Source organism: Sphingomonas sp. (assembly GCF_035944535.1).
Lineage (GTDB): Bacteria > Pseudomonadota > Alphaproteobacteria > Sphingomonadales > Sphingomonadaceae > Sphingomonas_B.
Genome location: NZ_DASZBC010000014.1, coordinates 54,042 through 270,811 on the forward strand (window position 1 = coordinate 54,042; position 216,770 = coordinate 270,811).

243 protein-coding genes, 2 tRNA genes and 1 pseudogene (2 of these 246 cut by a window edge) are annotated in these 216,770 nt (G+C 65.4%); 93 read left to right on the top strand and 153 right to left on the bottom strand.

What is annotated here, in order from left to right; all coding sequences use genetic code 11:
* Nucleotides 1–248, top strand: the 3' portion of a protein-coding gene (obgE, locus tag VGT77_RS13185; protein WP_327463312.1) for a GTPase ObgE. Its footprint begins 802 nt before the window's first position; only the last 248 of its 1,050 coding nucleotides appear in the window; its start codon lies beyond the left edge, outside the window; the stop codon is at nt 246–248.
* A gap of 6 nt (nt 249–254) precedes the next feature.
* On the opposite strand, the gene VGT77_RS13190 is transcribed toward obgE, so the two are convergent.
* On the bottom strand, nt 255–773 hold the full coding sequence (locus VGT77_RS13190; protein WP_327463314.1) for a Pycsar system effector family protein: 519 nt from the start codon (nt 771–773) through the stop codon (nt 255–257).
* Between the two features lie 82 nt (nt 774–855).
* Here VGT77_RS13190 and VGT77_RS13195 point away from each other — a divergent pair, with 82 nt between their 5' ends.
* From VGT77_RS13195 to VGT77_RS13205, 3 genes are all read left to right on the top strand, one after another.
* A complete protein-coding gene (locus VGT77_RS13195) occupies nt 856–1,098 on the top strand; it encodes an acyl carrier protein (RefSeq protein ID WP_327463316.1) in 243 nt (80 codons plus the stop codon).
* A gap of 108 nt (nt 1,099–1,206) precedes the next feature.
* A complete protein-coding gene (gene spt, locus VGT77_RS13200) occupies nt 1,207–2,472 on the top strand; it encodes a serine palmitoyltransferase (protein WP_327463318.1) in 1,266 nt (421 codons plus the stop codon).
* Between the two features lie 40 nt (nt 2,473–2,512).
* Nucleotides 2,513–4,513, top strand: coding sequence for an ATP-binding protein (locus VGT77_RS13205; protein ID WP_327463320.1), 2,001 nt, complete (start codon nt 2,513–2,515; stop codon nt 4,511–4,513).
* Here the strand turns inward: VGT77_RS13205 and VGT77_RS13210 are convergent.
* The 3 genes from VGT77_RS13210 to VGT77_RS13220 form a co-directional block, all read right to left on the bottom strand.
* Complete coding sequence (locus tag VGT77_RS13210; RefSeq protein ID WP_327463322.1) at nt 4,470–5,315, bottom strand: hypothetical protein; 846 nt, start codon at nt 5,313–5,315, stop codon at nt 4,470–4,472. The genes VGT77_RS13205 and VGT77_RS13210 overlap by 44 nt on opposite strands.
* Nucleotides 5,316–5,409: 94 nt before the next feature.
* Entirely contained in the window at nt 5,410–6,369 is a 960-nt protein-coding gene (locus VGT77_RS13215) for an acylglycerol kinase family protein (RefSeq protein WP_327463324.1), read from the bottom strand.
* Nucleotides 6,369–6,863: a DUF2141 domain-containing protein gene (locus tag VGT77_RS13220; RefSeq protein WP_327463326.1), complete on the bottom strand. Its 495-nt coding sequence runs from the start codon at nt 6,861–6,863 to the stop codon at nt 6,369–6,371. The genes VGT77_RS13215 and VGT77_RS13220 overlap by 1 nt, the downstream gene beginning before the upstream one ends.
* 112 nt (nt 6,864–6,975) lie before the next feature.
* Between VGT77_RS13220 and lptF the strand changes: the two genes are divergently transcribed.
* Nucleotides 6,976–8,178: an LPS export ABC transporter permease LptF gene (gene lptF, locus VGT77_RS13225; protein WP_327463993.1), complete on the top strand. Its 1,203-nt coding sequence runs from the start codon at nt 6,976–6,978 to the stop codon at nt 8,176–8,178.
* Entirely contained in the window at nt 8,178–9,272 is a 1,095-nt protein-coding gene (gene lptG, locus VGT77_RS13230) for an LPS export ABC transporter permease LptG (RefSeq protein ID WP_327463328.1), read from the top strand. The genes lptF and lptG overlap by 1 nt, the downstream gene beginning before the upstream one ends.
* A gap of 1 nt (nt 9,273) precedes the next feature.
* Here lptG and VGT77_RS13235 read toward each other — a convergent pair whose 3' ends face one another.
* Nucleotides 9,274–10,377 carry a fatty acid desaturase gene (locus VGT77_RS13235; RefSeq protein WP_327463330.1) on the bottom strand — a complete coding sequence of 368 codons (1,104 nt, stop codon included), beginning with the start codon at nt 10,375–10,377 and terminating at the stop codon, nt 9,274–9,276.
* Nucleotides 10,378–10,449: 72 nt separating this feature from the next.
* On the opposite strand from VGT77_RS13235, the gene VGT77_RS13240 reads away from it, so the two are divergent.
* Nucleotides 10,450–11,601, top strand: coding sequence for an N-acetyltransferase (locus tag VGT77_RS13240; protein ID WP_327463332.1), 1,152 nt, complete (start codon nt 10,450–10,452; stop codon nt 11,599–11,601).
* A gap of 23 nt (nt 11,602–11,624) precedes the next feature.
* Here the strand turns inward: VGT77_RS13240 and VGT77_RS13245 are convergent, their stop codons facing one another.
* Nucleotides 11,625–11,789: a hypothetical protein gene (locus VGT77_RS13245; RefSeq protein WP_327463333.1), complete on the bottom strand. Its 165-nt coding sequence runs from the start codon at nt 11,787–11,789 to the stop codon at nt 11,625–11,627.
* A gap of 151 nt (nt 11,790–11,940) precedes the next feature.
* Here VGT77_RS13245 and VGT77_RS13250 point away from each other — a divergent pair, with 151 nt between their 5' ends.
* The 3 genes from VGT77_RS13250 (at nt 11,941) to VGT77_RS13260 (ending at nt 16,714) form a co-directional block, all read left to right on the top strand.
* Entirely contained in the window at nt 11,941–14,505 is a 2,565-nt protein-coding gene (locus VGT77_RS13250; protein ID WP_327463335.1) for a ribonuclease E/G, read from the top strand.
* Between the two features lie 146 nt (nt 14,506–14,651).
* Complete coding sequence (locus tag VGT77_RS13255) at nt 14,652–16,019, top strand: M48 family metalloprotease (protein WP_327463337.1); 1,368 nt, start codon at nt 14,652–14,654, stop codon at nt 16,017–16,019.
* Nucleotides 16,016–16,714, top strand: coding sequence for a DsbA family protein (locus VGT77_RS13260; RefSeq protein WP_327463339.1), 699 nt, complete (start codon nt 16,016–16,018; stop codon nt 16,712–16,714). Before VGT77_RS13255 ends, VGT77_RS13260 begins: the two co-directional genes overlap by 4 nt.
* Before the next feature lie 4 nt (nt 16,715–16,718).
* On the opposite strand, the gene VGT77_RS13265 is transcribed toward VGT77_RS13260, so the two are convergent.
* Both VGT77_RS13265 and VGT77_RS13270 read right to left on the bottom strand, forming a co-directional pair.
* Entirely contained in the window at nt 16,719–17,402 is a 684-nt protein-coding gene (locus VGT77_RS13265) for an RlmE family RNA methyltransferase (RefSeq protein WP_327463341.1), read from the bottom strand.
* Nucleotides 17,399–18,415: a Ppx/GppA phosphatase family protein gene (locus tag VGT77_RS13270; RefSeq protein ID WP_327463994.1), complete on the bottom strand. Its 1,017-nt coding sequence runs from the start codon at nt 18,413–18,415 to the stop codon at nt 17,399–17,401. Before VGT77_RS13270 ends, VGT77_RS13265 begins: the two co-directional genes overlap by 4 nt.
* Nucleotides 18,416–18,678: 263 nt before the next feature.
* On the opposite strand from VGT77_RS13270, the gene VGT77_RS13275 reads away from it, so the two are divergent.
* From VGT77_RS13275 to VGT77_RS13290, 4 genes are all read left to right on the top strand, one after another.
* A complete protein-coding gene (locus tag VGT77_RS13275; RefSeq protein ID WP_327463343.1) occupies nt 18,679–19,257 on the top strand; it encodes a porin family protein in 579 nt (192 codons plus the stop codon).
* A gap of 134 nt (nt 19,258–19,391) precedes the next feature.
* Nucleotides 19,392–20,504, top strand: coding sequence for a DNA polymerase III subunit beta (gene dnaN, locus VGT77_RS13280; protein ID WP_327463345.1), 1,113 nt, complete (start codon nt 19,392–19,394; stop codon nt 20,502–20,504).
* 20 nt (nt 20,505–20,524) lie between these two features.
* Nucleotides 20,525–20,908 (top strand): hypothetical protein, encoded by a 384-nt coding sequence (locus VGT77_RS13285; RefSeq protein ID WP_327463347.1) that lies wholly within the window; start codon nt 20,525–20,527, stop codon nt 20,906–20,908.
* Nucleotides 20,905–21,750, top strand: coding sequence for an alpha/beta fold hydrolase (locus VGT77_RS13290; RefSeq protein ID WP_327463350.1), 846 nt, complete (start codon nt 20,905–20,907; stop codon nt 21,748–21,750). Before VGT77_RS13285 ends, VGT77_RS13290 begins: the two co-directional genes overlap by 4 nt.
* Here the strand turns inward: VGT77_RS13290 and VGT77_RS13295 are convergent.
* From VGT77_RS13295 to VGT77_RS13320, 6 genes are all read right to left on the bottom strand, one after another.
* Nucleotides 21,747–21,923: a hypothetical protein gene (locus VGT77_RS13295; RefSeq protein WP_327463352.1), complete on the bottom strand. Its 177-nt coding sequence runs from the start codon at nt 21,921–21,923 to the stop codon at nt 21,747–21,749. The genes VGT77_RS13290 and VGT77_RS13295 overlap by 4 nt on opposite strands.
* A gap of 189 nt (nt 21,924–22,112) precedes the next feature.
* Nucleotides 22,113–23,525, bottom strand: a complete 1,413-nt coding sequence (gene glnA / locus VGT77_RS13300) for a type I glutamate--ammonia ligase (RefSeq protein ID WP_327463354.1) — start codon at nt 23,523–23,525, stop codon at nt 22,113–22,115.
* Between the two features lie 143 nt (nt 23,526–23,668).
* Nucleotides 23,669–24,007 (bottom strand): P-II family nitrogen regulator, encoded by a 339-nt coding sequence (locus tag VGT77_RS13305; protein WP_327463356.1) that lies wholly within the window; start codon nt 24,005–24,007, stop codon nt 23,669–23,671.
* Between the two features lie 100 nt (nt 24,008–24,107).
* Nucleotides 24,108–26,039, bottom strand: coding sequence for a DNA polymerase Y family protein (locus VGT77_RS13310; protein ID WP_327463358.1), 1,932 nt, complete (start codon nt 26,037–26,039; stop codon nt 24,108–24,110).
* Nucleotides 25,957–26,694, bottom strand: a complete 738-nt coding sequence (locus VGT77_RS13315) for a protein ImuA (RefSeq protein WP_327463360.1) — start codon at nt 26,692–26,694, stop codon at nt 25,957–25,959. Before VGT77_RS13315 ends, VGT77_RS13310 begins: the two co-directional genes overlap by 83 nt.
* 120 nt (nt 26,695–26,814) lie before the next feature.
* Complete coding sequence (locus VGT77_RS13320) at nt 26,815–28,557, bottom strand: class I poly(R)-hydroxyalkanoic acid synthase (RefSeq protein WP_327463362.1); 1,743 nt, start codon at nt 28,555–28,557, stop codon at nt 26,815–26,817.
* 153 nt (nt 28,558–28,710) lie between these two features.
* On the opposite strand from VGT77_RS13320, the gene VGT77_RS13325 reads away from it, so the two are divergent.
* Together VGT77_RS13325 and VGT77_RS13330 are read left to right on the top strand one after the other, a co-directional pair.
* Nucleotides 28,711–28,875: a DNA gyrase inhibitor YacG gene (locus VGT77_RS13325; protein ID WP_327463364.1), complete on the top strand. Its 165-nt coding sequence runs from the start codon at nt 28,711–28,713 to the stop codon at nt 28,873–28,875.
* Between the two features lie 40 nt (nt 28,876–28,915).
* Nucleotides 28,916–28,991: transfer RNA gene (locus VGT77_RS13330), tRNA-Phe, on the top strand.
* Between the two features lie 136 nt (nt 28,992–29,127).
* Here the strand turns inward: VGT77_RS13330 and VGT77_RS13335 are convergent.
* The 7 genes from VGT77_RS13335 to VGT77_RS13365 form a co-directional block, all read right to left on the bottom strand.
* Nucleotides 29,128–29,706 (bottom strand): hypothetical protein, encoded by a 579-nt coding sequence (locus VGT77_RS13335; RefSeq protein ID WP_327463366.1) that lies wholly within the window; start codon nt 29,704–29,706, stop codon nt 29,128–29,130.
* Between the two features lie 10 nt (nt 29,707–29,716).
* On the bottom strand, nt 29,717–30,853 hold the full coding sequence (locus VGT77_RS13340) for a zinc-dependent alcohol dehydrogenase (protein WP_327463995.1): 1,137 nt from the start codon (nt 30,851–30,853) through the stop codon (nt 29,717–29,719).
* A gap of 84 nt (nt 30,854–30,937) precedes the next feature.
* The gene (locus VGT77_RS13345) at nt 30,938–31,738 is read right to left on the bottom strand and encodes an SDR family NAD(P)-dependent oxidoreductase (RefSeq protein WP_327463368.1); all 801 of its coding nucleotides are present in this window, start codon (nt 31,736–31,738) and stop codon (nt 30,938–30,940) included.
* Nucleotides 31,725–32,117, bottom strand: coding sequence for an acyl-CoA thioesterase (locus VGT77_RS13350; RefSeq protein ID WP_327463370.1), 393 nt, complete (start codon nt 32,115–32,117; stop codon nt 31,725–31,727). The genes VGT77_RS13345 and VGT77_RS13350 overlap by 14 nt, the downstream gene beginning before the upstream one ends.
* A gap of 119 nt (nt 32,118–32,236) precedes the next feature.
* A complete protein-coding gene (locus VGT77_RS13355) occupies nt 32,237–33,358 on the bottom strand; it encodes an SLC13 family permease (protein ID WP_327463372.1) in 1,122 nt (373 codons plus the stop codon).
* Nucleotides 33,355–33,564, bottom strand: coding sequence for a hypothetical protein (locus VGT77_RS13360; protein WP_327463374.1), 210 nt, complete (start codon nt 33,562–33,564; stop codon nt 33,355–33,357). The genes VGT77_RS13355 and VGT77_RS13360 overlap by 4 nt, the downstream gene beginning before the upstream one ends.
* A gap of 315 nt (nt 33,565–33,879) precedes the next feature.
* Nucleotides 33,880–34,725 carry a dimethylarginine dimethylaminohydrolase family protein gene (locus VGT77_RS13365; protein WP_327463376.1) on the bottom strand — a complete coding sequence of 282 codons (846 nt, stop codon included), beginning with the start codon at nt 34,723–34,725 and terminating at the stop codon, nt 33,880–33,882.
* A 642-nt stretch (nt 34,726–35,367) separates the two neighbouring features.
* Here VGT77_RS13365 and VGT77_RS13370 point away from each other — a divergent pair.
* The 3 genes from VGT77_RS13370 (at nt 35,368) to VGT77_RS13380 (ending at nt 41,075) form a co-directional block, all read left to right on the top strand.
* Entirely contained in the window at nt 35,368–38,265 is a 2,898-nt protein-coding gene (locus VGT77_RS13370; RefSeq protein ID WP_327463378.1) for a helicase-related protein, read from the top strand.
* Nucleotides 38,266–38,558: 293 nt separating this feature from the next.
* Entirely contained in the window at nt 38,559–38,969 is a 411-nt protein-coding gene (locus VGT77_RS13375) for a PAS domain-containing protein (RefSeq protein WP_327463380.1), read from the top strand.
* Between the two features lie 3 nt (nt 38,970–38,972).
* Nucleotides 38,973–41,075, top strand: a complete 2,103-nt coding sequence (locus tag VGT77_RS13380) for an ATP-binding protein (RefSeq protein WP_327463382.1) — start codon at nt 38,973–38,975, stop codon at nt 41,073–41,075.
* A 296-nt stretch (nt 41,076–41,371) separates the two neighbouring features.
* Here the strand turns inward: VGT77_RS13380 and VGT77_RS13385 are convergent, their stop codons facing one another.
* From VGT77_RS13385 to VGT77_RS13430, 10 genes are all read right to left on the bottom strand, one after another.
* On the bottom strand, nt 41,372–41,728 hold the full coding sequence (locus VGT77_RS13385) for a hypothetical protein (protein WP_327463384.1): 357 nt from the start codon (nt 41,726–41,728) through the stop codon (nt 41,372–41,374).
* A gap of 114 nt (nt 41,729–41,842) precedes the next feature.
* Nucleotides 41,843–42,433 carry a hypothetical protein gene (locus VGT77_RS13390; RefSeq protein ID WP_327463386.1) on the bottom strand — a complete coding sequence of 197 codons (591 nt, stop codon included), beginning with the start codon at nt 42,431–42,433 and terminating at the stop codon, nt 41,843–41,845.
* A complete protein-coding gene (locus VGT77_RS13395; RefSeq protein ID WP_327463388.1) occupies nt 42,390–43,307 on the bottom strand; it encodes a hypothetical protein in 918 nt (305 codons plus the stop codon). The genes VGT77_RS13390 and VGT77_RS13395 overlap by 44 nt, the downstream gene beginning before the upstream one ends.
* A gap of 405 nt (nt 43,308–43,712) precedes the next feature.
* Nucleotides 43,713–44,096 (bottom strand): hypothetical protein, encoded by a 384-nt coding sequence (locus VGT77_RS13400; RefSeq protein ID WP_327463389.1) that lies wholly within the window; start codon nt 44,094–44,096, stop codon nt 43,713–43,715.
* 9 nt (nt 44,097–44,105) lie between these two features.
* Nucleotides 44,106–44,309 (bottom strand): DUF302 domain-containing protein, encoded by a 204-nt coding sequence (locus tag VGT77_RS13405; RefSeq protein ID WP_414713406.1) that lies wholly within the window; start codon nt 44,307–44,309, stop codon nt 44,106–44,108.
* Nucleotides 44,249–44,614, bottom strand: a complete 366-nt coding sequence (locus tag VGT77_RS13410) for a hypothetical protein (protein ID WP_327463393.1) — start codon at nt 44,612–44,614, stop codon at nt 44,249–44,251. Before VGT77_RS13410 ends, VGT77_RS13405 begins: the two co-directional genes overlap by 61 nt.
* Nucleotides 44,615–44,629: 15 nt before the next feature.
* Entirely contained in the window at nt 44,630–45,094 is a 465-nt protein-coding gene (locus VGT77_RS13415; RefSeq protein WP_327463395.1) for a DoxX family protein, read from the bottom strand.
* 13 nt (nt 45,095–45,107) lie between these two features.
* Nucleotides 45,108–45,836 (bottom strand): DNA-binding domain-containing protein, encoded by a 729-nt coding sequence (locus VGT77_RS13420; protein ID WP_327463397.1) that lies wholly within the window; start codon nt 45,834–45,836, stop codon nt 45,108–45,110.
* 72 nt (nt 45,837–45,908) lie between these two features.
* Entirely contained in the window at nt 45,909–46,637 is a 729-nt protein-coding gene (locus VGT77_RS13425; protein WP_327463399.1) for a DUF692 domain-containing protein, read from the bottom strand.
* A 4-nt stretch (nt 46,638–46,641) separates the two neighbouring features.
* Nucleotides 46,642–46,920, bottom strand: a complete 279-nt coding sequence (locus VGT77_RS13430) for a DUF2282 domain-containing protein (RefSeq protein ID WP_327463401.1) — start codon at nt 46,918–46,920, stop codon at nt 46,642–46,644.
* Between the two features lie 168 nt (nt 46,921–47,088).
* On the opposite strand from VGT77_RS13430, the gene VGT77_RS13435 reads away from it, so the two are divergent.
* On the top strand, nt 47,089–48,012 hold the full coding sequence (locus tag VGT77_RS13435) for a LysR family transcriptional regulator (protein ID WP_327463403.1): 924 nt from the start codon (nt 47,089–47,091) through the stop codon (nt 48,010–48,012).
* Here VGT77_RS13435 and VGT77_RS13440 read toward each other — a convergent pair.
* The 3 genes from VGT77_RS13440 to VGT77_RS13450 all read right to left on the bottom strand — a co-directional run bounded on the left by VGT77_RS13440 (nt 47,981) and on the right by VGT77_RS13450 (nt 50,085).
* Entirely contained in the window at nt 47,981–48,367 is a 387-nt protein-coding gene (locus VGT77_RS13440; protein ID WP_327463405.1) for a carboxymuconolactone decarboxylase family protein, read from the bottom strand. The genes VGT77_RS13435 and VGT77_RS13440 overlap by 32 nt on opposite strands.
* Nucleotides 48,364–49,536: an MFS transporter gene (locus VGT77_RS13445; RefSeq protein WP_327463407.1), complete on the bottom strand. Its 1,173-nt coding sequence runs from the start codon at nt 49,534–49,536 to the stop codon at nt 48,364–48,366. Before VGT77_RS13445 ends, VGT77_RS13440 begins: the two co-directional genes overlap by 4 nt.
* A 99-nt stretch (nt 49,537–49,635) precedes the next feature.
* Nucleotides 49,636–50,085: a cupin domain-containing protein gene (locus tag VGT77_RS13450; protein WP_327463411.1), complete on the bottom strand. Its 450-nt coding sequence runs from the start codon at nt 50,083–50,085 to the stop codon at nt 49,636–49,638.
* A gap of 161 nt (nt 50,086–50,246) precedes the next feature.
* Between VGT77_RS13450 and VGT77_RS13455 the strand changes: the two genes are divergently transcribed.
* The 6 genes and pseudogenes from VGT77_RS13455 to VGT77_RS13480 all read left to right on the top strand — a co-directional run bounded on the left by VGT77_RS13455 (nt 50,247) and on the right by VGT77_RS13480 (nt 55,116).
* Nucleotides 50,247–51,068: a 3-hydroxybutyrate dehydrogenase gene (locus VGT77_RS13455; protein ID WP_327463413.1), complete on the top strand. Its 822-nt coding sequence runs from the start codon at nt 50,247–50,249 to the stop codon at nt 51,066–51,068.
* Nucleotides 51,068–52,412 (top strand): annotated as a pseudogene (locus VGT77_RS13460) (NAD(P)/FAD-dependent oxidoreductase). The gene VGT77_RS13455 and the pseudogene VGT77_RS13460 overlap by 1 nt, the downstream one beginning before the upstream one ends.
* Nucleotides 52,409–53,548 (top strand): patatin-like phospholipase family protein, encoded by a 1,140-nt coding sequence (locus VGT77_RS13465; protein ID WP_327463427.1) that lies wholly within the window; start codon nt 52,409–52,411, stop codon nt 53,546–53,548. The pseudogene VGT77_RS13460 and the gene VGT77_RS13465 overlap by 4 nt, the downstream one beginning before the upstream one ends.
* On the top strand, nt 53,545–54,036 hold the full coding sequence (locus VGT77_RS13470) for a YybH family protein (protein WP_327463429.1): 492 nt from the start codon (nt 53,545–53,547) through the stop codon (nt 54,034–54,036). Before VGT77_RS13465 ends, VGT77_RS13470 begins: the two co-directional genes overlap by 4 nt.
* 298 nt (nt 54,037–54,334) lie before the next feature.
* Nucleotides 54,335–54,769: a DUF983 domain-containing protein gene (locus tag VGT77_RS13475; protein ID WP_327463431.1), complete on the top strand. Its 435-nt coding sequence runs from the start codon at nt 54,335–54,337 to the stop codon at nt 54,767–54,769.
* Between the two features lie 44 nt (nt 54,770–54,813).
* On the top strand, nt 54,814–55,116 hold the full coding sequence (locus tag VGT77_RS13480) for a hypothetical protein (RefSeq protein WP_327463433.1): 303 nt from the start codon (nt 54,814–54,816) through the stop codon (nt 55,114–55,116).
* On the opposite strand, the gene VGT77_RS13485 is transcribed toward VGT77_RS13480, so the two are convergent.
* The 8 genes from VGT77_RS13485 to VGT77_RS13520 all read right to left on the bottom strand — a co-directional run bounded on the left by VGT77_RS13485 (nt 55,113) and on the right by VGT77_RS13520 (nt 62,068).
* Nucleotides 55,113–56,456, bottom strand: coding sequence for a surface lipoprotein assembly modifier (locus VGT77_RS13485; protein ID WP_327463435.1), 1,344 nt, complete (start codon nt 56,454–56,456; stop codon nt 55,113–55,115). The two genes, VGT77_RS13480 and VGT77_RS13485, sit on opposite strands and share 4 nt — an antisense overlap.
* A 10-nt stretch (nt 56,457–56,466) precedes the next feature.
* Entirely contained in the window at nt 56,467–57,159 is a 693-nt protein-coding gene (locus tag VGT77_RS13490; protein WP_327463437.1) for a transferrin-binding protein-like solute binding protein, read from the bottom strand.
* Nucleotides 57,143–57,688 carry a hypothetical protein gene (locus VGT77_RS13495; protein ID WP_327463439.1) on the bottom strand — a complete coding sequence of 182 codons (546 nt, stop codon included), beginning with the start codon at nt 57,686–57,688 and terminating at the stop codon, nt 57,143–57,145. Before VGT77_RS13495 ends, VGT77_RS13490 begins: the two co-directional genes overlap by 17 nt.
* Before the next feature lie 93 nt (nt 57,689–57,781).
* A complete protein-coding gene (gene rpoN, locus VGT77_RS13500; RefSeq protein WP_327463441.1) occupies nt 57,782–59,290 on the bottom strand; it encodes an RNA polymerase factor sigma-54 in 1,509 nt (502 codons plus the stop codon).
* Between the two features lie 92 nt (nt 59,291–59,382).
* Nucleotides 59,383–60,159, bottom strand: a complete 777-nt coding sequence (gene lptB, locus VGT77_RS13505) for an LPS export ABC transporter ATP-binding protein (RefSeq protein ID WP_327463443.1) — start codon at nt 60,157–60,159, stop codon at nt 59,383–59,385.
* A gap of 112 nt (nt 60,160–60,271) precedes the next feature.
* The gene (locus VGT77_RS13510; RefSeq protein WP_414713407.1) at nt 60,272–60,823 is read right to left on the bottom strand and encodes an LptA/OstA family protein; all 552 of its coding nucleotides are present in this window, start codon (nt 60,821–60,823) and stop codon (nt 60,272–60,274) included.
* A complete protein-coding gene (locus VGT77_RS13515; RefSeq protein ID WP_327463446.1) occupies nt 60,820–61,458 on the bottom strand; it encodes an LPS export ABC transporter periplasmic protein LptC in 639 nt (212 codons plus the stop codon). The genes VGT77_RS13510 and VGT77_RS13515 overlap by 4 nt, the downstream gene beginning before the upstream one ends.
* Nucleotides 61,451–62,068, bottom strand: coding sequence for a ribonuclease D (locus tag VGT77_RS13520; protein ID WP_327463448.1), 618 nt, complete (start codon nt 62,066–62,068; stop codon nt 61,451–61,453). The genes VGT77_RS13515 and VGT77_RS13520 overlap by 8 nt, the downstream gene beginning before the upstream one ends.
* Nucleotides 62,069–62,293: 225 nt before the next feature.
* On the opposite strand from VGT77_RS13520, the gene VGT77_RS13525 reads away from it, so the two are divergent.
* Entirely contained in the window at nt 62,294–63,070 is a 777-nt protein-coding gene (locus VGT77_RS13525; protein WP_327463450.1) for a cold-shock protein, read from the top strand.
* Nucleotides 63,071–63,161: 91 nt separating this feature from the next.
* On the opposite strand, the gene VGT77_RS13530 is transcribed toward VGT77_RS13525, so the two are convergent.
* The 5 genes from VGT77_RS13530 to VGT77_RS13550 form a co-directional block, all read right to left on the bottom strand.
* Nucleotides 63,162–63,845 (bottom strand): DJ-1/PfpI family protein, encoded by a 684-nt coding sequence (locus VGT77_RS13530; protein WP_327463452.1) that lies wholly within the window; start codon nt 63,843–63,845, stop codon nt 63,162–63,164.
* Nucleotides 63,846–63,947: 102 nt separating this feature from the next.
* Nucleotides 63,948–67,325, bottom strand: coding sequence for a chromosome segregation SMC family protein (locus tag VGT77_RS13535; RefSeq protein ID WP_327463454.1), 3,378 nt, complete (start codon nt 67,323–67,325; stop codon nt 63,948–63,950).
* Between the two features lie 223 nt (nt 67,326–67,548).
* Complete coding sequence (locus VGT77_RS13540) at nt 67,549–68,289, bottom strand: thioredoxin domain-containing protein (protein ID WP_327463456.1); 741 nt, start codon at nt 68,287–68,289, stop codon at nt 67,549–67,551.
* A gap of 13 nt (nt 68,290–68,302) precedes the next feature.
* The gene (locus VGT77_RS13545) at nt 68,303–68,968 is read right to left on the bottom strand and encodes a thioredoxin domain-containing protein (RefSeq protein WP_327463458.1); all 666 of its coding nucleotides are present in this window, start codon (nt 68,966–68,968) and stop codon (nt 68,303–68,305) included.
* Nucleotides 68,965–69,486 (bottom strand): DUF721 domain-containing protein, encoded by a 522-nt coding sequence (locus tag VGT77_RS13550; protein ID WP_327463460.1) that lies wholly within the window; start codon nt 69,484–69,486, stop codon nt 68,965–68,967. Before VGT77_RS13550 ends, VGT77_RS13545 begins: the two co-directional genes overlap by 4 nt.
* 36 nt (nt 69,487–69,522) lie before the next feature.
* Between VGT77_RS13550 and mutY the strand changes: the two genes are divergently transcribed.
* Both mutY and nudC read left to right on the top strand, forming a co-directional pair.
* A complete protein-coding gene (gene mutY / locus VGT77_RS13555; protein ID WP_327463462.1) occupies nt 69,523–70,587 on the top strand; it encodes an A/G-specific adenine glycosylase in 1,065 nt (354 codons plus the stop codon).
* Entirely contained in the window at nt 70,581–71,462 is an 882-nt protein-coding gene (nudC, locus tag VGT77_RS13560; RefSeq protein ID WP_327463464.1) for an NAD(+) diphosphatase, read from the top strand. Before mutY ends, nudC begins: the two co-directional genes overlap by 7 nt.
* Here the strand turns inward: nudC and VGT77_RS13565 are convergent.
* Nucleotides 71,459–72,343, bottom strand: a complete 885-nt coding sequence (locus VGT77_RS13565; protein ID WP_327463466.1) for a prephenate dehydratase — start codon at nt 72,341–72,343, stop codon at nt 71,459–71,461. The two genes, nudC and VGT77_RS13565, sit on opposite strands and share 4 nt — an antisense overlap.
* Nucleotides 72,344–72,474: 131 nt before the next feature.
* Here VGT77_RS13565 and VGT77_RS13570 point away from each other — a divergent pair, with 131 nt between their 5' ends.
* On the top strand, nt 72,475–73,167 hold the full coding sequence (locus VGT77_RS13570; protein WP_327463468.1) for a cytochrome c family protein: 693 nt from the start codon (nt 72,475–72,477) through the stop codon (nt 73,165–73,167).
* Between the two features lie 253 nt (nt 73,168–73,420).
* Here the strand turns inward: VGT77_RS13570 and VGT77_RS13575 are convergent, their stop codons facing one another.
* From VGT77_RS13575 to VGT77_RS13585, 3 genes are all read right to left on the bottom strand, one after another.
* A complete protein-coding gene (locus tag VGT77_RS13575) occupies nt 73,421–74,710 on the bottom strand; it encodes an adenylosuccinate synthase (protein WP_327463470.1) in 1,290 nt (429 codons plus the stop codon).
* Between the two features lie 76 nt (nt 74,711–74,786).
* Nucleotides 74,787–74,897, bottom strand: a complete 111-nt coding sequence (locus VGT77_RS13580) for a PEPxxWA-CTERM sorting domain-containing protein (RefSeq protein WP_327463472.1) — start codon at nt 74,895–74,897, stop codon at nt 74,787–74,789.
* A gap of 70 nt (nt 74,898–74,967) precedes the next feature.
* The gene (locus tag VGT77_RS13585) at nt 74,968–75,486 is read right to left on the bottom strand and encodes a hypothetical protein (protein WP_327463473.1); all 519 of its coding nucleotides are present in this window, start codon (nt 75,484–75,486) and stop codon (nt 74,968–74,970) included.
* A 123-nt stretch (nt 75,487–75,609) separates the two neighbouring features.
* On the opposite strand from VGT77_RS13585, the gene VGT77_RS13590 reads away from it, so the two are divergent.
* On the top strand, nt 75,610–76,509 hold the full coding sequence (locus VGT77_RS13590; protein WP_327463475.1) for an alpha/beta hydrolase: 900 nt from the start codon (nt 75,610–75,612) through the stop codon (nt 76,507–76,509).
* Here VGT77_RS13590 and VGT77_RS13595 read toward each other — a convergent pair.
* The 3 genes from VGT77_RS13595 to VGT77_RS13605 all read right to left on the bottom strand — a co-directional run bounded on the left by VGT77_RS13595 (nt 76,502) and on the right by VGT77_RS13605 (nt 80,439).
* Nucleotides 76,502–77,599 carry an ATP phosphoribosyltransferase regulatory subunit gene (locus VGT77_RS13595; RefSeq protein WP_327463477.1) on the bottom strand — a complete coding sequence of 366 codons (1,098 nt, stop codon included), beginning with the start codon at nt 77,597–77,599 and terminating at the stop codon, nt 76,502–76,504. The two genes, VGT77_RS13590 and VGT77_RS13595, sit on opposite strands and share 8 nt — an antisense overlap.
* The gene (gene serA / locus VGT77_RS13600) at nt 77,596–79,176 is read right to left on the bottom strand and encodes a phosphoglycerate dehydrogenase (protein WP_327463479.1); all 1,581 of its coding nucleotides are present in this window, start codon (nt 79,174–79,176) and stop codon (nt 77,596–77,598) included. Before serA ends, VGT77_RS13595 begins: the two co-directional genes overlap by 4 nt.
* 78 nt (nt 79,177–79,254) lie before the next feature.
* Nucleotides 79,255–80,439: a phosphoserine transaminase gene (locus VGT77_RS13605; RefSeq protein WP_327463481.1), complete on the bottom strand. Its 1,185-nt coding sequence runs from the start codon at nt 80,437–80,439 to the stop codon at nt 79,255–79,257.
* Between the two features lie 236 nt (nt 80,440–80,675).
* Between VGT77_RS13605 and VGT77_RS13610 the strand changes: the two genes are divergently transcribed.
* A complete protein-coding gene (locus VGT77_RS13610) occupies nt 80,676–81,335 on the top strand; it encodes a PEPxxWA-CTERM sorting domain-containing protein (RefSeq protein WP_327463482.1) in 660 nt (219 codons plus the stop codon).
* 55 nt (nt 81,336–81,390) lie between these two features.
* Here the strand turns inward: VGT77_RS13610 and VGT77_RS13615 are convergent, their stop codons facing one another.
* From VGT77_RS13615 to VGT77_RS13635, 5 genes are all read right to left on the bottom strand, one after another.
* A complete protein-coding gene (locus VGT77_RS13615) occupies nt 81,391–81,714 on the bottom strand; it encodes a flagellar protein FlgN (RefSeq protein WP_327463484.1) in 324 nt (107 codons plus the stop codon).
* The gene (gene flgM / locus VGT77_RS13620) at nt 81,696–81,986 is read right to left on the bottom strand and encodes a flagellar biosynthesis anti-sigma factor FlgM (protein WP_327463486.1); all 291 of its coding nucleotides are present in this window, start codon (nt 81,984–81,986) and stop codon (nt 81,696–81,698) included. Before flgM ends, VGT77_RS13615 begins: the two co-directional genes overlap by 19 nt.
* A gap of 77 nt (nt 81,987–82,063) precedes the next feature.
* A complete protein-coding gene (locus VGT77_RS13625) occupies nt 82,064–82,540 on the bottom strand; it encodes a flagella basal body P-ring formation protein FlgA (RefSeq protein WP_327463488.1) in 477 nt (158 codons plus the stop codon).
* A 13-nt stretch (nt 82,541–82,553) separates the two neighbouring features.
* Nucleotides 82,554–83,045 carry a flagellar motor protein MotB gene (locus VGT77_RS13630; protein WP_327463490.1) on the bottom strand — a complete coding sequence of 164 codons (492 nt, stop codon included), beginning with the start codon at nt 83,043–83,045 and terminating at the stop codon, nt 82,554–82,556.
* Nucleotides 83,045–83,695, bottom strand: a complete 651-nt coding sequence (locus VGT77_RS13635; protein ID WP_327463492.1) for a motility protein A — start codon at nt 83,693–83,695, stop codon at nt 83,045–83,047. The genes VGT77_RS13630 and VGT77_RS13635 overlap by 1 nt, the downstream gene beginning before the upstream one ends.
* Before the next feature lie 188 nt (nt 83,696–83,883).
* Here VGT77_RS13635 and flgB point away from each other — a divergent pair, with 188 nt between their 5' ends.
* The 13 genes from flgB (at nt 83,884) to VGT77_RS13700 (ending at nt 94,891) form a co-directional block, all read left to right on the top strand.
* The gene (gene flgB / locus VGT77_RS13640) at nt 83,884–84,234 is read left to right on the top strand and encodes a flagellar basal body rod protein FlgB (protein WP_327463494.1); all 351 of its coding nucleotides are present in this window, start codon (nt 83,884–83,886) and stop codon (nt 84,232–84,234) included.
* Nucleotides 84,234–84,641 carry a flagellar basal body rod protein FlgC gene (gene flgC, locus VGT77_RS13645; protein WP_327463496.1) on the top strand — a complete coding sequence of 136 codons (408 nt, stop codon included), beginning with the start codon at nt 84,234–84,236 and terminating at the stop codon, nt 84,639–84,641. Before flgB ends, flgC begins: the two co-directional genes overlap by 1 nt.
* A complete protein-coding gene (locus VGT77_RS13650) occupies nt 84,638–85,336 on the top strand; it encodes a flagellar hook assembly protein FlgD (RefSeq protein WP_327463498.1) in 699 nt (232 codons plus the stop codon). The genes flgC and VGT77_RS13650 overlap by 4 nt, the downstream gene beginning before the upstream one ends.
* 20 nt (nt 85,337–85,356) lie before the next feature.
* The gene (locus tag VGT77_RS13655; RefSeq protein ID WP_327463500.1) at nt 85,357–86,664 is read left to right on the top strand and encodes a flagellar hook protein FlgE; all 1,308 of its coding nucleotides are present in this window, start codon (nt 85,357–85,359) and stop codon (nt 86,662–86,664) included.
* A 26-nt stretch (nt 86,665–86,690) separates the two neighbouring features.
* A complete protein-coding gene (locus VGT77_RS13660) occupies nt 86,691–87,431 on the top strand; it encodes a flagellar basal body rod protein FlgF (protein ID WP_327463502.1) in 741 nt (246 codons plus the stop codon).
* A gap of 13 nt (nt 87,432–87,444) precedes the next feature.
* Nucleotides 87,445–88,233, top strand: a complete 789-nt coding sequence (flgG, locus tag VGT77_RS13665; RefSeq protein WP_327463504.1) for a flagellar basal-body rod protein FlgG — start codon at nt 87,445–87,447, stop codon at nt 88,231–88,233.
* Between the two features lie 4 nt (nt 88,234–88,237).
* On the top strand, nt 88,238–88,942 hold the full coding sequence (locus VGT77_RS13670; RefSeq protein ID WP_327463506.1) for a flagellar basal body L-ring protein FlgH: 705 nt from the start codon (nt 88,238–88,240) through the stop codon (nt 88,940–88,942).
* Nucleotides 88,942–90,030, top strand: coding sequence for a flagellar basal body P-ring protein FlgI (locus VGT77_RS13675; protein WP_327463508.1), 1,089 nt, complete (start codon nt 88,942–88,944; stop codon nt 90,028–90,030). The genes VGT77_RS13670 and VGT77_RS13675 overlap by 1 nt, the downstream gene beginning before the upstream one ends.
* A complete protein-coding gene (locus tag VGT77_RS13680) occupies nt 90,027–90,353 on the top strand; it encodes a rod-binding protein (RefSeq protein WP_327463510.1) in 327 nt (108 codons plus the stop codon). Before VGT77_RS13675 ends, VGT77_RS13680 begins: the two co-directional genes overlap by 4 nt.
* A complete protein-coding gene (locus VGT77_RS13685) occupies nt 90,350–91,954 on the top strand; it encodes a flagellar hook-associated protein FlgK (RefSeq protein ID WP_327463512.1) in 1,605 nt (534 codons plus the stop codon). The genes VGT77_RS13680 and VGT77_RS13685 overlap by 4 nt, the downstream gene beginning before the upstream one ends.
* 3 nt (nt 91,955–91,957) lie before the next feature.
* Complete coding sequence (gene flgL / locus VGT77_RS13690; RefSeq protein ID WP_327463514.1) at nt 91,958–92,884, top strand: flagellar hook-associated protein FlgL; 927 nt, start codon at nt 91,958–91,960, stop codon at nt 92,882–92,884.
* Between the two features lie 263 nt (nt 92,885–93,147).
* A complete protein-coding gene (gene motA / locus VGT77_RS13695; RefSeq protein ID WP_327463516.1) occupies nt 93,148–94,011 on the top strand; it encodes a flagellar motor stator protein MotA in 864 nt (287 codons plus the stop codon).
* A gap of 1 nt (nt 94,012) precedes the next feature.
* The gene (locus VGT77_RS13700; protein WP_327463518.1) at nt 94,013–94,891 is read left to right on the top strand and encodes a flagellar motor protein MotB; all 879 of its coding nucleotides are present in this window, start codon (nt 94,013–94,015) and stop codon (nt 94,889–94,891) included.
* A 66-nt stretch (nt 94,892–94,957) separates the two neighbouring features.
* Here the strand turns inward: VGT77_RS13700 and VGT77_RS13705 are convergent, their stop codons facing one another.
* The 3 genes from VGT77_RS13705 to rpmB all read right to left on the bottom strand — a co-directional run bounded on the left by VGT77_RS13705 (nt 94,958) and on the right by rpmB (nt 96,260).
* On the bottom strand, nt 94,958–95,338 hold the full coding sequence (locus VGT77_RS13705) for a glycine zipper 2TM domain-containing protein (RefSeq protein WP_327463520.1): 381 nt from the start codon (nt 95,336–95,338) through the stop codon (nt 94,958–94,960).
* A 111-nt stretch (nt 95,339–95,449) separates the two neighbouring features.
* Nucleotides 95,450–95,821, bottom strand: coding sequence for a RidA family protein (locus VGT77_RS13710; protein ID WP_327463522.1), 372 nt, complete (start codon nt 95,819–95,821; stop codon nt 95,450–95,452).
* A gap of 151 nt (nt 95,822–95,972) precedes the next feature.
* Entirely contained in the window at nt 95,973–96,260 is a 288-nt protein-coding gene (rpmB, locus tag VGT77_RS13715; RefSeq protein ID WP_327463524.1) for a 50S ribosomal protein L28, read from the bottom strand.
* Between the two features lie 136 nt (nt 96,261–96,396).
* Between rpmB and VGT77_RS13720 the strand changes: the two genes are divergently transcribed.
* The 6 genes from VGT77_RS13720 to dinB all read left to right on the top strand — a co-directional run bounded on the left by VGT77_RS13720 (nt 96,397) and on the right by dinB (nt 100,882).
* Complete coding sequence (locus tag VGT77_RS13720) at nt 96,397–96,645, top strand: hypothetical protein (RefSeq protein ID WP_327463526.1); 249 nt, start codon at nt 96,397–96,399, stop codon at nt 96,643–96,645.
* Nucleotides 96,642–96,812 carry a YqaE/Pmp3 family membrane protein gene (locus VGT77_RS13725; RefSeq protein WP_327463528.1) on the top strand — a complete coding sequence of 57 codons (171 nt, stop codon included), beginning with the start codon at nt 96,642–96,644 and terminating at the stop codon, nt 96,810–96,812. Before VGT77_RS13720 ends, VGT77_RS13725 begins: the two co-directional genes overlap by 4 nt.
* A gap of 39 nt (nt 96,813–96,851) precedes the next feature.
* Entirely contained in the window at nt 96,852–97,280 is a 429-nt protein-coding gene (locus tag VGT77_RS13730) for a nucleoside deaminase (RefSeq protein ID WP_414713420.1), read from the top strand.
* A gap of 69 nt (nt 97,281–97,349) precedes the next feature.
* The gene (locus tag VGT77_RS13735) at nt 97,350–98,543 is read left to right on the top strand and encodes an acyl-CoA dehydrogenase (RefSeq protein WP_327463532.1); all 1,194 of its coding nucleotides are present in this window, start codon (nt 97,350–97,352) and stop codon (nt 98,541–98,543) included.
* Nucleotides 98,544–98,618: 75 nt separating this feature from the next.
* Entirely contained in the window at nt 98,619–99,773 is a 1,155-nt protein-coding gene (locus VGT77_RS13740) for a CaiB/BaiF CoA-transferase family protein (RefSeq protein ID WP_327463997.1), read from the top strand.
* A gap of 35 nt (nt 99,774–99,808) precedes the next feature.
* On the top strand, nt 99,809–100,882 hold the full coding sequence (gene dinB / locus VGT77_RS13745) for a DNA polymerase IV (protein ID WP_327463534.1): 1,074 nt from the start codon (nt 99,809–99,811) through the stop codon (nt 100,880–100,882).
* 109 nt (nt 100,883–100,991) lie between these two features.
* On the opposite strand, the gene VGT77_RS13750 is transcribed toward dinB, so the two are convergent.
* From VGT77_RS13750 to coxB, 14 genes are all read right to left on the bottom strand, one after another.
* Nucleotides 100,992–102,422, bottom strand: a complete 1,431-nt coding sequence (locus VGT77_RS13750; RefSeq protein ID WP_327463536.1) for a S41 family peptidase — start codon at nt 102,420–102,422, stop codon at nt 100,992–100,994.
* A 20-nt stretch (nt 102,423–102,442) separates the two neighbouring features.
* Nucleotides 102,443–103,327 (bottom strand): class I SAM-dependent methyltransferase, encoded by an 885-nt coding sequence (locus VGT77_RS13755; protein ID WP_327463538.1) that lies wholly within the window; start codon nt 103,325–103,327, stop codon nt 102,443–102,445.
* 83 nt (nt 103,328–103,410) lie between these two features.
* Nucleotides 103,411–104,808, bottom strand: a complete 1,398-nt coding sequence (gene thrC / locus VGT77_RS13760; RefSeq protein ID WP_327463540.1) for a threonine synthase — start codon at nt 104,806–104,808, stop codon at nt 103,411–103,413.
* Nucleotides 104,809–104,818: 10 nt separating this feature from the next.
* Complete coding sequence (locus VGT77_RS13765; RefSeq protein WP_327463542.1) at nt 104,819–105,385, bottom strand: SURF1 family cytochrome oxidase biogenesis protein; 567 nt, start codon at nt 105,383–105,385, stop codon at nt 104,819–104,821.
* A gap of 21 nt (nt 105,386–105,406) precedes the next feature.
* Nucleotides 105,407–105,913 (bottom strand): DUF3291 domain-containing protein, encoded by a 507-nt coding sequence (locus tag VGT77_RS13770; RefSeq protein ID WP_327463544.1) that lies wholly within the window; start codon nt 105,911–105,913, stop codon nt 105,407–105,409.
* 3 nt (nt 105,914–105,916) lie between these two features.
* Nucleotides 105,917–106,759: a cytochrome c oxidase subunit 3 gene (locus tag VGT77_RS13775; protein WP_327463546.1), complete on the bottom strand. Its 843-nt coding sequence runs from the start codon at nt 106,757–106,759 to the stop codon at nt 105,917–105,919.
* 33 nt (nt 106,760–106,792) lie between these two features.
* The gene (locus tag VGT77_RS13780) at nt 106,793–107,347 is read right to left on the bottom strand and encodes a cytochrome c oxidase assembly protein (RefSeq protein ID WP_327463548.1); all 555 of its coding nucleotides are present in this window, start codon (nt 107,345–107,347) and stop codon (nt 106,793–106,795) included.
* Entirely contained in the window at nt 107,344–107,478 is a 135-nt protein-coding gene (locus VGT77_RS13785) for a hypothetical protein (RefSeq protein WP_327463550.1), read from the bottom strand. The genes VGT77_RS13780 and VGT77_RS13785 overlap by 4 nt, the downstream gene beginning before the upstream one ends.
* The gene (locus tag VGT77_RS13790) at nt 107,475–108,380 is read right to left on the bottom strand and encodes a heme o synthase (RefSeq protein ID WP_327463552.1); all 906 of its coding nucleotides are present in this window, start codon (nt 108,378–108,380) and stop codon (nt 107,475–107,477) included. Before VGT77_RS13790 ends, VGT77_RS13785 begins: the two co-directional genes overlap by 4 nt.
* 57 nt (nt 108,381–108,437) lie before the next feature.
* Nucleotides 108,438–108,623 carry a hypothetical protein gene (locus tag VGT77_RS13795; protein WP_327463554.1) on the bottom strand — a complete coding sequence of 62 codons (186 nt, stop codon included), beginning with the start codon at nt 108,621–108,623 and terminating at the stop codon, nt 108,438–108,440.
* Between the two features lie 90 nt (nt 108,624–108,713).
* Complete coding sequence (locus VGT77_RS13800; protein WP_327463556.1) at nt 108,714–108,902, bottom strand: hypothetical protein; 189 nt, start codon at nt 108,900–108,902, stop codon at nt 108,714–108,716.
* A 60-nt stretch (nt 108,903–108,962) separates the two neighbouring features.
* Nucleotides 108,963–109,169, bottom strand: coding sequence for a cold-shock protein (locus VGT77_RS13805; protein ID WP_327463558.1), 207 nt, complete (start codon nt 109,167–109,169; stop codon nt 108,963–108,965).
* Between the two features lie 216 nt (nt 109,170–109,385).
* Nucleotides 109,386–111,080 carry a cytochrome c oxidase subunit I gene (ctaD, locus tag VGT77_RS13810; protein WP_327463560.1) on the bottom strand — a complete coding sequence of 565 codons (1,695 nt, stop codon included), beginning with the start codon at nt 111,078–111,080 and terminating at the stop codon, nt 109,386–109,388.
* A 2-nt stretch (nt 111,081–111,082) separates the two neighbouring features.
* A complete protein-coding gene (coxB, locus tag VGT77_RS13815) occupies nt 111,083–112,171 on the bottom strand; it encodes a cytochrome c oxidase subunit II (RefSeq protein WP_327463562.1) in 1,089 nt (362 codons plus the stop codon).
* A 166-nt stretch (nt 112,172–112,337) separates the two neighbouring features.
* Between coxB and pyrE the strand changes: the two genes are divergently transcribed.
* The 5 genes from pyrE to VGT77_RS13840 all read left to right on the top strand — a co-directional run bounded on the left by pyrE (nt 112,338) and on the right by VGT77_RS13840 (nt 116,163).
* Entirely contained in the window at nt 112,338–112,919 is a 582-nt protein-coding gene (gene pyrE, locus VGT77_RS13820) for an orotate phosphoribosyltransferase (protein WP_327463564.1), read from the top strand.
* Complete coding sequence (locus VGT77_RS13825) at nt 112,916–113,638, top strand: pyridoxine 5'-phosphate synthase (RefSeq protein WP_327463566.1); 723 nt, start codon at nt 112,916–112,918, stop codon at nt 113,636–113,638. The genes pyrE and VGT77_RS13825 overlap by 4 nt, the downstream gene beginning before the upstream one ends.
* A gap of 136 nt (nt 113,639–113,774) precedes the next feature.
* On the top strand, nt 113,775–114,176 hold the full coding sequence (acpS, locus tag VGT77_RS13830) for a holo-ACP synthase (protein WP_327463568.1): 402 nt from the start codon (nt 113,775–113,777) through the stop codon (nt 114,174–114,176).
* A 5-nt stretch (nt 114,177–114,181) separates the two neighbouring features.
* The gene (gene lepB / locus VGT77_RS13835) at nt 114,182–115,057 is read left to right on the top strand and encodes a signal peptidase I (protein ID WP_414713421.1); all 876 of its coding nucleotides are present in this window, start codon (nt 114,182–114,184) and stop codon (nt 115,055–115,057) included.
* A 41-nt stretch (nt 115,058–115,098) separates the two neighbouring features.
* Entirely contained in the window at nt 115,099–116,163 is a 1,065-nt protein-coding gene (locus VGT77_RS13840; RefSeq protein ID WP_414713422.1) for an AI-2E family transporter, read from the top strand.
* Between the two features lie 90 nt (nt 116,164–116,253).
* On the opposite strand, the gene VGT77_RS13845 is transcribed toward VGT77_RS13840, so the two are convergent.
* The 4 genes from VGT77_RS13845 to VGT77_RS13860 form a co-directional block, all read right to left on the bottom strand.
* Nucleotides 116,254–116,835 carry an FKBP-type peptidyl-prolyl cis-trans isomerase gene (locus VGT77_RS13845; protein ID WP_327463572.1) on the bottom strand — a complete coding sequence of 194 codons (582 nt, stop codon included), beginning with the start codon at nt 116,833–116,835 and terminating at the stop codon, nt 116,254–116,256.
* 153 nt (nt 116,836–116,988) lie between these two features.
* Nucleotides 116,989–117,195 (bottom strand): 30S ribosomal protein S21, encoded by a 207-nt coding sequence (rpsU, locus tag VGT77_RS13850; RefSeq protein ID WP_046348761.1) that lies wholly within the window; start codon nt 117,193–117,195, stop codon nt 116,989–116,991.
* A 277-nt stretch (nt 117,196–117,472) separates the two neighbouring features.
* Nucleotides 117,473–117,772, bottom strand: coding sequence for a DUF1153 domain-containing protein (locus VGT77_RS13855; protein WP_327463999.1), 300 nt, complete (start codon nt 117,770–117,772; stop codon nt 117,473–117,475).
* Between the two features lie 108 nt (nt 117,773–117,880).
* Entirely contained in the window at nt 117,881–118,141 is a 261-nt protein-coding gene (locus VGT77_RS13860; protein WP_327463579.1) for a hypothetical protein, read from the bottom strand.
* A 140-nt stretch (nt 118,142–118,281) separates the two neighbouring features.
* On the opposite strand from VGT77_RS13860, the gene mnmA reads away from it, so the two are divergent.
* Nucleotides 118,282–119,391, top strand: coding sequence for a tRNA 2-thiouridine(34) synthase MnmA (gene mnmA, locus VGT77_RS13865; RefSeq protein ID WP_327464000.1), 1,110 nt, complete (start codon nt 118,282–118,284; stop codon nt 119,389–119,391).
* 240 nt (nt 119,392–119,631) lie between these two features.
* Complete coding sequence (locus VGT77_RS13870; protein ID WP_327463581.1) at nt 119,632–120,072, top strand: hypothetical protein; 441 nt, start codon at nt 119,632–119,634, stop codon at nt 120,070–120,072.
* A gap of 43 nt (nt 120,073–120,115) precedes the next feature.
* Here VGT77_RS13870 and VGT77_RS13875 read toward each other — a convergent pair whose 3' ends face one another.
* Nucleotides 120,116–120,679: a DUF3617 domain-containing protein gene (locus VGT77_RS13875; protein ID WP_327463583.1), complete on the bottom strand. Its 564-nt coding sequence runs from the start codon at nt 120,677–120,679 to the stop codon at nt 120,116–120,118.
* 66 nt (nt 120,680–120,745) lie between these two features.
* Between VGT77_RS13875 and uvrB the strand changes: the two genes are divergently transcribed.
* Complete coding sequence (uvrB, locus tag VGT77_RS13880) at nt 120,746–122,941, top strand: excinuclease ABC subunit UvrB (protein ID WP_327463585.1); 2,196 nt, start codon at nt 120,746–120,748, stop codon at nt 122,939–122,941.
* 112 nt (nt 122,942–123,053) lie between these two features.
* On the opposite strand, the gene VGT77_RS13885 is transcribed toward uvrB, so the two are convergent.
* The 3 genes from VGT77_RS13885 to VGT77_RS13895 form a co-directional block, all read right to left on the bottom strand.
* On the bottom strand, nt 123,054–125,738 hold the full coding sequence (locus VGT77_RS13885; protein WP_327463587.1) for a TonB-dependent receptor: 2,685 nt from the start codon (nt 125,736–125,738) through the stop codon (nt 123,054–123,056).
* A gap of 155 nt (nt 125,739–125,893) precedes the next feature.
* A tRNA-Leu gene (locus VGT77_RS13890) sits at nt 125,894–125,980 on the bottom strand.
* Nucleotides 125,981–126,076: 96 nt separating this feature from the next.
* On the bottom strand, nt 126,077–126,772 hold the full coding sequence (locus VGT77_RS13895; protein ID WP_327463589.1) for a zinc-ribbon domain-containing protein: 696 nt from the start codon (nt 126,770–126,772) through the stop codon (nt 126,077–126,079).
* A 132-nt stretch (nt 126,773–126,904) separates the two neighbouring features.
* Here VGT77_RS13895 and ftsE point away from each other — a divergent pair, with 132 nt between their 5' ends.
* The 5 genes from ftsE to VGT77_RS13920 all read left to right on the top strand — a co-directional run bounded on the left by ftsE (nt 126,905) and on the right by VGT77_RS13920 (nt 130,835).
* The gene (gene ftsE / locus VGT77_RS13900; RefSeq protein ID WP_327463591.1) at nt 126,905–127,609 is read left to right on the top strand and encodes a cell division ATP-binding protein FtsE; all 705 of its coding nucleotides are present in this window, start codon (nt 126,905–126,907) and stop codon (nt 127,607–127,609) included.
* A gap of 65 nt (nt 127,610–127,674) precedes the next feature.
* Nucleotides 127,675–128,487 (top strand): cell division protein FtsX, encoded by an 813-nt coding sequence (locus VGT77_RS13905; RefSeq protein ID WP_327463593.1) that lies wholly within the window; start codon nt 127,675–127,677, stop codon nt 128,485–128,487.
* Entirely contained in the window at nt 128,484–129,014 is a 531-nt protein-coding gene (locus VGT77_RS13910) for a YdcF family protein (RefSeq protein ID WP_327463595.1), read from the top strand. The genes VGT77_RS13905 and VGT77_RS13910 overlap by 4 nt, the downstream gene beginning before the upstream one ends.
* On the top strand, nt 129,011–129,694 hold the full coding sequence (locus VGT77_RS13915; protein ID WP_327463597.1) for a lysophospholipid acyltransferase family protein: 684 nt from the start codon (nt 129,011–129,013) through the stop codon (nt 129,692–129,694). The genes VGT77_RS13910 and VGT77_RS13915 overlap by 4 nt, the downstream gene beginning before the upstream one ends.
* Nucleotides 129,695–129,761: 67 nt before the next feature.
* The gene (locus VGT77_RS13920) at nt 129,762–130,835 is read left to right on the top strand and encodes a retroviral-like aspartic protease family protein (RefSeq protein ID WP_327463599.1); all 1,074 of its coding nucleotides are present in this window, start codon (nt 129,762–129,764) and stop codon (nt 130,833–130,835) included.
* Between the two features lie 141 nt (nt 130,836–130,976).
* Here the strand turns inward: VGT77_RS13920 and VGT77_RS13925 are convergent, their stop codons facing one another.
* Together VGT77_RS13925 and hisC are read right to left on the bottom strand one after the other, a co-directional pair.
* Complete coding sequence (locus tag VGT77_RS13925) at nt 130,977–131,882, bottom strand: prephenate/arogenate dehydrogenase family protein (RefSeq protein WP_327464001.1); 906 nt, start codon at nt 131,880–131,882, stop codon at nt 130,977–130,979.
* A complete protein-coding gene (gene hisC / locus VGT77_RS13930; RefSeq protein ID WP_327463601.1) occupies nt 131,882–132,982 on the bottom strand; it encodes a histidinol-phosphate transaminase in 1,101 nt (366 codons plus the stop codon). Before hisC ends, VGT77_RS13925 begins: the two co-directional genes overlap by 1 nt.
* Nucleotides 132,983–133,039: 57 nt before the next feature.
* Here hisC and VGT77_RS13935 point away from each other — a divergent pair, with 57 nt between their 5' ends.
* The 4 genes from VGT77_RS13935 to metW all read left to right on the top strand — a co-directional run bounded on the left by VGT77_RS13935 (nt 133,040) and on the right by metW (nt 136,296).
* On the top strand, nt 133,040–134,128 hold the full coding sequence (locus VGT77_RS13935; RefSeq protein WP_327463603.1) for an alanine racemase: 1,089 nt from the start codon (nt 133,040–133,042) through the stop codon (nt 134,126–134,128).
* Nucleotides 134,128–134,505 (top strand): RidA family protein, encoded by a 378-nt coding sequence (locus VGT77_RS13940; RefSeq protein WP_327463605.1) that lies wholly within the window; start codon nt 134,128–134,130, stop codon nt 134,503–134,505. The genes VGT77_RS13935 and VGT77_RS13940 overlap by 1 nt, the downstream gene beginning before the upstream one ends.
* Nucleotides 134,502–135,605 (top strand): homoserine O-acetyltransferase MetX, encoded by a 1,104-nt coding sequence (metX, locus tag VGT77_RS13945; RefSeq protein ID WP_327463607.1) that lies wholly within the window; start codon nt 134,502–134,504, stop codon nt 135,603–135,605. Before VGT77_RS13940 ends, metX begins: the two co-directional genes overlap by 4 nt.
* 100 nt (nt 135,606–135,705) lie before the next feature.
* On the top strand, nt 135,706–136,296 hold the full coding sequence (metW, locus tag VGT77_RS13950; protein WP_327463609.1) for a methionine biosynthesis protein MetW: 591 nt from the start codon (nt 135,706–135,708) through the stop codon (nt 136,294–136,296).
* On the opposite strand, the gene VGT77_RS13955 is transcribed toward metW, so the two are convergent.
* On the bottom strand, nt 136,293–136,907 hold the full coding sequence (locus tag VGT77_RS13955; RefSeq protein WP_327463611.1) for a TetR/AcrR family transcriptional regulator: 615 nt from the start codon (nt 136,905–136,907) through the stop codon (nt 136,293–136,295). The genes metW and VGT77_RS13955 overlap by 4 nt on opposite strands.
* A 111-nt stretch (nt 136,908–137,018) precedes the next feature.
* On the opposite strand from VGT77_RS13955, the gene VGT77_RS13960 reads away from it, so the two are divergent.
* Complete coding sequence (locus tag VGT77_RS13960) at nt 137,019–139,496, top strand: TonB-dependent receptor (RefSeq protein WP_327463613.1); 2,478 nt, start codon at nt 137,019–137,021, stop codon at nt 139,494–139,496.
* Between the two features lie 96 nt (nt 139,497–139,592).
* On the opposite strand, the gene VGT77_RS13965 is transcribed toward VGT77_RS13960, so the two are convergent.
* Complete coding sequence (locus VGT77_RS13965; protein ID WP_327463615.1) at nt 139,593–141,083, bottom strand: S10 family peptidase; 1,491 nt, start codon at nt 141,081–141,083, stop codon at nt 139,593–139,595.
* Nucleotides 141,084–141,259: 176 nt separating this feature from the next.
* Between VGT77_RS13965 and queF the strand changes: the two genes are divergently transcribed.
* A complete protein-coding gene (queF, locus tag VGT77_RS13970; protein ID WP_327463617.1) occupies nt 141,260–141,706 on the top strand; it encodes a preQ(1) synthase in 447 nt (148 codons plus the stop codon).
* A complete protein-coding gene (locus VGT77_RS13975; protein WP_327463619.1) occupies nt 141,706–142,602 on the top strand; it encodes a pirin family protein in 897 nt (298 codons plus the stop codon). The genes queF and VGT77_RS13975 overlap by 1 nt, the downstream gene beginning before the upstream one ends.
* 117 nt (nt 142,603–142,719) lie before the next feature.
* On the opposite strand, the gene fliA is transcribed toward VGT77_RS13975, so the two are convergent.
* The 3 genes from fliA to VGT77_RS13990 are packed head-to-tail and all read right to left on the bottom strand — an operon-like array spanning nt 142,720 to nt 146,396.
* The gene (gene fliA / locus VGT77_RS13980) at nt 142,720–143,457 is read right to left on the bottom strand and encodes an RNA polymerase sigma factor FliA (RefSeq protein ID WP_414713408.1); all 738 of its coding nucleotides are present in this window, start codon (nt 143,455–143,457) and stop codon (nt 142,720–142,722) included.
* Between the two features lie 8 nt (nt 143,458–143,465).
* The gene (flhA, locus tag VGT77_RS13985; protein WP_327464003.1) at nt 143,466–145,523 is read right to left on the bottom strand and encodes a flagellar biosynthesis protein FlhA; all 2,058 of its coding nucleotides are present in this window, start codon (nt 145,521–145,523) and stop codon (nt 143,466–143,468) included.
* A gap of 36 nt (nt 145,524–145,559) precedes the next feature.
* Nucleotides 145,560–146,396 (bottom strand): lytic transglycosylase domain-containing protein, encoded by an 837-nt coding sequence (locus tag VGT77_RS13990; RefSeq protein WP_327463621.1) that lies wholly within the window; start codon nt 146,394–146,396, stop codon nt 145,560–145,562.
* Between the two features lie 211 nt (nt 146,397–146,607).
* Between VGT77_RS13990 and VGT77_RS13995 the strand changes: the two genes are divergently transcribed.
* From VGT77_RS13995 to VGT77_RS15660, 5 genes are all read left to right on the top strand, one after another.
* Nucleotides 146,608–147,213: a PEPxxWA-CTERM sorting domain-containing protein gene (locus VGT77_RS13995; RefSeq protein WP_327463623.1), complete on the top strand. Its 606-nt coding sequence runs from the start codon at nt 146,608–146,610 to the stop codon at nt 147,211–147,213.
* A gap of 132 nt (nt 147,214–147,345) precedes the next feature.
* Nucleotides 147,346–147,993, top strand: a complete 648-nt coding sequence (locus tag VGT77_RS14000) for an extensin family protein (RefSeq protein WP_327463625.1) — start codon at nt 147,346–147,348, stop codon at nt 147,991–147,993.
* A 38-nt stretch (nt 147,994–148,031) separates the two neighbouring features.
* Nucleotides 148,032–148,904, top strand: a complete 873-nt coding sequence (locus VGT77_RS14005; protein ID WP_327463627.1) for an LOG family protein — start codon at nt 148,032–148,034, stop codon at nt 148,902–148,904.
* A gap of 45 nt (nt 148,905–148,949) precedes the next feature.
* The gene (locus VGT77_RS14010) at nt 148,950–149,687 is read left to right on the top strand and encodes a class I SAM-dependent methyltransferase (RefSeq protein ID WP_327463629.1); all 738 of its coding nucleotides are present in this window, start codon (nt 148,950–148,952) and stop codon (nt 149,685–149,687) included.
* A 51-nt stretch (nt 149,688–149,738) separates the two neighbouring features.
* On the top strand, nt 149,739–149,978 hold the full coding sequence (locus tag VGT77_RS15660) for a DUF7662 domain-containing protein (RefSeq protein ID WP_422663725.1): 240 nt from the start codon (nt 149,739–149,741) through the stop codon (nt 149,976–149,978).
* Between the two features lies 1 nt (nt 149,979).
* On the opposite strand, the gene aroC is transcribed toward VGT77_RS15660, so the two are convergent.
* From aroC to VGT77_RS14050, 8 genes are all read right to left on the bottom strand, one after another.
* Nucleotides 149,980–151,041 carry a chorismate synthase gene (aroC, locus tag VGT77_RS14015; protein ID WP_327463631.1) on the bottom strand — a complete coding sequence of 354 codons (1,062 nt, stop codon included), beginning with the start codon at nt 151,039–151,041 and terminating at the stop codon, nt 149,980–149,982.
* Nucleotides 151,038–151,289, bottom strand: a complete 252-nt coding sequence (locus VGT77_RS14020) for a DUF2442 domain-containing protein (protein WP_327463633.1) — start codon at nt 151,287–151,289, stop codon at nt 151,038–151,040. The genes aroC and VGT77_RS14020 overlap by 4 nt, the downstream gene beginning before the upstream one ends.
* Complete coding sequence (locus tag VGT77_RS14025; RefSeq protein WP_327463635.1) at nt 151,273–151,515, bottom strand: DUF4160 domain-containing protein; 243 nt, start codon at nt 151,513–151,515, stop codon at nt 151,273–151,275. The genes VGT77_RS14020 and VGT77_RS14025 overlap by 17 nt, the downstream gene beginning before the upstream one ends.
* Entirely contained in the window at nt 151,515–152,318 is an 804-nt protein-coding gene (gene fabI / locus VGT77_RS14030; RefSeq protein WP_327463637.1) for an enoyl-ACP reductase FabI, read from the bottom strand. Before fabI ends, VGT77_RS14025 begins: the two co-directional genes overlap by 1 nt.
* Entirely contained in the window at nt 152,266–153,315 is a 1,050-nt protein-coding gene (locus tag VGT77_RS14035; protein ID WP_327463639.1) for a YihY/virulence factor BrkB family protein, read from the bottom strand. The genes fabI and VGT77_RS14035 overlap by 53 nt, the downstream gene beginning before the upstream one ends.
* Nucleotides 153,316–153,321: 6 nt before the next feature.
* Entirely contained in the window at nt 153,322–154,257 is a 936-nt protein-coding gene (locus VGT77_RS14040) for a DnaJ C-terminal domain-containing protein (RefSeq protein ID WP_327463641.1), read from the bottom strand.
* 159 nt (nt 154,258–154,416) lie between these two features.
* Nucleotides 154,417–155,697: an NF038122 family metalloprotease gene (locus tag VGT77_RS14045; RefSeq protein WP_327463643.1), complete on the bottom strand. Its 1,281-nt coding sequence runs from the start codon at nt 155,695–155,697 to the stop codon at nt 154,417–154,419.
* A gap of 126 nt (nt 155,698–155,823) precedes the next feature.
* A complete protein-coding gene (locus VGT77_RS14050) occupies nt 155,824–156,726 on the bottom strand; it encodes a LysR substrate-binding domain-containing protein (protein ID WP_327463645.1) in 903 nt (300 codons plus the stop codon).
* Nucleotides 156,727–157,010: 284 nt separating this feature from the next.
* Between VGT77_RS14050 and VGT77_RS14055 the strand changes: the two genes are divergently transcribed.
* On the top strand, nt 157,011–159,308 hold the full coding sequence (locus tag VGT77_RS14055; RefSeq protein ID WP_327463647.1) for a CDC48 family AAA ATPase: 2,298 nt from the start codon (nt 157,011–157,013) through the stop codon (nt 159,306–159,308).
* Between the two features lie 101 nt (nt 159,309–159,409).
* Here VGT77_RS14055 and VGT77_RS14060 read toward each other — a convergent pair whose 3' ends face one another.
* The 5 genes from VGT77_RS14060 to VGT77_RS14080 all read right to left on the bottom strand — a co-directional run bounded on the left by VGT77_RS14060 (nt 159,410) and on the right by VGT77_RS14080 (nt 163,453).
* Nucleotides 159,410–160,186 (bottom strand): enoyl-CoA hydratase, encoded by a 777-nt coding sequence (locus VGT77_RS14060; RefSeq protein ID WP_327463649.1) that lies wholly within the window; start codon nt 160,184–160,186, stop codon nt 159,410–159,412.
* Nucleotides 160,187–160,314: 128 nt separating this feature from the next.
* A complete protein-coding gene (locus VGT77_RS14065; RefSeq protein ID WP_327463651.1) occupies nt 160,315–161,361 on the bottom strand; it encodes an enoyl-CoA hydratase/isomerase family protein in 1,047 nt (348 codons plus the stop codon).
* The gene (locus VGT77_RS14070; protein WP_327463653.1) at nt 161,358–162,500 is read right to left on the bottom strand and encodes an acyl-CoA dehydrogenase family protein; all 1,143 of its coding nucleotides are present in this window, start codon (nt 162,498–162,500) and stop codon (nt 161,358–161,360) included. Before VGT77_RS14070 ends, VGT77_RS14065 begins: the two co-directional genes overlap by 4 nt.
* 81 nt (nt 162,501–162,581) lie before the next feature.
* A complete protein-coding gene (locus tag VGT77_RS14075) occupies nt 162,582–163,067 on the bottom strand; it encodes a hypothetical protein (RefSeq protein ID WP_327463655.1) in 486 nt (161 codons plus the stop codon).
* Nucleotides 163,064–163,453 carry a RidA family protein gene (locus VGT77_RS14080; protein ID WP_327463657.1) on the bottom strand — a complete coding sequence of 130 codons (390 nt, stop codon included), beginning with the start codon at nt 163,451–163,453 and terminating at the stop codon, nt 163,064–163,066. Before VGT77_RS14080 ends, VGT77_RS14075 begins: the two co-directional genes overlap by 4 nt.
* 150 nt (nt 163,454–163,603) lie before the next feature.
* Here VGT77_RS14080 and VGT77_RS14085 point away from each other — a divergent pair, with 150 nt between their 5' ends.
* Nucleotides 163,604–164,437, top strand: a complete 834-nt coding sequence (locus tag VGT77_RS14085) for a DMT family transporter (RefSeq protein ID WP_327464004.1) — start codon at nt 163,604–163,606, stop codon at nt 164,435–164,437.
* Between the two features lie 25 nt (nt 164,438–164,462).
* Here the strand turns inward: VGT77_RS14085 and VGT77_RS14090 are convergent, their stop codons facing one another.
* On the bottom strand, nt 164,463–165,695 hold the full coding sequence (locus VGT77_RS14090; protein ID WP_327463659.1) for a vanadium-dependent haloperoxidase: 1,233 nt from the start codon (nt 165,693–165,695) through the stop codon (nt 164,463–164,465).
* Between the two features lie 87 nt (nt 165,696–165,782).
* On the opposite strand from VGT77_RS14090, the gene VGT77_RS14095 reads away from it, so the two are divergent.
* Entirely contained in the window at nt 165,783–166,304 is a 522-nt protein-coding gene (locus VGT77_RS14095; protein WP_327463661.1) for an AraC family transcriptional regulator, read from the top strand.
* Here VGT77_RS14095 and VGT77_RS14100 read toward each other — a convergent pair whose 3' ends face one another.
* From VGT77_RS14100 to hflK, 5 genes are all read right to left on the bottom strand, one after another.
* Complete coding sequence (locus tag VGT77_RS14100) at nt 166,305–167,159, bottom strand: hypothetical protein (protein ID WP_327463663.1); 855 nt, start codon at nt 167,157–167,159, stop codon at nt 166,305–166,307.
* Between the two features lie 61 nt (nt 167,160–167,220).
* Nucleotides 167,221–167,682 carry an ABA4-like family protein gene (locus tag VGT77_RS14105; RefSeq protein WP_327463665.1) on the bottom strand — a complete coding sequence of 154 codons (462 nt, stop codon included), beginning with the start codon at nt 167,680–167,682 and terminating at the stop codon, nt 167,221–167,223.
* 37 nt (nt 167,683–167,719) lie between these two features.
* Nucleotides 167,720–169,255, bottom strand: coding sequence for a DegQ family serine endoprotease (locus VGT77_RS14110; RefSeq protein WP_327463667.1), 1,536 nt, complete (start codon nt 169,253–169,255; stop codon nt 167,720–167,722).
* Between the two features lie 99 nt (nt 169,256–169,354).
* Nucleotides 169,355–170,197 carry a protease modulator HflC gene (locus tag VGT77_RS14115; RefSeq protein WP_327463669.1) on the bottom strand — a complete coding sequence of 281 codons (843 nt, stop codon included), beginning with the start codon at nt 170,195–170,197 and terminating at the stop codon, nt 169,355–169,357.
* 5 nt (nt 170,198–170,202) lie between these two features.
* On the bottom strand, nt 170,203–171,300 hold the full coding sequence (gene hflK / locus VGT77_RS14120) for an FtsH protease activity modulator HflK (protein ID WP_327463671.1): 1,098 nt from the start codon (nt 171,298–171,300) through the stop codon (nt 170,203–170,205).
* A 73-nt stretch (nt 171,301–171,373) separates the two neighbouring features.
* Here hflK and VGT77_RS14125 point away from each other — a divergent pair, with 73 nt between their 5' ends.
* Nucleotides 171,374–172,342, top strand: a complete 969-nt coding sequence (locus VGT77_RS14125; RefSeq protein WP_327463673.1) for a P-loop NTPase — start codon at nt 171,374–171,376, stop codon at nt 172,340–172,342.
* Between the two features lie 4 nt (nt 172,343–172,346).
* Here the strand turns inward: VGT77_RS14125 and VGT77_RS14130 are convergent, their stop codons facing one another.
* Complete coding sequence (locus VGT77_RS14130) at nt 172,347–173,033, bottom strand: PEPxxWA-CTERM sorting domain-containing protein (protein WP_327463675.1); 687 nt, start codon at nt 173,031–173,033, stop codon at nt 172,347–172,349.
* A 115-nt stretch (nt 173,034–173,148) separates the two neighbouring features.
* Complete coding sequence (trmB, locus tag VGT77_RS14135; RefSeq protein ID WP_327463677.1) at nt 173,149–173,826, bottom strand: tRNA (guanosine(46)-N7)-methyltransferase TrmB; 678 nt, start codon at nt 173,824–173,826, stop codon at nt 173,149–173,151.
* Between the two features lie 24 nt (nt 173,827–173,850).
* On the opposite strand from trmB, the gene VGT77_RS14140 reads away from it, so the two are divergent.
* Nucleotides 173,851–174,426: a phosphatase PAP2 family protein gene (locus VGT77_RS14140; protein WP_327463679.1), complete on the top strand. Its 576-nt coding sequence runs from the start codon at nt 173,851–173,853 to the stop codon at nt 174,424–174,426.
* Here the strand turns inward: VGT77_RS14140 and metK are convergent.
* On the bottom strand, nt 174,407–175,612 hold the full coding sequence (gene metK, locus VGT77_RS14145) for a methionine adenosyltransferase (protein ID WP_327463681.1): 1,206 nt from the start codon (nt 175,610–175,612) through the stop codon (nt 174,407–174,409). The genes VGT77_RS14140 and metK overlap by 20 nt on opposite strands.
* A gap of 65 nt (nt 175,613–175,677) precedes the next feature.
* A complete protein-coding gene (gene lnt / locus VGT77_RS14150) occupies nt 175,678–177,237 on the bottom strand; it encodes an apolipoprotein N-acyltransferase (protein WP_327463683.1) in 1,560 nt (519 codons plus the stop codon).
* Nucleotides 177,238–177,348: 111 nt separating this feature from the next.
* Between lnt and VGT77_RS14155 the strand changes: the two genes are divergently transcribed.
* From VGT77_RS14155 to VGT77_RS14170, 4 genes are read left to right on the top strand one after another with little or no spacing between them, the layout of a single operon-like run.
* Nucleotides 177,349–177,957, top strand: coding sequence for a hypothetical protein (locus tag VGT77_RS14155; protein ID WP_327463685.1), 609 nt, complete (start codon nt 177,349–177,351; stop codon nt 177,955–177,957).
* Entirely contained in the window at nt 177,954–178,367 is a 414-nt protein-coding gene (locus tag VGT77_RS14160) for a VOC family protein (RefSeq protein WP_327463687.1), read from the top strand. Before VGT77_RS14155 ends, VGT77_RS14160 begins: the two co-directional genes overlap by 4 nt.
* Nucleotides 178,364–178,666 (top strand): polyhydroxyalkanoic acid system family protein, encoded by a 303-nt coding sequence (locus VGT77_RS14165; protein ID WP_327463689.1) that lies wholly within the window; start codon nt 178,364–178,366, stop codon nt 178,664–178,666. The genes VGT77_RS14160 and VGT77_RS14165 overlap by 4 nt, the downstream gene beginning before the upstream one ends.
* A gap of 47 nt (nt 178,667–178,713) precedes the next feature.
* Nucleotides 178,714–179,049, top strand: coding sequence for a hypothetical protein (locus tag VGT77_RS14170; RefSeq protein ID WP_327463691.1), 336 nt, complete (start codon nt 178,714–178,716; stop codon nt 179,047–179,049).
* Nucleotides 179,050–179,166: 117 nt separating this feature from the next.
* Here the strand turns inward: VGT77_RS14170 and VGT77_RS14175 are convergent, their stop codons facing one another.
* The 15 genes from VGT77_RS14175 to VGT77_RS14245 form a co-directional block, all read right to left on the bottom strand.
* Nucleotides 179,167–179,613, bottom strand: coding sequence for a carboxymuconolactone decarboxylase family protein (locus VGT77_RS14175; protein ID WP_327463693.1), 447 nt, complete (start codon nt 179,611–179,613; stop codon nt 179,167–179,169).
* Nucleotides 179,614–179,761: 148 nt separating this feature from the next.
* Entirely contained in the window at nt 179,762–181,063 is a 1,302-nt protein-coding gene (locus tag VGT77_RS14180) for a sorbosone dehydrogenase family protein (RefSeq protein ID WP_327463695.1), read from the bottom strand.
* 327 nt (nt 181,064–181,390) lie between these two features.
* Nucleotides 181,391–182,287, bottom strand: coding sequence for a hemolysin family protein (locus tag VGT77_RS14185; RefSeq protein WP_327463697.1), 897 nt, complete (start codon nt 182,285–182,287; stop codon nt 181,391–181,393).
* The gene (ybeY, locus tag VGT77_RS14190; protein ID WP_327463699.1) at nt 182,268–182,801 is read right to left on the bottom strand and encodes an rRNA maturation RNase YbeY; all 534 of its coding nucleotides are present in this window, start codon (nt 182,799–182,801) and stop codon (nt 182,268–182,270) included. The genes VGT77_RS14185 and ybeY overlap by 20 nt, the downstream gene beginning before the upstream one ends.
* The gene (locus VGT77_RS14195) at nt 182,798–183,790 is read right to left on the bottom strand and encodes a PhoH family protein (RefSeq protein ID WP_327463701.1); all 993 of its coding nucleotides are present in this window, start codon (nt 183,788–183,790) and stop codon (nt 182,798–182,800) included. Before VGT77_RS14195 ends, ybeY begins: the two co-directional genes overlap by 4 nt.
* Before the next feature lie 119 nt (nt 183,791–183,909).
* The gene (gene miaB, locus VGT77_RS14200) at nt 183,910–185,232 is read right to left on the bottom strand and encodes a tRNA (N6-isopentenyl adenosine(37)-C2)-methylthiotransferase MiaB (RefSeq protein ID WP_327464005.1); all 1,323 of its coding nucleotides are present in this window, start codon (nt 185,230–185,232) and stop codon (nt 183,910–183,912) included.
* Nucleotides 185,229–185,792, bottom strand: a complete 564-nt coding sequence (locus VGT77_RS14205) for a lysophospholipid acyltransferase family protein (RefSeq protein WP_327463703.1) — start codon at nt 185,790–185,792, stop codon at nt 185,229–185,231. The genes miaB and VGT77_RS14205 overlap by 4 nt, the downstream gene beginning before the upstream one ends.
* Before the next feature lie 163 nt (nt 185,793–185,955).
* Nucleotides 185,956–186,378 carry a Fur family transcriptional regulator gene (locus tag VGT77_RS14210; RefSeq protein ID WP_327463705.1) on the bottom strand — a complete coding sequence of 141 codons (423 nt, stop codon included), beginning with the start codon at nt 186,376–186,378 and terminating at the stop codon, nt 185,956–185,958.
* A gap of 63 nt (nt 186,379–186,441) precedes the next feature.
* Nucleotides 186,442–186,840: a MucR family transcriptional regulator gene (locus VGT77_RS14215; RefSeq protein ID WP_414713409.1), complete on the bottom strand. Its 399-nt coding sequence runs from the start codon at nt 186,838–186,840 to the stop codon at nt 186,442–186,444.
* A 122-nt stretch (nt 186,841–186,962) separates the two neighbouring features.
* The gene (locus tag VGT77_RS14220) at nt 186,963–187,442 is read right to left on the bottom strand and encodes a GNAT family N-acetyltransferase (protein ID WP_327463709.1); all 480 of its coding nucleotides are present in this window, start codon (nt 187,440–187,442) and stop codon (nt 186,963–186,965) included.
* 2 nt (nt 187,443–187,444) lie between these two features.
* Nucleotides 187,445–188,062: a tRNA (adenosine(37)-N6)-threonylcarbamoyltransferase complex dimerization subunit type 1 TsaB gene (gene tsaB / locus VGT77_RS14225; protein WP_327463711.1), complete on the bottom strand. Its 618-nt coding sequence runs from the start codon at nt 188,060–188,062 to the stop codon at nt 187,445–187,447.
* A complete protein-coding gene (locus VGT77_RS14230; RefSeq protein ID WP_327463713.1) occupies nt 188,059–188,649 on the bottom strand; it encodes a malonic semialdehyde reductase in 591 nt (196 codons plus the stop codon). The genes tsaB and VGT77_RS14230 overlap by 4 nt, the downstream gene beginning before the upstream one ends.
* A complete protein-coding gene (locus tag VGT77_RS14235) occupies nt 188,646–189,215 on the bottom strand; it encodes a NifU family protein (protein ID WP_327463715.1) in 570 nt (189 codons plus the stop codon). Before VGT77_RS14235 ends, VGT77_RS14230 begins: the two co-directional genes overlap by 4 nt.
* A 42-nt stretch (nt 189,216–189,257) precedes the next feature.
* On the bottom strand, nt 189,258–190,295 hold the full coding sequence (locus VGT77_RS14240; RefSeq protein ID WP_327463717.1) for a hypothetical protein: 1,038 nt from the start codon (nt 190,293–190,295) through the stop codon (nt 189,258–189,260).
* 162 nt (nt 190,296–190,457) lie between these two features.
* A complete protein-coding gene (locus VGT77_RS14245; protein ID WP_327463719.1) occupies nt 190,458–193,238 on the bottom strand; it encodes a TonB-dependent receptor in 2,781 nt (926 codons plus the stop codon).
* 229 nt (nt 193,239–193,467) lie between these two features.
* On the opposite strand from VGT77_RS14245, the gene VGT77_RS14250 reads away from it, so the two are divergent.
* From VGT77_RS14250 to VGT77_RS14260, 3 genes are read left to right on the top strand one after another with little or no spacing between them, the layout of a single operon-like run.
* Complete coding sequence (locus VGT77_RS14250) at nt 193,468–194,679, top strand: LL-diaminopimelate aminotransferase (RefSeq protein WP_327463721.1); 1,212 nt, start codon at nt 193,468–193,470, stop codon at nt 194,677–194,679.
* Nucleotides 194,676–195,095 carry a thioesterase family protein gene (locus VGT77_RS14255; protein ID WP_327463723.1) on the top strand — a complete coding sequence of 140 codons (420 nt, stop codon included), beginning with the start codon at nt 194,676–194,678 and terminating at the stop codon, nt 195,093–195,095. The genes VGT77_RS14250 and VGT77_RS14255 overlap by 4 nt, the downstream gene beginning before the upstream one ends.
* Nucleotides 195,095–195,577, top strand: coding sequence for a DUF2721 domain-containing protein (locus VGT77_RS14260; protein ID WP_327463725.1), 483 nt, complete (start codon nt 195,095–195,097; stop codon nt 195,575–195,577). Before VGT77_RS14255 ends, VGT77_RS14260 begins: the two co-directional genes overlap by 1 nt.
* Nucleotides 195,578–195,867: 290 nt before the next feature.
* Here VGT77_RS14260 and VGT77_RS14265 read toward each other — a convergent pair whose 3' ends face one another.
* The 16 genes from VGT77_RS14265 to VGT77_RS14340 form a co-directional block, all read right to left on the bottom strand.
* Nucleotides 195,868–196,344, bottom strand: a complete 477-nt coding sequence (locus VGT77_RS14265; RefSeq protein WP_327463726.1) for a hypothetical protein — start codon at nt 196,342–196,344, stop codon at nt 195,868–195,870.
* Nucleotides 196,345–196,857 (bottom strand): peptidoglycan-associated lipoprotein Pal, encoded by a 513-nt coding sequence (gene pal, locus VGT77_RS14270; RefSeq protein ID WP_327463727.1) that lies wholly within the window; start codon nt 196,855–196,857, stop codon nt 196,345–196,347.
* 20 nt (nt 196,858–196,877) lie between these two features.
* On the bottom strand, nt 196,878–198,209 hold the full coding sequence (gene tolB, locus VGT77_RS14275) for a Tol-Pal system beta propeller repeat protein TolB (RefSeq protein WP_327463728.1): 1,332 nt from the start codon (nt 198,207–198,209) through the stop codon (nt 196,878–196,880).
* A complete protein-coding gene (locus tag VGT77_RS14280; protein ID WP_327463729.1) occupies nt 198,206–199,006 on the bottom strand; it encodes a cell envelope biogenesis protein TolA in 801 nt (266 codons plus the stop codon). The genes tolB and VGT77_RS14280 overlap by 4 nt, the downstream gene beginning before the upstream one ends.
* A gap of 91 nt (nt 199,007–199,097) precedes the next feature.
* Complete coding sequence (tolR, locus tag VGT77_RS14285; protein WP_327463731.1) at nt 199,098–199,520, bottom strand: protein TolR; 423 nt, start codon at nt 199,518–199,520, stop codon at nt 199,098–199,100.
* Nucleotides 199,520–200,215, bottom strand: coding sequence for a protein TolQ (gene tolQ / locus VGT77_RS14290; RefSeq protein ID WP_327463733.1), 696 nt, complete (start codon nt 200,213–200,215; stop codon nt 199,520–199,522). Before tolQ ends, tolR begins: the two co-directional genes overlap by 1 nt.
* Nucleotides 200,215–200,664: a YbgC/FadM family acyl-CoA thioesterase gene (locus VGT77_RS14295; protein ID WP_327463735.1), complete on the bottom strand. Its 450-nt coding sequence runs from the start codon at nt 200,662–200,664 to the stop codon at nt 200,215–200,217. The genes tolQ and VGT77_RS14295 overlap by 1 nt, the downstream gene beginning before the upstream one ends.
* Before the next feature lie 50 nt (nt 200,665–200,714).
* A complete protein-coding gene (gene ruvB, locus VGT77_RS14300) occupies nt 200,715–201,734 on the bottom strand; it encodes a Holliday junction branch migration DNA helicase RuvB (RefSeq protein WP_327463737.1) in 1,020 nt (339 codons plus the stop codon).
* Nucleotides 201,731–201,949, bottom strand: coding sequence for a type II toxin-antitoxin system HicA family toxin (locus tag VGT77_RS14305; RefSeq protein WP_327463739.1), 219 nt, complete (start codon nt 201,947–201,949; stop codon nt 201,731–201,733). The genes ruvB and VGT77_RS14305 overlap by 4 nt, the downstream gene beginning before the upstream one ends.
* Complete coding sequence (locus VGT77_RS14310; protein WP_327463741.1) at nt 201,942–202,145, bottom strand: type II toxin-antitoxin system HicB family antitoxin; 204 nt, start codon at nt 202,143–202,145, stop codon at nt 201,942–201,944. Before VGT77_RS14310 ends, VGT77_RS14305 begins: the two co-directional genes overlap by 8 nt.
* A 24-nt stretch (nt 202,146–202,169) precedes the next feature.
* Nucleotides 202,170–202,766: a Holliday junction branch migration protein RuvA gene (ruvA, locus tag VGT77_RS14315; protein ID WP_327463743.1), complete on the bottom strand. Its 597-nt coding sequence runs from the start codon at nt 202,764–202,766 to the stop codon at nt 202,170–202,172.
* Between the two features lie 89 nt (nt 202,767–202,855).
* A complete protein-coding gene (ruvC, locus tag VGT77_RS14320; RefSeq protein WP_327464006.1) occupies nt 202,856–203,353 on the bottom strand; it encodes a crossover junction endodeoxyribonuclease RuvC in 498 nt (165 codons plus the stop codon).
* Nucleotides 203,350–204,084, bottom strand: a complete 735-nt coding sequence (locus tag VGT77_RS14325; protein ID WP_327463745.1) for a YebC/PmpR family DNA-binding transcriptional regulator — start codon at nt 204,082–204,084, stop codon at nt 203,350–203,352. Before VGT77_RS14325 ends, ruvC begins: the two co-directional genes overlap by 4 nt.
* Before the next feature lie 11 nt (nt 204,085–204,095).
* Nucleotides 204,096–204,335 (bottom strand): DUF2312 domain-containing protein, encoded by a 240-nt coding sequence (locus tag VGT77_RS14330; protein WP_171130053.1) that lies wholly within the window; start codon nt 204,333–204,335, stop codon nt 204,096–204,098.
* 64 nt (nt 204,336–204,399) lie between these two features.
* On the bottom strand, nt 204,400–205,734 hold the full coding sequence (locus tag VGT77_RS14335; protein ID WP_327463750.1) for an amidohydrolase family protein: 1,335 nt from the start codon (nt 205,732–205,734) through the stop codon (nt 204,400–204,402).
* A 143-nt stretch (nt 205,735–205,877) separates the two neighbouring features.
* Nucleotides 205,878–206,177 carry a DUF1244 domain-containing protein gene (locus VGT77_RS14340; RefSeq protein ID WP_327463752.1) on the bottom strand — a complete coding sequence of 100 codons (300 nt, stop codon included), beginning with the start codon at nt 206,175–206,177 and terminating at the stop codon, nt 205,878–205,880.
* 72 nt (nt 206,178–206,249) lie between these two features.
* Between VGT77_RS14340 and pyk the strand changes: the two genes are divergently transcribed.
* Nucleotides 206,250–207,710, top strand: coding sequence for a pyruvate kinase (pyk, locus tag VGT77_RS14345; protein ID WP_327463754.1), 1,461 nt, complete (start codon nt 206,250–206,252; stop codon nt 207,708–207,710).
* 33 nt (nt 207,711–207,743) lie between these two features.
* Here pyk and VGT77_RS14350 read toward each other — a convergent pair whose 3' ends face one another.
* On the bottom strand, nt 207,744–208,100 hold the full coding sequence (locus VGT77_RS14350) for a hypothetical protein (RefSeq protein WP_327463756.1): 357 nt from the start codon (nt 208,098–208,100) through the stop codon (nt 207,744–207,746).
* A gap of 111 nt (nt 208,101–208,211) precedes the next feature.
* On the opposite strand from VGT77_RS14350, the gene VGT77_RS14355 reads away from it, so the two are divergent.
* On the top strand, nt 208,212–209,213 hold the full coding sequence (locus VGT77_RS14355) for an adenosine kinase (protein WP_327463758.1): 1,002 nt from the start codon (nt 208,212–208,214) through the stop codon (nt 209,211–209,213).
* Nucleotides 209,214–209,388: 175 nt separating this feature from the next.
* Nucleotides 209,389–209,922 (top strand): translation initiation factor IF-3, encoded by a 534-nt coding sequence (gene infC, locus VGT77_RS14360; protein ID WP_171130065.1) that lies wholly within the window; start codon nt 209,389–209,391, stop codon nt 209,920–209,922.
* Nucleotides 209,923–209,925: 3 nt separating this feature from the next.
* Here the strand turns inward: infC and VGT77_RS14365 are convergent, their stop codons facing one another.
* The 4 genes from VGT77_RS14365 to VGT77_RS14380 all read right to left on the bottom strand — a co-directional run bounded on the left by VGT77_RS14365 (nt 209,926) and on the right by VGT77_RS14380 (nt 214,277).
* Nucleotides 209,926–210,843, bottom strand: coding sequence for a ribonuclease (locus VGT77_RS14365; RefSeq protein ID WP_327463761.1), 918 nt, complete (start codon nt 210,841–210,843; stop codon nt 209,926–209,928).
* Nucleotides 210,836–211,429: a Maf family protein gene (locus VGT77_RS14370; RefSeq protein ID WP_327463762.1), complete on the bottom strand. Its 594-nt coding sequence runs from the start codon at nt 211,427–211,429 to the stop codon at nt 210,836–210,838. Before VGT77_RS14370 ends, VGT77_RS14365 begins: the two co-directional genes overlap by 8 nt.
* Before the next feature lie 90 nt (nt 211,430–211,519).
* The gene (gene infA / locus VGT77_RS14375) at nt 211,520–211,738 is read right to left on the bottom strand and encodes a translation initiation factor IF-1 (protein ID WP_003049127.1); all 219 of its coding nucleotides are present in this window, start codon (nt 211,736–211,738) and stop codon (nt 211,520–211,522) included.
* A 358-nt stretch (nt 211,739–212,096) separates the two neighbouring features.
* Nucleotides 212,097–214,277: a sodium-translocating pyrophosphatase gene (locus VGT77_RS14380; protein WP_327463766.1), complete on the bottom strand. Its 2,181-nt coding sequence runs from the start codon at nt 214,275–214,277 to the stop codon at nt 212,097–212,099.
* A gap of 179 nt (nt 214,278–214,456) precedes the next feature.
* On the opposite strand from VGT77_RS14380, the gene VGT77_RS14385 reads away from it, so the two are divergent.
* Nucleotides 214,457–214,846, top strand: a complete 390-nt coding sequence (locus VGT77_RS14385) for a hypothetical protein (protein ID WP_327463768.1) — start codon at nt 214,457–214,459, stop codon at nt 214,844–214,846.
* 3 nt (nt 214,847–214,849) lie between these two features.
* A complete protein-coding gene (locus tag VGT77_RS14390) occupies nt 214,850–215,131 on the top strand; it encodes a hypothetical protein (protein WP_327463770.1) in 282 nt (93 codons plus the stop codon).
* On the opposite strand, the gene VGT77_RS14395 is transcribed toward VGT77_RS14390, so the two are convergent.
* The 3 genes from VGT77_RS14395 to VGT77_RS14405 all read right to left on the bottom strand — a co-directional run.
* On the bottom strand, nt 215,113–215,484 hold the full coding sequence (locus VGT77_RS14395; RefSeq protein WP_327463772.1) for a hypothetical protein: 372 nt from the start codon (nt 215,482–215,484) through the stop codon (nt 215,113–215,115). The two genes, VGT77_RS14390 and VGT77_RS14395, sit on opposite strands and share 19 nt — an antisense overlap.
* Complete coding sequence (gene thiL, locus VGT77_RS14400; RefSeq protein ID WP_327463774.1) at nt 215,481–216,335, bottom strand: thiamine-phosphate kinase; 855 nt, start codon at nt 216,333–216,335, stop codon at nt 215,481–215,483. The genes VGT77_RS14395 and thiL overlap by 4 nt, the downstream gene beginning before the upstream one ends.
* 92 nt (nt 216,336–216,427) lie before the next feature.
* A protein-coding gene (locus tag VGT77_RS14405; RefSeq protein WP_327463776.1) for a ligase-associated DNA damage response exonuclease crosses the window boundary here: on the bottom strand, nt 216,428–216,770 show its 3' portion. The gene runs 656 nt beyond the window's last position; 343 of the gene's 999 nt are visible here — the last part of the coding sequence; its start codon lies beyond the right edge, outside the window; its stop codon occupies nt 216,428–216,430.

Consider the following 216,770-nt stretch of genomic DNA (forward strand, 5'->3'; position numbering starts at 1 on the left):
CCGGATTGGCCGACAAGCCGCAAGTGCTCGCGCTCAACAAGATCGACACGCTCGACGACGAACTGATCGCGGCCTTGTCGGCCGAGCTGGAGGAAGCGAGCGGCATGCCGGTCATTCCGATCTCCGGCGCGGCGGGGATCGGGGTCGATTGGGTGCTGGACCAGCTGCTCGAAGCGATTGGGCCGGAAGCCGGACGGGTCAGTGACGACGACAATGTCGAAGACACGATCGAGTGGTCGCCGATCTGACCGTCGCTACAACAAGTTCAGCCGGTCCGCTCCGAAGGTGATCACCGTCGCCACCATGCCAAACAGGAAGGTGCGGTAGGCCAGCGCCAGATATCGGTATTTCTTGCGCTTCAGCACCGATCCGTTCTGGTAGATGTCGCGCGCCATTGTTCGATAAACGTCCTCCTCGTCGGCGAGGTGCGCCACCAGCTTTTCGATATATTCCTCCTGGTCGAGCTCAGTGAAGGAGCCGAAGAAGAGCAGATTGAGCGGAGCGCCGGCTTTTGGCTTCACCGCCGGGAGCACCGCCATCACCGCGAAAGCGGCGGAGAGCAAAGCGAAGCCGGCGAGCACCAGCATCTCAGGCGCGACAAGGCCCTTGGACGTCTGGTTGAGCGTGATGGTGAACACCACGAAGGTCGCGCCCATCAAGATGCTCGCCTTGTGGTCAGCCATGGCGGAGAGCTGGACCTGGATCTGCTGGGTCGTCCGGATCAGGTGAATGGCGTCGGGAGCGTAACGTTTCGGAATGGCTTCGTGAGGCAAGTCGGTCCCCTGTGTCTTGGGGCTGCCACCCTTCAGCCGCATTCGCTTGGCAAGGCGCGCCCGAGCGCATTAGGGACCGGCTATGTCCAATCGTCAAGAAATCGAAACTACCGTCCACCGGCTGATTGAACCGTTCAACAAGAAGGGCGTGGCGCTGACCGACGCAACAACCTTCGCGGGCGACCTGGAGTGGGACAGCCTGACGGTCATGGACTTCGTCGCTGCGGTGGAGGACGAGTTCGACATCATCATCACGATGAACATGCAGGCGGAGATCGAGACGGTCGGCCAGTTGGTCGATGCCGTGGGAAAATTGCGCGCCTAAACTTTTCACCCGGTTTGGGCTGAGCTTGTCGAAGCCCTTTCTTCAGGGCCGGAAAGAACAAGGAAGGCCTTCGACAAGCTCAGGCCGAACCGTGTTGAGGTACATAAGATGACGGACAGTCTCCAGACCGCCGACGCGCCCCGCGTCGAAACCGCAGCACCCGCCGGCGACCTGATGTCCAAGTTCGATGGGCTGATCGCGGAGCGCCAGGCGCTGCTCGACAGCGGCGTGCGCGATCCGTTCGCCATCGTCATGGAGCAGGTGCTTTCGCCGACCGAGGCGATCATCAAGGGCAAGAAGACGACCCTGCTCGGCACCTACAATTATATGGGCATGACCTTCGACCCGGACGTGATCGCGGCGGGCAAGGAAGCGCTCGAGACCTTCGGCTCCGGCACCAATGGCAGCCGCATGCTCAACGGCACCTTCCAGGACCATATGGAGGTGGAACAGGCGCTGCGCGATTTCTACGGCACCAGCGGCGCGATCGTGTTTTCGACCGGGTACATGGCCAATCTGGGCATGATCTCCACATTGGCCGGCAAGGGCGACTACATCATCCTCGACGCCGACAGCCATGCGTCCATCTATGACGGCTGCAAGCAGGGCTATGCCGAGATCGTCCGCTTCCGCCACAACTCGGTGGAGGACCTCGACAAGCGCCTCGGCCGCCTGCCGCCGGAAGCCGGAAAATTGGTCGTGCTCGAAGGCGTCTATTCGATGCTGGGCGACGTCGCGCCGCTGAAGGAAATGGTCGCCGTCGCAAAGAAATATGGCGCCATGGTGCTGAGCGACGAAGCCCATTCGATGGGCTTCTTCGGCCCGAACGGCCGCGGCGTTTATGAGGAGCAAGGACTGGACGGAGAGGTCGACTTCATCGTCGGCACTTTCTCTAAGTCAGTCGGCACGGTGGGCGGCTTCTGCGTGTCGGACCACCCGAAGTTCGAGGCGATCCGCCTCGCCTGCCGGGCCTATATCTTCACCGCTTCGCTGCCGCCCTCGGTCGTCGCAACCGCGGCCACCTCGATCCGCAAGCTGATGCATGCACATAATAAGCGCCAGCATCTGTGGGAGAATGCGCGCACGCTGCACGGAAACCTGAAAACTCTGGGCTTCAAGCTCGGCACCGAAACGCCGCAATCGGCGATCATCGCTGTGATCCTGCCGACCCAGGAGGAAGCGGTCGGCATGTGGCAGGCGCTGCTCGAGCAGGGACTGTACGTGAACATGGCCCGGCCGCCCGCAACGCCGGCGGGCATGTACCTGCTCCGCTGCTCGCTCTGCGCCGAACATAGTGCCGAGCAAGTGGCTCAAATCACTGAAATGTTTGCCGCGGCAGGCCGTGCGGTGGGTGCGATCCCCCGGCAGGGCTAGACAGGACCTGTTAACCACGCTCTGTTATGGAGAGGTGGGGATGGGAAGGGTCGCAAACCAGGAGATCGAGCACGGCTCGATCAGTGTGCGCCGCGCGCTTGCGGCGGCGTTGGGCCTGCTTGCCGCCTTCGGCCTGATCTCGCTGACCCTGCTGGTCTCCAACTCCAACAAGCAGCGTGACGCGGCCCTCGCCGCGCAGCGCCATAGCTTTGAAGTCATCATCCTCGCCCGGTCGCTTGAAAGCACGATGAATCGTGCCGAGGCGACTCTGGGCCGCTATGTCGTCAACATGGAGCCGGATTTCGGCCGGCTGTTCGTCGACGATTGGCGCCGCGCCGGCACCTCCATCAGCCGGCTCCGCGAAGCGACCCGCGACAATCCCGAGCAGACGGCCCATGTCGACCGGCTGCGCCGCATTTATGACGAGCGCGACCGGATGCTCTCTGGCGCGGCGCTCCGCACCCGCTACGACCAGAAGATGAGCAGTCTCGCCGCCTATGCCGCAGCCGGCAAGTCGGAGAGCGTCGCCGCTCTGTCGCGGGCGATCGAGGACATAATCACCACCGAAAAGCGCCTGCTTAAGGCGCGGATCGACGCTGCCAATGCGACGGTCGACCAGTCGAATTGGGCGGCGAAGCTGCTCCTTGCCTTTGCTATCGTCATCCTGGTCGGCGCCGCCATTCTCGCGTTCAGCATGCTCCAGGCGATCGCCGAGCGGCGCGCCGCCCGCACCGATGCCGACGAAGTGGCGCGCCGCGCCGAAGAACTGGAAGCCGCCGTCGCCGAGCGAACCGTCGAACTGCGCCTGGCAAACGAAGCGCTGCTCGCGGAAGCCGCGGAACGCGAAGCCGCCGAGTCGCAGCTGCGTCAGGTTCAGAAGATGGAAGCGGTGGGACAGCTGACCGGCGGTATCGCACACGACTTCAACAATATGCTGGCGGTGGTGATTGGCGGTCTGGAGCTCGCCCGCCGGCGCCTTGCGGACAATGCCGGCGACGCGCGGCGGCACCTGGAAAATGCGATGGAAGGCGCCAGCCGAGCCGCTGCCCTGACCCGCCGCCTGCTCGCATTTGCCCGCGCCGAGCCGCTGCTGCCCGAGCCCGTTTCGCCGGATGCCTTGGTCGAAGGTATGACCGAACTGCTCGACCGCACGCTCGGCGAGCGCATCGAAGTGCGGACGGATTTCAGCGGCGGCGACTGGACCGTTTGGGTCGACAAGCACCAGCTCGAGAACGCGCTATTGAACCTCGCCGTCAACGCCCGCGATGCGATGGAGGGCGAAGGGATGCTGACCATCGCCACGGCGCAACGGCGCTTGGCCGAGGGTGAGCTCGGCGCCGCCCGCGCTGGCGATTACATGGCGATTTCGGTTAGCGACACGGGCTGCGGCATGGAGCAGAAGGTGCTCGAGCGCGTGTTCGAGCCCTTCTTCACCACCAAGCCCGTAGGCAAGGGCACCGGGCTCGGCCTCAGCCAGATCTTCGGCTTCGTGCGCCAGTCGCTCGGCGAAATTTCCATATCGTCGGAGCCGGGTCAGGGGACGACCGTGTCGATCCTGCTGCCGCGCTACACCGGCGTGGATCGCGTGGCGCCGGCCGAGGAAGCGCATGGTGTCCGCGCCTCCGCAGCCGCAACGCAGCAGCAGGCGCAGATCCTTGTCGTGGAAGACGATGCCCGCGTGCTGAACGCGACCGTCGAGGCGCTGGCCGAACTCGGCCACCGCCCGATCCCCTGCGCCGACCCGCAAGATGCGCCGGGACTGCTCGCCGCTCATCCAGGAATCCGACTGATCCTATCGGATGTGGTCATGCCCGGCACGACCGGACCCGAGCTGATCGCCGCCATCCGTCCGATGCACCCCGACGTCGGCGTGCTGTTCGTGACCGGCTATGCCGGCGAGATCGACGAGGCCGCGGCATTCGGCGGGCACGATGTGCTGCGCAAGCCCTTCACCATCGGCAGCCTTGCCAATGCGGTGGACGCCGCGCTGGCGAAGCTCAACGGATCGCACCCGCCCGAAGCAACCGCGGCAGCAGCGTGACCGCGCCCAGCAGCGGCCAGCGCCGCTGCCAGGGCTTGATCTCGATCCGCGTACCGGCGTGCCGGTTAATCTTCCAGGCGAGGTAATCGATGCCTCCGGCAAAGGTCAGGCTCGCCTTGGCGAGGCGAACGACGGTCAGCGCCTTGCCGTTGCGGCGGAGCTGCCGCCACCGCACATCTGAGAATAAGGAGGGGCCAAGCGCCACCTCGCCGATCCTCCGGTATCGCTCCGGGTGCCAATCAACGATCGAGCCGGGGCGGTCGCCACGCTCGGCTCGCAGCTCGGCCCCGTAGGTCAACGCGAAGCCCTGCCGCCACTGCTCCAGCAGGTCGCCCCCGGGCGGCGCCAGCGAGAGCAGAGTGGCGGGCGCCTGCGCAACGATTGCAGCCATGCGCGCAGGCACTGCAGCGTCCGCGCTCCACACCAGCCGCACCGGCTGGGCGAAGCGCGCCCAAACAGACACGTTGCTCGCTTCAGGTCGCGTGAGCCGCTCGAAATCGGCTTCGCTCAGCACCGCATATTTGGCCGCGACGCCCTGCTCCTCGAAAGGGAAGACATTGGGCGGCACCAGCCGGTTCGCCCAGGCGAGCCACGCCTTGCCATAAGCCTGGCGATAGTCGCCCACGATCAGATAGAAATCGAGCATCTGCCCGTCGATCTCGCCGGTGCGCAGACAGGAACCGTAGAAGAGCACGGCTAGAGCGCCGGGATGCCGCGCCGCCACTGCCGCCGCCGCGGCCCTGACGCGCGGATCGACCGGATGCGCGAGTTCGTCGGCGATGAGTTTCTCGAGCGTCTTCACCTGTTTGTCACTGCGAGGAGCGCGGCGGCGAAGCAATCCAGCAGCTCCGACGACATCACTGGATTGCTTCGCTTCGCTCGCAATGACGGGCTGCTTAAGCCGCCAGCTTCAGGAACGGCACCGGCGGCGTGGTGCGGAGCACGATCGGCTTGCCGGTGCGTGCCTGGAAGATTTCGCCGTCGAGGATGACGTTCGAGCGTTCGCCTTCGATCTCGATCTCGTCGCCCTGTTCGATATGGACGCCGCGCATCTTGGCGCGCCCGAGCCGTCCGCGGATGCTGGCGAGCACCGCTCGGAACAGCGAGCCGGAGCCTTGTTCGATCGCCATCAGCTTCAAATGCCCGGCACTGCCCTCGGCCTTGCCGCCAAGCAGCAGCTTTTCGAGCGTAGTCACGATCAGGAAAGTAAAGCGCCCGGTGATCTGCTCGCCGCGCTTCAGCGACACGCGCACTTCGGACGGACGCGGCGGCAGGAAGGCGGCACGGATGCCGAGCACCACCGTCACGATCACCGCCAGCGCCGTCAGCAAATGGCTGATGCCGTTCGGCAGGCCAAGCGGGTAGATCTTATGCCGGCAGTAGAGGATCGTGTCGGCGAGCCCCGCGCCGCCCAGGAACATGCCGAGCACCGGCTTGCTGTCGCCTTCGGACAGCGCGATCAGCTCGCGCTGGACGATGTGCGCGGCGAGATCAGACTGGGCGAGGCCCACGATCTTCTCCAGCGCCTCGACCGGATCGCCGCGGGCGCCCAGGTCGAGCGCGATCAGGTTGGTCTTGCCGTTCGGCAGCACCGCAACCGGCGGCGGCGTCTCCCCGAAATAGCGGCCGCCATGCAGCTCAGTCAGCGCGGCCTGCACCGATCCGTCGCCGCCGTTGATCACGATCACCTTGGGCTGCACGCGAGCGATCGTGCGCATCGCGTCCGGAATCTGGCTGACGCGCTCCACTTCGTAATGGAAGACGTCGGGGTGCCGCGCGCAGTAGGCGCGGACGCGGGGAAGCAGCTCACGGTTGCCCGTGGAATGGGGGTTGGAAAGGAGCGCGACCGAGACCATCAGCCTTTGACAGGGCCAATGGAGAGGCCTTGGCGATAGTTGAGCGTCACGTCGACGGTGCGGACGCTGCTGCCGACCTGGATCACGACATCGTTGAAGCTCGGCCGCAGATGGACGAGCGAGATGCGCGGGTTACGCGAGAAGCCGCCGCCATCGTTCCAGCCGGACTTGCCGTTATTGTCCATGTCGTGGCGGACGGCGACCGCGTAATTACCGGGTCCGGGCAGATCGACGCAGACGTCCACGCGCCCGCCGGAAACCGGCACGTCCACCCGCTTCAGCTTCTTGCCCTTGGCGAGAAAGTCGGCCGGGTTGGAGCCGTAGATCTGGACGCGCACCGTGCCGCGCTGGGCCTTGAAGCCGCCGACGCGCACCAGCACCGCGCTGTCGCCGCGTGCACAGGCGGCGGTCTCGCCGACGATTGCCGCCGGCGCCGCGCCGCTCCCGGCAGCAAAGCTCATCGCCAGGGCCGAGGCCAATGCAACTTTCTTCATGACCATCTCTGCATCCGCGACTATAGCGGGCACGCTACGCCGCACCTTCAAAGACGGGAGATGGTGGAGCTTTGCGGCAAAACCATGGTCGCCGGGCGTCCAGAATTCGAAGATGTTGTCCGCAGTCGATCGCTATCTCGCCAGGCTGATCGCCGTTCCGCTGTTCGCGACCCTGGTGATCGCCGCCATGCTGCTCGTGCTCGACAAGATGCTGCGCCTGTTCGACTTCGTGGCGGAGCAGGGCGGGCCGGTCAGCGTCGTTTGGCGGATGCTCGCCAATCTGCTGCCGGAATATCTGTCGCTCGGCATCCCGATCGGGCTGATGCTCGGCATCCTGCTCGCCTTCCGGCGGATCGCGACGACATCCGAGCTGGACGTGTTCCGCGCCGTGGGCTTGAGCTATGGTCGGCTGCTGCGCGTGCCCTATCTCTTCACCATCGCACTGGCGCTGCTCAACCTCGCGATCGTCGGCTTCATCCAGCCCAAGGCACGTTACGCTTATGAAGGCCTGCAGTTCGAGCTGCGTTCGGGCGCGCTCGGCGCGTCGATCAAGGTCGGCGAGTTCACAAGTCTTGGCCAGCAGATGACCGTCCGCATCGAGGAGAGCCACCGCCGCGGCGCGGACCTATCGGGCATCTTCGTGCGTGCCGACAGTCGCGGCGGGCGCAGCCTGGCGGTCGCCGCGGAGCGCGGCACCTTTCTCCGCACCGACGATCCGGACACCATCATCTTCAGGCTGCGCAATGGCACGCTGATCCACGACGAGCCCAATTTCCGCTCGCCGCGCGTGTTGAGCTTCACCTCGCACGACCTGCCGATCGACCTGCCGAAGGTCGAGCGCTTTCGCAGCCGCGGCGGCCGTGAGCGCGAGCTGACCATTCCGGAATTGGTGCGGCTCGGCGGCGACGAAAGCCGGCCGCTCCCATTGCGCAACGAAAGCCGCGCGAACTTCCACTTCCGCATCGTCGAAGTGGCGATGATGTTCCTGCTGCCGCTGCTCGCCGTCGCCCTGGCGGTGCCGCCCAAGCGTTCGTCCTCGGCACTGGGCGTGTTCCTGTCGATCGTAATGGTCGTGACCTACCACAAGGTGAACGAATATGCGCAGGGCATGGGGTCGCTCGGCCGCATCGATCCGCTGATCGCGCTGTGGGTGCCGTTCCTGATCTTCGGCGCGATCATCTGGTGGCTCTACTACCAGCTCGCTTATGTGCCTGGCGGCCAGCCGATCGGCGGCCTGGAGCGCGTCTTTGCGAAGATCGGCGCCGCCATCCGCCGCTGGTTCAGCATCGGGCGCCGGCGGGAGGCGACAGGCTGATGCAGCTGCAGTTTTTCCCCTCGACGACGATCATGCTCTACACGGCGCGCATGTTCCTGGTGCGCTCCTTCGCGGTGCTCGCCGGACTGGTGCTGATCCTGATGACGCTCGATCTGCTCGGCGAGTCGGGCAAGATCCTGGCGCACCCAGGCAATGGCGAACCGGAGCTGTGGACATATGTCTCCCTCCGCGTGCCGCAAATCGTCGCGCGCTTCCTGCCCTTCTCGGTGCTGCTCGGCACGCTGATCACCTTGCTGACGCTCAACCAGAACAGCGAAGTCATCTCGATGAAGGCGTCGGGCCTGTCGGCGCACCAGATCCTTGCGCCGCTGATCGTCGCCGGGCTGTTCGTTGCCGGCCTCTCTTTCGCGTTCAACGAACGGGTGGTGGCGCGCGCGACGGCGACGCTCAAGGCGTGGAGCAAGGTCGAATATGGGCCGATGCCCAAGGGCAATAACATCCTATCCAATCTGTGGGTGCGCAATGGCGAGGACCTGATCCGCGCGGGCCGGGCGATCGGCCGCGGCGCCGGCACACGGCTGATCGACGTGACGCTCTATGATCGGGTCGGCAATGAGCTGGCGGCAACGATCGAGGCCAAGGAGGGCCGTTATGTCGGCGGCGCCTGGCGTCTGACCGAAGCGCGCCGCTTCGACGTCAGCACAGGCATGGAGACCCGGCTGGGCACGATCATCGCAGCGCGTGGCGTGACGCCGGACCGCTTCACCCTCGCCAACGTCGATCCGGAAGGGCTGTCCTTCATGCAGCTGCGCCAGGCGATCGAAGACCTGAAGGCGGCCGGCCGCCCCACTCGGCCGCTTGAAGCCGCGCTTTGGCACAAGCTGTCCGGACCCTTATCATCCGTGCTGATGCCGCTGCTGGGCGCAGTGGCGGGGTTTGGTCTGGCGCGATCGGGCAAATTGTTCGTCCGCGCGGTTGCCGGGATGGCGCTCGGCTTCGCCTATTTCGTCGCCGACAACTTCGCGCTCGCCATGGGCAATCTCGGCGCCTACCCGCCGCTGCTCGCGGCCTGGGCGCCCTTCCTGCTGTTCCTGCTGATCGGCGAGACGGTGCTGGTCCGCACCGAGGAATGATCTAGCGCGGCAGGCCGCGCCCGCCGCGTGTAACCGAGCTGAGCCCGATCTTCCACATCAAGCCGGGCAGGCCACGATAGTTCGCCTTAAAATAGGGCGATGCCGGGTCGAGCATCGCCGCCAGCCGGCGGTGGGCGATGCCGAGATTATGGTATGGTACGCTCGGCAGCAGATGGTGCAGCGCGTGATAGCGCAGCCCCACCGGCGCCCATAGACCCGGCAACAGGGCGGGCGGCGGCACATTGACGCTGTCGAGATACTGAGCCGTCACCGTCATCGCCTCGCCCTCATTCTCCCAGAGATGGGCGACGAGCGTGCGCAACTGGTTCAGAACGGCGACCGACGAAGCAACGCCAAGGATGATCAGGACAGCCCGGAGCGGCAGCACACCGGTCGCTGCCATGGCAACAAAGGTCAGAGCCCAGCAGCTCGTCACGATCTCGAGCCTGGTCCACAGCGCCTTTGCCTCGCCCTCGGGCGGACGGCGGCGGAAGACGGGATTGATCACCAGCCCCGAATAGCGCGCAACCACCGCCTTACGCAGCTTCGGCGAGAGCAGCGACAGCGGCGCAAGCACGGCATAGCGGACGATCAGTCCGATGGGCGCCAGCGCGGCGATCAGGATGAACGCCGGCAGCGTCCACGGCTTCATAAGCGCCAGCGGCAGATACTCCGGGTCTTCGACCGTGCCATAGCGCGTCCTCGCGTGGTGCAGATTGTGCACGCCTTCATACATGAAAGAGGGCACCATCAGCGGCACGCCGATCAACGCGTTCCAGGCGGTGCGGAAGCCTGGCAGCGCGCTGTGCTTCACATGGGTGATCTCATGAATGAAGCTCTCCGCGCGGTAGAGGGCCAGCACGGCGGCCAAGCCACAGGCCAGCGCCGGCCAGAAGCCGCTCACCAGGATCGCACCGGCGAGCGCCGCATAGCCAATCACGACCGACGCCAGGAAATCGGCCCAGTAGATGCGCGGGTTCGGCGCGCTCAGCTCGCGCGTCAGCTCGGCGGCCGCCTTGAGCAGCGCCATATCGTCCGCGATGCGCGGTCGGTCGTCGCGGGCCGCGGCGGGCGCGGGCCCTACAAAGGTCAGGTTGGTCGCCATTGATGAATGCCTTTCAACGAACATAGTGGCCGTAGTTTGGCAATCAAAGGGCCCTCGCCTAGAGAGCGCCGGATGTCCGAACTCCAGATCGTGCCGGTGACCGACGCACGTGGCCGCCGTGCCTTTGTCGATTATGCCTTCGCCCATTATGCGCAGGACCCGAACTGGGTGCCCCCGCTGAAAAGCGAGGCGCTGGCGATGGTCACGCCGGAGAAGAACGCGTGGTTCACCCATGCCGAACAGCAGCTCTTCCTGGCGGAGCGAGGTGGTCGCACGGTCGGGCGGGTCGCCGCGCATGTCGACCGGCTCGCGCTTGAACAGCCGGCCGAGCAGGGCTTCGGGCCGGGCACCGGCTTCTGGGGCTTTTTCGACGCGGAGGACGAGGCGACCGGTCGCGCGTTGATCGCAGCGGCCGAGGATTGGCTGCGCGGCAAGGGCATGGCGCGTGCGGTCGGGCCGGTCTCGTCATCCGTCTGGGAGGAACCGGGCCTGCTGGTCCAGGGCCATGACCATCCGCCGACGGTCATGATGGGCCACCAGGACGCCCGCTATCAAGGCTGGATTGAGGCGGCGGGCTATGAACGGGCCAAGGACCTGTTCACCTACGACCTCGACATCCTGACGCCCTTCCCACCGCTCGTCGAACGCATCATCGCCGCCGGCGAGAAGAATGCGCGCATCCGCGTCCGCAAGGTCGACAAGTCGCGCTTTGCCGACGAGGCCGCGATCATCCTGCGCATCCTGAACGATGCGTGGTCCGACAATTGGGGCTTCGTGCCGCTGACCGATCCGGAAGTGGCGGAAGTCGGCAAGAAGCTGAAGCCGATCGTCTATGAAGACCTGATCTACATCGCCGAAGTGGAAGGCGAGCCGGTCGCCTTCATGATCACTTTGCCCGACCTGAACGAGCCGCTGAAGCCGCTTAACGGATCGCTCTTCCCCTTTGGCTGGGCCAAGCTGCTCTTGTGGCTGCGGCGCCCCACGGCGCGGACGATGCGCGTGCCGTTGATGGGGGTGGTTAAGCGTCTTCAGGCCTCCCGCCTCGCCAGCCAGCTCGCGTTCATGATGATCGAATATTCCCGGACCGCGGCGGTCGCGCGCTATGGCGCCTCGCGCGGAGAGATCGGCTGGATCCTCGAAGACAATCAGGGAATGGTCGCGATCGCCGACACGATCGGCGCCAAGATCAACAAGATTTACCGGATTTTCTCAAAACAGCTGTAACTTGCCCTCTCCTGCGGCCAATGCTAGCAGTTCCGCGCCGGCAGCCTCTTCTTGGCGCGGCGATACGTCCGATCGGTGCCGTTGCGCCGGTCCCACAGGTTGATGTTGCAATGAGGCATTCTTTCCGCGTCCCGCATCGCCCGGCCAAGGCCGGCGGTTGCGTCCCGCGGAACTTCGGCTCGGGTCATTCACCCCGGCGTGCCTTTGCAGCGGAAGCGCTTAACTTCACGTCCACACCTTCGGCAGCTGAGCGGACAGGGGCCGCTTCGCTTCCCGATTTCACAGATCGCGCAGCCGATCGCCGCTCATGGAGCCGCGGCTGCGCCCGGAGAACATTCAATGACAACGCGCATGCTGATCGACGCGCGCCACCGGGAAGAAACCCGCGTGGCCGTCGTCAAGGGAAACCGCATCGAGGAGTTTGACTTCGAGTCCGCCGAGCGGAAGCAGCTTAAGGGGAATATCTATCTCGCCAAGGTAACCAGGGTCGAACCGTCGCTTCAGGCGGCCTTCGTCGATTATGGCGGCAACCGCCACGGCTTCCTGGCCTTCAGCGAAATTCATCCCGATTACTACCAGATCCCAAAAGAGGATCGCGAGGCGCTGCTCCGCGAGGAAGCTGAGCATGCTGCCGAAGAGGAAGCGCTCCGTGCGCGCCAGGACGAGGAGGACGACACCTCCGAACCAGTCGACGATCATCCGCGCGATGAGGATCAGGGCGACGAGGATGAACAGCCGCGCCCGGAGGCGGTGAACGGCAACGGCAATGGCTCGCACGACGAGGCGGTCGAGTCCCTGCGCGAGCGCCGAATGAACCTGCGCCGCCGTTACAAGATCCAGGACGTGATCCGCCGGCGGCAGGTGCTGCTGGTCCAGGTCGTGAAGGAAGAGCGCGGCAACAAGGGTGCGGCGCTGACCACCTATTTGTCGCTCGCCGGCCGCTATTGCGTGCTGATGCCCAACACCGCGCAGGGCGGCGGCATCTCCCGCAAGATCTCCAACGCCGCCGACCGCAAGCGGCTGAAGTCGATCATGGCGGAGCTGAAGCTTCCCCGCACCATGGGCTGCATCGTCCGCACCGCCGGCCTGCAGCGCACCAAGACCGAGATCAAGCGCGATTTCGACTATCTCGCGCGGCTGTGGGACACGATCCGCGAGAATACGCTGAAGGCATCCGCCCCGTCTTTGGTCTATGGCGACAGCGACCTAATCAAGCGGGCGATCCGCGACATCTATAATCGCGACATCGACGAGATCATCGTCGAGGGCGAGGATGGCTATCGCGCCGCCCGGAACTTCATGAAGCTGCTGATGCCCAGCCATGTTCGGCGCATCCAGGGCTATGCCGATCCGGTGCCGCTGTTCCAGCGCTTCGGCGTCGAGGACCAGCTGAGCCAAATGTATCAGCCGGTCGTGCAGCTGAAATCAGGTGGCTATCTGGTCATCAACCCGACCGAAGCGCTGGTCTCGATCGACATCAACTCGGGCCGCTCCACCCGCGAGCACGGCATCGAGGCGACCGCCGTCGCCACCAACCTCGAAGCCGCCAACGAGATCGCGCGCCAGCTGCGGCTGCGCGACATGGCGGGCCTGGTCGTCATCGACTTTATCGACATGGAGAATGGCTCCAACGTCCGTAAGGTCGAGAAGGCGATGAAGTCGGCGCTGGCGAACGACCGTGCCCGCATCCAGGTCGGCCGCATCTCCAGCTTTGGCCTGATGGAGATGAGCCGCCAGCGGCTGCGCACCGGCGTGCTCGAAGCATCGACCCGCCCCTGCCCGCATTGCGAGGGCTCGGGCTTTGTCCGCACGGCTTCGTCGGCGGGGCTGTCCGCGTTGCGGCTGCTGGAGGATGAGGCCGCTCGGGGACGGGGGTCGCAGCTGTTGCTGCGCGCCAGCCAGGAGGCGGCTTTCTACCTCTTGAATCACAAGCGCGCCGAACTCGCCGAGATCGAGGAGCGCTATGGCGTCCGCATCGAAGTGATGTCGTCGGGCGAGATCGAGGGCGCGCGCATGGCGGTCGAGGCGAGCGGCCCGCCGCCCGCCCACGCGCCGCGCTTCGAGCCGCCGCAGATCGAGTTCGACGAGGACGATGCCGTGCTCGACGAGATCGAGGACGAGGAAGAGGAAGAGGAAGAGCGCCACGAGCGCGAGCCTCGCAGCGAGCGTGGCGAGCGGGAGGAGCGTGGCGAAGGTGAGGGCGGCCGCCGCCGTCGCCGACGCCGTCGCGGTAAGCGCGGCCATGAGCAGGACGCTCCGACCCAGACTTCCGAGCCCGAGTTGGAAGCCGTGGACGACAATGACACGGTCGAACAGCTCGACACCACTGCCGCTGCCGACAGCACGGAGGCGCGTGAGGATAGTGAAAGCCGTCGCCGCCGGGGCCGCCGTGGCCGTCGCGGCGGCCGCCGCCGGCGTGGTGGCGAGGAGCAGGTCACAGGCGAAGCAGCGCTGACCACGGAAGCGCCCGAAGGGGAAGCGTTCGAAGCGCCCATCGAGCAGGAAGCCGCACCGGAGCCGGTAGCAGAGGAAGCGCCCAAGCGCCGCCGCTCTCGCAAGGTAGCGGAGGCGCCGGTGGAGCCAGCCGCAGAAGCGGTCACCGAAGCGCCTGCCGAAGAAGCGAAGCCGAAGCGCACGCGGCGCAAAAAGGCCGATGCCGAAGCGCCTGCCGAGGCCGCCAAGGCCGCTCCTGAGGCGGACGCCAAGCCGAAGCGGACTCGCCGCAAGAAGGCGGAAGAGGCGCCGGCCGAACCGGTGGCGGTTGAAGCTACCGATCCTCGCACCCCTGACACAGCCGTGGCAGAAACGGCCGAAGCCACTCCTGCGGCCGAGCCGGCAAATGACCAGCCCGCCGCCGCGCCCCGGAAGGGATGGTGGCAGCGCACCATCGCCGGGCGGCTGTAAGCGGATCGTCATTGCGAGCGCAGCGAAGCGATCCAGCATCGGCGATTGTGCCCACTGGATTGCTTCGTCGCTGCGCTCCTCGCAATGACGGTGTAGAAGCAGGGCTTTCAGCGGAGGTTCAGTTGCGGAACGCGAGTCCGGACCCGATGCGCCACCTGCTCCGAACGCTGTTTGCGTTGCTAATCTCGTTCGCCGTGCTCACGCGGCCGGTGACGGCGCAATCCATCCTGCGCGATGCGGAAACCGAGGCGCTGCTCGCGGACATGTCGAAGCCGCTGATCGAGGCGGCGGGGCTGCAGCCCAAGAATGTCGAGATCGTGATGATCGCCGACAACTCGATCAACGCCTTCGTGGCGGGCGGGCAGATCGTCTACATCCATTCCGGTCTGATCACCCAGGCCGAGAACGCCAACATGGTCCAGGGCGTGATTGCGCACGAGCTCGGCCACGTCACGGGCGGTCACATCGTGCGCATGGCAGAGGGCATGAAGACCGCCACCGGCATCATGCTCCTATCGCTGTTGCTCGGCGCCGCAGCGATGGCGGCGGGCGCTGGCGAAGCAGGCGCGGGCCTGCTGTCGATGGGACAGCAGGCTGCGCTCGGAAAATTCCTCGCCTTCAGCCGGGTGCAGGAGTCCAGCGCGGACGCCGCCGGTGTGACTTATCTCAACAAGGCCGGCGTCAGCGGCCAGGGACTCGTCGCCTTCTTCAAAAAGCTGCAGAACCAGGAATATCGCTACGGCTACAATTCCAAAGACGCGTATGATCGCACCCATCCGTTGAGCCGGGAGCGCGTTACGACCCTTGTCGATGCGCTTCAAAGCGCGCCTTCTTGGAACGCCAAGAGCGATCCTGCCATCGAGGCGCGGTTCGCGCGAGTGAAAGCCAAGTTGAAAGGCTATGTGCTCGATCCGCCGCTCGTGATGCAGCAATATCCCGAGACGGATCAGACGGTGCCGGCGCGCTATGCGCGTGCCTATGCCTGGCACCGCGGCGCCTATCCCGAAAAGGCAATGCAGGAAGTCGACGCACTGCTCCGCACCGCACCGCGCGACCCCTATTTCCTTGAGCTGAAGGGCCAGGTGCTGCTCGAATCCGGCAAGCCGAAAGAGGCACTGCCGGCGCTGCGAGAAGCGGTGCAGCTGACCGGCTACAATCCGCTGATCACCTCCATGTTCGGCCATGCGCTGATCGCGACCGAGGACCGCGCCAACTTCGCGGAAGCCGAGCAGGTGCTCCGTTCCGCTATCGCCAAGGACAACCAGAACCCCTTCGCATGGTATCAGTTGGGCGTGGTCTATGACCGGAAGGGCGATGCCGCGCGGGCGGCACTCGCCACCGCCGAGCGCTACAATCTCCAGGGCAATCCGCAGCTCGCCTTCGCCAATGCGCGGGTGGCGATGGCCGGCATCCCCCGCGGATCGGCCGACTGGGTGCGGGCACAGGATATCTTCATGGTCAGCGAGCCCGAGATCAAGAAACGCAAGAAGAACAGGGAAGAACCGCAGCAATGACGCGCTGGCTGTCCCTGGTCGCGGTCGCCTTGCTGTCCTCGGTTGGGACGGCGGTGGCGTTCACCGCGCTCGACCGGAAACAAGACACCCGCGCCTATCTGCTCGAACATCCGGAAGTGCTCCAGGAAGCGATGGAGAAACTGCGGATGAAACAGGCGGCGGCGCAGATCGCCCCCCTGCGTCGCGATCTCGAAACGCCCTTTGCCCAAGGGTTCATGGGCGCGCCGAAGGGCGACGTCACGATCGTGCAATTCTTCGACTATGCTTGCGGCTATTGCCGCACGAGCCTCGCCGACCTGCAGCGGCTAGTGCGCGAAGATCCGAAGGTCCGCGTCGTCTTCCGCGAATACCCGATACTCAGCCGCGAAAGCGAAACTGCCGCCCGCGCGAGCCTCGTCGCCGCGCAACAAGGCCGCTACGCCGCCTTCCATACGGCCATGTACGCGGCCGGCCGGCCGAGTGCCGCGGGGGTCATCAGGGCAGCGCAGACCGCCGGGCTGGACATGACGCAGCTACAGACCGCGATGCAGGCACCCGACAAGGAGCAGGAGCTGGTCAACAATGTCGCGCTGGCCCGCACTCTGGGCTTCAGCGGCACACCAAGCTGGGTGATCGGCGACCAGGCGATGAGCGGCGCCGTCGGCTATGAAGCGCTGAAAGAAGCGGTGGCGAAAGTACGCGCCAGCCGTACCTGATCCGTCATCCGGAACTTGTTTCGGGCTGACGCTCTCCCTTGAATCCCTGCGCGATCACGTACCACTCCCTCGACTCTTTCCGGGAGGCAGGCGGCTTGGCGTGCTTCACGGTCGCGAAATGCTTCTTCAGCAGCGCGACGAGCTCATTATCGGCGCCACCGGCCAGCACCTTGGCGATGAAGCTGCCGCCGGGATTGAGCGTCTCGATCGCGAACCAGGCTGCGCTTTCGACCAGCGCCATGGTGCGCAGGTGATCGGTCTGGGCATGGCCGACGGTGTTTGCCGCCATATCGGACATGACCAGATCGGCAGGGCCGCCTAACGCGTCGCGCAGCCGCTCCGGCGCGGCATCGTCGGTAAAGTCCATCTGAAAAAGGGTCACGCCGTCGATCGGATCGGTCGGGAGCAGGTCGATGCCGACCACCACCGCGTCTTTGTGCCGGCGCTTCGCCACCTGCGCCCAGCCGCCGGGGGCGACGCCAAGATCGACGATCGTCTTGGCGCCCTTCAGCACGCCGAAACGCTCGTCCAACTCGATCAGCTTGTATGCGGCGCGGGAGCGATAGCCTTCCGCCTTCGCCTTCTTGACGTACGGATCGTTCAACTGCCGCTCGAGCCAGCGGGTCGAGGCAGCGGTGCGGTTGCGGGCGGTCTTGACGCGCTGCCGGCCGCCGCCGCCGCCTCTCACGAAAAGCCGTCGCGGGCCATCAGCGTGCGCAGGATGCCTTCGCGAATGCCGCGGTCGGCCACACCCAGCCGCTCGGCCGGGAAGATATCGAGAATGGATTCGAGGATCGCGCAGCCGGCGACGACCAGGTCTGCGCGCTCCTCCCCGATGCAAGGCAGTTCCACCCGCTCCGCATGGCTCATCCGCGACAGCATCTGACTGACGCCGCGCATCGACTCCGCCGGCACGATCAGACCATCGACCGCGCTACGATCATAGCTGGGCAGCCCCAGATGGACGCTGGCGAGGGTCGTCACCGTGCCGCTGGTCCCAAGCAGCCGCATATGCTCCCGCGCCGCTTGCGGCAGGCGGGCGGCAAAGGCGCGGAAGCTGTCCTCCACTCGCGCCCGCATCCGTGTGTAGATGTCGAGGCGGCCTTCGGGCGTCGCCGAGTCTCCCGGCTCGACCTCGGTCAGCGAGACCACGCCCCAGGGCGCGCTATACCAGTCCCGGGTGGTCGGCAGCGGCCCCGACGTGTCGACCAGCACCAATTCTGTCGAGCCGCCGCCGATGTCGAAGATCAACGCCGGGCCGTCGCCGTCCTCCAGCAGCACGTGGCAGCCCATCACCGCAAGCCGCGCCTCTTCCTCAGCCGGGATGATGTCGATCACGATGCCGGTCTCACGCCTGACCCGGTCGACGAACTCGGCGCCGTTGCTGGCACGCCGGCAGGCTTCGGTGGCGACGGAGCGGCAGATATGGACGTGGCGGCGGCGAAGCTTCTCGCCGCAGATGCGCAGCGCCGAGACCGCGCGGTCCATGGCGGCGTCGCTCAACCGCCCAGTGGTGGCGAGGCCCTCTCCCAGCCGCACGATACGCGAGAATGCGTCGACAATGACGAAGCCCTGCGGCGCAGGACGCGCGATCAACAGCCGGCAGTTGTTGGTACCGAGATCGAGCGCGCCATAGGTGCGGCGCGACGCCTGCGTCGCCGAAGCATGGGATGCCGTGCGCGCCCGAAGGGCGGGCTGCATCGGCAGGGGCGCAAGGTCCGCCATTGCCGCCGTCACTCTGTTTCTTCTCCGGACGGCCGATACCGCCGGTACTTGCCCTCACCCCTACAGCCACTTGCCCGGAGAGGCAACCGACTGTGGCGCTTATGCAACAGCCAAGCTTGTTGTGCAGGGTTCATGTTGCGTTGCGGCAGGTTCAGCGTTCGGGCGCCACTGGAAGTCATCCGCCGCACCCCTTCTCACGCGGCGGAGACAACCAGAATAAGAGTAACTGGAGTAAGACGATGAAAAAGTTTCTGTTCGCAGCCCTGGCGGCGACCACCCTGGCCGGACCGGCCCTGGCGCAAGAGGCTGCGCCCTTCACCGGCCTGCGCGTCGAAGGCCTGGTCGGCTATGACAATCTGAAGGGCAATGGCGGCGGCCGCGACGGGATCGCGTTCGGCGGAGCTGCCGGCTATGACTTCCAGATCGGTGGCGCGGTCGCGGGCATCGAGGGCGAATATCTCGATTCCAGCACCAAGGGCTGCGAAGGCGCTTTCGTCACCGCGAACGACAGCATCTGCGCCAAAGGCAAGCGCGACCTGTATGTCGGCGGTCGCCTGGGCTTCGCGGCGGCGCCGAGCACCCTGCTCTACGCCAAGGCCGGCTACACCAACGCCAAGGTCGGCGTGAACTACACCGACCCGACGACGCCGGCGAACAACTTCACCACGTCGGACGAACTGGACGGCATCCGCGTAGGGGCGGGCGTCGAGCAGAAGCTTGGTACCAACCTCTATGCCAAGGCGGAGTATCGTTACTCCAACTATGAAGCCGGCATCGAGCGCCATCAGGTGCTGGGCGGCATCGGCTTCCGCTTCTAAGCGGCCACGTTTGTGGAAAACAGGGGTCGGGGCGCTTGCTCCGGCCCCCTTTTTTGTCCAGTAAATCCGGTGAACCGGGGCGATTTCCGCCTCACCCACAAGAGATTTCAGGGCGCTCACGCCCGGGGGGACCGATGAAGGCGACGATCGAACGGGCAACGCTGCTGCGAAGCCTGGCGCACGTGCAATCGGTGGTCGAGCGGCGCAACACCATCCCGATCCTGTCGAACGTGCTGATCGAGGCATCGGCCGAAGGGGGCATCCGCCTGATGGCGACCGATCTCGACCTGCAGATCGTCGAGACCGTCGAAGCCGCGGTGGATCAGCCCGGCGCCACCACCGTCTCCGCGCACACCCTGTTCGACATTTGCCGCAAGCTGCCGGAGGGCAGCCAGGTCCAGCTCTCGGCCGCCGAGGGAAAGATGGCGATCAACGCCGGCCGCGCCCGCTTCAATCTCCAGACGCTGCCACGCGACGACTTTCCCGTCATCGCCGAAGGAGAGCTGCCGACCCGGTTCGAACTGCCCGCTGCCACGCTCCGCCAGATCATCGACAAGACGCGCTTCGCCATCTCGACCGAAGAGACGCGCTATTATCTGAACGGCATCTTCCTGCACGTGTCCGACGATACGCAGCCGGTGCTGAAGGCAGCCGCGACGGACGGCCACCGCCTTGCCCGCGTCACCGTGCCGCGCCCCGAAGGCGCCGAGGGCATGCCGGACGTGATCGTGCCGCGCAAATGCGTGGGCGAGCTCCGCAAGCTTCTGGAGGAAGTCGACGGCACCGTTGCCGTGTCGCTGTCCAACACCAAGATCCGCTTCGACCTCGGCGCGGCGATCCTGACTTCCAAGCTGATCGACGGCACCTTCCCCGATTACAGCCGCGTCATTCCGACCTCGAACGACCGGCTGCTGCGGCTCGATCCAAAGAGCTTCATGGAAGGCGTAGACCGCGTCGCCACCATCGCCAGTGAAAAGACCCGGGCCGTGAAGATGGCGCTCGACCGCGACAAGATCACCTTGTCGGTGACCAGCCCTGAGAACGGCACGGCATCCGAGGAAGTGCCCGGCGACTATGCTGCCCAGGCGTTCGAGATCGGATTCAACGCCCGCTATCTGATGGACATCCTCCACCAGATCGACGGCGACCTGGTCGAAGTGCACCTCGCCGACGCCGCCGCGCCGACGCTCATCCGCGAAAACGACACAGCGCCCGCACTCTACGTGCTGATGCCGATGCGGGTGTGATAAGTCTGTAAGGAATGGCGTTGAGCTTTGTTCGCCGTTTCCGGCGCGCTGTTCTTACGCTGAGGACGCACGGGCATTCCGCCAACGGACGGATTGCCGAAGCGCTGACGGGATTTGAAAAGATGGCGCTCTTCGCGCCACTCACGCCTGCCGAGCGGCTCGCTAAATCATTGTGCTTAACACGTGCCGGCCGCTTCGAAGACTCAGAGGCGCTTCTGGATGAAGTCTGCCGGGATACTGAGAACGCCACCAGTCAGAACGGCCAGTACGTGAACCTGTTCGCGCGCCAATTTCGCGCGGATATGAATGGTGACGAGCAGCTGAAGTCCAAGCTGATTGAACATGCCCGAAAAATCCGTCCGACCGCCGCTGTCGAAATGTGGCTGCCATTGGAGCCGCCGTGAACGCACGTTCGGTACAGGCGCCTTCATCCTTGTTGAAGGGAGAGGTTAGCAAGTTGCCCCTTCTCCTCACCAAAGCTGCTGAACGTGCAGGCTCGCAGAGTCCGCTCATTGTCCTGCATGGCGCGAATGGATCGGCGTCCGACATGCAGCCGCTGCTGGAGCGGCTGCCGAGCGATCGTCCTGTCATCGCACTCGATTGGCTGGGTCATGGCGGCCGTCCAATCCCTGACGCGCTCTGCATCGAAGAGATCGGCGCAGACCTGATCGCACAAATGGACGCGCGCGGTGTCCCCGCGGCGCATCTTTTCGGCTTCAGCGTCGGCGGGCTGCTGGCGCTGTGGCTCGCCGTCCATTATCCCAAGCGCGTGCTGAGCGTGGCGACGCTCACCGCCAAGTTCATCTATAACGAGGCGGCGATCGCCCATGCGACGCACCTGACCAGTGCCGAGCGCCTGCTCCGGTCCAACCCCGAGCGTGTCGAGGCTCTCGAACGGATGCACGCGCCGCAGGACTGGCAAGAGCTGATCCGCAAAGTGCGCAACATGTTCATTGCCTTCGCCGAGCGCCCCCCACTCACGCCAGGAGAGATCGCCGGCATCACCCAGCCGGTGCTGGCGTTTGGAGCATTGGAGGACCCGCTCGTGCCCGCCGCCGAAGTGCTGGAGCTCGCCAGGCTGTTGCCGAACGCCACGCCGGCGCTCTTCCCGGGCTCCGCCCATCCGCTGGCGCAAGCCCCGCTCGACACGATCGTGCGCACGTTGCACAGGTTTATCGAAAATCCGGTCAGCATGCAGCGCAGCGCGCGCGTCAAGCTGACCGACTTTCGCTGGGATCGCGCTTAGCGCCCGGCCGCGTCGCGCACCTTCTGCACCGCAGGCAGCAAGAGGCCGATCAGAATTGCAACGGGGTTCGTTTGAGTGACATACCCCTGAGTTGTGCCCTCTGCTTGGGCCGTGGCGGGCAGCGCCAGCGCGGCAGCGGCGGCGAGGGCGAAGAAGGTCTTTCTGTTGGTCATCGTGCGTCTCCTTGTTGTGAGACGCTGATAGGGGTGATTCGCGGTTACCGCTGTGCGGGGGCGCACAACGTCTTTGCAGACCGGGGTGGCGAAGCCACCCCGTCGGTCCTCGCTGCTGGCGAGGGCGGCTGACAGCAACTGTGCGGGCGAGCGGTTGGCTTGCCCGCACGGGCTGGCCGCACGCAAGCCTCAGCTGCTATAGTACATATCGAACTCGACCGGGCTCGGCGTCATCTCCCAGCGGGCGACTTCCTCGCGCTTCAGCTCGATATAGGCCTCGATCTGCTCGCGGCCGAACACGTCGCCTTTCAGCAGGAAGTCCATGTCCGCTTCCAGGCTGTCGAGCGCCTCGCGGAGCGAACCGCACACGGTCGGCACCTGCTCCAGCTCGGCCGGCGGCAGGTCGTAGAGATTCTTGTCCATCGGGTCGCCGGGGTGCAAGCGGTTCTGGATGCCGTCGAGCCCCGCCATCAGCAGCGCGGCATAGGCGAGATAGGGGTTGGCGAGCGCGTCCGGGAAGCGGAACTCGACGCGCTTGGCCTTGCTGCCTGCGCCATAGGGAATGCGGCATGAGGCCGAGCGGTTGCGGCTCGAATAAGCGAGCAGCACCGGCGCTTCATAACCCGGCACCAGCCGCTTGTAGCTGTTGGTCGTGGGGTTGGTGAAGGCGTTCAAGGCCTTCGCATGCTTGATCACGCCGCCGATGAAGTAGAGGCACATGTCCGACAGACCGGCATAGCCATTGCCTGCGAACAGCGGCTTGCCTTCGTTCCAGATCGACATGTGGGTGTGCATGCCCGAGCCATTATCTTCCTTGATCGGCTTGGGCATGAAGGTCGCGGTCTTGCCATAGGCATGGGCGACCTGGTGCACGACATATTTGTAGATCTGCATGCGGTCGGCAGTCTCGACCAAGGTGCCGAAGGTCAGGCCGAGTTCGTGCTGCGCGGCGGCGACTTCATGGTGATGCTTGTCGCAGGGCAGGCCCATTTCGAGCATGGTCGAGACCATCTCGCCGCGGATATCGACCGCTGAGTCGACCGGCGCCACCGGGAAATAGCCGCCCTTGGCGCGCGGCCGGTGGCCGAGATTGCCGCCTTCATATTCGCGGCCGGAGTTCCCCGGCAGCTCGATATCGTCGATCTTGTAATAGCTGGTCGAATAGCTGTTCTCGAACCGCACATCGTCGAACATGAAGAACTCGGCCTCCGGCCCGACATAGACGGTGTCGCCGATGCCAGTGTTCTTCAGGAACGCCTCGGCGCGCTTGGCGGTCGAGCGCGGATCGCGGCTGTAGAGTTCGCCGGTCGAGGGCTCGACGATATCGCAGACGATGATCATCATCGGCGTCGCGCTGAACGGATCGATCCAGACCGCGTCCAGGTCGGGCTTCAGGATCATGTCGCTTTCGTTGATCGCCTTCCAGCCGGCGATCGACGATCCGTCGAACATCAGTCCGTCGGTCAGCTGATCCTCATCGATCGTCGAGGCGACCATCGACAGATGCTGCCACTTGCCCTTGGGATCGGTGAAGCGGAGATCGACCCACTCGATCTCCTCGTCCTTGATACGCTGAAGCACTTCGGAAGCAGTGGCGGCCATCGGTAATCTCCCCGGGAGTAGAAGGGCTAAATCATTCTCTCGTCATCCCCGCGAAAGCGGGGACCCAGCAGTGCCGGGAGGTCGACAAAAGAAGCTGGGTTTCCCGCTTTCCGCGGGAATGACGAAGGACAGATCGGGCGATCTTAGAGCGCATCCGCGTCGCGTTCGCCGGTGCGGATGCGGAGCACGGTTTCGACCGGCAGCACGAAGATCTTGCCGTCACCGATGCGGCCGGTCTGGGCGGCGGCGGCGATCGCTTCGACCACACGGTCGGCAAGGCCGTCTTCCACCACCACTTCGAGCTTCACCTTGGGCAGGAAGTCGACGACATATTCCGCACCGCGGTATAGCTCGGTATGGCCTTTTTGCCGGCCGAAGCCCTTCGCCTCCGTGACGGTGATGCCGGACACGCCCACTTCGTGCAGGGCTTCCTTCACCTCATCGAGCTTGAACGGCTTGATAATGGCTTCGATCTTCTTCACCCGAGCCCCCGCCATTGTGCGCTGCACAATCTTTTGGCGCGCATTGTTACGAGTCGCAAGCGCGGATTAATCGATCTGAAATATTGTTGCAGCCTCTGGGCTAGCCGCAGCCGCCCTGTATCCACCAGCTGCGGTCGCCTGTGCGCGGATCAAGGCCATCGCCTTTGCGGAACAGCCAAAAGCGGGCGCCGCCTTCATCCTCCACGAGGAAATAGTCGCGAATCGCATCGCGTTCGCCAGACCGCTTCCACCATTCGCCATGGATGCGTTCCGGCCCGTCGCCCCTGACCAGCCGGTAGGTCGTGCCTCGCCAGCTGAAGCGCTTGGGCGGCGCATCAGGCAGTTCGGCGAGAACATTCGCGATCGGCTCCGGCCGGGGCAGCAGCCGCGGCGGGCGCGGCCAAGCGTCCGGCCATGGCTCCGGTGTGTCGAGCGGCGCCAGCTTGCGGACGCTGCGCTCCGGCACATCGCTTTCAACCGCACTGAGGCGGTAAAGATGCTGCGGCCCGATCCGGCTGGCGATCAGGTCGACCAACTGGGACAGGTCGGGCGTGGCCTCAGGGGCCGCGAGGTCGCTGGCGAACGGGGTGGCGCCGAGCTCCTCGGTGCCGACCGCGACCAGCCGCATCGCATCGATGCCGAAGCCCGGATCGATGCTCTCGATGTGCCGACCGAGCAGCCGCAGCCAATGGGCCTTGTCGCGGGTCGCGCGCGCGGCCCCGGCCTCGATCCGCTGCACCTGCCGGTCGACCCGGTCACACATCAGCAGCAGCGCGCGGGCGCCAAGCCCCGCCTCCCGCAAATTCTCGATCAGCTGGTCGAGCAGCGCTGCAATGGCGTTAGCGATAGACTCGGCGCCACCGATCGGCTCGGCGAAGCGCAAGGCCGCTTGCGGCGCATCGCGCGGCACGACCGGGTCGAACGGCTCGGCGGCACGGCCGAGCGCTCGGTCGAGCTTCAGCAAGGTCTCCTGACCGAAGCGGCGGGCGAGCGGCGCGCGCGGCATGGCGACAAGGTCGCTAATCCGCTCCAGCCCAAGCCGGCGCATCGAGTCGATCACGGATTGCTCCAGGCGAAGCGCAGACAGTGGTAGCGGCTCCAGCGCCGCCAGCTCACCGCCTTGAGGACAGATCAGCAGCCGCTCCGGCCCATGCCGCGCCAGCGCATGGGCGGCAGCGCCATTGCCGGCGACGGCGATCCGCGCGCCGAGCCCCAGCTTCGAACAATAGCGGAGCAGATCGACGCACAGCTGCCGCTCGCCGCCATGCAGATGCGCAGCGCCGGTCAGATCGAGCCAGAGCCCGTCGCTGCCAGCCAGGCTGACCAGAGGCGTCACGCGACGGGCCGCAAAAGTCGCGATGCGGCGGAGGAGCGCCAGGTCGGCATCCGGATTCGCCTCCCGCACCTCCAGCCCCGGCACCATCGCGCGCGCCTGGGTCAGCGGCATGCCGGGGCTCAGCCCCAGCGCCAGCGCATTGCGGCACACCGCCGCAAGCGTAACCCGCGAGCCCGAGCGGTGGACGGTGACAACTAAACCCTCTCCCCTTGAGGGAGAGGGCGACTCGCGGGCGTTCGGCCCGCGAGCGGGGTGAGGGGGAAACGCCGAAGTTCGAGTTTCCCCCTCACCCTCCCACTCGCTGCGCGAGCGGGCCCCTCCCTCTCCCTCAACGGGAGAGGGGTTTATCTTCTTGAACGGCATATCGGCCGCTTCGCTGCGCCGGCCCAGCTCCCGCATCGCCGGGCGCTGGTGGAGCGGCAGCTGCGCGATCTCCGCTTCCATGCGGACGCGCCGCTCCTTCGAATTCTCCGACCAGCGCGCGCCTGGCCGCCAATGCCCGCCACGTGGGCAGGAGCATTCGTCGCCCAGATAAATCCCCTCTCCCCCTGAGGGAGAGGGCGACTCGCCGGAGGCAAGCGGGGTGAGGGGAAGTTTATAAGAAGGAGAAAGGCTACGCCGCCCGTCTCCACTCTCCACCTGCCTGATCCGGTCGGTGGGGAGAAAGGGCAGGTAGAGCGAGGCGACCCTGCGCATCGCAAGCCTCCATGATCAGCGAAAATCCGGGCCCGCCGCGCTGGCGGGCGAGTTCGACGGTCCAGCAGGGAGGCCCCACGCCGGCAGTCGGCAGCGGCACCGAGGGCGCCGGCCCGATCCGCCAGCGCGTGATCGCGGTCGAGGGCTCTGCCAGCGGATCGGCCTTGCGCCAGCGCCGGAGCATCAGCGCCATGGTCCCGCCCTCCTCCGCCGCCAGCTGCAGCCGCCGCGTTTCGGTGAGGCCCGCGCGCCCAACTTCGCCGACCACGGCCGCCAGCGCGCCATGCCGTAGCCCTTCTTCCATCACCGCCAGCACATCCGCGTCGCGCCCGGCTTCGGCGACCAGCAGCCGCTCAGGGGGAAGGCCGGCCAGCGCCAGCCCGGGTGCGAACAGGTCGCGGCGGGAGACAATCCACAGCACCATGCCCTTCTCGCCCGCGCGCCGCCCGGCAATGCCGGCAAGGAACAGCGTCGCCGCCGCATCGTCGCTATAGCCGCACGACGCGGCCGCCGCTTCGTGCAGCCCGGCATCGGCCAGACCGCCGCCAGCCAGCCGCCCGTCCAGCGCATCCACGCCGAACGGCAGCACCGCCGCAGGGTCCTTGCCCGAAGCCACGATCGCGCGCACCTCTGCACGCAATCGTTCAAGGCGCATCTCTTGGCGCATAGGTGCGACTCGACTCATGTGTTCTTCTTTTGTTCCCTGATCCGGGAACCGAGTCAATCAAGCTTGCTGCCGCTCCGCTTTGCCACCGATATGCAGGTGCGCAGCAAGCTACCGGGCGCGGACATAGCTCCCCGGCGCGTCCTCGAGTGCCGGCAGGCTGCCCGCGCCCGGCACGCGTGCGCCCTCGGCCTTGACCTTGGCGGGTGCGCGCTCGGCGATCCAGCGGATCCAGTCCGGCCACCAGCTGCCCTTGGTCTCAGTCGCGCCGGCGACGAATTCCTCCAGGCTCTTCGCGCCGGAGTCGTTGGTCCAATATTGGTATTTGCCGGCGGAAGGCGGGTTGACCACGCCCGCGATATGGCCGGAGCCGGCGAGGACGAAACGCACCGGGCCGGTGAAATGGTCGGTGATCTTCCAGACGCTCTCGGCGGGCGCGATATGATCCTCGCGGCCGGCCTGCACGTAAGTGGGCGTCTTCACTTCGCGCAGGTCGAGCGGCTGGCCCAGCACGGTGATCGCCTTGGGCACGACCAGCTTATTGTCGCGATACAGATCGGTCAGATAGGCGCGGTGCCATTTGGCCGGCAGGTTGGTCGTGTCGCCATTCCAGTGCAGCAGGTCGAATTGCGGATAGTCGTTGCCGAGCAGGTAGTTGTTGACGACATAATTCCAGATCAGGTCGCGGCCGCGCAGCAGGTTGAAGGTCGCGGCCATGTAGCGGCCATCGAAATAACCGTCAGGAGCCATTCCCTCGAGCATCTTCAGCTGCTCGTCGTCGACGAAGTTCTTGAGGTCGCCGGCGCGGGCGAAATCGACCTGGGCGGTGAAGAAAGTGGCGGACGCGACCTTCTCGCTTTCGCCGCGCCCAGCGAGCACCGCCAGCGTCGCGGCGAGCGTGGTGCCGGCGACGCAATAGCCGATCGTGTGAACCGCGGGTACGCCGAGCAGGTCCCGGATCGTCTCGATCGCGTCGATCTGGGCCGCGACATAATCGTCCCAGATCACGTCCTTCATGCTCGCGTCCGCCGACTTCCAGCTGACCATGAACACGGTCAGGCCTTGCTCCACCGCCCAGCGGATGAAGCTTTTCTCCGGCGTCAGATCAAGGATGTAGAAGCGGTTGATCCAAGGCGGGAAGATGACGATCGGCGTTTCGAATACCTCGTCCGTGGCCGGGCTATACTGGATCAGTTCGTAGAGCGGCGTGCGCTTGACGACCTTGCCGGGCGTGGTGGCCAAATTCTTGCCAAGCTCGAACGCGCCTTCCTTCACATGGGTGAGCTGGCCCTGGCGCATGTCGCGCAGCATATGCTCAAGGCCGCGCAGCAGATTCTCGCCGCCGGTTTCCAGCGTCTTCTTCATCACTTCGGGATTCGTGAAGACGAAGTTGGACGGGCTCATCGCATCGGCCACGGCGCGGGCGGCAAAGCGCATCTTCTCGCGCTGCACTTCATCCACGCCCTCGACCAGGTCGACAGACCGCATCAGATGCTCGGCCACCAGCTGATAGCTTTGCCGGATCATGTCGAACATCGGGTGCTGCTGCCATTCGGGCGCGGCGAAGCGCTTGTCCTTCGGCTTCTCGACGGGCGCCGTGTCGGTGCCTGGCGTGAGAAAGCGCTGCCACAGCTTCAGTCCGTCCGACCAGAAGTCCGTTGTTGCCTTGGTGAGACTTGTCGCCTCGGCGAAGTTCGGGAAGGCGCTGGGCGGCGGCGACTCGGTCGCCTTCATCGCCATCTCGACGCCATGCTCCATCATCAGCTGCTGGGCGCGGCCGATCACCCATGTCCAGCGCTGCATCTCGTCGAGCGTGGGCAGGTGCGTGCCGGGATTGTCGGTCTGGCTGGCCATCGATTCTCTCCTGTAGGCCCACTTAGCACCGTCATTGCGAGGAGCGCAGCGACGAAGCAATCCAAGAAGGCTGAGCGCTTCGCTGGATTGCTTCGCTCCGCTCGCAATGACGGGGGAGTTGCGCCACGCTTTCACGACGCCCATCTCCGAGGCATGGCATCAACCATCTGCCCTCTTTGCGCCAAGCCCTCCGCGGCGGAGCACCAGCCCTTTTGCAGCCGCGGGTGCAAGGACCGCGACTTGCTGAACTGGCTGGGCGACGCCTACCGCGTGCCCGGCCCGCCAGCGGAAGACAAGCCACTGGACAGCGAGCTTTAGCCGCAGCTATAGGCCGCGCCTTCGCTTGTCCAAGCGGCATGCCCAGGTAGCTCAGTTGGTAGAGCATGCGACTGAAAATCGCAGTGTCGGCGGTTCGATCCCGTCCCTGGGCACCATCCTCGACTGCACCTGCAGTATACCAGATCGGTGCAGCCGCCCGCCATATCCTTCTGTGCGAGGCTGCGTCTCTGGGAAGCTAACATTCCGGGCTCGTGAGAAATGCGCCGTCGGAGGGAGCTTTGAACCTTCGTTTCAGCTATCGGCCGAGCTCCGCTCCAACCCCTGCAACAACAGATGATCAGGCTGCTGTTTATGGTGGTCATCCCTCCGAGAACGGATCAGCGCCGCCGCGCCGACTGCAGCTCCGATTACAACCGCCGACTTGATGAAGAACCCACGCTTGTTGTGTCTCCACTCCGCACGGGCGCCCATCTCGGCTGGAACATTCGGGATCTTGCCGCGGCCGAGATCCTCAACGACACCTTCGACCACGTTGATCCGATCGGCGCCCATCAGCAGCAGCCAATGCAACCAGTTGGACTCGCTCCACCGAAAAGCAGCGCGGCGGATGACGCCGCTTACAGCGTGCGGTGGGGTCGAAGTCCCGAACACTGCAGGCGTGCGGATATGCTCTATCGACTGAAGAATCTCGACGTCGCTCTGCTGTTGCGGCGGACGCTCCCAGTCCTTGGTGAGACCCTGGTCTTGCGAGCGGTCGCGAAACGGATAGGTCGGATCGTTCTCGGCGTCGGCATCAACGCCCCAACCGACCACGCCCGCTGGATCAATGGGCGCACCAGACGCGGCGATGCGAGTGCGTTCGTCGAGCATGGTCTGTTCCTCAACCGTTGGGCAGCAGCACGGGCTTGATGCAGTTGTCGAGCTTACCGGAGAAGATGTGGTAGGCGTCGGAGATATCCTCGAGCGGCACCCTATGAGTTATGATGCCCTTCGGGTTGATCCGACCTTCCTTCACATGCTCGATCAGCTTGGGCACATGCCGCTTCACTGCCGCCTGATTGGCACGGATCGTCAGGCCCTTGTTCACGATATTGCCGAGCGGGACCATGTTGCCGGTTGGTCCGTAAACGCCAACGATCGACACGATGCCGCCCTTCTTGACCGAGTTGATAGCCCAGTGCGCCGGGATTGCGTTTCCTGCTTCCCATTTCAGCTTGGTGCCGAACACTGTCTGCAGGAAGTTGCCCTTCGCATCGCCGCCCACGGCATCAATCGCCACGTCGACGCCTAGCCCATCGGTGGTTTTCTTCATGAAAACGACGACGTCGTCGAGCTCCTGGAAGTTGTAGACCTCGGCAGGGCAATAGCTGCGGGCGAACTCCAGCCGATAGTCGATATAGTCGAGCACAATCACCCGACCGGCGCCGAAGAGCCACGCTGATCGCGCAGCTAGGAGTCCCACCGGGCCAGCGCCAAGCACCAGCACGGTATCGCCCTTCTGTATGCCGCCCATTTCAGCCGCCTGATAGCCCGTCGGCACCACGTCAGTCAGAAGAACGGCGTCGTCCGGATCCATCCAGTCCGGGATGATTGTAGGTCCGAAATCGGCATAGGGGACGCGGACATATTGCGCTTGGCCACCATCATAACCTCCGGCTGTATGGGAGTAGCCGTAGATGCCCGCCGCCGCGGTCGCCATCGGGTTGGACTCGTGGCAGTTCCCATAGAGCCCCTGCTTGCAGAAGTGGCACTGGCCGCAGGCGATGTTGAAGGGCACGAGCACATGATCACCGACCTTCAGGTTGGTGACCTCGGAACCGAGCTCCTCGACTATGCCGCAAAACTCATGGCCGAAGGTCATTCCGACCCGCGTATCGGGCACCATACCATGGTAGAGGTGAAGGTCTGATCCGCAGATGCAAGAGCGGGTGACGCGAACAATCGCGTCACGAGGATGCTCGATCTTCGGCATCGGCTTTTCTTCGACGCGAACCCGGTAGGGTCCTCTGTAGTTCATTGCGAGCACGCGCCAATCTCCTGCAGGCGAGCGACTAACCTTATGGAACGTCAGAGGTTCCTCGCTGACGACTACCCGCCACAACTATCCTACGAGCGTGGACTGTGCTCCATCGATCCAGATTGGCGTTCCCGAAATAAAGCGGCCTCGCTCTGATACGAGGAAGAGTGCCAGTTCGGCGACCTCAGCAGCGTCGCCACCTTCTCCATCCGTTAGCGGTATCTTGCCATCAGGATATTCTACCTCCTCTGCTGCTTCTTCGATGTTCCGCTTCTCAGTCTTGGCCTGGATGGCCGTGTCGATCTTGCCGGGGCAGATCACGTTTACACGGATACGGTGCTTGGCCAGCTCGACCGCGAGCATCTGACCCATGGTGAGCTGGGCAGCCTTCGTTGAGGAGTAGGCAGTCGCGCCTGCATTTGAGAAGACGCGGGTTCCGTTGATGGAGGACGTGATCAGGATAGCTCCGGACCCTCTGCGCTTTAGATGAGGGACAGCGTGGTGGATGGTAAGGTAAGTGCCTCGCAGGTTTACTGCGATGGTCTTGTCCCACTCATCAGGCTGGATCTCGTCGATCGGTGCCCACACGCCGTTGATGCCGGCGTTGGCAAAGACGATGTCGAGCCCTCCCTGAGCGCTTACCAGCATTTCGACGGCCGCCTTGAGGGCTCTGTCATTGGACACGTCTGCGACGAGCCGAACCGCAACGCCTCCGCTCCTCTCGATCTCGGAAGCGGTTTGCTCAACCTCGTCTTCCATCTGGCTGAGCACGCCAATTACAGCACCTTCGGCCGCAAAGCGAAGCGCGGCGGCCTTTCCGATCCCCGAGCCGGCGCCTGTTACCAGAGCCACCTTGCCAGCGAGCTCCACCTCAGGCCTCATCATCAAGTCGCCGGGGTTTGCCTTCCTCCGTCATGGCCACGTAGGTGAAGATGCCTTCGGTCACCTTTTCGGCTTCCTTGCCGCCGCGAACACGGGTCCAGGTCTCGACCTTCACTTTGATCGAGGTCGCTCCTTCGTCCTCCCAGGAGCAGAAGCAGCTGACCTCGTCTCCAACCGCGATCGGCCGCAGAAACTTCATAGCGTCAATGGCAATCGTCGCGACGCGACCGCCTGCTCGCTCAACCGCAAAGGTGGCGCCCGCCAGGTCCATTTGCGAAAGGGTCCAGCCGCCAAAGATGTCCCCACTTGGGTTTGCATCGCGAGGCATCGCTATGGTGCGGAGGTGCGCCCCTCCAGGCGGGGTCGGAAGCTGATCCATCATGCCGCAACGACTTGGAAGGCGTTGGTTTCCCGCAAAAAGAGCGAATAGGCATCGGAGCCACGCCATTTTCCCAAGACAAGCGGGATGGAGCCTCTGTCCTTACCCGCTGAGCGGAACGGTCATCGAAGCGGCCACGCAGCAAGGATCGACGGCACAGCCGTGAGCACAACCAAGATCGAGAGCGGCGCCCCGAGACGGGCATAGTCGGAGAACAGATAGCCGCCTGGCCCCATGACGAGCGTATTGCATTGGTGCCCAATAGGCGTGAGGAAGTCACAACCCGCAACGACCGCAACGGCCATGAGGAATGCCTCGGGTCTCAGGTTCAGGTCCTGAGCAAGCGCTACTCCGATTGGCGCCATCACGAGGACAGTCGCCGCGTTGTTGAGAAACGGCGTCACTGCCATCGCAGCGATCATGACCACACCCAGTGCCGCCCAGGTCGGTATTCTTCGACAGACGTCCGAAAGGGCGTTCGCGATGAGGCCGGTGCCACCCGTTGACTGGAGGGCTTCGCTGACCGGGATGAGTGCGCCCAGCATGATCAGAATGGGCCACGCGATGTGCTGGTAGGCTTCTCTGGGCGAGATCGCGCCTGTGGTTATCACCAACACTGCGGCTGCGAAGAATGCGACGGCAACCGGCACGGCTCCAGCGGCAGTCAGCGCCATTGCTGCACCAAGTATGAGCAGTGGTAAAAAACGCTTGCGATCGCCGCCTAGCTTCACGTCCCGCTCTGCCAGCGGCAGGCATCCAAGGTCGGTTAACCGGTCCGGCAGTGACTCCAGTGCTCCCTGGAGCACGAGCACGTCTCCGGGACATAGATGCAGATCGCGGAGCCGGTCAGTAAGGCGTTGTCCTGCTCGCGAGACTGCAAGAAGATTAACCCCGTAGCGCTCGTGCAGCCGGACACGGCCGGCGGACTGGCCCACGAGCACAGACTCCCGCATGATCACTGCTTCGATCACGCCGACATCGGAAGAGCCTTCGCTTTTAGCCGCGTTGCGGTCCTGCCCCACGAGCTCGAGACCGCCCTTGGCGATGGCACGCTCCAGCGCCTCGGGGTCTCCGCGCAGAACGAGGCGATCACCGGCCCTAAACTCTGCGTCCGCAGCAGGATCAGCGACGGAAGCGCCCGCACTCAGAAGCTGAACCACTTCGATATCGTCCTCGGCACCCTCAAGCAGAGCTGCCACGGTGACCGGCATCTCGGCATTGGCTGGGACTTTAGCCTCGGTCACATAGCGCTGATTACGAGCGCGCTTCCCACGATAACGACTATGTCGTCGCTGAAGCCCCTAAAAGCTTTGTCTGGCGGCACCGTGCCGGCGGCGATCGATGCCAGCAGAGCAAGACCGGCAACTACGTCGTAGCGCCACTTTCCCCAGATAAAGAGGATCATCATGGCTCCGACGATGGCGAATGCGAGTATCTGGTGCGTGGTCATAGAACAGCATCAACGCCGCGGGCTCCATCGGGACCACCGGAACATACACTCGGCCTGACGTCCGTTTCGCCCATGGATGCTTTCACCGCCCTCGCCAGGCGCGTGCACGAGATGTCGGCAGGCTCAACCGGCTCCCTGCCGCAGGTCGGCATTGCTGACCCTCGTGCTGACCTACGCCGCGTCCAACTTCGCACGGCGGACTGCTGAGAAGCTCTTGTGTCGCACGCCTACGCGGCGCACTGGCGGCTCAGGTTAGGCAACTCTTTTGTGAGAAATCACCGAATTCCAGAGGGCTGCGTTACTCATCCGGTCTGGTCAGCATCCGCTCCGCCGCAGGGGCATGGTCAGGCAGTGAACTCCACCTCCGCACTGCGTGAACTGGTCCAGTGTGATGGTGTGCACCTCGAAGCCAAGGTCAGCCAAGGCTTGGTCCACTCGCGGCGCTGACCCAGTCGAGATGATCCGCCTGCGGCCGAGGGAAAGCACGTTGCAGCCAAGGCTGGAAATTTCCTCCGCCCGAACTGGCACGATGTCGATGCCGAGTTCGTCCAGTCGATCGAGGAACGTAGGATCAAGTTTTTCTATGCACCCCAGCGCGAGGTCTCGATCCAGCATGCAGAAATGCGTGTCGAGATGGAGTAGGTCTGGCTCCACCCGCGTGTAGATGACAGACCAGCCCTCCCGTTCGAAGAAGCTGCCGAGCGCTTGAGCGCCGAGGGTGGTCGTTCGGTTGCCTGAGACGCCGATAGCGACATGCCCTGGGCGAATAAGTGAGACGTCGCCACCCTCTACGCAGCCGACTTCCACCTTGCCCAGATTTGGCACGCCAGCCGCTTTGGCCGCACTCAGCACAACGTCGACCTCACCCTTGCGGTGTTCGGCTCCAGGCCGCAGCCCGATCAGCCCCCAAGGTGTCATCAGACTGCTGTCCCTGGTGAAAGCTAGATCGGGGAGGTGCGAGAGTGGCTGCACGGAGACCACACGCACACCGAGGCTAGCTAACTTGTTCGCCAGCGCACGGTGTTGAGACTTTGCGGTCACTCCGCAGGCCGTGCGCCCGGACCGAAGAGCGTTCTCGCTGACGCGATTGCAAGGCACGATGCGCAGGTGCTGCGGCGACGCGAGCAGCACCTCCTTCAGAACACCATATTCGTTGTCCAACCCTGCAGAATTCCACCTCCGGCCAGAGGCGGGTGCTGAGGGTTGCCGGAGGGGTGTGGATTGAAGTGACCGGATGAGCAAGAGCGACCTCGGTAAGCACAACGCGTTGAACGGCCGGCATGACCCTCTGGCCAGACTAGTCCGAAACACGTGCGATCCGATCGTTGTTCCCGTCTTCCAGCATTGACGCCGGGCCGAGCGGCGCTTGAGCAGGCCCGGCTTGTAAGTGCGAACGACTTCCTGTGAGCTTCGATGCCCCGCATCTATGGCAATGCACCGTCGTTGCAGGGCGCACCATGCTTATTGAGAGGGATCTAGCCGCGGAGGAATTCGGACCGGAACGCTGCCAAGCGTGGCCCGTTCGGCTGCCCTATGAACAACATGGCCTCGGTGATCGAAGCTCCCCCACATCAATCAGACGCACTCGGCGAGCTCGCGGTTGCAGTCGCTGATCTCAGTGAAGCACACGATCTCATCTACATCGCGCGAGACGAGACCCGGGCATCGGCGATTGAACAAGCGCTAAGAGCGATGGCGCCCGATACGACCGTTGCTCGCTGTCCCGGCAGCGATGCGCTGCCTGGTGAAGATGTCCCTCCGTCCGCGGCGATTGCAGGCCAAAGGGTCGCCGCCTTGCGCCGCGTGCGGACTGCCGTAGGCAAGCCGGATCGTCTAGCCATTCTCCTGATCACGACCGCGGAGGCAGCGGCAAGGTTATATCCTGCTCCAAGCGCCTTCGACATCGCTCCCCCGATCCTCTGCCTCGGCCAGTCATGTGATCTGGACGAACTCGCCAGCACCCTCGAGGCAATCGGCTACGTTCCTGACGATCGCGTCGACGAGCCGGGCGAGATCGCCCTACGCGGGCAGGTAATCGACGCCTTTCCGGCCGACGCCGGCGAGCCGTTCCGCATCGAGGTTCAGGACTGTGCGATCTCGTCCATCCGCCCCTATGACCCAGTTACGCAGCTGACGACGGGCGAGTGCCGCTCGCTGGAAGTCGGACGGGCGCAGGAGCCTGAGCTTGGCGAAGGTGTGCCGCTGCTGGAGCACCTGCCAGGTGCGGCGCTTGTGTTCGACCCAGGGGCTGATGACCGTCGAAAACGCTTTCTGCGGCTGGCGGCAGACGCTGGCCGCCGCAGGCCGGCGCGCGCCTTGCCCGACATCTGCTCAGACGAGCGCTGGTGCGCGGCGATGATCGCGCATGAGGTTCTTCAAATCGGTGAAGACGTGGGCGAGCCGCCGCCGCGTTTCGTGGAAGATCGCAATCCGTCGGGGGCTTTCGCGGGCTATGCCCGGAAAGAGCTGCAAGCGGGTAACAAACTCGTGCTGGTCGGGAGCCCTCGTGATCTAAGGTTCGTAGCGCGCCGGTTCGAGAAGCTTCTCAAGGTCGCACCCGAGCCAGTCGCCGCATGGCAGGACGTGAGGCGCGCGAATGCCGGATCCGTTCTGTCCTTGGAGTTGCCACTGACGCGCGGTTTCCGGTGGCGAGACATTGTCGCCATCGCAGCGGGAGATCTTCTGGGGAGCCGCGCGCAGCGGGGGGACGAGCAGAGCGGCACGATCGACTTCGATCATTTTCGCATCGGTGAGATCAAGGTCGGAGATGTGATCGTCCACGAAGATCATGGACTTGCAGTTATTGCTGGCTTGGAAGCCTTGCCAACGGGGGAAGACGCGATCGTTCTTCGCTTCGCAACGGAAGCGCGCCGGCTAGTGCCCGCAACAGAAGCTCACCGTATCTGGCGCTATGGCGCGGAGGAAGGGGCGGTCACGCTGGACAAGCTTGATGGCTCGTCCTGGGAGAAGCGCCGCCAAGAAATCGATCGCACCATTGCCGAAAGTGCCCGGGCGCTCGTCACGCTCACTCAAGAGCGGCTCAAAGAGACCGCGCCCGTGCTGGAACCAGAGTCGGCGGCATATGAACGTTTCGCGGCCGGGTTTCCATTTACCGAGACTGTGGACCAGATCCGGGCGATTGAGGCGATCCGATCGGATCTTGCATCGGGCAAGCCCATGGATCGGCTCGTCATCGGCGATGTGGGTTATGGAAAAACCGAAGTAGCGCTTCGCGCAGCGGCCGTAGCAGCGTTCGCCGGCAAGCAGGTGGTTCTCGCCGCGCCGACTACCGTTCTCGTCCGGCAGCATCTTGAGACGTTCAAGTCTCGTTTTGAAGAGGCGGGGATCGTGGTGGCAGGCCTCTCCCGCCTGTCGACGCCGGCCGAGCGGAAGGCGGTTATCGCTGGCGTGCAGGACGGGTCCGTGCAGGTTGTGATCGGCACTGGCGCCGTCGCCGGTAAGGGCGTCGCTTACCAGAATTTGGGCCTGGTCATCGTTGATGAGGAGCAGAGATTCGGCGCGGCCGACAAGGCGAAGCTACGCGGCTTGGGTGCAAAGCACGTGTTGACGCTTAGCGCGACGCCCATCCCGCGGACCTTGCAGCAGGCGCTGGTTGGGCTGCAGCAGCTTTCGATTATCGCGACGCCCCCGGCGCGGCGCCAGCCCATCCGCACCTCGGTCACGTCATTCGATGAGCAACTGGTTCGCACGGCGCTCCTTCGCGAGCGGAGCCGCCGTGGGCAAAGTTTTGTCGTCGTTCCTCGCATCGACGACATGGCAGGCATGGCCGAGAAGCTGCGGACGCTCGCGCCCGAGCTGAATATCCACGAAGCGCATGGCAAGATGCCGGCAGCGGAGATCGACGAGGCCATGGTGGCATTCGCCGGCGGGGATGGAGATGTCCTGCTTGCCACCAATATCATCGAAGCGGGTCTGGACGTGCCTCGGGCCAACACAATGATCGTGTGGAAGGCGGATCTTTTCGGCCTGTCTCAGCTGCACCAGCTCAGAGGTAGAGTCGGTCGCGGTGCTCGCCGGGGTCAAATTTACCTCCTGACCGAAGCGGGCCGAGAAATCGCGCCCCGGACGATGTCTCGGCTGCAGACGCTGCAGGCCTTCGATCGGCTCGGTGCCGGCTTCGCAATCAGCGCCCGCGATCTCGACATGCGTGGTGCCGGCGACCTGCTTGGCGAGGAGCAGGCAGGCCATGTGAAGCTGATCGGCGTCGACCTCTACCAGCACCTGCTCGAACAAGCTCTGCGAAGCGTTCGCGGTGAAGGCGTCGACGACTGGACTGCCGAGATCAACATCGGGGCCAGCGGCCGCTTCCCCGAAAGCTGGATCGCAGACGAAGACATCCGCATCGGCCTTTACGGCCGCTTGGCGCGCCTTCGTGATAAGCAGGAGCTGGAAAGCTTTGAGGACGAACTCGCCGACCGTTTTGGCGAGCCACCAGCCGAGGCACAGCGCTTGTTCGTTAGAGCTCGGCTGCAAATCGCGGCCAAGGCGGCGAACGTTCAGCGGGTTAATGCGGGCCCTACAGCTATCGCTCTCAGTTTCCAGCCGGGCGCCAAGCCCCCCGGTGAGAACAAGCGGCTCGTGGAGATGAACGGCCGATGGCTGCTCACCGGGGATTTCGAGGACGAAGTTATTCGCACGCAGTCCGCTGAGGAGCTCGTGACTGAGCTCGCCGGCGATTAGCTAAGGAGCACTACACTTGTGCTCGCAAGCGGGACTCCACGTGAATGCCCGCGCCTACAAAGCGGCTGCAGCGGTTTTGGGCAGCGATCTAAATGAACTCCGCCTGTCGACGTCGGAGTAGGTCTGTTGCGCCAAACAGCGCGCGAGTGAAGCTTGCGTTCGAAGGTCACTGCTGTTGAGCATGGCCGCAAGGCGGTCAAGCGCTCACGTTGTTCCGAACGATGCAACGGCGGAACTATCGGGTTCGTTAGTTACCGTGCTGTCCGATATCGCCCTTGCCATGGTCATGTGTGATGATAGGCGATCCGCGGCCGTTGATTGGCTCACACGCTGGAGTTGCTTTGACTCATACCGGGATCGACCCTGATGCAGATCCGGGTGCCTATGCGCGGGACGTGTTGGAAAACATGTCCGAGGCGTTCTTTCTCCTAGATCGTGAGTTCCGACTCCTCGATGTGAACAGGGCCGCAATCGATCTCGATGGGCGACCCAAGGACACGCTTCTTGGCCGGACGCTGTGGGACCTCACCCCCGGGTTGGAGGACTCGGAGCTTGGCGAGCGGTTCAGGTCCGTGATGCTCAACCGGCACACGCAGATCTACACTCACCATCAAAGGTGGCCTGGCGGGCACAGCGCCTGGCTTGAGTCACGCATCGTCCCTGTTCAAGCTGGGGTCGCTGTTTTCTATAGAGACGTGACCTAGGAGTTGGCAGCCAAGGAAGAGCTGCGCGAAACGAGTCAGCGTCTGGACGCAATCCTCGCTAACACAACAATGGCCGTGTTCCTTCAGGATCATAACCAGCAGTGCGTCTACGCAAACGCCGCGGCCGAAAAGCTCACCGGCTACTCGTTCGAGCAAATGCAAGGCCGCCCCCTCCACGATGTGATCCATCACAAGAAGCCTGACGGGTCTCAATATCCCTCGAACGAATGCCCGATTGACCGTGCGTTCCCTGAGCGGGCGCAAATGCAAGGCGAAGAGCTTTTTGTAGCTCCTGACGGGAGCTTCTACCCGGTCGCCTTCACCGCGAGCCCGCTTCGGGACCGCAGTGGCGCTGCCGTCGGCACTGTCATTGAAGCTCGGAACATAGAGCAGGACAAGGCAAAGCAGGCGCAGTTCGATGTTCTGAACCAAACAGGTCAGGCGCTGGCCGCGGAGCTCGATTTGGAGCGTGTCGTCCAGATTGTTACAGATGCCGGAGTCCAGCTGAGCGGGGCGAAGTTTGGAGCCTTCTTCTACAACGTGATCAACGATGTCGGCGAGAGCTTCCTGCTATATTGCCTATCGGGTGCTGAGCGGGCGGACTTCGACAGCTTCGGCCATCCTCGTGCAACCGAAGTGTTCGCCCCCACCTTCAAGGGTGAAGGCGTGGTCCGCTCCGATGACATCTTGGCTGACCCGAGATACGGCAAGAACGCGCCACATAAGGGCATGCCAAACGGGCACCTTCCGGTGCGCAGCTACCTCGCCGTGCCGGTAATCTCCCGGTCTGGTGAAGTCATCGGCGGCCTGTTCTTTGCGCATCCCGAGCCCGGAGTTTTCAACGACGAATCTGAGCGCCTGCTTCTGGGTCTTGCAGGTCAGGCAGCGGTGGCGATCGACAATGCGCGGCTGTTCGAGGCCGCGCAGCGGGCAAAGCAAACCCTAGAGCAAAGGGTTGCTGAGCGAACGCGCGAGCTGGAAATCGCCAATGACGCGCTTCGCCAGAGTCAAAAGATGGAGGCGATCGGACAGCTAACCGGAGGTATCGCTCACGATTTCAACAATCTTCTCACCGTGATCAGGGGATCGGCGGACGTTCTAAGGCGCGACGATCTGACTGATGACAAGCGCCGGCGCTATGTTGACGCGATTGCAGACACAGCGGATCGAGCTGCTCGCTTGACAGGGCAACTGTTGGCCTTCGCGAGACGGCAGGCCCTTCGTCCAGAGGTGTTCGATGCGGGTCTTCGGATTACCTCGATCGCCGAGATGCTCAGGAGCGTGCTCGGGTCACGTATACGCCTGACAATCGACGCAGACTGTCCCGACTGCTTCGTCCAGGCGGATACAGCCCAGTTTGAAACCGCAATTGTGAACATGGCCGTGAACGCTCGCGACGCTATGGATGGTGAGGGCGAACTGAAGATTTCCATTCGTCGTGACCCGGAAAACGAACGCGAGTTCGTCTGCGTTGAGGTTGCCGACACTGGTCACGGTATCGAGCCCGAGAAGCTCGACCGGGTCTTCGAGCCCTTCTTCACCACCAAGGAGGTTGGCAAGGGAACTGGCCTCGGCTTGAGCCAGGTCTATGGGTTCACGAAGCAGTCTGATGGAGAGATCCGAGTCGAGAGCAGCTTAGGCCAGGGGACGACTTTTCGCCTGCTTCTTCCTGCACGGGACGATCGACCAAAAGAGTTAGAGGAAAAACTCCAGTTGAGTGAACGCCGGGCCGGCAGCCGCGTCTTGATTGTCGAGGATAACGCGGACGTGCGAGCCTTTGCGGTCGATCTCCTCCAGGATCTCGGCTTTGTGGCTCAGGTGGCTGACTCAGGCCAAGCCGCCCTGGACCTTCTTTCAAGCGGCGCCGTTTTCGACGTGCTGTTTAGCGATGTTGTCATGCCCGGAATGGGTGGCATCGATTTGGCTAAGATCGTGAGAGAACGCATCCCGCAGCTGCCGATCGTCTTAACCAGCGGCTACAGCCATATCCTCGTGGAGGAGGGGCAGCACGGCTTTCCGTTGCTCCAGAAGCCATATTCCGCAGCGGCCGTCACCGAGGCGCTCCATGAGGCTCTGAACGGTAGCGGCAGCAGCACCTCAGCATAACAACTCCGCTACTCGGAGCGCGACTAGCTTGGCTCCTGCGCTTTCGGGTAAGCTGCGGTTATTGCAAGATTTTTTTGCGGAACCAAGATGGCTGAATTGACAGTTTGGACACGCTCCGCCGGCAAGCTGAGATTTTGCCGCGGGGTGTTCGTGAGCTCGTCGCCATCAATGTGCGGCGGACTGCGGAGGCGCGGTCCGCGATCCGGGCCGTGCTGAAGCTAAGCACTCCATTCTGCGCCTGTGCGCGCTGCGACTCTATGATTTTGCCGCGCGCGCTGAGGCGCGCCGCCAAGGTCTTAGTGTCCTCCCTCGACCCAAATCCCGATCGACCGGAACGCGTCTGCCATAGCCTCCTCGAGCTCTCGCGACTCCCACTCGCTGACCGGATTCAGGTGCTGAAACAGATCCGGGACCAACCGGACGCCAAAGCGGCGCACCGCGGCGCTCGAGCGATATCCTGCCTTGTGCTGGTCGAAGCGCCAGTCCGGATCGCGCGCCGTCTGACCGACGTAAAGGCCCCACCTCCCCTCCCGCGCGGGATCGTGCAGGAGGATTACGTAAACCGAGTGGCGCGCGGTCCGCTCGCCCTTCGTGGACGATTGAAAGGTTCGAGCGACCCGTTGGGCACGGCTCCACCAGTGAGGCAGCGTCATCGCGGTAAGCAATAGCTCCCCCTCAGCCCACAGCCAATGCGGGGAAATACCGCGCAGCACCAACTTTCTGGCCCTCACGCTCGGATACTTTGCGGCCGAAGTGACTCGAGTGCGTCAGCGTTGACCCGCTTGGCGAATAGCGAAGGCACGGTCTGCTTCGATCGGGGCTGTGGTGAAGCGAAGCAGCCCATTCTGCGCCTGTGTCTGATGCGTTTCCGTCACCTTGCCCGCGTAAGTGTCCCAGCCGGTCACAACATAGGTTCCGTTGCGCGAACTAGGCAGCTCGACATTTGCCGTTCGAGCAGAACCCGCAAACACCATGCCACGTCCACAGCGATTGCCGCGGCGAATGAGCCAAAGCAAAGCCTGGTGCTCGTCTCCACATGCGGAAACGTGAAAGCCGGTCGTCTTCACCTCTTGATTCAAATTACGTCGGTTGAAGGTGTTCCAGTTTATCAGTGGCAGGAACTTCGACATCGCGAGCTGCGCCCTTCGCATGCCCGGTGTCAAAATATGCGGGCGCCGGTTCGGCCAGCGCATTCCACCGCCGACCCCTCCCGAAGTCAGGTGCGCCCAGCTCATGTGCCGGAAATATTCGTCATCGAAGTTTTCAGGAGGCGTCCGCTTCTTATCTTTAAAGGCGTGGATAGGCCCGTGCTCGCTATCGAAGAAGGGGCGGCTGTCCGTGATTTCGGATAGGCACATCCGCACTTCCCGAGCCATCGATACGGCCGGCGTCACGGTGTCCTTTGGGGTTGTCGATCGCACCCTTGCCGTAGATGTGAAGGCTGCAGAAATCGAGGTCCGGGTGGCGGAATATCGGGCTTCGCATATCGAGGTGCGGCTGAAGGACCAGCTCGGGGCCGAACAGCGAAACTGTCTGAGGATGAGTGCGACCGTATAGTGTTAGCTCCAGCGTTCGCACATGACAGGATAGGTCGTGGATGAACTCACCGAAGCAATCAGCACTATCTTGGGCCTGAGCGGGGTGGATCTCATTCCACAAGTCCCACGCAAAGAGCGCTCCAGACCCGCCCCAGCGCTGCACCGCAAAGGACAGCCGCTTCTTGATCAAACCCCGGGTCTGGCCGCACAGCAGAAGCCGGGAGGGATGGTCAAGCGGCCCGCCATTGGCTTCGTTCCAGGGGTGCCAGCGCCAGTGTAGCCAAGTCCAAAAGGTGTCGACTGGCGTCAGCAGAATTCTCAAGCCCACGCGCTCGCACATGGCAAAAAGGTCGTCCCACACGCGCACCATATCGGGCACCACGTGACCAGCGGGACGCTCGAAGTAACGGTGCCGCACCTGCGCGTATTCCATCATTAAACGCAGGCAGGTGACACCGTGCGCCTTGAGCCAGCGCAGGTGCCGCTCAACGCCGGGCAAATCGCGGCGACGGAACACGCCAGCGAGCTCGGGCCAGGTGATCGCGTCATCTTGACCGACTGGTGTCCAAGGCGCGCCATCCTCCTCTACGAAGTATGGAGCACCTGGCGCGACGGAGATCCACTGCAGCGGGCGATCCGGGATGGCCTGGGCACCACCAATCTCGTCGATTTCTGCCGGGACGTCGAATAACATGCGTGGTATTTCCCGAGGGCGTGAGGTCTAGCTCGGCACAACCACCTTTGGCTTCGCAAGTTTCGCCTACTCGCGCTGTTGCGGCGGCGTGTCGACTCAACAATGGTGGGGAACTCGCTTTGTGGTTCCACGGTTCTACACGGGAACAATCGACTTCCCGACCTTTTACCAAAACATTGAGAAACAATGTTTTCTCTTGTCCGTCCCTGGGCACCATTTCCTGATACCTCTCCAGTATATCGGATCTCTGCTCCCCGCGCGATATTCTCCTGTGCTGCGGGTTCTTTGTTTTGCTCTTGGAAGACGGACTCTTGAGACTCGATCAAACGTTTGGTTCGGGCACCTCCAAGACCATCGTCCATAGAGCGGAAAGCAGGAGCCGGTCAGGTGCATCCCGACGAGCGTTTATCGAGGAAGGGCATTGCCGACCTCGAGATCGGCCGTCAGCTCGATGAGGCCGTCCTTGCGGCGGAGAGTGATGCGATTGGCTGACCGGAGCAGCTGGACACACCCGCTGGTCGCAGGATCGCCCGACTCGACGCAAAAAAGATTGTCATAATCGCGAAGGTGCCAACGAAGGCCTGGGCTGCCGCCCACGAAAGTCCCGTCCGGCGCGATATGGCGGATGCGCCTGGCGCCGGGTTCGCCCCAGACGAGACTGTTTCCAACGAAATCGCGTTTGATTTCCGCGACAGTCATCTGCCGGCCATAGCCGGGCTCCTCGTGGAGAGGCTCTTCGGCCTCCGTAGGCGGCACGAGCATCGCTGAAGTGAGCCAAAGCAATATCATTGCGGTCACCTATTTGGACGTGCTGTGCGCTATCGCGGCGGCGACTTCGCTCGCCATGTTCAGCTGCGCGTCCTTGCCGGCGATGCGGTAGCGGCGCTGCACATAGGCGAAGTCCGTCCAGGCGATCGACACGCTGCTGTCCGCCTCTTCGGTCACCAGCATGCGCACCGGCCAATCGAGACCGGCGAGCGGGTTGGCCTGCAGGAACTGCACGCCAGCGGCGGATTTCCGAATAGGAGGAGAGTCGAGCGGCGGAGCGATAGGTTGGCGCCGGCACCGAGCTCCGCCTGGTCGATCGCATCGAAGAAGCGGATGCCCTTGGCGGCGATATCGGCCTTCAGCCGGGCGATCGTCTCGTCAAAGCCATAGTCGCTCTTCTGGGTGAGCACCCCCTCGGCGGCAGCGGCAGGTGTCGGCGTGGCGGCATGGACGGGCTGAGCGGCGGCAAGGCCGAGCGCGGCGAGCGCGGCGAGGCCCACCGTCATGCGGCTGCGGGCGGACGCGGGGAGAGAGGTCATGATCGATGCTCCTTGTCAGGCGATGCGGAACAGGCGGTCGAGCGCGAAGCGGCCGCCGCCCATGGCGATGAGGGGGAGAAGGAGGCCGGCCCAGCTCAGATGCGTCGGCCAGGCGTCGGGATAGACGAAGATCTGGATGACCATCGTCATGCCGAGCAGAGCGACGGCGGCGCCCCGGGTAAACAGCCCCAGCACGAGCAGGATCGGGAAAATATGTTCGGCATAGGCGGCGAGGTAGGCGCCGGTCACCGGCGAGATCAGCGGCAACGCATATTCTGTCTGGAACAGCTCGAAAGTGCTGTCGGTGAGCGTGAGCGTGCCTTCGACCTTGGTCCGGCCGGACAGGAAGAAAATCGCGGCTATTCCGAGCCGCTGCACGAGCAGCAGCAGCGACAGGGGCAGCAGCCGTTCCGCCAGCCGTGCCGGCGCGGCGAGCAAGGGTTCGGAAGCGGCGGGTCGGGTCGGAGCAATCGAAGCCATCGGATATCCTTTCCTATGGACGGAGTGCAGCAAGGGCACCGCTCTCAAGGGTGCGGGCGAACAGCGCCGCGAAATCGCCTTCAGAAGAGAGGCCGGCGGCAGCGAGCGCCGCTTCGCCGACGGTCTCGCCTGACCGGATGCCAAACAGCAGGCGGTGCTCGGCACGGTCGAGGGCGCGCGCCTCGACGCGCTGCTCTGGGCGAGTGATCAATATTCCTTCCGGCCGCCATCCAGGGGCGAACCCGTCCGGGACTTCGTCGGCGCGATGAGCAAGCCAGATCGTTGGGGCCGGTGTGGTGAACCAGGCGATACGCGTCGCCGGATGCATTAGGAGGCGAAGCGTCGCCCAGCCGGTCGGCGCCAGATCGGCGAGGCTGGTCGGGTCGAGCGGCTCGGCGTCGGCGGCGAGCAGCGCTTCCAGATAGAGGCGGTCGATCGCCGCCACATCGGGCAGATAGGGCAGGTCCGCGATCCAGGGCTGGTCGCAGAGGAAATCGGGAAAACTCGCGCCATAGCGGCTGACGATCGGCGAAGCGGGCGGCTCCTGCGCGATGAAGTCGAGCGCGGCGGCCTCAAATGTCTTCGGGCCGATCAGCCGGCGGACGGTCGGGTAGAGGTCGCCGAGCGCCTCGGCGGTTGCAAACACCCAGTTGTTGCGATGGACCGTCAGTCCATCGCGCGCATCGCAGGGCTGCAAAAGACGCGCGGCGAACTGCGCCTGGAAGGATGCGAGCTCAGGCATGGATTGCCTCCAGCGCCCGCTCGCGCTCGGCGAGCAACTGGTCAAAGGGCGGGAGGTTGCCGTCGCGTTCGATCAGGTGGGGCGACAGCCGAACCGGCGCACGGCCTCGTCGAACAGCGCCCAGACCGTGTCGGCAACGGGCGCGTCGTGGCTGTCGATTAGCAGGTCCGCGGCAGAGTCGCGGCTGTGGCCGGCGAGATGATATTCGCCGATCGCATGCCCCGGCAGTTCGCAGAGATATTCAGTCGGATCGAAGCCAAGATTGTGGCCGCTGACGACGATGTTGTTCAGGTCGACGAGCAGCCCGCAGCCGGTTCGCGCCACGAGTTCGCTTAGGAACGCGGTCTCGCTCCAGTCATGCCCGTCTAGCTCCATATAGACGGTTGGGTTCTCGATCAGGATCGGCCGACGCAGCGCAGTCTGGACAATGTCGATATTGCGCACGATCAGCCGCAGCGCGTCGCTGCTGCGCGGAAAAGGCAGCAGATCAGGGAAGCAGCGCTCGCCCAAGCTGCACCAGGCCAGATGCTCCGACACGAGGAAGGGCTCGCAGCGCTCGACCAGCCGAGTCAGCTTGTTCAAATGGATGGGATCGGGTGCCTCGGCGGAGGCGATCGATAGGCCGACACCATGCACCGAAAGCGGCCGCTCGCCCCTAAGGGCGTCGAGCATGGCGAGTCGGGGGCCGCCATCGACCATATAATTCTCTGCGTGGATCTCGAACCACAGCCCCGCCGCCGGACAGGCGATCGCCTCGGCGAAATGCTGGGGCTTGAGGCCCAGGCCGGCGGTCGGGGACATGCGATCAGGCCTTTTTCGGCGTCAGCGAGCCATTACCCTTGGGCGTCTTGATCGCCGTGCAGGTGCCCTTGGCGACATATTTCCAGGCATTGCCCTGATAGTCGGCGCGGCTGGTGCCGGCGCAGCTGGTGCCGGGACCCGCGGCGCAGTCATTCTTGTGCGCGAGCGAAATGCCGTAGCATTTTTCCTTGGTCGGCTGCGGCTTGACGGGGGCGGCGAGCGCAGCGCCGGCGGTTAGCGCCGACAGCACCGCCGCGGCGGACGCGATGGTCACAGTCTTCATGTCTGGTCTCCTGAATCGAGGCCCCGATGGGTCGGGACGGGCCGCATTGTCGGCCGGGCGGCGCCGCGCGTCCGCTACTCTTGCCGCATCGGTTCCATGCAAAAGCTGCACGGGAAGCGGCTGGCGGAGACCCTTGCGCAGGTGTAATGATGTGGCGGGAGACCGCCCATGGAAATGCAACAGGTCCGCTATTTCGTGGCCCTTGCGAACACGCTCAATTTCACGCGCGCGGCCGAACAGTGCAATGTCAGCCAGCCCGCCCTAACCCGCGCCATCCAGCAGCTGGAGGCGGAACTGGGCGGCCCACTCTTTCACCGTGAGCGGGGCAATACGCATCTTTCCGAACTGGGGCGGATGATGCGGCCCTATCTTGAGCAGGTGATGGCGCAAACGCGTGCCGCGAAGGAGAGCGCCAAGGCGCTTTCTAAGCTCGACCACGCGACGCTGACGATTGGCGTGATGTGCACCGTGTCTGCCGGACTGATCGCAGATCTGATCGCTCGCTTCACAGCCCAGCATCCGGAGGTCGAAGTGCGCATCCATGACGGGGGCGCACCGCAGATGATCGAGGCGCTTGAAAAGGGCGAGCTGGAGATCGGCGTGATCGGCGTGCCGGAGGAAATGCCGGAGAGCTTCCATTGTGTGCCGATTTTCGAGGAATGCTTCGTCGCTGTCCTGCCACACAATCATCGCTTGGTCGCCAGCGAGACCGTGCGCGCGGCGGACCTGCACGAACAGCCCTATGTCAGCCGCTCCAACTGCGAGGTGTTCGACTATGTGCGCAAGGACCTAGCCGCGCGCGGCGTGTTCCCACGCAAGGTGTTCAGCTCGACCCGCGACGACTGGGTGCAGTCGATGATCAAGGCCGGGCTGGGCTTCGGCTTCTTCCCGGAAAGCTGCGTCACCGATCCCGAACTGATCGTGCGCCCGCTGGTGGAGCCGGCCTATATGCGCACTGTCTACCTGGCCACCGTGCGGGGGCGGCCCCATTCGCCGGCGGTCGGCGCCTTCGTCCGCGAGGCGCGGCGTCACCAATGGCCGGCGACACGCGGCGTCGAGCCTATTCCGCAGCCTTCGCCCGAGGCGGCATAGCCAGCAGGTCGTGACAGCCCGCCAGCGCGTTCAGCGCAGCCGGAAACCCGGCATAGATGCTCACCTGCATCAGGATCTCGATCAGCTCCTCCCGGCTGCAGCCGGTACGCAGCGCTGCTTTGATGTGGACGCGCAGCTGCGGCTGGGCGCCGATCGCGGCGAGGGCCGATACAGCGGCGATCTCGCGCGTGCGCAGGTCGGCACCGCCGCGGGCGTAGAGGTCGCCGAAGGGGAACTCGATCGTCATTCGCGCGAAGTCCGGAGCGATTTCGGCGACGGCGTTGGTGACCTTCTCGAGCGGATTGCCGTGCAGCCGCTGCAGGATCTCGACGCCGCGCAGATAGCGCTCGTTCATCGCCGCACTCCCAGACCGAGCAGCACGGCGAGGGCGAGCGCCAGGCCGACGCCGCCGACCGCGACCGGCCAGCCGAGCCGATCGAAAAGCTGACCGATCACGGCCGCGCCGGCCAGGCCGCCGCAATAATAAAAGCTGAGATAAAGGCCGCTGGCGGCGGCGCGGTCGCTGGTCGCGGCCCGTCCGACCTGGCCTGTCGCCACGGCCTGCGCGAAAAAGGTGCCGACGCCCACAAGCGCAAGGCCGAGGAGGAGCAGCGGCAGAGCCGTGGCAAGGAGAAGCGGCAGGCCTGCGATCGCGAGCAGCAGTGAGCCGGCGAGCGCGGGCGCGGGGCCGATCCGGTTGGCGGCAGCGCCGGCGAGTGGCGTGGTCAACCTCGACGGGGCAAAGACGAGGAAAACGAGGCCCAGCGCGGCCATCGAGAGCGCGACCGGAGGGCGGGCCAGCACGAAGCCGACATAGGAAAAGGTGCCGATAAAGCCGAACAGGATCAGGAAGCCGATCAGGTAGAGACGCAGCTGGCGTGGATCGGCGAGATGGAAAGCCCAGCCGGCCCAGAAGGGCTGCGCCGTGCCGTCCCCCCGGATCGGCGCTCCGCGAGAGAGAGCGCGCGCCACCAGCAGGGCGCCGGCAAGATTGAGGACCGCGAAGACGAGAAAGCTGGCGCGCGGCCCCAGCACGCCGGCAAGCATCGCGGCGGCAAGGCGGCCGACCAGATTGCTGGCGACGCCGCCGGTCACATAGGCCGCAAGCGCGGTGGTGGCGCCGGTCTGGCTGCACCGTTCGGACAGATAGGTTAGGGTCAGGGTGAAGGCCGTCGCCATGCACAGCCCTTGCGCGAGCCGCAACAGGGCAAAGACGGTCAGGTCCGGCGCCGCCGCAAGCAGTGTGGTCGGCACGGCCAGCAAGGCCAGGCTGAACCCGATGCCGCGACGTCGATCCACATGCCGTCCGAGCACGCCCGCCAGCAGGCCGGCTATTGCCATGCCGAGCGTGCTGGCATTCGCAGCCAAGCCGATCGATGCGGAGGGCACGCCATAGAGCGTTGCGAGGCTCGGCAGGATTGCCTGGGTCGCGAAGAGGTCGACAAGAGTGAGGAAGCCGATCAGCCCGACCACCGCCGGGCTGAGCAGGCGGGCGCCAGGCGGCGTCAGGGCTGCGGTCGCCATCTTGGAGATGCCTCGAAGAATATGGGGCGGCGCCCGGCTGGGGGGCAGGGCCGGGCGCCGCGGGCCGCCGGCTCAGGGGCTGCCGGCGGCGGGGACAGATTACATGCCGTGATGGACGTCGGCCGAGTAGAGAACCGCCGGCACCTTGCCCTCGTTCACCCAATAGTGGCTGATGCCTTCCGCTTCGCGTGTCAGGTCGCCCGCCTTGTGGACGATCGGCTGGGCGCATGTGCTGCGATATTCCTTGATCGTGCCCGACACCGTCAGAATCAATGCGGGACGGTCCTTATGGCTGTGGAGCGGCACCACTCCGCCCGGCTGGACAACCAGCTTGCGCATGCGGAGCTGGCGGTCCGCAACCTCGATCTCTGGGCCGAGATCAATGGAGCCGAGCACGTCGTCGGTAACGCCCTTGGGTGCAGTGGGAGCACCCGCAAGCGCGTTGGCGCCTTCCGCGGTGCACTGGCCGGCTATCGCCGGCGAGGCACCGGCAAATGCGGCGGCGGCAAGCGTGGCGCCGATCGTGCGGCGAACAATGGGGGTCAACATGATTGCGTCTCCGTCTGGGTAGAAAATGACGGTCCTCACCTAGTCGGGCAGACTGAAGCTTCTCCAATCGCAGCTTTGCATCGTGTCGATGCGCCAACGGCATTTCATCTCCGCGCGGAGTTTCGGCACTTCACCGCCAAGCTTTGACGAGAGGAACCCAGATGAACATCCACGCACAGCCGATGACCTGCACGGAGCGGATGCTCGCCGGCAAGGTCGCGGTCGTCACCGGGTCGACCAGCGGCATCGGCCTGGGCATCGCCCACAAGCTCGCTGAAGCCGGTGCCGATGTGGTGCTGAACGGGCTCGGCGATTCCGATCAGATCGAGCAAACTTGCAGCGACCTTGCCCAGGCCCATGGCACGCGGGTCGCCTTCAATCGCGCCAATCTGATGATTGCGGCGGAAGCGCGCGGCCTGATCGAGCAGGCCAGTGCGACATTTGGCCGCGTGGACATCTTGGTCAACAATGCCGGGATCCAGCACGTCTCGCCGGTCGAAAGCTTTCCAGAGGAGAAATGGGACGCGATCCTGGCGCTGAACCTGTCCGCCGCCTTCCACGCGACCAAGGCGGCGTTCGGCCCGATGAAGCAGGCCGGCTGGGGCCGCATCGTCAACATCGCCTCTGCCCACGGTCTCGTCGCCTCTCCGTTCAAGAGCGCCTATGTGGCCGCCAAGCACGGCATTGCCGGCCTGACCAAGACGGTCGCGCTGGAAGGCGCGGAGCACGGCATCACCTGCAACGCGATCTGCCCGGGCTATGTCTGGACTCCCCTGGTCGAGAACCAGATCGACGACACGGCCAGGGCGCGCGGCATCACGCGCGACCAGGTGATCCGCGACGTGCTGCTCGCCGCCCAGCCCAATAAACGGTTCGTGACCGTCGAAGAACTGGGCGCACTGGCCGTTTTCCTCTGCTCCCCCGCCGGTCAGGGCATCACCGGAACCGCGCTGCCGGTCGATGGCGGCTGGACGGCGCACTGATGCTGCAGCGCATCGTCCAATACGTTCGTGTCGAGCAAAGTCGAGACACGCGCTTCTCGCCTTCGCTCGAAGCGAGCGAGGAAAGAAAACGGGTGGTGATCGTCGGCGCGGGCTTTGGCGGCTTGTCGGCGGCGAAGGCGCTCGGCGGGGCGGATCTGGACGTGACGCTGATCGACCAGCGCAACCATCACCTCTTCCAGCCCCTGCTCTATCAGGTGGCCACCGCCGGCCTCTCGCCCGCCGATATCGCGGCGCCGATCCGGCATAATCCTGCGCGATCAGAAGAACACGCGGGTGCTGCTCGATCGGGTGACCGGCGTGGACCCGGCGTCCGGGCTGGTGCTCACCGCGTCGGGAGCGTCGATTGCCTATGACTGGCTGATCCTCGCGACGGGAGCGCGGCACAGCTACTTCGGCCGCGACGACTGGGCCGAAAGCGCGCCCGGCATCAAGTCGATCGAGGATGCGACCGCGGTGCGCCGGAAGGTGCTGCTCGCGCTCGAACGCGCCGAAACCGAGGCGGATCATGAACGGCGAAAGGCGCTGCTGACCTTCGTCGTGATCGGCGGCGGCCCGACCGGAGTCGAGATGGCGGGCGCCATCGCCGAATTGGCGCGCAAGTCGGTCTCCAAGGACTTTCGCAGCATCACGCCGCATTGCTCGCGCGTGATCCTGATCGAAAGCGGCAAGCGGCTGCTCGCCAGCTTTCCGGAAGGGCTTTCCGCCCGCGCCCGCAACGGGCTGGAGCAACTCGGCGTCGAGGTGAAGCTCGGCGGCCGCGTCACCGCGATCACGCCCGGCAGCGTGCAGGTCGGGGAAGAGGTGATTACAGCCCACACCGCTGTCTGGGCGGCCGGCGTGCAAGCGTCCCAGGCGTCCGCCTGGCTCCATTCTGCCTGCGACCGCGCCGGCAAGGTGCTAGTCGACGAGACGCTGCGGCCGCACGGTTGTGCGAATATCTTCGTGATCGGCGACACCGCCGCCTGTCCCAACGGCCGTGGCGGGTGCCTGCCCGGCATCGCGCCTGTCGCCAAGCAGCAGGGCCGGCACGCCGCTCGCACCATCCTGACCGGTCGGGCCGAGCCGTTCCGCTATCGCAGTTTCAGCAATCTCGCGACGATCGGCAGGCGTCATGCGGTGATCGATTTCGGCAGCGTCAGGCTGCACGGCTTCCTTGCCTGGCTGATCTGGTCGGCCGCCCACATCTGGTTCCTGATCGGCTTCAGAAGCCGCATCGTCGTGAGCCTCAATTGGGCGTGGAACTACCTAACCTTCGGGCGGAGCGCGCGCCTCATCACCGGCGATATCGCGCCCGAACAGGAATCGGAAAGGAAGATCGCATGACGACGGTCGACAAGGAGCTGGCGGCACTTGGTCAGCGGGCGCTGGTGCTGCAGGGCGGCGGGGCGCTGGGGGCCTATCAGGTGGGCGTCTACCAGGCGCTCCACGAAGCCGGCGTCGAGCCGGACTGGGTGATCGGCACGTCGATCGGTGCGATCAATGCCGCGCTGATCGCCGGCAGTCCGCGCACCGAGCGGATGGACCGGCTGAAGGAGTTTTGGCGCCGGGTCGAACATGGCCGCTTCCTCGGCTCGCCGCTGCCGGCATGGTTCGGCACCGCGGTGCGCAACATGCTGGCCGTCACAACCGGCGTACCCGCCTTCTTCCGCCTGAACCCTGCCGCTTTTCTGAGCGTGCATTCGCCGCTGGGGCCGGAAGCGGCGGGCTATTACTCAACCGAACCCCTGGCGGAGACATTGGGCGAGCTGGTCGACTTCGAAAAGGTCAACAGCGGCGACATGCGGCTGACCGTCGGTGCGTCGAATGTCGCGACGAGCGAGATGCGCTATTTCGACAGCCGCGACATGCCGCTCGATCTACGCCACGTGATGGCATCGGGGGCGCTGCCGCCTGCCTTCCCCGCAGTCAGGATCGACGGCGAACTCTACTGGGACGGCGGCATCCTGTCGAACACGCCGGTCGAAGTGGTGTTCGACGACAATCCCAGGCGCAACTCGGTCGTCTTTGCCGTCCATATCTGGAATCCGCATGGGCCAGAGCCGAACACCATCTGGGAAGTGATGAACCGGCAGAAGGACGTGCAATATTCCAGCCGCGCCGCCGCCCACATCAAGCGTCAGCGCCAGATTCACAAGATGCGGCACATCATCTCGGAACTGACCAAGATGCTGCCGGAAGGCGCCCGCGGCGACAACCGGATCGCGGAGATGGCGAGCTATGGCTGCCTGACGCGGATGCATGTGATCCGCCTATTGGCGCCGGCCCTCCCTTACGAGGATCATGCCAAGGACGTGGACTTCAGCCCGGATGGCATCAGCCAGCGCTGGGCAGCCGGTTACCGCCACACCATGGAGACGCTGGAGCGTGCGCCCTGGCGCGACCCGGTCGACTCGCTCGAGGGTTTCATCCTCCACGAGGCGTGCGGCGGCGAGATGGTGGAGACGGCGGCCGCTGCTTGAACCAGGCCACGCTGCAGGAGCTAAAGATGAAACTTGCGTCGCTAATGGGCCTTGTGGCGCTTGCCATGGCACAACTTGCCCGAGCTGCTGAACCCAGTGCGGTCGACCGTGCCGCCTTGCTGGCGCTCGCCGACAAGATGGACCGCGCATGGACGGCCGCCGACGTAAACGAGAACAGCGCGCTGTTCTCTGCCGATGCAACCGCTCGCTTTGGCAACGACCCTTTGGGTGAGGGTCGTGAAGCGATCCAGGATCAGTTCCGGACCTTCTTCGCAGACCGGCCGCCCAATCTGCGGCACGTGACTAGAATCGACCATATAGAATTGCTCTCCCCCGACCTGGCCATGTGGGACGCAGAAGTCAGCGTTGAGCAACGTCAGCCCAGCGGAGCTTGGCTGGTCCAGACCCGAATCCAGAACCTTACTCTGGCCACGCGGCAGCCACAGGGCTGGAAGGTTCGCGCGGTGGGCGCTTTCCCCGTCCGGTAAGTTGCACCACTCCGCATCAGCCCGACTTCGCCCATGGGGAGATCAGTCGCGAGAGCGGCAGATCGCTCTCAGCTTGCGCACCGTGGAACGGCCGCTTACCGGCAAGGCATGCGGCGTCAACGCCGCGAACCAAGCAGAAGATCGAGCTTTGGCGGTGGGGAAGTCATCACGAGTTCAGGCGAGACTCCACGGTTGGTCCGGAGTTCCCGACCTTTGGCCAAGACCTTAAAGGGGGCCCAAGTTTGTTGGTCCGCCCCTGGGCACCACCTCCCGAGGCGAAGTTGAGCGGAGCCGCCGCATGAGCGAAGACCTTCAAGCACAAGAACGCCTCGCCTGGACCGAAAAAGGCAAATGGCCGTGGATCGGCCGCGTCGGATTGAAAGGCCTCTGCCCCCGCTGCGGCCAGGGTCCACTGTTCCGCGGCTGGCTGAAGGTGCGGGAATCTTGCCCTGTCTGCGGGCTTGATTACCGCTTCGCGACGCCTGATGATGGCCCTGCCTTTTTCGCGCTCTGCCTGACGGCCTTCCCGCTGATCTTCTTCGTCGTCTGGCTGGAAGTCGCCTATGCGCCGCCGGTCTGGGTGCATCTGGTCACCTCCATCCCCTTGATGGCACTAGGGACGCTCGCCAGCCTGCGCCCGTTCAAGGGTTGGCTAGTCGCCTCGCAATATGTGAACCGCGCCGAGGAAGCCGGCACCAGCGAGCTTGCCGGCAAGCTGACGCGAAAGGACTGAACCCGGAACGACCTTCGCGTGTTTGGACGGCGAGGAGATCGGGCATGGACATTTCGATTACGCCGCTTGTGGAGCGGATCGCACGGGTGCTGGCAGGCCAGCGGCTCAGTTCCAATGCGGAGGGATCGAACCCCTCGGCCGGAGAAGCGGTCGACCTCGCCTGGCGTGAGCATCTCGACGATGCGCGGGCGGTGCTCAGGACGCTGCGCGAGCCGGACCAGCAAATGGCCTCGGCTGGCGACGCGGCGGTGTGGGAACGCATGGTCCGCGCCGCGATCGACGCGGACGGCGCCGAAAAGCCGAATGCAGACAGGGTGCAGGAAGAAGCGGCGGCGGTCGGTCCCTAGAATTCGCGGCTAAGCGCGAACTCGACGCGGGTGCGCTTGAAGTCGAAGATCGGGATGGTCGAGTCGCTGCGGCTGTGGATCACGCGCACCAGCGGGGACAGGCCGCGCCAGGTGAAGCGACGCAGGACAAGGCCGCCCGTGAGGTCGAAGCGCGTGTCCTTCCGGGTCGCGCCGAACAACGGATCGCGCTCGTCGGCGACCAGGCGGAAGCTGCTCAACTGCACGAAGGCGAGTTGCTTGCCGAAAGCTCGCGACGCCAGCAGGTCGATGCCGCCGCTCTTGGTCGACAGATAGTCGGCCCGCGCATCCTGTCGCGTCAGCCTCAGCCCGATACGCGTGCTGAACCGGGGCGAAAAGGCGCGGTCATAGGCGATGTTTAGGTCGGCCAGCGTGCCGTCCTGGACGGGCGCCGTACGATAGTTGGAGCCAAGAATAGTAAGCTCGCCTTCGACCTGGCTGACACGATTGAGGGGCTTAAGCAGGTTCAGCGAGCCGCCATAGCTCTCGGAGTAGAGATCGCCGCCGAACCAGCGCCGCTGCACGATGGCGGCGGGCCTGACGCGGGCACCGCCCAGCCGAAACTCCGGCCCGCTCGCCAAGGTTACCACCAAATCGTGGAAGCGCGACTTGCCGTACAGGTCGGCCCGCGCGGACGCGCGGCTGAGCAGGACGACTTCGTCGCTGAGGTCGGCACGGGCAAAGCCCTGCAATGAGATAGACGCGCCGATCCCCGACGTGGCTCGCGCGTCGCGGCTGAGCGTCAGCGGCGCGACGACCGTGTCGACTCGCTCCTGAGAGGTGGCGCGATTGATGTTGCTGTCAGGCGCTATGGCGATCTCGACCGCGCCGCCGATGGGGCGGACTGAGCGCAATGCCGTTGCGAAACGGTCAACGACGCGCGCGACATCGTCCGGCAGCCCCGCAGCCCCCGCTCGCCGCAGCTCACGCCGGGCGCCCGCCTCGTCGCCTTCAGCCGCAAGCAGGCGGGCAAGTTCGAGCCGGGGACGCCCGGCATTCGATTGCTCGTCCAGCAGCGCCTTCAGCCATTCGATGGCGCCTTGGCGGTCGCCTTGCGCTTCGCGAAGGATCGACAGGCGAAAGCGCGCTTCGGCGCGATAGTCGGGATCCGGATCGCGGATCAGTCCACGCAGAAGCGTTTCTGCATCCGAGAAGCGTTGGGCGGCGGCATAGCGTTCGGCGATCGCGAAGATATCGGGCGCGGTGAGGCCGGTGGCACAGCCGGCAGCTGGATCGCAGGCGGAAGCTTGCGCGGCGGCCGGCGCCGCGCACGCCGCCAGAATGGCTCCGGAGAGCATCCGGAGACCCTGCGTCCTCAGCATGGCGATCCGGCTAGTTGGCTTTGCCGACCACGGCGCCGACGGCCGCGCCGCCGGTGCCGGTCAGGTTGAATGTGTAGCCCATTTCCTGGCCCTGTGGCCCGAAGAACGCGCCGGCGAAACTGCCGCTATAGACGTTGCCATCGCCATCGGTGCCTTGATGGGCAAGCGTGCCGGAGAAGCCGCCGCCCAGCGCCGCGATCGTCCCGCTGCCGTTGAACAGGCCCAAGCTCTTGTTCACGCCCGTCGCGACATTCTTGCCAAGCAGGTCGAGAGTGGTGGTGACCGTCTTGGCCGCGAAGTCCGCCGTGAAACTGCTCGTCCCCCCCAACGAATAGACGCCGTCCGGATTGGCCCAGAGGCCATCGACAAGGGTCGTGTAGGAAGCGGAACCGGTGCTCGGCGCATCGGCGGCCTGGCGGATGCCGTAGAGCAGATATTGCTGAGCCACGCCCAGCGTCGCGCCATTGTCCGTCACCTGTTGCCAAATGCCGTAAGTCACATAGGTGAGCGCCATCTTCGGGTTGGACGCGCCCGGATTGAACAGCACCAGCTGATCGCTGCGGTTGCCCGAAACCTGATTGTAGACGCTAACCGTGGCGTTGCTTTCGGTCGGGTTCTTGCTGGCCGGCAGGAAGGTGGCGGAGCCGCCACCGGCTTCGCGGACCGTGTATGCGCCAGTCGCTGAGTCATAGGAGAGGCTCACGCCGCCGCCAAAGACGGTTGAGGACGAGGATACGCCCGTAGCTTTCCCGTCCGCGCGTGTCACGGTCGACTGCACGCGTGCGCCCAGAGCCTGCAGGGTCTCGCTTTGGGTAAGCGGCAAAGTCGTGTTGACCGGCGCTGGAGTGGGCGTCGGTGTCGGCGCCGGAGTGGGCGTTGGCGTCGGCGTTGGCGTCGGCGTGGGTGACGGCGTTGGCGTCGGAGTCGGCGTCGGGGTCGGCGTGGGCGTCGGCGTCGGCGTCGGCGTGGGTGACGGCGTTGGCGTCGGCGTCGGTGTCGGCGTCGGCGTCGGCGTCGGCGTGGGTGACGGCGTTGGCGTCGGAGTCGGCGTCGGAGTCGGCGTGGGTGACGGCGTGGGTGACGGAGTCGGAGTGGGCGTCGGCGTCGGCGTCGGAGTCGGAGTAGGTGTCGGTGCGGGCGACGGAACGGGCGCGGGCGTACCGCCGGCAGAGCCGACGCTGCCGCCGCCACCGCCGCAGGCCGCAAGCACCAGCCCGAGGCTGAAAGCACAAGAATTCCGTAGCTTACGCATCAATCCATCCTGCCCGCAGGGTTCGATGCGTTAACTTTAGTTGGTTACGTGTTACCGGCTGGTAAAGGGGAGGTCAGGCGGCCCGCAATGCCTTTTGCCGGCGCCGCTGGACCGACGAGCCGATGCCCATCGCCTCGCGGTATTTGGCCACGGTGCGCCGGGCGATGTCGAACCCCTTCCCCTTCAGCAGATCGACGAGAGTGTCGTCTGACAGGATCGCATCCGGCGCTTCCGCACCGATCAGGCCCTTGATGGCGCTCTTCACCGCTTCGGCCGAGACCGCGTCACCGCCGTCCGCCGACTGGATGCCCGAGGTGAAGAAATATTTGAGCTCGAACACGCCGCGGGCGCAGCTCAGATATTTGTTGGAAGTCACCCGGCTCACGGTCGATTCGTGCATGCCGATGACTTCGGCAACCTGACGCAGGGTGAGCGGCTTCAGATGCTCAACGCCTTTCAGGAAAAAAGCTTCCTGCTGCTTCACGATCTCGCTCGCCACCTTGATGATGGTGCGCTGGCGCTGGTCCAGCGCCTTGATCAGCCAATTGGCACTGTGGAGGCAGTCGGCGAGCCAAGCCTTGGACGACTTGTCCTGCGGCCCCGAGGCAAGTTCCGCATAATAGCGCCGGTTGACGAGCAGTCTCGGCAGCGTCGCCGAATTAAGCTCGATCGCCCAGCCGATCGGGCGCTTGGCGACGAAGATGTCGGGCACGACCGTCTCAGTGCGCGAGGCGCCGAATTTCAATCCGGGTTTCGGGTCATAGCTGCGCAGCTCGCGCACCATGTCCGCCAAGTCTTCGTCGTCAACCTGGCAGATGCGCTTCAGCTGCTGCAGCTTGCCGGCGGCGACAAGGTCGAGGTTGGCGATCAGCCGCGCCATGCATGGATCGTAGCGATCGGCTTCCTTGGCCTGCAGCGCCAGGCACTCGGCAAGGCTGCGCGCGCCGACGCCCGTCGGATCAAAGCTTTGCACGACGCCGAGCACCCGTTCCACCTGGTCGAGCGGCACTCCTGCTTGCTGGGCCACCTCGGCGAGCTCTCCAGTGAGATATCCGGCCTCGTCGATCTGCCCGATCAGCCAGACGGCGATCGCATGGTCAGTGCCCGACAGCCGCTCGCCAGCCTGGGCAAGCAGATGCTCCTGCAACGTCTCGACCTCGGCGCTGAAACTGTCGAAGTCGATGCCTTCCTCGCCGACGCCGCCGCTGGCGCCGCCCGCACCCATCGAGCCGTCGAGATAGCTGTCGGACGGTCCGTCATGGTGGAAGGTCTCGGCGACCAGATCCACGTCGAGCGGCGAGTCGGCGACACCGTCGCCATGCTCGACCAGCCGGTCGGCAGTGACTGGCTCAGGCGCGCTCTCGCCGTCCCAATCTTCACCCCCATCGGACTCCACCGGCTCGGTCGCGGGCCGCTCGTCGCCGCCGGTCTCCAGCAGCGGATTCTTTTCCAGCTCTTCGGCGATGAAGCTCTCGATCTCGAGATTGGAAAGCGCCAGCAGCTTGATGGCCTGCTGGAGCTGCGGCGTCATCACCAGCAATTGCGACTGGCGCAGGTCGAGGCGAGGCGCGAGCGACGCCATGACTTCCTAACCTTTCGTCATCCCCGCACAGGCGGGGATCCAGGCTGGGTTCCCGCTTTCGCGGGAATGACGGGAAAGAAGCGAGCACATCGCTACAGCTCGAAATGCTCGCCGAGATAAAGTCGGCGGACATTTTCGTCGGCGACAAGCGCTTCCGGGCTGCCGGCGAAGAGCACGCGGCCGTCATAGATGATGCAGGCGCGGTCGACGATGTCGAGCGTCTCGCGAACGTTATGGTCCGTGATCAGCACGCCAATGCCGCGCTGCTTCAGCTGGCAGACGAGATCGCGGATGTCGGCGATAGAGATGGGATCGATTCCTGCAAAGGGCTCGTCCATCAGCACGATGGAGGGATTGGCCGCGAGCGCCCGCGCGATTTCGCAGCGGCGCCGTTCGCCGCCCGACAGCCCCATCGCCGGTGCGTCGCGCAGCCGCGTCAGGCCGAATTCGTCGAGCAGTTGCTCCAGGCGCGCCTCACGCGCGGCGCGGTCTGGCTCGGCCAGCTCGAGCACGGCCAGGATATTCTTCTCGACCGACAGGCCGCGGAAGATGGAGGTTTCCTGCGGCAGATAGCCGAGGCCCAGGATCGCGCGCCGGTACATGGGCAGGCCCGTGATATCGAGGCCATCGAGCATGATACGGCCGGAGTCGGGCTTCACCAGGCCCATGATCGAGTAGAAGCAGGTCGTCTTGCCGGCGCCGTTGGGGCCCAGCAAACCCACGACTTCGCCGCGTCCGACCGCAAGCGACACGTCCGACAGCACCACGCGCTTGTCATAGGCCTTGGCGATCGACACGACGGACAGGCCGCCAATCTCCGGCTCCGGACTGGGCGCTATCGGCGCGGCAAGGGTGGCGACGTCGTTCATGCCGGCTCCGGCTGGTGTCAGATCGGGGTTACTGATCGGTAAAGTTGCGTCATTTGGCAAGCTTCGTGCATGCAGGATGCGGCCAGCCGATCTTTTCGCCCGTCACAAGGGCTTAGCTGCCTTTGCGCTGCGGTACCGAGAAGCGGCCGGTCACGCGCCCGCCCCGGCCGCTGCTCGCCGTGCCGGGTGCGCCGCCTACTGCCGAGCCATCGACGATCGCGCGGCCGGAGTTCAGGTCGATGACGAGGCGCCCGCCGCGGATCACATTGGCGCCCTGTTCCAGCACGACGCCGCCGATCATCGTGATCTGGCGGCGGTTGAGGTCGTAGATCGCGAACTGCCCCCGCGCGGTCTCGCTGGGGCTGCGCACAGTAACCCCGCCGGCGGCGTCCAGCCGCTCGATATCGACGCCGCTGCCGCGCTGATTAGCGTAGGCGACCGTCAGTCGCGCCGCGTTCATGGTCAGGTCGGATTGCTTGACCCGGACATTGCCGGAAAAGATGGCGCGGTCCGCGCGGTCCTGCACCTCGATCCGGTCCGCTTCGACGTCCACGGGAGCGTTGGTGTTGTGATTGGCGAGCGCCTGGGCGAGCAACGGCGCTGCCAGCGCCAGCCCCGCGCCGAACGCGCTTCCGATCATGAGCCGCCGCACCATGGCGCTCATCTGGCGGCTCCCTGGACGATGTGCAAGCGGGCCCGACCTTCTAGCCGCACCACCCGCGCCGGCAGGTCCGCCGAAATCCGCGCGCCGCTGAAGGTGCCGAGCGGCATCCGCCCCTCTACCGGACCCTGACTCGCCAGCCGCCGCGTCTTCAGGTCGATATTCACATCACGCGTGGCGAGACGATAGCCGTCCGCCGCCTGATAGGTAACCGGCCCTTCGACGGCGACGGCCTCCCTGTCCATGTCATACCGCGCGCGGTCAGCGCGCAGCAGCGCAGGCCCTTCATCCATCGACAGGCTGGCAGACAAGTCCCGCAGCCGCACGATCGGCTCCCGCGAGGTCGCCTGCACGGCCGAGCCGGCGCGAAGCGCGAAAGACTGGCCCTTGGCGTCCTCGCCTCGATAAAGCGCTTCCGTCACGCGCAGCCGTTCCTTGGCGACCTCGACCTTATTCTTGTCGAGCATGAAGCTCATCTCGCCGGCGATCGTCAGCGGGGCGATCGACAGAAAGGCGAAGAGCGCGCCGATCCCCATCGGCAGGACGACGCGCATCAACCGGATGGTGCGGTCGTGGCTGCTGCCGGGCACCGCCCAGCGCTGCCGCGAATCGCGCGATCGTTCGGCTGCTTCAGACATGAGCGAAGATGTCGACGTCCGGCCAGCCGGCCAGGTCGAGCTTGGCGCGATGCGGCAGGAAATCGAAACAGGCCTGGGCGAGCGCAGTGCGCCCTTCGCGCTCGAGCCTCTTGTCCAGTTCCTCCTTCATTGCGTGCAGGAAGCGCACGTCGGACGCGGCATAATCCTTTTGCGCATCGCTGAGCACCGGCCCACCCCAGTCAGAGCTTTGCTGCTGCTTCGAGATTTCCTGGCCGACGAGTTCGCGGACCAGATCCTTCAGCCCGTGCCGGTCTGTATAGGTCCGCACGAGGCGAGACGCGGTCTTGGTGCAATAGACAGGAGCGGCCGTCACCCCGAGGTAAAGCTCGATCGCGGCAAGATCGAATCGGGCGAAATGGTAGAGCTTCAGCCGTGCAGGATCGGCGAGCACCGCCTTCAGATTGGGCGCGTCGTATTGGCTGCCGGGCCCGAAGCGCACCAGGTGCTCGTCGCCACGCCCATCCGAAATCTGCACCAGGCACAGCCGGTCGCGGTGGGAATGAAGGCCCATCGTCTCGGTATCGACAGCGACGGCACCCTCGGCGAGCACGCCTGGGGGCAGGTCTTCTTCGTGAAAAAATACGGCCATGCGGGGCGATGCATAGGCCGGCCAGGGTGAACGCTCAATGGATTAGCGGCAGCGGCGCTGGATCACGTCGGCTTTACCTGCCTGTGGATTATTTCGTTCGCCGCGTGCCCGAATCTCGGCTATGCACGTTGATGGGCGTGACTATGGGGTACCGTCTAATGGGATCGCGCGCGCGCCCGGCGCGAGGGTTCCGACTGGATCTAAGTGGGCGACCGGAAGGCAGTAATGGGTTTCGACAGAGGACGTAGGGGTCAGCGCGGCGGCAAAGACAAGCGCGACGGTTTCGGTGACGAGAATTACGGCGGCTATAGCGAAAGCGGCGGCGGTGGCCGTTATGGCGGAGGCGGCGGCTTTGGCGGCGGTGGCGGCTATGGCGGCGGCGGTGGCGGCTTCGGCGGACCCCGTGGCGGCGGCTTCGGTGGCGGCGGCGGTGGATTCGGCGGCGGTGGCGGCGGCTTTGGCGGCGGCCGCGGCGGCGGCATGCCCCAGCAGGTCATCGGCGAAGGCACCGGCGTCGTTAAGTTCTTCAACGCGCAAAAGGGCTTTGGCTTTGTCGTTCGCGACGATGGCGGCGAGGATGTGTTCGTGCACATCTCGGCCGTGGAGCGCGCCGGCCTGACCGGCCTGGCCGAGGGTCAGCCGCTCGGCTTCACCCTCGTCGATCGCGGCGGCCGCGTTTCGGCAACCGACCTGAAGATCGAAGGCGAGCCGCTTCCGGTCACCGGCGGCGGTGGCGGACGCGAGGACCGTGGCGGTGGCGCCGGCGGGCCGCAGCGTCAGCTAACTGGCGAGAAGGCGACCGGCACCGTCAAGTTCTTCAACGCGATGAAGGGCTTCGGCTTCATCCAGCGCGATGACGGCCAGCCGGATGCGTTCGTCCACATCTCCGCCGTCGAGCGGGCCGGCATGCCGACCCTCAATGAAGGCGACAAGCTCGAGTTCGAGCTGGAAGTGGACCGGCGCGGCAAATACGCTGCGGTGAACCTCTCGCCGATCCAGTAATCTACTGAGCCTCGTCAGCGCGAGGAGCAAAGCGATAAAGCAATCCAGTGGCGACGACCGCTGGATTGCTTCGCTTCGCTCGCAATGACGATTATTCCCGGCGCTGCAGCCGATCCGCCGCCGCTTGGTAGCGCGCGGCGCGATCCGAGGCGAAGCGCGCGACAAGCTTCTGGTATCTTTCGAGTGTCGCACTGCTCGCCTTGTCCGGTGAACCCGCGTCGAAGGGCGGGGCCGGATCATATTCCAGACTGAGCTGAATGAAGCGGGCATGGTCCTCGCCCGCGATTCTGGCGGCTAGCGCCAGTCCGAAATCGATACCGGCCGTAACGCCGCCGCCGGTCACGCGATTGCGGTCGAATACGACCCGCTCCTTGACCGGAATGGCGCCGAATGCCGCCAGCCACTCGTGACTGGCCCAATGCGTCGTCGCACGATAGCCGCGCAGCAGCCCAGCGGCGCCCAGCACCAGCGCCCCAGTGCATACGCTCGTGATCCACTGCGCCTGCTCCGCCGTGTGTCTCAGCCAGGCGAGCGTCGCCTCGTCCTCCATCGCCCCTGTCACCCCGAAGCCGCCGGGCACGCACAGAATGTCGGGGGTTCCGGCCGTGTCGAAGGTTGCTGTCGGCAGCAGCGGGAAGCCGGCGTCCGTCGGCACCGCATCCGATGTTTTCCCGACAAGCTCGACCTTGGCGTCAGGCAGCCGCGAGAGCACTTGCGCGGGTCCGGTCAGGTCCAGCTGCGTGACATGTGGGAAGAGCAGGAAGGAGATTTGCATCGCGTGCACTATCACGCTCGTCCCGAGCGAAGTCGAGGGGCGCTTCGTGGAGTTCAGAGCTAAGCCCCTCGACTGCGCTCGGGACAAGCGATATTCCTGTCGCTACTCCGCCGCCAGCAGCTCCTCCGCTCCGCCCAGATCGACCGAGACGAGCCGGCTGACGCCGCGCTCGACCATCGTCACGCCGAACAGACGGTGCATGCGGCTCATCGTCACCGCATTATGCGTGACGATCAGATAGCGGGTGTCGGTTTCGGCCACCATGGTATCCAGCAGGTCGCAGAAGCGCTCGACATTGGCGTCGTCCAATGGCGCATCGACTTCGTCGAGCACGCAGATCGGCGATGGCTTGGTGAGGAACAGCGCAAAGATCAGCGCGACCGCCGTCAACGCCTGTTCGCCACCGGAAAGCAGGGTTAGAGACCCCAATCGCTTGCCGGGTGGCTGCGCCATGATCTCCAGGCCGGCCTCGAGCGGGTCGTCCGAGTCGACCAGCTGCAAATAGGCCTCGCCGCCGCCGAACAGCCGCTCGAACAGGAGCCGGAAATGCCGGTCGACCTGCTCGAAGGCTGACAGCAGTCGCGTGCGCCCTTCCCGGTTCAGGCTGCCGATTGAGCCTCGCAGGCGGTTGACGGCTTCGGTCAGTTCCTCCCGCTCGCGGAGCGACCGCTCAAGCTCGCCTTCGAGTTCGCGCAATTCCTGTTCCGCGATCAGGTTGACCGGGCCGAGCCGCTCGCGGTCGAGGTTCAGCCGGTCGTGCCGCGCCGACTCCTCGCCCGCTTCCCGCACCTCGTCTGCCGCGAAGCCGTTCCGTTCCGGCAATAGCGGCGGCGGACATTCGAAGCGCTCGCCGGAGACGCGGTTCATCTCGGCCCGCCGCAGATCCGCGGCTTCTGCCCGGGCCAGCGCCCCGGCGCGGGCTTCGCGCGCCTGTGCCAGCGCCTCGCCGGCCTGAGCCAGCGCCCCTTCGCCTTCCCGGACCCGTGCTTCCGCCGCCCGCTCTTCACCGGCGAGAGACTCGGCCGCAGACCTCGCCGCACCCTGTTGCTCGTCCAGCGCCGCGATCTCGCGCAGCAGCGTGGTGGGCGAGTCGGTGAGCGCCGCCAGTTCAACGTCGATCGCCCGCTCGCGCCGGGCCATCTCATCGATTCGCTTGGCTGCTTCGCCCGCCCGGGCACGCCAGCCCTTCACTTCCGCCTGCACCACAGCTTGACGCTCGCGATCGGCGGCGATCAAGCGGTCGAGGGTCGCGGAGGCGGCACGCTTCTCCGCCACCGACGAGCGCGCGGCCTCACTCTCCGCCGAGAGACGGGCGACCAATGAGCCGGTCACATCCTCGGCAGGCAGAGCCCCGACCCGCGCATCTGCCGCTTCGGCTTCGCGCGCCGCCTCATCGCGCTCGGCAGCCGCGCGTTCGCGCCGGGCACTGAGTTCGCTCTGGCGTGCGGAGAAGCGGTCGATGGCAGCTTCGGCTGCATCTTCTTCGCGGCGGGCGTTGCGCGCCTCCAGCTCAGCCGCGGCGAGCGACCGACGCGCATCTTCGGCAGCCGCTTTGCTCTCCGCCAGTCGTGCTGCGGCTGCGGCCACTGAGGCACGCGCCTCCTCGTTTTTAGCGCGGGCCGCAGGCAGCGCTGCCTTCAGGGCCCGCAGCCGATTGGCACGGATCAGCCGCTCAGCGGCCGCGGCACCCGCGTCGCCGGCGGAGTGCCCGTCCCACCTGCGCATCTGCCCAGCCCGGGTCACCAGCTGCTGCCCGGGTGAGAGCGACCGGCCGTCATCCTCGTCCAGCACTGCGGTCTGCGCAAGCCGCCGGGCAAGGGCTGGTGCGTCCACATGCGCAAGAAGGCTGTCGGCGATGGGCGCGTCCGAATGGGGCACCGCTGTCCAGCTCGCGAGCGGGGTCTCCAGATCGTCACCAAGCGCCGCCGCCAGCGCGCGTTCATATCCGGGTGCCGCCCGGACATGGTCGATCAACCGATCCCCCGCTGCCCGCGCGAGTGCTTTCTCCAGCGCCGCCGCTTCGCTCTCCAGGCCACACAATGTTGCCCGCGCTGACGCCAAGGCGGCTTCGGCGGCGTCCCGTTCGGCAGCGGCGGCGAATCGCTCCGCTTCATGCTGCTCGATTGCTTGCGCGGCACGGGCAGCGGCATGTTCGGCGGCAGCGCGGCGATCTGCTGCCGCTTCGCGCGCCTCCGCGAGGGCAACGCCATCGCCAAGCTGCCCGATCTCCGCATCGATGCGCGCGACTTCCGTCTCAGCTCGCGCCAGCCGCGCCTGGGCGGCAGTCGCGGCCGATCGGGCAATCTGCGCTTCGGCCTGCTCCCGTGCCTGGGTGGACAGCGCCTGGGCGAGAGCCACTTCGGCATCCCGTGCCTGGCTTTCCACGCGCGCCAGCTCCGCAGCGAGCTCCGGCCGCCCGGCTTCCGCCGTGGCTACGCGCTGCTCCAAGGCCTTAGCCTCGGCCGTCAGGCGGGCGATCGCTTCGGCGGCGTCGTTGGCGAGCGCCCCTTCGCGGTCGCGATCGTCGGCGAGCCGCTCGCGCGCCTGATGCAGCTCGGCAAGGCGGCGCTCGGCGCCGGCCAGCTCGGCGCGGGCTGTCGCCAGCTTGTGCCCGAGCTCGGCAAGCTGGTCGCGCGACTTTTGCGCTGCCGCCCGCGCGTTCCCAAGCTGCCGCGTCGCTTCCGTGTTCCAAGCGGCGGCGGCACGCTGGGCCTCCGCGAGCTGAGACACGCGCTCCTCGGCGGCGACAGCCTCCTTCTTGGCAAGCTCCGCCGCCCGGGCCGCATCGCGCCAGCGCGCGAAGATCAGCCGTGCTTCGGCCAGCTTGATCTCGGCCGAAATGGCCCGGTAGCGCTCCGCCGCACGTGCCTGACGCCGCAACTGCCCGGAGCGCGTCTCCATATCGGCGAGCAGCTCGCCCAGCCGGGTCAGATTGGCTTCGGTAGCGCGCAGTTTTTGCTCGGCGTCCTTGCGGCGCACATGCAGCCCTGCGATGCCGGCGGCTTCTTCGAGCATCGCGCGCCGCTCGACCGGCTTGGCCGCGATGACCGCGCTGATACGTCCCTGGCTGACCAGCGCCGGCGAATGCGCGCCGGTCGCGGCATCGGCGAATAGCAGCGCCACGTCCTTCGCCCGCACGTCGCGGCCATTCATTCGATAGGCGGAGCCGGCGCCGCGCTCGATCCGGCGGATGACTTCCAGCTCGCCGCCGTCATTGTCGGCCGCTTCGGCAAAGAGCTGGACCTCGGCGAAGTCGCGCGCCGGACGGCTCGCGGTGCCGGCGAAGATCACGTCTTCCATGCCGCCGCCGCGCAGCGACTTGGCCGAGCCTTCCCCCATCACCCAGCGCAAGGCCTCCAGAAGGTTCGACTTGCCGCAGCCATTGGGGCCGACCACGCCGGTCAGGCCCGGCTCGATGCGCAGTTCGGCCGGATCGACGAAGCTCTTAAAGCCGGTCAGCTTCAGCCGCTTGAAGCGCAAAGTTCGAGCCTCCCTCCAGACCCGAACCTATCGCGCGCGCGTGTAGGGGAAAGGGCGGCAGCCACCCTTATCCCCAGCAATGAGTCCAACTGGGGCCCAAACGAGTCCAGTTGTTGTGGAGAACCGAGACTCCCTCGTCATTGCGAGCAACGCGAAGCAATCCAGCTAGGGAGTGTGAGACTCCTGGATTGCTTCGTCGCTCCGCTCCGCAATGACGATATGACTAAGCGCCTGCGGACTTCAGCTGCGGCTCCAGGCCCTCCCAGGTGCCGGCATTCTGCAGCATCGTACCGTTCAGCAGGAAGGTCGGCGTGCCCGGAAAGCCAGGGATCTCGTTCGCCTTGCTGGTGCCGGCGACCAGCTGATCGAGCGCGGCCTTGTCGGCAAAGCACTGGTCGAGCTTCGACTGCGGCACGCCGCGCTGCTTGGCGAACTGGTCGATGCCGAGCAGGGTGGCAAGCGCCTTGAACTGGTCGGCAGGCGGCGCGCTCTGCAGGCGCTGCAGTTCGGCTTGTGGTACTTGTTGAATCTTCGCCATGATCTGTTGCTGCTGCGCGAGCGCCTGCTCCGTCATCGCGAAATAGGTTTGCGGTCCGTTGCAGCGGGTGACCAACGTCGCGGTCATGTCGATCGGATCACGCACATAATTGCGCATCTCGAGGCTGAGCGTGCCCTTTTTCACATAGTCCTGCAGCTTGGCGTAGCCGGTCTCCGCGAACTCGGCGCAATGCGGGCAGGTGAGCGACAGATATTCGACCAGCTTCACCGGCGCGTTCGGGTTGCCCATCACCATCCCGCCTTCGGGCGTGGCGCTGACCACCTGAGTCCAGTCCTGGCCCGCCGGCGGAGTCGCGGCGGCGGCGCTGGTGCCATTGGCCGGAGCAGTCGCATTTTCGGCGCCCTTGCTGCAGCCGGCGAGCGCAAGCGCGGCGGCGCCGAGCGCGAGCAGGTGAGTTCTGGTCATCTGATGGTCTCCGTTACTTCGTCTTGAGCTGCGGCTCGAGCGCCGCCCAACTGGTGGCGTTCTTCACGCTTTCACCATTGATCAGGAAGTGCGGCGTGCCGGGAATGGACCGGGTCTGCCACGCCTCTTGCGTCATCGCCATGACCGGCCGCTGCTGCGCAGTATTGGCGAGGCACGCATTCACCTGCGCATCATTGAGGCCCACCACCGCGCCCAGGCCCGATGCCTTGGCCAGCATCCTCACTCGTTCGGGGCCGGCAGCCTTTTCCAGCGCGTCCTTATTTCCTTGAGCATAGCGCACACCCTGCCCGAACCATTGATCCTGCGTCGCGAACAGCTTTTCGTGCGCCGCGAAGAACCGCGCCGGCCCGGTGCAGCGCGCCAGCAATGTGGCGGCGAGATCGATCGGGTCGCGCACCGCGTGCCGGACTTCGACCGCCGTCGAACCGTTCGCCACATAACGGGACTTGAGCGGGGCGCTCGCCTCGTTCGAGAAGTGCGCGCAGTGATCGCAAGTATAACTCACATATTCGACCAGCCGGGTCTTGGCGGCCGGATTGCCGAGCACGAAGGCGCCCTGGGGCGTCTGAGTGACCCGCTTGGTCCAATCGGTCGCGGGCGTGGCGGCGACGAGCGCCAGCGCGGCAAGGCCGGCACCCGCAACAACAGATAATCTCACGCTTTCACTCTCCCGAGCACAGGCAGGGATTCGCTGGTGGCGATGCCGCGGGCCAGCGACTCAAGCACCGCCCGCAGCTCCGGATCCCCGACCGCGCGCAGCGATTCGCCGAGTTCGACCGGCACCGGCTTCAGCTCCGGCGCGGCGGGCTTGGGCGCGGCCTTGGCAACCACGCCCTGGCGAATTGCGACGCGCGCCACAGCCGAATAGCCGAAGAAGCGGTTCACCCGCTCCACGATCTCCGGCAGCACATGCTGCATCATCGGCGCGTGCGCGCTCGCAACCGTGAGCGTCAGCGTGCCGTCCGACCTTTTTCCTTGCGGGAAGCGGATCGATTCGGGCGCGGACACACCGGCATAACGCTGGCCGACGATCTCGCCCCAGCGGCTGACGATCGCGTGCTGGACGAAGCCGAACTTGCGGAAGGAGGCGCGCCCTGCCTCGGGCAGCAGTTCGGCGACGCTGCGCGCGCGGCCGCCGCGAGGGGCGTCGTCCTGCTTTGACTTGCGGCCGGTCATCGACAGCGCATTTGCCACGCTTCCAATGAACCGTCCATGGCGAGTAGGAGCTTGGGCGTGATCTCGCCAAACCTCCTCGCCTGGTACGACCGGCATGCTCGGGTGCTGCCGTGGCGCAGCCCGCCTGGCGCGCCGCCGCCGGAACCCTATCCAGTGTGGCTGTCCGAGGTCATGCTGCAGCAGACCACAGTCGCGGCGGTGAAGCCCTATTTCGAGACTTTCCTCGCGCGCTGGCCCACGATCGAAGCACTGGCGGCCGCAGAGGACGCCGAAGTGATGAGCGCCTGGGCCGGGCTCGGCTATTATAGCCGCGCGCGGAACCTGCTCGCCTGCGCCCGGACTGTCGTGCGGGAGCATGGGCGCTTTCCGGGCACTGCGGCGGAGCTTCGCAAGCTGCCCGGCATCGGAGACTATACCGCAGCCGCCATTGCCTCGATCGCATTCGGCGAGCAGGCCATAGTAGTCGACGGCAATGTCGAGCGGGTGATCGCACGCTTGTTCGCGATCGACACGCCCCTGCCCGCCGCCAAGCCGCTGATCCGCGCGCGCGCCGCTGAACTGACGCCGGCGGATCGGCCGGGCGATCATGCCCAGGCGATGATGGACCTGGGCGCGACCATCTGCACACCCCGGCGGCCTGCCTGCGCCATTTGTCCCGTCCGCAGCTATTGCGCTGCGCTGGTGCAGGGACGGCAGGAGGAACTGCCGGTGAAGGCGTTGAAAAAGACGAGGCCGCATCGCCACGGCTTCGTCTTCTGGATCGAGGCGGACGACCAGGTGCTGCTGGTGACCCGCCCGCCCAAGGGCCTGCTCGGCGGCATGCGCGCCCTGCCGACCAGCCGCTGGGACAGCGCCCCGAGCCTGTCGGACTCGCCGGTCCCAGCTGAATGGTCGGTGCTGGCCGAGCCGGTGCGCCATGTCTTCACCCACTTCTCGCTCGACCTCCACATCGCAGTCGCGAAGGCCTCGCGCAGCAATGCGATCGAAGGCGAATGGTGGCCGATCTCGCACCTGCCCCAAGCGGGCCTGCCGACCGTGTTTGACAAGGCGGCGCGGCGCGTCATGGAGCACCGGATGACCTTGAACGCCGCCGCATGCTGAGGCCCGGACTTACAGGCTCGCCCCTCGACCGGGCCGACACGCTCCGTAACGATCCCGAGGCGCTTGGCGCGGCGATGAGCGACTGGCGCTCGCGCCTGCTGCGGCTCGACGGCATCGACCCGGTGCTGTCGGATACCGGCGAGTTGAGCTGGGGGAGCCTTGCCGAAGCGCCGGAAACGGCGGAGTTGCTCCTCCTGGGGCTGCTCGATGGCCGCGCCCACTTCGCCGCCTTGGACTATTCGATGCCCGAAGCGGCGGCGCGATCGATGGCGATCTTCCGCTCGCTCGAGCTGCTGCCGCCCGAGGAAGCTTCGACCTATGCGGCCGCGCGGAGCCTGATCGACTGGCACCTGCGCCATCGCTTCTGCGCACGCTGCGGAAGTGGCGACACCACGATCCATCGGGCCGGCTGGGGCCGCAAATGCAGCCATTGCGCCACCGAGCATTTTCCCCGCGTCGACCCGGTCGTGATCATGCTGGCCGAACATGACAGGCGCGTGCTGGTCGGAAGGCAGCCGCGCTATCCCAAAGGCCGCTATTCGGCGCTGGCCGGTTTCCTCGAGCCGGGCGAGTCGGTGGAGGAAGCAGTCGCGCGCGAACTCTGGGAGGAAGCAGGCCTCAAGGTCCGCGACGTGCGCTACATCGTCAGTCAGCCCTGGCCCTTCCCGTCATCGCTGATGATGGCCTGCATGGCATATACCGACGATCCAGAGCTCACCATCGACACGACGGAGCTGGACGATGCCTTCTGGGTGGACCACCACGGGGTTGCTGCGTCCATGGCGGGCGAGCTCGGTGCGCCTTTCCTGCCGCCGCCCCCCTATGCGATCGCCCACACGCTGTTCAGCTGGTGGCTTGAGAACACAGGGGCCTAGCCGCGTTTGCGCGCCTGACGATAGGTTCCCAAGATACGGACCGAACGCGCCTGGAAGCGTAGCTCTTCCAGCGCGCGATCCACCGCAGGATCGCCTGGCGCTCCCTCGATGTCGGTGAAGAACTCCGTCGCGGCAAAGCTCGCGCCGCGCTGGTAGCTTTCCAACTTCGTCATGTTGATGCCGTTGGTCGCGAAGCAGCCCAGTGCCTTGTAGAGCGCGGCGGGGATATTGTTCACCTCGAAGATGAAAGTGGTCATCACTGGTCCGTCGGCCGGACGTCGCTCCTCGCGCGCCAGGATGAGGAAACGCGTGGTATTGTGCGCTTCGTCGGCGATCTCATTCTCGATCACGTCGAGACCATAGATGTCGGCGGCAAAGGCGGGAGCGATCGCGGCGATGCTCCAGTCCTTCATTTCCTCGACCGCCGCGACCGCCGCCGCCGTGTCGGCATAGTCGATAGGACGAATGCCGCGCGCCCGCAGCCACTTACGGCTCTGGCCGAGCGCCTGGGGATGGCTCATTACCTCGCGAATTTGGTGACCTGCCTTGCCGATCAGCGCAGGGACGATCGGCAGAAAGTGCTCGCCGACGATCGCCAGGCCCGATTCCGGCAGCAGGAAATGAATGTCGGCGACGCGCCCATGCACCGAATTCTCGATCGGGATTATGGCATGCCCCGCTTTTCCTTCCTTCACCGCTTCCAGCGCGTCCTCGAAGCTGAAGCAGGGCAGCGGCAATGCGTCCGGGAAATGCTCGCCAAGCGCGCGGTGCGAGTTGGCGCCAGGAGCGCCTTGGAACGCGACGGCGCGATCCGGATCGGCTTCGGCGGCAGCCCACATCTGTGCGACGATCCGCCGCGCTGGTTCGGGGTAGTTTTCCATCTTGAGGAGCGCGGTTAGGGGCTTTCGCGCTGCAAGCAAAGCCGCGGCGCTTGCGAGGCGCGCAGCCTCTTTCTAAAGGAGGCCGCAAATTTCCTGAGCGCGGCCCGTCCGGGCCTTCATGAGGACTTGGAATGAACGACCGCAACAACACGATCGCGGGCTGGGTTTTGGGCGCGGGCATCGTGGCGCTGGGGGCAGGCATCCTGACCAGCGAAATGTTTCATACCGAGCGTCCGGAAAAAATGGGTTATCCGATCGAGGGTGTCGCCGAGGAAGGCGGTGGCGGAGAGGCGGAACAGCCGATCGAGGCGCTGCTCGCCACCGCAGATCCGGCCAAGGGTGCTACTACTTTCGCCAAGTGCGCCGCCTGCCACACCATTACAAAAGGCGGCGCCAATGGCGTCGGGCCCAATCTGTGGGGAACCCTCGGCAAGCCGCACGGCCATGTGGCGGGCTTCGCCTATTCAAGCGCTCTCAAGAGCAAGCCCGGCAACTGGGATTGGGCGGGTATGAGCGAGTGGCTGAAGAGCCCGCGCAAATATGCCGAAGGCACCAAGATGACCTTTGCCGGTATTTCGAATGCGAAGGACCGGGCCGACCTGATTGCCTATCTGAACCAGCAGGCCGACAGCCCGTTGCCGCTGCCTGCGGCGCCCGCAGCAGGACAGCTGCCGGGTGATGCGCCGGGCGGCCCCGCCGCCAAGTCCGCGGATGTCGGCGCCTCACCGGTGGACACGCCGGCTCAAGGTGCGGTGACTGCTGATCCGGCGGCCAAGCGCCAGTTCGAAACCAAGAGCGACATGCCAGCGGTCGAGAAGAAGTGACCGCCTAGAGCCGTGATCATCTTAGCTTGATGCTTCTGACGGCGTCGGCCCGGACTTGATCCGGGCCTTGGCTTCTTCAGCGACAAGCCGCACGGCCGCCCTCCACAAGAGCAGCCTAGCCCCGCGTCAAGCCCAAGGCGACGAAGAGTGTGCTTCTGCTTAAACTGCTTTAGTCAGCGTCATTGCGGGCGCAACGAACCAATCCAGCTGTCCTGACTGGATTGCTTCATCGCTCCATTGCTTGAAATGACGATCAATCCGCGAAGGGATCGCGGACCAGGATCGTGTCGTCCCGCTCGGGGCTGGTCGAAACCAGGGCCACCGGGCAGCGGATCAGTTCTTCGATGCGCCGGATGTACTTGATCGCCTGGGCCGGCAGTTGCGCCCAGCTGCGCGCGCCTGCCGTCGACTCGCTCCAGCCTTCGATCTCTTCGTAGATCGGCTCGACCGCGGCCTGCTCCGCCGCGTGCGCCGGGAAGTGATCGAGCGTGCTGCCGCCGAGCCGATAACCGGTGCAGATCCGGATCGTGTCGAGACCGTCCAGCACGTCCAGCTTCGTCAGCGCCGCGCCGGTCACGCCCGACACTGCGACCGATTGGCGCACCAGCACCGCATCGAACCAGCCGCAGCGGCGCTTGCGTCCAGTCACCGTGCCGAACTCCCGTCCGCGCTCGCCCAGCCGCTGGCCGATCTCGTCGTCCAGCTCGGTCGGGAACGGTCCTGAGCCGACCCGCGTGGTGTAGGCCTTGACGATACCAAGCACGAAACCGACCGCGCCCGGCCCCAATCCCGAGCCCCCTGCCGCAGTCCCCGCAATCGTGTTGGACGAGGTGACGAACGGGTAAGTGCCGTGATCGACGTCGAGCAGAGTCCCTTGTGCGCCTTCGAACAGGATGCGGCGGCCCCGTGCGCGCGCTTCGTTCAAGTCCAGCCAGACCGGTTTGGCGAACTGCAAGACGAAAGCAGCGATCTCGCGCAACTCCGTGACCAGCCGCTCGCGGTCGATCGGCGGCTCGCCGAAACCGGCGCGCAAGGCATCATGATGCGCGGTAAGGCGATCGAGCTGCGGCCCGAGATCGTCCAGATGCGCCAGGTCGCAAACGCGTAACGCCCTACGGCCGACCTTGTCTTCATAAGCGGGGCCGATACCGCGCCGGGTCGTGCCGATCTTGCCGGCGCCGCTCGCGTCCTCGCGCAGCGCGTCGAGGTCGCGGTGAAATGGCAAGATCAGCGCGCAGTTGTCGGCAATCGAGAGCGTGCGGGGGGTCACTTCGACACCCTGCGCCTGGAGCTTCTCGACCTCGGCCTTGAGTGCCCAGGGATCAAGCACCACGCCATTGCCAATCACGGAGGGAGTACCGCGCACGATGCCCGAGGGAAGCAGCGACAGCTTGTAAACCTGATCGCCGATGACGAGCGTGTGGCCGGCATTGTGGCCGCCCTGGAAGCGCACGACCATGTCCGCGCGCTCGGCCAGCCAATCGACAATCTTGCCTTTGCCCTCGTCGCCCCATTGGGCGCCGATCACCGTAACGTTGGCCAAACTGCCCTCCTTGGAAGCGGGCACGGCCTAGTCGGCAAGCGAGGCGAGGTCCAGCGGAGCCTCGCCCCAGAGGTGATCAGCAGGCCAAAGCGACTCTCCGGCGGGCACGGGCTGCGGCGCCAGCCAGGCCGAAGCCGGCGATCATCAGCGCCCAGCTGCCCGGCTCCGGCACTGCATTGCCCGCCACGAGGATCGACGCCGAGCGAACATCGGCACCGAGCCAGTAAAGGTGCGAAAAGCTGCCGTCGCTCTGCTTCTCATAATGGTGGAAGCCGGCAATGCCCGACGTGTTCTGATTGACGAACGGATCGGAGAAGACGTGGCTGTTCGCGACCTGCGAGTTGAGGCCTAGGGAAGCAGCCCCAATATTTCTGATTGCCGACGCCACCATCGAAAGAGACTGACCAACCGCCGAAGGTCGCGTTCCCGGTACGGCCGACCGTGTTGTTGTAGAGGTCGCCCGGCACGTTCTGACCCGCGTCGGTGACGCCGTTGATGGTCAGCGACCAGCGACGGATCGGGCTGATGCTGTAGCCGATGCCGGCGACCACGCTGGTACCCGGGATGACCGTCAAAGTGCCGATGCTCGTATCGAATGTCAGATCATAGACATAGTCGAGCGGCGTAGTGAGCGGCCCGTGCACATCGGGTACGCCGAACGGATCCTGCTGGTAGTGAACATAATTGATCTTGCCAGCGAAGCGGACAGTGATCTCTTCGGCGGAGGCCGGCATGGCCGCCCCGGCCAGCAAGGCAGCTGCAAGCAGAACGCGCATAGATGTAACTTCCCCCTGTTTCCCCAAGGGAAGCTACACAGCTGCGGCTGAGCCGGACTAAGGACGAATTCGACACTTTCATCTATGTGCCAATCTGCAACACCAGCTTGGGCCAGTGCTTCGATGCGGAGTGATAACGTGATCGCCATGGCAATCGCGGCCCTGCTGCTCTCCGCCGTCACGCCGGCCATCCACGCGCAGAGCGGCCGCCACGTCCTTGTAGCGGGACCGGTGGTGGCGCGTACGCTCACTTACGGCAAGGAACCTCGTCAGGCAGCGACGCTCTTCACACGCGAAGGAGCTCGCCGAGCGCCGCTGATTGTCTATCTGCACGGCGGTGGCTGGAGCGCGGGGTCACCGCGAGACGGATCGAGAGGGGCCCAGACCGGGCATTGGACGAGGAACGGCTATGCCTATGCGACGGTCGGCTATCGTTACGTGCCGGCGGCGACGGCGGAAGATCAGCTGCGCGACGTGGCGCAGGCCATCGCATTGCTGCGCCGGCAGGCAGGAGTGGACGGCAGCCGGATCGCGCTGATCGGCCATAGCTCCGGCGGAACAATGGCAGCGCAGCTGGGCACCGACCCGAACTGGCTGGAGAAAGCGGGCGTGCCATTCACGGCGTTGAAGGGGGTGGTGCTGCTTGACCCGTCGGTGCTCGACATTCCGCCCGTCATGGCGCAGCTCGGCGCTCCGATCGTCGAACGATATTTGCGGCCGGCATTCGGCGACGATCCGGTCCGTCAATCGGAACTGTCCCCGGTCAAGCATGTCGAGCCGCCTAACGCGCCCGCTTGGGCGATCGTCGCGGACGCCAACAATGGCTTTGCCTCCGCTCAGGGAAGCGATTTCGCTGCAGGCCTGATCGGCGCGGGTGCCTCAGCCAAAGTGATCCCGATCGCCGGCACCACTCATATGCGCATCAATAACGAGATCGGACAGCGCGACGATCGCGCCACCGCCGAGATCGATGCGTTCTTCGCCGGCATCTTCCCGGAGGTTCGACGCCCCCGCTTCAGGTAAGCGGCGCCGCACTCCCTCCCTGGAGCACATGGCTGCACCCATCGGCACGGCATTGCTCGTCAAGCGCGGCGACCGTGATCCAGCCTTCGCGCCTTAGCCGCGCAGCTGCGGCCGGGTCGTGGCCAAGTGGCAGAAAGACGCGTCGCGCTCCGCCTTCCGCTTCGATCAGGTCGAGCAGCGGGTCGGGGTAGATGGAGAAGCCGACCGCCGGCTCCTCAAGCCCGTCTTCATGCAGGATTGTGTAGCTGCCGCCCCGACCGACTTCGCCTGGCAGCCCTTCGGCGAACAGCGAAAAGCCGAGCCAGCTCTGATATTCGAACCCATGCCGCTCGGCCGGATCCAGGGTGACCATGGCAGTGCCATCGAGCCGGCGGGCAATCTGCTCGAACGCATCGAGACGGGGCGCGAGGCTTGGCTCGAAGCTCCGCAGACGCTGCACGGCTTCGGAAAACGGACCGGCCGCCGCGATCAGCGGCAGATAGGCTTCCGCACCAATGGCGGCGAGCCCCCCCGCATCCTTGGCGTCAAGAAGCGCGCGCACCTGCGAAGCCCGGGCAGGCTCAAGCTCGAACGGACCTGCGGCGAGCGTGTCCACCAGGTCCGGCATGGTCAGATCGACAGTGATGCCGCGGGCGCCGGCCGCCTGCAGCGCTTCCACCGCCAACGCCACGATCTCAGCCGCGGCCTCCGCACTGTCACGGCCGATCAGCTCGGCGCCGATCTGGGTCATTTCACGCTCCGGCCGCAGCTGCGATGCGCGCAGCTTCACCACTGGGCCGCCATAGGAAAGCCGCAACGGCCGAGGCCGGGCGGCTAGTCTTGTCGCGGCAATCCGACCGACCTGTGTCGTGATGTCGGGTCGCAGCGCCAAGGTCCGCTGCGATAAAGGGTCCACGACGCGAAGCAAGTCGCGCGCCGTCCCCGCTTTCAGCCGCCCGACCAGCGACTCCTCATATTCGGCGAGCGGCGGCGCCACCCGCTCATAGCCGTGGGCGCGAATGGCATCGAGCGCCGCCCGCAGCATCGCCGCCGCCGCATCCGCTTGCGGCGGCAGCCGGTCGCGCAAGCCTTCGGGCAGGAGGGCCGTCACGGGAACAGCAGCGGCTTGACTCGCTTTACGCCTGGCAGGCGGCACAGCGTGTCGAGGACCGGCTCCGGCACGGGCGTGTCGACCGAGAGCAGCAGCACCGCCTCGCCGCCGGCGGCGCGGCGGCCGAGATGGAAGGTGCCGATGTTGACGCCGGCATCGCCGAGCGCGGTGCCGATCCGGCCGATGAAACCAGGCGAATCCTCGTTCACGACGTAGAGCATCGGCCCGGCGAGGTCGGCTTCGACCTTGATTCCGAACAGCTCGACCAACCGCGGGTTCTGATCACCGAACAAGGTGCCGGCGACCGAACGCTCGCCGTCCGAAGTGGCGACGGAGACGCGGAGCAGGGTATGGTAATCGCCTTCGCGGTCATGGCGGACTTCGCGCACGTCGAGGCCGCGTTCCTTCGCCATGAAGGGAGCGTTCACCATGTTCACCGTGTCCGAATAGACGCGCATCAGGCCGGCCAGCACGGCGCCGGTGATCGGCTTCTGGTTCAGTTCCGCGGCGGCGCCCTCCACCTCGATATCAATCGAGGTCAGACCGCCATGGGCGAGCTGCCCAACAAGCGAACCGAGCTTTTCCGCCAGTGCCATGTACGGCCGCAGCCGCGGGGCGTCCTCTGCCGAGACGCTCGGCATGTTGAGTGCATTGGTGACGGCGCCGGTCAGCAGATAATCGGCCATCTGTTCCGCGACCTGAATGGCGACATTAACCTGCGCTTCGCTGGTCGACGCGCCCAAGTGCGGGGTGGAAATGAAGCCGGGCGTGCCGAACAGCGGCGACTCCTTGGCAGGTTCCTCGACGAACACGTCCAGCGCCGCGCCGGCGACATGGCCGCTATCGAGCGCCTCCTTCAGCGCTGCCTCGTCGATCAAGCCTCCGCGGGCGCAGTTGACGATGCGCACGCCCTTTTTCGTCTTGGCGAGGTTCTGGCGGCTAAGGATGTTCCGGGTCTGGTCGGTCAGCGGCGTGTGCAAAGTTATGAAATCGGCGCGGGCGAGCAGTTCGTCCAGCGTCACCTTCTCGACGCCCAAATCGCGCGCGCGCTCGGCCGAGAGGAAGGGATCGAAAGCGACCACCTTCATCTTGAGGCCAATGGCGCGATCGGCGACGATCGAGCCGATATTGCCCGCGCCGATCAGGCCCAAGGTCTTGCCGGACACCTCGACGCCCATGAAGCGGTTCTTTTCCCATTTGCCGGCTTGGGTGGAGCGGTCGGCTTCCGGAATGTCGCGGGCGAGCGCGAACATGAGCGCGATTGCGTGCTCGGCCGTCGTGATCGAGTTGCCGAAGGGCGTGTTCATGACGACCACGCCCTTTGCCGATGCGGCGGGGATGTCGACATTGTCGACACCGATACCCGCGCGCCCGACCACCTTGAGATTGGTCGCGGCATTCAGAATATCGCGCCCAACCTTGGTCGCGGAGCGGATGGCGAGACCGTCATAGTCGCCGATGATCGCGGTCAGCTCGTCTTTGGTGAGGCCAGGCTTTTCATCGACCTCGACGCCGCGCTCACGGAAGATGGCGGCGGCGCGCGGGTCCATTTTGTCGGAGATGAGGACTTTGGGCATGGGATGTTCCAGCTTGGATGTGCTCCGGCAAAGGCCGGAGCGGTGTGTCACAGGGCTCCGGCCTTCGCCGGAGCACGGTCATGCGCGGATCGAATGCCACGCCCAGTCGAGCCACGGGCCGAGCTTGGCGATATCGTCGGCATCGACCGTCGCTCCGCACCAGATGCGCAGGCCGGCGGGCGCGTCGCGGTGGCCGGCGATGTCATAGGCGACATCCTCCGCCTCGAGCACCGACGCCAGCTTCTTGACCAGCGAGAGCCGGCCGGCCTCGTCCATGCCCTCGACAACGCTGTCAGCGAATTTCAGGCAGACGCTGGTGTTCGACCGGATCGCCGGGTCGGCGACCAGATGATCGAGCCAGGGCAGCTGTTGGACAACGCTGTCCAGCGCAGCGGCATTGGCTTGGGAGCGGGCGATCAGCCCGGCCAACCCGCCGACATCCTTCGCCCATTCCAGCGAGAAGATATAATCCTCGATGACCAGCATGGACGGCGTGTTGATCGTTTCGCCTTGGAAAATGCCTTCGATCAGCTTGCCGCCTTTGGTCATGCGGAAGATCTTCGGCAGCGGCCAGGCGGGCGTATAGCTTTCCAGCCGCTCGACGGCGCGCGGGCTGAGGATCAGAACGCCGTGCGCCGCTTCCCCGCCGAGCACCTTCTGGAAGCTGAAAGTGGTCACGTCGAGCTTGTCGAACGGCAGCGGCATGGCGAAAGCTGCGCTGGTCGCATCCGCGAAGGTCAGTCCCTCACGGTCTGCAGGAATCCACGCGCCGTCAGGCACGCGCACGCCGGATGTCGTGCCGTTCCAGGTGAAGATGACGTCATGGCTGAAGTCGACCGCGGCGAGGTCTGGCAGCGCACCATAAGGGGCCTTCAGCACCGTCGGATCGAGTTTCAGCTGCTTGACCGCGTCGGTGACCCAACCTTCACCGAAGCTTTCCCAAGCGAGCAGGGTCACCGGACGCGTGCCCAGCATCGACCACATCGCCATCTCGACGGCGCCGGTATCGGACGCGGGCACGATGCCGATCCGATGCGTGTCGGGCACCTGCAGCACTTCGCGGGTGAGATCGATCGCATGCTGGAGCCGGCTCTTGCCGAGCTTGGACCGGTGCGACCGGCCAAGCGAGCCGTGCGGCAGGCGCTCGAGCGCCCAGCCGGGTGGCTTGGCGCAGGGTCCGGATGAGAAATAAGGGCGTGCCGGCTTGTCGGCGGGACGGTCCAGGCGCAGGTCGGCCGTGGGGTCGGCAATCAGTCCAGTCATGTATCTCTCCTCGCAGAGAGCGCGCGCCGCGTTGGGACGGCGTGGCCCGCGGCCGCCCTGACGAAGAATCCTCAGGATGTCAAACTGCGGACATCAGGCAGCTAAAGAGGAACGGGGACTAAGATGACGAGTTTGTCCTAGGTCGGTTCTCAGAAGAATGGTAAAGAAAGAGTTAACGACAAGAGAATCGGTACGCAGTCGTTCCAAAGTTTCACTTCGAACAAGGGGTTCAAGACATGCAACCAATCTCATTCGCTGCTGCCGCAGTCGCCATTGGCGTCGGCATTGCCGCGCCTGCGCAAGCAGATATCGTTCAGGTCGACGCCAGCGCGATTCAGGGCAAGAACATCCTGTTCAACGCGGGTACGCAGAACGCCACAACGGTTGTCGGCCTCACCAACAGTACGCCGCAGTTCAGCGTCGACATCACGAGCGGTGGTGCGATCCTGCGCGCCAGCGGTGGTCAGGCGAGTGTCTCGGGCGCGTTGAACGGTGCAACGAAGAACCCGAACGACACAATCAATCTGACACAGTTTCAACTGGAGCTGACGCAGGACGGCCTGACGTTTCAGGACGTCGAGTTTCGTCTGTTCGGCGGTGATGCGACCGAAGCTGACTTCACTTTGATCGACGACGCCGGCACTGTTTTCACCTTCAACGACCAGGCGATCACCGGCGACGGCCGGTTTGGCTTCCAGGCGATCAATGGTCAGACGATCGCTCGCGTGTCTTTCACAGTTAACGGCACGGGCATTCAGGAAGTTCGGCAGATCCGGGTCGGGCCGGCTATCGCCGCAATCCCGGAACCAGCGACATGGGCGATGATGCTCGGCGGCTTCGGCCTGCTCGGTGCCGCGATGCGACGTCGCGACCGAATGGCGATCACCTACTCCTGAACCGAAGGTTCGGGCGTATGAGAGCGGGAGTGCCGAAAGGCGCTCCCGTTTTTCTTTACGCGACCGCCCGCGCTGGCGCGTAAGCGACCGGCTTGATGCCGGTTAGCGTTTCGAGTCGCTGCTTCACGTTCGCGCTCATCAGATTGACATAGACGCGTGCGGTCTCGTTGAGGCGCGCGGCCTGCTCGACGAGCGCCCGCTCTTCGGCGGAAAGCGGATTGTCGTTACGCGCGGCAAGGGCGCCGATACTTCCCTCCTTTTCGGCCGTCGCTGCGGCCAGCGCATCGATGTCGAAGCTCTTGAGCGCGGCGAGCTCGGCCTCCAGGGAAGCAATCACCGCCTTCAGCGCATCCATCCGCGTCATTTCTTTTCGACCCATTTCATTTGCGCCGCGATCATGCGGTCGGCGATCTTAGCGGGGACGATCGGATAGCGACCTTCCTGCAGCGCCCGCTTGATCATCTGCACGCGCTCCGCATCGACGGGCGGACGGGCGGCCAGCGCCTTGGCGGTATCCCGTGCGCTGGTTTCCGCCACCGCCGCCGGCTGCGGCGCGCGAACGGCTTGCAAAGGCACGACCTTGGCCGCGTCTCGAGGTTCTGCACGGCTGCCCTGGATGTGGCCGGGCGTTACGCCGATCGGATCAATCATGCCCGCGTCCTTTCCTGGCTGGAGTGGGTTTCAGGCATAGAAACGGCCGGCTGCGCAGAACCTTTAGAAAATGTTGCTCACCACCCCGGCAGCGTTGCTTTCCCGGTCTCCAGCGCGATCGCCTGCACGGGCGCCTTGGCACCTTCGATCTTGATCTGAAGCCGGGCGCCGGCGGCGGCATCGCTCATTGCCGTACCGTCGGCCGATACGGAAAAGCCGCTCTGTCCCGCAACCAAGGTCACCGGATCGCCGCGCCGTATCACTGGTTCAGCCTTAGCTGCCGCTACCGCAGTCGCCGGCGCGCCCTTGACTCCGACGAAGATGCGCCAGCCATTATGGTCGGGGCAGCGGATCACGATCGCGTCGCGCGCTTCGCTGCGCCAGCTGAACTCCGGGCTGGAGCTGCAGCCGGAGAGGCGCAGCCGGCGGTCGATCGGCGCCGCGGGGCCGCCGGGCTCACCCAGCCGCGCGCCGGCGAAGATCTCGGCGGCGCGGTCCAGTAGCGCGAGATCGATGGCGGCAGGTGCCGCCGCGATTAGCAGAAGCGAAATCATGTTCGGCTCCATCTCAAGGATCGTAGGAAATGGTGAGGGTGACACGGCGGGGGCCGGGGATGGCCGTTGCCTCGACGCGCAGCCGATCGGCCGGCACGAGTCCGCCTAGCGAGCGCGCCACCGTGTCCGCGCGCAAGGCAGCAAGAGCGAGCGCGCTACCTTGAATTCGGTCCGAGGGCGAGCCATCGGCATAGCCGGTGACGACCAGCCGGGTGCGCGGATCGGCCAGTGCCTCGCGCGCCCAGGTCAGGATAGTAGCGGCACTGGCGGGCAGTTCGCTGCTGCCAGGCGCGAAGCCGGCCACCACGTTGGCGTCCACGGCGAGCCGCGGCTCCGGCTCACCGCCAAAGGCTTTGCGGATGCCGGCCTGGATGGCGTCCTGCTGCTTCTGCTCCTTGTGCGCGGTCGCCTGGAGGAAGACGAAGAAGCCGACCAGCAGCAGTGACAGGTCGGCGAGCGTGATCAGCCAGAGCGGACGGGCAGGGCGGTGCAGCGCAAGGCGCATCAGGCGGCGAGTCCGCGCTTCACCGGCGTTTCGCGATTGGCGAAGGCGCGGAACGGTTTCACCAGCGCGCGGCGTTCATTCTCTTCCGCGCGCGAGAGGCGGCGCAGCCGCGCACTGACTGGCGCGGCAATCAGATTGGCGAACAGCGCGCCATAGAGCGTGGCGAGAAGAGCGATCGCCATGGCGCTGCCGATCGTCGCCGGATCGTCCATCGCGCGGAACATGCCGACCAGCCCGATCAGCGTGCCGACCATGCCCATAGCCGGGGCCGTCTCGGCGGCAGCAGCCCAATAGTCCTGGACCACGGCATGCCGCTCCAGCCGCTCCTCGCGAAGCCGGTCGAGCAGCGCCTCGACCTGATCGGCGGTGGCGCCATCGGCGACCGCCTGCACCCCTTCCCGCACATCACCGTCTTTCAGCAGGTGCGAGTCGACGGCGAGCAGGCTCTTGGCAGTGGCGACCCGTTCGGCGCGGGCGAGCTGGGCACGCGCCGGGCCGAAGTCGAATGGACGCCGCACCAGCACCGGCAGCGCGCGAAAGGCATTCACCGTGTCGCGGAACGGCCCGCGTGCGGCGGACGCCAGCAAAGTGCCGCCGCCGACGATCGCCAGCGCGATGGGATCGTAGAAGAATGAGAGTGAGTCGATCATCGCTCGTTCTTCAGCAAGAGCCGGGCCAGTTGCGCGCATGCGGCAAGTGGCGGCGGGGGCGGCAAGCCGCATTGCCGGTCGGCGGCAAATCATTGCCGGTTGGATGCCGCGATCCTGCTCGCCGCCACGCCCTCGAGGCATTGGCACGCCCCTTGCACAGCCGCCTGCGGAATATCGCGAGGAGCCAAATGGCAGACGATCTGTTCGGAGTGCATGGGAAGGCGCTGGCGCTGCGGTCGCAGCGGCTGGGCCTGCTCGCATCCAACATCGCCAACGCCTCGACGCCGGGCTTCAAGGCGCGCGACATCGACTTCGCGGCGGCGCTGAGCGCGGCGGAGGCACCGGGCGCGAGCACGGCCGCGGCGATTCAAAGCGCCACCAAGTACCGCGTGCCGCTCCAGGCCTCGCTCGACGGCAATACGGTCGAGCTGAACACCGAGCAGACCAAGTTCGCCGAGAACGCGATCGCCTATCAGACGACGCTCTCTTTCCTCAACGGCCGCATCGAGACGCTCAAGCGAGCGCTGAAAGGCGAGTGATGGATAAACCGCTCACCATTTTCGACGTCGCCGGGCGCGCCATGTCGGCGCAGCTCGTGCGGATGAACACCACCGCCTCCAACCTCGCCAATGCGGGCGGGGTCGCGAGCAGCGAGGCAGAGGCCTATCGGTCGCTGAAGCCGGTCTTCAAGACCAGCTACGATCAGGCGACCGGCCTCGCCACGGTGGACGTGAAGCAGGTCGTGACGGCGGGCCCCGCCCCCACCAAGCGCCACGACCCCAACCACCCGATGGCGAACAAGGACGGCTATGTCTTTGAATCCGCAGTCGATGAAACCCGGGAGATGGTCGACATGATGGAGACCGCACGCACGTATAAAAATAATGTCGAGGTGCTGCAGACGGCGAAGAGCCTGATCCTCGACACGCTGAGGCTCGGCCGGTGAGCGGGGTCGCGTCGTTCGACGACACGCTGTCGAAGCTCGGCATCGGGCGGCAAGGCGTTGCCGGCACGCCCCGGCTGCAGACTGCCGTCGAAGCCAACATGCTCGGCCAGGAGGCCTTTCTGAAGCTCATGACCGAGCAGCTGAAGAACCAGGATCCGTTCGAGCCGGTCAAGAACGAGAATATGGTCGCTCAGATGGCGCAATTCTCAAGCGTCACCGGCATTTCGGAGATGAATAAGACGCTGAAGAGTGTCGCCGACCAGCTGGGCGGCGCCAATGCCGCGCAGGCCGTCTCCTATGTCGGACGCGCCGTGCTGGTCGAAGGCAATACGGCTTATGCGGCGGCCGACGGCTCCCTTTCTGCCGTGGCACCGCTGGAAGAAGGCGCCGACGAGCTGGTCGTCCAGATCTCGGACCAGGCCGGCAACCTGCTGCGCACGATCAACTACGGCGCCCAAGGCAAAGGCGATGTCGAGGTCAACTGGGACGGCAAGACCGATGAAGGCGGCACCGCCCCGGCCGGCCCATACAAGATCACCGCGTCCGCACTCCGAAATGGCACGCGAGTTGCTTCTCCAGTTGCCGTGTGGGCGCCGGTCACGTCGGTCAGCCTGGGTTCGGGCGGCGGCGCGCCGATGCTGAACCTGGCTGGACTTGGCCAGCAACCCCTGACTGCCGTCCGCCAGGTCGGCTGAGCTTTTCGTAGGAGTTACCGATGTCGTTCTACACTTCACTGTCCGGCCTGCAGGGCGCCCAGACCGAGCTCTCGACGATCTCGCACAATCTGGCGAACGCCGGCACCAACGGCTTCAAGCGCTCGAAGGTCGAGTTCGGCGACGTGATCGCGTCCACCGCGACCAAGAGCCCGAACCAGCTGATCGGCTCCGGTTCCTATGTGAAGAGCATCCGCCAGCAATATTCTCAGGGCGGGCTGCAGCAGTCGCAATCCTCGCTCGACCTCGCCATTTCGGGCGAGGGCTTCTTCGTCGTCAAGCCGAACCCGAATACGAGCGAGATCGCGTTTACCCGCAACGGCTCCTTCTCGGTTTCGGCCGACCGGTTCGTCGTCGACAGCCAGGGCTCGACCGTCCAGGTCTACCCGGTTGACGGCAGCGGCACCGTGGTCGCCACCGGCATCGATGAGACCGTCGCGCTGCGCCTGCCGCAGACCAGCGGCACGCCCAAGGCGACCACCGAAGCCAAGGTGTCGGTCAACCTGTCGGCCAATGCGCCGATCCCGGCCAATGACCCGCAATGGACGGCGGCAAGCCCCTATGCGTTCAGCCGCTTCGATCCGGAGACGTATAATTTCTCCTCGTCGACCGTGATCTACGACTCGGTGGGCAATCCGAACACGCTGACGAACTACTATGTCCGGCAGACCGCGCCGGGCGGCACGAACACCAACAGCGACTGGCTCGTCTACACCTTTGTCGGCGGCCAGCAGCTGTCTGCCAATGCGACCCAGCAGACTCCGCCCGTGCCGCTGACTTTGCGGTTCGACGCGAACGGTGTGCTGCAGACTCCGGGGGGGCCGACGACGTTCGCGACCTTTACTCCGCCGAACGCGGCGCCGCAGGATATGACGATCAACTTCGCGATCGCCACCACCCAACGCCCTTCGGCCTTCACCATCATTGCGCAGAGCCAGAATGGCGAGCCGATCGGACAGCTCCAGGGCGTCACCGTCGATGCGAACGGCCTGGTCAAGGCAAGCTTTTCGAACGGCACCAACCAGGCGCTCGGCAAGGTCGTGCTCGCACAGTTCGCCAACAATGAAGGCCTGCGCCAGATCGGGAACAGCTATTGGTCGGCTTCGGGTCTCTCCGGCGCGGCGACGCTCGGCCAGGCGGGGGAAGGCGGCTTCGGCAACATCATGGCCGGCGCGATCGAACGGTCGAACGTCGACATGACCGAAGAACTGGTCGGCCTGATCGCCGCCCAGCGCAACTTCCAGGCCAATGCCAAGGCGATCGATACCGCCAACCAGCTTGGCCAGACCATCATCAACATCCGCAGCTAACGAGACGAGAGGCCTAGGGGCGATCGATGGATAGACTGGTCTACACCGCCTATTCGGGTCTGCGCAGCCGCATGGCCGCGCAGGCAGCGATCGCCAACAACATGGCGAATGCGTCGACGATCGGCTTTCGCGGCGACAAGGTCGCGTTCGAGCAGCTGGCGCTGCGCGGCGGCTCGGTCGAAGCGCGTTCGCTGACCGCCGGCGAAGTGATCGACGCCGACCGCAAGAACGGCGCCGTGATCTCGACCGGCCGCGATCTCGACATCGCCATGGAAGGCGATGCCTGGATGGCCGTTCAGGCAGCGGACGGCGAGGAAGGCTATACCCGCCGCGGCGATCTTTCGATCTCCCCCTCCGGCGTGCTGCAGACCGGCGACGGCTTTCCCGTCATCGGCGGCAGCGGGCCGATCACCATCCCGCCCGCGTCCAAAGTGACCATCGGTCCGGATGGATCGGTGCTGGTCGTTCCGCCCGGCGGCGAGCTCGACAAGCCTCAAGCCGTCGACAAGCTGAAGCTGGTCGATCCCAAGGGCAGCGAGACGGTCAAGGGCACCGACAATCTGCTGCGCGTGAAGGGCGGCGGCGCGCTGCCCGAAAACCTCGACGCGAAGGTGATGGGCGGCAAGCTCGAACAGTCCAACGTGAACATCACCGACACGCTCGTTCAGATGATCGAGAACCAGCGCTCCTACGAAGTGCAGGCCAAGCTCCTCGCGAGCGCCAAGGACATGGACGATGGCGGCGCATCCCTGATGCGCATGCCGTGAAAGGACAGATGAAATGACCACCGCCGCGATGCACATCGCCCGCACGGGCCTGGACGCTCAGAATGAGCGGATGCGCGTGATCTCCAACAACCTGGCGAACGTCAACACGACCGGGTTCAAGCGCGACCGTGCCGCGTTCGAGACGCTTGCCTATCAGACGGTCACCGCCAATGGCGCGCCGAGCACGTCCGAAACCAAATATGCGACGGGGCTCAACCTCGGCACCGGCGTTCGCATCCAAGGCACGGCTCGCATCGAAACCCAAGGCTCGCTTCAGACCACGGGCAACTCGCTCGACCTGGCTCTGGACGGCAACGGCTATTTCCAGGTCCAGCTGCCCGGCGGCCAGATCGGCTATACGCGTTCCGGCAACTTCACCCGCTCGCCCGAAGGCCTGATGGTCACCAGCGAGGGCTATCAGGTGCAGCCGGGCATCACCATCCCGGAGGGCACGACCCAGATCACGATCGGCGTGGACGGCACCGTGTCCGCGCAGGTGCAGGGGCAGACCGCGCCGACCGAGGTGGGCCAGCTCCAGGTCGCGACCTTCCAGAACCCGGCCGGCCTGCAGCCGATGGGCGGCAACTTCCTGATCGAAACGGCCGCCAGCGGTGCCGCAAATCTTGGCGTCGCTGGCCTGGAAGGGCGCGGCAGCATTCGCCAGGGCATGCTCGAAGGCTCCAACGTCAATGTCGTCGAAGAACTCGTCGACATGATCGAGACCCAGCGCGCCTATGAGGTCAACTCGAAGATGATCTCGGCCACCGACCAGATGCTGCAATATGCCAACCAGAACCTCTAAGGTGATGGCGCGGACCCCGTTCCCCGGCGCAGGCCGGGGTCCAGTTCGGCGCAGCTGGATCCCGGCCTTCGCCGGGGCACTCCTTGTTCTGTTCGCCACCCCCGCTTTCGCCAAGAAGGAGCCGAAGGTGGATTACGCGCCCGTCGCCCCGGCGCTGGCGCCGCCGCCTCCCGCGAACGGCTCCATCTTCCAGGCCAGCCAGGGTTATGCCGCGTTGGTCGAAGGGCCCCGCGCGCGCCGCGTCGGCGATCCGCTGACGATCGTGCTGACCGAGCGGACGGTCGCGCAAAAGGACGTCTCGTCCAAGTCAGGCCGCGACGGCAATATCGGCCTGACCCCGCCGAGCGTCGGCCCCCTGTCGCTGTTCGACCCGGCCGAGGCCGCCGCGTCGGGCACGCAGAAGTTCAACGGCAACGGCACCGCCACCCAGTCGAACAGCCTGTCCGGCGAAGTCAGCGTCACCGTCGCGGAAGTCTTCCCCAACGGCACCATGCTGGTGCGCGGGCAGAAGCGCTTGACTCTCAACCGCGGCGACGAATGGGTGCAGATCTCGGGCATCATCCGGATCGCGGACATCGACTTCAACAATCGCGTGCCCTCCACGCGCGTGGCGGATGCTCGCATCACCTACACCGGCCGCGGCGACCTTCACCGGCAGAGCCGGCCGGGCTGGCTGCAGCGCTTCTTCTCGCTCGTGAGTCCCTTCTGATGATCCGCTTCCTGATCGCGCTCCTCGCCCTGATCGCCGCGCCGGCTTCCGCCGAGCGGATCAAGGACCTGGGCTCCTTCGCGGGTGTCCGTCCGAACCAGCTGGTCGGCTATGGCATCGTGGTTGGGCTGGCTGGCACGGGTGACGACAATCTGGAATATACCGTGCAGTCGATGAAGGGCGTGACCTCGCGCTTCGGCATCAACCTGCCGGCGGGCATCAATCCGGGCCTGAAGAACGCCGCGGCGGTGATGGTCACCGCCGAACTGCCTGCATTCGCCAAGCCGGGCCAGCGGATCGACGTCACTGTCGCCGCGATCGGCAAGGCCAAGTCCCTGCGCGGCGGCAGCCTGTTGCTGGTCCCGCTCCAAGGCGCTGACGGCAACATCTATGCGATGGCTCAGGGCTCGCTCGCGGTCGGTGGCCTGGGGGTCGAAGGCGCCGACGGCTCCAAGCTGACGGTCAACGTGCCGAGCTCCGGCCGGATACCGGACGGTGCGACGGTCGAGCGCGCCGTGGACACCGGCTTCGCGACGAGCGAAGATCTGCGCTTCAACCTGGCCAAGGCCGACTTCACGACAGCCGAGCGCGTCGCCGAGGCGATCAACAAGCGCTTCGGCGCGGGCACGGCGCGTTCGCTCGATGCTGTCTCCGTGGCGATCAAGGCTCCCCAGGGCGCGGAAGTGCGCACGGCGCTGATGAGCGAAGTGCAGAACCTGAATGTCGTCGCCGCCGAAGCGGCGGCGCGGGTGATCGTCAATGCCAGGACGGGCACCGTCGTGATCAACTCGGCCGTGCGGGTCAGCCCCGTTGCCGTGACCCATGGCCGCCTAACTGTCCGCGTCGACGAAGCGCCCCGTGTCTCGCAGCCGGCCCCCTTCTCCAACGGCCAGACCGCCGTCGAGCAGCGCAGCAATGTCCAGGTCGAGGAACAGGCCAACCCCATGTTCATGCTGGATCCGGGTCCGAAGCTCGCCGATATCGTCAAGGCGGTGAACGGCATCGGCGCCACGCCCGCCGACCTGGTCGCGATATTGGAAGCGCTGAAGGAAGCGGGCGCGCTCAAGGCGGAGCTGATCGTCCTGTGAGCGCGCTGCCGCCCCTCCAGGCGCCGATCGCCGGCAGCCCCAGCGTCGCCGCCGACACCAGTCGGCTGGCGACCAAGGAGAATCTCGAAAAGGCGGCAGCCAAGTTCGAGGCTTTGTTCATCCACCAGATGCTCAAATCCGCCCGCGCGGCGAAGCTGGACGACGGGCTGTTCGACAGCGAAGCGCTCGACCAGTTCCGCGACATGCAGGATGCTAAGCTTGCGGAAACCATTTCCGTTCATACCCCGATGGGCATCGGCAAGGCGCTTGCCGACTTCCTGGCGCAGAACCGCCCGGACCTGAAAGGGGATGAGCCCAAATGAGCGACCTGCTCTCGCTCGGCGCCAGCGGCGTGCGTGCCTATCAGCTGGCGATGAACGTCGTCGGTGAGAATATCGCCAATGCGACGACCAAAGGCTATGTCCGGCGCAATCCGGTGCTGACCGAAGCCTCTGCGGGCGCCGGGTCCTACATCCTTCTCAACAACCTCAATATCGGCCAGGGCGTGATCGCTGGCGGCGTCGGACGGCAGTGGGACGATTTCCGCGCCGCCGACGTGCGCACCGGCACCTCGGAAGCGGGCCGGACCGGCGAGACCATGGTGTGGCTCGACCGGATGGAAAAGCTGCTCGGCGGCACCGACATCGGCGGCTCGCTGACACGCTTCTTCAACGCGGCGGAAGGCATCGCCGCCGACCCGACCGGCATCGCGCCGCGCACGGCCATGATCGATGCGGCCGGCGGCGTCGCTGCTGCCTTCACCGCCACCGCCACCGGGCTGGCGACGATCGACGCCGATCTTCGCGCCTCCGCGATGCAGGCCGTGGAGCGGCTGAGCGGCTTCGCCGCGGGGCTTGCCGAGGCCAATGTCGGTCTCGCGAAAGTGCGGGCAGGCAGCAACGAGCAGGCGCAGTTGCTCGATCAGCGCGACCGCATGATCGACGAGCTGAGCGCGCTGGGCTCCATCCACGTCAGCCTCGATGACCGCGGCGTGGCGACCGTCCGCATCAACGACAGCACCGGCCCGGTGCTCGTCGCGGGATCGGCAACACGCAAGATCGGCGCGGAGTTCAACGCGTCCGGTACGCTCGGCCTGGTCTTCGACCCGGTCTATGCGCCAGAAGCTTTCGCCTTTCGCGGCGGCGCCATCGGCGGCTTGGCGGAAGCCAGCGCCCGCGTTGTCGACATGCGCGCGCAGATCGCGACCTTGGCGACGGCGGTCGCGGAGGGCGTCAACCAGGTCCAGGCGGCAGGTATCGACCTGAACGGTGCCGCGGGCGCCGCCTTGTTCGACGCGAGCGCCGGCGGCGGGATGCTGGCGGTGAACCCGCTGGGGGCGCGTCAGATCGCCGCCGCCCGCCCGTGGACGGTCACCGGCGGCGCAAGCAATGCCGGCAGCGCCGCGCTTCAGGCAGCAACGGCCACCAGCGGCTCGCCGCTTGCCTCCACCCGCATCACGGTCAGCGGCGGCGTGCTGACCGCGATCGATCCGGTCACCAACAACGTGATCGGCACGGCCGCGTTCACCGCCGGCACGCCCGTCACCATCGCCGGTCTCTCCCTGACCCTGTCCGGTACGCCAGCAGATGGGGACAGCTTCACGGTGGCGGCAACCCGTCCCGGCAGCCGCGACAATGGCAATCTCGCCGGCTTTGCGGCGCTCCGCACCGGAGCGCGTTACGAAGGCCAGGCCAATGATTTGTTCAACGCCAATGCTTCGGCGCTTGCCGCGAAAAAGCAGGTGGCGGAGGCGCAGGGCGTGATCCTTGAAGGCGCCCTTGCCGCTCGCGACGCGATTTCCGGCGTCAATCTCGACAATGAGGCGGTCGAACTGATGCGCTTCCAACAGGCCTATTCGGCATCGAGCCGGATTATCCAGGTCGCGCGGGACACGTTCGACTCGCTCCTCCAGGCAGTAGGCTAAGCCATGCAGATCGGCACCGGATATTTCTTCGACTCGCGCAATCGCCAGATGGGCGCGCTCAACGGCAATGCCGCTCGGCTGCAGGAGCAGATCGCGACCGGCAAGCGTATGTCCGCGCCGTCGGAGGACCCGGTCACTGCCGGCCGCCTGGCGCGGCTCAGCATCACCCAGGCCGATCAAACCCAGTTCGCGTCGAACGTGAAGCTCGCCCAGTCGCTGCTCGCCCAGTCGGACAACGCGCTGGAAAGCATTGCCAACAATCTCCAGCGCGCGCAGGAGCTTGCGGTCCGCGCCAACACAGACACGCTGAACGACAGCAATCGCGCCGCGATCGGCAAGGAACTGGAGGCTATCCTCGAGGATCTGCTGAGCCTTGCCAACTCGACCGACTTGCGCGGCGAGGCGCTGTTCGGGGGCAGCGCGACGGGGCAGCCCTATGTGCGGGCGAATGACGGCAGCATCGCCTTTGCGGGCACCGGCGAGGCCCCGCCCGTGCCGATCGGTGCTGGCGTTTCGATCCAGGCGACCGAAAGCGGCCCGCGCCTGTTCGAAGGCGTGACGGTCGGTGGTGCCGCCAGCGACATGTTCAAGATCGTCGGCGACCTCGCCAAGGCGCTCGCGCCAGGCGGCAGCGCTGACAAGGCGGCGCTCAAGCAGGCGCTGGCAACCGGCACCGAGGGGCTCACCAAAGCCTCCGAGAAAATCTATGCCGGGCGAGCCTCGATCGGCGCGCGCGCCGCGCGGCTCGACATCGAAGCGGAACGGCTTGCCCAGGCGAAGACCGACAATGACCTGGAACGGGCGGGCCTTGAAGGCACCGACATCCAGTCCACGGTCATCGAGCTGCAGAAGACGATGCTGGCGCTGCAAGCGACCCAGGCGAGCTTCTCAAAGCTTAGCCAGCTCAGCCTGTTCGACTATCTGCGCTGACGCGCACTTCACGTCATCCCGAACTTGTTTCGGGAATAGGGTGTCCACGTGACGCATCTTTCGGCGCTGGCCCGCACGCATCCCGCGGCCCTACCCTTATCGCGAAACGAGTTAGGGATGACGCCCCGGTCTTCTTCGATTTTTCCGTACCTTACCGCCGCTTTAACCAACATTCTTCCTCAAGATTGCACGGCTAATGCCGTCTTAGGGATCGAGCGCGGGCGGGTCCGCGAAAGCGTGCAAGTGGAGGCGGCGAAAGCCCGATGTTTCCTGTAATCGGTCTGGTCGTCCTCATCGCCATGGTGTTCGGCGGGTTCGCCATCACTGGCGGCGCGCTGGGGCCCGTGCTGCATGCGCTGCCGCACGAGATGCTGATCATCGGCGGCGCCGCGGTCGGTGCGCTCATCATCGGCAACAGCGGCAAGCAGCTGAAGGCGCTCGGCGGTGGCCTCGGCAAGGCGTTCAAGGGCCCGACCTACACCAAGCAGGATTTCCTCGACGTCATCTTTCTCGTCTCGCGGCTGATGAAGATGCTGCGCGTCGAAGGTCCGATCGCGCTTGAGCCGCATGTCGAGGACCCGAAATCGAGCGCCATCTTCGCCGAATATCCGAAGCTGCTGAAGGACTCGGCGCTGATCCACCTGATCGCCGACACGCTGCGGCTGGTCGTGGTCTCGTCGGGAACGCTCGACGTCCATGCGGTCGAGGAAGTGGTCGATAACTCGCTGAAGACGCATCACCACGAGACGATGGGCCCGGCCCATCAGCTGCAGACGCTGGCCGATGCGCTGCCCGCGCTCGGCATCGTCGCGGCCGTGCTCGGCGTGGTGAAGACGATGGGCTCGATCGACAAGCCGCCGGCGATCCTGGGCGGCATGATCGGGTCGGCGCTGGTCGGCACCTTTCTGGGCGTGCTGCTCGCTTACGGCATCGTTGCGCCGCTCGCCGGCCGGCTGAAGCACGTCATGGAAGAAGACGCGGCCATCTACCAGACGGTCAAGCAGATCATCATCGCGTCGCTGCACGGCCACCCGCAGCCGCTGGTGATCGAGGCCGCGCGCTCTGGCATCGCGCACGCCAAGCAGCCGAGCTTCGCCGAAGTGTTCGACGGCCTGCGCGGCAAGTAAGATGGCCAAGCGCGCGACCATTCCGGCGCGGCCCGGATCCAACGAGCCGCCCAAGATCATCGTCAAGAAGATCGTCGAAGGCGAGCATGGTCACCATGGCGGCGCCTGGAAGGTCGCCTATGCCGACTTCGTAACCGCGATGATGGCCTTCTTCCTGCTGATGTGGCTGCTGGGCGCCACCACGGAGAAGCAGCGCAAGTCGATCGCCGACTATTTCTCTCCGACCCTGGTCGAGACGAAGCGCGAAAGCGCGGGCAGCAATGGGCTGCTTGGCGGCTCTTCGCTGACCGACCGCGACTCTTATCCGCACAAGGCGGCCCAGACCGGTACGCGCGCGCTGACCGTGCCGCTCGACGCGCAGGGCGGTCCGGATGCGGGCGGCGGCAGCCAGTTGCGCAAGGAAGACATGCAGCAATTCGCCAAGGTGAAAGCTAAGTTGAACGCTCAGCTGCAGACGGCGAAGCTCAGGAAGCTACGCAACCATGTGCGCTTCGTGCCCACCCGCGAAGGACTGCGCATCGACCTGATCGACAATGCCGATTATTCGATGTTCGCGCTCGGCACGACGGCGTTCAACCCGGAGGCGGCCGAGCTGGTGAGCACCGTCGCTCAAGCGGTCGCGGCGATGCCGAACCAGGTCTCGATCCGTGGCCATACCGACAGCCTGCCGTTTGGCGACCCGCGCGCGATGAACAACTGGATGCTGTCGAGCGGCCGCGCCGAAGCGACACGGCGCAAGCTGGCGATGGGCGGTGTGACGGAACGGCGCTTCGAGCGGATCGAAGGCGTTGCCGACCGCGATCCGTTCATCTCGAAGGACCCGTCCGACCCGCGAAATCGCCGCGTCTCGGTCACTTTGCTCTATCGCGGCTTTAGATAAGCAAAAGGCCGGAGCGTTTCCGCTCCGGCCTCCGTCTCCCCGCTAAGCCACCGGGGGAGAAATGCGTCAGCAGCGATTGCCGCTCCGTTCGATGGCGCGCCCGGCCAGCGCACCTGCGCCGGCGCCGACGATCGCGCCTGCCGTCTCGTCGCCCCTGCGGCCGACTGCGGCGTCACCGAGCAGACCGCCCACGATTGCACCGAGGATGGTGCCGGCCGTGCCGTTGCTGCGGCAGCGATAGCCGGCCTGGCGCGCATAGTTGCGATAGGCGCGGCGCTCAGCCCGGCGATAGTCGCGCCGCTCATAACGATCATCATAGCGATCGCCATAATAGCGTTCCGAGGCATAGCCGCGATCGTAGCGGTCACCATAATACTGGGCCTGGGCCGGAACCGCCGCTGCGGCCGTTGTCAGCGCTGCGCCGATGATCCCGATGGTCTTCAACATGACGTGTCTCCTCTTGCCCCTTGAGAGCTTGAGGACGATATGGCTGAACGGCCGTGATCCGAGGCTGAACGCGCAGGTTAGCTGAGGTTCAGGTTCGGCGGAATCATGTGTTTACTTGCTCTTGCGTGCGATCACCTTGATCTCGGTGATTCCACGATCGGGGATCAGGCGGGTGATCTCGATTGCGGTCCAGGCGAGCGCCGGCGGCTTCACGAACCGCTTCTTGACAGCGACGATCGCCGGCATCTGGCTCTGCAGATCGGTATGGTAGCTGGTCATTTCCAGCACATCGTCCCAACTGGCGCCTGCGCGGGCGAGGATGCCGGCAATACGCTCGAAGGTGCGCGTGTAGCTCGCCTCCACCGTCTCGCCTTCGCGCTGCCCTGCCACGACTCCGGAAAGATAGATCATGTCGCCGGAGACGACCGCATCGGCATAGCCCCAGTCTTCCTGGTTTTGCCGCCCCTGCGGATGCTCGGTCATGATCACCGTCGCCTGTTGGCGCGTACCCGCTAGCGCAGGTCCGGCCAGCAAGAGCGCGCGAGTGTGATGGTCTTCATCGGCTCTCCCAACAGCAAAAACCGGCCGGGAGCAGCCCGGCCGGTTTTGAACCTAGCAGAGAGGAAAGGGCGGCTTAAGCCGCCGCTTGCTGCTTCGCGAGCTCGCGCTTCAGCTTGCGGGCGGTTGGCCCGAGCTTGTCTTCGCTGGTCTTGGTCAGCCAATTGTCGAGGCCGCCGACATGCTCGACCGAACGCAGGCCGTGCGTCGAGACGCGCAGTTTGACGCTCTTGCCCAGCTTGTCGCTGATCAGCGTGACGTTCTGCAGGTTAGGCAGAAACGTGCGCTTGGTCTTGTTGTTGGCGTGGGAAACATTGTGACCCACCTGCCGGCCCTTGCCGGTCAGCTCGCAAATGCGCGACATGCGTGATTCTCTCTAAAGCTCGGGGTTGCCCGGAAAGCAGGCGCGCATAGCGGCAGCGGGCGCGTCCGTCAACTTGATGCAACCGTTTCGCCCGCGGCACGTTATCGCGATTCACATGGGTCAAGGGAGAAGAAGAATGCGTCCGTTGCTGACTATCGTTGCCGTCATTGTGCTGTTGCTGATCGTGGGTGTCGCGACAGGCTTTATCAATCTGAGCGGCCGCGGCGGCGACATGCCGGAAGTGAAGGTCGAAGGCGGCGCACTGCCCAAGGTCGATGCGGACGTGGGCGACGTCGATGTCGGCACCAAGAATGAGACGATCCAGGTTCCCACCATCGACGTCGACACTGCCAAGACGGACGCCGGGGAAGACAAGGACAAGTGAGACAGGGGGTGAGCCCGGGGGTGGTGGCCGGCGCCGTGCTGCTGCCGCCCCTGGGCGTGTACCTCGACCGGGGCATGGGCCGCGATTTCTGGATCGCGGCCGCCCTCACCTGCCTCGCCTGGCTACCGGGCGCGGCATATGCATTATGGACCGTGCTGGCGCGCTGACCTAAGCGCCGCACCATGGCCTTTCCACTGCCGGAGCCGATGAAGCGCGCCTTGGCCGCTGCCAGGCAAGCCGCAGTTGACGGCGAAGTGCCGGTGGGAGCCGTCATCATCCGCAACGGCGAAGTGCTGGCCGAAGCGGCGAACGCACCGCGCCGGCTGCACGACCCGACAGCGCATGCCGAGATGATCGCCATCCGTGCCGCCGCTGCGGCGATCGGCGAGGATCGGCTGCAGGAATGCGAACTGTGGGTGACGCTGGAGCCCTGCGCCATGTGCGCCGGCGCGATCGCCCTCGCCCGCATCCCCCGCCTCTATTATGGCGCCCCCGACCCTAAGGGCGGCGCGGTCGAGCACGGCGCGCGTGTGTTCGCCCAGCCGACCTGCCACCACCGGCCTGAAGTCTTTGCCGGCATCGGGGAGGCGGAGGCGGGAACGCTGCTGCGTGAATTCTTTGCCGGGCGCCGATAATGTCATGAGGCGCAAGCCTCGACTTGGCGCGGCTCAAACGGTTAGAGGAGCGGGCGAGGAGTTCGACACATGACCGCGCAACCGCTTGCCACGCTTCGCTGGGACGATCCCCTGCTGCTGGAAGACCAGCTGACGGACGAGGAGCGGGCGATTCGCGATGTCGCGCACGCCTATGCGCAAGAGCGTCTCCTGCCGCGCGTGATCGAGGCTTTCCGGGAGGAGAAGACCGACCGGACGATCTTCAACGAAATGGGCGAGCTGGGCCTGCTCGGCGTGACGCTGCCCGAGGATTATGGCTGCGCAGGCGCGTCCTATGTCGCCTATGGCCTGGTCGCGCGCGAGGTCGAGCGGGTCGACAGCGGCTATCGCTCGATGATGAGCGTGCAAAGCTCGCTCGTCATGTACCCCATCTATGCCTATGGCTCGGAGGAGCAGCGGCGGAAGTATCTGCCGAAGCTGGCAAGCGGCGAATGGGTGGGCTGTTTCGGCCTGACCGAGCCCGACGCCGGCTCCGATCCCGGCGGCATGCGGACGCGGGCGGAAAAGATCGAGGGCGGCTACCGCATCTCCGGCTCAAAGACCTGGATCTCGAACGCGCCCTTCGCCGATGTGTTCGTCATCTGGGCCAAGTCGGACGCGCATGACGGCGCCATTCGCGGCTTCGTAGTCGAGAAAGGCGCAAAGGGCCTCGACGCGCCCAAGATAGACGGCAAGCTTTCGCTGCGTGCCTCGATCACCGGCATGGTGATGATGGAGGGCGTCGAAGTCGGCGAGGACGCGCTGCTGCCCAATGTGCAGGGTCTGAAAGGCCCGTTCGGCTGCTTGAACAGAGCGCGCTACGGCATCAGTTGGGGCGCGATGGGCGCGGCCGAGGATTGCTGGCATCGCGCGCGCAGCTACACGCTGGAACGCAAGCAGTTCGGCCGGCCGCTCGCCCAGACCCAGCTCGTCCAGAAGAAGCTGGCTGACATGCAGACCGAGATCACGCTGGGGCTGCACGCATCGCTGCGCGTCGGTCGGCTGATGGACGAAGGCCGCTTTGCGCCGGAAATGGTGAGCCTCGTGAAGCGCAACAATTGCGGCAAAGCGCTCGAGATCGCGCGCATTGCCCGCGACATGCACGGCGGCAACGGCATTTCCGAAGAATATCATGTGATGCGCCACGTGATGAACCTGGAAACGGTCAACACCTATGAAGGCGCACATGATGTGCACGCCTTGATCCTCGGTCGCGCGCAGACAGGGCTGAATGCGTTCTTCTGACCGTCATTGCGAGGAGCGCAGCGACGAAGCAATCCAGCACCGACTCTGGATTGCTTCGCTGCGCTCGCAATGACGATGACAAAACCCCTTTCCGGCCTTCGCGTCCTCGAACTCGCACGCATTCTCGCCGGGCCCTGGGCCGGCCAGCTGCTCGCCGATCTGGGCGCCGACGTGATCAAGATCGAGCGGCGCGGCGCGGGCGACGACACGCGCGGGTGGGGGCCGCCCTTCGTGCAGGGCGCGGATGGCGAGCCGCTCTCTGCCGCCTATTATCATAGCTGCAATCGGGGCAAGCGTTCGGTCACTGCCGATTTCGAGAGTGATGCCGACATGGCGCGGGTGCGCGAACTCGCGGCCGAAGCCGATATCGTCATCGAGAATTTCAAGACTGGTGGGCTGAAGCGCTACGGCCTCGATTATGCCAGCCTTAACGCGTTGAACCCGCGCCTCATCTACTGCTCGATCACTGGCTTCGGCCAGACCGGGCCCTACGCGCCGCGCGCGGGCTATGACTATCTGATCCAAGCGATGGGCGGGATGATGAGCATCACCGGTATCGACGAGCCGACCCGCGCCGGCGTCGCCATCGCCGACCTGTTCACCGGCGTCTATTCCGCGACGGCCATCCTTGCGGCGGTCAACCGGCGCCACGAGACTGGCCAAGGCGCATGGATCGACATGGCGCTGCTGGACGTGCAAGCCTCCGTGCTCGCCAATCAGGCGATGAACTATCTGGTGTCCGGCATCGCGCCGGGCCTCACCGGCAACACCCATCCGAATGTCGTGCCCTATCAGCCGTTCGAGACGAGCGATGGGCGCGTGATCGTAGCGGTCGGCAATGACGGGCAGTTCGCGCGCTTTGCCGCATTGCTTGGCGTGCCGGAGCTGGCGGAGAGCCCCGACTTCAGGACCAACGCCGGCCGTATCACCAATCGCGAGCGGCTGATCCCGCTGCTGTCGGAACGCACCCGGCGTATGTCGCGCGACGCGCTGCTCGCTGGCCTCGAGCGCGAAGGCGTGCCAGGCGGCCCGATCAACGACATCGCGGACACTTTCGCGGACCCGCATGTTCAGGCGCGCAGCGTCAAGGTCGAATTGGAGGCGCCACATGTGGCCGGGGGCACGCTCGCGCAGGTGCGGTCGCCGATCATGATCGATGGCAAGCCGATGGTGGCGGACCGCGCGCCTCCTGCCCTTGGCGCCGACGACGCGGATTGGCGCTGGCGCTAGTTCCCTGTCTGTTCGCATCACGCTAGACTGGCGCGGTGAGTCCCACCCGCAAGATCATCCATGTCGACATGGACGCCTTCTTCGCGTCGGTGGAGCAGCATGACGATCCGACTCTGAAGGGAAAGCCGGTGGCGGTCGGCTCGCCAAGCCCTCGCGGAGTTGTGGCGGCCGCCAGCTATGAAGCGCGAGCGTTCGGTGTACGATCCGCGATGCCGTCGGTGACGGCCCTGAGGAAGTGTCCGGACCTGATCTTCGTGCGCGGCCATTTCGACCGCTACCGGGAGGCCTCACGGCAGATCCACGCGATCTTCGCCGACTATACCGACCTGATCCAGCCGCTCTCGCTCGACGAGGCCTATCTGGACGTGACCGCCAACAAGCGCGGCCTGCCGACCGCCTGGGCGACCGCCAAGGAGATCCGCGCGCGCATCCTGGAAGAGACCGGCCTCACCGCGTCCGCAGGCATCTCTTATAACAAGTTCCTGGCCAAGCTCGCGTCGGATCACCGCAAGCCGAACGGCCAGTTCGCGGTCACGCCGGACATGGGCGCAGCCTGGGTCGAGACGCTGCCGGTCAGCCGCTTCCACGGCGTGGGGCCGGTCACCGCCAAAAAGATGCAGCGCCTGGGGATCGAAACGGGCGCCGACCTGCGCGCCTGCTCGCTTGCCTTCCTGCAGCAGCACTTCGGCAGTTCGGCCGAATGGTATCACGCGATCGCGAGGGGCGAGGACCACCGCGAGGTGAACCCCTATCGCGAGCGCAAATCCTCAGGCTCTGAGACCACCTTCAACGAGGACCTGACCGATTCTGCCGCCATCGAGGCGGGCGTGCTCGGTCAGGCGGACGATGTCTGGGCCTGGTGCGAAAAGGCGCAATCCTTCGGCCGCACGGTGACGGTGAAGGTCAAATATGGCGACTTCCAGATCATCACCCGCAGCCGCACCCAGCCGGCGCCAGTGCGGAGCCGCGAAGCACTGCACACAGCGAGCCTGGCGCTGATCCGGTCGGTCCTGCCACCTGAAAAAGGCATCAGGCTGGTCGGAGTTACCCTGTCAAACTTCGTCACAGAGGAAGAGCTGGAGCCCGACCTGCTACCCTTGTTCGGCTGACCTTTCTTCTCTCTCGTCATTCCCGCGAAAGCGGGAACCCAGGAGTCACCACAAAAACAGCTGGGTCCCCGCTTTCGCGGGGATGACGATAGGTTCGAATGAATAGCGGCTAGAACAAGCCCGGCACTTCGCGCTGCGCGGTGGTTGGCGCTTCTGGCGACAGCAGCTGGCGGCGCGCGGCGAGGCTCTGGCCGCTCTGGCCTACCGCGATCGGTGTGCAGGTCCGGCCGGCGAGGAAATCGAGCGCCCGTGCCACCGAAGCCTCGCGCGGATCGCCAAGCGGATAGGTCACGTCGTCGGTTGCTGAGCAGCTGTTCGGCACCGTCGCTGCGAGACCGTTGAAATAAGCGTCCGAGTTGGCCGCGTTCTTCGTCGAGAAAGCAACGACGCGCAGCCGGTCGTCGCAGGCGGAGCGGTCGATGGCGATCTGTCCGACCGGCTTGCCATAGGTGTTGCTGCCAATGAGCGCCGTGTTCTGCGCCAGATAGGGTATCTGGGCATTGATCACGAGTTCGCTGGCCGAGGCTGTAGCTCCGGTGCCGATAAACGCCACTTTCATCGGTGCGATCGACTGAGCCTGGGGCTGGAAGAAGCGCGTCTCGTTGCGGGACGATTTCTCAGGCCGATAGGTGACGCGGCTCTGCACTTCGGAGGAGAAGCGGGCGCGGCCGAGCAGGTCGTTCAGCAGATAGGCGGTCGAGACCAGCCCGCCGCCATTGTAGCGAAAGTCGACGATCAGCTCGGTCACGCCGGCGGCGCGGAACTGGTCGAAGGCGGTGCGCAGCTGCGAGTCCGCGGTGGTGATGAAAGTGCGCAGATTAAGATAGCCGACCTTGCGCCCGCCATCCTCAATGATCCGCGCGCCATAACGGCTGGAGACCGGCTGAAGCGTATAGTCCGCCTTGGTCATGGTGACCTCGCGGATGCCTGCGGGGCCGCTGACGCGGATGGTACGGGTCACGCCGGCATTGCTGGGCCCGAGCGCGGCGGAGACGCCGCCGGTCCCTTCCGCCGCGATGATGTCGGAGACGAGGCGCAGATTCCCCGGCGTCTCGCCGATGGCGAGGATCTCGTCGCCGCGATCGAGTCCGTGGGCAAAGGCAGGCGCCCCCTCGAAGCTCTCAGCCACGAAGGCCCGCCGCTGCGCCGCGTCGGTCGACAGGCGGATGCCGAAGCCGGCCGTGCTGCCCGTGTTATAATAGGCCTCTTCTTCCTTGATCGAGGTCAGATAGGTGAAGAAGCGGTCCTTGCCCTGCGAACGGGCGGTTGCGGTCAGCGCGTCGATAAAGGCCTGAACGGTAGACTGGCCGCTCGGCGCCAGACTGGCGGGCAGCGTCTCCGGAAAGAGATACCATTCCTGCAGCACGTTCGCGGCCCAATTCTGCCGCGCGTCAAGCGAGCAGCTCGCACTCGATCCGCTGGAGGCCGGCGCCGGACTGGGCGCAGCCGCGCTGCCGCCGGGGGAGCCGCCACCACCGCCGCAAGATGAGAGAATCGCTGCCAAACTCAGCAGCGCGCCGAAATCACGCCAGCGCCTCAAGGGCAAAACTCCCCGCAAAGTCAGGAGCTTATAGCAGAACCCACGTCGTTCCGCCAGCGCGCCCAGATGGCGGTGGGCAGCAGCAGCCCGCGTGCCTCCTCGCGCACGGCGAGCTCACCCATTTCCACACGTCCGGGCAGGTCGGCGAACAGTTCCCGCACCAGCTGCCCTATCGACAGCGCCGACATGCGCACTGCATAAACCGTCAGGAACAGGAAGCGGGACTCCGCATCCAGCAGACACCGGCAGTCGGCGAGCAGCGGCGCGAGCTTCTCTTCGAGCCTCCACACCTCCCCTTCAGGGCCGCGACCGAACTTCGGCGGATCGAGGATGATGCCGTCATATCGCCGCCCCCGCCGCACTTCGCGTGCTGTGAACTTCGCCGCATCGTCGACGATCCAGCGGATCGGCCGGTCAGCCATTCCGGCCAGCGCCGCATTGGCGCGGCCGCCCTCGACGGATTTCTTCGATGCGTCGACATGCACCACTTCGGCGCCCGCCGCCGCGAGCGCGAGCGTGCCGACGCCGGTGTAGCCGAACAGGTTCATCGCGCTCTTCGGCTCCATGCCGCGCATCCAGGCCCAGACGGGTGCCATGTCCGGAAAGAAGCCGAGGTGGCGAAAGGGCGTGCACTGCGCGGTGAAGCGCACATCTTCCCAGCGCATCGGCCAGCCTTCGCGCGGCACCGGCCGGTCGAAGCGCCAGCGCCCGCCGCCTTCCTCGTCCGATCCGGGCACGAACTCCGCGTCGGCATTCCAGTCCGCCTGCGCCGGCGCCCACATCGCCTGCGGCTCGGGCCGGATGAAGCGGAAGCGGCCATAGCGCTCGAGCTTGCGGCCGTGGCCGGAGTCGACAAGCCCGTAATCCGACCACGGTTCAGCCACCAAAGTCTGGAGATCGCGCACCCTAAACTCCGCCTGCCCTGAGCCTGTCGAAGGGCTGCTTTTCTCTTTGGAAGCCCGTAAAGGAAAGCAGGGCTTCGACAAGCTCAGCCCGAACGGGTGGGGGTCGCGCGTTCCGTGATGTAATTGGTGATCGCGTTCAGCTGTGCCGGCAGCACATCATAGCGCTCGTCCCGCTCGAACAGCGAGCCGACCCTGGACGGAAGCGATGGGCGCACTCCAGTCGCGCGCTCGACCGCGTCACGGAACTTGCCCGGATGCGCCGTCGCCAGCGTCACGACCGGTACACCGGGCGGCAACTCGGCTCCGCGCGCCGCAGCCAGGCCGATGGCGGTGTGCGGATCGAGCACCTGGCCCGATCCTTCGCAAGCCCAGCGCATCGCCAGCGCCATCGCTTCCGGATCGATGCGGGCGCTGCCGAAGATCGCGCCGGTGCCGCTCAGCTGCGTGCCAGTCAGCCGCATCGCGCGGGAGCGCCCGAACTCGGTCATCTGGCCGGGCACGGCAGCAGGATCGAGGTCGAACAGCAGCCGCTCGAAGTTGGAGCTGACCTGGATGTCCATGGACGGGGCCGCGGTCGGCGTCACTTCGCCCGCCGAATAGTCGCCGGCCGACAGCGCCCGGTGCAGGATGTCGTTGACGTTGGTGGCAACGATCAGCCGGGCGACCGGCAGCCCCATCTTCGCTGCCGCATAGCCCGCGAACACGTCTCCGAAATTGCCGGTCGGCACCGAAAAGGCGACCGGCCGTTCGGGTGCGCCCAGCCGCACGGCCGCATAGAAATAATAGACGATCTGGGCCATCAGCCGCGCCCAGTTGATCGAGTTCACCGCCGACAGGGTGAAGCGGCCGGCGAAGGCCTTGTCGGCGAACATCGCCTTCACCAGCGCCTGGGCGTCGTCGAAATTGCCTTCGATCGCGATGTTGTGGACGTTGGGCGCCTTGACCGTGGTCATCTGCCGCCGCTGCACGTCGGATACGCGGCCGTGCGGGTGGAGCATGAAGATGTCGACCTTGGCGCGGCCGGCGAGCGCGTCGATGGCCGCGGAGCCGGTGTCGCCGGACGTGGCGCCGATGACCGTCAGATGCGCGTCGCTGTCCTTCAGGAGACGTTCGAACAACAACCCGAGCAGTTGCAGCGCCACGTCCTTGAAGGCGAGCGTTGGACCATGGAACAGCTCCAGCAGCCAATGCTGTTCGTCCAGCTGGACCAGGGGCGTCACCGCTCGGTGTGCGAAGCGGCCATAAGCGAGCGTGCAGAGCGAGCGCAGTTCGTCTTCGCCCATCGCATCGCCGATAAAGGGCATCATCACCCGCACGGCCGTCTCGACATAGGAGAGTCCGGCGAGCGCAGCGATCTCGTCCGCCGTAAAGCGCGGCCATTTGGCGGGCATGTAAAGGCCGCCATCGCTCGCCAGCCCCGCCAGCGTCACGCCCTTGAAGTCGAGCCGCGGCGCCGCCCCCCTGGTGCTCACATAATCCATCGTCGCGCCTCTATCGGCTCCGCCGCTTCAGCGCGAGAAAGTAAATCACGGCGGCGACCAAGGCGAAGAAGAACCATTGCACCGCGTAAGCGAGGTGATTGTTCGGCACGTCGTCCAGCGATGGCGCACGTGCCCGTTGCAGTCCGGCGGGAGGGCGGTCGGCGATCAACCGGATCGTCCGCTCGCTGTCCGGCCCGATCACTCCCACGACGATACCGCCGCCCCATGCGGGCTGGCTGGGTCTGGCGGACCAGCCGGCGGCGATGTTCGCTGCTCCCTGCGGCGTCTCGCACGTAGCGATGTGGAGCCAGCCGGCATCGCCCTTCACGTTGCGGCCACTTGCCTGGCGCCAGCCCAGCACGCGCGAGCAATCGACCTTGCTGCGGCGGAACAGCGGCGGATGGGCGGGATCGAAGCGCGTCGGCCAGGCGATCGGCATCAGGCCCTGCGCAGCTGCATAGCGGTCCAGCGCTGCATTCTTCTGCGCGCGGCGATCCAGCTGCCAAAAGCCGAGGCCGATCATCACCGCCACGGCTGCCGCGACGACCAGAGTTGGGAAGAGGGGAAGCCTGGCCAACGGATCAGCGCCCCAGCCGCCTCACGCGCGACCGACGCACCATGGGTCGGGCTGCATGTCGAAGGGTGCTCCCGGCTGGTTGGGAGAGGGGAAGCGCGTCTTGAAGGTGAAGGCATCGCGCGAGGGGCCGAAGCGGTCCAGCCGCCACAATCGCGACAGGCCTTCGTCGATCGTCGGGATAGTGCCGGCGGGTATCCACCACAGCGCCTGATAGGCGCCGTCGAACCGGCCGAACCAGTCGCGCCGCTGCGCCATGACCGGCGTGTGCGCGCTCCGATACACGAAGGCGAACAGGGCTTCGGCGTCGGTCCAGACCGACATGTTCAGAATGAACAGCGGATCGTCGGTGACCTGGATATCGGTCGCGTTGCCGCTGTCGCTCTGTAGCCGCCAGACAAAGCCGGGGCTCGCATCGGCCAGCGCATTGATCCGGTCAAGCTCGGCGAAGAAGCCGGCCACTTGCGGATCGCCGGACGGCGCGGTGAGCCGTCCGACATTGATCTGCGCGAGGTGCCAACCTTGCTCCATCGCCTAGTGCGCGGCGCCCCAGCTGCCCCAGACATAGACGACGACGAACAGGAACAGCCAGACGACGTCGACGAAGTGCCAGTACCAGGCCGCGGCTTCGAAGCCGAAATGCTGGCGCGGCGTGAAGTGGCCCTTATAGGCGCGCACCAGGCAGACGATCAGGAAGATCGTGCCGACCAGCACGTGGAAGCCGTGAAAACCCGTCGCCATGTAGAAGGCGGCACCGTAGTTCAGGCCCTTGAACGGGATCTCGGCGTGCATGTACTCGTACGCCTGGATGCTGGTGAAGATCAGGCCGAGAATGATCGTCAGCCACAGCCCCTTTTTCAGCCCATCGCGATCGCCATGGATCAGGGCGTGGTGCGCCCAGGTGACGGTGGTGCCCGAGCAAAGCAGAATTAGCGTGTTCAGCAGCGGAAAGGCGAAGGGATCGATGATCTCCAGCCCCTTGGGCGGGAAGGTTGCGGGCGCCGTTTCGCTGAGCGTCGCCGCGCCATCGGCCACTTCGATCGGCACCGGGAAAAGCGAGAAGTCGAACCAGGCCCAGAACCAGCCGACGAAGAACATCACTTCCGACGCGATGAACAGGATCATGCCATAGCGCAGGTGCAGCGACACGACCGGCGTGTGATCGCCTGCATGCGCTTCCTTGATGACCTGCGCCCACCAGCCATACATGGTGAAAAGGACGCCGGCCAAGCCGAGGAAGAACACCCAGCCGCCGAAGCGCGCCTCGTGCATCCACATGATGCCGCCCGCCGCCATGATCAGGGCCGTGAAGGCGCCGATCAGCGGCCAGGGGCTGGGCGGAAGGATATGGTATTCGTGGTTCTTGGCGCCGGCCATGAAGCTTTCCCTGATACGGTCTTTGATCCGCCTCTAGCGAGCCTTTGCGGACGCCTCAACCGGGTAGAAGGTGTAGCTCAGTGTGATCTGCTGAACGTCCCTGGCGTCTTCGTCCTTCAGCATGGCCGGGTCGACGAAGTAGATGATCGGCATGCGCACCCGCTCGCGAGGCTTCAGCGTCTGCTCGGTGAAGCAGAAACAGTCGATCTTCTTGAAATGGCCACCGGCCTGGTCGGGGGAAACATTATAGGTGGCGCGGCCGGTCACCGGCCGGTCGGTCAGGTTTTCGGCGATGTAGAAGGCCATCAGTCGCTCGCCGACGCGCACCTGCTCGACATTCTTCTCGGGGCGAAAGCGCCAGGGAAGGCCGGAGTTCACGTTCGCATCGAAGCGGACCAGCACGGTGCCGGCGGCAGGCTTCCAAGGCAGGTCCGCATCGGTGGCCCGTCCGGTCGTCCCGGCAAAGCCCGTCACTTGGCAGAAGAGCTGGTAGAGCGGCACCGCGGCAAAGCCCAAGCCGACCATAAACAGCGCGATCAGCCCGGCCAGCATCGCGGAACGACGATTGCGGATGGCGAGATCGGTCACGGAAGGCTCTGGATCTTGGCGATGGTAATGAAGAAGAAGAGGATGGCGAAGGCTGCCAAGATCAGCGCGGTCACCAGTGCGCGCGACTTCTGCCGGGCGCGGATCTCGTCCTGCCGGTCCGGCTCCGTCATGCGAGCACCAGCCGGTCCACGACCAAAGCAGCGAACAGCACGAAGAGATAGAGAATCGAGAAACCGAACAGCCTCTTTTCCGGCTGCATCTGCTCGGGCGCGGTCGCCCGATTGCACCACACGCGAACGGCGAGCGCCAAAAAGACCGCGTTAAGCGCAAGAGCGGCGACGCCGTAGATCGGGCCGGTCAGCCCGAGCGCCCAAGGCGCAACGGCCGAAATCGCCAGCGCGCCGCTGTAGAGCAGGATCTGCGCGCGTGTTGCCTTGGCGCCTGCGGTCACCGGCAGCATCGGGATGCCGGCGGCTGCGTAATCCGTTTTCACGAACAGGGCGAGCGCCCAGAAATGCGGCGGCGTCCACAGGAAAATGATCACGAAAAGCAGCGCCGGCAGCATGGTCACGTCACCGGTCGCGGCTGCCCAGCCGAGCAGCGGCGGAAAGGCGCCGGCCGCGCCCCCGATGACGATGTTCTGCGGCGTGTTCGGCTTCAGCCAGACGGTATAGACCACTGCGTAGAAGAAGATCGAAAAGGCAAGAATGCCGGCGGCCAGCCAGTTGGTGGCGATCCCCAGCAGCATGACGGAGAAGCCGGCGACGCCAACGCCGAAATGCAGCGCGGTGGTCCGATCGACGCGCCCGCCCGGCAGCGGCCGATTGGCAGTCCGCTTCATCTTGGCGTCGAGATCGGCCTCGTACCATTGGTTGAGCGCGCCCGACGCGCCCGCCCCCAGCGCGATCGCAAGGATGGCGGTAAAGCCCAGGACCGGATCGATCGGGGCTCGGGAGGCGAGCAGGCCGCACAGCGCAGTGAAGACGACGAGCGACATCACGCGCGGCTTGGTAAGCGCGAAAAGGTCCCGCCAATCGGCCGGAAGCGGCGTCGAAGATTCGGCAGCGATCATGAGATGGCCGCCATATAGGCGCGCCTCACCGGAAGGGGAAGCGCTTCGCTGACTCGATCAGGCGAGCGCCTTGGCCTGCTCCAGCCGAGATTTGAGCTGGCGCTGGATCAGCGAGCCCGAAAGATGCGCATCGACCGAGTCGAGCTGTTCCTTTTTCAACTGGATGCGAATGTCGGCAACGGTGCGGCAGGAGCCGGATGCAGCAAGCACGAAGGCTCGCTCGAGGGTGCTTTGGCGCTGCATGATGGGCTCCTTCCGAACGCGGGCAGACAGATGCGGCGCTGCCCTCAAGAATGCTGCGGAAGTGTAACGATCGGAGGCCCGAAAGGTTGCCTAGACTTTGCTCTCGGCCCCGGCGAGCCGGTCGGCGCGAAGGCGATCGGTGAGTTCGATCCGTTCCGCCATCTCAAGCCAGGCGGCGGCCGAACGAAGGCACCGCTCGCGCACATTGTCGAGCGTCGCGGCATCGGCCGCTTCCCGCGCGGCTTGAGCTTGTGCTCGGTAAACAAGGGCCTGGCTCACGCGCGCTCCGGTAAAGAGGGAGGGGAGGCGGCGAGCTGGTAAGGCCCGCCGCCGATAGGGTTACGCGCTCTGGAGATTGACCGCGCTGCTCTTGCCGCGGCGATCCGTCTCCAGCTCGTAAGACACGCGCTGGTCGCGGTCGAGCGTACGCATGCCGGCGCGCTCGACGGCCGAGATGTGCACGAACGCGTCGGCGCTGCCGTCTTCGGGCTGGATGAAGCCATAGCCCTTGTCGGCGTTGAAGAATTTGACGGTGCCAGTGATCATGTGAGTCTTCCTTCTTAGAACAGGCGGCCGACTGCCGGCGCGTCTGAGCAGCAGTGCAGGGAGAGAAGGAAGAAGGAGCCGCAAAGCACCAAAGACCGTCGGTTTGCGACTGTAGCGGGCGTTAGATGGGGAAGGCCGGCCACTCAGGCAAGAGCACAATGAAAAAGAGGCGGAGCCGACGCCCCGCCTCTCATTCATTCCAGCTCGTTACCGGCCTTAATGGTGACTGCCGCTGTCGATGACTGGCAGTGTTTCGAACTGGTGGAAGGGCGGCGGCGAGGACAGCGTCCACTCCAGCGTCGTCGCGCCTTCGCCCCAGGGATTATCTTCCGCCTTGCGTCCCGCCAGCAGCGACCAGAACAGGTTGACGAAGAAGATCACCATGCCGGCGGCCATGATCGCATAACCGGTCGAAGCCATCTCGTTATAGGCTGTGTAGGCGTCCGGATAATCCGGATAGCGGCGCGGCATGCCCTGCATGCCCAGGAAGTGCATCGGAAAGAACAGCAGGTTCACGCCGATGAAGAACACCCAGAAATGCAGCTGGCCGAGCAGCTCATTATAATGCCGGCCGCTCATCTTCGCGAACCAGTAATAGAAGCCCGCGAACAGCGCGAACACGGCGCCCAGCGACAGCACATAGTGGAAGTGCGCGACGACATAATAGGTGTCGTGCAGCACATCGTCGACGCCGCCATTGGCGAGTACGACGCCGGTGACGCCGCCAACGGTGAACAGGAAGATAAAGCCCAGCGCCCAGAGCATCGGCGTCTTGAAGCTGAGCGAGCCGCCCCACATGGTCGCGATCCAGCTGAAGATCTTGATGCCAGTCGGCACCGCGATGACCATCGTCGCTGCGGTGAAGTACATCTTCACGTTCACGCTCATGCCGGTCGTGAACATGTGGTGTGCCCACACGACGAAGCCGATCACGCCGATCGCGACCATGGCATAGGCCATGCCGAGATAGCCGAAGACCGGCTTGCGGCTGAACGTTGCGATAACCTGGCTGACGATGCCGAAGCCGGGCAGGATCATGATGTAGACTTCGGGGTGGCCGAAGAACCAGAACAGGTGCTGGTAGAGCACCGGGTCGCCGCCGCCGGCCGGGTCGTAGAAGGCCGTGCCGAAGTTGCGGTCGGTCAGCAGCATGGTGATCGCCGCGGCCAGCACCGGTAGCGCGAGCAGCAGCAGGAACGCGGTCACCAGCACCGACCAGACGAACAGCGGCATCTTGTGCAGGGTCATGCCTGGCGCGCGCATGTTGAAGATGGTGGTGATGAAGTTGATCGCGCCGAGGATCGAGCTCGCGCCCGCCAAGTGGAGCGACAGGATCGCCATGTCGACCGCCGGCCCCGGGGCGCCGGTGGTCGAGAGCGTCGGATAGACCGTCCAGCCCACGCCCGCGCCGTTGCCCGTTCCGCCGGGCACGAACGCCGAGCCCAGCAGCAGGATGAACGCAGGCACCAGCAGCCAGAAGGAGATGTTGTTCATGCGCGGGAACGCCATGTCCGGCGCCCCGATCATGATCGGCACGAACCAGTTGCCGAAACCGCCGATCATCGCCGGCATGACCATGAAGAACACCATGATCAGGCCGTGCGCGGTGATCAGCGAGTTCCACAGGTGATAGGCCTGATCCATGCTGGCAGCCGAGCCTTCGACCATCGACGCCCAGGTCTGCAGATACTGCACGCCCGGCTGGGCGAGCTCCATGCGCATCAGGCCGGACACCGCGCCGCCGATGATCCCCGCGATGATCGCGAAGATCAGGTAGAGGGTGCCGATATCCTTGTGATTGGTCGACATGAACCAGCGGGCGAAAAAGCCCGGCTTATGGTCCGCGTCATGCGCATGATGGTGCGCGTGATCCCCGTGAAACTCGGACGGAGTGGCTGCGATATCGGTCATTCTTACTGATTCCCGTTGGGCTGGCCGCCCTGGCTGGTTGCGGGAGGAGTGGCGGTGCCGGGCGTCGGCGTGTCGGTCGCGCTGACCGGCTCAGGCCCGGCCTTCAGCTGGTCGGCAGCCTTGGGAGCAACGAGAGCGGGGGTCTTGGGCCCGCCCATTGTGCCGCCCTTCGACGCCACCCACGCCGCGAAGCGCGCCGGCGACACGACCTCAACCGCGATCGGCATATATGCATGGCGGGCGCCGCACAGTTCCGAGCACTGGCCGAAATAGACGCCTTCCTTTTCCGCCTTGAAGGTCATTTCGTTTATGCGGCCAGGGACGGCGTCGAGCTTGAACCAGAAAGCCGGGATCGCCCAGGCATGGATCACGTCGTTGGACGTGGTCTGCAGCCGGATTTCGCGGCCGACCGGGATCACCATGCGGTTATCGACTGCCAAGAGACGCGGCCCGTCTGCATATTGCCGCTGCCGGGCCCCAGGCTTGGGCGTGTCCTCCAGCATGTTGGAGACGACCTCGAAGCCGCCATTGTCGGGATATTGGTAGGTCCAATACCATTGGTTGCCGATCGCCTTGACGGTCAGCGCGTCCTTGCCGGCCGGCTTGAACTGGGCCGCGAGCAGGCTGATCGATGGGATCGCGATCGCGACCAGGATCAGCACTGGCACCAAGGTCCAGATCACCTCGACCAGGGTGTTGTGCGACGTGCGCGACGGCACCGGGTTGGCCGAACGGCGGAAGCGGATGATCACGTAGAGCATCAGCAGCAGCACCAGGGCCGAGATGCCGATCATCATCGGCACCAGGATGTAATCGTGCATCCACAGGGCCTTGCGGCCATTGGGGCTGACCTGCTCCTGCAGCGTGATGTGGCCGTCGACGGGCATGCCGACGCCGGTTACCGGCGCGATGGAGGGCGTGACCGGGCCGGCAGCGGTAGCCGCGACCTGCGGCTGCTCGGCGCTTTCCTGCGTCGCCGGAGCGCGTTCGACCAGGGTGCTCGGGTCCTGCTTCGGCGCGTCTTGCGCCATCGCCGCCGTCGGCGCCAGTGCGAGGCCGAGGGCAAGCAGGAGGGTCTTGGCGAGCTTCATAGGCTTCCTGTTCTATACCGTGGTTGCGCGGGACGACGCTCGGCAACGGACGTGCGAAACGTGATTTGGCGCGGCTTATAGGCACGGTTTTCCACTCTCTCAAGCGGTTCGGCGCGGCTTTCGGGCGGATTGCCTGCAAGCGTCCGGGGCCCTATGCCGCGCGGCCATGACCGAGGATGAGGTTCTGGCCGAATTCCGCGCCGCCGAGGCGCTGCTGGAGGGGCATTTCATTCTCTCCTCCGGCCTGCGTAGCCCCCGCTACCTCCAATGCGCGCGCGTGCTGATGAACCCGGCTCGAGGCGCGCGCCTGGCCGAGGCGTTGGCGGCGAAGCTGCTGGCCGAAATCCGGACACAGATCGAAGCAGTGGTGTCGCCGGCGATGGGCGGCGTGATCGCGGGCCATGAAGTGGCGCGGGCGCTGGGCGTCGACGCGATGTTCCTCGAACGGCCGACCGGGACGTTCGAACTGCGCCGCGGCTTCCGGCTGACGCCCGGCCAGAAGGTGCTGATGATGGAGGACGTCGTCACCACCGGCCTTTCGTCCCGCGAAGCCATTGCTGCGATCCGGGCCGCCGGCGGCGAGGTCGTAGCGGCGGCGGCGCTCGTCGACCGCTCCAACGGCAGCGCCGATCTGGGCGTCCCCTTCTACCCGCTGATCCGCCTCGACGTTCCAAGCTACGAGGCGGACAAGCTCCCTCCCGAACTCGCCGCCATTCCCGCGATCAAGCCGGGGAGCCGCGCGGCGTGACTCTCCGCCTCGGCGTCAACATCGATCACGTCGCCACCATCCGCAATGCCCGCGGCGGCGAGCACCCGGACCCGATGCGCGCGGTGCGGATCGTCGAGCAGGCCGGCGGCGACGGCATCACCGTTCACCTTCGCGAAGACCGGCGCCACATCCGCGACCTCGACCTCGATGCGCTGATGAGTGAGACCCGGCTGCCGGTAAATCTCGAAATGGCAGCGACCGATGAGATGCTCGCCATCGCGCTTCGCCATCGCCCGCACGCCGCCTGCATCGTGCCGGAAAAGCGCGAGGAGCGGACTACCGAGGGCGGGCTCGATGCACGCGGGCAGCATAATCACCTGGCGCCGATCGTCGCCCGCCTGCTCGATGCCGGCATTCGCGTCAGCCTGTTCATCGAACCCGAGCCCGCGCAGATCGAAGCGGCGTTGCGCCTGCGTGCTCCCGTGGTCGAGCTGCATACCGGCCGCTATGCCCATCTCTCGGAAACCGATCGCGAAATGGAGCTGAAGCGCCTTACCGACGCCGCCGCGCTCGCCGCCAAGAACGGCATCGAGCCCCACGCTGGGCACGGCCTCACCTTCGACAATGTCGTGCCCGTTGCCGCTATCCCGCAGCTTCGAGAGCTGAACATCGGCCATTTCCTCGTCGGCGAAGCGATCTTCATCGGCCTGGAAGAGAGCGTGCGGCGGATGAAGACGCTGATGGAGAGCGCAAGATGATCCTCCCCGGCACGGGGAGGGGGACCGCGCGCGCGAGCGCGTGGTGGAGGTGGCTCGTCGCCCAGGCGAGCGTGTCCCCGGCCCCCCTCCACCAGCCTGCGGCTGGTCCCCCTCCCCGTCCCGGGGAGGAGTGGTTGTGATCGTCGGCCTTGGTTCCGACCTGTGCAACATCGAGCGCATTCAGGCGTCGCTCGACCGCTTCGGCGAGCGATTCGAGAAGCGCGTCTTCACCGATGCCGAGCGCGCCAAGGCGGCCAAGCGCCCCTACACCCGCGCCGGCACCTACGCCAAGCGCTTTGCCGCCAAGGAGGCCTTTTCCAAGGCGGTCGGCACCGGCTTCAGGCGCGGCGTGTTCATGAAGGACATCGGCGTCGTCAATGCGCCGTCAGGGGCGCCGACGTTGAGGCTGGAGGCGGGAGCCAAGGCGGCGCTCGACGCGCTTGTCCCTCCCGGGCACAAGGCCCAGATACATTTGACGTTGACCGACGATCATCCCTGGGCACAGGCGTTCGTCATTATCGAGGCGGTGCCGCTGTGACAGGGATCGAAGGCGTGAGCGAAGGCGACAAGGTCGAAACGGCGAAACCGGTGCCCGCGCCCAAAAAGGGCACCGACTGGGCTGGCGAGGCCAAGGGCATCTTCTGGCTGATCCTCGCCGTGCTCGGCTTTCACAGCTTTATCGCCAAGCCCTTTTACATCCCGTCCGAATCGATGATGCCGGGCCTGCTGGTCGGCGACCGGCTGGTGGTCACCAAATATCCCTATGGCTGGTCGTTCGTCTCCCCGACCTTCCACCTGCTGCCCTATATGGAAGGCCGCCTGTTCGGCAGCATGCCGGAGCGCGGCGATGTCGTGATCGCGTCGCCGCCGGGGGCGCGCCAGGACTATATCAAGCGCGTCGTCGGCCTGCCGGGGGACCGGCTGGAGATGCGCAACGGCACCTTGATCATCAACGGCGTGCCGGTGAAGCGGAGCCTGCCCGCGCCGCGCCTGGTGCCGGTGGACGAGAATGCGCCGTGCAGCGACGTCCAATTCCCGGGGCGCTTGGTGACCGGCCCCGACAATGCGCCCTATTGCGAGTTGCCGATCGTCCGCGAGACGCTGCCCAATGGCCGCAGCTATGAAACGATCGAGTTGGGCGCGAGCCGCACCGACGATTTCGCGCCGATGACCATTCCGGCCAATCACCTGTTCCTGATGGGCGACAATCGCGACCGCTCGGCGGACAGCCGCGTGTCGCTAGCGGAGGGCGGACTGGGCGGGCCGATCCCCTGGGAGAATATCGGCGGCCGCGCCGAGTTCATCACCTTCTCATTGGATGGCACGGCGCAGTGGTGGAACCCGATCAGCTGGCTCCAGGCGCTGCGCTCCGGACGGGCCGGCTCCTCGCTCCACCCGCAGGAGGATGAAGGGCGGTGAGCGACGAGCTCGCCCCCGTCACCACTGCGGCCCCTGCCGAAATGCGCGATCCGCTCGTCCGGGCGGAACTGAAGCGCGCCGGCGTGTGGTTCGGCATTGCCGTCGCCCTTGCCCTGACCGTGCTGCTGATCCAGCCGCTGATGCTGATCTTCGCGGGTCTCGTCTTCGCATCGATGCTGGACGGCGGCGCACGGCTGCTAGGAAGGGCGCTTCCGATCGGGCGCAGTTGGCGCGTCGGCATCGTGATGATCGCGGCGCTCGCCTTCATCTTCGGCATTTTTTATTGGACCGGCGTCGAGATTTCCAACCAGGCGGCGCAGCTTTGGGTGACGCTGCAGGCGCAGGGAACGCGATTTGTCGCCTGGCTTTCCGGCATGGGGCTGGTCCCGGCGCAGCGCGACCTGATGGAATTCGTGCGTCAGGCCATGGGGTCGCTCGGCCGGATTACCGGCTATGTGAACACGGCGTTTGGCGCGATCACCAGTGCCTTTCTGGTCATTGTGATCGGGCTGTTCATCGCCCTCGAGCCGCGGCTGTACGAACGCGGCCTGGCCTGGCTGGTGCCGACCCGCCAGCGCCGCCAGTTCGAGATCACGCTCGACCGCATGGCCCACACCATGCGGCGGCTGATGGCCGGGCGGCTGCTCGGCATGGTCGTGGAAGGCGTGCTCACTTGGATCGCGCTCAGCATCGGCGGGGTCCCGATGGCGCTGCTGCTCGGCATCCTGACCGGCATTCTCGCCTTCATCCCCAATGTCGGCGCCTTCATCGCCGGCGTGATCATGGTCGCCGTCGGCTTCTCGGCAGGCGTCGATACGGGGCTCTGGGCGATCGGCACCTATGTCGTGGTGCAGACCTTCGACGGCTATGTGCTGCTGCCCTATGTCGCCCGGAAGACGGTCGACCTGCCGCCCGCGCTGACGCTCGGCGCGCAGATCCTGCTCGGCACCCTGCTCGGCTTCATGGGCCTGCTGCTCGCCGACCCGATCACCGCGATGATCAAGGTCTGGCTGGAGCGCGGATCGGAGCAGGAAGAGGCAAAGGCGGGGGAGACGACCACCTCTCCCATGGGGAGAGGTCGAGACGCGCCCGGCGCGTCCGGGTGAGGGGATGGCGATCAGGACGTCAGGCGACATTCCCTCTCACCCCGCTCAGCTTCGCTGAGTCGCCCTCTCCCGAAGGGAGAGGGAGAAGAGTTAACGCTGCCCCGGCATCCCGCCCGGTGCGCCGCCGCCCATCATCTGCTGCATCTGCATTTGCTGCACCACGGCCATAGGCAGGAACTCGATTAGTTCGACGTCGAAGACGAGCAGCGAGTTGGCAGGAATGACGGCGCCTTGGCTTTGTTCGCCGTAACCGAGTTCAGGCTTGATCCAGAGCCGATACTTCCCGCCCTTTTTCATAAGCTTCAGGCCTTCGGAGAATCCCGGGACGACCTGCGAAACCGGCAAAGGAGACCGCTGGTTTTGATCGAACACCTTACCGTCGCGGAGGCTACCGACATAGTTGATCAGAGCGACATCGTCATCTGTGGGGCTCGCCCCCGCGCCCTCCCGCAGCACCTGATATTGAAGGCCGGACGCAGTCGTCTGCACCCCTTGCTGTCGAGCATTCCAGGCCAGGAACTGATCGTTGGTCCCGTCCTTGTTGCCGCGCACTGCTCCGGTGCCCGCCCAAGCCAAGGACGCCGCGGCAAGCAGCGCCAGCGCCAACCCGCCCCACAGCATCACCAGCACGCGGCGCGGAGTGGGGGCGATGGGAACGGCAGTGACGGACATAAAAGGGGCTCCGGTCAGAAGGTAGGGCAGCTAACTGCCATGGCAAAAGAAAACCGTCCATCCCGACTGGAATGAACGGCTTCTTCTCATCGAATTGACACGATGGATCCCGGCTTTCGCCGGAATGACTCTACGCGCGCTGTGCGCGCTCGGTCACTTCACCCCGTCGCGCTCGGCGCGCTTGCGCTCGAGCTTGCGCGCGCGGCGGATCGCGGCGGCGCGCTCGCGGGCGCGCTTCTCGGACGGCTTCTCGTAATGACGGCGCAGCTTCATCTCGCGATACACGCCCTCGCGCTGCAGCTTCTTCTTGAGCGCGCGCAGGGCCTGGTCGACATTGTTGTCGCGGACGAGAATTTGCATAAAGCCGTCAGTCTCCGTTCTTCTCAAGCGGTCCGGTGGCCGCTCACTCGGCCCGCCAAACGCCAAACATAGAAAGTGGTTCGTCGCACCATGAGCGCGCCGCGAAGGGCGCCCTCTACACATGCTCGCCTGAGTCGACAAGCCTCAAGCTGTCTCCGCATCCAAATACCGTTCGGGCTGAGCCTGTCGAAGCCCTCCCTTTCCTCCACCGGTCCCGTGATGAAGAAGGGAGGGCTTCGACAAGCTCAGCCCGAACCGGGTTGGAGTTAGGTCCCGATCAGTATTTCTGTTGGCGCTCGTACAGCGACTTGTAATGCTGGATGCGCGTTACCCTGAGGCCGGGCATGCCGGACCGATCAACCGCCCGTTGCCATGCCGCGAACTCCTCCACGGTCAGCCGGTAGCGTTCGCACACTTCGTCGACGGTCAGCAGCCCGCCATTCACCGCCGCGACCACTTCGGCCTTGCGGCGCACCACCCAACGACTGGTCTCCGGCGAGGGAAGCGTGTCCAGCGTCAGCGGCTCGCCGAGCGGGCCGATCACCTGAGCGGGGCGGATTTTCTGGTTTTCGAGCATCATGACCTCAAAGCAACTGCGGCTCTCTTGAAGAGCCAAACGCGAACGCGGCATCGGCTTAGCGAGCGCGGGTTCAGGAACGTTGAAATGCGAGGGTAAACATCGGCGTTACGATCCTTTCGGCGGAGTTAGCATCGTCGCGACGCCGGTGTTGAAGCTGGCCGCGGAAACGGCGCCGCGCCGGCGCCGTGCCGCGAACAGTTCGACCAGCGAGACGGCGCTGACCGGCCCGGCTTCCGACGAAGCGATCACCTGCGCGGTCGGACTGGCGGCCTGCCGCGCCACTGCCATCGCGACGATGGTCGCAAAGTCCGGCTTCACCGGCTGGGCGGTGAGCTTCCACTCCGAAATGCACTTGTCCTGCTCCATTCGCCCCCCATTGGCTGATCACCCATGTACCGATGAGGGTTGAAGCTGCGGTAAAGGCGATTGCGGGAAATACGTCACAGTGCGGCAAGGACTTGCCGCCGGGTGACGCGCCGCCGCCCTGCCCCTATATGCGCCGCCACATGCAGGCCGATTTCCAGCTGGGGCCCGATCTTCGGGGCAAGCGCATCGTGGTCGCCATGTCGGGCGGCGTCGATTCGTCGGTCGTGGCCGCGCTCGCCGCGCGCTCGGGCGCGGAGACGATCGGCGTGACGCTCCAGCTCTATGACCATGGTGCCGCGGTGAAGCGGGCGGGCAGCTGCTGCGCCGGCCAGGACATTCGCGACGCGCGCGCCGTGTGCGACCGGCTCGGCATCGCACATTACGTGTTCGATCACGAAAGCGCCTTTCGAGAATCGGTGATCGATCAGTTCGCCGACGAGTATCTGGCAGGCCGCACGCCCATTCCCTGCGTCCGCTGTAACATGGGCGTGAAATTCACGGACCTGTTCCGCCTCTCGCGTGATCTCGGCGCAGACTGCCTGGCGACGGGCCACTATGTCCGCCGCGTCGAAGGACTTGAAGGGCCGGAACTGCATCGTGCGGCCGATCCGGCGCGAGACCAGAGCTATTTCCTGTTCGCGACCACGGCGGGGCAGCTCGACTATCTTCGCTTTCCCTTGGGCGGCATGCCCAAGTCGGAGGTGCGCGCCATTGCGGCCGAGCTGGGCCTGGGCGTCGCCGCCAAGCCCGACAGCCAGGACATTTGCTTTGTGCCGGACGGGAATTATGCCGGACTGGTCAAGAAGCTGCGCCCGGAGGCGGAGACCGAAGGCGAGATCGTCGATCTGACGGGCCGCGTGCTCGGCCGCCACAAGGGGCTGATCCACTTCACGGTCGGCCAGCGCAAGGGCCTCGAGATCGGCGGCCAGCCCGAACCGCTCTATGTCATCCGTCTCGATGCAGCGGAGCAGCGCGTGATCGTCGGTCCGAAACGCGCTCTCGCGGTCGCAAGCGCGCGGCTGAGCGACATCAACTGGATCGGCGGCACCGCGCCCGCCGCCTTCACCGCCAAGGTCCGCTCGCTCGCCAAGCCGGTTCCGGCGCGGCTGGACGGCGACCGCCTCCACTTTCTCGCGCCGGAATATGGCGTCAGCCCGGGTCAGGCGGCCGTCCTCTACAGCGGGGACCGAGTTCTGGGCGGCGGATGGATCGAGGAAACCGAAGCCGCTCTTATGTCGGAAGCGGCTTAATCGAAGAGTCGACGGAAGGTCGACTGTGCGCGTCTCTTCACGTGACTGAGAGATCGTGGATAACCTTTCCAAATGATGCATTGTGCTTCATAGCGTAGAGGCACGGTGACTATCGTTCAGCGGTAGGGAATTGGTGTCGTCCAGATCGCTCATAGTGCTGAAGACGCTTCAGCGTTTGTTTATTTTGTTGCTTATTGCGTGACAGCGACTAATTTCCGTCGCCGATCAAGGAATTCCCGCATGAAGAGATTTATCGTCGCCGGCCTGGCGGCAGCCCTTGCTTATGCAAGTCCTGGGCTCGCGCAGAGCAGCTCGTATACTCCAGGAAGCTACTGGACCGTGTCCTCGATCGACATTCTTCCCGGGCAGGCTGAGAACTATGCCGATTTCCTCGCCGGTCAGTGGAAACGCTCACAGGAGTTTGCCAAATCCAAGGGCTATATCGAAGATTATTTCGTTCTGGCGAATGTGAACGGGCCCGACGGGGAGCCTGATCTTTATCTGGTCACCCGCTTTAAGGAAATGACCACCCGCGCCGAGGATCAACGCCGGACGACTGAATATGAGGCATTCATGAAAAGCGATCCGCATAAACTGGAGGCCGAAAGCGGCGCCCGTGCGACCATGCGAACCCAGAAGGGTTCGATGCTTCTCCAGGAGCTCATGCTCAAGGCTCGATAAGCGCAGACGCTCCGGCCCCTGGCCGGAGCGAACCTGCTATCGATCAGCCGGCCTTTGGCGCGCTCGCGCACTCTCCCGTACGAGTGCCGACCGAGCGGACCGACATCTTCATCGACTGCGCACCGTCCGGCGCCTGCACGTTCATCAGGGCGTCCATCGTATAGCGCGTCGGCGTGTAGGTGCCGTCCATGGTCATCGTCATCGTCCCCGAATTCCCGCCCGGACAGGTCATCTTCGCCTTGATCTTGCCGCCGGCCATTTCGAAGCTGTCATAGGTGCAGCGACTGTTCTGACGGCGGGCGAAGATTTCGGATGGCGGACGCGATGCCTGTTCCGGCGTCAGACACTGGCTTTCGGTCATGGTCCTCTCCAGAGAGGCTTTCACCTGGGCGGCGGCGGCTTCGGGCAGCCCCTCTGCCTCGACCAGCTTCGTTTCCGTGGTGAGCTGCCACTCGCCCGGCGTGAGCCGCGTCTGGCGCGCGACACCACTGCGCTTCACCTCGGCCGCGACCTGTTCGGCTGACGCATTCTTGACGCTCAGCTCCGGCTCCTTGTTGCAGCTCGCCACCGCCAGCGCCAGCGCTGCGAGCGCGATCGCCAATCTCATCACATTGCCCCCTGAGTTGCCGCCGCGCGTTGCGGCGTCTCGATCGGAGGACCATATCGGGAACCCATGGCGATTCAAATCCGCACTTCGCTGGCCGAGCCGGAGACGGCCGACAATTTCACGCCGCACAAGCCGCATCGCCCCGACAAGTCGGAAGGCGGCAAGCGCTTCAAATTGGTCTCGGATTATCAGCCGGCCGGCGACCAGCCTCAAGCGATCAAGGAGCTGACCGAAGCCGCGCTGCAGGGCGAGCGCGACCAGGTGCTGCTGGGCGTCACCGGCTCCGGCAAGACCTTCACCATGGCGAAGGTCATCGAAACGCTGCAGCGTCCCGCGCTCGTGCTCGCGCCCAACAAGATCCTCGCCGCCCAGCTCTATGGCGAGTTCAAGAGCTTCTTCCCCGAGAATGCGGTCGAATATTTCGTCAGCTATTACGACTATTATCAGCCCGAGGCCTATGTGCCCCGGTCGGACACCTACATCGAGAAGGAAAGCTCGGTGAACGAAGCGATCGACCGGATGCGCCACTCGGCCACCCGATCGCTGCTTGAGCGCGACGACGTACTGATCGTCGCGTCCGTCTCCTGTCTCTACGGCATCGGCTCGGTCGAGACCTATTCGGCGATGACCTTCAGCCTGAAGAAGGGACAGGGCGCCGACCAGCAGGAGATCGTCCGCAAGCTGGTCGCTCTCCAGTACAAGCGCAACGACGCGGCGTTCAACCGCGGCAATTTCCGCGTGCGCGGCGACAATCTTGAGGTGTTCCCGTCCCATTATGAGGACACCGCCTGGCGGATCGCTTTCTTCGGCGACGAGATCGAGGAGATCGTCGAGTTCGATCCTCTGACCGGCAAGAAAGTGGCGTCGCTCGATTATGTGAAGATTTACGCCAACTCGCACTATGTGACGCCGGGGCCCACGCTCAAGCAGGCGACCAAGGCGATCCGCCACGAGCTGGCCGAGCGGCTGAAGGAGCTGGTCGCCGAGGGCAAATTGCTGGAGGCGCAGCGGCTGGAGCAGCGCACGAACTTCGACCTGGAGATGATCGCCGCAACCGGCAGCTGCGCGGGGATCGAGAATTACAGCCGCTTCCTGACCGGCCGCCTCCCAGGCGAGCCGCCGCCGACGTTGTTCGAATATCTGCCGGAAAACGCGCTGCTGTTCGTCGACGAGAGCCACGTTACCATCGGCCAGGTAAACGGAATGAGCCGGGGCGACCATCGGCGTAAGCTGACCTTGGCGGAATATGGCTTCCGCCTGCCCTCCGCGATCGACAACCGGCCGCTGCGCTTCAATGAGTGGAATGCGATGCGGCCACAGACCGTCTATGTCTCGGCGACGCCGGGATTATGGGAGATGGAGCAGACCGGCGGCGTCTTTGCCGAGCAGGTCATCCGCCCGACTGGCCTGATCGATCCGCCGGTCGAGATCCGCCCGATCGAGGACCAGGTCGACGATCTGGTCAACGAATGCCGGATTACGGCCAAGAACGGCTATCGCGCGCTGGTCACCACTCTCACCAAACGCATGGCAGAAGACCTGACCGAATATCTGCACGAAGCGGGCTTGAAGGTCCGCTACATGCACTCCGACGTCGAGACGCTGGAGCGTATCGAGCTGATCCGCGACCTTCGGCTGGGCGTTTATGACGTTCTGGTCGGCATCAATCTTTTGCGGGAAGGCCTCGACATCCCCGAATGCGGGCTGGTCGCCATCCTCGACGCCGACAAGGAAGGCTTCCTCAGGTCGGAAACGTCGCTAATCCAGACGATCGGGCGAGCCGCCCGCAACGTCGAGGGCCGCGTGATCCTCTATGCCGATCATATTACCGGCTCGATGGAGCGAGCGATGCGCGAGACGGCGCGCCGACGCGAGAAGCAGGAGGCGTATAACCGCGAGCACGACATCACCCCGACCACGATCAAGCGCAACATCGGCGATATCATCCAGCACGTCTCCAACAAGGATTCGGTGCTGGTCGAGATCGACGAGGACCGGCCGCACATGGTCGGCCACAATCTGCGCGCCTATATCGAGGATCTGGAAAAGCAGATGCGCGACGCGGCCGCCAACCTGGAGTTCGAGACCGCCGCCCGTATCCGCGACGAAATCCGCACGCTCGAGCAGCAGGAACTCGGCCTGCCGGTGGACGAGCATAAGGCGCCGATGATGGGCCGCTCCAACGAAGGCAAGCCCGGCACGCGCAAGACGCGTTACGGCAAGCAGCAGCAGATGCGCATGGCGAAGCGCGGCCGGCGCTAGCGCCTTTCCTTCGTCATTGCGAGGAGCATAGCGACGAAGCAATCCAATTGGCCGTACCGCCGCTGTGGATTGCTTCGCTTCGCTCGCAATGACGAGCCAGGTTGGACTTAAATCAGAACCCCACCCGCAGCCGCACGCCATAGGTGCGGGGCTCGTTCGGATAGCCGGCGAAATTGCCGGTCTGCTCCGGAACCGCGAAGCCGGTCACGTTGAAATATTGCTTGGTCAGGTTGTTGCCGAAGATTTCGCCGCGGATACGGCCGTCCTCGGTCTGCACGCCGATCAAGGCGTTCACGATCGCATAGGCCGGATTGCGGACGACCGCTTGGCCGTTCGGCTGCAGGCCGAAGATGTCGACTTCGCTGTTGAAGCGGGTGTCGACATGGAAGATGCCGCGCAGATTGTCGGTCAGCGCCGGGTTCCAGGTGGCGCTGCCGGTCACCACGCTCTTCGGCTGATTGGTGAACTGACGACCCTCGGCACCGGCGAGCGGCGTACCGGTGAAGTCGTTGCTCTTGTCGTAGCGGGCCAGGTTGTAGGTGTAGCCCAAACGGATCGTCAGGTCGCGGTCCGGACGGATGATCGCTTCCGCCTCGACGCCCTTCGACGTCGAATCCTTGATGTTCTGCACGACGAAATTGTTGCCGCTGAACACCAGGCTCTGCAGGTTCTTATACTTGGCGTAGAAGACCGCGAGGTTGAAGGTGAACTGCCGGCTCGGGCTCGACTTGATGCCGATCTCGTAAGAGTCGACCGTCTCGGGGCCGAACTCCAGGTCCGTCGCCTGCGCGCCATTTCCGCCGAGCAGCACCGAGTCGAAGCTTGCCTGGTCGAGGTTATAGCCGCCCGACTTATAGCCGCGATCATAGCTGCCATAAGCGAGCAGCCGGTCGCTGAACTTATAGGCGAGCTTGGCAGTGCCGGTGATCCGGTCCTCGCTGCGCTTGTCGCGATACTGGCCGTTGAACTCCGTATTCACCGCCGGATTGCAGCCGAGCAGGAACAGGTTGTTGAACAGGCCCACCTGGCGCAGCACATTGGCATAGGCGGTTGCTGCCGGATCGCCCGCACGCACCTGATTGAAGAAGCCGCAGCTGCCGGTGTTGTTGGCGATGTTCGCGCGGAGCGTCTTCTCCTCATGGTTCCAGCGCGCACCGAGCGTCAGCGACAGCTGGTCAGTGATGCGGACGATATTGTGCGTGAAGGCGGCGAAAGCGTTCGTCTTCACCCGGAACTCGTCATTATTGTTGCCCTGACCCGGCGCGGCGCCCGGAAGGGGCGAAGTTGCCAGCGCGGCCAGGCCGGGGATCACCGGAATGCCGGCGACCGGCGCGACGCCGGCCTGCGCTTGGAACAGCTGCACCAGCGGACGCAGCTGCGCCGGGAAGGCGGCGGCAGGAGCGCCGAGCAGCGCCTGGCCGAACAGCGGCACCGTCGGCCCGAGCGAGCCGAAGAATTGCAGCTGGCGGCCGAAGGTCGGCGCGAGGGCGCCCGCGAAGATGCTGTCGACATAGCGGTTGCCGTCATTGCCGATCCGCACGGTGTCGCGCAGCATCAGCGTCTCGTTGAGGAAGAAGCCACCGATCAGGAAGTCGAGGCGGTCGTCGAACGCCGTGCCCTGCAGGCGAACTTCCTGAGTGAAATCCTTGATGCCGGTCTTGTAGTCGTCGCGATAAGCGCGATCGATGCCGGAGAAATCAATGTCCTGGTTCCGCTTGGCGCGCCAATCGCGATAGGCAGTGATGGAGGTGATGTTCAGGTTCGAGCCGAGTTCGTGATTGACCTCGATCGACGCGCCCGCATCGCGCACCCGCTCGCGGAACTCGCGATTGGGGGAGACGGCCTGGGTCCGGTCCGAGGCCGGTCCGGTGTAAAGGCCGGTCAGTCCCTGCGCTCCCGCGATGGCCTGGATGACGGGAGCCAGCGAACCACGGACGATGCTGACCGCGCCGCAGCAGCGCTCATTGGTGCGCGCATAGTCGGCGATGAGGCGGACGGTGGTGGTGCCGTTTTCGAACATGGCCTGGCCGCGCACGAACCAGCGGTTGACGTTGTTCAGTGAAGGGCCGCCGTTCGCGTCCGTGATGTAACCGTCCCGCTTGCGTATGCCGCCGTCGAGGCGAAGCGCGATCTGCTCGGTGACCGGGCCGGTGATGGCGCCGCGCAGTTCCATCGCGTCGAGATTACCGTAGGCGCCCTCGACGAAACCGCCGAGTTCATATTGCGGCTTGGCGGTGAAGATGCTGAGCGCGCCGGCCGAGGTGTTGCGGCCGAACAGCGTTCCCTGCGGCCCGCGCAGCACTTCGACGCGCTCGATCTCCGGAAGCTCGGACAGCGCGATGCCGGCACGCGACCGAAAGACGCCGTCGATGAACACGCCGACGGCGGGCTCGAAGCCCGGATTGTCGCCGGCGGTGCCGATGCCGCGGATGAAGAGGGTGGTGCCGGTCGCGGCCGACTGGCCCGTAGAGGTCTGCAGGCTGGGCGCCAGCTGCTCCAGGTCGCGGACGTCCTGTACGCCGGCATCCCGAAGCAGTTCGGCCGGAACCGCGGTGACGGCGATCGGCACATTCTGCACCGTCTCGCTGCGGCGAGTCGCGGTGACGACGATGTCGTTACCGCCAAGATCGTCCACCGCTGCAGGCTGGGTCGGAGAGGCGGTCGGATCTGTGGTCGCCTGCTCGGTCCGTTCAGGCGTGGTGGTGCCGGGCGAACCGGCAGTGTCCTGGGCGAAGGCGGTGCCGGCGCAAAGGGCGAGCACGGAAACGGCGGTAAAGCAGACGGTGCGAAGCAACACGAACAACCCCTTTTCTTGACTCTGGTGTCAGCAATGCGGTCGAGCCCCGTGCGGGGCCGCAGGGAAAAACGCAAGCCGCATTGCTGCTGTTTTCGACGTTCGGCCGCTCAGCGCGACGAACGGCCAGTCACATTGGACTGTTGCATTGATGTGAATGGTGCGGTCGAGAAGACTCGAACTTCCACGTCCTTTCGGACACAACGACCTCAACGTTGCGCGTCTACCAGTTCCGCCACGACCGCACGTCTAGACATTCCGCCAGACCCTTCGACAAGCTCGGGGCTGGCGCTGGCAAGGCGGCTGCCCCTAGCAGAGGGTTTGTGGGGCCGCAACAGCCCTTATGAACGGCTGCCGACGAAGCTGAGCTTCAGTTCACGCGCCCCTTTCGGCACATCCACTTCGGCCGAGTTGAACTCGGCTGAGGCGCCAGGCGCGAGCGTTCGGGTCGGCGGCGTGATGATCCAGTTATAGACGACACGGCCCTGCGCATCCTGGAGCTCCGCCTGGATGTCGGGCACGGTCTGACGCTCACGCGTCGGGTTCACGACGCGGCCGGTCAGCGCGAACAGCTCGTTGCCGCTGGCGAGCGTGCGCCGCTCGGGCTTGCGCGGCACTTCGAGCAGCAAGGAGACGGCCGGCCCTCCCGCCATGCCGCCCAGGCGCTGCCGCAGCTGAGCGGGGCCGACCGCCAGCGCAGCGGCTATGACGATCAGCAACAGCAGGCCGATGATCGCCGCGATCAGCGCCCAACGGCGGCGGTCCGGCGATTGCGGCACTTCCTCTTCATCGCTCGGCGGCGCTGTGACGTCCTGCTCCTCGACCGGCGGTTCGGGTTCCGGGGATGGCTCAGCTACGGGGTCCGGCTCCGGCTCCTTGGCGAGATCGACCGGTGCCGGGGCTGGCTCCGGAGCGGCGCGCGGCTCCTCGCGCCAGCTTTCGCCGCATTTGGCGCAGCGCACCGTGCGGCCCTTCGGCCCGACCGCATCGTCCGGCACCGAATAGCGCGCATGGCACGCTGGGCATTCAAGGATCATGCGCGGCCCCTTCCCTCTCACTACTTTCTAGCGCCCTCGCGACTCCTCCTGCAAGCACGGTGCTTTACGCGGGCGCGGCGGCCGTGCGATGGGCTTGAGGACAGGGGCGAGAAGCGAGGGCGTGGCGGCGCGGTGACCGGCATCGTGCAGTTCGAACATGTGGGTCTGCGCTATGGCATGGGCGCGGAAACCCTGTCGGACATCAGCTTCAGCCTGGCCCCTGCCAGCTTCTACTTCCTCACCGGCGCATCGGGTGCCGGCAAGACCTCCCTGCTGAAATTGCTCTACCTCGCCCAGCGGCCGAGCCGCGGATCGATCCGGCTGTTCGGTGAGGATGTCGTGGCGATGAAGCGTGATGCGCTGCCTGCGCTCCGCCGCCGCATCGGCGTCGTGTTCCAGGACTTCCGGCTGATCCCGCATCTGTCCGTCTTCGACAATGTCGCCCTCCCTCTTCGCGTAGCCGGTGTCGCGGAAAGCGAAGTGAGCTCGCGGGTCGGCGAGATGGTCGAGTGGGTGGGGCTCGCCGGACGCGCCACCGCCCGCCCACCCACCCTCTCGGGCGGCGAGCAGCAGCGTGTCGCGATCGCCCGCGCGGTCATTGCGCAGCCGGAGATGCTTGTCGCCGACGAGCCGACCGGCAACGTCGATCCCGACATGGCGGCGCGGCTGCTGGGATTGTTCGAGGCGCTCAATCGTTTCGGCACGACAGTGGTGGTCGCGACCCACGACATGCAGCTGATCCGCAGCGTGCCCAAGGCCAGCATCATGCGCCTGGACCGCGGCCAACTGGACGACCCGACCGGAGCGCTCCGCTATCCGCCGCGAGTGCCGGCATGACCCGGCAGGCGACGATGGGCACGGCCGAACGCCGACTGCTGGCAGATCGCCGGCGATCCGGGCCCATGCCTTGGGTGCTCGCAATCATGGTCTTCCTGACCGTGCTCGCAGCCGCTGCCGGACTGGGGCTGGCGGCTTCGGCGCGGAGCCTTGGCGACCAGATTGCCGGCCGCGTGACCATCCAGATCGTCGAGGCGGACGCGAGTGCGCGCGAAGCTCAGGTGCGGGCGGCGGAAGCGGCGGCGCGGCGGACTCTGGGCGTACGCGAGGTCCGGCGCGTTCCCGATGCCGAACTCGCGCGATTGGTTGAGCCCTGGCTCGGACCCGAGTCCGCCGAACTCCCGCGCCCGGCGCTGATTGACGTAGACCTGGATCGACCTGCTGCCTTGCCGGGGCTGACCCGAGCGCTTCATCGCGTTGCTCCTGCGGCCCGCATCGACGCCCATGCACAGTCGCTGGCGCCGCTAAGGTCGCTCATCCGGACGCTCCGCTGGCTGGCGATCGCGATTGTGCTGCTGACCGCCGCCGCGACCGCCGCATGTGTCGTGCTCGCCGCGCGCGCCGCGCTCGACACGCACCGCGAAACGATCGACGTGCTCCACCTGCTCGGTGCGACCGACCGGCAGATCGCCTTGCTGTTCCAGCGCCGCACGGCCGGCGACGCGCTGATCGGCGCCGCTGGCGGCTTTGCGGGCGGCGTGCTGATCCTGCTGCTCTTGGGCGACCGGTTGCGGGCCTTGGGATCGGAGCTGGTCGGCTCGGTGCAGCTGAGCACGCTTTCCTGGGCGGCGCTGCTGGCCGTGCCGATGGGCGCCGCGTTGCTGGCAACGGCAGCGGCGCGGCTGACCATCGAGCATGATCTGAGGCGCAGCCTGTGATCCGCCGCCTGCTCTCCGCCATCCTGCTGCTGTGGCTGATCGGCTTCGTGCTGTTCGTGGGACTGCTGCCGCGGCCGGGCGACGACCGGCAGACCGACGGCATCATCGTGCTGACCGGAGGCCCCAACCGGATCGAGCGAGGACTCGCGCTTTTGCAGGAGAGGAAGGCGAAACGGATGCTCGTGTCGGGCGTCAACCTGGCCGTGCGCCGCCAGGATTTCCTCGCCGAGTTCCAGGCGCCGGCGCGGCTATTCGACTGCTGCATCGAGCTTGGCCAGGAAGCTGTCGACACGCGCTCGAACGGCGCGGAATCGGCTGCATGGGTCAAGAAGCACGGCTATAAGAGCGTGCGCCTGGTCACGACCGACTGGCATATGCGCCGCGCCCGCTTCGAGCTCGACCAGGCGCTCCCCGCCGGCGTGGCCATCACCGGCGATGCCGTGCGAAGCGAGCCGCATCTCGGCATCCTCTTTCGCGAATATCACAAATATCTGCTGCGCCGCATCGCGGTTCTGTTCGGCCTATGAACCGGCTGCGAACCCTGATTTTCCAGGCAATCTTCTACTCCGGCAGCGTCGGTTTCGTGCTCCTCGCGCCGGTGAGCGCCTGTTTCGGGGAAGGGCCGCTGACCCGGGTCGTCTACGGCTGGGCGCGGTTTCACGACTGGTGCACGCGGCGGCTGCTCGGGATCGGCTGGCGGCTTCAAGGGGAGATCCCATCCGGGCCGGTCATCGTCGCGATGAAGCACGAAGCGATGTACGAGACGATCCAGGCGCTGCTGCTTCTCGACCGCCCGGGTACCGTGTTCAAGCGCGAGCTGATGAATATCCCGGTGTGGGGCCCGGCGCTCCGGCGCTTCGGCGGGATCGTCGTCGACCGCGATGCCGGATCGACGGCGCTGAGGGCGATGCTGGCTGAGGGCAAGGCGCTGATCGAAGCCGGGCGGCCTATCCTGATCTTCCCCGAAGGAACGCGCGTTCCGCCGGGGCAAAGGCCGGAGCTCAAGTCGGGCCTGTCCGGTCTCTACCGGATGCTGAAGCTGCCGGTCGTTCCCATTGCCTGCGACAGCGGAAGGCTGCTCCCGAAAAAGGGGTTGAAGCACCCTGGCGTGGTCACGTTCAAGGTCGGCGAGACCATCCCGCCCGGCCTGCCCCGCGAGGAGCTGGAAGCCCGCGTGCACGCGGCGATCAATGCGCTGAACGGTTGAAATCACGACGTTGGTCGAAGTGCTGTTGTCGCGGCCTCAATGCGGGTGCAGAAGATTGCCAGTGGTTTTGCAGCGTCTTCTGCGGCGGAGCATCGGGCCGGGACTGATCGTCGCGGCATCTTTTGCCATGCTCGCCGGCGCAAACACTGCCGCGGCTCAGTCGCGCCGGCCCAAACCGATCGATCCGGCGGCCAAGATGCCGCCGCTGCCCCCGGCTCAGATCGACGACACGCTTGCGATCGGCGGCGAGAATATCGACGCGCGCAAGGTCCGCACCCGCATGACGGTCGGCGTGCAGGTCAACGGCACCGGACCCTATCGCTTCGTGGTCGATAGCGGCGCAGATACGTCAGTCATCGGGCAGCGCGTCGCCCGTGCGCTCAACATGCCTGCCGGCACCCCGGTGCTGCTGAACGGCATGACGGAGACCCGTCGCGTCGATCGCGTCTTGGTCGATGAACTGCAGCTTGGCGGCAGCAGCTTTGCAGGCCTGCAACTGCCGGTGCTGCAGGAGCGCGATCTAGGCGGTGACGGCATGATCGGAATCGACGCCCTGGTCGAACAGCGGCTGATGATGGATTTCGAGCAGCGCACCATCAAGGTCGAGGACGCAGCCAAGCCCCCGCCGCGGCTCGACGGCGACATCGTCGTGGTGGCGCGCCGCCGCAAGGGGCAGCTGATCCTCACGCAAGTGTCCATCAACGGCCGCCCGATCGAAGCCGTCATCGACACCGGCTCGGAAGTGACGATCGGCAATATGGCGTTGCGCGACCGGCTGATCCGCCGCATTCCCGACAAATTCTCCAAGATCGAAGTGACCGGCGTGACCGGCGCCAAGATGGAGCTGGAACTCGCCCGTGTGGCCGAGCTGAAGATCGGCGCGATCACCCTTCAGGACGTGCCGGTTGCCTTTGCCGACGTGCCGCCCTTCGCCGTCTTTGGCATGAGCGAGCAGCCCTCGCTGCTGCTCGGCACGGACCTGCTGGAGACCTTCCGGCGCGTGTCATTAGACTTCAAGGCGCGCAAGGTCCGCTTCCAGCTGAAGAAATGCGCCGCGCAGGGCATCGTTCTCAGCACGTCCTTCTCGCACTCGCTCACGCGAATCTCGACCAGCAACCGCGAAGCGACCTGCAAGCGGTAATCACAACTTGCGACGTAATGCAGTTATGCTGCCTCAGTCGTCATTGCGAGCGCAGCGAAGCAATCCATTCGGCTCCGGCGTCCATGGAACGCTTTGTCACTTCGCTTCTCGCGATGACGAAGCATAGTGCTCCGCGATGCTTCAATCGTGCGCGCGGCCGAAATCCGGCCGGGCATCGTCCTGACCCTGCTCGACGATCGAGCGGCGGATGGCGCGGGTGCGGGTAAATAGGTCGAACAAAGTATCGCCGTCGCCCCAGCGGATCGCCCGCTGCAGCGCGCTCAGATCCTCGCTGAAACGCTGCAGCATCTCGAGCACCGCGTCCTTGTTGGCCAGGAACACGTCGCGCCACATGGTGGGGTCGGAGGCGGCGATGCGCGTGAAGTCCCGAAAGCCGCCAGCCGAGTATTTGATCACCTCGGACCGGGTGACTTCCTCGAGGTCCGAGGCGGTGCCGACGATGGTATAGGCGATCAGGTGCGGCAGGTGGCTGGTCACTGCCAGCACCAGGTCGTGATGCTCCGGCGTCATTTCTTCAACCTGGGCGCCGAGCATCTCCCAAAAGGCGCGTACCCGCGCGGTCGCCGCGCCGCTCTCTTCCACAGGGGTCAGGATGCACCAGCGGCCGTGGAACAGGCTCGCGAAGCCTGCCTCCGGACCGCTATTCTCGGTGCCGGCAACCGGGTGGGCGGGCACGATCGCTCGGCCGGGCAGCGCCTCTCGAAGTGCGGCCGCCACTCCCGTCTTGGACGAGCCCACATCGGAGATCACCGCTTCGGTAGGGAGATCGTCTGCTATCTCCCGCGCGACGCTCCTCGCCGCGCCAACAGGCACGCAAAGGATGACGAGATCGGCGTCCGTAACCGCCGCCCCTGCCGTATCGGCAAGGTCGTCGCACAGCTGCAGCCGGTCGGCGGTGGCAAGCACCTGCGGGTCGGCGTCATGGCCTGTCAGCCGCACCGTAGGCATATGCACCCGCACCGCACGCGCGATGGAAGAGCCGATCAGGCCCAGCCCGATGATCGAGACGCGTGCGAAAGGCAGCATCATCCGGCTTCGGCAACCAGCCGCCGCAACGCTTCGGTGAGACCGAGCATTTCGGCTTCCGTGCCGATCGTGATGCGCAGACCATGGCCGAGCTTCTGCCCCGGCAGCCAGCGGGTGATATAGCCCGCGTCCATCAGACCCTTATAGGCCTGCTCGGCGGTCAGCCGCCCTTCGAACAGCACCAGCAGAAAGTTCGCCTTGCTCGGCACCGCCCGCACCCCGGCATTGCCGAGGCTCGCAACCTGCTCGGCGAACCAGGCGCGCCACTTGGAATTGTGCGCCTTGCTCTGCGCGACGAACGCTTCGTCATGCAACGCCGCGACGGCGGCCTGCTGACCCGCGATGGTGATGTTGAAGGGAAGGCGGATGCGGTGCATCGCCTGCACGATCTCGGCGGAGGCATAGCCCCAGCCGATCCGCTCCGCCGCCAGCCCATAAATTTTAGAGAAGGTGCGGGTCACCAGCACGTTGCTCGCAGTCTTGGCGAGCTCCAGCCCGCCATCGTCCTCGCCGTCTTCCAGATATTCCGAATAGGCATGGTCCAGCACCAGCAGCACGTTGTCGGGCAGCGCTGCGTGCAGGCGCGCAATCTCCTCGCGCGCGGCATAGGTGCCGGTCGGATTGTTCGGGTTGGCGACATAGACGATCCGCGTCCGCTCGGTGACGCAGCCAAGGATCGCATCGACGTCCGTCGCATAGTCCTTGTCAGGCGCGATCACCGGGACTGCGCCGACCCGTCTCGCGGCAATCTCGTACACCGCGAAACCGTAGCGGACGAAGATCACCTCATCGCCAGCGCCGGCGTAAGCGCCGGCCGCCAGGTGCAGGATCTCGTCGGAACCATTGCCGTAGATGACCCGTGCCGGATCGAGCCCGTATTTGGCGGCGATGGCTTCGCGCACGATCGCGCCGCTCGCATCCGGATAGCGCTCCAGGCTGTCGGCAGCCCACCGGAATGCATCCTTCGCCGCCGGGCTGGTGCCGAGCGGATTTTCGTTGGAGGATAATTTGGCCACCTTGCGGCCGTCGTCGGTCGTCGCGCGCCCCGGCACATAGGGCGCGATGTCCATGATCCATTGCTTGGGTCGAGGTGCGAGCATGGGCGCGCGTGTAGTTGAGATTGCGCCGGACGCAAGCAGCCCGGTAAGACCGTGGCGATGCACCTTGCCGACCTGCCGACGCCCGCCTTGCTGCTCGACGCGGCCAAGATGCGCGCCAACATCGCCCGGATGAACGCGGCAGTGTCGCAGCATGGCGTGCAGCTGCGCCCGCACCTGAAGACCGCCAAGTCAACAGCCATCGCCCGTGAGATGACGGCCGGCTGGTCCGGCGCGGTGACCGTCTCAACGCTGAAGGAAGCCGAAGAGTTTGCCGCGGCAGGCTATCGCGACATCCTCTATGCAGTCGGGATCGCGCCCGGGAAGCTCGACCAGGCAGCGAAGCTTGTGGCCAGGGGCGTGAACCTCACGCTGATCCTCGACAGCGTCGCCGCAGCCGAGGCGGTGGCCGCACATGCGGTTCGCTGGCCCGTGCTGATCGAAGTGGACAGCGACGGCAGGCGCGCCGGCGTCGCGCCCGGGAATGCCGAACAGCTCGTCGCGATTGGGCAGGCCCTATCTGCCGGAGCGGAGCTGCATGGCGTCATGACGCACCGCGGCGGCTCCTATGCCGCGGCCGGACCAGATCAGCTGCCCGAGCATGCCGAAGCCGAGCGGCGCGCTGCAGTAACGGCGGCCGGGACGCTGCGAGCGGCAGGGTTTCCCTGCCCGGTCGTGAGTGTCGGCTCGACGCCCACCGCCCTGTTCGCGCGCAACCTGACCGGCGTCACCGAAGTCCGCGCCGGCGTCTATGTGTTCAACGACCTGGTTACGGCGGGGCTGGGCGTGTGCGGCACGGAGGATGTGGCGATCTCGGTCGCGACGTCCGTCATCGGGCACCAGCCGGAGCGCGGCTGGGTGCTGATCGACGCTGGATGGATGGCGCTTTCCGGCGATAAAGGCCGAGGCGATCAGGGCTATGGCATGGTCGCGGCCGAGCCCGATCTGATCGTCGTTTCGGCGAATCAGGAGCATGGCATCCTCGCTCGGCGGGACGGCGGGCCGATCGATCATCATCGTTATCCTATCGGCACTCAGCTCCGCATCCTGCCCAACCATGCCTGTGCTACGGCGGCCCAGCACGACCGCTACCATGTTCTGGAGGAAGACGGCCTGGTGCAGGTCTGGCCGCGGTTCGGAGGATGGTGATGGCGATCGAACAGGTCTGGCTGCCTGGCGCAAGGCCTGCGGGACATTATGCTCCGGCGACGGCACATGGCGGCCTCGTCTTCGTATCGGGCCAGCTGCCGGTCTCGCCCGAGGGCGAGCATGCGCCGCAAGCGTCATTCGAGGAGCAGGCCCGCCGCGCCATCGCCAATATGTTCGCCGTTCTGGACGCCGCCGGTTCTGGCGCGGACCGGCTGCTCAAGGTCACCGTCTATCTCGTCGGCATAGAGCGCTGGCCCGCATTCAACGCCATCTATGCCGAATTGCTGGGCGAGACGCGGCCTGCCCGCGCCATCGTGCCCGTGCCCGAGCTCCATCACGGCTATCTGGTCGAAATCGACGCGATCGCAGCGCGATGACGGACCAACGCTATGGCCTTGATCGTCACGTCCGCCTGACTGGCCCGTTCCGGCTGGACGGCGGCGGGTCGCTCGCGGAGATCGAGATTTCGTACGAGACCTATGGCGCGCTGAACGCCAATGCGTCAAACGCCATCCTTATCTGTCACGCGCTGACCGGCGACCAGCATGTCGCCTCGCCGCATCCACGCACCGGAAAGCCTGGCTGGTGGACGCGCATAGTGGGCTCCGGCAAGCCGATCGACCCCGATCGCAGCCTGGTTATCTGCGCCAATGTGCTCGGTTCCTGCATGGGCTCGAGCGGGCCCGCCAGCATGGCGCCGGACGAACGGCCCTACGCGATGCGCTTTCCAGTCATCACCATTCGCGACATGGTGCGGGCGCAAGCGGCGCTGCTCGACCATCTTGGCATCCCGCGGCTGAAGGCCGTGGTCGGCGGTTCCATGGGCGGCATGCAGGCCCTGCAATGGGCGGCGACCTATCCCGAGCGTGTCGAGGCGGCGCTGGTGATTGCTTCCTCCGCCCGCCACTCCGCCCAGAACATCGCGTTTCACGAAGTCGGACGGCAAGCGATCATGGCCGATCCGAACTGGCGCGGGGGCGACTATTACAATGCCGAGCCGCCCAGCGCCGGCTTGGCCGTGGCCAGGATGGCGGCGCACATCACCTATCTGTCCGAAGCAGGTCTTACCGAGAAATTCGGCCGACGCCTGCAGGGGCGCGACGCCAAGAGCTTCGGCTTCGATGCCGACTTCCAGGTCGAAAGCTATCTCCGCCATCAGGGGATCAGCTTCACTGACCGGTTCGACGCCAATTCGTATCTCTATATCACCCGCGCGATGGACTATCTCGACATCGCCGAAGAGCATGGCGGCAGCTTGGCCAACGCTTTCAAAGGCACCGCCACGCGTTTCTGCCTGATCAGCTTCGACAGCGATTGGCTCTACCCGACGGCGGAAAGCCGCGCGATCGTCCACGCCTTGAATGCGGCCGGCGCGCCGGTCAGCTTCGTCGAGCTATCCAGTCCCTTCGGCCATGACAGCTTTCTGCTAGATCAGCCTGAGATGAACCGCGTGATCGCAGGATTTCTGAACGCCTAACCTCTCTCCGTCCGGCTGAGCTTGTCGAAGCCCTGCTTTTCTTTAGGGCTGAAGCAGAACCGGCCTTCGACAAGCTCAGGCCGGACGGAGCGGGGTTCATTTGCAGCGATTAAGGCCCGATCTCGCGATCATCGCCGCCAATGTGGCGCCGGGCAGCCGCGTCCTCGATGTTGGCTGCGGAGACGGCGCACTGATGGCGGCGCTTCGCGACGAACGGCAAGTCGATGCGCGCGGGCTGGAACTGGACCGGTCGAATGTCGCGGCCGCAGTGGCACGCGGCCTGTCGGTGATCCAGGGCGATGCCGACATCGATCTGGCCGACTATCCGGCCGACGCGTTCGACTATGCGATCCTCAGCCAGACACTGCAGACCACGCACAGGCCGGACCAGGTGCTCGACCAGCTGCTACGCATTGGCCGCCGCGCCTTTGTGTCGTTTCCGAACTTCGCCCATTGGCGGGTTAGGCTATCGCTGCTTTGGGGTGGACGGATGCCGGTCACGCGCCTGCTGCCGCTCGAATGGTATGAAACGCCCAACATCCATCATGTGACGGTGGATGACTTCCGCGCCTATGTGCGGTCACGAGGACTAACGGTAGAGGGCGCCTGGTTTCTATCCGGCGACAAGCTGACCAGCGCCGCGGCCGCCAACTTCCGCGCCGAGCACGCGGTGTTCCTGCTTCGGCGCTAGGCTCTCAATCCGTCGGCGATCAGGGCGGCGGCCGCAGCCGCCAGCTCGGCCGGTGTGCGGTCTTCCGCCCAAACGCCGAAGCGGAGACCCAGAAACACGTTCATCCCCATGATCGCCCAGGAAGCGATTTCCGTGTCGCAGGCCCGTGCCTCGCCGCGTGCGATCGCCGCGTCCAGCCTGGCGCGGATGCGGTCCGCCGTAGTGGTGTAGTGCGCACGGTAGTCCTCCGGATCGACGAACTCCGCCTCGTCGATGATCCGGTAGATTTCTTTATGCTCGGTGACGAATGCGAAAAAGGCCTCGCGTCCGATCCGCTCCGCCTCGAAATAGCGGTCGGATTTAATGAGGTGCGGACCGACCGTGTCCCGGACCTGTGCCGATAGGTCGCGCACCAGCGCACGGAACACTTCCTCCTTTGAGTTGAAGTAAGTGTAAAAGGTTCCGAGCGCGACGCCGGCCCGCTGAGTGATGTGGGTGATGCCCGTGTCGTGAAAGCCCCGCTCGCCGAACTCCGCCGCCGCGGCGTCGAGGATGGCGCGCAGGGTGCGTCGGCCCCGTTCGGTGCGCGGCTCCTTGGCTCCCAGTGTTGCAGCGGTGCTACGCTCGCCCATGATTTGCATCCTCCCCATGCGACCAAGTTGAAACCCGGTTCAGGTTTCAGTATAGCTCCCCCTCGATTGGGCACAAGCCACAGGGAGGGCTGCCCATTGGGGAGGATTTCGATGACGAGACTATCCGCACGCACGCTGTTCAACCTGGGTGCGGCCGCCGCCGCGCTGACCGCCAGCCCGGTTTCGGCGCAGGACGTGGCGCCGGCCGAGCAAGCGGCCGAGTCCAGCACGAGCGATCTCGACATCGTCGTCACCGCCCGCCGCCGTGAGGAGAATCTACTCGACGTGCCGGTCGCGATCACCGCCTATTCGGGCGATGCGCTTGAGCGCCAGGGCGCGATCGACATTACGGACATCTCCGACACGACGCCCAACATCACCGTCGAGACCAGCCGCGGCACCAATTCAACGCTGACCGCCTTCATCCGCGGCGTAGGCCAGCAGGATCCGGTCGCCGGCTTTGAAGCGGGCGTGGGCCTTTACCTCGACGACGTCTATCTGAACCGCCCGCAGGCGGCCGTGCTCGACGTCTTCGATGTGGAGCGGATCGAGGTGCTGCGTGGGCCGCAAGGCACGCTTTACGGCCGCAATACAATCGGCGGCGCGATCAAGTACGTGACTCGCAACCTTAACCCGAACGATGCTCAGCTGAGCATTCGCGGTAACATCGGCACCTATGATCAGGCCGATCTGATCGTCAGCGCCAGTGCGCCGCTGACGCCGGACTTCCGCTTGGGCGGCGCGGTTGCTCGGCTGAGCCGCGGCGGCTTCGGCAAGAACCTGACCACGGGTCAGGAAAACTACAACAAAGACGTTTGGGCGTTCCGCGCCACTGCCGAGGCCGGCAGCCAGGACAGCTTCTTCTTCCGCCTGACCGGCGACCTCACCCATGACCGCTCCAACACCCGGGGCGGCCACCGGCTGATCCCGAGCTTCCTCTCGGCTGCACCCGTGCTCAGCGACGAATTCGACAGTCGCGGCGGATTGGTGACGCCGAAGCAAGACATCAAGGCCTGGGGCATTCACAACCGGCTGGAATGGGCGGTCAGCGACACGATCACGCTCAAGAACATCCTTGCCTACCGCAAGGATCGCAGCCGGACGCCAATCGACTTCGACGCGCTGCCTGCGGCGGATGTCGACGTGCCCGCCATATACCGCAATCGGCAGTTCTCCGAGGAATTCCAGCTCGTCTACGAAAGCGACCGCCTGAACGGTCTCCTCGGCGGCTATTACCTGAACGCCCGGGCGCGCAACATCTTCGACGTTGTGCTGGCAACGACAGGCACGCTGATCGGTGTCCCCGGCTTCACCGCGTCCACCGCGGGTGACGTGAAAACCAAGACCTGGGCTATCTTCGGCGACGTGACTTACGACTTGACCGACCAGTTCCAAGTCTCGGTCGGCGGGCGCTACACAGTCGACAAGCGCAACGGGACCGTGATCCGGAAGAACCTGATCGGCGGAGCCTCGCCGGAACTGGGGGGTGCGGGCACGCAGCTCGGTCCGCTGACCTCCAATTTCAACGGCAAGGAAACCTTCAAGCAATTCACGCCCCGGGCCTCGGTCAGCTACAAGCCGACTGAAGACCACACCATTTACGCCAGCTATTCGAAGGGCTTCAAAGGCGGCGGCTTCGATCCGCGCGGCCTTTCGACGACAGCACCCGATCTCAACGGCAACGGGGTTCGGGAAGCATCCGAAATCTTCGACTATTTTCTGTTCGATCCCGAGAAAGTCGACAGTTTCGAGATCGGCTGGAAGGCCTCGCTACTCGACAACCGCCTGCGCTTCGCACTGGCAGGCTTCTACGCGGACTATAAGGACGTGCAGGTGCCCGGCTCGGTCGGCGCCGTCGTCAATGGCATCCCCACCTTTGTCGGCGTGACCACCAACGCCGGCAAGGCGACCTTCAAGGGCATCGAGTTCGAAGGCTTGGCCGTGCTCGCTCGCGACTTCGCCGGCATCGGCTCGCGCCTGAACCTTGCCGCCACCCTCGGCTATATCGACGCGCAATATGATCGTTTCGAAACCCAGGTCGCGAACTTCGACCCGACCGGCGCGCCGGTGCGGGGGCGGCCCGGCCAGCCGGTTGATGTCGCCGATTTCCGCCGCATCCAGAACACCCCGAAATGGACGACGTCGGGCACACTAGACCTCGGTCTTCCGTTCGGTCCCGGGGACATCAACGCCAGCACCACCGTGTCTTGGCGCAGCAAGACCTTTCAGTTCGAAACCCCGAGCCCGTTCTTGGATCAAAAGGGCTACTCGCTCTGGGATGCGTCGCTCGTCTGGACCAGCGAGGACGATCGCTACTCGATCGGCATTCACGCCAAGAACATCACCGACAAGCGCTACAAAGTGTCGGGCTATCAGTTCCTGAACGTCAATCCGGTGACCGGGCAGCCGGTGCTCTCGGTCACGCCCTTCCTGCCCGTCCCCGCCGGGTCGCCTCCGGGCACCCAGCCTCTGCCGAACCCCACCTTTGCCGTGCCGGGGAACGCCCCGTCGCTTGGCCGCGAGGGCGTGGTCACCGCCTTTTACGGCAATCCGCGCCAGGTTTTCCTGTCCTTCGGCGTGAAGTTCTGATCCGGATGCTCCCCCTCGCTCCCCCTGCGTGGGGGAGCGGGGTGGGCCCTCTTCATGACTCCCCTTTTGCCGTGAGGGGGGCTCACCCCATTTATTCTAGCGCCCGCGGATGAACTCGCGGACGTCGGCGGAGAGCTTCCGCCGGTCTTCGTCACGGACGTACATCATGTGGCCCGCCTCATAATATTTCCAGACGATGCGGTCCTGGGGGAAGCCGGTGCGGGTCAGCGCATATTCGGCGCCGAAGAAAGGCGTGGCGAAATCGTAATAGCCTTGGCCGACGAACACACGCAGACCTGAATTCTCCCGCATCGCCTTGCCGATATAGGGCGCAACCGACTTGTAATAGGTTGCCTCGCCGAGGCCGATATCCCAGTCCCAAGGCTGGACATTGCCGATCGTCACATAGGACCGCTCGGTCTTGAACCCGAGCCCGTCGCGCACCCAGGCGTTGACCCCGGCGGTATAGCCCGCGTCGATGCCATAGAAGCTCGGATCATTGTCCATTTCCTCGCCGGCGGTGTCGCGGTCGCGGCCGGTGTAGCGGCTATCGAGCCGGCCGACGGTCAGGCCGCGATCACGCAGCAGCTCCTTCCAGAAGCGTCCGGGCGAGGGCCGAAGGTCGGTGCGCTCGAGAAACTGCTCCGAAAGCCCGGAGTAACGCGCGAGCTGCGCGCGCACCTGATCCCGCTCCGGCCCCTGCAGCGCCTGGCCCTTCATCAGCGCAGACGCATAAGGCCCCGTCGCAAAGCTGCGCGCCTCAGCAACGAACTGCTCCAGGCTCGCGGGCCGGTTCGGCACCTTGTTGTGGTACCAGGCGACGGCCGCATAGCTGGGCAGCGAGATGATATAGGGCATGTCGTTGCCCTCCACCTCCGCCTGCGCGCCGAAGTCGAGGATGGTCGAGATCAGGATAAGGCCGTTCAGCGCGACATCGTTGAAGCTGCCCTCCAGCTCATTGGCGACTGCAGCGGTGCGCGTGGTGCCATAGCTTTCGCCGCCCAGATATTTGGGGCTGTTCCAGCGCCCATTCTCGTTCAGCCACAGCCGGATCACCTTGGCGACCGACTGCGCATCCTTGGTGACGCCCCAATAATCCTTCGTCTCGCCCTTGCCCACGACATGGCTGAAGCCGGTGCCGACCGGATCGATGAAGACGATGTCGGTCACGTCCAGGATCGCGTCGGGATTGTCGACGATCGGGTAAGGCGGCGCGCCGTCGTCGCGGGCGTCCGAAGGGATCGCCACCCGCTTCGGCCCGAACGCGCCCATGTGCAGCCACACCGAGCCGGATCCCGGACCGCCATTGAACAGGAAGGTCACCGGCCGGTTCGGATCCCGCGGCTCCTTGACATAGCTATAGTAATTGATCGCGGCGCGGGGCTGGCCGTCATCGCCCTTCAGATGCACTTCGCCGGCCGTGGCGACATAGTTGATGCGCTGGCCACCGAACGTGCCGCTCATCCGCTTGGAGACCACCTGCGGCGGCGGGATTTCGGCGGCGGCTGGCTTGGCATCGTCCTTCTCGTCCTGAGCGAGGAGGGGCGCTGCGAGGAGTGCAGCGGAGAGCATCAGGTAAGTGCGCATCCTATTCTCCGGTTCGGGCTGAGCTTGGCGGGCACCCACGAAAGTCATACTTTCGTGGGACCCTGGCCGAAGCCCTCCCTTTCTTCTGTCGGCGGGTGGTAGGAAGAAGGGAGGCCTTCGACAAGCTCAGGCCCAACCGGCTTGGGGGTTCGTCGATGAACGACTAGATGGAGGCCATGAACATCACCCACCTCGGCCAGTCTTCGACGCTGCCCTTGCGACCGGAAGACGCCACGCTCGATTATGTCCCCAATCCGCGGCCCGGCCAACCCTATCTCGTCCGCTTCACTGCGCCTGAATTCACCTCGCTGTGCCCCGTCACCGGCCAGCCGGACTTCGCGCACCTGGTGATCGACTATGCGCCCGCCGGGACGATCGTCGAATCCAAGTCGTTGAAGCTGTTCCTCGGCTCCTTCCGCAATCACGCAGCCTTCCATGAGGATTGCACGGTCGGCATCGCCGAGCGGCTGTTCGCCGAGATGAAGCCGCTCTGGCTGCGCATCGGCGGCTATTGGTATCCGCGCGGCGGCATTCCGATCGACGTGTTCTGGCAGTCGGGCGAGCCGCCGGCCGGCCTGTGGCTGCCGGCGCAGGACGTGCCCGGCTATAGGGGGAGAGGCTGATGTCCGACCTGTTCACGCTCACCATTACGCCGGCGACGCACGATCTCGGCGGCTTCAAGGTCCGGCGGACCTTGCCCTCTAAGCCGCGGACGATGGTCGGGCCGTTCATCTTCGTCGACCAGTTCGGGCCCGCGCAGCTCGATCCCGGCCAGGGTATGGACGTGCGCCCGCATCCGCACATCAACCTCGCGACCGTCACCTATCTGTTCGGCGGCGCGATCGATCACCGCGACTCGCTCGGCACTTTCACGACCATCGAACCGGGCGCCGTCAACCTGATGACAGCCGGCCGCGGCATCGTGCACTCGGAACGCTCCCCCGCCTCGGAACGGACTGGCGGCGCGGTGATGTCCGGCATGCAGACCTGGCTGGCCCTTCCAGACGGCAAGGAGGAGATCGACCCAGCCTTCGAGCATGTCCCGGCCGGCGACCTGCCGATCATCAACGATGGCAGCGTCCAGGCCCGCGTGATCATGGGCTCGCTCTGGGGCCGCACGGCGCCGACGACCTGCCATGCCGAAACCATCTATGCCGATATCCAGCTGCAGCCGGGCGCCTCGCTGCCGATCGATGCCGGCGCCGACGAACGCGCCGTCGTGGTGGCACTCGGCGATGCGAGCCTCGATGGCGAGCCGCTGGAACTCTACACGCTCTATCTGCTCAAGCCCGGCGTGCCGATGACCCTGCGCTCAACCTCCGGCGCACGCGTGATGCTGCTCGGCGGCGAGGCCTTCCGCACATCGCGGCACGTATGGTGGAACTTCGTCTCGTCGAGCCGCGACCGCATCAACCAGGCCAAGCATGACTGGAAAGACGGCCGCTTCCCGCACGTGCCGGGCGAAGGCGGCGAGTTCATCCCGCTGCCCGAGGTTCCGCTGACGGTCTCTTATCCCTGAACCGTCATCCCGAACTTGTTTCGGATAAAGGTGGTGGCGGACGCCATGCGGCAGGTACGGGCGACTCCGGCGTGACGGCCGCCTTATGCCGAAACAAGTTCGGCATGACGGTTCTGTTCAGGCCACTCGCGCCGCCAGCGCCTTCCTCAGCCGATCATGCGCTGACTTCTTGATCTGGCACACCCGCGCAGCGCCGACGCCGAGCACCTGGCCGATCTCTTCGAGGTTCAACTCCTCGACATAATAGAGCTGGATCACCTGTGCTTCGCGCTCGCTCAGGCGGCCGATCGCTTCGATCAGCGCTTGGCGGAGATCCTCCTGCTCGAGCAGCTCGAACGGGTTCGGGTCCTCGCTCATGAACCAGGGATTATCGTCGGTATAGACGCCGTCGATCGGCTCGAACCGGACCGGCTGTGCGGCGTCGCGCTCCTGCCGCAACCGCTCGGTGGGCACGCCGAGCCGGAAGGCGAGTTCTTCGTCAGTGGGTGCGCGGCCAAGCTGGACGGACAGGGTCGACTCCGCGTCCGCGATCTCCCGGCGTCGGCGCATCGCGCCGCGGGTGATCGTCGCCTGCCGGCGAAGTTCGTCGATCATCGCGCCGCGAATGCGGGTCGAGAGATATTGAGCAAAGGTGACCTGGCCGCGATCTTCGAACGCGCCTGCGGCCTCGACCAGGGCGACAAGGCCCGTCTGGATCAAATCCTCGACCTCAACCGAGCTGGAGACGGAGCCGTGCACGTGCCAGGCGATGCGGCGGACCAAGGGCATATGGTCGCGGATCAACAGCTGTTGCGCCTCGTGAGCGGCAGGGCCGGTGCGGCTGTAGGTGACGGGCATGATCGGTTGGCTGGCCATGTCTTTTCTCACGCGGCGAGCTGCTGGGGAGCGCCGATGACGGCGACGACTTCGACCGCCTTGTCTTCGGGCACTTCGAGGAAGCTCATCACCGGCGTGTCGGGCAGCGACGCGCGGACGAGCTTGCGGACGGCAAGACGGACGGCGGGCTGCACCACCAGCGCGAACGGCTTGCCCTCTGCGATCAGCGGTCGGGCGGCCTGCTGCAGTGCGTCGACGATGCGGCGGCCGAGATCGGGCTCGATCATGTGGCGGTTGGCCGGGTCGGAGCGAACCGCCTGGCCCAAAATGGCTTCCAACCCGCCTTCGAGCGTCATCACGCGAAGCGGCTCGCGCGGACCGCACAGGCGCTGGATGATCAGCGCGCCCAAGTCCGGACGGATCGCCTCCACCAGCTCTTCCGGATCGAGCGTGCGCTGGGCGGCGACGGCAATCGACGCGGCGATGCGGCGGAATTCCTTCAGCGGAATGCCTTCGGAGAGCAGCGAGCGAAGCACTTGGGTCAACGCGGTCAGCGGCACCGGCGCGGGCGACAGCGAAGCAACCAGCTGAGCGGCCGATTCCTTCAGCCGGTCGAGCAGGCTCTGCACTTCGTCTGGTCCCAGCAGTTCGGCGGCGTGAGCGCCGAGCAGATGATTCAGGTGCGTTGCGATAACGGTCCCTGAGTCCACGACCATATAGCCGGCCGCGGTTGCCGCATCCGCGTCGTTCGGCGAGATCCAGACCGCATCCAGGCCGAAGGTCGGGTCCTTGGCGGTGCGGCCCTGGAGCCGTCCCACTGCCTGGCCCGTGTCGAGCGCCAGCATCTCGTCGGCCGAGGCGGTGTCTTCGCCGACCACCACGCCATTGACGAGGATCCGGTAGTTGTAGGGCGCGATGCCGATATTGTCGCGGACGCGCACCTGCGGGACGACGAAGCCGAGTTCCTTCGACAGCTGGCGCCGGACGCCGGTGATCCGTGTCATCAGTGGCGCGCCAAGGCGCTCATCGACCAACGGCACCAGGCCATAGCCGATTTCCAGATTGACCTGCATCGCGTCCGACACTTCGGACCAGTCGATACGGCTCAGATCCGCTGGCGTGTCGTCATTGGCCGGCACCGGCAGCGCATCTGCGACCTGCTTGGCCTTTGACAGCTTCCAGGCGACGAACCCGGCGAGCGCGGCCAGCGGCAGCATCAGCAGATGCGGCATGCCGGGCAGTACGCCCATGATGCCCAGGATGGCGGCGACCGGCGCCCAGGTGCGCGCGCTGGCGAACTGAGTGCCGATCTGGCCGGCCAAATCATGGCTGGACGTGACGCGGGTGACGATTGCCGCTGCGGCGATCGACAGCAGCAGCCCGGGGATCTGCGCGACCAGCGCGTCGCCGACTGCCAGCAGGATATAGGTCTTGGCGGAGTCGGCGATGCTCAGGTCATGGCTGACCACGCCGATGATCAGGCCGCCGATCACGTTCACTGCGAGGATCAGCAGCGCGGCGACGGCGTCGCCCTTTACGAACTTGGACGAACCGTCCATCGATCCGTAGAAATCGGCCTCGGTCGAGACCTCGACGCGGCGGGCCTTGGCTTCGTCGGGGGTGATCAGGCCGGCGTTCAGATCGGCGTCGATCGCCATCTGCTTGCCCGGCAAGGCGTCCAAGGTGAAGCGGGCGGACACTTCTGAGACGCGGCCGGCGCCCTTGGTAATCACGATCATGTTGATGATCACCAGGATCGAAAAGACGAGCAGGCCGACGACATAGTTGCCGCCGATGATGAAGGCGCCGAACGCCTCGATCACATGACCGGCCGCCGCCTTGCCTTCATGGCCGTGCACCAGCACGATCCGGGTCGAGGCGACGTTCAGCGCCAGACGGAACAGGGTCGCGAACAGCAGCACGGTCGGGAAGCTCGAGAAGTCGAGCGGCTTTTCCGCGTTCAGCGCCACCATCAGGATCGCGACCGAGGCCATGATGTTGATGATGAAGAACAGGTCGAGCAGGCCCGCCGGGATCGGCACGACCATCAGCAGGACGAGGATCAAAATGCCCGCGGGAAGGGCGGCGAGCCTGCCCATCTTCATCGTGCCGGCGGGGGAGAGTGCGATCGAGGCCACCCGTTACGCCCCCATGCTCGCGAGCAGCATATAGGCGAGCTTCGCATTGTCAGGCGTCGGCCGCAGCAGATTGGGCCGATCGGCGGACGCGAGCAGTTGGTCGAGCGTCGCCGTTTCGGGCCGGTCCTCCTGTTCGATGACGGCCAGCTGCAGCGCCGGGTCTGCCTTGCCGGGCGCGGCAATAGGCGGCAATGCCTTGCCGCCGGCGGCAATCTCGGCGCCCTTCTGCAACTTCGCGGCGAAGCGGTCATATATCTCCGAGACGGAGCGCATCCGCCCGCCCTCGCCGAAGAAGATGCCGCGGTTCGAGGCGGCTGCGGCAGGAAAGAGCTGCGCGGCGGCCGCCTGCGGATTGCGCTGCAAGGTCGACAGGAACTTCTTCGCGCCGCCAATGCCGAGGAAATGCGCCATATAGAGGTCGGCGCCACCGGCTTCGCGGCCAAGGCTAGCTTCGAGAGCCGCCTTGTTGTCGGCGGCGTGTTCGGCCGCCATCAGCGAGGCGATCTCAGGGTTGTTGCGCAGCTTCAGCACATAGTGCCGGGTGGCCGTGTCGGAGATATAGTAGCGGCCGCTCGGGCCCTGGCTGATCTTGTCCGCCGCCCAGCCCAGGCCATGCTCAGCGCCATGCTTCTTGACCGTGCCGAGCCAGCTCTGCTCGATGAACTGGTAGAGGCCGGACGCGCTGCTGGTCGGCGCCTTGGCGTCGGGGCGCAGGCTCGATTCCACCTGCGCCTGGCCAAGCAGATAAGTGAAGTCGACGCCGGTCTTGTGGCTCGCCCGCTGGATGGCGGACTGCACCCCCCCGGTCGAAAGCAGCGATTGCAGCGTGGCAACGGTCATTCATGCGCCCCGATTGAACTCGGGAAAGCAGAAGCAAGGCGCGTGCCAGCTAAGACCGTCCCAAAAAGGGACAGCTAAATTTCCGGTCGTCGCTGGCGGAATGCGTTGCGATTTGCTATTCGATGTAGGTCAAAAGGTCGAGAAAAGGCCTTGGGGGGAAGCAAGTTGTTGAAGTTCGGCAGGGAATCACCTTGCCACCGGGGGGAATTACATGCGCAAGATTCTGCTGAGTGTAGCAGCCGTGACCTGTCTCGCTGGCGCCATGCCGGCATTCGCCAAGCAAAATAACAATCCCGCGCCGTCGCCGGCACCGGCGCCGATTGCCTGCACGCTGGCCGACCTGAACCCGGCCGCATTGGCTTGCAGCGGATTTTACGACAAGAACATCCTCAGCAACAGCAAGGTAGATGACCAGTTCACCGGTCTGTCTGCGATCGGCTTCAACTGGGACAAGGATTTCTCGGCCATCGAAGCGGCCGGTAACAAGTATAATCTGCCGGATTCGAAGACGGTGAACCTGGCCAAGCCGCTCTATGGCTTGAGCTATATCGGCATCCATTTCGGGGGCGGCGGCGCCAATGGCGCGGGCAATGCAACCGCCTTCTACAAGATCGATGCCGGCGTGAACGGCCTCACCAGCTTCATGGTCAAGTATCAGGGCATCTCCAGCATCGCCATTTACTCAACCGGCAATGCACCGCCTCCGCCACCTCCGCCGCCAATCCCTGAGCCCTCCACCTGGGCGCTGCTGATCAGCGGTTTCGGCCTGGTCGGCGCCGCCGCCCGCCGCCGGGTGCGCACAGCCGCTTTCGGCTGACCGCGCCCGAATGGAACAGGAAGGGCGTCTTTGGGCGACCTTTTTGTTTGCCCTTCGCGACTGGACTCGTCCTCAGCACGGCTGATCGCCGGCACGATTCTCTTGATCGCGCCAAGCGGGCAGTGTCGGGCCATGAGATGGGGGAGCCTATGGTGCGGCCTGGCGCTGATGCTGGCATCCTGCACCGGCCGTGACGACCGCCGCGCGGAGACGCGTCCGGTCCCTCCCAACCGCCTCACCATTGACTCGCCCCAGGTGCGCGTCTGCCTTGCCAATCTTGGCCAGCTCGCCCGCTTCCAAGCCCTGCCGGACCGCGATTACGGCGGCGGCTGCCATAACTTCGCCAGCGTCAAGCTGCTCGACGCCGGCGTGCCGGTCGCCAATCTCGGCCCGATGAACTGTAGTCTGGCTGCGACCTTCACCGCTTGGGTGCGCAACGGCATCATGCCGGCCGCGCGGCTCTACCTCGGCTCCGAACTGGCGAAGGTGGAGACGTTCGGCTCCTATTCCTGCCGCAACGTCAACGGCGCCCAGGCCGGTCGGCTCTCCGAGCATGCCAGCGCCAATGCGGTCGATGTCAGCGGCTTCGTGCTCGCCGACGGGCGGCGGATCACGCTGAAACAGGACTGGACCTCGCCGGATCCAGCGATCCGCAGCTTCCTCGTCGCGATCCGCACCTCCGCCTGCCGGCGCTTCAAGACAGTGCTTAGCCCCGATTACAACAGCCTTCATGCCGATCACTTCCACCTGGACATGGGGCGCGGCCCGTTCTGCAGGTGATTGCCGCCGCGCCTCACTCCGCCTAAGCCCGGCCGCTTATGACCGACACCCGCGTACCGTCCCGCGTCTTTCCCAATGCCCATGAAGAGGCAGAGGCGACGCGGAACCTCACCCAGACGCCGCAGACCATGCACCCGGCCTACCGGCTCGCCTTTCAGGACGCCGACTTCCTGCTCCGCGAGGATCTGCGTCCTGTTCGCTTCCAGCTCGAGCTGCTGAAGCCGGAACTGCTGCTGGACGAAGCGAAGATCGGCTCGACCTTTGTCTTCTACGGCTCGGCGCGCATTCCCGAGCCGGCCAAGGCAGGCGTGCTGCGGGAGGTCGCAACCGACGATTACGGGAAGAAGGTCGCCGAGCGGCTGATCGCCAAAGCCAAATATTACGACGTTGCGCGGGAGCTGGCGCAGCTCGCCAGCAACTGCCCGCGCGACCTGGAGGGGTGGCGGCAGTTCGTGGTCTGCTCGGGCGGCGGGCCGTCGATCATGGAGGCCGCCAATCGCGGCGCCGAGGACGCTGGCGCGGAATCGATCGGCCTCAACATCGTGCTGCCGCACGAGCAGACCCCCAACCCCTATGTCACCCCGAGGCTGAGCTTTCAGTTCCACTATTTCGCGCTCCGGAAGATGCACTTTCTGCTGCGTGCCCGCGCCGTCGCGGTGTTCCCGGGCGGGTTCGGCACTTTCGACGAGACTTTCGAGCTGTTGACGCTCATCCAGACCGGCAAGGTCTCGCCACTGCCCGTGCTGATGTATGGCCGAGAGTTTTGGGAGCGTGTCGTCGATTTCGAGGCCCTGGCCGAAGAAGGCGTCATTTCTCGCAAGGACCTAGACTTGTTCCATTTCGTAGAGACGGCGCAGGAAGGCTGGGATTTCGTGCGCAAATGGTGGCGCGACCGGCCGCTCGCCGCATGACGAGGGCGGAACGGTTCAGCTGGCAGGGCGTCTGACGGCGCGCCGATGACCAGCAAATTCGCCACCGGGCTGCTGCCCCGCGCGCATGGCAGCGCGGCCGAGCCGACGCTCGGCGACCGGCTGATAGTGATCCTTTATGGCGCGATCGGCTGGCCCTGGCTGCTGAAGAGCCTGTCGGGGGGACGGCGGCGCGACAAGGCTCGGCTGCTCGCCCGTCTGGGCCTGCCCGCCGATGCGCTGCCGAATCTCGGCAGCTGGAAGGCAGACACGGCGCTTCTGCACCGCATCGTCGACACGATCGAGCAGCTGCGGCCGGCGCATGTGGTGGAGCTGGGCGCCGGTGCGTCCACCTTGGTCACCGCCAAGGCGCTGGCGCTGAACGGCGGCGGGCGCCTGCTTAGCTTCGACCAGCATGCAGACTTCGTTGAGGCGACCGGCGCCTGGCTCGCCGAACACGGCTTGGCCGCCGAACTGCACGCCGCGCCTCTGGTCCCCGCACCCAGCGACTGGCCGCGCCTCTGGTACGACGTGCGTCATCTGCCGGATCAGATCGACCTGCTGATCATCGACGGCCCGCCCTGGACCGTGCACCCGTTCGTGCGCGGCGCGGCGGAAGTGCTGTTCGACCGGCTTCCCGTCGGCGGCATCGTGTTGCTCGACGACGCCGCACGGCCGGGAGAACGCGTCGTCGCCCGCCGCTGGCGCCGGCGCTGGCCGAACTTCCGCTTCGATCTGGACAAGAGCGGCACCAAAGGCACGCTCGTGGGCGTTCGCATTTTCTAACTAGCGCCGGAACCCAGTTAGCGGCAGCGTCGCCTTCGGGAGGTGTTCGCCATGTCCAGATATGAAGCACTCACGAAGTACTGCCGAGAGCAGACGCTAACCACCTTCGATCTGCCGTTCCACAAGATTGAGACAATCATCGGGGGCAAGCTGCCGGAAAGTGCCCTTCGGCCGCAATTCTGGGCAAACACAGTCGGGAAGGGCAGCCCGGTCCGAGAAGCGCTCAGGCAAACGGCCTACGACACTTTCTTGGTGAGTGGCTCGCGTCGCGTAACTTTCCGTCGTCGCTAGCTCACCCGCACTGCGCCCGGTGGAGCAGCTTCTGGTCAGCCAGGACCAGCGCCATCATCGCCTCAACGACCGGCACGCCGCGAATGCCGACGCATGGGTCATGCCGTCCTTTAGTGGCGATTTCCGTCGCCCCGCCTGAACGGTCGATCGTCTCGACCGGCGTCAGGATCGAGCTGGTCGGCTTGAACGCCACACGCAGTCGGATCGGCTGCCCGGTGGAGATGCCGCCGACGATGCCACCGGCATGATTGCTGCCGAACACCGGCCCACTCTCACCGGGCCGCATAGCGTCAGCATTTTCCTCGCCACGCAGCCGGGTGGCGGCGAACCCGTCGCCGATCTCCACGCCCTTGACCGCGTTGATCGACATGGCGGCCGCGGCAAGCTCGCTGTCCAGCTTTGCATAGAGCGGCGCACCCCAGCCCGCCGGCACGCCTGTCGCCTCGCACTCGACGATCGCGCCCAGCGACGAACCGGCCTTGCGCGCGCCGTCGATCAGCGTCTCCCACCGCTCAGCCGCCTCTGCGTCGGGGCTGAAGAAAGGATTGGCGTCGATCTGGTCGGGATCGACGCTTGCGATGGCATCACCGCCGACTTCGCTGACCCAGGCGCGGATCGTCACTTCCGGAATGACGAGCCGGGCAACGGCGCCCGCCGCCACTCGCGCCGCCGTCTCCCGCGCGGACGATCGCCCGCCGCCGCGATAGTCGCGAAACCCGTATTTCGCGTCATAGGCATAGTCCGCGTGCCCGGGGCGATAGGCCTGCGCCACGTTCGAATAATCCTTGGAGCGCTGGTCGACATTGTCGATCATCAGGCTGATCGGCGTGCCCGTCGTGCGTCCCTCGAACACGCCCGAGAGGATGCGCACCTGGTCCGGCTCCTGGCGCTGAGTCGTGAACCGCGACTGCCCTGGCCGCCTCTTGTCGAGCCAGGGCTGGATGTCGCTTTCGCTGAGGCTCAACCCCGGCGGGCAGCCATCGACCACGACGCCGATCGCCGGGCCATGGCTCTCTCCCCAGGTGGTAAAGCGAAAAACGCGGCCGAAACTGTTGAAGCTCATTCCGCGGCTTGGGCAGGCGCGAACTCGAAACGGGGGCTCATCATCCCCTGCACTGAAATGTCCTCGTCGAGCTCATCCCAATGCACTCCGGATGGGCTGAGTTCATAAGCCTCCAGCTGTTTGCGCTGCGCTCCTAGCAGGCGCGGGTACCATGCAAGAGGAACGGTAATGGTGCGGCCGTCGTCGAGTTGTACGCTCATCGTGTCTTCGTCGAACGAGACATGAACCGGTTCAGGAAAAAAATTCATGCCAGCGTCCTTCGAACTCATCGCGATGTGCCTCGACGACGGCCAATAGCATTTTGAGGGTTCTGGGGTCTATTCTTCGATCCGTAGCCACTCTCACCACTGGTGTGAGCCAGAACTTGGCTTCGCTCCGATCTTTCCGGGCATGCACATGCGGCGGCTCAAGCGGCATACCTTCGCGCGAATAGAAGAAGAACTTCCATCCATTCCATTCGAGAAGCTTGGGCATCAGGCCAGTGCGATGTCGGGTGCGTCTTTCTGCTTCATGCCGACGACATGATAGCCGGCGTCGACATGGTGGGTCTCGCCGGTGACGCCGGCTGCGAGGTCGCTGAGCAGGTAAAGCGCGGCGCCGCCGACATCCTCGATGGTGACGTTGCGGCGCATCGGGCTGTTCAGCTCATTCCACTTCAGAATGTAGCGGAAATCGCCGATGCCGGAGGCGGCGAGCGTCTTGATCGGCCCGGCCGAGATGGCGTTCACGCGGATGCCATCCGGTCCCAGATCATTCGCCAGATATTTGACGCTGGTCTCGAGCGCCGACTTGGCGACGCCCATCACGTTATAGTGCGGCACCACCTTCTCGGCGCCATAATATGACAGGGTAAGTAGCGATCCGCCTTCGCCCATCATGGCCGCCGCGCGCTGGGCGACGGCCGTGAAGCTGTAGACGCTGATGTTCATCGTCAGCAGGAAATCGTCGAGGCCGATGTCGCAATAGCGGCCGCGCAGCGTCTCCTTGTTGGTGTAGCCGATCGCGTGGACGACGAAGTCGATGCTGGGCCAGCGCTCCGCCAGCTGCGCGAAGGTGCGGTCGAGCGCAGCCATGTCGGCCACGTCGCAATCGATCAGGAAATCGGAACCGAGTTCCTCGGCGAGCGGCCGCACCCGCTTTTCCAGCGCTTCGCCCTGATAGCTGAAGGCCAGTTCGGCGCCCGCCTCGCTCAGCCTCTTGGAAATGCCCCAGGCAAGCGAGCGCTCATTTGCCAGGCCCATGATCAGGCCGCGCTTGCCCTTCATCAGTTCGTTCACTTGGGCCTACCTCCGGCTGTGGCTGGGCGTCCTTTAGCGCGCTCTGCGGCACTTCTGCCAGTGCCGCGTTCAGATGGGCGCCGAACACCACGCCCAAGCCGAGCGTGAAGAAATAGACCAGCGCGATCATCACGCCGGCAAGGCTGCCATAGGTCAGGTCATAGCCGCCGAGCAGCGTCAGCGTCGGCGGCAGCAGCGACGTGACGAGCAGCCACCAGAAGGTGATGAACAAAGGACCGGGATATTTGCGGCAGCCGCGCCCCCGGTATCGCCTCGGTGTCATCACATAGAAGAGCAGGTAGAAGGCGCCGAAGATGAATAGTCCCGGGATCAGTCGGGATGCGCTCAATAGCAGCAACAGCGACTCGTCCGAAAAGGGGAAAAGCCGCACAACGAACTGCTCCAGCCCGGCAAGCACCGCCTGCAGGAGGAAGGAGACGAGCACCAGCAGCACGGAGCCGATCGTAATCGCGGTGTAGCGCAGCCGCGCCGCCCAGAAGGTGGAGGCGGAGCGCACCCCATAGGCGCGGTAGAGAATGTCCTTGAGCGTCGCGACGAAGCCGCCCGTGCTCCACAAGCCACCAAGCGCACCGAGCCAGAGCAGACTCCCTGAACGCGCGGTCAGCACATCGCTGATCGGCTTCTCCAGTACCTTGGCCACGTCGCTCGGCACTTGCGCGAGGAACTGGCGCAGCGCGTCCAGAGTCGCGGCATCCCGTCCGAACGTCTGGGCGATCGCGGCAACAACGATGAAGAAGGGGAAGAGGGTCAGCAAAGTCAGGAACGCCAGATTGCCGGCATGAATGAAGCCGTCGTTCCACACGCCTTCGAAGGCACGGCCGAGCACCACTCGCACCCGTGATCCGGGGCCCAGCTTCTTGAGCGTGTCGTCGACGCGCTTGCGCGTCCGGAGCAGGCGCCGGCGGCGAGCTTCGGGGGTTTGCGGCGCGGGGCCGTGGGGAAGCTCTACTTCCTGGGTTTCGTCGATCAGGTCCACGCCGGGCTAGACGCCCAATCCCGCGCGCGGGTTGCGCTCGCCTCCGCTCCATCCTTCCACAAAAGCATGCAGTTCAGCGTCTTCACCAGGCACATCGATCATCAGCGTGATCAACTGGTCGCCGCGCTCGCCGCCCTTCTTGTGAAAGCCTTTGCCCTTCAGCCGCAGCACGCGCCCCGATGTGGAGCCGGCCGGTACATTGACCATCACAGGGCCGTCAACGGTCGGCGCCTTCACCCTGCCGCCCTGCACCGCTTCCTTGAGCGTGATCGGCAGGTCGAGCAGGACATTGTCGCCGTCGCGCTTGAAGAAGCGGTGCGGCTGCACCTCGATGGTGACGATCGCATCGCCCGCGCCGCCGGGCCCCTGCTCGCCCTTGCCGCCTAACCGCATTTGCGTGCCCGTCTCGGCGCCGGCAGGAAGCTTGAGGTCGATCGTCTTGCCGTCGGCAAGCGTGATGCGCTGCGGCTTCAGCGCCGCGGCGTCTTCGAACGGCACCCGAAGGCGGTAAGCCACATCTGCGCCACGCGGCGGGGGGGCCGAGCGGCGGCCAAAGCCGGAGGTGAAACCGCCTGCACCGCCACCGCGGCCGAACAGCCCTTCGAATATGTCGCCAAAGTCTGAAGCGTCGGTCCCGAAGTCAAAGCCGGAGCTGCCGGTCGGGCGGTAGCCGCCGCCGGCGCCACGCCCCGCTCCAAAGCCGAAGGGCGCGGTGGGATTGCCCTCCGCGTCGATTTCGCCCCGGTCGAATTTGGCGCGCTTGTCCTTGTCGTTGAGCAGGTCATAGGCGGCCGTGACCTGCGCGAACCGCTCGGCGGCCTTCGGATTGTCCTGATTGCGATCCGGGTGCAGCTCCTTGGCGAGCTTGCGATACGCCTTCTTGATGTCGGCCTCGCCGGCGCCGCGCGCGACGCCCAGTACGGAATAGGGATCGGCGGCCATTCGTCGTCCTGCTGCTCTGTCCGTCTTCAATAGCTCTATGTTGCAAATCTGCAACAGTCATTTGGGTACAAGCCTCACTTCAGGCAAGAGGCCGCCCCGCCAAAGAAAAGGGGCGGGACCCGGCGGCCCCGCCCCTCATCCTTTTCCAGGCGCCTCAGATCAGGCGAAGCTGACCTTGGTGCTGCGGACGCGGCGCATGCCGGCGCCGACGAAGCCGAAGCCCAGCAGCATCATCGCCCAGGTTTCCGGCTCCGGAACCGGGTTGGCGAGGATGAACTGACGCCAGATCGAAGCGGTGCTCGCTTCATAGCCGGAGTTCTGCAGGACGTTCAGGTTGACGTCCCAGCCCATCGCGTCGAACGCGGCGAGGTCCAGGCCAGTGACGCTGCCGGATTCGCAGAATCCCGAAGTCGGGTTCATGATGCCGATCGGCTTGGTCTTGAACTTGGAGCAGGGCGCGCCGTTGCGCGGATCGTACAGGTTATCGGCCCAGTGCGACGCCTGGTTGCCGCTGCCGTTGAACGAGCCAGTCGAGAAATCGGCCTCACCGAAAAGGGCCGTCTGGCCGCCGTCGATCGAGAAATAGGCCGAGCCGAGATCGCCGGTCGCCCAGTTCAGCTCGCCCGCTGCGCCGTAGCGGAACAGGTCGAGCGTGCTCATCACGGCGAAGTCTTCGATATTCCTCGGGCCGCCGAGCAGCGAACCGTCGAATACGCCTTCAGCCAGCGGTCCGTTGTCGTACGAGACGATGTCATAGATGTCTGTGCCGCTGACGAAGCCCAGCGCATGGCCGATCTCGTGGATGGCAACGCCGATGAAATCGAAGGTGAAGCCATCGATGCCGTTGGTCGGGTTGAAGTCGTAGCCGAAATCGCTGTTAAAGGTGATCTGGGCATCGATCCCGTTCGGGTTGATCGGGTTGCCGTTCGCATCAACCGCAATGCCGAGCGCCTTCAGCGTGGCATTGTTCACATCGAGGGCGATGTTGTTACCCGACCGGTCGGTATCGAGCCGGGTCACGCCATCCTGATAGCCGGCCTGGTTCGCGACATCCTTGAAGTCGTTGACCCGTGCGTTAACGCTGGCGAGCCCACCCTGGATGACCAGCTGGCCGGCCAGTGAGTTCACCGCCTGGGCGTCAAGCGCGGACTTCTGGTCGGCTGCGAGGCCCAGAAACGCCTGGTTGAGCAATACGACGCTGGAGCTGCTGCCCGCCTGCGCGATCACACCCGGCGCCAGCTTGTTAAAGCCGATGGCAAGGTTGACCGTCACATTGTCGGTCAGGACCGATTCCCAATAATTTGCCGCAATCTCGAAGCCCTGACGAGCCAAGGTGCCCTGCTGAGCACCGCCGAGATTGATATAGTTGATGTTGAGCGCATGTGCCGGCACTGCCGCGGACGCAAGCAGGCCGCACGCGATAAGCTTCGCGTACTTCATTTGTGACAACCCCTTCCCGAGCCCACCCCTGGGCTCATGGGTCAGCAGTGTCCACTGGGAAGCGGCAGAGTCAACGGAAATTTAAGGAGAATCTGTGCCGAACTGAAACGATGGCCAAGCCTGCCGCTACGCCGCCTTAGCCCGTTCGGCGGCTTGGAAGATGCCGATCAGCCAGTCGTGAAACAGCCGGACCGCCTTGTTCTCCAGCGCCCTCGGGCGGCAAGCGAACCAATAGCTGTACGGGCTTTCAACCTCGACATCGAACAGCCGCACCAGCCGGTCATCATGCGCATTGCGGAAGTGGCTTTCGAGCATGAAGGCCACGCCCAAGCCTTGCGCGGCGGCGTCCAGCATCAGCTGCCCTGAGTCGAAGTGATCAATCGCGAGGGGCTCCAGCCCCTCAATCCCGAGTTCTTGGCAAAAGGCGTCGAACGTCTCCGGCATGTCGCGGTGGAGAAATACCGTGGCGCGGGCGAGGTCGGCGGGCGTTCGGATCGCACCGGGTCCTTGAGTGAGGCTTCTCGCGGCGATGGGAAAAACGCGATTGCGATCCAGTTGCCGCGCGTAAAGGGCAGGATCCACCTCGCGCGCCAGCACGATAGCGGCATCCAGCCCGTCTCCTAGTCGGGCAAGCGCATGCGCGGCGGTATCGACGTCGAGATGCAGCTCAGGATGGAGCGCGCGAAGCTCGCCAAGGTGCGGGAAGAGCTGCTGCGACGCAAAAAGCGGCAGCACACCCAGCCTCAACCGCACGACATGACCTTCGGTCGTCAGCGACTCGATCGCATTCTCCAGCCCGGCAAGGTGCGGCGCGACCGCTTCCAACAGTTGCTCTCCATCCGCGTTCGGCTTCATCGCGCCCGGCGCACGGTCGAACAACGTGCGGCCGAGGAACCGCTCCAGCGTCTGGATGCGTCGGCTAAGTGCCGGGGACGACAAGGCAAGTTCCTCCGCTGCGGCCTTAATCGAGCCGAGCCGCGCGACCTGGACAAAGGCTTCGACAGCCGTGAGGGGGGGCAAGCGGCGCAACTTTCACTCTCCTCATTGTGCATTGCAGCAGCGTCTGTCGGCTGCCGTCACACTGCACCTGCTTTACTGAACATAGAGCAGAGCGATTGCGTTTCGTGCAACAACCTTTTTGTTATTCGCACTTGCAGCATGAACTGCTGCGCTGCACATAGAGCAGGCCTTTCAGGCATCCTCTCCTAAAACTTTTCAAGGCCGGTCCTTCTGGGACCGGCCTCTTTTTTTGCCTCCGCCCTCGCAACGTTCCTGGCCGCCACCTAGTTAAGCCTGCTGAACCGGAGGTGAGGATGGCGGACAGCGACACCCAGACGCGGCGAGTGCAGGTCGCCAATGCGCGGCCCGAAGATAGCGGCCGCGGCTTGGCCCGCATCCCCCGCGCGATTATGACCGCGCTTGGCTTGCAGGAGGGCGACGTCGTCGAGCTGACCGGCAAGCGGGCCACCCCGGCCCGCGCTGTCCTTCCCTATCCCGAAGACGAAGGCCTGGACATCATCCGCCTTGATGGCCTGCAGCGCGCCAATGCCGGCGTTGGCTCGGGCGACTTCGTCGAGCTGCGCAGGGTCGAATCTCGGCCTGCGACACGCGTCGTCTTCGCACCTGCCCAGCAGAACCTGCGGTTGCAAGGCACCGGCACCGCGTTGAAGCGCAGCTTCTACGGACGGCCTCTCACGGCGGGCGACGTGGTCGCGACCGCGGGGCAGCAGCGGGTGCAGAATGACGGCATGCCCCCGCAGTTGCGCCAGATGCTCGCGGCCCCCGCCTATGCTCTTCAGGAAATTCGCCTCGTCGTCGTCTCGTCCACGCCCAAAGGCGTCGTCCATATCGACGAGAATACCGAAGTGGAACTGCGTCCCGAGTTCGAGGAGCCGCAGAATCGGCGCGCCGACGTTACCTATGATGATATCGGCGGGCTTGCAGGCGCCATCGACCAGCTGCGCGAGATGGTCGAGCTGCCCCTGCGCTATCCCGAGCTCTTCCAGCGCTTAGGGGTCGATCCGCCCAAGGGCGTACTGCTCCATGGTCCGCCGGGCACCGGCAAGACGCGCCTCGCCCGTGCCGTCGCTAACGAGTCGGACGCCGAGTTCTTCCTGATCAATGGGCCCGAGATCATGGGCTCCGCTTATGGCGAGAGCGAGAAAGCGCTGCGTGAGGTGTTTGAGAACGCCACCCAGAACGCGCCCTCCATCATCTTTATCGACGAGATCGACTCGATTGCTCCCAAGCGTGGCCAGGTCTCCGGCGAAGCGGAAAAGCGGCTGGTCGCCCAGCTGCTGACGCTGATGGATGGACTGGAGCCGCGTGCCAATCTGGTCGTGATCGCCGCCACCAATCGGCCCGAGGCCATCGACGAGGCACTCCGCCGCCCGGGCCGTTTCGACCGCGAGATCGTGATCGGCGTACCCGACGAACGCGGCCGGCGTGAGATCCTCGGAATCCACACCCGCGGCATGCCGCTCGATGGCGGCGTCGACTTGGATGAGCTCGCCCGCACGACCTATGGCTTTGTCGGCGCGGACCTGGGCGCCCTGGTGCGCGAGGCGGCGATCGAGGCCGTTCGGCGGATCATGCCCAAGCTCAATCTCGAAGACCGCACCATTCCAGCCGAGGTGCTGGATACACTCTCGGTGGTCCGCGACGATTTCCTCGGGGCGCTGAAGCGCGTGCAGCCCTCGGCGATGCGCGAAGTCATGGTGCAGAAGCCTGACGTGCGCTGGGATGACGTTGGCGGCCTGGATGATGCTCGCGAGCGCCTGCGCGAGGGCGTCGAGCTTCCGCTCAAGAACCCCGACGCTTTCCGCCGCCTCGGCATCCGCCCGGCCAAGGGCTTCCTGCTCTATGGCCCGCCGGGCACTGGCAAGACCTTGCTCGCCAAGGCAGTCGCACGCGAGGCGGAGGCGAACTTCATCGCTACCAAATCGTCCGACCTGCTCAGCAAATGGTATGGCGAGAGCGAGCAGCAGATCGCCCGACTCTTTGCCCGTGCGCGGCAGGTCGCGCCGACTGTCATCTTCATCGACGAGCTGGACAGCCTCGTCCCTGCTCGCGGCGGTGGCCTGGGCGAGCCGCAGGTAACCGAGCGGGTCGTGAACACTATTCTGGCCGAAATGGACGGTCTCGAAGAGCTGCAATCGGTCGTCGTGATCGGCGCCACCAACCGTCCGAACCTGATCGACCCGGCGCTGCTAAGGCCGGGCCGTTTCGACGAACTCGTCTATGTTTCGGTGCCCGATGAAGCCGGCAGGCTGCGCATCCTCGAAGTTCACACGGCCAAGATGCCGCTCGGCGACGATGTCGACCTGCCGAGCCTCGCCCGCCGCACCGACCGGTTCACCGGCGCCGACCTGGAGGATCTGGTCCGCCGCGCCGGTCTTTCCGCCCTGCGTCAGTCGCTCGGCAATGAGCGGGTGGGCATGGAGCATTTCGAGAAAGCGCTGGCCGACACCCGCGCCTCCGTCACTCCGGAGATGGAACGCGAGTATGAAAAAATCGCGGCCAATATCAAGCAGGAGGCGCTATCGATGAACGCGATCGGCTTCATCGCCCCAGGCCAACTCACTCCGCGCCGCCCAAAAGGCACCGACTGAACGACCTTGTTGCCCGGCGAAGGCCGGGGCCCAGAATTGTGTTGCTCCAGAAGCCGGTTCAAGCGGCTACGATGGACCCCGGCCTGCGCCGGGGAACGGTGTCAGCGCCCCGTCCAGTTCCCCGGCCGCTTCTCGACGAAAGCGGCCATGCCTTCCTTCTGGTCCTCGGTGCCGAACAGTCCGTGGAAGAGGCGGCGCTCGAATAATATGCCGGTGGCGAGACCGGTCTCGAAGGCGGCGTTGACCATCTCCTTGTTCGCGATCGTCGCGAGCGGGGGCATGGCGGCGATGGCGGCGGCCGTTTTCAGCGCCTCCTCGACCAGGCTGTCGGCCGGCACGACTCGCGCCACAAGACCAGAGCGCTCCGCCTCCGCCGCGTCCATCATCCGGCCGGTCAGGCACATCTCCATTGCCTTGGCCTTGCCGATCGCTCGCGTCAGACGCTGCGAGCCGCCCATGCCGGGTGAGACGCCGAGCTTGATCTCGGGCTGGCCGAACTTGGCCGTTTCGGCTGCGATGATGAAGTCGGCCATCATCGCGACCTCGCAGCCACCGCCGAGCGCATAGCCAGCGACGGCTGCGATCCACGGTTTGCGCGTCGCCGTGACCTTTTCCCAGCCGGCGAAGAAGTTTGAGCCGTACATGTCGGCAAAGCCTTGGGACGACATTTCCTTGATGTCGGCTCCGGCCGCGAACGCCTTTTCGGATCCGGTCAGCACCAGGCAGCGCTGCTCGGGGTCGGAGTCATAGGCGGCGAAGACCTCGATCAACTCCTTCAGCACCGTCGAATTCAGCGCATTCAGCGCCTGCGGCCGGTTGAGCCGCACGAGCGTGACGGCGTCGTGTCGTTCGATGAGGATGGTTTCGTACTGGCTCATTCGTCTCCCTTTCCGTCATCCCGAACTTGTTTCGGGATAAGGTTCGTGCCGCTTCGAAGTCCGCGGCGCTCGCCCAAAGATCCGTCGCGCCTACCTTTGTCCCGAAACAAGTTCGGGACGACGACAAACTATCGATACGGCGTCCAAGCCTCGTCGTCCGGCAGCGGCGCGAAAATGGTGTCCAGGACATGCTCCGTCACTCCCTCAGGTGTGGCGGGATCCCAGCGCGGAGCATTGTCCTTGTCGACAATCACCGCGCGCACGCCTTCCAGAAAGTCATGCCGCTGGACGACATGCGCGCCGACCGCATATTCCTGCCGCATCTCGTCCGCGAAGCTGTGCATGTGCGCGCCTTCCTTCAGCAGGCGCAGGGCCACCTTCATCGTCTGCGGCGACTTGGTCTTGAGCGTCGCTAGTTCCTTCCGCGCCCAGTCCGAGCCGTCCTGATCGAGCGCTGCATAGATATCCTCGAGCGTGTCAGAGGCGAACAGCCGATCGATCGCTTCGAGATTTTCCTCAATCCGGGCGGGCGGCGGCTCTTCGGAGAAGGCGTCGAGGATCGCCTCGATCGCGCTCGGGTCGGCGGCGATCTTCGCCTTCACCTCATCGAGCACGGCAGACGGCAGGTAATGGGTGGCGAGACCCAAAAAGAGGCACTCGGCGCCATCGATGCGGGCGCCGGTCAGCGCCAGGAACTGTCCGGTGCGGCCGGGAAGCCGCGACAGATACCAGCCGCCACCGACATCGGGGAACAGGCCGATACCCGTCTCTGGCATGGCGAAGCGGGTATTCTCGGTGGCGACGCGGAATTTGCAGGGCAGCGAGATGCCGACGCCCCCTCCCATGGTAATGCCGTCCATGAAGGCGACGGTCGGCTTCACATAAGTGAAGAGCCGCTCGTTCATTCGATACTCGGTGTGGAAGAACGCGCGCGCCTCCGTCCCGTCCTTTGCACCCGATTCCGCGAGCATGCGGATGTCCCCGCCGGCGCAGAAGCCGCGGCCTTCCGCGTGATCGAACAGCACTGCCCGCACCGCATCGTCGGCGCGCCAAGTCTCGATCTGCTCGAGAATAGCGCTGCACATCGCCGTAGTCAGCGCATGGATGGCCTTGGGCCGGTTCAGCCGGATGCGTCCGACATGGCCTTCGGTCAGGCTGATGATCTCGTCGGTCACTGCCGCGTCAGCTCCCGCCCCACGATCAGGCGCATGACCTGGTTGGTGCCTTCCAAGATCGAATGCACGCGCAGGTCGCGCCAGAAGCGTTCGATCGGATAGTCGCGGAGATAGCCATAGCCGCCGTGCAGCTGCAGCGCGCGGTCCACGATCGAGGAGCCATTGTCGGTCGCCAGCCTCTTGGCCATCGCGGAGAAGCGCGACTTGTCGGGCGCATTCGCCGACACCTTCGCCGCCGCCATGTAGAGCAGCGCCCGCGCCGCCTCCAAATCGGTCGCCATGTCGGCCAGCATGAACTGGGTGTTCTGGAAGTCCGCGACGGGCTGGCCGAATTGCTGCCGCTCCTTGGTGTAGCGGACCGCCTCATCCAGGCACCGCTGTGCCCCGCCGAGCGAGCAGGCGCCGATGTTCAGCCGTCCGCCGTCGAGCCCCGCCATGGCGATGCGAAAACCCTCGCCCTCCGCGCCGACCAGATTGGCGACGGGTACGCGGCAATCCTCGAAGATCACCTGAGCGGTCGGGCTCGCGTTCCAGCCGAGCTTTTTCTCCGGGGCGCCGAAGGAAAGGCCCGGCGTCCCTTTCTCCACGACGATGGCGCTGATGCCTTTCGACTTTTCCTCGCCTGTGCGCACCATGCAGACATAGATGTCATTATAGCCGGCGCCGGAGATGAACTGCTTGGTGCCGTTCAGGACGAAGTGATCGCCATCGCGCCGCGCACTGGTCTTGAGCGCCGCAGCGTCGGAGCCGGAGCCCGGTTCGGTCAGGCAATAGCTGGCGATCTTCTCCATCGTGACCAGCTGCGGGAGAAAACGATCCTTGATCGCCTGATCGCCGAATCGGTCGATCATCCACGTCGCCATATTGTGGATCGAAATGTAGGCGCTGGTGGCCGGGCAGCCATAGGCCATCGCTTCCATGATCAGCGCCGCTTCAAGCCGCCCGAGCCCGATACCGCCCGACTCCTCGGCCACATAGATGGCGCCAAAGCCAAGCTCGCCCGCCGCCTTCCACACTTCCACCGGATAGTGGCTCTTCTCGTCCCATTCCCCCGCAAACGGGGTGATCGCATCGGCGGTGAATTTCTGCGCCATTTCCTGGATCTGGCGCTGATCGTCGGTCAGGTCGAACTGAGTCATGCGCGTCCGGTTAGGAAACTGATCCGTTGGTGTCGAGCGAAGTCGAGACACGCTTCTCGACGTCGCTCGAAGCGAACGGCCTCATCGGCACTTCCTGTAGGTGAAGCGGGGCCCTTCCTCCTCCCGCACGAGCGTGTTTCCCTGCCGGATCAGCGTGACCTTGGCGGTCCATTCCTGACCCTCGCCGCCAAATCCAAAAATGCCTTCGAACCGATCCGGCGTCCCCGCAATAATTCGGTCAAGCATCGCTTTGCTCTCGTAGAAATAGAGCCGGTTGGCGTCGATGCGCAGAAGCCCTTTGGCGTCTCCACGGTTGGAGGTGCAATCCGCCGGCACCATTCCCCAGCGACCCCAAAAGGACTCGGGGATATGCGTGGCCGTCGGCAGCGCCGGCGCACCGTCACCTTCGCCGACCGCCGCTGCCGCCGTCTCGTCGACCGGCAGCGCATCCACATCCTCCACCGGTGCGTCGAGCCGCTTCTGCTCCTCCGACGCGGCGGCATCGTTGGTGCTCGGCTGCTGGCAAGCAGCAAGCAGCATGGAAAGAAGCAGCAGGACACGCGTCATGAGGCTACCAACGCTTCCGCCTCGATTTCGACGCGCCATTCGGGCCTGAGCAGTGCCGAAACCACCACCATCGTCGCCGCCGGCCGCACATCGGCGAAGCGGCGCCCGTGCGCGCGGCCGATCGCCTCCGCGTCCGCTGGATCGGTAATGAATATGCGGGTGCGCACGATATCTGTGCGCTGCCCGCCGAGCTGCCGGATGGCGCCGATGATGATGTCGAGACAACGCTCCGTCTGCGCTTCGGCGTCTCCGTCCGTGCTCGAACCGTCCGCCTCGACCGGTGCCGTGCCGGAGACGAGGATGCGGTCGCCGATGCGGATGGCGCGGGAAAAGCCGATGCTTTCCTCATAGGGAGAGGCGGATTGGGTGCGCTGGCGGTCCGTCATGGATACTCTTTTATCCCATCCCACCGCACCGGAAAGCCGGTCTGCGGCCTAGCACTGCCGTCGCTTTGCCGCCAAGGACATCAGGTGCCTGCCGAACGACGTCTGCTCGCCATCGCATTGCGCCTGTTCGCGGTGCTGGCGCTGACGATCATGTTCGCGATCGTGAAACTGGTGGACGCGCGGGGTGTGTCTCTGGGGGAAAGCCTTTTCTATCGTCAGGCGCTTGCTCTGCCTCTGGTCCTTGGCTGGATCGTGGCCGGACCTGGATGGGCGGCGATCAAGACGCAGCGGCCCGGTGCGCATGTTACCCGAACGCTGCTGGGCATGACGGGTATGGCGCTCAACTTCCTGACCTTCCTGCTGCTGCCGCTCGCCGAGGCGACAGTGTTGCTGTTCACCGTCCCGCTCTTCGCGACGATCCTTTCGGCCGTTCTGCTCAAGGAGACAGTCGGCGTTCACCGCTGGGGTGCGGTGCTGCTCGGCTTTGCGGGCGTGCTGATCGTCGTGCAGCCAGGCGGATCGGCACTGCCGCCGGCGGGGGTCGCCGTCGGCCTTTGCGCCGCGACCGTTGTTTCGGCCGTCAGCATCACGCTACGCCAGATCGGCCGCACCGAAAGCGCGATGACCACCGTCTTTTGGTTCACCACCCTATCGGCACTGGCGCTTGCGCTCGCCATGCCGTTCATGGGCCAAGCGCACGATGCCGAGACCTTTGGCCTGCTGCTCTGCCTCGGCCTTTCTGGCGGCGCGGCTCAGATCGCGCTGACGGCCTCGCTGCGCCTGGCGCCGATCTCCGTGGTGCTGCCGATGGACTATTCGAACCTGATCTGGTCGGCGCTGTTCGGCTGGCTGATCTTTGCAAGCGTGCCGAGCCACAGCCTGTGGTTCGGCGCGCCGCTGATCATCGCGAGCGGCCTCTACATCGTTTACCGCGAGCATCGGCTGCAGCGGGAGAAAACGGCGGTTGCGGGTCCTGTCGACTGAAGATCAGGGCCTGGAGCGGAGCTTTTCAGCGCTTGCCGATCGGGCGCAGCAGCGTGCTCACCGCAGTCCGGGCGGCGCGTCGGCCTATCTCTTCGCCGGCATCGTTCGAGAAGCGGTGATGCACGCCGCCCAGCATGCGCGAATCGGAGACTTGGCGGACGAGCTCGTCCCAACTCTTCACGCTCTGCACGACCATGTTCGGGCTGCCTCCGGCTGCGACACGCACCGGTGTAGAAGCCGGCATGCCGCCGACCAGCTTCAGCACTTCGGTCTGCACCGCAACCGCCGTGCAATGGCCGCATGGATATTCGGGGAAGTTGGGCGTTGGCAGCAGCGGCACCCAGGCGGGGTCGCGTTGCGTCGCGTCATTGCCGTCCCGGTCGGCATTGCGGATGGCGGTGATCGGGCGCCAGAAATCGTAGCGCAATTTGGCGATCGCCATCACCTGCACGGCATCGTCCATCGCCATCTGATAGAGCGCCAGCATCCGGGCATTGTCGAGCAGGGTGCGCCCGGGCTGGTCGGCAATGGTGCGGACCATCGGCGACAGGTCGTAGCCCTGCCGATAGCGGGCGATCAGCGTCTGGTAGGGCGTCCGATCCTTGCTCGCACGCGCGCCGAGCCGCTGCACCTCTGCCAGGTCGCGCGCCCAGGTCTCGCTGGTCAGCGCAGGCGGAGGCGGCGGCATCAGCGACTCCACCATCTTCCCCATCCAAGGCTTGAGCGCGAACCAGTGCGGGTCGAGCGTCGGCAGCGCGCCGCCGATCCACTCGCCCGGCGCCGCGCGCGGCCGATAGGATGTCTGCTCCAGCGCCGGATCGATACCATTGGCCGGGATCGCCGCCGCCGCGGCAGCCTCGCCGATCGCAACCCCCGTGAGCTTGGCCGGACCCTCCGGGATCGCCGCCATGACCATGGCATAGCTTTCCTCCAAGATAGTCTTGTTGGCAGGATAATGATGGACGAGCACCTTGAATGCGGCTGTCGCCACTGCCGCGTCCGGCGATGCCTTGGCGTCGGCCGCCGGCAGCTTCAGATGGCTTTCGTAGCGCCGGCCGATCGCGTTCGCCGCCTCGAACATCGCTAAGGCGGTCCGCGCGGAGGCGCGCTCCATGTCTGGTGTGCGCGGTGCGGACGAGACCTGACCCGCGAGATAGAAGCGGTTCGCAACTTCCCACCAATTGGTCGCCATGTCCGCCTGGGCGGGCGTCGCCAGGACGCTCGCCGTCGCCGCAACCAAGAGCCACTTCGTCTTCATTCCATCCTCCCCATTGCTCCGGCGATTGCCACCGGAGCCGCAGGACTGTATTATGTCAGTGGCACAGTTCGGATCAGGGGTGTCGGCATGACTTCGAGCATCAAAGAGATGATCCTGCGTTGCATGGAGCGGATGCGCGCGAAGCAGTGCGCCACCTGCGACAACAGCCTCTGTCCAGCCGGCAAGTGGCAGCGCGCCTTTGCCGTGCCGCCGCAAGGCCGCGACGACCTGTTCACCAGTCTGCGCCGGCTGGTCGAGGGCCTCGTGTGGCCGCAGCCGGCGACGCCCTGTTTCAAAAAGCAGGTCGAAGAAGCGATCGAACGGCTGATCGGCCAGGGCGATGTCGGTGTCGACCAGGTCGCCGCCTCCATGGGCCTCAGCCGCCAGACGCTTTACCGGCGGTTGAAGGCCGAAGGCGCCAGCTTCCAGGATGTGCTCGAGGCGAAGCGCCGGCAGCTGGCGATCCGCTATCTGGGCGTCGATGGTCAGTCGGTGAAAGCGACGGCCTATCGCCTCGGCTTTTCCGATCCGGCAGCGTTCAGCCGTGCCTTCAAGCGCTGGACCGGGCTCAGCCCCAGCAGTTTCCGCGAAGCGCCTGGGCTGGGCTGATCATTCGGCGACGTAGCGCCAGGGATCGCCCGGCTTGGGCCGGGCCCAGACGGTGAAGAAGGGGATGGTCGCCGGCTGACCCGCAGGCGGGTTCTTCGCGTGGAGCAGGCCATAGGTTAGGCCCATGTCGCCCGATGGCGCGACCACCGCTTCATCCGCGGCCCAGCTGACCGGACTGCCCGGCTCCGGCCCGGCAACGCCGTTGCCGATCGCCGCCGAACCGACCGCGACCGCATCGTCCGCGCCGATGTTGACCGAATCGGGCCGCCCCCATTTGGCGAAAGCGGCGCGCAGGCCGATCGTCTGCGCCTCGTCCGAAAAGGCCTTTTCCGATTGCTTCAAGGTCGCGAGCGCATCGTCGCCGGTGCGCCGGGCCGTGCCGATAATTGCAGGTGCGACCTTCAACTCCCCCGTCTCGCGCCGCCCGAGGCGCTTGTACGCCAGCACCCGCCAGCCCTCCGGCCGCTTGATCCAGTAAGCGAGATATTTCTGCGCGATCGGCGCAGCGCCTTCTGGCCGCACGGTCAGCGCGCCATAGGTGAAGCCGTGCGTGCCGTCGGCTGAGATGCCGCCGCCGACTGGCCGCCATTCAACCTTCGACTTGGCATTCTCCGGTCTGGCGGCAAGCCTGGCCCGGATCGCCTCCGGTCCCCGCACCAGGTCCGCGACGCCGCCGGTGACGAGGACCGCGTTGCGGTCGAACATGGCGGCCACTCCGTCCACGAGATTTCGTTCGCGCGCCGCGTCAGACCAGGCACGATCGGCAGCGAGCAGGGGCTCGAGCCGGGCAGGCGCGGCCTGCAGCGCAGCGGGCATGACGATCGCGGCAAGCGCGAACGGGGCGAAGTGACGCACGATTATTCCTCCTGTTGGCCGCCGCATTGCCTCGAAGTCCAGTGCGGCAACAAGGTTGGCTCTATCGAGCGCTGCCCTGTTTCGACGAGCGCCGCGCCGCCGGCTCGCGCACGGCAAGCCAGATCAGCAGCCCGAACGGTCCGGCCATATAGGTCGCGAACAGGATCGGCGCCTGCACGAAGCGGCCAATGCCCTTTGCATCGCCATCGCGTGCGATCCACAGGCCGGTGAACAGGTCCAGCGCAAGATAATGGGTCCAGCCGACGACGATGCCGCCGTCGCTCATGAAAAAGGCGCGCAGCCCTTTGACGCTATAGCCAAGCGCCGGCGCGGCGGCATCCCGCACCGGATCGATCCAGCCGGCCAGCAAAGCGACGAACACCGCCGTGTAGATCAGGCAGAGCAGCCCGATACCAGCGTAAAGGATCAGCGAAAGCAGCAGCGGCCGTCGGGGAGCCAGGATCAGCACCAGCCACGCCACCGCGGCGATGGCGTTGGTCAGTCCGAACAGCGTGTCCCACATGCGGCCGCCCCCTCAGCCTAATCGGGTGAGCGACAGCTCACCCGTTCTTGATACGCAACCCGATATAGCGCGCCGGATTGTTGCCGCGCTGGACGAGCAGCAGCACGCTGGAGCGGCCGGCACGATTGGCTTCGGCGACGGCGGCGCGCAGCTCTTCGGCGGTGGCGACCGGACGGCCATTGGCCGAGCTGATCACGTCGCCCCGCTGCAGGCCCTTGGTGGCGGCATCGCTGGACGGGTCGACCGCACCGATCACCACGCCGCGCGTGGTCGCGGGCACGCCGACTTGCCGGGCGATGCCCGGGGTCAGCGGCTGCACGGCCAGGCCCAGCGAGGCGGTCGAGGCCTGGCGTTGGCTGGTGCCGTCATCGTCGGTGCCGAAATCGTCATTGTCGCCGCCCAGGCGCTGGGCCAGCTGCTCTTCGGGCGGGCGCTCGCCGACCACGACAGTAACGGTCTGGCGACGGCCATCGCGGATCAGCTCGATCGGCACGCGCGAACCGATTGGCGAGTTGGAGACGAGATAGGAAAGCGTCGCATCCGGGCTGACGGGCGTGCCGCCGACCGAGACGACGACATCGCCCTGGCGGATGCCGGCGCGAGCAGCGGCGCCGTCCGGCTCGACGCTGGCGATCAGTTCGCCGCGATTGCGCTCGAGCCCGAGCGACTCGGCGATGTCCGGAGTGATCTGCTGGATCTGAACGCCCAGATAGCCGCGCCGCACGCGGCCGCCGCGCATCAGCGCCTGGATAACCGGCTGCGCCTGCTCGGCCGGAATGGCAAAGCCGATGCCGACATTGCCGCCCGAAGGCGAGAAGATGGCGGTGTTCACGCCGATCACATTGCCGTTCAGGTCGAACATCGGCCCGCCCGAATTGCCCATGTTGATGGACGCGTCGGTCTGGATGTAGCGGTCATAGGCACCGCCCTGACCGGTGTTCCGATGCAGCGCCGAGACGATGCCGGTCGTCACCGTGCCGCCCAAGCCGAACGGATTGCCGATCGCCAGCACCCAGTCGCCGACCCGTGCGCGCTCCGAATCGCCCCAGCGAACGAAGGGCAGGTTATTCGCCTCGATCTTGAGCACGGCGAGATCGGAGGCGAGGTCGCGGCCGATCAGCCGCGCCTTATATTCGCGCCGGTCGGGCAGGGTGACGGTGATCGTCTCGACCACTGCACCCTGGCGGCCGGGTGCCACCACGTGATTGTTGGTGACGATATAGCCATCGGCCGAGATGATGAAGCCGGACCCAAGCGACTGGGCCTGACGGGTAACCGGACGGCCGGGCGTCGCATCGCCGCCGCCGAACAGGTCGGCAAAGGGCGTGCCCGCAAATGGATTATTGCCGCCCTGGCTCACCTGCACGCGCTGGGTCGTGGAGATATTCACGACCGCCGGCTGCAGCCGGGCGGCCAGATCGGCGAAGCTCATCGGCGCGCCGCGCGGGGCGGCTGCGGCCATGGCGCCGGGAGTATTTTGCGGTGTCTGGGCGCCCAGCGGCTGCTGCAACGCTACAGAGCCGGCAACGCCGCCCAGAAGAAGAGCCGTGGTCAAAGCATAGGCGTAGCGCACGTGGACTTTATCCTCTCGAATAGACTCGGCCGCATGGGTGTGCGGCGCGCGTCTGAACGGTTGCGAAATGGATGCTGAACGGCGTTTGAATGACATCTGTCATCGTGCCCGTCCGGTGAACTCCCGCAGATAGTCGCTGTTCGGCGACATGATCACGTTGGTGCCGGCGTTCCCGGCAAGGAAGGTCTGCCGGTACGACTGCATCGCGCGGTAGAACTCATAAAAATCCGGGTCTTTCCCGAAGCTCGCCGCATATGTCTTCGCCGCGTCGGCGTCGGCCTGCGCGCGGATGATCTGCGCCTGCTTCCGGCCCTGAGCGTCTATGGTCAGCGCCTCCTGCTCGCGGGCCGAGCGCATTCGCTCAAAGGCCGATTCAAGCGGCGTGCCGTCCGGCAGGTCGGCCCGCTTGATGCGGACATCGACGATCTCCGCCCCATATTGGCGCGCGACGCGGTTCAGCCCGGCCTGGATATTGTCCATGATCTGCCCGCGCTCCGGCGACAGCAGGGCGGCGAACGGAATCTTGCCGAGCTCGTTTCGCAGGGCCGACCCCAGGATCGGCCGCAACTGGTCCGCGACGCGCTGCTCATTCCCCGCCGTGATGTAGGTGCGCAACGGATCGACGATCCGGAAGCGCGCATAAGCATCGACATTCAGGCGCAGCTGATCGGTGGACAGTACCTGCTGGCGGTCCATTTCAATGTCCATCACGCGCTTGTCGACCCAGACGATCTGGTCGACAAACGGAACGCGGGCGATCAGCCCGGCTCCGGCGCTGCCGAAATTCTGATTCGGCTTGAACCGGTTCACGATGGCGACCGGCTCACCGAAGCGGACGATCACGGCTTGTCGGGTTTCCGGCACCACGGCGAGCGTGCTCGCCAGCAACACCAGCAAGGCGACGGCCAGCACCGCCAGAACGACGGGGTTACGCAAGCTCATCGAGTTCACTGCTGCGGCTCCTCGGCCGGACGGGGGCGCTGCACCCGGTCCAAAGGCAGATAAGGGGTGACGCCATTCGGCTCGACGATGGTCTTGTCGACCTTGGAGAGCACTTCCTCCATCGTCTCGTAATACATGCGGCGGCGGGTCACTTCGGGCGAAAGCTTGTACTGCTCATAGACCTTGTCGAACGACGCTGCCTCGCCCTGCGCCCGCGCAGTAATCTGCTGGGCATAAGCGCGCGCGCCGTTCAGATAGCTGATCGCCTGCTGCTGCGCGGCCGAAACCTTCTTGAAGCTCTCCGTCACCGCCTGGGGCGGATCGGCCTGCTTGATCGCCACGCCCTGTATGCGGACGCCGGCGCGATAATCGTTCAGCAGTTCCTGCATGCGCTGTGCGACCTGCGTCTCGATCGCGGTGCGGCCGGAGCCGATCGCATCGTTGAGAGTGACCGTGCCGATCACGGCCCGCATCGCGCTTTCGCCCACTTCGCGGATCGTCTCTTCGGGCTCGGCGAGCTGGAAGAGGAAAAGCGATGGGTCGCTGATGTTCCAGCGAACCGAATAGGCCAGATCGATAATGTTCTGGTCGCCGGTCAGCATCAGATTCTCGGACTCGGCTGTCGGCGAGCCGATATCGATGGTGCGGATCGCTTCCACGTCTTCCTTGACGACGCGGTCGATCGGCGAGGGGAAGCTGACGCCGATACCTGGCGACATGGTTCCGGCATAGGAGCCGAGGCGCAGGATCACGCCGCGCTGCTGCGGCCCGATGCGGTGAAAGCTGGTAAAGACGATCCAGAGCAGCAGGAAAGCGCCGATCGCGTAGAGCCAGATCGGGCGTCCGCCTAGGTCCGGAAGCCCTCCGCCCCCGCCGAGGCGCTGCCTGCTGCGGCGCAGCAGCTCGTCCAGAGCCGCGGGGCCGGGCCGGTTGCCGCGCAGACGCCCGCCGCTCGGGCCGGGGCTCCAGGGATTGCGCGGGCCGTCGCCGTCGCCGCCCCCACCGCCGCCATTTCCGCTTCCGCCGCCGCGATTGCCCCACGGGCCGCCGCCTTCGTTCAACATCGCACCTTGCGGCCGCAGCCACGCCGTCAGCTTGTTCATAAACGCCTTTATAGGGACGCTTGCCCAGAAAAACAGTGTTCCGCTGGCGTGACCATGCTCCTAAGCGGCGCGCATGACCGAGCAGGACCGCCTCTACGCCGCCATTTCGAAGATCGTCGGCAGCCGCGCCGCGCCGCCGCGCCTGACGGACGGCCGCGCCTCCTTGATCCTGGACGTGACCGGGCTGGACCAGAAGACGCGGGATGCCATGGCGGAAGCCGCAAAGGCGGCGCTCCTTTCGCTCCCCGAAGTGAACGACGTGCGGATCGCCATGACCAGCGAGAAGCGCGAGCGGCGCATCATCGCCGTCGGCTCCGGCAAGGGCGGGGTCGGCAAGTCGACGCTGGCGGCCAATCTCGCCGTCGCGCTCGCCGGCATGGGCCGCAAGGTCGGGCTGGTCGATGCCGATATCTACGGCCCGTCGGTTCCGCGCCTGATGGATGCCGAAGGCACGCGTCCGCTCGCCGAAGACCAGAAGATGCTTCCAGTCGCCACCCGCTTCGGCGTGCCGATCCTGTCCATGGGTCAGCTGGTGAAGCCAGGGCAAGCGATCGCCTGGCGCGGGCCGATGGCGGGAAATGCGCTCGGCCAGCTGATCGACGCCGCCTGGGGCGACACCGACGTGCTGATCGTCGACCTCCCGCCGGGCACCGGCGACGTGCAGCTGTCGATGATCAGCAAGCACAAGCCCGCCGGTGCGCTGATCGTCTCGACACCGCAGGATCTGGCGCTGATCGACGCCGCCCGCGCCGTCGATCTGTTCGTCCAGGCCAATGTACCTATCATCGGCCTGGTCGAGAATATGGCCGGCTATGCCTGCCCGCATTGCGGCCAGATCAGCGATCCGTTCGGCGCCGGTGGCGCGCAGGCGGCGGCGAGCGCGATGGGGCTCGACTTTCTGGGCCGCGTACCGCTCGAAATCGCAATCCGTCAGGCGAGCGATGCCGGTGATCCGCCGGCCGCACATGACGGCTTTGCCGGCGAGCCGTTCCGGGCCATCGCGGCGAAGCTCGCCGCCTGGCTTGACCGGCTCGCCGGCTAAGTTCTCAGGCGGCCACCGCCTTGGCCCGGCGGCCGCGCGCGGCGGCGCCGGCAAGGCCGAAGCCCGCGATCATCAGCCCCCAGCTGGCCGGTTCCGGCACCGGAGCGCCGGCCAAGCCCTTGAAGGTGAAATCGTCGACCACGCCCAAGCGGTTGATGCCGAAGCCCACTGTCGCGCTGCCCGGCGCAAAGCCATAGTCGAAGGTGTAGGACTGGATGAAGCCGCCATTGGCGACGATCACCAGATTGGCGGTTGTGCCTTGCACGAACACTTCGACGCTGCCGGTCTGGAACACCGAGTTGAGCGGCTGGAAAATGCCGTTCAGGTCGTTGTTGCCTGTGTCGAAGCCATAGCGATCGAAAAAGCCGTCGCCATTATTGTCCTGCACCTTGACGAAATAGCTGTTCGCCGAATCAAAGCCGAAAGATAAAGCGACATAGCTGCCCGCGTCGAACCCGCGCAGCGACGCCTGCACGCCGGCATAGTCGGACGCGGAGTTGTTGTAGGTCGCGAGCGACACGAAGCTGGTGGTTTCCGCCTTGTTGTTGTTGACGCGGAAATTGCCGTTCTGGACCGTATAGTTGCTGCCGATCGTCTGCGCATTCGGCCGGTTGAAATCGTCGGTGATCTGGGCTTGGGCCGCGGTCGCGCCAAGCATGGCGGCGGCAAGCGTGATCCGTGTCGTGCGCATCGAAACACCCCTGTTTTTGTGTGCAGGGCGCCTTTAGTGATCCGGCCGCGCGGCGCGATGCGCCACGCGACGCGTGCGCAGCACGCTGCGACGGAAGCGTTCGTCGAACGAAATGCTAGGTTCGTAGAAAGCGGAAATACCAGACTTCGTGGCCCTTGCGGCGGGCCTTCGCCTCGTAGCGAGTCTCCGGCCAGTCCGCCGGACGGGTCAGGAAGTCGGCGGCGGTGCGCGCCTGCCATTCGAAGTCGCGGCGCCGGTTCATGATCATGCACGACCAGCGGCAATAGGTTGGGTCGTCGGTGCCGAGGCGGAACTCGGCGCCCGGCTTCAGCTTGGCGGCGATCAGGTCGAGCGGGCCGTGATTGACCATCCGCCTTTTAGCGTGCCGCGCCTTGGGCCAGGGATCGGGGTGGAGCAGGTAGAGCCGCTCGAGCGACGCATCTGGCAGCCTCTCCAGCACGTCTAGCGCATCGCCCATGTGCAGCCGAACATTGCCGAGTTCCCGGTCGTCGATCTTGGCGAGTGCGCCGACGACACCGTTCAGGAACGGCTCGCAGCCGATAAAGCCGTGATCCGGCCTTGCCTCGGCCTGCGCCGCCAGATGCTCGCCCGCGCCGAACCCGATCTCGAATTGAAGCGGTCGATCGTCGCCGAACAGGGTGAGCGCGTCGAGCGGCCCTTCCAGCACGGCCACGCGCGGCAACAGCTCGGCGAGCAGCTCCTCTTGCCCAGCCCGCAGCTTGTGGCCCTTGGCGCGGCCATAGAGGCGACGGATGGAAAGGGGATCGTTCATGCGGTCACTTTCGTTCAAGCGGCCATGGGCAAGAAGCGGGAAGCGATCAAGCAGGTCGAACAGGTCGATGTCGATGTCAGCCGCGCGGTGTCCGGGTGGCGCGAATCGCAGCCGGTGAAGGCGCTCGGCTGGTTCGGGAAGATGACGGATCAGCCGCCGCTTTACGCCTTTATCGGCGGCATCGCGGCGGCGGCGCTGATCAGGCGCGACACCCGGCTGCTGCAATCTTCTGCGCGGATGCTCGCTGCGCATTGGGCAGGTATTCGCGCCAAGAACGCCGTTAAGAACGCCGTTGACCGCACGCGCCCGCAGATGCTGATCGACGAGGGCCGCTACGAAGCTGGCAAGGGATCACGGCCTGAAAAGGCGTTCAGCTCCTTTCCTTCGGGCCATACCGTCGGCGCTGTCGCGATCGCACGCGTCGTCGCCCGCGACTATCCCGAACATCGCCTGCCCGCCTATGCGCTGGCGACCCTTGCTGCCTTCACCCGCATCGCCAAATGCGACCATTTCTTGAGCGACACCATCGCCGGAGCCCTGATCGGCTGGGGCGCCGAACGGGTCAGCTACAGGCGGTCGCTTACGCCAGAGCCTGCTTGAGCCGGTCGACCAGGTCGGTTTTTTCCCAGGGGAAATAATCGCCCTGCGCGTCGCGGCCAAAGTGGCCATAGGCGGCGGTAGGCTGATAGATCGGCTTGTTGAGGCCCAGGTGCGTGCGGATGCCCTTGGGGGTCAGGCGCACCAGCTGCGGCAGCACTTCCTCCAGCTTCGCGGCGCTGACGCCGTTCTGCTCGGTGCCGTGCAGGTCGACATAGAGAGACAGCGGCTCGGCCACACCGATCGCATAGGAAAGCTGGATGGTGCAGCGCTTCGCCAGCCCTGCGGCCACGATGTTCTTGGCGAGGTAACGCGACACATAGGCAGCCGAGCGGTCGACCTTGGTCGGGTCCTTGCCGCTGAACGCACCGCCGCCATGGGGCGAGGCGCCGCCATAGGTGTCGACGATGATCTTGCGGCCGGTCAGGCCCGCATCGCCATCCGGCCCGCCGATCTCGAACATGCCAGTCGGATTGACAAAAATCTGCTCCTCGCCCGGCAGCCAGCCCTGCGGCAAGATGTCGGTGAAGACGCCCTTCACATAGTCGCGCAAGCGTGCCTGGCCTTCCGCGGTCGCCACCGCCGAAGAATGCTGCGTCGACACGACCAAGGCGGTCGCCCGCACCGGCACGCCATTCTCGTATTGCAGCGTCACCTGGCTCTTGGCGTCGGGTTCGAGGAAGTCGACGACCTTGTTGTGCCGGTCATGCGCCAGCCTCTCGAGAATCTTGTGACTGTAATAGAGCGTCGCGGGCATGAAGCCGGGCGTCTCGTCCGTCGCATAGCCGAACATGATGCCCTGGTCGCCGGCGCCTTCGTCCTTGTTACCGCTCTCGTCCACGCCTTGCGCGATGTGCGCCGACTGGCCGTGCAGGTTGTTTTCGAAGCGGAAGCTCTGCCAGTGAAAGCCGTCCTGCTCATAGCCGATGCGCTTGACCGTCTCGCGCACGGTGCGCTCGATCTCTTCCTGAGCGCCGGGGGCCCAGGCGCCATTCTCATAGACGCCCTTGCAGCGGATTTCGCCGGCCAGCACCACCAGCTGGGTCGTGGTCAGCGTCTCGCAGGCAATGCGCGCTTCCGGATCCTTGGACAGAAAAAGATCGACGATCGCATCCGAAATCTGGTCCGCGACTTTGTCGGGATGACCTTCCGACACCGATTCGGACGTGAAGATATAGTTGGAGCGCATCGTCGTTCCTGTGCTGGGAAGGGGCGCGAGCCCGCATATAAAGATATGTTTATGTGCGCGCGCCTCTAGCGAGCGCGACGCCTGATGACAACGCCCAATGCGGCCAGCAGCAGGGCAAAGATCGCGGGAAGCAGGTTGCCGTAGCGAGCGAACAGGGTCGGCGCCTGGCTTTGCGGAAGGCGGGCATCCAGCACCTCCTCCCGCCCCATGCCGATGCTGGCCACCAGCCGGCCGTCCGGCGCGATCACGCCGGAAATGCCGGTCGGCGTCGCCCGCACGATCGTCATGCCCTCCTCGACCGCCCGCAGCCGCGCCTGCGCCATATGCTGCGGCGGACCCCAGGCGCCGAACCAGGCGTCGTTGGACGGATTGAACAGGAAGCGAGGGCGCTTGGCCGGATCGATCACCTGACCGGAGAAGATGATCTCATAGCAGATCTGGAAGCCGACCGGTCCCACGCCCGGAATGTCGAAGGTCTTCGGCCCCGGCCCCGGCCAGAAATCGAGGTCGCCAGGCACCAACCGCGACAGACCAAGCGGCGTCAGGATCGCCCGCATCGGCAGATACTCGCCATAGGGGACGAGGTGTGCCTTGTCGTAGCGGGCGTGAATGCGTGTGTCGGGCCCGAGCGCGAACACGCTATTGCGCCCGCCTACCGCACGGCCGGAACGATCATATTCGATCGCGACCCCGCCGGTCAGCAGCATGTCTTGCCGGCCGAGCGCCTTGACGAGGAAGCGCCGCAGGCCCGGCTCTTCCTCGAGGTAGAAGCCATTATCGATCGCCGCTTCTGGCCATAGCAGCAGCCGCGGCCGCGCATCGTCCGGCTTGCCCGACATGGCGACCAGCTGCTTCAGATTGGCGACCTGCGCGCTTATGTCGTGCTTTTCGTCCTGGCTCACATTGGGCTGGACGACGCGGAGCAGGGGCGAGGTGCCGGGCAGCAGTGCCGGCGCGGGGCCGATTAAGGTCCAGATCGTCCGGACTGCAAGCGCCCCCGCGATCGCTCCACCGGCGAGCCAACGCCGCCGAGCCAGCAGCCAGATCGCTCCGGCCGCGAGCATCGTCAGCCCGGACAATCCGTAAGTCCCGATCGCCTTTGAAGCGGCCGCGAGCGGCGTGCCGACGAAGATCACGCCGAGCGGGTTCCAGGCAAAGCCGGTGAACACAACTGCGCGGACCCATTCGGTCACGATGAAGGCGGCCGAGAAAAGGAGAACAAATCCTATCTCGTCCTTTCCGCGAAAGCGGGAACCCAGTCCTTTCTTAGCTGGGTCCCCGCTTTCGCGGGGATGACGAAAGAATAGCGACACGGCTGTCGCCCCCATCGGCGGAAAGACAGCCAGATACAGCGACAGCGCAACCACCGCGCCATAGCCGAACCAGTGCGGCATCGCCTCCTGATAGGTGAAGGCGTGCGCGATCCAGTTCAGCCCGACCGTGAAATGCGCGACGCCGAACAGCCAGCCACGCACGAACACGCTCCGCCAGTCCCTCGCGCGCCACAGCAGCTCGATCAGCAGCGCGAAACAGGCGAGCGTTATCGGCCACAGCCCAAGGGGCGCGAAACCGGTCGCCGACAAGGCGCCCGCCGCCAGCGCGAGAAGCTTGGGGTATCGGAACACGCGCGGCCTATTGCCGCTCACACGCGAAAACTCAACGTTCCCTGGCGGAGGCCGAGACCCAGATCAGCCTTGGGGCTGGACCCCGCCCTGCGCCGGGGTACATGAGGGGTCATGTTCCTGCTTTCCGCCTTCGCGTTGGCCGCCGCGCCGCCTGCCCTCACCGATCCGCAGCAACAGCAACTGCGCTGCGTCGCCCTGCTTGCAATCGTCGCCGGTGAGCAGGAGCGGCGCACGGCCGCCGCCCTCGAGCTCCCGCCGCTCGCGCGGCAGGGCGCCCGCTTCGCTCAGCTGACCGGAGAGGCGCTGGTGAAGCAAGGCCGCAGCCAGGAACAGGTACGCGAGCTGATCCTGCAGCAGGTCTCGGCCATCCAGAAGAGTGCCGGTGCGGACGCCAAGCTGCCGGTCGAGGAAGCGCGCGCTTGCGTGACGCTGATGAACCAGGTTGCGCCGCCGCTGCCGCCGCCGCCCGCCCTCCAGTGCGCTGGCCTGTTGAAACTTGCCGCCGACGATGTCCGCAAGCGCGAGGGGATGAGCAAGACAGCGATGGACCTGATCACGCTCGCCTCGGTGCTGGAGACCCGTGCCCGCAGCGAACTGGGCGCCGCCGGCCGGACCGAAGCGCAGAGCGACAGGGAACTCACCCTCGCCCGCGAAGCCATCGCGGCCAAGCCCGACACCGCGCCCGACATGGAAGCCTGTGTAGAGCTCGCCCGGCCATGAGACCCTTCCACCTCGCCTTCCCGGTCCACGACCTTGCCGCCGCCCGCGCCTTTTACGGCAGACTGATGGGCTGTCGCGAGGGCCGCAGCTCGGATCACTGGATCGACTTTGACCTTTACGGCCACCAGATCGTCGCGCACCTGAGCGAAGACGCGCGGCCCGCCGGCGTCACCAACCCGGTTGATGGGCATGACGTGCCCGTGCCGCATTTCGGCGTGGTGCTGACCATGGCGGATTGGCAGGCGCTCGCCGACAGGCTGAAGGCTGCGGGCGTCGCGTTCGGCATCGAACCGCACATCCGCTTCAAGGGCCAGGTCGGCGAACAGGCGACGATGTTCTTCAACGATCCCAGCGGCAACGCGCTCGAGTTCAAGGCGTTTGCCGATGACGCCATGATCTTCGCCACATGACCCAGCCGATCGAAATCGACCTGCCGCACAAGCTCGGCCGCTCCGGCGCCCGCGCGCGGATCGAAGCCGGCACGTCGAAACTGGCGAGCTACATTCCGGGCGGCACCGTCAGCGAGCATCGCTGGGACGGCGACACGCTGAGCTTCACCGTCGAAGCCATGGGCCAGCGCGTCGCCAGCCGCCTGACTGTCCTGGACGACAAGGTCCACTGCCTCTTCGACCTGCCGCCCTTCCTCGCCCTGTTCGCCGACAAGATCAGGGCCAAGCTCCAGAAGGACGGCCCCAAGCTGCTGGAGTAGCAAAGGGCTTTTTCACAAGCGGCTTGTTGAAGGGCTAGGTTCGACCGATGAGCAGCGATGGCGACCTTTCGACGTCGGAGCAAGGCGGTTCGGATATCGTTGAAGTCGATGCAGTCACCGAGGCGGAGGATCGGCAGGAGGCTGTCGAGTATACGCAAAATTGGGTTTGGATCATGCCGGCCGCCGTGGTGCACGCGGCTCTGCTCTATGCCGTTCTCCGGTCCGTCTTCGACTTCCGACTTCATGCTTACCTGCACACAAGTCAGGTGATCGCGTGGCTCTGGGTGAATGGCGCCGCGATCGGTCTGGGAATTTGGTTCTGGAAGAAGGGTCGCTTTCCGATCGCTCCCGGGCAATGGCTGCAAGGACGGCAGGCGCGCTAGCTTGTTCTGGTTTGGCTCGTGGCCTCGCTCGTCTGGTTCCTGCTGCCGACCGTCCTTAGAGGAGCTTGGGATATGTTGTCAGCCCCCACGGAGGACTGGTGACCCGGTTCGGGCAGCTCAACCCCGCCGCGACGGGATGGAGCGAAAGCCGATGGCGAGGCGATTCCAGGCGTTGATGGTGACGATGGCGAGCGAGATCGCCACGCGCTCTTTCTCGTCGAAGGCAGCGGCAAAGCGATCATAGATGTGGTCGGGCGCGTGGGTGTCGGCGACCAGGGTCAGCGCCTCGGTCCAGGCGAGCGCGGCCTGCTCGCGTTCGTCGAACAGGTCGGTCTCGGCCCAGGCGGAGAGCACGTCCAGCCGCTGCTGGCTTTCGCCATCGGCTCGGGCTTCGTGCGCGTGCATGTCGAGGCAGAAGGCGCAGCCGTTAAGCTGTGAGGCCCTGAGCTTGATCAGGTGCAGCAGCTTGGGATCGATGCCCGATCCGCGCACCGCTGCCTCGAGCTCCAGCATCGGCCGCATTGCTTTGGGGCCCGCCTGGTAAAAGTTCAGTCTCGGTTTCATCGAACGTCTCCTTTCGCCAGGAAGACGATGAGAGGACCGACTTTGTGACACTCTCCTTCGTCATTCCCGCGCAAGCGGGAACCCAGGAGTCGCGAGAAGAAGATCTTGGGTTCCCGCGTTCGCGGGAATGACGATCGAGGAGAAGACGCTAGCGGCTCACCCGCCAGATCCGATTGCCGGCATCGTCGGCCACCAGCAGCGCGCCGGTGCGGTCGAGGGCGAGGCCCGCCGGGCGGCCTTGGGCGCGCTGGTCTTCGGTCAAGAAGCCGGTCAGCACATCCACCGGCTTGGCGCCCTTGAGCGGATAGCCGTTCGGACCGAAGGGCACGTAGATGACCTTGTAGCCGGTCAGCGGGCGGCGGTTCCACGATCCGTGCAGAGCGACGAAGGCGCCATTGCCGAACGCCGGCCCGAGATTGGCACCCTTGGCGAATTGCAGCCCCAGCGGCGCCGTGTGCGCGCCGAGCGCATAATCGGGACGCCGCGTATATTCCTGCAGGTCGGGACGCGCCTCGACCCGCCGGTCCGGGAATCCGCCCCAATAGGTGTAAGGCCAGCCGTAAAAGGCGCCGAAATCGACGAGGGTCATATAGTCGGGCGGACCGTCGCCGCCGAGCATGTCGCGCTCGTTGACCGTGGTCCAGAGTTCGCCCTTGGTCGGCTCATAAGCCAGGCCGTTCGGATTGCGGAGGCCGGCCGCGAAAATGCGGAAGGTCTTGTTCTCCGGATAGACTTCCCAGATCGCGGCGCGCCGCTCCTCGCGGTCCATGCCCTTTTCGCCGATGTTGCTGGCCGAACCGACGGTCACATAGAGGAAGCGGCCGTCGGGGCTGGCGATCAGGTTGCGCGCCCAGTGATTGCCGCCGCCCGGCAGCGCCACAATCTTCTCAGGCTTTGCGGTGATGCGGGTGTCTCCGGCCTTGTACGGGAAGGCGACTACGGCATTGTGGTTGGCGACGTAGAGCTTCTCTCCGATCAGCGCCATTCCATGCGGAGAATTGAGCCCCGACAGAAGCACCGACCGGAACTCCGCCACGCCGTCGCCATTCGCGTCGCGCAGCAGCGTGATGCGGTTGGCCGACGGACTACCCGCGCCTGCCCAGCCGAGCAGCAGCTTCATCGCCCGGTCGGTGAAGCTCTCCGCCCTGCGCGGCGGCGAGTTGGATTCCGCAACCAACACATCGCCGTTCGGCAGCGTGTAGAGCCAGCGCGGGTGATCGAGCTTGTCGGCGTAGGGCTGGACCTTCAGCCCCTGCGCCGCGACCGGGCGCGCATTGCCCCGCCAGCCGATCGGCTTGGCGATGGCGATCGTCGGGATGCGCTCCGTGCTCGGCGCGCCGATCCTGGGCTGTGGGCCGAAGGCGGCGAGCGGATCGGCTTCGGCATTGTCGCGGCGGGTCAGCAGCATAATCGCTGCGATGGCCAGGACAGCCAGGACCACAAGGATCATGAGGACACGAACGAGTTTGCGCATGGTGCTCCGCGGCGCCGAGAGGAAGCTGCTATCTAGGAGAAGAGGCTGGAGCAAAAAAGTGCCGCCGGCCAGGGGGTGAAGAACCGGCGGCACAGCGGAAGCAGATAAGCGCTTCCTATGACCCGAAGAGCCTCTTGGCACCTTCGCTAGCGCGCTGCCCCGTGAGGGGCGGCCGCCAATTCACCTCTTCGTCCCATAACTAGACAATTTCGGACGCGGCACAATCGCTTTGGGCCAAGGCGAGTCGCTTTTGCGACAGATTGGTGACGCCCACCGGCTTATCCCCAGCCTTGTCCGCCGTTCTCAATCTTCCAGCACCGGCTCAGGCGCGTGGAGGCGTACGCGAGTCACGTGGCGGGCATCGCCTTCCATCACCTCGATCCGCCAGCCGCTGGCATGCTCGACGATCTCCCCCGGCGTGGGGACATGGCCGGCGAGCACGAAGGCGAGACCGCCGAGCGTATCGACATCCTCCTCCACGTCGGCGAGTCGGGGATCAAGTTCGGCCGCGACATCCTCCAGCTCGGCCCGCGCATCCGCGTCCCACATGCCGCCGCCAAGCTCCACGAGCGGCGCCTCCGGCTCCTCGTCATGCTCGTCCTCGATGTCGCCGACGATCTCCTCGACCAAGTCTTCGATCGTCACCAGCCCTTCGGTGCCGGAATATTCGTCGACGACGATGGCGAGGTGGGTGCGGGTGGCGCGCATCTCCGCCAAAAGGTCGAGGACGCCCATGGACGTCGGCACATAGCGCGGCTCGCGGACCAGCCCGGCGATGCTGTCGGGGGCACGCGTGCCCTTCGCCAGTATCTCGAACACGTCCTTGATGTGGATCATGCCGGTGATCTGGTCGAGGCTGTCGCGATAGACCGGCAACCGGCTGTGCCCGGCGTCAGCGAAGTGCGCGACAAGTTCCGCGAAGCTGGCCGATTCGGGTACGGCAATCATGTCGGCGCGCGGGACCGCGACGTCGCCGACCGTCCGCTCGCCGAAATGAAGCAGGTTGCGCAGCATCTGCCGCTCGATCGGAGTAAGGTCGCCCGCTTCCGCGGGCTCGCCTTCATGCTCCTCGATCGCTTCTTCGATCTGGTCGCGCAGCGTGGGCTCATTATCGGCCCCGAACAGCATGTCGCGCAGACCCCGCCAAAATCGGCCACCCCCATCCGAGGCGTGGCCGTTCCTACTCGAATCCTCTGGCATCGAACTCCGGTTCGTCCCTGTGATAGGGGTCGTGCAGCCCCAAGCGGGCCATGATGTCGCGTTCCAGCGACTCCATATGCTCGGCCTCGGCCGACCCCTGATGATCATAGCCTAGCAGATGCAAGGTCCCGTGAACAATCAGGTGGGTCGCATGCGCGTCGAGGCTCACGCCCTTCTCCGCCGCCTCGTCGGCACAGACAGTGTGCGCCAGCACGATGTCGCCGAGCAGCAGTTCGCCATCGTCGCTGTTCTGCGACACGGTCTGCAGCAGATCGGCCTGTACCATCGGGAAGGACAGCACGTTGGTCGGCTTGTCCTTGCCGCGATATTGAAGGTTGAGCTGATGCACTTCTTCGTCGGAGGTGAGCCGGACGGAGATCTCGACCAGGGCCGAGGATGCGGCAAGCTCCGCCTGCGGCGTTGCACGCACCGCCGCTTCACACGCGGTCGCGGCAAGCTGTTCCCAGTCACCCTCAGGCCAGGCGGGCTCTACCTGGACGGCGACGTCGATCAACTTTCGCCCTCATAGGCATCGACGATGGCGCCGACGAGCGGGTGGCGCACCACGTCGGCGGAACCGAAGCGGACCATCGAAATGCCCCGCACGCCGTCCAGCCGCGCGACGGCATCGGCAAGTCCGGACTTGCCAATATCCGGCAAGTCGACCTGGCGCGGATCGCCACATACCACCATGCGGCTATTCTCGCCGAAGCGGGTGAGGAACATCTTCATCTGCATTGGCGTGGTGTTCTGCGCCTCGTCGAGAATGATGAAGGCGTTGGCGAGTGTGCGGCCGCGCATGAATGCGATCGGTGCGATCTCGATTTCGCCCGACGCCATGCGCCGCTCGACCTGTTCGGCCGGCAACATGTCGTAGAGCGCGTCGTATAATGGCCTGAGATAGGGATCGACCTTCTCGCGCATGTCGCCAGGCAGGAACCCTAACTTCTCGCCAGCCTCGACGGCGGGGCGCGACAGGATCAGCCGCTCGACCGAGCCCTGGATCAGCTGCTGCACGGCCTGGGCGACGGCGACATAGGTTTTGCCGGTGCCCGCAGGTCCGAGCGCAAAGATGATCTCGTCGCGCGCGAGCGCTTCCATGTAACGGATCTGCGTCGCTGATCGCGGGACGATGGTCTTCTTGCGCGTGCGGATCATCACCGGCGGCGGTTGGCTTACATCCGTGCGGATGATGCCGTCGAGCGTTGGCTCGTTGGACATGGCGATTACCGCCTCGACGGTGCCGGCATCGATCTCCTGTCCCTGGACGATGCGGTTATAGAGGCCGGTCAGCACGTCGCGTGCCCGCGCCGCCGATTCGGCCTCGCCCTCGATCTGCAGCTTGTTGCCGCGCGCCGCGATATAGACGCCCAACCGGTTCTCGATCGCGACCAGATTCTGGTCGTAATGGCCGAAAACCTGGCCGAGGAGCTGGGGCCGGTCGAACACGACCTCGATCCGGCTGCGGTCGCCCGGCTGGGCGGGAACGGGCTTACGCGACATGAGACTCCAGTGTCATCAAGCCTCCAACAATCGTCATGCCGAACTTGTTTCGGCACAAGCCTTTCACCGCTCGGCGGGCGGACGCATTATCCTGAAACAAGTTCAGGATGACGGGAAGGTCAGGCGGCAAGTATCTCGGGGATAACGCCGGTAAGGCTGTTCGGTCCCGCGGCGACGATGTCCACCTCGACCAGATCGCCGACCGCTCCCCCGTCCGCGACGATTGACTGCAGCCAGGGCGACTTGCCGATCAGCTGGCCCGGATATTTGCCGGGCCGTTCGAGCAGCACCTCGGTGCGCCGCCCTACCAGCCGCTGGTTGAAGGCGATCTGCTGCTCGACGATGAGCGCCTGCAGCCGCTGCAGCCTTTCGTCCATGACCTCGCGCGCCACCTGATCCGGCATGCTCGCCGCGGGCGTGCCGGGACGGGGCGAGTATTTGAAACTGAACGCCATCGAATGGCCGATGCGCCGCACCATCTGGAGGGTGGCTTCGAAGTCCTGGTCCGTCTCGCCCGGGAAGCCAACGATGTAGTCGCCGGATATGGCGATATCCGGCCGCGCTTCGCGGACGCGGTCCAGGATCGCCAGATAGCTGTTGGCGCTATGGCTGCGGTTCATCGCCTTTAAGATGCGGTCGCTGCCGGACTGGACCGGCAGATGCAGGAACGGCATCAGCTTTGGAATGTCGCGATGCGCGGCAATCAGCCCATCGCGCATGTCGTTCGGATGGCTCGTCGTATAGCGGATGCGGGCGAGGCGCGGCAGCTTCGCGAGTTCCTCGATCAGGTCATGCAGATAGCGGCCGTCATGCTCCCAGGCGTTGACGTTCTGGCCGAGCAAAGTGATTTCGCGCGCGCCGGCATCGACGAGCGCCTTGGCTTCGTCGACAATCGCGCTCCAAGGGCGCGACACCTCGGCGCCGCGGGTATAGGGCACGACGCAATAGGTGCAGAATTTGTCGCAGCCTTCCTGGACCGTCAGATAGGCGCTCGGCCGCACGGTCTTGGCCCGGCTCGGCAACACGTCGAACTTGGACGCCGCCGGCATGTCGGTATCGAGCGCGCGCTTGCCCCGAGCCGCCTCGGCGACCAGCTCCGGCAAGCGGTGATAGGCTTGGGGGCCAACAACGATATCCACGTCCTTGGTGCGGCGATGGATTTCCGCCCCTTCGGCCTGGGCAACACATCCGGCGACCGCTACCAGCGGGCGCGTTCCATCCTCGCGGCGCAGCCGTCCGATGTCCGAATAGACCTTCTCCGCTGCCTTTTCGCGAATGTGGCAGGTGTTGAGCACGACGAGATCAGCATCCTCGCCTTTGGCCGGCGACAGTCCCTGCGCGCCCAGCAGCTCGGCCATGCGCTCGCCGTCATAGACGTTCATCTGACAGCCGAACGACTTGACGCGAAAGGTTTTGGGGGAGCGATTCACCGGCGCGCCTATACGCTTCCGCGCTCCCAAGCGGAACCCGCGAGGATGCGCGCCCGCGCTTCCGCCGCAATCGCCTTTCGATCGCCGACGCCGGCCGGGTCGAACGGCTCAAGGCATTCGAGCAATACACGGAAGCGCCGGTGCCTGAGGACCCGCCAGATATTCCGTGGCGCGGGCTCGTCGCCGACCCATGCGAGTTCGGGCGCGCCATAAGTGAGCCGCAACGGCTGGACACGGATCGCGCGCGGCGGCGGCGAGACCACTTCCAGTAGCGAGGGCTTGAAGGGCAATAGTTCGGCAGACGTCGTCCCCTCAGGGAAGATCGCGATCGGCTGGTGCAGCTCCAGCGCCGCGCGCACCACGCCCACTTGGCCATGCACGCCGGTGCGATCGCCCCGATCGACATACACCGTGTTGTTGAACCCCGCGAGCCAGCCGACCACAGGCCAATCGCGCACGCCGGAGTTGGCGACGAACGCGGTCCCGGTCGCTCCAGCGATGACGGGGATGTCGAGCCAGCTCTGGTGATTGGAGACGAACAGAACGTCGGCGGGAATCGGTGACCCGCGCACCTCGACATCGGCTCCGCTTGTGCGAGCGACCCGGCCGAGGAAGCGCTGCGGCCAGCGCGACCGCCGGCCGAGCGCACGGGTAATCAGGTGAGCCGAAACGTACAGGAGGAGCGCCAGAACTAGGGCGAGAGCCCGGAACGTCCCGCGCAGCGCCGTCAGTTGGTCAGCCCTTCCGCTCGAGCGCGACGCCGTAGAGCTCCATCCGGTGATCGACGAGGCGGAAGCCGAGCTTCTCTGCGATCTGACGCTGGAGCAGTTCCAGCTCGGGATCGACGAACTCGATCACGCGGCCGGTCTCGACATCGATCAGATGATCGTGATGCGCTTCGGGCGCCGCTTCGTAGCGGGCGCGGCCATCGCCGAAATCATGCCGCTCAAGGATGCCCGCCTCTTCGAACAGGCGAACGGTCCGATAGACAGTCGCAATGGAAATGCCGGGATCGATCGCGGAGGCACGCGCATGCACCTTCTCGACATCCGGATGATCTTCGGATTCGGACAGGACGCGGGCGATCACCTTGCGCTGATCGGTGATGCGCAGCCCCTTCTCGGCGCACAGCGCCTCGACGTCGATCTTGCGATGCATGAGGCTGATCTAGTGCGTTTGCGGCCCGCCTGCCACTGGCAAAGCGTCAGGCGGGCCCAAGGCTCAGCGGCCGCGGCGGCGCTTGGTGCCGAGCCCGATCTTCTTGGCCAGCGTGCGGCGCTGTTCGGCGTAGTTCGGCGCAACCATCGGGTAGTCGGCCGGCAGATTCCACTTTTGACGATATTGCTCCGGCGTCATCTGATAGTGAGTCATCAGGTGCCGCTTCAGCATCTTCAGTTTCTTGCCGTCTTCAAGGCAGACAATATAGTCGGGCTTGATCGAAGCGCGCACCGAAACCTTCGGCTCCTGCTTCGCCTCCGGCTGCGGAGCGGGACCGCCCAAGCCAGTCAGTGCCGTGTGCACGTTCGAGATCAGCGTCGGAAGATCGTTCACCGCAACGCTATTGTTGCTTACATGCGCCGCGACAATGTCTGCGGTCAGCGTGATCAGCGTTTCTTTCATCTCGGACTGTTCGGACATGGACTCTCAACTCTCGTTCTTGAACCGATCATCGGAATGCGATGGTCGCACGAGCCCATGTCTTCTGGCGCAACACAGATCAAGGTTAAAATGGCGAAGCGGCTTTAGTTGACGCCAAGATGCCGTTTGAAGGTGAGAGCATCGAATTGCTTGCCGGTTCGGCCGCGATAATAACCCTTTCGACTGCCAACCTGAACAAAGCCACTCTGCAGGTAGAGCATCAGTGCGGGATTGCCGTCCCGAACTTCGAGGTGAAGCGTTTCGATACCGTCGGCAATCGCATCCTCGATCGCGCGGTCCAGCAGCGCCCGGCCGATGCCCTGGCGACGGAACCGCTCGCGCACGGCGATCAGAAGCAGTTCGGCCTCGTCGGCCATCTTGCGGAGCAAGGCGAACCCCGCCGGCTCGTCCTCGGATCGGGCGATCAGCAGCCAGCTTCCCGGCATGCCCAGCACGCCGGCGCATTGCGCTTCGGTCCAGGCCTCGCCGAACTGCGGATCGAACGCATCGCCCATCGCGACCATCACATCCGCCAGGTCGGCCATGCCGCCCGGCTCGATGCGGAAGTCCAGATCGGCCGCCACGGTCACGCGGGCAAGCGCGCATCCGGCGCGCGTCCGTAAATGGGAGAGGGCGGCAGCGACGCCAAATCGCCCGGCAACAGGCGAGTCGCGCGCGCATCGGGCTCGACTGAGAGCAGGGGCCCTGCTGCGCCGGCTTTAGCCATGGCCTCCGCTCCCGAACCGGCGATCGCATCCGCGCCGCAGGCAAGCGCGGCCTCTTCCGGTCTCAAGGAACGAAGCGGTGCGATCGGACGCACTCCCTGCCTTGCAAAGCGTTGCACGAAATACTCACCATGACCGCCGATCAGCGCAACGGCAAGGCTGTCGAGCGTCGCCGTGGCATCGAAAGCCGTAGCGGCGATCAGCGCCAGCGACGAGTAGCCGCGCACCTCGGCTCCCCAGGCGAAGCCGAAAGCCCGTGCCGCTGCCAGGCCCACACGAACGCCGGTAAAGCTGCCCGGTCCGCAATCGACCAGCACGATCTCCGCACGGCCCTGGTCCGGCAGCTCGGCGATCATCGGGATCAGACGTTCAGCGTGGCCGCGGCCGACCCGTTCATGAACATGACCGATCAGCTGCCCGTCATGGAACAGCGCGACCGAGCAGGTTTCGGTCGCCGTCTCTATCGCCAGCAGTCTCAAAGCAGGCGGTTGAAGCGCTCGAACTCCGGCCGCGGCAGCCGGCCAAAGATCGTGGACGGGTCTCCATAGCCGAGGGTTGAGATGAAGTTGGACTTTACGTTCGTGCCAGCGAAGAAGAGCGCGTCGACGCGATCATTGTCGAAGCCCGACATCGGCCCGGTATCCAGCCCCAGCGCTCTTGCGGCCATGATGAAATAGCCGCCCTGCAGGGAGCTGTTGCGGAGCGCATGGATCTTGCGCGACTCGGGGTCTGGGAACCAGTGTTTCGCAGTCTGATCGTGCGGGAAGAGCTCCGGCAGCTGTTCGTGGAAGTCCAGGTCCATGCCGATGATGGCCGTCACAGGCGCCTTCAGGATCTTCGCCGCATTCTTTTCGGACGCGCAGGAGGCAATTTGCGCCTTCGCGTCGTCGCTCACGCACCAGACGATCCGCGCCGGCAGCATATTGGCGCTGGTCGGTCCCATCTTCATCAGGTCCCAAATGGCGCGGAGCTGATCCTCCCCCACCGGCTTGTCCTGATAGCCGTTATAGGTGCGCCCCGTGCGGAACAGCTGGTCGAGCGCGGCGTCAGGCAGCGCCGCCATCAAACTGCCCTCACTTCAGTGACTTCGGGGACGTAATATTTGAGCAGCTGCTCGATACCCTGCTTCAGCGTGGCAGTGGAGGACGGGCAACCGGAACAGGCGCCCTGCATCTTCAGGAAAACGGTGCCTTGCTGAAAGCCGCGATAGACGATGTCGCCGCCGTCATTCGCCACTGCCGGGCGGACACGGGTGTCGATCAGTTCCCTGATCTGGCTGACGATATCCGCGTCTTCAGGATCGTCGAGCGGCGCATCGTCTTCGATCGCGATGCCGGCGGCCGACCCCGCGCGGAACAGCGGCATGTCGCCTGAGAAATGGTCGAGCAGAACGGCGAGCACAACGGGCTTGAGGTCACGCCAGTTCGCGCCGGGAGCCGCCGTCACCGATACGAAGTCGGAGCCGAAGAACACGCCCTCGACATCGCCGAGCCCGAACAACGCCTCAGCCAGTGGCGATGCCTCTGCCTCCTCGGGCGTGGCGAAGTCCCGCGTGCCGCCGGTCATCACCGGCCGGCCAGGCAGGAATTTGAGCGTCGCCGGATTGGGCGTCGTTTCGGTCTCGATCAGCATGGGCGCCCATGTGGGCCGAATGCCCATGCCGATCAAGGCCGCTTAGAAGAGCGAACTCGTCTGACCGAGCAGAGCCGGCACCAGCAGAGCGCCGAGGCCTTCACCGCCATAGCTGGCCGGGAGCAGCCCGCCGGAAAGCTGGTCGCCATAACCGATCTGCTGAAGCGGCACGGCATAGGGATCGGCCCCGGTCAGTTCGGACAGCGCGGCATAGCTGCCGTAATCGCTGAAATTGCCATAGCCGCTATAGTCTTCCTGCGCAGCATAGCTGTCATAGCCGCTGTAGAGGGGCGAGCTATAGCCATCTGCATAGGTCGCATTGGTAAGCCCGCCGAGACCGCCAAGGCCGCCTGCCCCGGTAAGACCGCCAAGGCCACCGAGCCCGGAAAGACCACCCAGGCCGCCGATGCCCGCCAGACTTCCCAAGCTGCTGCCCATGTCGCCGCCGACCACGCTCGACAGCACGATCGGAAGTAGCGCGGAGAGAACGGAGTTATCGCCGCCGAACAGGCCCTGGCCGGCGGAGTAAGGAGAATAGCCGCCAAAGGATTCATACGGGTCCGCATAGCCGTAGGAGGTGCCGTAGCTTGCGGGAGAATAGTCCCGCACCGCATAGCGGATCACCGGCTGGGCGTAGCGGGCGGGAGCATAAGGCTGCCGCTCGTAAGCTCGCTCGATCGGCGCATAGCGGACTATCCGCGCCGGTACATAGGCTCGACGCGCTTCCTCAAGCCAGTCCCGACGGGCTTCACGGCGCTCCCGGCGTGCCTCGCGCCAAAGCTCGCGGCGATCGCTCCGCACCTGACGCCAATAATGGCGCTCTTCCCTGCGCCCTTCCCGCCAGTCATCCTCGTCGTCGTCATCATCGCCCCGGTCGTAGCTTACGACCCGCACGGCCCGGTGCTGACCGCGGCCTTCCCAGCCGCCACGGTGCCAGCCGCGACCACGGCGATCATCGTCGCCGCCGCGATCCCATTTCTGTTCCTTGTGATGCTTGCGACCCCTCCGGTCGTCATCATCGGCAATCGCCGGAGTGGCGACTACGCTCGCCAGCAGCAGGCCGATCAGTGTCTTACGCATGCGACTCCTCCTCGTCGTCCCATGCCCCACGCACCCTCTCAGCATGTCCGACTAGCCGCGGTGAACTGAGCCCGATCTGAACCAGCCGTTCAGCAGGGGTTTACGCGAAGAAAAAGGGCGGTGATTGCTCACCGCCCTCCTACTTTCGTCCGTGCTCCCAGGTCAGAAGCGCGTGCGCAGCGTCAGTCCATAGGTGCGCGGCTCTGCCAGGAAGGCGGAGAAGAGCTGCCGTCCGCCCGGAAACGCCGGGTCGACAAACGGCGCGCTGCTGGTGCCCGCCTGGAACGGCGAGTTGAACGCGACCTGCGCATACTTGGTATTGAACACGTTCTGCGCCCAAAGCTCTACCGCCCAGATTTCGCGCGGGCCGCGCAGGCCGACACGGGCATTCACGACCGTGAAGCTCTCCTCCTTCTTCTGCGGGAAGAGGTCGGAGCCGGTGTTGAAGTCACCAGTCACGCGCGCATCGACATAGACGAGACCGCGCAGCCCGGTGTCGCCGATCTCCGGCGTCCAGGCGGCGGAACCGGTCACCACGACCTGCGGCGCATTGGACAGGTTCTTGCCGGGCAGCACACGCAGGGCCGGGTCGAGCGGGATGCCGCTCTCGTTGCCGACCAGATTATTGCGGTACTTGGTGTTGGCGTAGGTCAGGCCCAGGCTGAGGTTCACGTCCCGAGCCGGCCGCAGCGCGGCTTCGACTTCGACACCGGTCGACAGGACGCCATATTCCACATCGTCCGCAGCGCAGGCGCCGGTGGTGGCGCTCGCATCCCGGTCCGCTCCGTTGAGGCTTGAACCGCAGCCATTCACGTTCTGCACCAGAAAGACGGTGCCGTTGAAAGTGTTCAGCTGGAAGCTGTCGAACTGCTGCCGGAATGCGGCGACGTTGAGGCTGAGCGGGCCGGTCGAATATTTCAGACCCACTTCATAGGCGTTGTTGATTTCCGGATCGAACTGCAGGTTGCCGACCAGCGACTGCGCGCCTCCCGCCGCCGCGAACGTGCTGGTCGGCACGCCGTTGACGACCTGGATTGGCGCCTTCAGCGCCGAACGGTCGAGGTTGAACCCGCCCGCCTTATAGCCGCGCGAGTAGCTGGCATAGAGCAGAAGGTCGTCGTTCGGCTTGTACGACAGCACCGCCGTGCCGGTGAACTCGTCCTCGCTGCGGCGGTCGCGAATCGTGACACCGTTCAGTTCGGCCGTGGAGTTGCCCTGGCAGGACAGGCCGATCAGCGCCGCGGCAAGGGCGCGCGCCGTTGCATTCGGGCTTACCAGGTCGTCGGTCACCAGCCCCTGAACCGTGGTGCAGACAGTGTTGTCGTTACCGAACGTGGCGCGGAACTTCTTCCGCTCCTTGGTCCAGCGCAGACCAAGGGTCAGGTCGAGATTGTCGGTGATATGGAAGATATTATGCGTGAACAGCGCAAAGTTCCGGCTGTTCTGCCGATAACGATCGCGCGTGCTGCCGCGGTCGTTCAGGCCATCAAGCGCCTGGAACCCGGCGACGATGTCGGCGCCGGTCTGGCCGCCGCCGCTGGCGCCGCCGATCGTCGCGAACCCGACACCCGGCACCACGCAGCCTGGACTGGTCGGCGAATAAAGGCCCGCAAGGCCGCCGCCCGAGATGATGCGGCAGGTGGCGAACCGGCCATACTGACTGCCGAAGCGGAGATTGTCGTTCACGCTCAGGTCTTCGTCGGCGTAGAAGCCGCCGACCAACCAGTCGAGCCGGTCGTCAAAGGCCGAGCCCTGCAAACGCAGTTCCTGGCTGAAGGTGCGGAACGCTCGGCCGGTCAGGCCCGGCGCCCGATAGAGAATGTCGACCGAGCTATAATCGGTGTCCGACGCCTGACCCGATTTATAGTCGCGATAACCGGTAATCGACGTCAGCGAAGCGCCGCCGAAATCCCAGTTCGCTTCGAGCGACACGCCCCAATCCTCGGTGTCGCCCGCATAGCTGCGGCCCGGGGTGACGGAGATGACACGGCTGAATGCGTTTTGGAAGCGGCTCAGCGGCTGGCCAAGGTCGCGCAGCACGTTGATGATGTTGTTGCCGTTAGGCAGGCCCGTGGTCAGCGGCGTTGCCGGATTATTGAGGTTGCCGATCGTCGGCACGACGTCGTTGCCGAGATAAACGGCAGCGCAGCATTTTTCCTCGCGCTTTGTATAGTCGCCGATCAGGCGGAAGCTCAGATCTTCGCTGGGTTCGAACAGCAGCTGGCCGCGGATGAAGTAACGGTCGCGATCGTTGACGCGGGTGCCGTTGGCGGGATCGCGATAAAAGCCGTCACGCTTGACGAACACGCCTTCGATGCGTCCGGCAAGCTGCTCAGTGATCGGACCGGTGACTGCCGCCTGGCCGCGGATGAAGTCGTAATTACCGTAGGAAATCTCGCCCATGCCGCCAAACTCAAAGCTCGGCTTCTTGGAGATGATGTGGATGAGACCGGCGGACGCGTTACGGCCGAACAGCGTGCCCTGTGGTCCGCGCAGCACCTCGACCCGGTCGATCTCGCCGAGTTCGTTGAGGCCGATGCCCGAACGCGAGCGATAGACGCCGTCGATGAACACCGCGACCGAACTTTCGAGGCCTGGATTGTCGCCGACCGTGCCGATGCCGCGGATACGGGCCGAGCCGTTCGCTTCGGAGCCGGTCGAGGATACGAGCAGCGATGGCGCGAGCTGGTTCAGCTGGCGGATGTCGTTGGCACCGGAGTTCTGAAGCGACTCCGCCGTCACGGCAGAGACGGCGATCGGCACGTCCGACAGCGCCTCGGCGCGACGGGTGGCGGTGACGATGATGTCGCCGGAGTTGGTCGTCTCTTCGCCCGGCGCTGAAGCCGATTCAGTCACCGACGTGGCACTCTGCGTATCTTGGGCAAAGCCCGGCGCGGCCACGGAAATCAGCGCTGCCGAAAGCAGCCAAGCGGTCTTGCGCATATCATCCTCCCACCAATTCGCCTTTGCGGCTTTGAAAGGATGTTTACGTGCACGTTACCCGAACATCCACGCCGAAGCGCGAGAATCCGCGCTTTTCCCTCATCATAGCGGCGTTTTTGCAACAGTTTCGGGACGCTGTGACATTGACGCTACGGCAAGCGCGGCTTGCTCTTGGTATAGCTTCGCCGGGGTGGAGCCGCGCCCTCTCTGTCTGTAAGGGCGGGGTGCCATGGACACCGACTTTTACCGTATCAAGCGGCTGCCGCCCTATGTCATCGCCGAAGTCAATGCGATGCGTGCGGCAGCACGTGCAGCGGGCGAAGACATCATCGACCTTGGGATGGGCAACCCCGACCTGCCCCCGCCTCCGCACGTCATCGAGAAGCTTTGCGAAGTCGCCCGTAAGCCCGACGCGCATGGCTATTCGCAGTCTAGAGGCATTCCGGGCCTCCGCCGCGCCCAGGCGAATTACTACGGCCGCCGCTTCGGCGTTGAGGTCGATCCCGAGCGCGAGGTAGTCGTCACCATGGGGTCGAAGGAAGGGCTGGCCAGCCTCGCTACGGCTATTACCGCCCCGGGCGATGTCGTGCTGGCGCCCAACCCCTCCTACCCGATCCACACCTTCGGCTTCATCCTGGCCGGCGCGACGATCCGGGCGGTGCCGACCACGCCCGACGAGGCTTATTTCGAGAGTCTTGAGCGCGCGATCGCCTTTACCGTGCCGCGGCCGAGCGTGCTCGTCGTCAACTATCCATCCAACCCCACCGCCGAGACAGTGGACCTCGGCTTCTACGAGCGGCTGGTTGCCTGGGCGCGCGAGAACAAGGTCTGGATCATCTCCGATCTTGCCTATTCGGAGCTTTATTTCGACGGCAAGCCGACCGTGTCCATCCTCCAGGTCAAGGGCGCGAAAGAGGTGGCGGTCGAGTTCACCTCGCTGTCCAAGACCTATTCGATGGCTGGCTGGCGGATCGGCTTCGCGGTCGGAAACAAGGACCTGATCGCGGCGATGACGCGAGTAAAATCCTATCTCGATTACGGCGCCTTCACGCCGGTGCAGGCGGCCGCCTGCGCGGCGCTCAACGGGCCGCAGGATATCGTCGAGAAGAACCGCGAACTCTACCACAAGCGCCGCGACGTGCTGGTCGAAAGTTTCGGCCGCGCCGGCTGGGACATCCCGGCGCCTCCAGCCTCGATGTTCGCCTGGGCGCCGCTGCCGCCGGCCCTCGCGCATCTCGGGTCGCTTGAGTTTTCGAAGCAGCTCCTGACCCAGGCCAAGGTCGCGGTGGCGCCGGGCGTGGGCTATGGCGAAAATGGCGAAGGCTTCGTTCGCATCGCGATGGTCGAGAATGAGCAGCGGCTGCGCCAGGCCGCGCGGCAGGTGAAGCGGTACCTCCAGAGCATGGGCGTCAACACCCCGGGGGCGAGCCAGCGCGGATGAGCAAGGCGTTCAGGTTCACCTATCCGATCCGCGTCCGCTATGCCGAAGTCGATCCGCAGGCGGTCGTCTTCAACTCGCGCTATCTCGAATATGCCGACATCGCCGTCACGGAATATTGGCGCGCGATGGGTTATCGGCCGGGTACGGACGATACGCCGGAGTGCCATGTCGGCACCGCCACGGTCCGCTATGTGAAGCCGATCCGCCTCGACGAGCTCATCGAAACCCGGACGCGGATCGAGAAGTTCGGCACCGCCAGCATGACCTGGTCGGTCGAGCTGCACGGCGAGGGCGGGGAGGACGATCTGCGCGCCGCGATCGAGCTTGTTTATGTCGGCGTCGACCTTGAGACGGGCCGCTCCCAGCCGCTGCCCGAAGCGTTCAAGGCGCGGGTGCGCGCATTCCAGGGCGACTGATGCCGGAGCTGCCGGCCGTCTCCAGCATCGCCCAAACGATTCAACTGGCGATCGCGCCGGTGTTCCTGCTCGCCGGCATCGGCGCGATCCTGAACGTGCTCGCCGGCCGGCTGGCGCGGGTCGTCGACCGCTCGCGCGTGCTCGAACAGCTTCATGCCGCAAGCACCGGAGAGGAGCATCACCGCTATGTGGTGGAGCTTCGCGTCATCGACCGGCGCATGCGGCTGGCGAACGCCGCCATTGCCTTGATGGTGGCCAGCGCGATCATCGTCTGCCTGCTGGTCGCCCTGCTGTTCGTCACCCAGCTCGCGGGGCTCGCCTTTCGGGTCGCGGTGGCGATCGCCTTCGTGCTCAGCATGGCGCTGCTGATCGCCGGGCTGATCCTGTTCCTGATCGAGATCAACGTGGCGCTGAGCGGGTTGCGCATCCGCGAGGAACTGCTGGAGCGCGAGGAGCGCGGCTGGCTTCGGCGCCGCAAATGAAAAAGGTTGCCGGACCCGAAAGCCCGGCAACCCCTTACATGGTCAGCGGCCGGAAGGCCGCCCGGAAGCCTTTTGGCTGCAGCCCTTTAGGCGCGCAGCTCCCGAACGGACAGAACCGACCTCTCTGCTGAACCATGAGACATCGGATCACCTCCTTTCGCTTGTTGAAGCCAATGTGGACCGGTTGGTCCACGCCTTCGAATGTGAATCGGCGCGACTCAGCGATCAAGTCTTGCGCGAAATATTTTTTCGGACGATTCTGGTTGGGTTGCGCCGCTTCGGGACGGGGCTCAGCGGCAATCCTCGACAACTCGCGCGACCTCCGCCCATGCCGGCAGGATCAGCTCTCGGCCGCCCGCCGCAAGCATGAACCGCCCGCGGCTATAAGCGATCTGGTCGAGCACAGGATCGCCCGCTGGCAGCTCAACGATCAACGCATCCGTGCCGGCGCTCGCCGCGCGTGACGTATCGCCATAGCTGGTCCGCACGATCAGCGGCCCCGCCGTCGCTCCCGGCAGTTCGATGGTGACGCGCCGGCTCCCGGGGTCGCAGCGGAGCGCCACCGCCGCGCCGAACCGCGCCACCCGCTCCGCATAGCTCCAGTCGCCAGGCGAATAGGGGCGGTCCTGCCATTCAAGCGGAGGCGGCGCCGGGGGTGGCGTGGGCGTCGAAGCCGGTGCCGGCGCGGGTGGCGGCGGCGCTTCGCTCGGCCGCACGCATGCGCCCAGCGCCAGCAGCGCCGCCGTCCAGCCGAGCCGCGCCTGCACTTACTGCACCGTCACCGTGACCGCGCGGCGATTGCGCGCCCAGCTGGTCTCATCGGAGCCGGTGGCCTCCGGACGTTCCTTGCCATAGCTGATCGTGCCGATCCGCCCCGCGTCGATGCCAAGGCCGGCCAGATAGTTCTTCGCCGCGTTCGCCCGCCGCTCGCCCAGCGCCAGATTATATTCGCGCGTGCCCCGTTCGTCCGCATGGCCTTCGATCGTGACCCGCACCTGCGAATACTGGCGCAGATAGGCCGCCTGGCTCTGCAGCGTGGCCTGGTCCTCCGCATCCACTTCGGACTGGTCGGTGTCGAAGAAGATTCGGTCCGAGCTAATGTTGGCGACGAAATGCGCCTGGCTGCCGGGCTGAGGAGCGCCAGCGTTCGGATCGTTGACGGGCACTTCCGCCGAAGGCGTCTCGACCGGCGCGGGCGGCAGTTCCTTGGGCGGCTTCTTCGCGCAGCCGGCGACGGCGATCAGCGCAGTCGCGACCATCAAGGTGTGGCTGAGTTTCATGATTGTCTCCTTTGATGGTCTCAGGGGAGTAACGGTCCCCAGGTCGGGTCCGATCCATCGACCGGCGTCGGAATCTTTCGCGTGTTGCGGCCGGTCAGATCGACCTGCCAGACGCTGGACGTGCCGCTGCGCCCGGGCGTGCTCCGGAAGAACTGGATCACGCGGCCATTGGGCGACCAGGTCGGGCTTTCGTCCTGCCAGCCATTGGTCAGCAGCCGCTCGCCGCCGCCGGAAGGCGACATCACGCCGACGCGGAAGCTGCCGACGCGGGTAAAGGCGATCAGGTCGCCGCGCGGGCTCCACTCGGGCGTGCCGTAAGAGCCGCCGCCGAAGCTGATCCTTTGCTGGTTCGAACCGTCGGCGTTCATCACGTACAGCTGCTGCGATCCCGAGCGATCGCTTTCGAATACGATCCGCTGACCGTCGGGCGAGAAGCTGCCGCCGACATCGATGCCGGGCGAGCTGGTAAGGCGCGTCGGCTCGCCGCCAGTCGCTGGCATCTTGTAGATGTCCGTGTTGCCGCCCTGGCTCATGGAGAAGAGCAGCCAGCGTCCATCGGGCGAGAAGCGTGGGGCGATCACCTGCGCGCCGCTGTTCAGCACCAGCCGCTGCCGCCCGGTGCCGATATCGTACACGAACACATGCGGCCGCCGCTGCTGGTAGCTCACATAGACGATCGACTTGTAGTCGGGCGAGAAACGCGGCGTAAGGACGAGGTTCTGGCCGTTGGTCAGGAAACGGTGATTGGCCCCGTCCGAGTCCATGATCGCCAACCGCTTGACGCGTTTGTCCTTGGGTCCGGTCTCGGCGATATAGGCGATACGGCTGTCAAAGAACGGGCTTTCGCCCGACAGGCGCGAATAGATCATGTCCGCGCATTTGTGCGCCGCCCGCCGCCAGTCGCGCGGGGCGACGACGAAGCCGGTGCGCTTCAGCTCGGACTTGAGGTTCACGTCATAGAGATAGCAGCCGACGGTCAGCTGGCCGTCGCTGCCGGCACGCACGAAGCCGCTGACCAGCGCCTCAGCCCCCGTTTGCGGCCAGATGCCGAAGTTCGGCGCGTTCGCTTCGGCGAAGGTCACGTTCGGAATGCCGGCCGGGCCGATCGGCCGGAACAGGCCGCTGCCGCGCAGGTCGGACGCGATCACGTCCGCGATCTGCCGCCCGAGCGCGTCGGTCGCGCCCGCGACCGTCTGGCGCACCTCGTCGGTCGCAAGCACCGGGACGGCAATCTTTAGATCGTCGCCCGCCGATGCGGTCACGTCGACGCTCAACCCGCCCTGCGGCTCGGTCGAAACCGCCTGCGGTTGTTCCTGAGCGGCCAGGAGAACGAACGCGAACAACATCGTCATAGCCCTTCATAGAGTTGCGGCCGAATCGTTCTCCATGCCGCATAATATTGCTTCGGAAAGTTATAGGGCGCGGCGCGACGAACCGCCGCCAGCGCGCGTTCGACGAACAGATCGGCCTGCGCACGATTGCTCGCCGTTACGCCCGTCGGCCCGATCACGCGGGGCTGGCCGATGATGGAGCCATCCTCCGCCAGCCGCGCCTCGATCACCACGCGAAGCTTCTCGACATCGGCTCCGCTCGGCGGACGCCAATGCGGCTTCAGCTGCCGCTTGAGCTCCGCCGCGAGCGAGGCCTGTTCGCGCGGACCGATGGTCGGTGCAGAGGCCTGCGCCGTCCGGCTGACGCTCGCGGTCTCGGTCAGACCTTTCAGGAAATCCGGACCCAGCCGGGCACCCTTGGGAGTCGCCCTGGCAGGCGGGGCAGGACGGGCGGGAGCGGCCTTCGCGACCTGCTGCTGGCGCACCGGCGGCTTGACGGGCTGTGGCTTGGGTGCAGGCACCGGGGCAGGAGCCGGTTCGGCGGGAGCGGGCGCAGGTTCGGGCAGCGCCTGGGAGGGCAGCGGCGGCGCCGGTTCCGGCTCGCCGAGTTCCGGCGCCACGCTCGTTGCCGGCGGCTGTTCGGAGGCGCGCGGCGCCATCGCCTCCAGCCCCACATCTTCGGCGAAGGTCACCTCGACCGGATTGCGCTCGATCTTGCTCGGATTGGGCGTGGCGAGGAAGCCGACCGAGAGCAGCCCGAACAGGACGACATGTCCTGCGGTTGCTGCGCCAAGGCCGAGTTTCTCCGCCCGGTCCATCACTCTCCCTTCGTTATCCCCGCGAAAGCGGGGACCCAGAGGGGGCCGAAGTGCTGGGTTCTCGCTTCCGCGGGAATGACGAGAGAAGGTGTCATCTCTCCTCTCCCACGCTCACCAGCGCCACCTTGTTCAGCCCGGCGCGGTTCAGCTCGCCCAGCACCGCCATCACCCGCCCATAGACCAGCGACCGGTCGGCGCGCAGGAAGACCTGGCTCGGATCATCTGCCGCAATGCGCTCCAGCCGTGCGCCCAGCTGCTCCGGCTCGATCCGCTCTTCTCCGAGGTACACCTCGCCCGTCTTCTCGATCGAAAGCGTCACCGGCTCCTTGTCCTGCTTCAGCGCCCCCGCCTTGGACTGCGGCAGGTTCACCGGCACGCCTGCCGTTAGAAGCGGGGCTGTCACCATGAAGATGATCAGCAGCACCAGCATCACGTCGACCAAAGGCGTCACGTTGATCTCGGCCATCGGCGCCCGCGCGCGCCCCCGGCTTGCGGAGGGGAGCTTGACCGCCATCAGGCCTCCCCATCGAGTTCGCGGGACAAGGTCGCATGGAACTTGTCGGCAAAGCGCAGCAGCCTTGCCTCCAGCCGGTTCAGGCCGTGGCTGAAGCGGTTATAGGCGATCACCGCCGGAATGGCGGCAAACAAGCCGATGGCGGTGGCGAACAGCGCCTCCGCAATGCCGGGCGCCACCACGGCCAGGGATGAGTTCTGCTCGGCGGCAATGGCGGTGAAGCTGCGCATGATGCCCCAGACGGTCCCGAACAGGCCGACGAAGGGTGCGACGCTGCCGACGGTGGCGAGCACGTTCAGCCGTCCGGAAAGCTGGTCGATCTCGGCGGCGCTTGCGCTCGCCATCAGTGTTGCCAGACGAGAGCGCACGCCTTCGGCATCGACCTTCTTGGCCGCGGTCGATCGCCGCCATTCCTTTAGCCCCGCGTCGAGGATGCGCGCGATCGGCACATCGTCCTGGCCGTTGCGCTCGTAGAAGCGGTCGACATCGGTCGCCTTCCAGAAATCGCGCTCATATTGCTCGGACTGGGCGACCGTCCGCCGCAGCCGCATGCCGAAGCCGATGATGATGGCCCAGGTCCAGATGCTGGCGAGGAGGAGCCCCAGCATCACCAGCTTCACCACCCAATCCGCCTGCAGAAACAGGCCGATAGGCGACAGGGCCGCGGCGTCGGCATTCACGAAAAGCTGATCCACTATTCCTCCAACAGGCCTTCGAAGATGGTCAGCCATTCCCGCGGCTGGCGCTTGGGGCGGCCGCCGCCCGACTGGACGAACGCCGCAAGCACCGTCGCGTCGGTCAGGATTTCTCCGTCCAACATGACTCGCTGATGAATGGTGACGGTGGCGGTCGCGACCTTCTTGAGCGTGGTGACGACCAGCAGGTCATCGTCGAGCTTGGCCGACCGGCGATAACGGATGCTCAGATCGGCGACGACATAGACGCCCTGCCCCGCCCCCCACGCCTGACGCTGGTCGATGCCGGCCATCGCTAGCATGTCGGACCGCGCCCGTTCCATGTAGCGAAGGAAGTTGGCGTGGTAGACGACGCCCGACAGGTCGGTGTCCTCGAAGAACACGCGGACGGGGAAACGATGTTCGCGGCCGACGAACCGGCCCCGGCGCGGAAGGTCTTCCGGCTCCATGGGCGCGCCTTAACGGAAGCGGACTCCCGGTCCAACCCCGCTTCGCCCTTCTAGTCGAACAATCCGTCCTGCCCTGCAGGTGGATTGAGGCCGAGATGCTTCCATCCTGGTCCGTTCAGACACCGTCCGCGGGCGGTACGCGCGATCAGTCCGAGCTGGATCAAATAGGGCTCGATCACTTCCTCAATCGTGTCGCGGGGTTCCGACAGACCGGCGGCGAGCGTCTCCACGCCGACCGGGCCGCCTTTGTAGATGTCGGCGATCATATGAAGGTAGCGGCGATCCATGGCGTCCAGGCCGAGCTGATCGATTTCCAGCCGGTTCAGCGCCTTGTCGGCGACTTCGGCATGCACGACGCCTTCGCCCGCCACATTGGCGAAGTCGCGCACCCGGCGCAGCAGCCGTCCGGCAATGCGGGGCGTGCCACGCGATCGCCGCGCGATCTCACGGGCGCCATCGTCAGCGATGTCTAAACCAAGGAGCCCGGCCGCGCGGCGCACCACCTGTTCCAACTCCTCCACCGAATAAAATTGCAGCCGCAGCGGGATGCCGAAGCGGTCGCGCAGCGGCGTCGTCAGCAACCCCTGCCGCGTCGTCGCGCCGACCAGCGTAAAGCGCGGCAGGTCGATTCGGACCGACCGCGCCGAGGGGCCCTCGCCGATCATCAGATCGAGGGCGCGGTCCTCCATCGCGGGGTAGAGCACTTCCTCGACCGCAGGCGCCAGCCGGTGGATCTCGTCGATGAAGAGGACGTCGCCATCCTCCAGATTGGTCAGCAGCGCGGCTAGATCGCCCGACTTGGCAATGACCGGTCCGGATGTCGCGCGGAACCCTACCCCCATTTCCCGCGCGACGATCTGCGCGAGAGTGGTCTTGCCGAGCCCCGGCGGCCCGAAGAACAGCACATGGTCGAGCGCGTCGCCACGCGCCCGCGCCGCCTCGATGAACACGCGCAGATTTTCCCGCGCCGCCTTCTGCCCGACAAACTCGTCGAGGCGCTTGGGCCGCAGCGCAGCGTCGATGTCCTCCGGCTTGCGCGCCGGCGCGATGATGCGATCGGCGTCGGTCACTTCAGAGCGGCCAGCAGTTCTTCGACCGAAACTCCGGCCTGGTTCAGGATCGTTGACAATGTGCCGAGCCGGACTTCCTTATGGGCGGGGACCACGCAACCTCGTTCTCCGCGGCGCATCACCACATGGCTGCCCCGCTGTCTTGTCTGATGAAAGCCGAGCCTCTCGAGCGCCTTGATAACGTCGCGCCCAGAGAGGCGCGGGAGTCTAGGCATGCTCCTTGACGTCAAGCATGGTAATAATGGGCGGCCCCGCGGGCTTCAGTGGAAACTCCTCGAGGTAGAGCTCCACTGCTTCCCGAAGGTTCGCCAGCGCTTCCTCGATTGTATCGCCTTGAGTGGCCGTGCCGGTTTCCGGATTATACGCCACGAACCCGCCGTCTTCCGGGGTTAGCACTGCTGTTACCTGCATCAGGCTGGTCCTTTCAGCTCGAACCTAACGTGCCGCCTTCTTCAGCGCCAGCCGGACCAGCGCGTTGAGGCTGGCGCCGTCGCCCAGTTCGTCGTTGGCGGCTGCGACGGCAGCGCTCGCTTCGGCGGGGCGAAAGCCGAGGTTGGTGAGGGCGGAGACGGCGTCGTTCGCGGCGCCTGTGGCGGGTGCGCTGGCGAGGGCTGCCGGGCCAAGCACCAGACCGCCGACCTTGTCCTTCAGCTCGCGGACGATGCGTTCTGCGAGTTTGGGGCCGACGCCCTGGGCGCGGGCGACCATCGCCTTGTCGCCGGCCGCGACCGCCTTGCGCAGTTCGTCCGCTGACAGCGCTGACAGAATGGCGAGGGCCACGCGGCCGCCGACGCCCTGCACGCCGGTCAGCAGCCGGAACCAATCCCGCTCCGCCGCCGAGCCGAAGCCGAACAGCGTCATCGAGTCTTCGCGGACCTGCATTTCGGTGAAGATCATCACAGATCCGCCAACCGGACCGATGAGCGAGAGCGTGCGCGACGAGGCCTGCACGACATAGCCAACGCCGCCGACGTCGATCACTGCGTGATCAGCTGCCGTCTCCGCCAAGATCCCGGTCAGTCTGGCTATCACGCCTGCCCCACACTCCGTTCGGGCTGAGCTTGTCGAACCCTGTTCTTCTTCTGTGCTGCTTAGAAAGGAAAAGCAGGTCTTCGACAAGCTCAGCCCGAACGGGTGTGGTCGGATCGGACCGAACCAAGGTGATGGACGTGGCAGATCGCCACCGCAAGCGCATCCGCCGCATCCGATCCCGCGATCTCCACGCCAGGGAGCAGCCGCGAGACCATTGCATGGACCTGCGCCTTTTCCGCCGCTCCAGTGCCGACGACCGCCTTCTTGACCAGGCTGGGCGCATACTCGCCGACGACGATGCCTGCCTTAGCCGCCGCGAGCAGCGCCACGCCACGCGCCTGACCCAGCTTTAGCGTCGATTGCGGGTTCTTGTTGACGAAGACTTCCTCGACCGCGGCCGCTGCCGGCTCGAACTCCGCCAGCAGCTGCGTCAGGGCACGGTCGAGTTCAACAAGTCGCGCGCCGAGCTCTTGCTTGGCATTGGTTGCAATCCGGCCGTTCGCGACATGGGAAAGCCGGCTTCCTTCCGCCCGGATCACGCCCCAGCCGGTGGTGCCCAGCCCAGGATCGAGCCCGAGGACGATCAGCCGAGCCGCTCCATCACGTCGTCTGGCACGTCGTAATTGCCCCAGACGGTCTGGACGTCGTCATCGTCATCGAGCGTGTCGATCATCTTGAACAGCAGCTTGGCGTCGTCTTCCGCCACGCCGACCTGCATGTGCGGCCGCCAGGCGAGCTTCGCGCCTTCCGGTTCGCCGAGCGTCGCGGTCAGCGCCTTCGCCACTTCGTGTAGCGAGTCGAGCGCCGTCCAGATGCGGTGCTCGTCAGCGTCGGACTCGACATCCTCGGCGCCGGCCTCCAGCGCTGCCTCAAACACCTTGTCGGCATCGCCGACGTTCGCGGGGTAGGTTATCAGGCCTAGTCGGTCGAAGCCGTGTGAAACCGTTGCCATGTTGCCGCCATTCTTGGTGACAGCGGTGCGGACATTGGTCGCGGTGCGGTTCCGGTTGTCCGTCAGTGCCTCGATGATCAGCGAGGTGCCGCCGGGGCCGAAGGCCTCGTAGCGGACTTCCTCATAGGCCTCGGCATCACCCCGGCTCGCCTTGTCGATAGCGCGCTGAATATTGTCCTTCGGCATGGACTGGGCCTTGGCCGCATTGACGGCGGCGCGAAGGCGCGGGTTCATGTCGGGGTCGGGGGTGCCCATCTTGGCCGCGACGGTGATTTCGCGGCTGAGCTTGGAGAAGGCGGCGGAGCGCTTCTTATCCTGCGCACCCTTGCGGTGCATGATGTTCTTGAATTTGGAATGGCCGGCCATGGACCCGCTCCTTATTCCAGACCAAGCGCCGCGCGATAGGTCTCCAGCAGCGCGTCGGCTTCCTGACGGGCGTTCTTTTCCATCTTCCTGAGGCGAACGATGGCCCGCATCGTCTTGACGTCATAGCCATTCGCCTTCGCCTCCAGATAGACGTCCTTCACGTCGTCGGCGATGCCCTTCTTCTCTTCTTCCAGCCGCTCGATGCGCTCGATGAACAGGCGCAACTGGTCTGCGGCGACAGTGTCACTCATTGAAGTTCGGTCCCCAGCTCTGGTGAAGCGGCGCGTCTAGGCCAGACGCGCCGCTGCCTCAATGCTATTCGGCCGGGAAAGGCTGCCGCTGACCGCCCAGCTTGTGGATACGCCCGTCCTTCATCACGAAGTCGACCTTCTCCAGCCGCTTCACGTCCTCGATCGGATTGCCGGAGACAGCGATGATGTCCGCTTCCTTGCCCGGCTCGATAGTCCCGATCTTGTCCGCCTGGCCGAGCAGAGTCGCCGCATCGATCGTGGCCGTGCGGAGTGCGCGTGCCGCGGGCATGCCGGCCTGGGTCATATAGGTGAACTCCAGCGCGTTGGTGCCGTGCGGACCGACGCCCGAATCGGTGCCGAACGCGATCTTGATGCCGCTCGCATAGGCGCGGCGATGCGCGTCCTTCACCACTAGCGCAACCTGCTCGGCCTTGGCGGCGGAGGCAGGCGGCCGCTCGCCGGCACGGCCCTGGCGAATCACGCTTTCGAACGCATGCATGGTCGGTACGAGATAAGCGCCGGTCTGCTTGAATAGGCGGAACGTCTCCTCGTCGAGATAGCTGCCATGCTCGATTGAATCGACGCCGGCCTTCAGCGCGAGGTCGATGCCGGACTTGCCATGCGCATGCGCCGTCGCCTTCCGTCCGAAGCTGTGCGCCGTCTCGACGATCGCCTTCATCTCCTCGAGGGTCATCTGCGCCTCGAGACCGCCGGCGATGTTGGAGCCGACGCCGCCGGACGCCGCGAATTTGATCACTTCCGCGCCCATGAAGATCTGGTCGCGGGTCGCGCGGCGGCAATCGTCGGCGCCATTGCAGATGGCTGTCGATTGCGCCCGGTCGGCATGGGCATATTCTTCCTTGAGGCCATTGGCGTCGCCGTGCCCCGCGGTGACCGAGATCATCTCGCCGGCATTGACGATGGTGGGTCCGGCAATTTCGCCGCGCGCGATCGCGTCGCGGAGCGCACGAACGCCGCGCGGATCCTCGGCGCCCAGGTCGCGCACGGTGGTGAAGCCGGCGTCCAGTGTCCGGCGCGCATTGCCGACCGCATCCACAAAGGCGTCGCCTCGGTCCCGGCTGGTGGCGTTCAGCCGCGCCTGCAGCGGATAGCCGGTCGAATAGAAATGGACGTGCATGTCGATCAGGCCGGGCAGCACGAATTGGTTGCGAAGGTCGACCAGTTCGGCCCCTGCTTCGGGCTGGACGAAGCCCTCGCGCACTTCGGCGATCTTGCCGCCGCGCACGACGATGGTGCTGTTCCCGCGCGGCGCTTCGCCGGGCCTGGCGAGCAGCGCGCCCGCCTGGATGTAGGTCACCTTGGGTGCGGGTTGCTGCGGCTGTGCTAGGGCAGTCGCCGCGAAGCACAGGGCGAGCGCTGACGTGACAAGAGTTCTCATATTCCCTCCCGGTTCGGGCTGAGCAAGTCGGGCGCCCACGAAAATACTATTTTCGTGGGACCCGGCCGAAGCCCTCCCTTTCTTTTCAGCGCCCTAGGAAGAAGGGAAGCCTTCGACAAGCTCAGGCTAAACCGGTTAAAGAATTAGAGCCCCAACTCCCGGTTTCGAGCGACGCTCGCCTCCATCCGCGCCAGTTGCTCCGGCGTAGCCGCACCCTGATGCTTTTCCTTCCACTCTGGATAAGGCATGCCGTACACCGCCTCGCGGCCCTGTTCCTTGGTCAGCGCACCCTCGCTCGCCTCCGCCAGCCAGTCGCTCAGGCAGTTGCGGCAGAAGCCAGCGAGGCCCATCAGGTCGACATTCTGCGCATCGGTGCGCTGCTGCAGGTGATGCACCAGCCGGCGGAAGGCGGCGGCGGCCGCGGCGTCGCTATATTCGACCATCAGGCGCTCCTTGGGTTGATCCCTTGTCCGTAGCGGCTAGAGCGCCCCTGTCCAACGGCTGCACGAGAGATCATGGCGAGCTTCGTCGAACCCCGTTCCCGTAAGGTCCGCATCCTTGCCACTCTCGGCCCTGCGAGCAACACGCCCGAGATGATCGAGCGCCTGTTCCGCGCCGGCGCCGACGCCTTCCGCGTCAATATGAGCCATGGCGCTCAGGCCGGCCATGCGGAGACGATCGCCCACATCCGCGGTCTCGAAAAGGCGCTCGGCCGGCCGACGACGATCCTCGTCGATCTGCAGGGGCCAAAGCTGCGGGTCGGCAGCTTCGCGGAAGGACGTGCGAACCTGCAGACCGGCGCGCAGTTCGTGCTCGACCGCGACAAGGCGCCCGGCGATGCCGCGCGGGTGTGCCTGCCGCACCGGGAGTTGTTCGTCGCACTTGAAGAAGGTTCGCGGCTGCTGCTCGACGACGGCAAGCTGGTGCTGCGCGTCACCGAAGCCGGGCATGACCGGATCGTCACGCGCGTCGAGGTCGGCGGGGTACTCAGCAACAATAAGGGCCTGAACGTGCCCGACGTGGTGGTGCCGCTCGCCGCCCTCACCGAGAAGGACCGGTCCGACCTCGCCTTCGCGCTCGATCACGACATCGATTGGGTGGCGCTGAGCTTCGTGCAGCGGCCAGACGATGTCGCGGAGGCGCGGCGGCTGATCCAGGGTCGCGCCGCCTTGCTCGCCAAGATCGAGAAGCCGGCCGCCATCGAGCGTCTCGAAGGCATTTTGGAACTCGCCGACGCGGTGATGGTCGCTCGCGGCGATCTGGGCGTCGAGCTGCCGCCCCAGGACGTGCCGCCGGCGCAGAAGCGGATCGTCGAATGTGCACGGCGGATGGGACGGCCGGTGGTGGTCGCCACCCAGATGCTCGAATCCATGATCAAGTCGCCGTCGCCGACCCGCGCCGAAGTGTCGGACGTCGCGACGGCCATCTATGACGGCGCCGATGCGGTGATGCTGTCTGCCGAGAGCGCGGCCGGAGACTGGCCGGAAGAGTCGGTCGCGATGATGAACTCGATCGCGAACGCTGTAGAGCGCGACCCGGGCTATTCGGCACGCGTCCACTTCACCGAAACGCGGCCCGACCCCACCACCGCCGACGCGCTTGCCGAAGCGGCGGGCGAGATCGCGAAGACCGTCAGCGCGGCCGCCATCATCTGTTTCACTATGTCGGGCTCGACGGCGCGCCGGGTCGCCCGCGAGCGGCCGTCAGTGCCATTGCTGGTGCTGACACCCAAGGCAGAGACCGCGCGGCGGCTGGGCCTGCTCTGGGGCGTTCATGCGGTGCGGACGCGCGATGTCTCCTCATTCGAGGAAATGATTGCCAAGTCGAAGCGCATGGCCCTGCGGCATGGCATCGCCAAGGCCGGCGACCGGGTGATCATCATGGCCGGCGTGCCGTTCGGAACGCCGGGCTCCACCAATGTGCTGCACGTCGCGCGTATCGTCGGCGACGAACTGAAGCGGCATCAGGCCGACTGAAACCGTACTTGTGCCGAGCGAGGTTCTTGGCGCCTAGCGCCGATGCGCTGCCGCCAGCGCGGCGACGCAGCTGGCGCGGTCAATGTCGCGCCCATCTGGCTGGCGGGCATCAACATAGGTGACGACCGGCTCGCGTCCGCCCTTTGGATAAAGATAGGCGTCCAGTACGCAGATCGGCCCGGCAAACTGCAACTTGCGCGCCTGCTCCTCGCGCACGTCCAGCTCCGGTTCGCCGAACAGAGCGACCAACGCACGCGCATCACGGCCGAGCACGCGCTCCAGCCCCGAGGCCGAGGCGACGGGCGGCGTCTGTGGCAGGTCGCTGCCTTGCGGCGCGGTCGCGCATGCCGAGACGATGAAGGGAAGGAGTATGGCGACGGATCTTTTCATCCGAGCGGCAGACCATGGCCGGCGATCACGAGCAAGGCCCTGCGGGCCGAGACGGTTTGACCTGCGGGCAATCCGCATTATGGGGCCGCTTCCGCCTTCCAGGAGTGCCAAGTGACCTCAGCCGCTTACGATGTCGTGGCGATCGGCAACGCGATCGTCGACATTCTATCGCAGTCGACCGACGACTTCATCACTGCGGAGGGCATGACCAAAGGATCGATGCAGCTGATCTTCGACCCCGCCGAGGCCGATGCGCTCTATTCCCGCATGGGGCCGGGCCAGGAAGTGTCCGGCGGGTCCGCTGCAAACACCATTGCCGGCCTCGCAGCGCTGGGACAGCCCTGCGCCTTTATCGGGCAAACGGCCGATGATCAGCTCGGCCAGGTGTTCGCGCACGACATCCAGTCGCTAGGCGTCCACTTCGCGACCCCGCCAGCCACGGGCGGGGAGCCGACCGGACGTTGCCTTATCCTCATCACGCCGGACGGTCAGCGGACGATGAACACTTTCTTGGGCGCGGCGCAGAACCTGCCCGAATCAGCGCTCGACCAAAGGACGCTCGAGGCCGGGCGCATCCTGTATCTGGAAGGCTATCTTTGGAATGCCGAGCACTCCCGCGCCGCCATGAAGAGGGCGATCGCGATCGCGCGGGCGGCAGGCCGGAAGGTGGCACTGACCTTGTCCGACACCTTTGTCGTCGAGGCGCATCGCGACGCGTTCTTCGCCTTGATCGATGCCGGCGAGCTCGACCTGCTGTTCGCGAACGACAATGAAGTTCGCGCAATGATGCAGACGGACGACATAGGGGCGGCAGTCAAAGCGCTGGCGGCACGCGTGCCGGTTTTGGTCTGCACGCATGGCGCCGACGGCGCTGAGGCACATGCCGGCGACGAGCATGCCCGCGTGCCTGCCGAACCGGTGGCCAAAGTCGTCGACACAACCGGCGCCGGCGATCTGTTCGCGGCTGGCTTTCTCGCCGGCCAGGCACAGGGTCGCGACCTGGAAACGTCGCTGCGCATGGGGGCGATCTGCGCGGCCGAGTGCATCTCCCATATTGGCCCGCGGCCTCAGGCCGACATCAAGGCGCTGGTGGAAGCGCGCCTGCGCGGTTGAGGCGGTTGCGCCGACGCGCCTCGATCACGATATCGACTGTTGCGGCGCTGCATCGCCGCGCGGTGCAATTTGTCCCGGCTGAGCGTTCCCCCTGTTCGGGACGGCGCTCAGCCGCTATGAGATTGCCGCCTTTTTTGACCGACACTGCCAAGGAGCAATTCTTATACGTCCTCCCATGATGCGGCGCCCGCTGGCGCCCCCCGCGCTTTCCGGTCCGCGCTTCAACGAGTTCATTCAGAGCCAGAAGGTTCGGGTGATCGACCACGAAGGCGAGAACCTCGGCGTTATGTACACGCGCGAAGCGATCGAGCAGGCGCGCGAAGTCGGGCTCGACCTGGTCGAAGTGTCCCCCAATGCCGACCCGCCGGTCGCCAAGTTCCTCGACGTCGGCAAGTTCAAATACGAGGCGCAGAAAAAGGCGAACCTCGCCCGCAAGTCGCAGAAGACGCAGGAGATCAAGGAAATCAAAATGCGTCCGAACATCGACGACCACGACTACGACACCAAGATGAAGAAGGTCGTCGAGTTCATCGAGGAAGGTGACAAGGTGAAGGTCACCATGCGCTTCCGAGGCCGCGAGCTCAGCCATGGCCAGCTCGGCATGGCGGTGCTGCAGCGCGTTGCCGAGCAGACGGCGGAGATTGCCAAGGTCGAAGCGCATCCGCGCATGGAAGGCCGCCAGATGCTGATGGTGCTGGCGCCCAAATAAGCCTCAGGCGGGGACGATTCCGATCGGGCGGCCCCGCCTTCGTGCCAGTTCCTCCAACCAGTCGCGGCGTTCGGCAAGGAGCCGGGCAACCGCCGGCGGTGCCGTGACCTTGTCGCGGCCGGGCAATGGCTCACGTTCGAGTCGGCGCAACAGGGCCAGCGCCTCTGCGGTGGTCGGGTCCGACTGGATCAACTCGAGCAGCGATGGCCGGACCCGGCGTCGCACCAGCTGCAGGAACCCGAAGCCATTGACCGCAGTCCGTTCGAAAGGCTGGGGCAAGACGGCGTCGAGCGCTTCGGCGGCGGCCTGGCGCGCTGTCTTGTCCGGCAATGTCGGCAGGTCGATGCCGATCGAGCCGGTAATGCCGAAGCGGCGGATCGCCTCTCCTGCCGCAGCAGCGCCGCGCTTGGCGAGTTCGGCGGCGGGCAGCTCGCCATCCACATCGATGACGGTCATCGCCGAAGTGAGCTCGATGCGGAGCAGTCCGCCCGGGAAGGGCACCAGGCCCGTCTCCGCCTGGTCGAGCAATTCGGACCAGCCCGCTTCCTCCAGCAGGTCGGGACCGTGCGCGGGCACGGTCCTACCCTCCAGATCAGGCGCAGGCCGTGCTGGACCTTCGACCGGGCGGGCGAGCGGCAGCTTGGGGTTGCCGCGCTCCGGGATCGCCTCGCGAATGATCTCGACCAGCAGGGTCGCGCCTTCGCTGACCGGAGCGGGTGAGACCAGCACAAGGCTGCCGTCCTCCAGTTCCGCCTCGGCCCGGCCGGCTCGGCCCGCCCTGCTGCGGAGACGGGCGGGGAGCACGGCTCCGTAGCGGGCGAGGGCGCCGTGACGCTCAATGCGGGCTTCGACGATGGCGCCGTAGTCGACCAGGGCCGCACGGGTCTCGCCGATGCCGTGCTCGACCAGCCACTCAGCCAAGCGGATAGCCGGCCGAAAGGAGCAAGGCGCGGGTTTCGAACAACGGCAGGCCGACCACGCCGGAGTGGCTGCCGGAGAGGAAGCGGACGAAAGCCTCCGCGCGGCCCTGAATCGCATAGCCGCCCGCCTTGCCCTGCCATTCGCCTGACGCGAGATAGGCGGCGATCTCTTGACCGGTCAGCCGCTTGAAGGTGACGATGGTCGTGGAAAGGCGGTGCCGCGCCTTGCCCTCGGCATCGATGAGCGTGACCGCGCTGTGCACGCGGTGGCGGCGGCCGGACAGGAGTTCGAGGCAGTGCCGAGCCGTCACCTCATCCTCGGCTTTGGGGAGGATGCCGCGCCCCGCTGCGACGACGGTGTCGGCGGCGAGGGTGAGCACACCGGGTTCGGCGACGGCCGCAGCCTTTTCGGCGGCGAGCCGCTGGGCGTGAGCAGCGGGCAACTCGCTCTTCAAAGCGGCCTCGTCGATGTCGGCGGGACGAACCTCATCGGGCACCACGCCGATCCGCGCCAGCAGGTCGAGGCGGCGGGGACTGGCCGAGGCGAGGATGAGTTTGGAGCGGGTCACGCGTTCCTTGTTCGTCATTCCCGCGTAAGCGGGAACCCAGCAGGGCAGAAGAAGAAGCTGGCTCCCGGATCAAGTCCGGGATGACGAAAGAAGAAGACCGGCACGAGCTTATTTGAACCGGTAGGTGATCCGGCCCTTGGTCAGGTCGTAGGGCGTGAGCTCGACCAGCACTTCATCGCCGACGAGCACGCGGATGCGGTTCTTGCGCATCTTGCCAGCGGTGTGGCCGAGAATCTCGTGATCATTCTCGAGGCGCACGCGGAACATGGCGTTGGGCAGCAGTTCGACGACCTGCCCCCGCATTTCGAGCAATTCTTCCTTAGCCAAGCAGCAGCCTTTGTCTGGGGGTGACGAAAATCGCGCCGCCATAACGAAGGCGGCGCGGAAATGGAAGCAAGGCGGAGCCGCACGTTCCGCACCAACTGCACAAAGGTAAGAAAGGTCACGAGACGTGACGTGTGCAGGATGTGCATTTGGGTGCTGCAAGCACGACAGGCAAGCGGACAAACAGAAAGAACCGGTCAGAGGATAGCAGGTCGCCTGCCGTGTAGGACACATCATGTTCAACCGGTCAGTTTCATCAGCGCCCAGGCGGCTGGCTCTTCGACCGAGCCGAGGACGCATAAAGAACGACCCCGCCGCTCCCTGAAGAGCGACGGGGCCGATCATCTTGCCGGTCGGGCGATTAGCCGCCCGCGGCCTGACCCGCCAGCGCTGCCAGCAGCAGCAGGGCGACGATGTTGGTGATCTTGATCATCGGATTGACGGCGGGGCCGGCGGTGTCCTTGTAGGGATCGCCGACCGTGTCGCCAGTCACCGCGGCCTTGTGCGCCTCGGAGCCCTTGCCGCCGAAATTGCCGTCTTCGATGTACTTCTTGGCATTGTCCCAGGCGCCGCCGCCGCTCGTCATCGAGATGGCGACGAACAAGCCTGACACGATCACGCCCAAGAGCAGCGCACCGAGTGCCGCGAAGCCGTTAGACTGGCCGGCAACCCAGGTGATGATGAAGTACACCGCGATCGGCGCCAGCACCGGCAACAGGCTGGGCACGATCATCTCCTTGATCGCGGCGCGGGTGACCAGATCGACGGTGCGGGCGTAATTGGGACGGCTGGTGCCTTCCATGATGCCGGGATTGTCGCGGAACTGACCACGCACTTCCTCGACCACCGCGCCGGCCGCGCGGCCCACCGCCGTCATGCCCATCGCGCCGAACAGATAGGGGAGCAAAGCCCCCAGCAGCAGGCCGACGATCACGTACGGGTTGGACAGCGAGAAATCGACGTCGAGATCCGGGAAGAACTCCCGGAGATCGGTCGTGTAAGCGCCGAACAGCACCAGCGCGGCGAGACCCGCCGATCCGATCGCATAGCCCTTGGTCACTGCCTTGGTGGTGTTGCCCACCGCATCGAGCGCATCGGTGCGGTTGCGGACTTCGCCTTCCAGGCCCGCCATTTCGGCTATGCCGCCGGCATTGTCGGTGACAGGACCATAGGCGTCCAGCGCCACGACCATGCCGGCCAGCGCCAGCATCGCGGTCGCGGCAAAGGCGATGCCGATGATGCCGGCAATCTGGTAAGTCGCGATCACCGCGATCACGATCACCAAAGTCGGCAGCGCGGTCGATTCCAGGCTGATCGCCAGACCCTGGATCACGTTGGTGCCGTGACCGGTTTCCGAGGCGCGTGCGATCGACTTGACCGGACGATAATTGGTGCCGGTGTAATATTCGGTGATCCAGACAATCAGGCCGGTAACGGCGAGCCCGATCAGCATGCACCAGAACAGGTCCATGCCGGTGAAGGCATCACCCACCGCCGCGGACGTGTCCGCCGGCAGCGCACCGAACGGATCGTTGGCCGCATCGGGCGTCTCGAAGGCGCCCGCCGCACCGATCGGCGCGTTCATGTCGCCAAGCGTATAGGCGGTGGCGAAATAGATCAGCGGGATCGACAGGATCGCGGTGCCCCAGAAGCCCTTATAAAGCGCGCCCATGATCGACTGGCCGCGCCCGAGGCGGACCAGATAGGTGCCGATCACCGAGGAGATGATGCACACGCCGCCGATGATCAGCGGCAGCGCCATCAGGCGCATCAGCTCGGCCGAGCTCGCCTGGATCAGCAGCGCGACGGAGACCATCGTCACGCCCAAGGTGACGACATAGGTTTCGAACAGGTCGGCGGCCATGCCGGCGCAGTCGCCGACATTGTCGCCGACGTTATCGGCGATCACGGCAGGGTTCCGGGGATCGTCTTCGGGAATGCCCGCTTCGACCTTGCCGACCAGATCGGCGCCGACGTCGGCCGCCTTGGTGAAGATGCCGCCGCCCAGACGCGCGAAGATCGAGATCAGCGACGCACCGAAGGAGAGCGCGACCAGTGCGTCGATGACCTCGCGGTCATCGGGCGCATGGCCCTGCACGTCGGTCAGCACGTAGAAGAGCCCGGCGATGGCGAGCAGGCCGAGACCCGCGACCAGCATGCCGGTGATCGCGCCGGAGCGGAAGGCGGTGGTAAGGCCGCCCTGCAGGCTGGTCCGGGCCGCTTCTGCCGTGCGCACATTGGCGCGGACGGAGATGTTCATGCCGATATAGCCGGCCACCCCTGACAGCACCGCGCCGACGACGAAGGCGATGGCCGAGGTGAGGCCCAGGAACACGCCGACCAGCACCGCGACGACGACGCCGACGATCGCGACGGTCGTGTATTGGCGGTTGAGATAGGCCTGCGCGCCTTCCTGAATGGCGCCGGCGATTTCCTGCATGCGCGGATTGCCCGCCGGCTGAGCCAGCACCTGGCGGCTGGTGACAATGCCATAGACCACGGCCAGCAAGCCGCAGACGATGGCGATGAGCACTACGTTCATGCCTGTCCTTTCCCCTTGTAAGATAGCGGCTCTTGTCTCCCCGGCCGCTCGCTAATGGTGCGGGGGTATAGAGGGGGCTTTCCTGAACGGGCAAGCACAAAGCCGCTGCTGTCGCAGGGGCATGCGCGTTCGTCGACGTCCAGTTGAGCCGGTCGGCGGGCAGGACCAGCCTTGACCCCATGTTCCATGCCGCAAAGCCTTGCCGGGAAATCCCTTCCCTGCACCGGACCTATTCGGCGCAAAGCTGGATCCAGCATCTCTGTCCGGAACTTCAAGTGGCGCTGCTTGCGATGATGACGGCCGAGCCGCTGCAGGTGGCGGAACTTGGCGAGGAGAATGTGAAGGATCCGGGCCTCGTCGCCATTCTGGACCGAATGCCCTCGGATGCCGCCAGGTCGGCGGCACGGCGAGCGACCAGCAGCTACCGGCTGAACCATCTGGATGACGGGATCGGCTGTCCGGCCCATCGCCAGCGGCTGAACTGGACGGCGGCCTGGCTCGGACAGAAGCCTGACGAGCCGCCGAGCTTCCGGGGTCGGTTGCGCGCTCTGATCGGCCTGGATGGCTGAGCGATGCACCATATCGACGTAGCGATCGGCATAGCCTTCGGCGCGAGCCTGATCCTGAATGTGGCGCTGACCGCATGGGCGCGGATCGGCATGCTGAAGACACTGGGCCTCGTGCTGCTGCTGTGGGTCGTTTTCCTGTCCGTGCTTGCTGCCCTGGAAGGCCATTTTGCCGCCGAGCTGATCATATTCGAGATGATCTTCGTGGTTGCGGGCTTCGTGCCGGCGATGCCGGGCGTGCTGCTGGGGCGCTGGATCGCGCGGCGGCGTCAGCCCTTCACCACATAAGGCGGACCTTTGCGACTAGGCGCGCTCTGCCATTCGTCCGGCCAGAACTCGATCGTCCCGTCCTTCAGCACCACGGTGAAGCGGGATAGCATCGGAAAGCGCCACGCGTCGCGCTCTTCGGGCCAGACACGCTGCCGCCGGCCGTCACGCCGGAAGTTCGAGAGCAGATAGTCGCGATAAGCTTCGAAATCAGGCCAGGCGAGCGTCTCGTGATCACCGGGGCCCGCGAGCCGGTCGCGAAGCTCCGCTATCGTCGTCCGAGCCTCAAAGCCATAAAGGTGGCGGATCGGCCGATCGTCGCGGGCAAGCGCGGCAAGCACCCGGCGCCGGGGACCGAACACCCACCAGCTCATGCGCCATGCTCCCAACCCAGGCTTGCCGGAAGCGGGATCGGCACCCCCGAGCGCAACAGCGTCAATCCTGACCCGGCGTCGAAGTGCCCGATCCGGGTCGCAGGCACCGATGGAGGCGCTTCCGGGGCGGCGAAGAGGAGTTCATAATCGTCCCCCGCCGTAACCGCGGCGATCGGGTCGCCTTCGGTCGGAACCGCATCGAGGTCGATGGTCACGGCAAGCCCGCTCGCTTCCGCCATGCGAGAAGCGTCGATCAGCAGGCCATCGGACACGTCCATCATCGCATGGACCAGAGGAGCGAGGGCGCGGCCTTCTGCGATGCGAGGCTGGGGGCGGCGATATGCCTGGATCTCAGCGCCTTGCCCGCCCCACCGCGACAGGTTCAGGCCGATCCCCGCACGCCCTATGACACCGGTGACATAGAGGGAGTCACTCGGCTTAGCGCCGGACCGGGACGGCGGGTTAGACGCGCGTCCGATCGCCGTCAGGCCGAAGCTGCGAGGGCCGTTCGCCTTGACCGTGTCGCCGCCCAGAAGCGGCATGGCATAGGTATCGAGAACGTCGCGTAGGCCGGTGATGAAGGCGGCGTTCCAATCGGGGGAGCCGAGCGTGTAGCCGAGCAGGCATCCGACGGGCTCGGCTCCCTTGGCGGCCAGGTCAGACAGGTTCACGGCGGCAAGCTTCCAGGCCACATCCTCGGGCGGATCCCCGGGCAGGAAGTGCACGCCCTCGACGATCATGTCGTGGGTGAAGACGAGGTCGCCGAGCACCGCCGCGTCGTCGAGCAGGCCGCGCGCCGCAGGTGCAGTGGCGAGGGACCGGAGGGCGGCGATGAAATCGGCTTCGTTCACACACTCGTCATTGCGAGGAGCTTTGCGACGAAGCAATCCATAGCCCCGCCGCCGCGCTGGATTGCTTCGCTTCGCTCGCAATGACGGATGGGCTAATCATCCTCATCCTCATAGCCGGTGAGGTCGAGCGCGCGGGCCTTGATCTGGCGCGTCATGCACCAGTGGATGAGCGCATCCTCACGCCCATGCGTGACCCAGACTTCCTTAGGCGCGATCTCGAGGATGGTCTCGGTCAGTTCGTGCCAATCGGCATGGTCGGAGATGATCAGCGGCAGCTCGACATTGCGCTGCACGGCGCGCTGGCGGATGCGCATCCAACCCGAGGCCATGGCGGTGATCGGGTCGGGCAGGCGGCGGCTCCAGCGGTCGTTGAGCGCTCCGGGCGGGGCCAAGACGATATGGCCGGCAATCTCGCGTTTGCTCACGCCGGTCGCG

Excerpts from the sequence above, each read along its gene's own strand:
- VGT77_RS13195 (WP_327463316.1), top strand. The coding sequence starts at position 856 with ATGTCCAATCGTCAAGAAATCGAAACTACCGTCCACCGGCTGATTGAA.
- spt (WP_327463318.1), top strand. The coding sequence starts at position 1,207 with ATGACGGACAGTCTCCAGACCGCCGACGCGCCCCGCGTCGAAACCGCA.
- VGT77_RS13205 (WP_327463320.1), top strand. The coding sequence starts at position 2,513 with ATGGGAAGGGTCGCAAACCAGGAGATCGAGCACGGCTCGATCAGTGTG.
- VGT77_RS13215 (WP_327463324.1), bottom strand. The coding sequence starts at position 6,369 with ATGGTCTCGGTCGCGCTCCTTTCCAACCCCCATTCCACGGGCAACCGT.
- VGT77_RS13220 (WP_327463326.1), bottom strand. The coding sequence starts at position 6,863 with ATGAAGAAAGTTGCATTGGCCTCGGCCCTGGCGATGAGCTTTGCTGCC.
- lptF (WP_327463993.1), top strand. The coding sequence starts at position 6,976 with ATGTTGTCCGCAGTCGATCGCTATCTCGCCAGGCTGATCGCCGTTCCG.
- lptG (WP_327463328.1), top strand. The coding sequence starts at position 8,178 with ATGCAGCTGCAGTTTTTCCCCTCGACGACGATCATGCTCTACACGGCG.
- VGT77_RS13235 (WP_327463330.1), bottom strand. The coding sequence starts at position 10,377 with ATGGCGACCAACCTGACCTTTGTAGGGCCCGCGCCCGCCGCGGCCCGC.
- VGT77_RS13240 (WP_327463332.1), top strand. The coding sequence starts at position 10,450 with ATGTCCGAACTCCAGATCGTGCCGGTGACCGACGCACGTGGCCGCCGT.
- VGT77_RS13245 (WP_327463333.1), bottom strand. The coding sequence starts at position 11,789 with ATGACCCGAGCCGAAGTTCCGCGGGACGCAACCGCCGGCCTTGGCCGG.
- VGT77_RS13250 (WP_327463335.1), top strand. The coding sequence starts at position 11,941 with ATGACAACGCGCATGCTGATCGACGCGCGCCACCGGGAAGAAACCCGC.
- VGT77_RS13255 (WP_327463337.1), top strand. The coding sequence starts at position 14,652 with ATGCGCCACCTGCTCCGAACGCTGTTTGCGTTGCTAATCTCGTTCGCC.
- VGT77_RS13260 (WP_327463339.1), top strand. The coding sequence starts at position 16,016 with ATGACGCGCTGGCTGTCCCTGGTCGCGGTCGCCTTGCTGTCCTCGGTT.
- VGT77_RS13270 (WP_327463994.1), bottom strand. The coding sequence starts at position 18,415 with ATGCAGCCCGCCCTTCGGGCGCGCACGGCATCCCATGCTTCGGCGACG.
- VGT77_RS13275 (WP_327463343.1), top strand. The coding sequence starts at position 18,679 with ATGAAAAAGTTTCTGTTCGCAGCCCTGGCGGCGACCACCCTGGCCGGA.
- dnaN (WP_327463345.1), top strand. The coding sequence starts at position 19,392 with ATGAAGGCGACGATCGAACGGGCAACGCTGCTGCGAAGCCTGGCGCAC.
- VGT77_RS13295 (WP_327463352.1), bottom strand. The coding sequence starts at position 21,923 with ATGACCAACAGAAAGACCTTCTTCGCCCTCGCCGCCGCTGCCGCGCTG.
- glnA (WP_327463354.1), bottom strand. The coding sequence starts at position 23,525 with ATGGCCGCCACTGCTTCCGAAGTGCTTCAGCGTATCAAGGACGAGGAG.
- VGT77_RS13310 (WP_327463358.1), bottom strand. The coding sequence starts at position 26,039 with ATGCGCAGGGTCGCCTCGCTCTACCTGCCCTTTCTCCCCACCGACCGG.
- VGT77_RS13315 (WP_327463360.1), bottom strand. The coding sequence starts at position 26,694 with ATGCGCCTTGAACGATTGCGTGCAGAGGTGCGCGCGATCGTGGCTTCG.
- VGT77_RS13320 (WP_327463362.1), bottom strand. The coding sequence starts at position 28,557 with ATGGCCAGCCAGACCGACAATCCCGGCACGCACCTGCCCACGCTCGAC.
- VGT77_RS13325 (WP_327463364.1), top strand. The coding sequence starts at position 28,711 with ATGGCATCAACCATCTGCCCTCTTTGCGCCAAGCCCTCCGCGGCGGAG.
- VGT77_RS13335 (WP_327463366.1), bottom strand. The coding sequence starts at position 29,706 with ATGCTCGACGAACGCACTCGCATCGCCGCGTCTGGTGCGCCCATTGAT.
- VGT77_RS13340 (WP_327463995.1), bottom strand. The coding sequence starts at position 30,853 with ATGAACTACAGAGGACCCTACCGGGTTCGCGTCGAAGAAAAGCCGATG.
- VGT77_RS13345 (WP_327463368.1), bottom strand. The coding sequence starts at position 31,738 with ATGATGAGGCCTGAGGTGGAGCTCGCTGGCAAGGTGGCTCTGGTAACA.
- VGT77_RS13350 (WP_327463370.1), bottom strand. The coding sequence starts at position 32,117 with ATGATGGATCAGCTTCCGACCCCGCCTGGAGGGGCGCACCTCCGCACC.
- VGT77_RS13360 (WP_327463374.1), bottom strand. The coding sequence starts at position 33,564 with ATGACCACGCACCAGATACTCGCATTCGCCATCGTCGGAGCCATGATG.
- VGT77_RS13375 (WP_327463380.1), top strand. The coding sequence starts at position 38,559 with ATGATAGGCGATCCGCGGCCGTTGATTGGCTCACACGCTGGAGTTGCT.
- VGT77_RS13385 (WP_327463384.1), bottom strand. The coding sequence starts at position 41,728 with ATGACGCTGCCTCACTGGTGGAGCCGTGCCCAACGGGTCGCTCGAACC.
- VGT77_RS13390 (WP_327463386.1), bottom strand. The coding sequence starts at position 42,433 with ATGTGCCTATCCGAAATCACGGACAGCCGCCCCTTCTTCGATAGCGAG.
- VGT77_RS13395 (WP_327463388.1), bottom strand. The coding sequence starts at position 43,307 with ATGTTATTCGACGTCCCGGCAGAAATCGACGAGATTGGTGGTGCCCAG.
- VGT77_RS13400 (WP_327463389.1), bottom strand. The coding sequence starts at position 44,096 with ATGATATTGCTTTGGCTCACTTCAGCGATGCTCGTGCCGCCTACGGAG.
- VGT77_RS13410 (WP_327463393.1), bottom strand. The coding sequence starts at position 44,614 with ATGACCTCTCTCCCCGCGTCCGCCCGCAGCCGCATGACGGTGGGCCTC.
- VGT77_RS13415 (WP_327463395.1), bottom strand. The coding sequence starts at position 45,094 with ATGGCTTCGATTGCTCCGACCCGACCCGCCGCTTCCGAACCCTTGCTC.
- VGT77_RS13420 (WP_327463397.1), bottom strand. The coding sequence starts at position 45,836 with ATGCCTGAGCTCGCATCCTTCCAGGCGCAGTTCGCCGCGCGTCTTTTG.
- VGT77_RS13425 (WP_327463399.1), bottom strand. The coding sequence starts at position 46,637 with ATGTCCCCGACCGCCGGCCTGGGCCTCAAGCCCCAGCATTTCGCCGAG.
- VGT77_RS13430 (WP_327463401.1), bottom strand. The coding sequence starts at position 46,920 with ATGAAGACTGTGACCATCGCGTCCGCCGCGGCGGTGCTGTCGGCGCTA.
- VGT77_RS13435 (WP_327463403.1), top strand. The coding sequence starts at position 47,089 with ATGGAAATGCAACAGGTCCGCTATTTCGTGGCCCTTGCGAACACGCTC.
- VGT77_RS13440 (WP_327463405.1), bottom strand. The coding sequence starts at position 48,367 with ATGAACGAGCGCTATCTGCGCGGCGTCGAGATCCTGCAGCGGCTGCAC.
- VGT77_RS13445 (WP_327463407.1), bottom strand. The coding sequence starts at position 49,536 with ATGGCGACCGCAGCCCTGACGCCGCCTGGCGCCCGCCTGCTCAGCCCG.
- VGT77_RS13450 (WP_327463411.1), bottom strand. The coding sequence starts at position 50,085 with ATGTTGACCCCCATTGTTCGCCGCACGATCGGCGCCACGCTTGCCGCC.
- VGT77_RS13455 (WP_327463413.1), top strand. The coding sequence starts at position 50,247 with ATGAACATCCACGCACAGCCGATGACCTGCACGGAGCGGATGCTCGCC.
- VGT77_RS13465 (WP_327463427.1), top strand. The coding sequence starts at position 52,409 with ATGACGACGGTCGACAAGGAGCTGGCGGCACTTGGTCAGCGGGCGCTG.
- VGT77_RS13475 (WP_327463431.1), top strand. The coding sequence starts at position 54,335 with ATGAGCGAAGACCTTCAAGCACAAGAACGCCTCGCCTGGACCGAAAAA.
- VGT77_RS13480 (WP_327463433.1), top strand. The coding sequence starts at position 54,814 with ATGGACATTTCGATTACGCCGCTTGTGGAGCGGATCGCACGGGTGCTG.
- VGT77_RS13485 (WP_327463435.1), bottom strand. The coding sequence starts at position 56,456 with ATGCTGAGGACGCAGGGTCTCCGGATGCTCTCCGGAGCCATTCTGGCG.
- rpoN (WP_327463441.1), bottom strand. The coding sequence starts at position 59,290 with ATGGCGTCGCTCGCGCCTCGCCTCGACCTGCGCCAGTCGCAATTGCTG.
- lptB (WP_327463443.1), bottom strand. The coding sequence starts at position 60,159 with ATGAACGACGTCGCCACCCTTGCCGCGCCGATAGCGCCCAGTCCGGAG.
- VGT77_RS13510 (WP_414713407.1), bottom strand. The coding sequence starts at position 60,823 with ATGAGCGCCATGGTGCGGCGGCTCATGATCGGAAGCGCGTTCGGCGCG.
- VGT77_RS13515 (WP_327463446.1), bottom strand. The coding sequence starts at position 61,458 with ATGTCTGAAGCAGCCGAACGATCGCGCGATTCGCGGCAGCGCTGGGCG.
- VGT77_RS13520 (WP_327463448.1), bottom strand. The coding sequence starts at position 62,068 with ATGGCCGTATTTTTTCACGAAGAAGACCTGCCCCCAGGCGTGCTCGCC.
- VGT77_RS13525 (WP_327463450.1), top strand. The coding sequence starts at position 62,294 with ATGGGTTTCGACAGAGGACGTAGGGGTCAGCGCGGCGGCAAAGACAAG.
- VGT77_RS13530 (WP_327463452.1), bottom strand. The coding sequence starts at position 63,845 with ATGCAAATCTCCTTCCTGCTCTTCCCACATGTCACGCAGCTGGACCTG.
- VGT77_RS13540 (WP_327463456.1), bottom strand. The coding sequence starts at position 68,289 with ATGACCAGAACTCACCTGCTCGCGCTCGGCGCCGCCGCGCTTGCGCTC.
- VGT77_RS13550 (WP_327463460.1), bottom strand. The coding sequence starts at position 69,486 with ATGACCGGCCGCAAGTCAAAGCAGGACGACGCCCCTCGCGGCGGCCGC.
- mutY (WP_327463462.1), top strand. The coding sequence starts at position 69,523 with ATGGCGAGTAGGAGCTTGGGCGTGATCTCGCCAAACCTCCTCGCCTGG.
- nudC (WP_327463464.1), top strand. The coding sequence starts at position 70,581 with ATGCTGAGGCCCGGACTTACAGGCTCGCCCCTCGACCGGGCCGACACG.
- VGT77_RS13565 (WP_327463466.1), bottom strand. The coding sequence starts at position 72,343 with ATGGAAAACTACCCCGAACCAGCGCGGCGGATCGTCGCACAGATGTGG.
- VGT77_RS13570 (WP_327463468.1), top strand. The coding sequence starts at position 72,475 with ATGAACGACCGCAACAACACGATCGCGGGCTGGGTTTTGGGCGCGGGC.
- VGT77_RS13585 (WP_327463473.1), bottom strand. The coding sequence starts at position 75,486 with ATGCGCGTTCTGCTTGCAGCTGCCTTGCTGGCCGGGGCGGCCATGCCG.
- VGT77_RS13590 (WP_327463475.1), top strand. The coding sequence starts at position 75,610 with ATGCGGAGTGATAACGTGATCGCCATGGCAATCGCGGCCCTGCTGCTC.
- serA (WP_327463479.1), bottom strand. The coding sequence starts at position 79,176 with ATGCCCAAAGTCCTCATCTCCGACAAAATGGACCCGCGCGCCGCCGCC.
- VGT77_RS13605 (WP_327463481.1), bottom strand. The coding sequence starts at position 80,439 with ATGACTGGACTGATTGCCGACCCCACGGCCGACCTGCGCCTGGACCGT.
- VGT77_RS13610 (WP_327463482.1), top strand. The coding sequence starts at position 80,676 with ATGCAACCAATCTCATTCGCTGCTGCCGCAGTCGCCATTGGCGTCGGC.
- VGT77_RS13615 (WP_327463484.1), bottom strand. The coding sequence starts at position 81,714 with ATGGGTCGAAAAGAAATGACGCGGATGGATGCGCTGAAGGCGGTGATT.
- flgM (WP_327463486.1), bottom strand. The coding sequence starts at position 81,986 with ATGATTGATCCGATCGGCGTAACGCCCGGCCACATCCAGGGCAGCCGT.
- VGT77_RS13625 (WP_327463488.1), bottom strand. The coding sequence starts at position 82,540 with ATGATTTCGCTTCTGCTAATCGCGGCGGCACCTGCCGCCATCGATCTC.
- VGT77_RS13630 (WP_327463490.1), bottom strand. The coding sequence starts at position 83,045 with ATGCGCCTTGCGCTGCACCGCCCTGCCCGTCCGCTCTGGCTGATCACG.
- VGT77_RS13635 (WP_327463492.1), bottom strand. The coding sequence starts at position 83,695 with ATGATCGACTCACTCTCATTCTTCTACGATCCCATCGCGCTGGCGATC.
- flgB (WP_327463494.1), top strand. The coding sequence starts at position 83,884 with ATGGCAGACGATCTGTTCGGAGTGCATGGGAAGGCGCTGGCGCTGCGG.
- flgC (WP_327463496.1), top strand. The coding sequence starts at position 84,234 with ATGGATAAACCGCTCACCATTTTCGACGTCGCCGGGCGCGCCATGTCG.
- VGT77_RS13655 (WP_327463500.1), top strand. The coding sequence starts at position 85,357 with ATGTCGTTCTACACTTCACTGTCCGGCCTGCAGGGCGCCCAGACCGAG.
- VGT77_RS13660 (WP_327463502.1), top strand. The coding sequence starts at position 86,691 with ATGGATAGACTGGTCTACACCGCCTATTCGGGTCTGCGCAGCCGCATG.
- flgG (WP_327463504.1), top strand. The coding sequence starts at position 87,445 with ATGACCACCGCCGCGATGCACATCGCCCGCACGGGCCTGGACGCTCAG.
- VGT77_RS13670 (WP_327463506.1), top strand. The coding sequence starts at position 88,238 with ATGGCGCGGACCCCGTTCCCCGGCGCAGGCCGGGGTCCAGTTCGGCGC.
- VGT77_RS13675 (WP_327463508.1), top strand. The coding sequence starts at position 88,942 with ATGATCCGCTTCCTGATCGCGCTCCTCGCCCTGATCGCCGCGCCGGCT.
- VGT77_RS13685 (WP_327463512.1), top strand. The coding sequence starts at position 90,350 with ATGAGCGACCTGCTCTCGCTCGGCGCCAGCGGCGTGCGTGCCTATCAG.
- flgL (WP_327463514.1), top strand. The coding sequence starts at position 91,958 with ATGCAGATCGGCACCGGATATTTCTTCGACTCGCGCAATCGCCAGATG.
- motA (WP_327463516.1), top strand. The coding sequence starts at position 93,148 with ATGTTTCCTGTAATCGGTCTGGTCGTCCTCATCGCCATGGTGTTCGGC.
- VGT77_RS13700 (WP_327463518.1), top strand. The coding sequence starts at position 94,013 with ATGGCCAAGCGCGCGACCATTCCGGCGCGGCCCGGATCCAACGAGCCG.
- VGT77_RS13705 (WP_327463520.1), bottom strand. The coding sequence starts at position 95,338 with ATGTTGAAGACCATCGGGATCATCGGCGCAGCGCTGACAACGGCCGCA.
- VGT77_RS13710 (WP_327463522.1), bottom strand. The coding sequence starts at position 95,821 with ATGACCGAGCATCCGCAGGGGCGGCAAAACCAGGAAGACTGGGGCTAT.
- rpmB (WP_327463524.1), bottom strand. The coding sequence starts at position 96,260 with ATGTCGCGCATTTGCGAGCTGACCGGCAAGGGCCGGCAGGTGGGTCAC.
- VGT77_RS13720 (WP_327463526.1), top strand. The coding sequence starts at position 96,397 with ATGCGTCCGTTGCTGACTATCGTTGCCGTCATTGTGCTGTTGCTGATC.
- VGT77_RS13730 (WP_414713420.1), top strand. The coding sequence starts at position 96,852 with ATGAAGCGCGCCTTGGCCGCTGCCAGGCAAGCCGCAGTTGACGGCGAA.
- VGT77_RS13735 (WP_327463532.1), top strand. The coding sequence starts at position 97,350 with ATGACCGCGCAACCGCTTGCCACGCTTCGCTGGGACGATCCCCTGCTG.
- VGT77_RS13740 (WP_327463997.1), top strand. The coding sequence starts at position 98,619 with ATGACAAAACCCCTTTCCGGCCTTCGCGTCCTCGAACTCGCACGCATT.
- thrC (WP_327463540.1), bottom strand. The coding sequence starts at position 104,808 with ATGGATTATGTGAGCACCAGGGGGGCGGCGCCGCGGCTCGACTTCAAG.
- VGT77_RS13770 (WP_327463544.1), bottom strand. The coding sequence starts at position 105,913 with ATGGAGCAAGGTTGGCACCTCGCGCAGATCAATGTCGGACGGCTCACC.
- VGT77_RS13775 (WP_327463546.1), bottom strand. The coding sequence starts at position 106,759 with ATGGCCGGCGCCAAGAACCACGAATACCATATCCTTCCGCCCAGCCCC.
- VGT77_RS13785 (WP_327463550.1), bottom strand. The coding sequence starts at position 107,478 with ATGACGGAGCCGGACCGGCAGGACGAGATCCGCGCCCGGCAGAAGTCG.
- VGT77_RS13790 (WP_327463552.1), bottom strand. The coding sequence starts at position 108,380 with ATGATCGCTGCCGAATCTTCGACGCCGCTTCCGGCCGATTGGCGGGAC.
- VGT77_RS13795 (WP_327463554.1), bottom strand. The coding sequence starts at position 108,623 with ATGCAGCGCCAAAGCACCCTCGAGCGAGCCTTCGTGCTTGCTGCATCC.
- VGT77_RS13805 (WP_327463558.1), bottom strand. The coding sequence starts at position 109,169 with ATGATCACTGGCACCGTCAAATTCTTCAACGCCGACAAGGGCTATGGC.
- ctaD (WP_327463560.1), bottom strand. The coding sequence starts at position 111,080 with ATGACCGATATCGCAGCCACTCCGTCCGAGTTTCACGGGGATCACGCG.
- coxB (WP_327463562.1), bottom strand. The coding sequence starts at position 112,171 with ATGAAGCTCGCCAAGACCCTCCTGCTTGCCCTCGGCCTCGCACTGGCG.
- pyrE (WP_327463564.1), top strand. The coding sequence starts at position 112,338 with ATGACCGAGGATGAGGTTCTGGCCGAATTCCGCGCCGCCGAGGCGCTG.
- VGT77_RS13840 (WP_414713422.1), top strand. The coding sequence starts at position 115,099 with ATGCGCGATCCGCTCGTCCGGGCGGAACTGAAGCGCGCCGGCGTGTGG.
- VGT77_RS13845 (WP_327463572.1), bottom strand. The coding sequence starts at position 116,835 with ATGTCCGTCACTGCCGTTCCCATCGCCCCCACTCCGCGCCGCGTGCTG.
- rpsU (WP_046348761.1), bottom strand. The coding sequence starts at position 117,195 with ATGCAAATTCTCGTCCGCGACAACAATGTCGACCAGGCCCTGCGCGCG.
- VGT77_RS13855 (WP_327463999.1), bottom strand. The coding sequence starts at position 117,772 with ATGCTCGAAAACCAGAAAATCCGCCCCGCTCAGGTGATCGGCCCGCTC.
- VGT77_RS13860 (WP_327463579.1), bottom strand. The coding sequence starts at position 118,141 with ATGGAGCAGGACAAGTGCATTTCGGAGTGGAAGCTCACCGCCCAGCCG.
- mnmA (WP_327464000.1), top strand. The coding sequence starts at position 118,282 with ATGCAGGCCGATTTCCAGCTGGGGCCCGATCTTCGGGGCAAGCGCATC.
- VGT77_RS13870 (WP_327463581.1), top strand. The coding sequence starts at position 119,632 with ATGAAGAGATTTATCGTCGCCGGCCTGGCGGCAGCCCTTGCTTATGCA.
- VGT77_RS13875 (WP_327463583.1), bottom strand. The coding sequence starts at position 120,679 with ATGAGATTGGCGATCGCGCTCGCAGCGCTGGCGCTGGCGGTGGCGAGC.
- uvrB (WP_327463585.1), top strand. The coding sequence starts at position 120,746 with ATGGCGATTCAAATCCGCACTTCGCTGGCCGAGCCGGAGACGGCCGAC.
- VGT77_RS13895 (WP_327463589.1), bottom strand. The coding sequence starts at position 126,772 with ATGATCCTTGAATGCCCAGCGTGCCATGCGCGCTATTCGGTGCCGGAC.
- VGT77_RS13905 (WP_327463593.1), top strand. The coding sequence starts at position 127,675 with ATGCCTTGGGTGCTCGCAATCATGGTCTTCCTGACCGTGCTCGCAGCC.
- VGT77_RS13915 (WP_327463597.1), top strand. The coding sequence starts at position 129,011 with ATGAACCGGCTGCGAACCCTGATTTTCCAGGCAATCTTCTACTCCGGC.
- VGT77_RS13925 (WP_327464001.1), bottom strand. The coding sequence starts at position 131,882 with ATGCTGCCTTTCGCACGCGTCTCGATCATCGGGCTGGGCCTGATCGGC.
- hisC (WP_327463601.1), bottom strand. The coding sequence starts at position 132,982 with ATGCTCGCACCTCGACCCAAGCAATGGATCATGGACATCGCGCCCTAT.
- VGT77_RS13935 (WP_327463603.1), top strand. The coding sequence starts at position 133,040 with ATGCACCTTGCCGACCTGCCGACGCCCGCCTTGCTGCTCGACGCGGCC.
- VGT77_RS13940 (WP_327463605.1), top strand. The coding sequence starts at position 134,128 with ATGGCGATCGAACAGGTCTGGCTGCCTGGCGCAAGGCCTGCGGGACAT.
- metX (WP_327463607.1), top strand. The coding sequence starts at position 134,502 with ATGACGGACCAACGCTATGGCCTTGATCGTCACGTCCGCCTGACTGGC.
- VGT77_RS13955 (WP_327463611.1), bottom strand. The coding sequence starts at position 136,907 with ATGGGCGAGCGTAGCACCGCTGCAACACTGGGAGCCAAGGAGCCGCGC.
- VGT77_RS13960 (WP_327463613.1), top strand. The coding sequence starts at position 137,019 with ATGACGAGACTATCCGCACGCACGCTGTTCAACCTGGGTGCGGCCGCC.
- VGT77_RS13965 (WP_327463615.1), bottom strand. The coding sequence starts at position 141,083 with ATGCGCACTTACCTGATGCTCTCCGCTGCACTCCTCGCAGCGCCCCTC.
- queF (WP_327463617.1), top strand. The coding sequence starts at position 141,260 with ATGAACATCACCCACCTCGGCCAGTCTTCGACGCTGCCCTTGCGACCG.
- VGT77_RS13975 (WP_327463619.1), top strand. The coding sequence starts at position 141,706 with ATGTCCGACCTGTTCACGCTCACCATTACGCCGGCGACGCACGATCTC.
- fliA (WP_414713408.1), bottom strand. The coding sequence starts at position 143,457 with ATGGCCAGCCAACCGATCATGCCCGTCACCTACAGCCGCACCGGCCCT.
- flhA (WP_327464003.1), bottom strand. The coding sequence starts at position 145,523 with ATGAAGATGGGCAGGCTCGCCGCCCTTCCCGCGGGCATTTTGATCCTC.
- VGT77_RS13990 (WP_327463621.1), bottom strand. The coding sequence starts at position 146,396 with ATGACCGTTGCCACGCTGCAATCGCTGCTTTCGACCGGGGGGGTGCAG.
- VGT77_RS13995 (WP_327463623.1), top strand. The coding sequence starts at position 146,608 with ATGCGCAAGATTCTGCTGAGTGTAGCAGCCGTGACCTGTCTCGCTGGC.
- VGT77_RS14000 (WP_327463625.1), top strand. The coding sequence starts at position 147,346 with ATGAGATGGGGGAGCCTATGGTGCGGCCTGGCGCTGATGCTGGCATCC.
- VGT77_RS14005 (WP_327463627.1), top strand. The coding sequence starts at position 148,032 with ATGACCGACACCCGCGTACCGTCCCGCGTCTTTCCCAATGCCCATGAA.
- VGT77_RS14010 (WP_327463629.1), top strand. The coding sequence starts at position 148,950 with ATGACCAGCAAATTCGCCACCGGGCTGCTGCCCCGCGCGCATGGCAGC.
- VGT77_RS15660 (WP_422663725.1), top strand. The coding sequence starts at position 149,739 with ATGTCCAGATATGAAGCACTCACGAAGTACTGCCGAGAGCAGACGCTA.
- aroC (WP_327463631.1), bottom strand. The coding sequence starts at position 151,041 with ATGAGCTTCAACAGTTTCGGCCGCGTTTTTCGCTTTACCACCTGGGGA.
- VGT77_RS14020 (WP_327463633.1), bottom strand. The coding sequence starts at position 151,289 with ATGAATTTTTTTCCTGAACCGGTTCATGTCTCGTTCGACGAAGACACG.
- VGT77_RS14025 (WP_327463635.1), bottom strand. The coding sequence starts at position 151,515 with ATGCCCAAGCTTCTCGAATGGAATGGATGGAAGTTCTTCTTCTATTCG.
- VGT77_RS14040 (WP_327463641.1), bottom strand. The coding sequence starts at position 154,257 with ATGGCCGCCGATCCCTATTCCGTACTGGGCGTCGCGCGCGGCGCCGGC.
- VGT77_RS14045 (WP_327463643.1), bottom strand. The coding sequence starts at position 155,697 with ATGAAGTACGCGAAGCTTATCGCGTGCGGCCTGCTTGCGTCCGCGGCA.
- VGT77_RS14055 (WP_327463647.1), top strand. The coding sequence starts at position 157,011 with ATGGCGGACAGCGACACCCAGACGCGGCGAGTGCAGGTCGCCAATGCG.
- VGT77_RS14060 (WP_327463649.1), bottom strand. The coding sequence starts at position 160,186 with ATGAGCCAGTACGAAACCATCCTCATCGAACGACACGACGCCGTCACG.
- VGT77_RS14070 (WP_327463653.1), bottom strand. The coding sequence starts at position 162,500 with ATGACTCAGTTCGACCTGACCGACGATCAGCGCCAGATCCAGGAAATG.
- VGT77_RS14075 (WP_327463655.1), bottom strand. The coding sequence starts at position 163,067 with ATGACGCGTGTCCTGCTGCTTCTTTCCATGCTGCTTGCTGCTTGCCAG.
- VGT77_RS14080 (WP_327463657.1), bottom strand. The coding sequence starts at position 163,453 with ATGACGGACCGCCAGCGCACCCAATCCGCCTCTCCCTATGAGGAAAGC.
- VGT77_RS14085 (WP_327464004.1), top strand. The coding sequence starts at position 163,604 with ATGTTCGCGATCGTGAAACTGGTGGACGCGCGGGGTGTGTCTCTGGGG.
- VGT77_RS14090 (WP_327463659.1), bottom strand. The coding sequence starts at position 165,695 with ATGAAGACGAAGTGGCTCTTGGTTGCGGCGACGGCGAGCGTCCTGGCG.
- VGT77_RS14095 (WP_327463661.1), top strand. The coding sequence starts at position 165,783 with ATGACTTCGAGCATCAAAGAGATGATCCTGCGTTGCATGGAGCGGATG.
- VGT77_RS14105 (WP_327463665.1), bottom strand. The coding sequence starts at position 167,682 with ATGTGGGACACGCTGTTCGGACTGACCAACGCCATCGCCGCGGTGGCG.
- VGT77_RS14115 (WP_327463669.1), bottom strand. The coding sequence starts at position 170,197 with ATGAGCTTGCGTAACCCCGTCGTTCTGGCGGTGCTGGCCGTCGCCTTG.
- hflK (WP_327463671.1), bottom strand. The coding sequence starts at position 171,300 with ATGAACAAGCTGACGGCGTGGCTGCGGCCGCAAGGTGCGATGTTGAAC.
- VGT77_RS14125 (WP_327463673.1), top strand. The coding sequence starts at position 171,374 with ATGACCGAGCAGGACCGCCTCTACGCCGCCATTTCGAAGATCGTCGGC.
- VGT77_RS14130 (WP_327463675.1), bottom strand. The coding sequence starts at position 173,033 with ATGCGCACGACACGGATCACGCTTGCCGCCGCCATGCTTGGCGCGACC.
- trmB (WP_327463677.1), bottom strand. The coding sequence starts at position 173,826 with ATGAACGATCCCCTTTCCATCCGTCGCCTCTATGGCCGCGCCAAGGGC.
- VGT77_RS14140 (WP_327463679.1), top strand. The coding sequence starts at position 173,851 with ATGGGCAAGAAGCGGGAAGCGATCAAGCAGGTCGAACAGGTCGATGTC.
- metK (WP_327463681.1), bottom strand. The coding sequence starts at position 175,612 with ATGCGCTCCAACTATATCTTCACGTCCGAATCGGTGTCGGAAGGTCAT.
- VGT77_RS14155 (WP_327463685.1), top strand. The coding sequence starts at position 177,349 with ATGTTCCTGCTTTCCGCCTTCGCGTTGGCCGCCGCGCCGCCTGCCCTC.
- VGT77_RS14160 (WP_327463687.1), top strand. The coding sequence starts at position 177,954 with ATGAGACCCTTCCACCTCGCCTTCCCGGTCCACGACCTTGCCGCCGCC.
- VGT77_RS14165 (WP_327463689.1), top strand. The coding sequence starts at position 178,364 with ATGACCCAGCCGATCGAAATCGACCTGCCGCACAAGCTCGGCCGCTCC.
- VGT77_RS14170 (WP_327463691.1), top strand. The coding sequence starts at position 178,714 with ATGAGCAGCGATGGCGACCTTTCGACGTCGGAGCAAGGCGGTTCGGAT.
- VGT77_RS14175 (WP_327463693.1), bottom strand. The coding sequence starts at position 179,613 with ATGAAACCGAGACTGAACTTTTACCAGGCGGGCCCCAAAGCAATGCGG.
- VGT77_RS14180 (WP_327463695.1), bottom strand. The coding sequence starts at position 181,063 with ATGATCCTTGTGGTCCTGGCTGTCCTGGCCATCGCAGCGATTATGCTG.
- VGT77_RS14185 (WP_327463697.1), bottom strand. The coding sequence starts at position 182,287 with ATGCCAGAGGATTCGAGTAGGAACGGCCACGCCTCGGATGGGGGTGGC.
- VGT77_RS14195 (WP_327463701.1), bottom strand. The coding sequence starts at position 183,790 with ATGTCGCGTAAGCCCGTTCCCGCCCAGCCGGGCGACCGCAGCCGGATC.
- VGT77_RS14210 (WP_327463705.1), bottom strand. The coding sequence starts at position 186,378 with ATGCATCGCAAGATCGACGTCGAGGCGCTGTGCGCCGAGAAGGGGCTG.
- VGT77_RS14215 (WP_414713409.1), bottom strand. The coding sequence starts at position 186,840 with ATGAAAGAAACGCTGATCACGCTGACCGCAGACATTGTCGCGGCGCAT.
- VGT77_RS14235 (WP_327463715.1), bottom strand. The coding sequence starts at position 189,215 with ATGCTGATCGAGACCGAAACGACGCCCAATCCGGCGACGCTCAAATTC.
- VGT77_RS14240 (WP_327463717.1), bottom strand. The coding sequence starts at position 190,295 with ATGCGTAAGACACTGATCGGCCTGCTGCTGGCGAGCGTAGTCGCCACT.
- VGT77_RS14245 (WP_327463719.1), bottom strand. The coding sequence starts at position 193,238 with ATGCGCAAGACCGCTTGGCTGCTTTCGGCAGCGCTGATTTCCGTGGCC.
- VGT77_RS14250 (WP_327463721.1), top strand. The coding sequence starts at position 193,468 with ATGGACACCGACTTTTACCGTATCAAGCGGCTGCCGCCCTATGTCATC.
- VGT77_RS14255 (WP_327463723.1), top strand. The coding sequence starts at position 194,676 with ATGAGCAAGGCGTTCAGGTTCACCTATCCGATCCGCGTCCGCTATGCC.
- VGT77_RS14260 (WP_327463725.1), top strand. The coding sequence starts at position 195,095 with ATGCCGGAGCTGCCGGCCGTCTCCAGCATCGCCCAAACGATTCAACTG.
- pal (WP_327463727.1), bottom strand. The coding sequence starts at position 196,857 with ATGAAACTCAGCCACACCTTGATGGTCGCGACTGCGCTGATCGCCGTC.
- tolB (WP_327463728.1), bottom strand. The coding sequence starts at position 198,209 with ATGACGATGTTGTTCGCGTTCGTTCTCCTGGCCGCTCAGGAACAACCG.
- VGT77_RS14280 (WP_327463729.1), bottom strand. The coding sequence starts at position 199,006 with ATGGACCGGGCGGAGAAACTCGGCCTTGGCGCAGCAACCGCAGGACAT.
- tolR (WP_327463731.1), bottom strand. The coding sequence starts at position 199,520 with ATGGCGGTCAAGCTCCCCTCCGCAAGCCGGGGGCGCGCGCGGGCGCCG.
- VGT77_RS14295 (WP_327463735.1), bottom strand. The coding sequence starts at position 200,664 with ATGGAGCCGGAAGACCTTCCGCGCCGGGGCCGGTTCGTCGGCCGCGAA.
- VGT77_RS14305 (WP_327463739.1), bottom strand. The coding sequence starts at position 201,949 with ATGCCTAGACTCCCGCGCCTCTCTGGGCGCGACGTTATCAAGGCGCTC.
- VGT77_RS14310 (WP_327463741.1), bottom strand. The coding sequence starts at position 202,145 with ATGCAGGTAACAGCAGTGCTAACCCCGGAAGACGGCGGGTTCGTGGCG.
- VGT77_RS14325 (WP_327463745.1), bottom strand. The coding sequence starts at position 204,084 with ATGGCCGGCCATTCCAAATTCAAGAACATCATGCACCGCAAGGGTGCG.
- VGT77_RS14330 (WP_171130053.1), bottom strand. The coding sequence starts at position 204,335 with ATGAGTGACACTGTCGCCGCAGACCAGTTGCGCCTGTTCATCGAGCGC.
- VGT77_RS14335 (WP_327463750.1), bottom strand. The coding sequence starts at position 205,734 with ATGAGAACTCTTGTCACGTCAGCGCTCGCCCTGTGCTTCGCGGCGACT.
- VGT77_RS14340 (WP_327463752.1), bottom strand. The coding sequence starts at position 206,177 with ATGGTCGAATATAGCGACGCCGCGGCCGCCGCCGCCTTCCGCCGGCTG.
- pyk (WP_327463754.1), top strand. The coding sequence starts at position 206,250 with ATGGCGAGCTTCGTCGAACCCCGTTCCCGTAAGGTCCGCATCCTTGCC.
- VGT77_RS14350 (WP_327463756.1), bottom strand. The coding sequence starts at position 208,100 with ATGAAAAGATCCGTCGCCATACTCCTTCCCTTCATCGTCTCGGCATGC.
- infC (WP_171130065.1), top strand. The coding sequence starts at position 209,389 with ATGATGCGGCGCCCGCTGGCGCCCCCCGCGCTTTCCGGTCCGCGCTTC.
- VGT77_RS14370 (WP_327463762.1), bottom strand. The coding sequence starts at position 211,429 with ATGACGAACAAGGAACGCGTGACCCGCTCCAAACTCATCCTCGCCTCG.
- VGT77_RS14380 (WP_327463766.1), bottom strand. The coding sequence starts at position 214,277 with ATGAACGTAGTGCTCATCGCCATCGTCTGCGGCTTGCTGGCCGTGGTC.
- VGT77_RS14385 (WP_327463768.1), top strand. The coding sequence starts at position 214,457 with ATGTTCCATGCCGCAAAGCCTTGCCGGGAAATCCCTTCCCTGCACCGG.
- VGT77_RS14390 (WP_327463770.1), top strand. The coding sequence starts at position 214,850 with ATGCACCATATCGACGTAGCGATCGGCATAGCCTTCGGCGCGAGCCTG.
- VGT77_RS14395 (WP_327463772.1), bottom strand. The coding sequence starts at position 215,484 with ATGAGCTGGTGGGTGTTCGGTCCCCGGCGCCGGGTGCTTGCCGCGCTT.